We start from the raw sequence: 230686 nt of genomic DNA on the forward strand, positions 1-230686 counted from the left end.
GATGCAGCACGGCGGCCCCGCCACCGCGCGGATCACCGGGACATGGCGCGGCCAGCGCGTCGACGCCAGGTTCGACCGCACGAACGGCTGCGAGATCCGCCGCTGGGAGACTCTGGAGCCGGTCCTCCCGACCGCCCGCCACGACGACGCCCGCACAACCCGCACAGCCCGCACAGCCCGGGCGTGACGCAGCCGGGTGGCGGACGATCACCTCGGCGGGCTGGCCCCCCATCCGGCTTCCGCCGGTCCGCACCGACCGGTCCGCACCGACCGGTCCGCACGGGTCCGCGCCGGTCCCCGCCAGGTCGTGTGCCGTCCGTTCGGAAACGTCTCTCGGGCGCCGGTGTGCGGGCGCCGGCGGTCTCGTGCCGGGGTGGCCGTCAACCCCGCTCCCCCCGCGGACGGCCCCGTCGGAAGCCCGCGTGTAACCCGTCCCGGGGTGTCGGCCGCAGCCCCGGCCGGCCCCCGCCTGGCACCCCGGGACCGGGTCCGGTGCTCGGCGCGGTCCGGCCGCGCCCAGGTCAGCGGGCCCGCCGACGGGCACCGGGCGAGCGTGTGTACACAGAGCCCCGGTGAGGGCTCCCCCTCATCCACCGCCGCTGCCGCATCCCCAGCCCTTAGACTCCCTCCTGTGACAGGCTGCGGTCGCGAGGTCGGGAGGCCCCGGCCGTCCGCCGCAAGATGCCGTAGGTCGCTGTAGGTCAGAGAGGAAGCGTCGTCGTGAGCAGCAGGCCATCCCGAGGCGCTGCTCGCCTCGCCGCCATACTCGACGCGCTCCCGGACGGGCTCGTCCTCGTCAACTGCAACGGCACGGTCGTCAACGCCAACACCATCGCCCTCGAGATGTTCGAGGCCCCCGGCACCGCGCTCGTCGGGCGCGGGCTCCTCGACCTGCTGCCGGCGTTCGACTCCAAGCTCATCCCGGGCTCGATGCGTCGCCCCGACTCCGTCGGCAAGCGCGGCCGTACGAAGCCGACCCGGATGGTCGCCCGCCGCACCGACGGCGTCGAGTTCCCCGCGGAGGTGACCAGCGCCGGTCTGGAGGACGGGCGCGCGGCGTACGCATCGCCCGGCACCGGCGGAGGCACCGGCTACACCGGCGACGAACTGCTGATGCTCGTCGTGCGCGACCTGTCCGGCACCGTCGACACCGAGGCCGAACTCGCGCGCTCCCAGCGGCAGACCGAGATGATCCTGCGGGCGGCCGCCGAGGGCGTCGTCGGCACGGACACCGACGGCCGCGTCGTGCTCGTCAACCCGGCCGCCGCCCAGATCCTCGGCTTCCGCGCCAGCGACCTCGGCGGCAAGGAACTGCACCCGCTGGTCCTGCACTCGCGCCCGGACGGCGAGCCGTTCCCGTACGACGAGTCCCCGCTCGCCGACACGCTCAAGTCCGGGCGCAAGCACCGGGTCCGCGGCCAGGTGCTGTGGGCCAAGGACGGCAGGGAGGTGCCGGTCGATCTGACCACCGCGCCGGTGCGCGACGGGGAGCAGCTGGTCGGCGCGGTCATGACGTTCACCGACCGGCGGCCCTACGAGGAGCAGGCTGAGCGGCACGCCGCCGAGATCGCCGAGCGGGACGAGAAGTACAGCACGGACATCGCCGAACTCGACGAGAAGTACGCGACGGACCTGGCCGAGCGGGACCAGCGGCACGCGGCCGAACTGGCGGAGCTGGCCGAGAAGCACACCGCCGAGACGGCGGACAGGGCCGAGAAGTACGCCGCGGAGATCGAGACCCGCGACGAGCGGGAAGCCTCGCTGAACGCCCGGTACGCCCAGCTGGCCGCGGTGCTCGGGGACGCGCTGCGCGGGCCACTTGAGGAGCTGCGCCGCGAACTCGGGAAGCTGGCCGCCGATCCGGCCGGCCAGCTGTGGCCGGAGGCCAACCAGATCCTCCACCACCTGGCCGCGGGCTACGCCCGGATGACGACGCTGGTCGACAACGTCCTGGGCTTCCAGCGGCTGGACTCCGGCGCGGAGCGGCTGCACAAGGCCGTCGTCCTGCTCGACGCGGTGGTGGCCGCGGGTGTCGAGGGCGCGGTCGAGCTGATCGGTCCCGGACGGGCGCAGTTCGCGGTCCACGCCCCGCCGATCGAGGCCGAGGTGGACGGCGTACGGCTGGCGACCGCGCTGGCGCATCTGGTCGCCGACGTCGCGGGGATCGACTCGACGGGCAAGGCGAGGGTGGTACCCGGAACCGGGTACGTCGACTCGACCATCGTGGTCGCCGCGGCGCAGCGGGGCGACGTCGTACGGATCGAGGTGCGCGGTCCCCACTCCGGCGGCGACCCGGTGCACGAGCCCATCGTCCGCGGCATCGTGACGGCACACGGCGGTGTGCTGCAGACGCACGAGGTGCCGGGCACGGGCGGCAGCGCCTATGTCCTGGAGGTGCCGCTCGGCGAGGGAGCCGGCACGGTGGCGCCCCCGGCGGGGCCCCCGGAACAGCAGGCGCCGGCGGGACCCCTGGAGCAGCAGGCTCCGGCTGCCCTCCCGGCGCAGACCACGTCCGGTGGCGGACGGCGGCGGGCCCGGCGCGCCTCGACGGACGCGTTCCTGGAGAGCCCGGTGGGCCCCGGGGACACGCCGGTGCCCCCCGGTTTCCCAGGGCGGCACCAGGCGGATACGGACACGGACGCGAGCGGTGGGGCGGGCGGATCAGCCGGAACCGTACCCGGCGGGCCCACCCCGGCGGCGACCGGCGGCACGGGCCGTCGACGCGGCCGCCCGAGCCCCGCAGAGGCCGAACTGGTCGCGCTCCCGGCTGCACAGGACGGCTTGGTCGTCACCGCGGCGGAGGCCGGAGCCGGCCGCCCGGCGCTGGGTGACACGGTCCCGCCGCAGGGGGTGGGTCCGGAAGCCGCGGCCCGGGAGGGCACCGGGCGGCGGGCCCGGCGCGCCCGCGCGGCACTTCCCGCGCTGCCTTCGGCGGGCTCGGTCCCCGACGCCCCGGCGGCCGTGGGACGGCCGACCGGCCGGAGCGACGGACAGGCCGTCGGACAGCCGGTCGGACAACCTGTCGGACAGGACATCGCCGCGCTGGAACCCGCCGTCACGGCAGCGGCTTCCGGCACCGGTGGCAGCGGCAACGGCAACGGCAGCGGCAGCACGGGTGGCGGCAGCGGAGCACAGCAGGGCGATCGGCGAGCGCGCCGGGCGCTCGCGGCCGGCAACGGCCGGCAGGTTCCCGCGGAGGAACCGCGCGGCCCGTTCGCGCTTCCCCCCGCCGAGGCCGACCGCACCCCGCCGTCAGGTGCTCCCGACGAGGGCCGCCACGACCCGGCGCGCCCGGAGCCGGAATCTGACCACACCCCGCCGCAGCCGCACCCCGTGCCCACCGGGCGCCGGCGGGCCCGCCCGGCCGAGGGCGGAACACCGGGCCAGGGCATCCCCGCGCAGGCCGGCCCGGTGCCACCGCAAACCGGCCCGGTGACCCCGCCGACAAACCCGGTGCCCCCGCCGGCGAGCCCGGCGATGCCCGATGTGCTTGGTCCGGTGCCACCCGCCATCCCCGGTCCGGTGCCACCCGCCGCGCCCGGTCCGGTGCCCAGCCCGGTGCCACCCGCCATCCCCGGTCCGGTGCCCAGCCCGGTACCACCCGCCATCCCCGGTCCGGTGCCCAGCCCGGTACCACCCGCCATCCCCGGTCCGATGACTCCACCGTCCGGCACGGTGACCCCGCCGGCCGGCCCCGCGATGCCCGAAGCGCCCGGTCCGGTGCCGCCCGCCGTGCCCGGCCCCCGTCCCGCAGCGAATACCGCGCACGCCGGTGACACCGGTTCGGTACCGCTGCCCCCGGCGGCGCCGGTCCCGGCCGAGCCGCCCGCACCGTCCCGCCGCGCCGCCCAGCCCCTCCCGGCCGAGGCACCGACTCCCGCGGCCGGGACGGCCACGCCGATGCCCGCCCCGGAGCCGGTGGACCCCGACGCCTCACAGGGCAGGGCGTTCAGCGTGCGCACCCTCGGTCAGGGCGTACCGCTCACCCAGCGGCTCGCCCAGCAGCAGGACCGGCAGGCCGTACCCGCCGTGCCCGCCGTACCCGCCGCATCCCCGCCGCAGGCAGCATCCGGCGGTCAGACCCTCGGCTCCGGCCGCCGCCGAAAACTGGCCACCCGGCAGGAGGGCGAGCGCCAGGTGTCCGAGACGGGGGCGCGACCGCACCCGCACCCTCAACCGGCGCCCGCCCCCAGCCCTGCGCAGCGGCTCGGCGCTCCCACCGAGGGCCGGGCCTACGCGATCGGCGCCCCGGACGAGGGCGCGGAGGGCCCGGAGCCGCTGGACGGCCCCGGTGGCGCGATCGAGGTCGCCAACCGGCCGGCGCCCCTGCCCCTCGACGACGAACTCCCTCCGGAGCCCCTGGACAACCCGCGCCGGCTGCTGGTCTGGCCGGCGCCCGACGCCGCCACCCAGCAGGCACTGAGCGACCGCGGCTACCGTCCGGTGATCGTGCACTCCCGCGAGGAGGTCGACGCGCAGATCGCCGCGTTTCCGGCCGCTCTGTTCGTCGACCCGCTGACCGGGCCTATCACCCGTACCGCGCTGCAGGCGCTCCGTCAGGCCGCGGTGGCGGCCGAGGTCCCCGTGCTGCTGGCGGCGGGGCTGGGCCAGGCGACGCGCGAGGCCGCGTACGGAGCGGACCCCGCCGTGCTGCTGAAGGCCCTGGCGCCGCGCGACAGTGAGCAGCACCCGTCCCGCGTGCTGCTGATCGAGCAGCACGCCGACATCTCCGCCGCGCTGACGGCCACCCTGGAGCGGCGCGGGATGCAGGTCGCGCGGGCGGCGGCCGACGCGGACGCGGTGACGCTCGCCCAGCAGACACGCCCGAACCTTGTGGTCATGGACCTGATGCAGGTGCGCCGCCGGCGCGCAGGGATCATCGACTGGCTGCGCGCGAGCGGGCAGTTGAACCGCACCCCGCTCGTCGTCTACACCTCGGCCGGACTCGATCAGGCGGAGCTGCCGAAACTCTCCTCGGGCGAGACCGTCCTCTTCCTGGCGGAGCGTTCCACGAGCGCCGAGGTCCAGGACCGGATCGTGGACCTGCTCGCGAAGATCGGCACGAACTGACGCCGGTCGCCGAGTGCCGGCCGCCTGGGCCGCGGCGCACCTGAGCCACCGGCCGCGGCACTCCAGAGCCACGGGCGGCCGCCTGGCCGCGGGCCGCCTGGCCGCGGCGCTCCCGAGCCGCCCGGCGCGCTTCGGAGCCTCTCGCTCAGACGGGCTGTGCGCGGCAGGATCCCGCAGGGCAGGCTCTGTACCGGAACCCAGGTACCGACGCTTCGCCGGCCATCACGGTCTGGAACACCGGCCGGCCACCGCCCACGCGCCTGCCGGATCACACGGCCCGCCCGACGGCGTACCCGCCGCACGCGCACTCCCGCAGCCGGGCAACCGCACACCCGCACACCCGCAGCCGGTCAGCCGGTCAGCCGGTCAGCCGGTCAGCCGGGGAGGAACGCGACGGCCCGGCACGTGGTGCGCACCGGACCGTACCCGAACCCAGGCTGCTATCGCAGCTCGGTGACCTGCAACTCCCCGTCCGCGTACTGGCGGCGGATCACCTTCTTGTCGAACTTGCCGACGCTGGTCTTGGGCACGGACGGGACGACGGCCCAGCGCTCCGGCAGCTGCCACCTGGCGATCCGCCCGGCGAGGAACTCCTTCAGCGCCGCATAGTCGGCGGTCGCGCCGTCCCTCAGGACCACCGTCGCCAGCGGGCGCTCGCCCCACTTCTCGTCCGGTACGGCCACGACGGCTGCTTCCGCCACCTCCGGGTGCGCCATCAGCGCGTTCTCCAGCTCGACGGACGAGATCCACTCGCCGCCGGACTTGATGACGTCCTTGGCACGGTCGGTCAGCGTGAGGAAGCCGTCCGGGCCGATCACACCGACGTCACCGGTCTTCAGCCAGCCGTCCTCACTGAACTTGTCGGCGGGCCGCTGCGGCTCCCCGGAGGCGCCGCCGTAGTAGGCGCCCGCGATCCACGGACCGCGCACCTCGAGTTCGCCGGCGGACTCGCCGTCCCACGGCAGGAACTCCCCGTCCGGTCCGCGCAGCCGCGCCTCGACACCCGCCGGGAAGCGGCCCTGGGTCAGCCGGTAGCCGAACTCCGCGTCCGTGCCGACCGCGTGGGCCGGCGGCCGGGCGACGGTGCCCAGCGGCGAGGTCTCGGTCATGCCCCAGGCGTGGCAGACCCGCATGCCCAGCGAGTCGAACGCCTCCATCAGCGACGGCGGACAGGCCGCGCCGCCGATGGTGACCTGGGTGAGGGAACTCACATCGCGCGGTTTGGCGGTGAGTTCGGCGAGGAGGCCCTGCCAGATGGTGGGCACGGCCGCCGCGTGGGTCGGGCGCTCGGTCTCGATCATCTCGGCGAGCGGGCCCGGCTGCAGAAAGCGATCCGGCATGAGCATGTTCACTCCGGTCATCAGCACCGCGTGCGGCAGCCCCCAGGCGTTCACATGGAACTGGGGCACGACGACCAGGCTGGTGTCGGCGTCCGTCACCCCCATCGACTCGGCCATGTTGACCTGCATGGAGTGCAGATAGATCGAGCGGTGGGAGTACACCACGCCCTTGGGTTCGCCGGTGGTGCCGGAGGTGTAGCACATGGCGGCGGCCGAGCGCTCGTCCAGCTCCGGCCAGTCGTAGACGGTCGGCTTTCCGGCGAGCAGCTCCTCGTAGTCGTGCACCTGGGCTGCGACGCCGTCGAGCACCGAGCGGTCGCCCGGACCCGAGACCACGACGTGCTCGACGGTCGGCAGGTGCGGCAGCAGGGGCGCGAGCAGGGGCAGCAGCGAACCGTTGACGATCACGACCCGGTCGGCGGCGTGGTTGACGATGAAGACCAGCTGCTCGACGGGCAGCCGCAGGTTGAGCGTGTGCAGGACCGCGCCCATGCAGGGGATCGCGTAGTAGGCCTCGACGTGCTCGGCGTTGTTCCACATGAGGGTCGCGACCCGCTCGTCACCGGTGACGCCCAGGTCGCCGCGCAGGCCGTGGGCCAGCTGGGCCACACGCTCGCCGATCTCCCGGTAGCTGCGGCGATGCGGCTCACTCCCGCCCGTCCACGTGGTGACGTGCGAACTTCCGTGAATCGTCGTCCCGTGGTTCAGAATGCGGGTGACGGTCAGTGGTACGTCCTGCATGGTGCTCAGCACGGCGTCCTCCCGGTGGGCGCACAGCTCTGAAGGGTTTGAAGATTCTGAACACATACCGCGCGGTATGTCACTACCCCCGGGTAAGAAAGCTCAGCGGACCGGTGCCAGCTCCGGATCCTCGCGGAGCTTCCGCAGCGCCCGGGACACCGCGCTCTTGACCGTGCCCACGGACACGCCCAGCACCTCCGCGGTCTGCGCCTCGCTCAGGTCCTCGTAGTACCTGAGGACCACCATCGCGCGCTGCCGGTCCGGGAGCCGTGTCACGGCACGCCACATCGCGTCGTGCAGGACCTGCCGCTCGGCAGGGTCGGCCGGCGCCGCGACGGCGGGTTCCGGAAGCTCCTCGCAGCAGAACTCGTCGACCCTGCGCTTACGCCACTGCGAGGTACGGGTGTTGAGCAGGGCGCGGCGGACGTATCCGTCGAGGGCGCGGTGGTCCTCGATCCGCTCCCAGGCGAGGAAGGTCTTGGCGAGCGCGGTCTGCAGCAGATCCTCGGCGTCGTTCGGGTTGGCCGTGAGCGAGCGGGCGGTCCGCAGCAGCACGGGCCCTCGCGCCCGTACGTACGACGAGAACGACGCATAAGTGGTCGGCGGCACGGCGGCGCTGGAGGCGGTCGTGCAGACTGGCGTGGTCATGGCCCCACGCTAGGAGCGGAGGCCTCCTCCCGGATCGGCCCCAGGTCCCGAACCCCGGTCCGCCTCAGGTTGTAGGGGTGCGGCGGCCCCCACCTCCTCTGGGTGGAGGATGCCGCGGCTCCGCCTCGGGGTCCAACGCAGGCATCCGGCTCATCCGCCTCGTCCTGCTCATCCGGCTCGTCCGGACGGCCCACCGAGACCGGCCCACCCCGAAACGGCCCACCCCGAAACGGCCTGTCCGTCCCGCCTGTCCGTCCCGCCGGTCCGTCCCGCCGGTGGGTCCCTCCGGCCCGTCCCGCTCATCCGTCCGCCCCGAGGATCAGCGCCGAGGTCGGGACGCCCGTACCGGCCGTGACCAGGACCCTGGCCGCCCCCGCGGTCTGGTTGGCCGAAGTGCCCCGCAGCTGTCTGACGGCTTCCGCTATGCCGTTCATGCCGTGCAGATAGGCCTCGCCCAGCTGGCCCCCGTGCGTGTTCAGCGGGAGCACGTCCGCCGCGACGAACCCCGCCGCCTCGCCCCGTCCGCAGAAGCCGAACTCCTCCAGCTGCATCAGCACATAGGGAGTGAAGTGGTCGTAGATGATGCCCACGTCGATGTCGGCGGGGCCCATCCCGGAGGTCCGCCGGAGCTGCCGGGCGACGACACCCATCTCGGGCAGACCGGTGAGATCGTCGCGGTAGTAGCTGGTCATCTGCTCCTGGGCACGGCCCGCGCCCTGGGCCGCGGCGACCACGACGGCGGGCGGGTGCGGCAGATCCCTCGCCCGCTCGACGGAGGTCACGACGAGGGCCTGCCCGCCGTCCGTCTCCTGACAGCAGTCCAGCAGCCGAAGCGGCTCCACGATCCAGCGGGAGGCCGCGTGGTCGTCGAGGGTGATGGGCCTGCCGTGGAAGTACGCCGCCGGGTTGCGCGCCGCGTACCGCCGCCCGGTCACGGCCACCTGCCCGAACGCCTCCGGAGTGAGCCCGTGGGTGTGGAGGTAGCGCTGAGCCGTCATGGCCACCCAGGAGGCAGGAGTCAGCAGCCCGAACGGGAGGTTCCAGCCGAGCGCCGCGCCCTCAGCCGAGGGCTCGCGCCGCTGCACGCCCGATCCGAACCTGCGACCCGACCGCTCGTTGAACGCCCGGTAGCAGACGACGACGTCGGCCACTCCGGTGGCCACGGCGAGTGCCGCCTGCTGCACGGTCGCGCACGCCGCGCCGCCGCCGTAGTGGACGCGGGAGAAGAACGACAGCTCCCCGATCCCGGCCGCCTGGGCGACGGTGATCTCGGGACTGGTGTCCATGGTGAACGTGACCATGCCGTCGACATCGGAGGGGGAGAGGCCGGCGTCGTCGAGCGCGGACCGCACCGACTCGACGGCCAGACTCAGCTCGCTGCGTCCGGAGTCCTTGGAGAACTCCGTCGCGCCGATGCCGGCGACGGCGGCCCGACCGCCGAGCGAGTCGGCCCTGCGCAGGCTCATTCGGGCGCCTCCCCGGGCAGGCCGACGGTCACCGTGCCGGTGACGTGGTGACCGAGGCCGTTGGCCCCGACCACGCGCACCACGGCCGTGTCCCCTTCCGCCTCGATGACGGTGCCGGTCAACGTCATGGTGTCGCCGGGGTGGTTGGGGGCGCCGAGCCGTATCGCCACTCTGCGGAGTACGGCGTCCGGGCCGAAGTGGTCCGTGATGTAGCGTCCGACGAGGCCGTTGGTCGTCAGGATGTTCATGAAGATGTCGGGCGAGCCCTTCTCCCGGGCGAGTTCCGCGTCGTGGTGCACGTCCTGGTAGTCCCGGGAGGCGACGGCCCCCGCGACGATCAACGTACGGGTGATCGGGACGACCAGCGGGGGCAGTTCCTCGCCGGCGCGCGGGGCGGAGGACCCGGTACCGCTCACACTCATGCCGTCTCCTCCTGCTGCCCGGGCTCCTCGGCCACCGTCCGCTCGTCGACCGGATGCGGTCATCTCAGCCCGCCTCCGGCCGCAGGGCCCGGAACACCGGCAGCTCCAGTTCGTCGTCGGCCCTGATGAACTCCAGCCGGACGGGCATCCCGATGCGCACCTCGCGGCAGGGCACCCCGATCACGTTGCTCACCATCCGTACGCCCTCGGTCAGCTCGATGAGCGCCACCGCGTACGGTTCCGCCACCGCGTCCCGACCCGCCACTCCGCCCGGCCCCGCCACTCCGCCCGGGCCGGTAGCGGCCAAGGCACCGCCGGACCCGCCGTCGCCGCGCCCGCCCTCACCGGACCCGCCCTCACCGCGTCCGCCTTCACCGGACCCGCCGTCGCCGAGCCCGCTGAAGGCGGGGAAGCGCGGATGGTGGATCACCACGTACGAGTAGACGGTCCCCGCGCCCTCCGCCTCCACCGCCTCCCACTCCGCGGAGCCGCACCCCCCGCATCCCGGCAGCCAGGGGAAGCGCGGCCTCCCGCACGAAGCGCAGCGCTGGAACAGCAGCCTGTGCTCGGCGACGCCTGCCCAGAATCCGGCGTTGTCCCGGTTGACCACCGGGCGGGGGCGCCGGGGCCGGTCCTCCCTCCCGCCCGCCGGCGGGGCGTACTTGAGGATCCGGAAGCGGTGCGTCCCGGCGAGTTCGCCGTCGGCCCGGACCTCCGTCCTGGTCGTGATGAAGTAGCCCGCGCCCAGTTTGGTCCTCTTGCGCGGCGAGACCGTCTCGATCACCGAGTCGAAGGTGATCCGTTGTCCCGGGCGGAGCGGGCGGAGGTACTCCTGCTCGCAGTCGGTGGCCACGACCGCGGCGAACCCGGCGCCGTCGAGCAGTGCGAACAGCTTGTCGTGCGCTCCCGTGCGGCCCGTGTGTCCGGACAGCCCGCCCATGGTCCACGCCTGGAGCATGGTCGGCGGAGCGATCGCGTCCGGACCCTCGTACGCGGGGTTCCGGTCACCCATCGCCTCGCACCAGTGCCTGATCATCGGCTCGTTCACCGGGTCCTTCCCGACGCCGGGGGCCGAGGCGCTGCGCCCCTCGTACGGCTTCAGCAGCGGATACAGCTCGTCCTCGCTCACCGCTTCCCCCTCGGCGCCCGCCCGTACCGCCCCGGTGCCCGCGCCGGCCGCGTCATCGCGACGATGTCCCGCCGCCCCTCGCCCACCCCGTCTTGAGCTTGCCGATCCGTGCCGCCCCGCGGCCCCGCCCCGGCTCCCCGCTCCCCGCGGCTCCCGCTGGACCGGCACCCGCCGGGCCGGTCCCCGGCGCGGCCTCGGCCGCCGGACTCGGCGGGCCGGCGGAGATGACGGAGATGACGCAGGCGGCTGAGGCGGCTGAGGCGGCTGAGAGGACGAAAGTGGCGATGGTGGCGACGATGGCGGATGCCGAGGAGCTTGCGCGGTGCCAGGAAACCTGGGCAGTCGCCGGCGCAGACGCGCCCGAGCCGCCGGTCCTGCTCCGCGGGGTCACCGGCAGTGGTGGGGGGATCATCCGGCACGGGGAAGCCGGAGTACGAGCGGGTTCCGGAGCGCAGCCGCCGCCGTCGCTCTGTCGGGGCGAGGTACACGGCGAGGCCTCCCAGGCTGCGCGGGACAGGTGGTGGCGTACACAGCAACATTTCTGACTGTCCGTCAGATATGTTGGGCTGTCAAGGCCGTGGAGATCCGACGCCACCACGGGAACGCGCCGGGAACACGGCAGACGGCGACGGCATGCCGCCCCGCGTCCGGCGCGCCCGGACAGGAGCCCGGCGCGCCTCGCCCGCCACGGCCAACCACCGGGGACACGACGCGAATCGCCCGCCGGGGACACCCACCCGCCGGGGACACGACGGCGAACGGCCCGCGCGGAGATGCCTGAGCACCGCCACGCAGGCCGTCGTTCACCCCCCGGTCGAACCCTCCCCCGGCCGCACCCCTACCAGAGCGGCAGGAAGGTGATCGCGATGTTCTCGTTGGACTGATCGATCGCCGTGAAGGCCGAACCGTTGACGTTGGCGGTGTTGTTCTGGTTGGACGCGCCGGCACCGGTGGCCACCTGCTGGGTGGTGGTCGAGTTGCCGAGGTTGTGACCGCCCACGCCACTGCCGCTGATGGTGGCCACGGCGGCGTTCGATCCGTCGCCCGCGAAGGCTCCGTTGTCGGCGTGCGCCACACCGGCGAACAGGGCGGCGGCCAGGGGCAGCGCCGCGACGGCGGCCAGGGCGCGGGCGGTACGGATGCTTGCCATGTCGATTCCTCCGAAGCATTGGAAGTGCACCGGACAGCGGCGCACCGGGCGTGCGGAACTACGTCTGGAAACGTGGCGGTTGGCCGGCCGCCCGGTCGATCTTCACGACGTCGCGCATCCAGAGTTGCCCAGCGGATCTCCGGCGAACCACCCCGGAGGCGGAGATTCGCCCTCAAGCGTGAGCACTTGCCGATAAACCCCGCCACCCCGCGAACCTCACGACTCGGCCACCCGCGGGTCCGGATCCGGCTCCCTCCAGAGGAGAAGCGTTACGGCACATCGCGGGCCGCCCTCGCCCTCTTCCCTTACTCGAACTTGAGTACGAGCATGGAGTCATGGCCGTCACCGACCGGCACACCGCCACGCTGGCCCTCGCCCACGCTCTCTCCGCCGCCGAGCGCGGGCTCCCCGTGATCCCGCTGTCCCCCACGAAGCTCCCCGCCCTGCCGTCGCCGCACCGTCTGGCCCCGGAGCCCGTGCGCTGCCGCGGCGAGTGCGGCCTGCTCGGCCACGGCGTCCACGACGCCACGGCCGACCCCGCCGCCGTGCGCGTGCTCTTCTCGGCCGCCCCCTGGGCCACGGGGTACGGGATCGCCTGCGGACACCCGCCCCATCACCTGATCGGTATCGACCTGGACACCGGGACCGCCACCGCCGGCCCCACGGACTCGGCCGCGGCGCTGCGGCAGCTGGCACTCCGGCATCTCTTCACGGTCCCGGAGACCGTCACCGTCATCACCCCGAGCGGGGGCCGCCATCTGTGGCTGACCGGCCCGCCCGGCGTGGTGGTGCCGAACTCTGCTGGCCGCCTCGCCCACGGAATCGACATCCGGGGCGCCGGAGGCTATCTCGTCGGCCCGGGCTCGGTCTCGGCTCGCGGCGCGTACCGGCTCGCACCGGACTCGGCGGCACTGCCTCCCGCCCCGTGCCCCGAGGCCCTGCTCAGACTGATCGCACCACCCGCGCGCCGCCGCCACCCCGCACCCTCCCGTGTCCCGCGCGGCAAGGGCCTGGTCCGCTTCGTACTCGCCGCCCGCAGGGGGGAGCGCAACGCCCGGCTGTTCTGGGCCGCCTGCCGGGCGTACGAGAACGGCATCGGCGAGACCCTCGCCGACGCCCTGACGGACGCCGCGGTACGCATCGGACTGACCGAGCGCGAGGCACGGGCGACCATAGCGTCGGCGGCACGGCTGACGGGCCGTTGAGCGACGGTGCCGCACCGCACCGCGGGAGGACACCGCGCCCGCGCGGTGACCCGGCCCCGGCCCGCACCGGCACCGGCGCATGCGGAAGCCGCAGCCGTCCAACGGTGAACCGGCACGGGGCGCAGCCCCGGACCACCACCCCCAGCCGCTCACCACCACGAGCGGCAGCCGCTCCGGCGACCCGGCGACCCCGCCGGAGCACGCGGCGGCCGGTTGCGGCCATGCCGCCCGGCTGCGCGCCGCCGGAAGGCACGGCCCCTGAACTTCCTGCCCGGGGCCGCGCACGCAGGACCGGAAAGCGCTCCTGCCGGGGACGCCCTTCGGCGCACTCCGTCAGCGTCCGCTGAAAGCGGTGCCGGGACGCTGCTGCCGCTCGCCGTCGACGATGACGTCGACGTACTCGTCGTAGAAGGCGACCCGGTTCTTGATGGCCCCCACCGCCGGCAGCGGATCGGGATAGCTCCAGGCGACGTCGCGCCGCGCCTCGCCCTCCCCCTCGCCCGCCCACGACCAGTACTCGGTCGCCACGCCCTTGTACGGACAGCGGGTGCTCGTGTCGGTCGGGGTGAACAACTCGAGACGCACGTCCTCGCGCGGGAGGTAGTAGCGCACCGGCAGACCCGTCTCGAACAGCAGCACAGGTGACCGCGTGTCCGCGACGACGGTGCCGTCTATCTCGATCTGGACATGCCGAGCGCTGGGCAGCGCGTCGACCCGCTTGTGGGGATCACGTGGGTGCACGAAGATCTCCTCCTCCTCTTCGTACCAGTGGTCGAGGACCTCACGGCCGAACCAGGCGAAGCACACATGACCGGCCAGTTCCTCGCCGGGACACTCCCAGGCCGCGGAACGGACGACCCGGTCGTCCAGTGCGAGGTCGTAGAAGACGGTCGCTCCGGCGTGGTACCGCCCGGGAGGCCGCTCGGACCTCCGCAGCAGGTCCATCCGGACGTCGTCGGCCGGGAACGCGTAGATGGGGACGGGAGCGCCCGGCTCCCACACCAGAACCGGCCTGCGGCTGTCGACGACGGTGACGCCGCCCTTCGTCCCTCGGACCCAGCGCTCACCGGGCTCCCAGACCAGGGTGTCCGCCGGGTCGGGACGGCGCCGGACGACCGGCGGGGTCTCCGGCGTGCTCCCGGGTGTGGCCATGGCCTCCTCCTCCGGTCCGGCTTGCCCTGATCGGCCTCCTCGGGCTCCGCGCGTTTACCGCGCCCCGGCCGCGCCCGAGCCGCGGCCCCCTCTGCCGACCCCTCCACCTTGAGGTTCCGCGATCCGCGACGCAACGCCGCGTTCCGCAATCCCCGGCACCGTTGGCCATCTCCCGGTACAGGCTCGCAAGCAGGGGCGGGAGGTCGAATCCGAGACCGGCCTCGACCGAAACCAAGTCCTCGGCACTCGCAGGCCGAGGCAGCGTCCCCGACGTGACCCTGGCTTTCGCCGCTACGCGTGGAACGAGATCGGGCCTTGGACTCGGCGGGGTGGTGCTTCATTGCCATCTGTACAGGACTCCTGACCACCCAGACCATCAAGATCCAAGTGTCCCGCCCAAAGCCGCTACACCGACCTCAACGCACGGCTCGCGCTCACTGGCCCACCCGCTCGCGCACAGAGCCGCATAGGGATGGGGACGGCTCATGCTCGCTGGCGCCCGGCCGCAGGTGGGATCCGCCTGGACTGACGACGGCAAACCGTACGAGGAACGACAGCTCAAGCATCGGGCCCGTCGCGCAGTCCGGCCCGTACCCATTCCGCCCGTACTGGTCGCCATCCTGCGCGCCCACCTCGAGGCGTTCGGCACGACGGCCGAGGGCCAACTGTTCAGTGCCGTTCGGGGAGGACCCGTCCGATCGCAGGAGTACGGCGCGGTGTGGAAGGAGGCTCGGAGGAAGGCACTCACCGCTGTGCAGGTGGCCTCCCCGCCGGCCGCCATCCCGTATGACCTGCGGCATGCCTGCGCGTCGTTCTGGCTCCGCTCCGGGGTCAGCCTGGCAGAGACCGCCCGGCGTGCAGGCCAGAGCGTCGCCGTGCTCCAGCGCTACTACGTCAAGGTGCTGGACGGTGAGGAAGCCAGGATGAACGCGCTGATCGAGCAGGGGTTGGCAGAGCAGGAGGGGAGCCCGAAGAGCCGTAGAACCCGGCCGCAGGTTGGCCGCACGCGCTGGTCAGAGGTGGGATACCGCCGATCCAGGGTGAGACAGGCTACACGCAGAAGGGGTGCCCCGGACGATGGGGCACCCCTTCTGACCAGCACATACGCTGACCTGCGCGGTGGGTGTGGGATTTGAACCCACGGTGACATCGCTGCCACGACGGTTTTCAAGACCGTTCCCTTAGGCCGCTCGGGCAACCCACCTCCCGCTCCGTCCACCAGGGGGGAAGCGGCTACAGCCTACCGGCCCCCAGCCCCGCACGGGGGCCGTGGTCCACACGGGGTCCGCCGGCTCTGTTCCGACCGGCGCCGTCGCGCGGATCGACTATCGGCAAGCCTGCGCCGGCATTGCGGAAGCCGGGTGAGGCCTGCCGCGGCCGAGTGGTGGTTCAGCGGTCGGCGATGTCCTCGCGGAGGCCGTCGGAGAACTCCCACCACGACAGGGGGAGCCAGTCGCCGTCGACGAAGGCGTCCACCGTCGCGCCACGACCGCGGACGGCCACCGTCGTGCCGACCGGGTAGGTGGCTCCGGAGAGGCCCGGAACAGGGACGAGCAGAGTCCCCAGCCTTTGTGCCGCCACTTTCTCGCCCTCCGGTTCGGTTGATCGGCACGACACCTGACGACGTCGGCCGGGACGGACAGTCATCCCGACATTACCGGCTTGTCCGATTATCCGAGCGGGAGAATCATGAGATATATGCCACAACCGGGTCACAAGTGAAAGGAGGAGCGGGGGGCGAGTCATGCACGCATCGCCTGCGGAGGTCACAGCAATGAAAGCCGTGGTGTACAAGGAACCGTTCGAGGTGGCGGTCGAGGACGTCGAGAGGCCGGGGATCCACCACCCGAACGACGTGATCGTACGGGTCACCTCCACCGCGATATGCGGCTCCGACCTGCACATGTACGAAGGCCGTACGGCGGCGGAGCCGGGCATCGTCTTCGGTCACGAGAACATGGGGATCATCGAGGAAGTCGGTGACGGCGTCACCTCGCTCAACCAGGGCGACCGGGTGGTGATGCCCTTCAACGTGGCATGCGGCTTCTGCATGAACTGCGTCGAGGGGTACACGGGTTTCTGCCTGACCGTCAACCCCGGTTTCGCGGGCGGAGCTTACGGATACGTCGCCATGGGCCCCTGGCCCGGCGGCCAGGCCGAGTACCTGCGCGTCCCCTACGCGGACTTCAACTGCCTGAAACTGCCACCGGGAAACGAGAACGAGACCGACTTCATCCTGCTCGCGGACATCTTCCCCACCGGCTACCACGGCTGCGAACTCGCCCAGGTGCGCCCGGGCGAGAGCGTGGCCGTGTACGGCGGCGGTCCGGTCGGCCTGATGGCCGCCTACTCGGCCATGCTGCGCGGCGCCAAGAAGGTCTTCGTCGTGGACCGCGTCACCGAGCGCCTCGACAAGGCCCGGGAGATCGGCGCGACCCCGGTCAACTTCGCCGAGGGCGACCCGGTGGAGCAGATCAAGGAACAGACCGGGGGAGTCGGCACCGACAAGGGCGTGGACGCGGTCGGCTACCAGGCGACGGTGCGCGACACCGGCCGCGAGGAGCCGGCGACCGTGCTGAACTCGCTCATCGGCACCGTCAGGGCCACCGGAATGCTCGGCGTGCCCGGGCTGTACGTGCCCTCCGACCCCGGGGGTCCCGACGAGCAGTCCAGGCACGGCATGCTCAGCGTCGCGATCGGCAGGCTCTTCGAGAAGGGCCTGAGGATGGGCACCGGCCAGTGCAACGTGAAGCGTTACAACCGGTACCTGCGCGACATGATCATCGAGGGCAGGGCGGCGCCCGGCTTCGTCGTCTCCCATGAACTCCCTCTGGATCAGGCGCCGTCGGCCTACGAGAAGTTCGACAAGAGGGTCGAGGGCTACACCAAGGTGGTGCTGCACCCGTAGTACCGCGCGGCTTCACGCCACCGTGACCACCGCGGTCTCCTCGACAGGGGCGACCTCCTCGACCGCGACCTCCTCGACCGCGAAGGGCAACGCCGCGGGTAGCGCGAAGCCGCCGGAGGAGGAGGGAGAGCGGGCGAGAGCGGGCCTGGAGGAGGGAGAGGAGGAGCGAGAGGAGGAGGGAGAGGAAGGGCGGCGGCGGGCACGGTGAAGGCGATGCCGCTCCACTCGCAGCGCCTTCGTCCTCGCCCGGCCTTCCGGAGCCCGCCCTTCCGGGAGCGTTGCCGCCCTCCGGGAGCATCGCCGTTGCCCCTTCCCCGGGAGGGACCCTCGTCAGCCGCCGGGAAGGCCCTCGTCAGCCGTCACCCTCGCGCTGCCCCAGCGTGATCGTGACCGTGGCCTCGCGGCCGTCGCGCTCATAGGTGAGCTGGACCTGGTCACCGGGCTTGTGCGTCCAGATCTCGCTGATGAGCGTCGGGCCGCTGTCGACCGGCTTGCCGTCGAACTTGGTGATGACGTCACCGGCCCTCAGCCCTGCCTTGGCCGCCGGGCCGTTCGGCGTGACGGCCGCCGCGCCTCCCGCGCCCTCCTGGGCGATCGTCGCGCCGGCGCCCCGGTCCGTCATGTTCACCGTGGCCCCGATCACGGGGTACACGGGCTTGCCCGTCCGGATGAGTTGCTCCGCCACGTTCTTCGCCTGGTTGATCGGGATGGCGAAGCCGAGGCCGATGGAACCGGCCTGGGACTGCTGGCCGAAGCCGTTGCCGCCGCCCGCGGACTGGATCGCGGAGTTGATGCCGATGACCGCGCCGCGCGCGTCGAGGAGCGGGCCGCCGGAGTTGCCGGGGTTGATCGAGGCGTCGGTCTGGAGCGCACTCATGTACGAGTTCCGGCCACCCGAACCGTCGCCGGAGGCCACCGGCCGGTTCTTGGCGCTGATGATGCCCGTGGTGACCGTGTTGGACAGGCCGAAGGGTGCGCCGATGGCGATGGTCGAGTCGCCGACGGCGACCTGGTCGGAGTTGCCCAGCGGCAGCGGGGTGAGACCGTCGGGCGCGTCGCGCAGCTTCAGTACGGCCACGTCGTAGCCCTGGGCGCGGCCGACCACCTCGGCTTCGTACTCCTTGCCGTCGGAGAAGGTCGCGGAGAGCGTGCCGCCGTCCGCCGCGGAGGCCACCACGTGGTTGTTGGTGAGGATGTGGCCTTCCTTGTCGTACACGAAGCCGGTGCCCGTGCCCGCCTCGCCCTGGCCCCTCCCGGACGCCGCCTCGATCGTGACGACGCTGGGCAGCGCCTTGCCCGCCACCGCGGCCACCGTGCCGGGTTCGCGCTTGAAATCCGCGGGGGCGTCGCCGGCGGCCACCGTGGTCGAGGCGCCGCCGTCGTTGCGCTCGGCAGCCCAGTAGCCGATCCCGCCGCCCACACCACCTGCGACGAGTGCGGCGACGAGGACGGACGCGATCAACCCGCCGGGCCGCCTGCGCGGCCCCTGTGGGGCGGGCGCCTGCCCGCCCCAGGGCGAGGCGGGCGGCGGGGGAGGCCACGCGCCCTGCGGGTGCCCGGCCGCTGCGGCCGGGGAGTGGTCGTCCGGGGTGGGCCCGTGGGCGGCGGCCGGGGAGTGGTCGTCCGGGGTCGGCCCGTGGGCGGCGGCCGGGGAGTGGTCGTCCGGGGTGGGCCCGTGGGCGGCGGCCGGGGCCTGAGGCGCAGGGGGCACCGCCTGGCCCCACCGCGGCGGGGACTCCGCCCCGGCGGGCTGGTGGGCGGCAGCGCTTTCGGGAGCAGCCGCCGGCACAGGAGGTACGGACGGGCCGGCGTGCGCCGGGGTGCCCTCGTTCTCAGTGCTCACAGCTTCCTCTTCCTCGCTTCCACGATTCGGCGGTCCGCGGTCGCGGGACCGCGCCGATGCGCTGTAGTCAGCTTTTCCCACAGCCTGTCAGGCCACTGTAAGCAGGACCTGTGCGTCGGTGCGCTCTCCCTTATCCCGGACATGACGGACAGTGGCGGGGCGCCCGCGCACCGACGATGGCACCATGACGCGGTGACTCAACACCGGATCCAGGTCGTGGCCCATCGAGGCGCGTCGGAGGACGCGCCCGAACACACCCTGGCCGCCTATGTGAGAGCCATAGAGGACGGGGCCGACGCCCTCGAGTGCGATGTGCGCCTCACCGCGGACGGACATCTCGTCTGCGTCCACGACCGCCGGGTGAACCGCACCTCCAACGGCCGTGGCGCGGTCTCCGCGCTGGAGCTCGCGGACCTCGCCGCGCTCGACTTCGGCTCCTGGAAGGACAGCGAGGAGAGCCCGGACTGGAAGGACCCCGGCTTCACCTCCGTGCTGACCCTGGAGCGGCTGCTCGAACTGGTGGCGGACGCCGGCCGGCGGATCGAACTCGCCATCGAGACGAAGCACCCGACGCGCTGGGCCGGGCAGGTGGAGGAGCGGCTGCTCCACCTGCTGAAGCGTTTCGGCCTGGACGCACCCGACGCACCCGACGAGTCCCCCGTGCGCGTCATGAGCTTCTCGGCCCGCTCACTGCACCGGATCGCGTACGCGGCGCCGGGCATCCCGACCGTGTACCTGATGCAGTTCCTCCCGCTGCGGGCGCGCGAGGCACGGCTGCCGGCGGGGGCGCGGATCGCCGGCCCGGGGATCCGGCTCGTGCGCAACCACCCCTCCTACGTGGAGCGGCTGCACGCCGCCGGTCACCGGGTGCACGTCTGGACGGTGAACGATCCGGCCGACGTCGACCTCTGCGTCGGCCTCGGAGTCGAGGCGATCATCACCAACCGGCCGAGGCAGGTCCTCTCCCGCCTGGGGCGGTTCTGACCGGTTCCGCACCGCGACCGTACCGCTACAGGGAGTGCACCGGCGCGTTCGATCCTTGCTCGAGTGTGACGAGTGCGTCACCGGACGCGGATTGGCCGGTTTCCGGTCCAGGCCATTGGGGCATCCACTCCGTGGCGTGGGGCGAAGGAGGTCTCGGGGGTGGCGTTGGTGGTGGCACAGGAGGTGCCCACGTCGTCGTGCATGGCCGTACCCCATGGCCCTGCGGGCGTGGGTGAGGCAAGGCACCGGATGCGTGAGCAGCTGCGGCGCAGCGGGGTGTCCGATTCGGTCGTCGACGATGCCGTTCTGATCCTTTCCGAACTGCTGAGCAATGCCTGTCGTCACGGCAGACCGCTCGGGCAGCACACGGAGATCGGGGACGGCGACATCCGCGCCGCATGGCGCCTCGACCCGTCCGGCGGCCTGACGGTCGAGGTGACGGACGGGGGCGGTCCCACCCGCCCGGTACCGTCGACGCCCTCGGTCACGGCGCACGGCGGACGAGGGCTCAGCATCATCAGCGCCCTCGCCCGGGACTGGGGCGTACGGGACAGCGCGGCGGGCGAAGTCACCGTGTGGGCCCTCGTCACGGATGGGCACCGCCGCGACGATTTCGCTACGCGCGTCGCAGGCCCCGGCTTCGGGTTCACGGACGCCTAGGACGACGTCGGCTGACGCTGTCGGGGTGTCCGTGTCGGGTGTCCATGTCGGGGCCGGGTCGGGTCAGGCCGGGGCCCGGCGTCCGTGTCGGGGTCGGCGTCCGTGTCGGGGTCGGTATCGGGGTCGGTGAACGTGTCGGGGTCGGTGTCCGTGTCGGTCGGGGCCGGCTCACGGTGGGCATCGGCCGGAGCTGCTCGCGGGACGGCCGCGGCCGGCTCCGGGAAGCCGGAACCGCGGTGGCGGACGGGCCACCGGCCGCTCCGGTCCGCTCGACGGCAGTGCGAGGGCACCCTTCCGGCGCGCTCCGGAAGGACGGCCACGCGACGTGAGGTGCCGCTGTGACCGCTGCCACGGCCGCAACGGCTAGGCTCGCGCCCGAGACAAGCACTCCGTCATCGGGAGAAAGCCACATCATGGCCAAGAAGCGCCCCCAGACGAAGGCCGCCGCCAAGCCACAGGTCACCGACGGTGAGATCCCCGTGGTCGGCGCCCGCGAGCCCTGCCCCTGCGGTTCGGGCCGTCGCTACAAGGCCTGCCACGGGCGGGCCGCCGCACACGCCGTGACCGAGCTGGTCCAGCGCCCCTTCGAGGGGCTCCCCGGCGAGGGCGACTGGGTCGCCCTCCGCGAGCTGGTGCCCGCCGCCACCGTCGCGCTGACCCTCGGGGACGGGCTGCCCGAGGACGTCCCGTCGCTCACGCTGGCGACCGTCCTCCCCATGGCGTGGCCGGCGCTGCGCCGCGAGGACGGCTCGGTCATGCTCGCCCTGCAGAACGACACGCCTTCCGGCGACCTCAGCCGCGACCTCGCCGACACCCTTCAGCGGGCGCTGACCACGAAGCCCGGCAACGCGGTGGCCCCGCGGCGCGCCCCCGCCGACGGTCCGCGGCTGCAGGACCTGGTCGACGCGGACGCCCCGTTCGAGCCGGTCGTGCACAGCGGTTTCGAGTTCTGGATCCCGGAGTCGGTGGAGACCACGAGCGCCGAGGTGACCGCCTCGCTGGAGCGCGCCAACGCGGCCGCGATCCCGACGGCGAAACTGAGGGGTGTCGACGCCGCCTACTGGTGCGAGACCCCGGAGAAGAACCATCTGCGCTGGGTCATGCCGCACGCAGAGGAGCGGCTGCTGGACGCACTCGCCCGGCTGCACGCCGCGGGTGCGTCGAGCCTCGGCGAAGACACCCGTCTCGTCGGGTCGTTCCGTGCGCACGGCCTGGTGGTGCCCGTCTGGGACCTGCCCGGCGGTATGGGTGCGGAGGAGTGCGAGAAGCCGGCCGCGGAGTTCGCCGAGCGGCTCGCCAAGGCGCTCGCGACGGACTCCCCGCTGACGGGCGAGGAGCGCAGGGCCCGCAGTGGCCTCACCAACCGCCAGGTCACTCTGAGCTGACCAGCCGGCCGCGGAACACGGGGCGTTGCTCCCCGCCGCCCGGTCGGCCGGGGCGGCCGGGGCGGGCGGAAGCGGTCGGCCGCGGGCGGACGCTCGTGCCCGGTCGGCCGGAACAGGCGTCGGCGGGCGGCCGCTTCGGCCGCCGCCCGCCACGCGTGGCACCGCGCCACACCGGGCCGTGTGGCACCGCGCGACACCGTCACGAGTGATACGCGTCACAACAGTACCTACGGTGCGGTAATTCCCTGTCCGAATACCCCAGATCGAATTTGCGAACAGCAGATCTCTTGTTACCGTTCTGGAAGCCCGGTCGCTGGTGCATCCCCCGTCGCCAGCGACCGGGCGTCTCCATTTCCGGGCGACGGCCCGACTCCCTCCCCGCATCAACTACCGCGAGGAGAAGGGAAGTTGCTGTCCGTCCGGGACAGCAGTGACATCACTCGGACTTCCCCGGAACTCTCAGGCCGCGCGATCGCGGAGTTCGAACGGTTTCGCCTCCGTCCTTCTCACACGGTGTTTCCCAGACCGCGGGTCCAGGTCTCCCGTCCGTTCGCGCAATGGGCCCCGACGGGGCTTCCACTCGGCGCCGGAATGCCCGGCACGGACACCAGGGCCCGCCGCCGCCGCGTTGCGGTCGTACGTTCGCTCCCCGACGTCGGGACCGCCGGCGAGGACGCGGTTCCGGGCGTCGACGTCGCGTGGTGCGGCCAGCGGGGGCCCACGGCGTTCGCTTGTGCGTCGTACGCCGACGGCGTCGCGGCCGGGCCCGGCCACCTGCCCCGGGCCCGTCGGGGCGTGTTTTCCGGCCACACTTTCCGACCGCCCCGCCCTCTTGCCATCCGCCGTTGCGCGGGCACCTCCCGTACCGCGAGGGCGTCGAGCGGCTGCGCCGCGGACGACGGCGAGGGGCACGGAAAAGCGCGGGACGGCGCGGTACGGCGGAGGGAAGACGGGCAGGCGCGGGGAGGACGGGGGACACAAGGACGCACAAGGAGTGCGCAACGGGGAACAAGCCGAGCAAACTCGGCAAGGGCCCCCGGGGACGACCGGGCGAACCCGAACCCGATCGCCTTGCTTCCGCCGGGTATCGCCGCGCTTCCGCCCCTGACCGCCGCGGCCCGTCGGGCTTTGCCGCGCTTCGGCCCGCTTCGGGAAACCGGCGGACGGAGACGTCCGATCCCCGTACGAATACGAAACTGCACGTAACTGCACGAGACAGTCCGCACCCGTAAGCACGCCGAGCCCCCCAAGCACCCCCACGCACACGCACACACAGGCACAAGCAGCGCCCCTGAGTACCAGTCAGCGCGCGTCGCCGACCGGTCCCGTGTGCCCCCTCCCGCACACTCCCGGATCCCACCCGTACGAGTGAGCCGCCGAGCCCGTGCCCAACTCCCCGCCGCCCGGAGAACCGGGCGTCAGCACGCGTCAGTACGTGAGGCGGGATCCTTCCCCGGTCTCCGGAGGGGTCACGCCCGAGGGTGCGAAGACGCTCGCCTCGACGAGGGCGTCGACGACCGCCTCCACGTCCGGCAGCCACGGAGCCGCCGACCCGGGCAGCGGGGCGCGCTCCCAGCGGACCTGGCCCGTGCCCGTCTCCGAGGGCGGCAGCACCAGATAGCCGCCGGAGCCGTGGAAGCGAAGCGAACTCGGCACCCGGTCCTTGGCGTGGAGCAGTTCGCCCAGCCGCTCCATCGAGTAGGGGGCGACGAGCAGGGACCACCGGGTCGGGGTCGCGAGGACGGGGCCGAGCCTGATCTCCATGTGGTCGAGCGCGGAGAGCGCCCGGGCCCCGGCGACCGCCGGCAGGCTCACCGCGCACGGCGCACCGCCTCCCGTGGCGAGCACCACGGGGGCGGCGGGCCGGTGGGTCCACCACCAGCGCACCATCCGCTCGTCGGTGGTCGCCGCCAGGAGCCCGGGGTCGAAGGGGTGCGCGCCGGGGACGACGCACTCGGGGTCAGGGCAGGCACAGCCGCGCCCGCGCTCGGTACGCCGACCGGCGGCGTTGAGTCCCACACCGGGCAGCACGGGCCAGTTCCACTCGGTGGCGCAGGTCAGCGCCGCGTCGAGTTGAGGAGCAGGCCCCCCCTTGCGCCAGAACCGGAGCCTGCGTCGCCTTCCGAGGATCTCGCGCATGAGCGCTCGTTCCTTTCCGTTGAACGCCGAGGTCCATCACACCATGTGTGCATCACTTCACTGCGCGTACAATGCGGCGTCTCGCCGCCCAGCCGTAGGCACGGGCGGCCCCATGGGCTCTGTCCATTAAACGCATGGCGAGGGGTGGCGCGCGCCTGGCGCTTGCTCTCCCGCTGTGCTCGTACCGCCACTCGGTACGGGGCGGCGGCCCACGGCGGTTAGGACGCCGCGACTCCCCCGCCAGGTTCCGGGGCGGTCCCAACTGCCCCTGGCCATCACCGTTTACGTACCCATCACGCCCGGGATGACTCCCCCCTGGGGCTTCGCCTCGGACTTCACCCTGGGTGGGGTTCCCATGTCGAACGCGCCTAGTCGACCGCGAATCGCACCCATGGGGAGCGCTTTTCAGCCAAGTTATCAACTCCATGGACACCAGCGATACCACCAGGCCAGTGCTGGACATCCCCCTTTGTGTGCGTGTAGATGTGGATGCAGTGATAGCGGCGCAGATTGACATGGGGGTTTGCGATGCTATTGAGCAGAACGCACCAGCCGGAGGGCTGGCTGCCATGAGCGCCCCTCACCTGCCGAAAGTGGCTGGAATCAACTCAGCTGTTGCGGCCCCCGCGCAAACTGCCGCCCCACTCGCCCACGCGCCCGGCGCCCTGATCCAGGACCGGCTGGCCGGTTGGGTGTCCGACCTCACCACGCTCCACGAACTCACCGAACGCCTGGCCCGGACCGGCTCCCTGGACGAGGCACTCGACGAACTCCTGCACGCGGGCGCCACCCTGGTCGGTGCCCGCCGCGGCATGGCCGTCCTCGAACCCGCGGACGGCCGCGGCCCCGCCAGCACCGTCGGACTCGGCCTCGCCCGCGCCGACCTGGGCCACATCGAGACGGTCCCCCGCAGCGCCACCGGCTACGGGCGGATCCTCGACAGCGGTACGCCCGGCATCCCCGGTCCCGTCGCCCAGGCCGACCTCCTCCACGACGCGACGCTCGACCCGCGGCACCGCGAGGTCGCCGCACGCCTCGGCTACGCCGCCAGCTACGCACTGCCGCTCGCCACGGAGGAGGCGGGAAGGCTGGGCGTCGCCGTCTGGTTCTACGACGAGCCCGCCGAGCCCGTGGACCGCCAGCGCCATCTCGTCGGCCTCTACGGCCGGTACGCCACCGAGCACCTGGCCCGGATGCTGGAACTGGAGCGAACCCGCCACCAGATGGCCGCCATCGCCGACGAACTGCTGCCGGGCAGGCTGCCCCGGGTCCCGGGCGTCCGGCTCGCGGCCCGGCATCTCACCGGACCGCGCGGCGGCGGCGAGTGGTACGACGCGCTGCCGCTGCCCGAGGGCGCCCTGGGGCTCGCCGTGGGCTCGGTCTCCGGTTCGGGACCGAGCGCGCTGGCCGCCACGAGCAGGCTCCGGGCCGGCCTGCGGGCGTACGCGGTGATGGAGGGGGAGGACCCCGTCGCCGTACTGTCGGATCTGGAGCTGCTGCTCAGGCTCACCGAGCCGGCCCGCTCGGCGACCGCGCTCTTCGCCTACTGCGAACCGGCCCCGGCCGCGCTCGGCGACGGAGCCGGGAGCAAGATCGTGCTGGCCGGCGCCGGGCACACTCCGCCGCTGATCGTCGGGCGGCACCGAACCGAGTTCGTCGAGACGTCGCTGTCGGCGCCGCTGGGGATGCTCGCGTGCTGGGAGGCGCCCAGTGTGGAGTTCTCCCCCGCACCCGGAGAAACGGTGCTGCTCTACACCGACGGGCTGCTCCGGCGCACCGGAGACCCGATGGACCGTGCCTTCGCCCGGCTGCACACCGCCGCCGCGAGCGTGCCCAGGGCCCTGCGCGACGACCCGGGCGCGGTCGCCGACCATGTGCTGCGCACGGTGCTCCCCGGCCCCGGCGCGCCCGACGCCGGACGGGACGGCGAGGACGCGGTGGTACTGGCGGCCCGCTTCGACTGACGGGACCGACGGGAATCACCGGGGCGACGAGGGTGACGTGGACCCTGGGGGTCACGTCGGTGACAGGAACCACGGGGACCACGGGGGTGACGGGGGTGACGGGGACCACGGGGTGACGGGCGGGCCGGTCCGGGTGACGCTCCTGCGGGACGGGCCCGGGCCGCAGGGCTTCCGGCGCTTCCGGCGCTTCCGCGGTACGACCGTACGATGGGTGCGGGTTTCAGCATCGCACCGACCAGGAGGCAGACCCGTGGCAGAGGACCTCATCCCGGAGACCCCGGCGAACGAGTCCGACCGCACCCCCGAGGCGGAGGGGGCCGAGGAGCCGATCGAGCAGCGCAAGAACGGCCTCTACTGGGAGATCTCCGAGGAACTCGCCGCGAACATGAAGTCCGGCTGGGCCGACACCGAGCTGCACGGCCTGGAGCCGATCGCACAGGCGGCGCACACCGAGCGCCGCCGCGCCGCGCTCTCCGCCCGTTTCCCCGGCGAGCGGCTCGTGATCCCGGCGGGCAACCTGCGTACCCGCTCCAACGACACCGAGTACGCCTTCCGCGCCTCCACCGAGTACGCCTACCTCACCGGCGACCAGAGCCACGACGGCGTCCTGGTGCTGGAACCCACCGACGGCGGCCACACGGCGACCGTCCACCTGCTGCCCCGCTCCAACCGGGAGAACGGCGAGTTCTGGCTCGACGGCCAGGGGGAGCTGTGGGTCGGCCGGCGCCACTCGCTCGCCGAGGCCGCCCGGCTGCTGGGCATCCCGGCCGAGGACGTGCGCGAACTGCCGGGCACGCTGCGCCAGGCCACCGGCCCGGTACGCGTCGTCCGCGGCCACGACGCGGGCATCGAGTCCGCCCTGACCGACAAGGTCACCGCGGAGCGCGACGAGGAGCTGCGCGTCTTCCTCTCCGAGGCCCGCCTGGTCAAGGACGAGTTCGAGATCGCCGAGCTGGGGAAGGCCTGCGACGCCACGGCCCGCGGCTTCGAGGACGTCGTGCGGGTGCTGGACCGCGCCGAGGCCACCAGCGAGCGCTATGTCGAGGGCACGTTCTTCCTGCGCGCCCGCGTCGAGGGCAACGACGTCGGCTACGGCTCCATCTGCGCCGCCGGCCCGCACGCCACCACCCTGCACTGGGTCCGCAACGACGGCCCGGTCCGCCCCGGCGAGCTGCTCCTCCTGGACGCCGGTGTGGAGACCACCGAGCTCTACACGGCCGACGTGACCCGCACCCTGCCCGTCAACGGCCGCTTCAGCGGGCTCCAGCGCCGGATCTACGACGCGGTGTACGAGGCCCAGGAGGCCGGGATCGCCGCCGTGCGGCCCGGCGCGCTCTTCAGCGACTTCCACGACGCGGCCCAGCGGGTCCTCGCCACCCGGCTCGTGGAGTGGGGTCTGCTCGGCGACCTCGACGTGGAGAAGGTGCTCGAACTCGGCCTCCAGCGGCGCTGGACCCTGCACGGCACCGGTCACATGCTCGGGATGGACGTCCACGACTGCGCGGCCGCGCGCCGCGAGACCTATGTGGCGGGCACGCTGGAGCCCGGCATGTGCCTGACCGTCGAGCCGGGGCTCTACTTTCAGGCCGACGACCTCACGGTGCCCGAGGAGTACCGCGGTATCGGGGTGCGGATCGAGGACGACATCCTCGTCACCGAGGACGGCAACCGGAACCTCTCGGCGGCGCTGCCGCGCCGGGCCGACGAGGTCGAGGCGTGGATGGCCCGGCTCAGGGGCTGACGCCCGCCGCGGGCGCGGTCCCGCCGCGGACCGCCGCGGACCGCACCGGAGCAGGCCGGAGTCGGCCGGAGCGGGCCGCGGGTGCGGTCCGGGCGCCCGACCGGGGAGGGAACGGCGCCCCGACCGGGCAGGGGGGACGGCACCCTTCGCTCAGACCGCTCCGAGCAGGGCGCCGTCCCGCCATTTCAGTACCTTGTCGAAACTCACCACCGCACCACGGCCGGGCCGGTTCCGCAAGGACACGTGGTCCGCGAGCTGCTCGATGAGGCAGAGCCCGCGGCCGCTCTCGGCGGCCGGGCCCGCGCCGGCGAGGTGCGCGCGGTCCGAGAAGCCGGGTCCGCCGTCGGCCACCTCGATGCGGCACTTCTCACCGTCCAGGTAGGCCGTCACGCGGTACCCGTCCGCCGGGGAGCCGGCCGCGCCGGGTCCGCCGTGCTCGACGGCGTTCGCACAGGCCTCGCTCAGCGCGACGGAGAGGTCGAAGGAGATGTCGGGGTCGACGCCCGCGGTCTCCATGGCACCGAGCAGAAGACGTCGGGCGAGCGGCACGCTCGCAGCCTCGCGCCGCAAATGGAGAGACCACCAGATGCTCATGCTCCAGCCTCCTGGCTGCGGCTCGACATACCGATACCTATTGCCGGGCCCTGCCTTTCGTAAGCGCGGAGTTGACGTGTTCGCCCTCGTTCGGCGGATGCGCCGATGGGCCATGCCGGTGTAGGCGCACTCCAGGTGGGCGAGCGGGTCCCAAACGTGACCTTCCGGACCCGCCGCGGGGACCCGCCCGGCCCGATGGGATGATGTCCCGGCCATGTCTGCCCAACCGCCGGTCGCCCCCGGCGACGCGCCCGCCGCGACAGGACCGCGGCTGCTGAGGGCCGCGGTGTTCGCCGCGGTCTGCGTCGTGCTGTCCGCACTGGGCCACGTCCTGGCCGCCTGCGCTCCGGTCCCCTGGTGGACGCTGCTCGCCGGTTTCCTGACGGTGGCCGCGGTAGTGGCGCCGCTGGCCGGCCGCTCGCGCTCGCTGCCCGCCGTCGTGGCCGCCCTGGCCGGCGGGCAGCTCGCCCTGCACTCCCTCTTCGGGCTCGGCCAGCGCCCCGCCCGGGTGGCGCCGGGCACCGACGACGCCGTCGTCCGGCTGGCGGCGAAGCTGACCTGCGGGACCGCCGGTGACGCGCTGGGCCCGGCCGAGGCGCACCGCATCGTCGCCGGAGCCGGCATCGACCCGGCGACCGTGGTGCAGGCAGCACGCGCCGGGCACACCGGACATACCGCGCACATCGCGGCCGTGCCGAACGGCGTCCTGGAGTCGGGCGGGCTGCTGCCGAGCCTGCCCATGGTGCTCGGCCATCTGCTGGCGGCGCTGGTGACGGGCTGGCTGCTGCGCCGCGGCGACCTCGCGCTGCTGCGGCTCGCCGAGTTCTCCGCCCAGGGTGCCCAGGGAGCCGGTGAGGTGGTGGCCGAAGGCGCGCTCGTACGCGCTCTGCGGGCCGCCGTCGTTCTCGTACGGGAACTGCTCGCCGGGCCGCCGGCCGCGCCGGGGGCCGCTCCGGGGCGCGCCGGGGCGGACGACGGGCACTCCACGCCGCCCGTGGCGGCACTCCAGCACACCGTGGTCAGGCGTGGCCCGCCCGCGCAGCGCGTCCTCGCAGCCTGCGTCCTCGCAGCCTGAACGCGGCGCCCCCCGACGACGTACCCCGAAGCGGGTGTCCCGGGCGGTCGGTGCCGCGGCTCCCCCGCGCGTCCGCGCGGCCCGACCGCCTTCCCGCTCACATGGAGTGCTTCACCGTGAACAACGTCTCTCGTCTCGCCGTCGCCGCCGCTGCCGCGGCCTCGTCCGCGCTGCTGCTCTGCGGCCCCGCCTTCGCACACGTCAGCGTGCAGCCCGAGGGCGAGGCCGCGAAGGGCGGCTTCGCCACCGTCAACTTCAAGGTCCCCAACGAGCGCGACAACGCCTCGACGGTGAAGCTCGAGATCGCCCTGCCCGCCGACCACCCGCTCTCCTCCGTGCTGCCGCAGCCCGTGCCGGGCTGGAAGGCCGAGGTGACCACGGCCAAGCTCGACAAGCCGCTGACCGTCCACGGCCGGCAGGTCACCGAGGCGGCCTCGAAGATCACCTGGACCTCGGCCGGCGGCAGGATCGGCCCCGGCCAGTTCCAGCAGTTCCCGGTTTCCATCGGCCAGTTGCCGGAGGACACCGGCAAGCTCGTCTTCAAGGCGCTCCAGACGTACGACAACAAGGAGGTCGTGCGCTGGATCGAGGAGCCGCAGGACGGCGCGGCCGAGCCCGACTACCCCGCTCCCGTGCTCACCCTGACCGCGGCGACCGGCGACCACCACGGCGGCTCCGGTGCCGGGAAGGCTGCCGACGGCGCCCACTCCGCCGAGCACCCGGACGGCGAGGGCACGGACGACAAGGCCGCGGAAGACAAGGCCGCGGACGAGGAGTCCACGGCCGCCGCGAGCACCACCGACAGCACGGCCCGGATCCTCGCCGTCGTCGGCATCCTGGTGGGTGCCGCGGGCGTGGCCTTCGGTGTGCTGGCCGGTCGCCGCCGCTCCGCCTGACCGAAGCCCCTCCTCGACTTCCGGGACATCTCCTCATGCGCTACAAGATCGTGACGGCCGCCGCCCTGGCGCTGGCGGCCTCCCTCTCCCTTTCCGCCTGCGGCACCGGCGGGGGTCCGGCCGGTGCGGACGGCCCGGTCGCCGAGGTCTCGGCCCCGCCCGGGGACAAGGCGGCGACGGTCCTCGACCGGCCCTTCGAGAAGCCGGACCTGGTCCTCACGGACACCACGGGCAAGCCGTACGACCTCCGCGAGCGGACCAGGGGCAAGCCGACCCTGATCTACTTCGGCTACACCCACTGCCCCGACGTCTGCCCGCTGACGATGAGCAACATCGCCGTCGCAAGGAAGCAGCTTCCCAAGGCGGACCAGGACGAGTTGCAGGTCGTCTTCGTGACCACCGACCCCGAGCGGGACACCGCGGCCGAGCTGGCCAAGTGGCTCCCCGCGGCGGGCGACCCGTCCTTCGTCGGGCTCACCGGCGACTTCCCGACGATCCAGGCGGGGGCGCGCCAGCTCGGCATCGGCGTCGAGCCCTCCACCAAGGAGAAGGACGGCAAGGTCGTCTCCATGCACGGGACCCAGGTCGTGGCCTTCTCCCCCAAGACCGACCGGGGATACGTCCTGTACGGCGAGGACACCACCCCGGACGACTTCGCCAAGGACCTCCCCAAGATCGTCAAGGGGGAGAACCCGTGAGCCGGGGTGCGGCGTCCGCCCTCGCCGCGGCCCTCGCGCTCACGGCCGGCCTGGGACTCGCGGGGTGCTCCGCTGCCGCGCCCGAACTGAAGGTCGACGGGGCGTTCATGCCGCAGCCCGTGAGCGACATGGCGGGCGGCTTCCTCACTCTCGTCAACGAGGGCGGCGCGGCGGACAGGCTCACCTCCGTCACCAGCAGCCTCTCGGACGACGTCGAACTCCACGAGGCGAAGGACGGGAAGATGCGGCAGGTGACGTCGCTGGCGATCCCCGCGAACGGGGAGCTGCACCTGGAGCGGGGCGGCGACCACCTGATGTTCCTGGACATCAAGAAGCAGCCGAAGCAGGGAGAGGAGGTCGACGTCGAACTGCACTTCGAGAAGTCGGAGCCGATCAGGGTCCAGCTCCCCGTGAAGGACCGGACCCACAACCCGGATCACCACTGAGCCCCGTGACGAGGCTCTCGGCCGTTCGAGGGACTGACGACACACCATGACCACCACCGCCCCGCGCGTCGGCACGGCGACTCTGCTGCGCCTGCTGCTGATCACCGTGGCACTGCTCGGCACCGTGCACACCGGCACGGCGGACGCGCACGCCGCCCTGACCGGCAGCAACCCGAAGGACGGGGCGGTGCTGGCCGTCGCCCCCAAGGACGTCACGCTCACCTTCTCCGAGCAGGTCGCCCTGGGGAACGACTCGATCAGGGTTCTCGACCCCCGGAGCAGGCGCGTCGACACCGCCGAACTGAAGGACCTCGGCGGCGAGGGAGCCGTCAGCTACGGGGTGGGCCTCGAGTCCGGCCTGCCGGACGGCACCTACACCGTCGCCTGGCAGGCCGTCTCGGCCGACAGCCACCCCATCGCGGGCGCGTTCACCTTCTCCATCGGGGAGCCCTCGAAGACCGTCGTGGAACTGCCGAAACAGCAGGCGGGCGGCGGCCTCGTCGGCGCGCTGTACGGCATCGCGCGGTACGCGGCGTACGCGGGGTTCACCGTACTGGTCGGCGGCGCCGCCTTCGTGCTGGCCTGCCGGCCGCGCGGGGCGGGCATCCGGGCGGTGCAGCGGGTGGTGGTGTACGGCTGGCTCACGCTCACCGCCGCCACCCTGGCGATGCTGCTGCTGCGCGGTCCCTACACCGGCTCGGGCGAACTGGGCGACGCGTTCGACCTGGCCGGGCTCCAGGCCGTCCTCGCCACCAAGACCGGGGCGGCGCTGGTGTCGCGGCTGCTGCTGCTGGGCGTGGCGGCGCTGTTCGTCGCGGTGCTGTTCGGTGCGTACGCGAAGCGAGCCGCCGAAGCGGACCACGCGGCGGAAACCGGGACGGAAACCGGGACGGAATCCGGCGCGGGCGGTATGCCGGAGACGGGAGCTACGGGAGCTACGGGAAGTACGGGGCACGCCGCGGGACCCGGGACCACCGGAACGACAGACGCCACGGCCGCGGACGGGGGTGGGCGGGCGAGGCCCGGCGACCGGAACGGGGAGAGGCAGGACCTCACCCTCGGCCTGGGCATCGGCGGCACGGTCGTCGCGGCCGGGATCGCCTCCACCTGGGCCCTGTCCGAGCACGCCTCGACCGGCATCCAGCCGGGCCTGGCGATGCCGGTCGACGTGCTGCACCTGCTGGCCGTCGCCGCCTGGCTCGGCGGCCTCACCGCTCTGCTCGTGGCACTCCACCGGACGCCCTCCATCGAACGGGCGGCCGTCCGACGCTTCTCCCGGGTGGCGTTCTGGTCCGTCGCCGTACTCGCCGCCACGGGGCTCTACCAGTCCTGGCGGCAGGTGGGCTCGTGGTCGGCGCTGACCGGCACCTCGTACGGTCGGCTGCTGCTGACGAAGATCGGACTGGTCATCGTGCTGGTCGGGATCGCCTGGTTCTCACGGCGCTGGACGGCGCGGCTCTCGGACCGGGCTCCCGCCACGGCGAAGGCTGACACCACGGAGGCAGACACCACGGAGGCAGACACCGCAAAGGCAGACACCACGGAAGCCGGCACCACGGAGCCGGCCGCCCCCCGGGCCGTGGCGGCCGGCGCGACCCGCGCCGCCGGGGAGGCAGCGGCCCCGACCGGCGATCCGGTGCGCGCCGCCCAACTCGCCCGGCAGGAGGCCGCGATGGCGGCGGCCGGCCGCAAGCGCCTCCGGGACGCCGACCGGCAGCGCTCCGGACTGCGGCGATCCGTCCTCGCGGAGGCGGGTGTCGCCGTCGTGCTGCTCGCCGTGACGACCGCCCTCACCTCCACGGAGCCGGGACGCACTGAGGAAAGGGCCGCCCTGGAGCGCGGCGGCCAGACGTCCGCGGCCGCCCCGGCCAAACCCGTCGACGTCACCCTGCCCTTCGACACCGGCGGCCCGAAGGGCAAGGGCACGGCCCGGCTGACCGTCAGTCCGGGCCGCTCGGGCGCCAACGAACTGCGCCTGTGGACCAGGGGCCCGGGCGACCGGCCACTGGACGCTCCCGAGGTCAAGATCTCCTTCACCCTGGTCGCGGAGAAGATCGGCCCACTGCCGCTGGTGCCGGAACGCGTCGCGGCAGGCCACTGGAGCGCGAGCAACATCCAGATCCCGCTGCCGGGAGAGTGGCAGGTCCGGATCACCGTACGGACATCGGACATCGACCAGACGACCGTCGAGAAGAACGTGAGGATCGGCTGACGTGATCGGCCGCCGAGGCACAGTGGTGAAGGCATGAACGACAAAGAGATCTCCCGGCGCAGGCTGCTCGGCACGGTCGGCGCAGCGGGCGCGACCGGACTCGCCCTCGGCGCGGCGGGCGGCGCGGCCGGGTACGCGGCGGCCTCCGCCGACCCGGCGGCCGCGCTGACCACCGTCGGCTCCACAGCCGAGCGGTTCCACGGCGAGCGCCAGCCGGGCATCACCACGCCGACGCAGTCCCACGGCCATCTCGCCGCCTTCGACCTGGCGCCGGGGGCGGGCCGCAGGGAGGCGACCGCCCTGATGCGCCGCTGGTCGGCCACCGCGGCCCGGCTGATGGCGGGCGAGCCGGCCGACGACGACACCGGGGTCGCCCTGGACGCGGGCCCGTCCTCCCTCACGGTCACCTTCGGCTTCGGCCGGACCTTCTTCGACCGCACCGGTCTTACCGCACAACGCCCCGCCCAGCTCGACCCGCTGCCGGCGTTCTCCTCCGACCGGCTCGATCCGCGCCGCTCGGAGGGGGACCTCTGGGTGCAGATCGCCGCCAACGACGGGCTGGTCGCCTTCCACGCCCTGCGCGCCGTCCAGAAGGCGGCGGGCGGTGCGGCGCGGACGCGCTGGCAGATGACCGGCTTCAACCGCTCGCCGGGTGTCACGGCCCGGCCGATGACCAGCCGCAACCTCATGGGGCAGGTGGACGGCACCCGCAACCCCCAGCCGTCCGATCCCGACTTCGACCGCCGTGTCTTCGTCCCGGCCACCGGGTCCGGGGCGGGTACGGCGGCGCAGCCTGCCTGGATGGCGGGCGGCTCGTACGCCGTCGTCCGCCGCATCCGGATGCTGCTGGACGACTGGGAGAAGCTGAGCCTGAAGGAGCAGGAGCTGGTTATCGGCCGCCGCAAGTCCGACGGCGCCCCGCTGACCGGCGGCGGCGAGACGGCCGAACTCGACCTGGACCGGACCGGACCGGACGGTTCCCCGGTCATCCCTGCCGACGCGCACGCGCGGATCTCCGCTCCGGAGCAGAACGCGGGCGCCGCGATGCTGCGCCGGCCGTTCTCGTACCACGACGGCGCGGCGGCGGACGGCACCCCCGACGCGGGGCTGCTCTTCGTGTGCTGGCAGGCCGACCCGCTGCGGGGGTTCGTTCCGGTACAGCGGAAGCTGGACCGCGGAGACGCGCTGTCCAGGTTCGTCCGGCACGAGTCGAGCGGTCTCTTCGCCGTCCCGGGCGGCGCGCCGGAGGGCGAGTACGTCGGGCGGCCGCTGCTGGAACCGTGAGGCGAGCCGCGCGGGCACGGCGGCGGGGCCGTGGCAACCGGGTCCGCCCGCCCGCCGGGGAGCGGTTTCCGGTGCCCGGGGTCGCCCCCGGTCCTGTGGCTGCGCCTGTGCCTGCGCCTGTGCCTGTGGCTGTGCCTGTGGCTGCGCCTCTGTCTCTGTCTCTGTCTGTGCCTCTGCCTGGGCCTCTGCCTGGGCCCGGGCCTGCCTGTGCCTGCCCGTGCCCGTGCCCGTGCCTGCCCGTACCCGGGCCCGGCCCTGTGCCCGAGGGAAGGACGGCGCGGCGCCGGATCGACCTCGCCGGGGCCCGCCCGGTTGTCTCGGCGACACCGCGAACCGCACGGGACGGGCACCACGACGGGGCGAACTTCGGCTGACGCCGCACTAGGGTGACGGGTATGTCCGCCACGCGCTTCACGTACCTCGGCCCCGAGGGCACCTTCACCGAGGCCGCCCTGCGTACCCTCCCGGAGGCCGCCACCCGCGAACTGGTCCCGATGGTGTCCGTGCCGGCCGCGCTCGACGCCGTGCGCGGTGGTGAGGCCGCGGCCGCGCTGGTGCCGATCGAGAACTCGGTGGAGGGCGGCGTCACCGCGACGGTGGACGAGCTGGCTTCCGGCGAACCGCTGATGATCTACCGCGAGGTGCTGCTGCCGATCTCGTTCGCGCTGCTGGTGCGGCCGGGGACGAAGCTGTCGGACGTGAAGACGGTGACCGGCCACCCGGTCGCCCAGCCGCAGGTGCGGAACTGGCTGCGGGCCCATCTGCCCGACGCGGTGTGGGAGTCGGCGGCGTCGAACGCGGACGGTGCCAGGCTGGTCCAGGAAGGGCGCTTCGACGCGGCGTTCGCGGGCGAGTTCGCGGCGGCGACGTACGGGCTCGAGGCGCTGGTCACCGAGATCCATGACGCGGAGAACGCGGAGACGCGCTTTGTGCTGGTGGGACGTCCGGCGCGGCCCGCGGCCCCGACGGGAGCGGACAAGACGTCGGTGGTCATCTGGCAGCGCGACGACCATCCGGGCGCCCTGCTGGAGTTGCTCCAGGAGTTCGCGGTGCGCGGTGTCAACCTGATGCTGCTGCAGTCCCGTCCCACCGGCGCGGGCATCGGGAACTACTGCTTCGCGATCGACGCCGAGGGGCATATCGCGGACCGCAGGGTGGGGGAGGCGCTGATGGGTCTGAAGCGCATCTGCCCGAAGGTGCGCTTCCTCGGGTCCTACCCGCGGGCGGGTGCCCCTGCTTCGGGGCAGGGCGGACGCCCGCTGCGCCCGGGGACCTCCGACGCGGAGTTCGTGGACGCGGCCGAGTGGCTGGCGCGCTGTCAGGACGGTCGCGGGTGACCCGGGTTTCACCCCGGGCCACGCCCGCCGGCCGCCGCTCTCGCTTGCCGTTGCCCACAGAGTTATCCACAGGGCGGCTTCTCGATCTGGGGACAAGTCGACAACACGGTCCGACTCAGTCGACAAATCGCCGCACCCACCGCTCTCACATCCACAGCACACATCGATTGCCCATGTCAGCCCAATTCCGACGATCAACTCTTCGGAGCGAAGAAGTGCGAGGAATTGCCACTCGAACGAGCGCGTGAACCATGTTTGGAGAGGTAACCCCCGGATCTCCACCCCTCCCTCAGAATGATCAATTCCGTAATCCACAGACCCCTCCCACAGCCTGTGGATAACTCACACGCACCCTCCACCCCTGTGGACAACAGCCCCGGAGTTCGGCGGCCGCGAGCGCCCCGGAGGCGGGGGCGACCGGCGCTCGCGGCTTCCGGCGACAGACAGCCAGACCGGGGCGGGGCGGGCCGGGCGGACCGGGGCGGGGCGGGGCGGACGCGGCCCGACGGGGGCAGACGGCCGGACGGGAGGCGGGCGGACGGACGGGAGGCGGGCGGACGGAGACGCCCCGGGATTCACCGGCCTTCACCCGACCTTTTTGACAAAAGGGGCAATTTTGATCAACTCCGACAATTCAAGTAAAGCGACATGGTCGATATCGACTGGGGAGCCGGGAGCGCACACCGGTAGCCTGGTGGGGTGATTGACCTTCGCCTGCTCCGTGAGGACCCCGACCGTGTCCGCGCCTCCCAGCGCGCCCGTGGAGAGGACGTCGAACTCGTCGACGCCCTGCTCTCCGCCGACGAGCGGCGCAGGTCGTCCGGCGTCCGCTTCGACGAGCTCCGCTCCGAGCAGAAGTCGCTCGGCAGGCTCATCCCCAAGGCGTCCCCGGACGAGCGAGCCGAGCTGCTGAAGAAGGCCGAACAGCTCAAGTCCGACGTGAAGGCCGCCGAGGCCGAGCAGAACGAGGCCGAGGAAGAGGCCCGCCGGCTGCTCCTCGGCCTGGGCAACCTCGTCCACCCCGACGTCCCGGTCGGCGGCGAGGAGGACTTCGTCGTGCTGGAGACGCACGGCACCGTCCGCGACTTCGGCGCCGAGGGCTTCGAGCCCAAGGACCATCTGGAGCTGGGCGAGGCGCTCGGCGCCATCGACGTCGAGCGCGGGGCGAAGGTCTCCGGCTCCCGCTTCTACTACCTGACGGGCGTCGGCGCCCTGCTGGAACTCGCCCTGGTCAACGCCGCGATGGCACAGGCCGCCGAGGCCGGCTTCACCCCGATGCTGACCCCGGCCCTGGTCCGCCCCCGCGCCATGGAGGGCACGGGCTTCCTCGGCCAGGCCGCGGAGAACGTCTACCACCTCGAGAAGGACGACTTCTATCTCGTCGGCACCTCCGAGGTCCCGCTCGCCGCGTACCACATGGACGAGATCGTCGACGGCGGCAAGCTCCCGCTGCGGTACGCCGGCTTCTCCCCGTGCTTCCGCCGCGAGGCCGGCACGTACGGCAAGGACACCCGCGGCATCTTCCGCGTCCACCAGTTCGACAAGGTCGAGATGTTCTCGTACGTCCACCCCGACGACGCCGAGAGCGAGCACAGGCGCCTGCTGGAGTGGGAGAAGCAGTGGCTGAACGCCCTGGAGCTGCCGTTCCAGGTGATCGACGTGGCCACCGGCGACCTGGGTGCCTCGGCTTCGCGCAAGTTCGACTGCGAGGCCTGGATCCCGACCCAGGGCAGGTACCGCGAACTCACCTCGGCGTCCAACTGCGACGGCTTCCAGGCCCGCCGGCTGTCGGTCCGGATGCGCGACGGCAAGCAGGTCAAACCGCTCGCGACGCTGAACGGCACGCTGTGCGCCGTGCCGCGCACGATCGTGGCGATCCTGGAGAACCACCAGCTGGCCGACGGCTCCGTGCGGGTGCCGGAGGTCCTGCGCCCCTACCTCGGCAACCGTGAGGTCCTGGAGCCGGTCGCCCGGTGAGCTTTCCGTACCGCCTGATCGCCACGGATCTCGACGGGACCCTGCTGCGCTCCGACGAGTCCGTGTCGCAGCGCACACGCCACGCGCTCGCCGCCGCCACGGCGGCGGGCGCCGCGCATATCGTCGTCACGGGCCGGGGCGTCCCGTGGACCCGGCACATCCTCGACGATCTGGGCTACCACGGCCTCGCCGTCTGCGGACAGGGTGCCCAGGTGTACCACGCCGGCGAGCACCGGCTGCTCACCTCCGTGACGCTGGACCGCCGGCTCGCCGCACTCGCCGTGTCCGAGCTGGAGGCGGAGACCGGCCCGCTCGCGCTGGCCGCGAGCCGCGACGGCCTGGACGGGGAGGTGGTCGCCGGTCCCGGCTACCGGTTCCAGGACGGCCCGCTTCCGGTCGTCGTCACAGACGACCCGGCCGAGCTGTGGGCGGCCCCGCTGACCAAGCTCTATGTGCAGCACCCGGACCTCGGCGACGACGAGCTGACCCGGCTCGCGCGCTCGGTGGTCGGCGGGCTCGTGGACGTGGTGACGGCCGGTGAGGGAATCGTGGAGATCCTCCCCCTCGGGCTGAGCAAGGCCACCGGTCTCTCGCTGGCGGCACGCAGGCTGGGTGTGCGGGCCACCCAGACGATCGCCTTCGGCGACATGCCGAACGACATCCCGGTGTTCGGCTGGGCCGCCCACGGCGTCGCGATGGCCGACGCCCACGAGGAACTGAAGGCCGTGGCACACCGGGTCACGGCGTCGAACGAGCAGGACGGCATCGCGCTGGTGCTGGAGGAACTGCTCGGACGCTGAGGGCTTGCGAGGAGGCAACACCCTGCTTCCCCCGCAGACCCTCCGGGCGGGCTGCCCCCGCGCCGGGCCGGTGCCCCTGTCCGGCGTCGCGCCGCCGGCCCGGGGCACGCCAGGGACCCGGCGCAGGCAGGTTCGCTGCGTACGCCAGGACCCGGCGTACACAGCGCACCTGCGTACCCACTGCGGAGGATGCGCGGATCGAACGCGCGCGGGGCCGGACCCCGATCACGGCTCGGCAAGCCGGTGCCTTACCACTCGGCCAGTCCTCCGGGAGGGCGGCCCGATGCGCGCTCGAAGCGGCCGCCCGGGCAGTCGCCGGCGGCGCCACGGAGTCCGACGACTACTGCGGAGCCTGCCGTGCGCTGCCCTGCGGGGAACCCGGCGGACTCGTACTCTCGGTCATCACCGAGCTCCTCTCCGGTCCTGTGGCGGCCTGCGGCCCCTACGCCCCGCCGCAGGGCCCCGCCGCACGTCCGGCGGCGGCACCCAGGCGGTGTACCCGGTCCGGGCGGCGCCCCGCCACCGGTTTTCCGGGCGGGACGGGCTGAGGACACGGCGCCACCCGCGGTGCCTGCGCGCGGGCCCGGGACGTCCTGGTGCCGCAGCACGGAGCCGACACGCACATGCTGTGGTGCCCGCGCGCGGGACAACGTCGCCGACGTGCAGCTGCGGGGTGAACCGGACCGTGGTGCCCGCGCGCGGGACAACGGACCGCACGTCCTGCCCACGCTCGCGGACTCAGGAGCGCCGCCACCAGCGCCGTCGGCGCCGTGCGCGGGCCCTGCTCCAGAACCAGCCCGCGGGCGGCTCGTCGGAGCGCCACGGCTGCGGTTCCGGCGCTGAGCCGCGCCACCGGGCGGCCAGCATCCGCGCCCTGGCGGAGGGCTCGGTGGTCCCCGCGGCGCGCACGAAGTCGTCGTCGAGCACCGCCTCGTCCCAGGCATCTCCGCGAGCGTCCGCTCCGGAACCGGAAGCACCCCGGTCCGCACCGGCCCCGGAACGGCCGCCTTCGGCCCCGCCTGCCCCGGCACCGTCCTCCGGCCCGTCCATCGGGCCTTCCACGGAAGCCCTGCCGGGCGTGCCGGACGCGCCGGGCGTGCTGGACAGATCGAACATGCCGGACAGGCTGGACATGCCGGATAGGCCGGAAGCGTCCGGCGCGGCGGACGCCGGGTCCGGCCCCGGTTGGTGCTCCTCGCGGTCCGGCCCCGGACGACCCCGCTCCGGACGCGGCCGACGGTCCGGCTGCGCCTGCGGCTGACGGTTCGGCTCCTCCGGCATGGCGGCTCCTCCTCATCCCCCAGTGTCCCCGCCGGCCTGTCGGGTCCGCGTGAGGACGTGGGTACCACGGGGCGGGATCCCGCCCCGCGGTGCCCACGTCCGCTACTCCTCGCCGGCCAGCGTCAGCGTCCTCAGCTTCCGCCCGGCGTATCCCGTCGCCAGCAGCGTCACCCCGGCGAGCAGCGCCACCGCGAGCGGCAGGCCCACATCGGAGGTGATCATCCCCTCGCCCCCGATCCGCTCGGCCAGGGCCAGTGACCACTGCTGCACGCTGAGCGTCCGCGCCCCGGGGACGAGGCTGCCGAAGAGCGTCTCCCATACCAGGGCGTAGACGAGACCGATCACGACCGCGTGCCGGCTGACCGTGCCGAGCAGCAGGAACAGCGCGGCGTAGGCGATCGACGCGACCAGTGCCGCGACCGTGTAGGCCACCGCGATCTGCTGCCCGTTGCCGTTGAGGATGTATCCCGCGACGAGCGTCGGGACCGCGGAGAACACCATCGTCACGGCGATCGCCACGACCAGCTTGGTGACGACGATCACCGGCCGCTTCACCGGCTTCGCCAGCAGATAGACGATCGAACCGTCGTCGATCTCGGGACCGATCGCCCCCGTTCCGGCGATCACGCCGATCAGCGGCACCATCGTGGCGATGGCGAATCCGCCCAGCACGCCGGCGGCCATCTGGTCGTCAGCGCCGTTGAAGGCCCTCACCCCGGCCGCGATGAGCAGCAGCAGGGCGGGGAGGACGAGGAGGATCGCCGCGCGGCGCCGGCCGAGGAGGGCCCGGTAGGTGAGCCGGGCGACTGTCGGGTCGTACATGTCGTTGGCTCCTTTCAGGCCGCTACGAGGTAGGAGAAGACCGATTCGAGGGACTCGTCGGACGGTGAGACCGTGAGCAGCCGGATCGAGTGGTCACGGGCCACCCTCGGCAGGAGCCGGGTGAACCGGCCGAAGTCGACCGCCTGGACGTGCAGCGCGCCTTCCCCTCCTTCCTGGAGGTCCACCTCGATGCCGGCGGTCGACGGGTCCGCGATGAGCGCGGCGGCGAGCGCGCGGTCGTCGCTGGATCGCACCAGATAGCGATGCGGCCGGTCCGTCATCAGCCGGCGGATCCTGCGGAAGTCGCCGCTCGCGGCGTGCCGTCCCGCGACGATCACCTCGATGTGGGAGGCGAGCTGCTCGACCTCCTCCAGGATGTGGGAGGAGAACAGGACCGTGCGTCCCTCGCCTCCCATGCGCCGGAGCAGGTCCATGAGCTGCATCCGCTGGCGCGGGTCCATCCCGTTGAACGGCTCGTCGAGCAGCAGCACGTCCGGCTCGTGCACCAGGGCGGAGGCCATCTTGACCCGCTGGCGCATGCCCTTGCTGTATGTGTCGATCCTGCGGTCCTGCGCGGGCTCCATCTCCACCGTCGCCAGGGCCCGCTGGGCCTCCCCGGCTCCCAGGCCGTGCAGTTCGGCGTTGGCGAGGACGAACTCCCGCCCCGTGAGGAAGTCGTACATCGCCTCCCGCTCGGGCACGATGCCGATCCGCCGGTAGACGGACTCGTTGCGCCAGATCGCCTCCCCGTCGAGGGTGACGGTGCCCGTCGAGGGGGCGAGGAAGCCGCCCATCATGTTGATGAGCGTGGACTTGCCGGCCCCGTTGGGCCCGAGGAGTCCGGTGACACCCGGCCCGATGTCCATGGTCACGTCGTTGACGGCCACCACGTTGCCGAACCAGCGCGAGGCGTGGTCGATGCGGACAGTGGTCATGGTCAGAGCCCGACCTTCCGGTAGCGGCGCATCAGGACGCCGTACGAACCTGCGATGAGTGCGAGGACCACCAGCAGATAGACCGCCCCGGTGCCGGTGCCTGGCCCCTGCCCGCCGGGGAAGGCGGAGGTCGCGCCGAGGAAGGCGGTCTGCACCCCGTCGATCAGGGTGACGGGGGAGAAGAGGCCCAGCCACTGCACGGCGCCCCCGGACCCGGTCTCGTGGGCGATGGCCTGGACGGTGGACACCGCGCCGTAGGTGATGGTCAGGGTGGCGATGACCGCCGCGACACCGAATCCGCGGCGCGGGGTGAGCGCGGCCATGACGAGGCCGAGACCGCCGAAGAGGAGGGAGAGGAGCGCCACGGAGACCAGTGCCTGTGCGAAGCCCTTCGTCTGGTCGGCGAGGTCCATCTCCGCCAGCAGCGAGCCGAGGTAGAGGACCAGCAGCGGGGCGGCGGTCAGCACGAACAGCGCCGAGGCCATCGCACCGAACTTGGCGAGGACGTAGTCGACGCGCTCGACGGGCCGGGAGAAGTACAGCGGCACGGTCTTGAAGCGCAGGTCCCGTGACACGGTCTGGGGTGCCTGGGCCGCGAGGAAGAGGCCGATGACCGCCTGGGTGAAGATCGCGTAGCGCGTGTAGTCGAGTGGCAGTTCCTTCATCCCGGTGGCCACCGCGACGGCGACGACGACCGCCGCGGGCACGCACATCACCGCGAAGAGGATCATCGGCAGCACCTTCGACCGGGCGGAGCGGCCGAGTCCGTAGGCCCCGCGCAGCGACTGCGCGAAGAGCGACCTGCGGGCGTAGGCGCGGCCGAGCCTCGCGCCGTCGTAGTTGCGGTAGCCGATGTTGTGGATACGGGTGGTCTCGGTGGGCGCCGTCCCCGTGCGGGTTGTCCCGTTGCTCATCGCGCGGGCACCTCCATAGGCTGCGGGGCCGTCTCGGGGCGGAAGACCTCGGCGATGTGGTGGCGGCGCTGTTCCATCCGTACGAGGCCGAGGCCCAGGGCGGCCACGGTGTCCCGGACGATGTCGTACGTCTCCTCGCCGGCGGCCTCCAGCAGGAGGATGTGACCGGCGCCCGGCAGCCCGTCCTCGACACCCTCGTGCAGGGCGACTCCGGCGGCCGCGAGCGCCTCGCGCAGTGCCGCCGTGCCGTCCGGGTGGGTGTCGGTGTCGGTGACCTCGACCGCCAGGGTCGCGGTCGTCCTGGTGAAGTCGCTGGTGGAGCTGGAGCGCAGCAGCCTCCCGCCGTCGACGACCACGACGTGGTCGCAGGTGCGCTCGAGTTCGCCGAGGAGATGCGAGGTGACCAGGACCGAGATGCCGAAGTCGGTGTGCACGCGGCGGATCAGGCCGAGCATCTCGTCGCGGCCGACCGGGTCGAGGCCGTTGGTGGGCTCGTCCAGCAGCACCAGCCGCGGGTCGTGCACCAGGGCCTGGGCGAGCTTCACGCGCTGCTTCATGCCGGTCGAGTAGCCGCCGATGGGGCGGTACCGCTCCTCGTAGAGGCCGACGTGGCGCAGCGTGTCCGCGGTGCGCTCGCGTGCCGCGGTCGGCGGCAGTCCGGACATGCGCGCCATGTGGACGACGAACTCGGTCGCCGAGACGTCCGGTGGCAGGCAGTCGTGCTCGGGCATATAGCCGACGTGCTCGCGGATGGCGGCACCGGAGGTGGCGACGTCGAGGCCGAGCACCTCGGCACGGCCTTCCGTGGCGGGGGACAGACCCAGCAGGATCTTGATCAGTGTGGACTTGCCGGCCCCGTTGGCACCCACGAGTCCGGTCACGCCGGGCCCGATGTCCAGGGAGAGCCGGTCAAGCGCGGTCACCCGGGGGAACCGCTTGCTCAGGCTTTCGGTCACGATCACAGTCACGCCTCGACGGTAGTGGTGCTCACCACACCGGGCGTCAGCCCTGGCGGCTGGTTCCGCCTCAGTCTCGAGGTGTACGGACCCGTAGGGGGCGGCGCCGCAGGAGGAGGCGCGCGGTCCGCCGGTGGTCGTCCACAGGCGGCTTCGGGGCTCTTGACGCAGCCGTCGGGCATTGTCACATTCATCAGTGTCACGTTACGGGCACGTACCGTGCACACCCAGGGACGTACCGCGTCGGATCCGGACGGGACGGTGGCATGACCTCGGCAGTGGCGAGCGTACGAACGGCGGAGCTGCGGGGGTTCCGGGACGTGCAGCGCCTGGCCTACGAGTGCGCGGAGGCGGTCGCTGCCCAGCTGAGGCCGGGGGTGACCGAGCGGGAGGCGGCCCGGATGCAGCGCCGCTGGCTGCACGGCCGCGGGGTGCGGGACTGGTTCCATCCGCCCTTCGCCTGGTTCGGCGACCGCACGGCGTTCGCGGGCTTCCGGACACCGCTGCGGTTCCTTCCCTCCGACCGGAGGCTGGAGCCGGGTATGCCCTTCATCCTCGACATGGCGCCGGTTCGCCACGGCTTCACCGCCGACGCCGGCTATTCGGGCTGCCTCGGGCCGCACCCCCTGCACGACCGGCTCCTCGCGGACCTCCGGGCACACCGGGACCTCGTGCTGCGCGGGATGCGCGAGCGCCGCTCGCCGAAGGGGATCCACGAGGACGTGCACCGCCTGATGGTGCGCCAGGGCTACACCGGCCGGCACCGGGCGCACCCCTTCGGCGTCGTCGCGCGCAGGGCCGGCCGGGCGGGGCGGCGCCGGACCCGGGCGCCGCTCGGGTCCGGCACGCTGCTCGGGTCCGGCACGCTGCTCGGGTCCGGCACTCAGCCGTTGAGGGGCCTGGCGGACCACGCGCTGCACGGCCGCCGCGACGGCGGGTCGCCCCCGTGGTCGCCGTACCGCCTCCCGGACCATCCGCCGGGGCCGGGACTCTGGGCCGTGGAGCCCCATCTCGGCTTCCACGGGACGGGCGCGAAGTTCGGGGAGATCCTGGTGGTCACGGACTCGGAGGACCGGGAGCAGAGGGCGTTCTGGCTGGACGACGAACTGCCGCACGTGCGGCGCTGGGCCGAGGAGGATGCGGCATGAGCACGGGGATCGAGGGGGCGCGCGAGCGGCGGGTGCGCACCGGCGGGGTCGAGCTGTGCGTGGCGGAACTGGGTGACGCGCGGCAGCCGGCCGTCGTGCTGGTGCACGGCTACCCGGACAGCAAGGAGGTGTGGTCCGAGGTCGCGTCCCGGCTGGCGGCCCGGTTCCATGTGGTGCTGTACGACGTCCGGGGCCACGGCCGCTCCACGGCCCCGGTGCCGCTGCGCGGGGGCTTCACCCTGGAGAAGCTGACTGACGACTTCCTGGCGGTGGCGGACGCGGTCAGCCCGGACCGGCCGGTCCACCTGGTCGGCCACGACTGGGGTTCGGTGCAGTCCTGGGAGTTCGCCACGGTGCGGCGGACCGAGGGGCGGATCGCCTCGTTCACCTCCGTCTCGGGCCCGTCGCTCGACCACCTGGGCCACTGGATCAGGAAACGCGCGGCCCGGCCCACCCCGCGCCGGGTGGCCCAGCTCCTCGGCCAGGGCGCGAGATCCTGGTACGTCTCCGCGCTGCACCTTCCGGCGCTGCCCGAGCTGGCCTGGCGGGGGCCGCTGGGCCGGCGGTGGCCCGGGCTCCTGGAGCGGGTGGAGAAGGTGCCGGCCGGTGACTACCCGACCGCGTCGCTGCCCTCGGACGCGGCGCACGGAGCCTGGCTCTACCGGGACAACGTCCGCTTCCGCCTGGCGCACCCCCGCTCCGACGCGTACGCGCATGTGCCCGTGCAGCTGATCACGCCCACCGGAGACAGGTTCCTGTCCGCGCGGCTCTACGACGATCTGGCGCTGTGGGCCCCGCGCCTGGAGCGCCGCACGCTTCCGGCCAAGCACTGGGTGCCCCGCACCCGACCCGACCAACTCGCCTCATGGATCTCCGGGTTCGTGACCGCCCATGAGGAGGCGAGCGCCTCCGGCGGTTACCGGCCCGTGTCCGCGTCAGGGGCTCGGGGGCCGTACGCGGAGCGGTTCGGCGGGCAGTTGGTGCTGGTGACGGGAGCGGCGGGCGGCATCGGCCGGGCGACGGCCTTCGCCTTCGCCGAGGCCGGTGCACGTGTGGTCGCGGTGGACCGGGACGGCGAGGGCGCTGCCAGGACGGCCGAGATGGCGCGGCTGATCGGCGCTCCCGGGGCATGGGCGGAGACCGTCGACGTGGCCGACGAGGCGGCGATGGAGAAGCTCGCCGAGAAGGTCGCGGGCGAGCACGGCGTGGTGGACGTGCTCGTGAACAACGCGGGCACAGGCCTCTCCGGTCCGTTCCTGGACACCACAACCGACGACTGGCGCAGGGTGCTCGACGTCAATCTGTGGGGGGTCGTGCACGGCTGCCGGCTCTTCGGCGGGCAGATGGCCGAGCGGGGCCAGGGCGGCCATATCGTCAACACGGCCTCCGCGGCCGCCTACCAGCCGTCCAGGATCCTGCCCGCCTACGCGACCTCGAAGGCCGCGGTCCTGATGCTGAGCGAGTGCCTGCGTGCGGAGCTGGCCGGGCGGGGCATCGGCGTCTCGGCGGTCTGCCCCGGCATCGTGAACACCGGCATCACCGCCACGGCCCGCTTCGCCGGAGTCTCCGGGGAGGAGGAGAAGCGCCGGCGGCGGAGGGCGTCGAAGCTGTACGCGATGCGCAACTACCCACCGGAGAAGGTCGCCGGGGCGATCCTGCGCGCCGTCCTGGACGACCGGGCGGTGGTGCCGGTCACCCCGGAGGCCCGTGGTGCCCGGCTGCTGTCCCGGCTCATGCCCGGCGCACTGCGGGCGATAGCCCGGTTGGAACCTCCGCTGTGAGCGGTCACGATGCGATCGCGCCGCGTCGGCCCCCGGGCCGGGGCGCCCATCGGGTACGGCCCCGGCCGGTGCGGTTGCCGTGTCGTGTCGTGTCGTGTCGTGTCGTGTCGTGTCGTGTCGTAAGCAGTGAGGAGCGGCCGTGTCCGGGACGCCATCGGTGGAGTACCGGATCGAGGACCTCGCCCATCGGAGCGGGGCGACGGTCCGGACGATCCGCGCCTACCAGGACCGCGGGCTGCTGCCCAGACCGGCGCGGCGCGGCAGGTCCAACGTGTACGGGGAGTCCCATCTGGCCAGGCTGCGCCAGATCGCGGACCTCCTCGACCGCGGGTACACCCTTGCGTCGATCAGGGAACTCCTGGATGCCTGGGACGCGGGGCGGGGTCTGGGCGGGGTGCTGGGACTCGTCGCCGAGGTGCACGGCCCATGGACCGACGAGAAGGCCGACCGGGTCAGCCGGGCCGAACTGGAAGCGGCCTTCGGGGGCGAGCCCGACGAGGGGGCGATCACCGAGGCGGTGGAACTCGGTGTGCTGGAGCGTGTTCCCGGCAGGGACGACGAGTTTCTGGTGCGGAGCCCCCAGGAGCTGGCCGTGGCGGCGGAGTTGTACACCGCCGGGGTGCCGCTTGGGGCCATCACCGGCCAGCTGAGGGAACTTCGCGGACAGGTGGAACATATCGCCTCGAGTTTCCTGGAGTTCACCACCCGCCATGTCTTCGCGCGCTATCTCGGCCATCGGCCGCCGACGGACGCGGAGGCGGTGGAGGCGGCGTCGATGGTGCGGCGGCTGCGGCCACTCGCCCGGCAGACCGTCGACGCCGAACTGGCGCGCGCCATGAGCCTTCTGGCCACGCGGCACCTGCGGTACCACCTCGGCGCCGAGAGCCCGCCTGCAGTCGAGGGCGGCCGGCGCCGGATCGCTCTTCCCGGGGAGACGGTTGCCGCCGTGGAGAGCCTTGTTGGCCCCGAGCACACCGCGCCGTTCATCGCCGCTGCCGCTGAACGGGAGCTGCGGAAAAGAACATTGGACGCAATGGTCACAAAAGTGGGCAATGCAGGCATTGTTGATCAAAACAGCTGAATAGCCGCACAGTTGTCCACAGATTTGCCAATTCACCTGTGGATAAGTCGCGTTGGTTGTGGATCAAACATTCCGGAGCCTTTCACCCGGACGAATTCCGCGTGGCGGCGAGCCGCCCTCCGGCGGCACTCTGAGGGCACGCACGGCCGCCGCACCGCAAAGGCGCCGAAGCACCTCGCGAGACACCTCCGGCATCAGCCGGAGCGCATCGGGATCGCCCTGGACGCCACGGCCGGGTCACGATCGGGGGGCTGCTCCGAGCCGCGGCCGCGAACGGCGGGCTGACGGTGCGGGCACCCGGCAGGGAGATCCGGGGCGCAGGTGCAGCCGAACACGGCCCGTCTCCCGCCGTGTCGTCGGCGGCGTGGGTCCGGGTGGGGCGCGGCCGCAGTACCCCGGCCGGGGCGGCGTGGGTCCGGGTTCGGCCGCAGTCCCCCGGCCGGGTGGGCACCCGCTCCGGGGCGCAGGTGCAAGGGCGGGCACGCGTCCGCCCTGCAGCGGCGCGCATCGCAGACGTCCCAGGACGCCCGCGGCGGGCATCGGGGAGACCGGGCGGTCCGGCTCCCGGGGTCAGCAGCTGCCCGGGGCCGGCCCCATCTGCACCATGCCGGGCCGGTCGGGGCCGCACAGGGGACAGTCCGCGGCCCCGGCTCTCTGCGGGATCTCGTGCGATTCCACGTCAACCGTGCGTGCCAGGAAACACGGCGTCGGCACGTGGTGGCTGCCGGGGCCCGGCCTTCCTTCCGGCAGCGCAGCCGCTAGCCGAGTTGTGCGATTGCCTCGGTGGCGATCTGCTCGAAGACTGCCTGGTCGGCGGCAAAGTCCGAGTCGGGGATGGGCCAGTGGATCACGATCTCGGTGAAGCCGAGTTCTCGGTGGCGGCCGGCGAAGTCGACGAAGGCGTCCACGGACTCCAGCGGCCTGTTCCGGTCGGGGGTGAAGCCGTGGAGCAGGATCTTGTCGAGTTCGGCCACGTCCCGGCCGGTCTCCGCGCACGCCTTGCCAAGCTTCTCGACCTGGCCCCGAAGGGCCTCGACCGACTGCTCCGGGGTCCCGGCCTCGTACAGCTTCGGGTCGCCGGTCGTCACCCACGCCTGCCCGTGGCGGGCGGCCAGCTTCAGGCCGCGCGGTCCGGTCGCCGCCACCGCGAACGACAACCGGGTCCGCTGCACGCAGCCGGGGATGTTCCGGGCCTCCTCGGCCGAGTAGAAGGTGCCGCGCTGCGAGACCGCGCCCTCGGTGAGCAGCCGGTCGAGCAGCGGCACGAACTCGCCGAACCGGTCCGCCCGCTCCTTCGGCGTCCACGCCTCCTGGCCGAGCGCGGTGGCGTCGAAGCCGTTGCCGCCGGCGCCGATACCGAGGGTGACCCGGCCACCGGAGATGTCGTCGAGCGAGATCAGCTCCTTGGCGAGCGTCACCGGATGCCTGAAGTTGGGCGACGTGACGAGGGTGCCCAGGCGCAGGCGGTCCGTGGCCGTGGCGGCGGCGGTAAGGGTGGGCAGGGCACCGAACCAGGGGCCGTCGCGGAAGCTGCGCCAGGAGAGGTGGTCGTACGTGTACGCGGCGTGGAAGCCGAGTTCCTCGGCGCGCCGCCACTTCGCTCGGCCTCCCGCGTGCCAGCGGTCGACGGGAAGGATCACGGTACTCAGGCGCAGGCTCATGCCACCGAGCCTACGTCGGGTTCACGTCCCGTCGGGAGGCAGGCAACGTGCCCGGCTGCGCGCAGCGGCCCCGGCTCCCGTTCGCGGTCGCCGCCACCGGGCCCCGCGGTCTGGCGCTCGCCGCCCGCTACGGGCAGGCAGGGGTGACGACGGGCGATCCGAAGCTCTTCGAGGCGGGCACCCGAGCAGTCGGCCGAGGGCGCGGCCGGGCAGATCGCCAAGCTCGGCGAGGCCTGTGCCGAGTCCGGCCGGGACTCCTCGGAGTTCGACCGGATCACGCAGGCCGGTTTCACCCCCGGACTTCGACCCGGCGCTGACCGCGTCCCGGCGGGGGCGCCCGCCGGAATCCCCGGAGGCGTTCGTGGACTTCGCCGGCCGGCACGCGGAGTTCGGCTTCACCGGGTTCGTCGTCCGCCGGCCCGTCCGGGACTCCGTCTTCCTCGCCGACCAGGAAGTTTTCGAGCGGATCGCCACCGATTTCGAGCGGATCGCCACCGAGGTCGTGTCCCGGCCGGGCTGGTGCCCGGCGGCCAGCGACATCCTGCCCACGGGGAGTAGGCGGTCGGCCACTCAGATGTGCGACCTTCCGCACGGTCGTGCGAGAGGTACGGGAGAATGCCTAGGTGACCTCAGCTACCGATCCCCTGCCGCTTCCCCCGACCGTCCGGATGATCGCCACCGATCTCGACGGCACCCTGCTGCACGACGACAAGTCCGTCTCGGGGCGCACCGTGGCCGCACTCGCCGCCGCGGAGGAAGCGGGGATCGAGGTCTTCTTCGTCACCGGCCGCCCGGCGCGCTGGATGGGTGTCGTCAGCGACCATGTGCACGGTCACGGGCTGGCGATCTGCGCCAACGGCGCGGCGGTGGTCGACCTGCACTCCGGCGGGAGACTGCTGGAAGTCCGCCCGCTGGAGCGGGTCACCGCGCTCGACGTCGTGCAGCGGCTGCGCGGCGCCGCGCCGGGCACCTCGTTCGCGGTCGAGACCGCCACGGGAATCCACTACGAACCCGGTTACCCGCCCTTCCACCTCGATCCCGGCGCCACGGTCGCGATCGCCGAGAAACTGCTGCACGAGGATGGGCCGGGGTCCGCGGCCCCGGTGCTGAAGCTGCTCGCCCAGCATGGCGAGCTGGCACCGGACGGCTTCCTCACCCTGGCCCGAACGGCCGCCGGCGAGCTGGCCGCGATCACCCGCTCCAGCCCGACCGCGCTGCTGGAGGTGAGCGGCCCCGGAGTCTCCAAGGCCTCGACACTCGCCCTGTGCTGCGCGGAACGCGGCATCTCGCCGGACGAGGTCGTGGCCTTCGGCGACATGCCGAACGACGTGGAGATGCTCACCTGGGCGGGCACCTCGTTCGCCATGGGCAACGCCCACCCCGATGTGGTTGCCGCCGCGTCCGGCCGGACGGTGGCGAACAACGACGACGGTGTAGCGGTGGTCATCGAGCGGATTCTGGCCGCACAGGGATCCCGGCCGCGGTCGTAGGGCCGCGGTCGCGGTCGCAGCCGCGGTGCCGGGCTCACCGACTCGCCGTAGGCGGATCGCGGTCACCGAGTGGCGGTCACCGAGCCGCGGCACTCCCGGGGAAGCGCCCCGTCCGGGCGGCGGCCGCCCGGTCAGAGCCAGACTCCGCGGTTGCGCAGCCAGCTCACCGGATCCACCGCCGAACCGAAGTCCGGGGTGAGCCGCACCTCGAAGTGGAGATGGGGACCGGTCGAGTTGCCCGTGGTGCCCGCCTGGCCGAGCCACTGCCCGGTGCGGACCCGGTCGCCCTGGTCCACCGTGACCGAGGCGAGGTGCGCGTACTGCGAGTACCAGCCGTCGTTGTGCTGGACGACGATCTGCATACCGAAGCCGCCTCCGCAGGAGACCGACACCACCCGGCCGGCGCCGATCGAACGCACCGGGCTGCCGATCCCGACGGCGAAGTCCTGTCCGGTGTGGCGGTTCGCCCAGCGGGTTCCGGCGCTGTCGAAGCCCGCGGACAGCGTGTAGCGCTGTACGGGCGTGACCCAGGCCGAGCCCTCGGGGAAGTCCGTCTGCGGCAGCGGGACCGAGCCCGGGCACCGGCCGGAGGCCGCGCTCCGGTCCGCCTGGGCCTGTAGTGACCATCGCGCAGCGTCGAGCTTGGTCTCGATTCCCCGTTTGATCCGCGCCAGCTCCGCCGTACGGGCGTCCAGGCGGTACCAGGCCTCACGGGCCTTCTCCTCCGCCACGGACGTCAGGTGCTCGGCCTCGCGGGCCTCCTCCAGCAGCCGGTTCACCGTCGCCGTGGCCCTCGCGTAAATCCGCTGCCCGCGCAGCAGTTCCTCGGGGTCGGAGGCGAACATCAGCTCCAGGGTGGGCGCAAGGTTCCCCCCGCTGCGGTACTGGGCCCTGGCCACCGCGCCGAGCTTGTCATGCGTCCTCCGCACCTCACGCCGTCGGTCGGCGAGCTGCCACTGCAACTGGTCGACCCGGGCGCGCTCGGCGACGGACGCCTGGAGCCCACGCTCGTACGTGGCGGTGGCCTTGGACACCTCCTCGAGCAACTGAGCGACCTGCACGCTCACTCCGGGGCCGTCGTTCGCGGACGCGGCGGGTGCGGGAAGGAGCGCGAAGGCGACCAGCAGCGCGCACGGCAATGGCCTGAACAGCCGCCGGTGGCAGTCGCGTTGTCGGTGTCCCATGCCCGGATCGTCACATCCGCCATGGGTGCTTTGCCACATTTAGCATGTTTCATTCGGCCATCCGGCCCAGTCGGCGCAATGCCCCGCACATCTCGTGCAACCTGCCGGCAAGCACCGCCTCGGCCCTGCTCGGCATGCGCCGCCGGCTTCTGACGGGATGTCGGACGACCACCGGGCCACAGCTCCGCCGGCTCGCCCTCCGCCGTGCAGTGCCGTGCCGGAGCCGGTGGCGCGGCCGGCGCGGCCGGCGCGGCTCCGGCGGGTCCGCGGGCTCCACGGTGTCTGCCGGCACCGGCCCCCGGGACTCCGGCTGCCCGGGCGCCGCGCCGCGCCCCAGGCGCTTGGTCCTACCCGGTGCGGAGGGCGGGCTCCCCGCGCCGCTCTCCGAGGAGGTCGGCGGCACGCTCCCGCTCCAGCATGAGGCGCAGCGGGCCCTCCGCCACCGCAAGCTCCGCGAAGGGCCCGCGCTGCACGGTGCGGCCCCCGTCCAGCACGAGCACCTCGTCGACCTCGTGGAGACCCCGGAGCCGATGGGTGATCAGAACCGTCGTACGGCCCTCGGTCGCGGCCAGCAGGTCCGCTGTCAGCGCGTCGGCCGTGGCGAGGTCCAGATGCTCGGCCGGCTCGTCGAGCAGCAGCACCGGGAAGTCGGCGAGCAGCGCGCGGGCCAGGGCCAGACGCTGGCGCTGACCGCCGGAGAGCCGGGCACCGTGCTCACCGACGAGGGTGTCGAGCCCGTCGGGGAGACTGTCGGCCCACTCCAGCAGCCGGGCGGAGGCCAGGGCCGCGCGCAGTTCCTCCTCGGAGGCATCGGTCCGGGCCAGGCGCAGGTTCTCCCTGATCGAGCTGTCGAAGAGATGGGCGTCCTGGGCGCAGAGTCCGACGCGGCGGCGGACCGTGTCCCCGTCGAGCGAGGTCGCGTCCGTCCCGCCGATGGTGTACGTCCCGGCCCGGGCGTCCACGAAGCGCAGCAGGGCCTGGGCGAGCGTGGTCTTGCCGGAGCCCGAGGCGCCGACGACGGCGACGCGCCTGCCGGCCGTGAGCGTCAGGTCGAACCCGGAGAGGGCGTCCCGGCCCCCGCCGGCATGGCGGACCGTGAGCCCCCGGACCTCCAGGGGGAAGGTGGAGGCGGGCGCGGGGGCGGGCCGCGGGGGCTCGCCTACCGGCACCGGGGTGTCGAGCACCTCGAAGACCCGCTGGGCACTGCGCCTTGCCCGCTGCCGGTACTGCACCGCCGAGGGCAGCCCCACGACGGCCTCGAAGGCGGCGAGCGGTGCGAGGACGACGACGGCGAGTTCGACTCCTTCGATCCGGCCCGAGTGCACGGCGGCGACGCCCGCGTACGCCGCGAAGGCGACGGTGAGGCCGCAGGCCACGGCCGACAGCCCACCGCCGAGCGCGGTGGCGGTGGCGGTGCGCCCGGCGATCCGCGTCAGGGTGCGGTCTGCCTCCCGCACTGCCGCCGCCCGCCGGGCGAGCGCCCCGGTGACGGTCAGTTCCGCGGTGCCCCTGAGCAGGTCGACGACCTGGGTGGTGAGCGCCCCCCGAGCCGGGGCGAGCCGCCGCTCGGACCGCCGTGCGACGGCCCCGCTCAGCACGGGTACGGCCACCCCGGCGGTGAGCAGTCCCACGGCCAGCACGGCGCCCGCCTCGGGAAGCAGCCACGCGGTGAAACCGACGGAGGCCGCCCCGACGACGAGAGCCGCGCCGGCCGGCAGCAGCCAGCGCAGCCAGTAGTCCTGGAGGGCGTCCACGTCCGCGACGAGCCGGGACAGCAGATCACCCCGGCGGGTGCGGCTCAGCCCGGCGGGCGCGATCCGCTCCAGCCGGCGGTACACGCCGACTCTCAGCTCGGCCAGCATCCTCAGCACGGCGTCGTGCGAGACGAGCCGCTCGGTGTAGCGGAAGACCGCGCGTCCGATCCCGAAAGCCCGCGTCGCCGTGACGGCAACCATCAGATGGAGCACGGGCGGCTGCTCGGACGCCCGGGAGATCAGCCATCCCGACACCGCCAGGAGGCCCACGGCGGACCCCAGGGCCAGGCTCCCGAGCAGCAGCGCCGTCGCCAGGCGGCCGCGGTGCGCCCCGGACGCCTTCCGCACCCGCGCGAGCACCCTGGCGCCCTTCCGGTCGGACGCAGCGGCGGCGGTCCGGTGCACGGAGTCGAGGGCGGCGTCGGTGGCGGCGTAGGTGGCGGGGAGTTCCGGGCCGCCCGGGGGCTCGGCGGACGCGATGTCGACCGGAGCCCGGCGGAGGCGGCCGCGGTGCGCCCCGGACGCCTTCCGCACCCGCGCGAGCACCCTGGCGCCCTTCCGGTCGGACGCAGCGGCGGCGGTCCGGTGTACGGAGTCGAGGGCGGCGTCGGTGGCGGCGTAGGTGGCGGGGAGTTCCGGGCCGCCCGGGGGCTCGGCGGACGCGATGTCGACCGGAGCCCGGCGGAGGCGGTCGGGCGAGGCCGGAGCCCGGCGGAGGCGGTCGGGCGAGGCCGGAGGCCGGGGAATCCGGGCGGGGGCGCGGGGCCCGGGCTTCTCCCCACCGGGGGGAGCCTGCCGGACCGGGCCCAGTTCGACCACGCGGTCGGCCACGGTCAGCAGCGCGGGCCGGTGGACGACGAGCAGCACCGTCCTGCCGCGGGCCAGCCTCCGCACCGCGTCCACGATGCCGGCTTCGGTCTCCCCGTCCAGCGCCGCGGTGGGCTCGTCGAGCAGCAGCAGCGGCCGGTCGGCGAGGAAGGCCCGGGCGAGCGCGATCCGCTGGCGCTGACCGGCGGACAGCCCCGCCCCGTCCTCACCGAGGACCGTCTCCACCCCCTGCGGCAGCGCGGCCGTGAAGTCCGCCGCGCCGGCCTCCCGGAGCGCCGCCAGGACCTCAGCGTCATCCGCGTCCTGCCGTGCGAGCCGCACGTTCTCCGCGATCGTCCCCGCGAAGATGTAGGGCCGCTGCGGCACCCAGGCGATCTGGCGGTGCCAGGCCGCCCGGTCCACGGAGGCCAGGTCCACCGGGCTCTCCCCCGGGGCACCCACCCGGACCGTGCCTTCGTCCGGTGCGGCGAAGCCCAGTACGGCATCGAGCAGCGTCGACTTTCCGACGCCGCTCGGGCCCACCAGTGCGACGGTCTCACCGTGCTCCACCGTCAGCGACGCGGCGTCCAGCGAGGGCACGGCACGGCCCCGGTGCCGTACCGTCACGGAGTCCAGTTCCAGCCGCACTCCCCGGGCGCCGGGCGCCGGCGTCGTGCCGTCGGCCCGGGCCGGGGTCTCCAGCACCCGGAAGATCTCCTCCGCCGCCGCCAGCCCCTCCGCCGCGGCGTGGTACTGCGCTCCGACCTGCCGCAACGGCAGATAGGCCTCGGGGGCGAGGATCAGCACGACGAGCCCGGTGTGGAGATCCAGATCGCCGTGCACAAGCCGCATGCCGATGCCGACCGCCACCAGCGCCACGGAGAGCGTCGACAGCAACTCCAGGGCGAAGGAGGACAGGAAGGCGATCCTCAGGGTCCTCAGCGTCGCCCGCCGGTACTCCGAGGTGATCTTGCGGATCGCCTCGGCCTGGGCCTTCGCCCGCCCGAACACCTTCAGCGTGGGCAGCCCAGCGACCACGTCCAGAAAGTGCCCGGACAGCCGCGACAACAGGGTCCACTGACGGTTCATCCGGGCTTCCGTGGCCCAGCCGATCAGCACCATGAAGATCGGGATCAGCGGCAGGGTGACCACGATCACCGCCGCCGACACCCAGTCCTCGGTGACGATCCGGGCCAGCACCGCGACCGGGACGACCACCGCCAGTCCCAACTGCGGCAGATAGCGGGCGAAGTAGTCGTCGAGCGCGTCCACCCCCCGGGTGGCGAGCGCGGCAAGGGAACCGCTCCGCTGCCCGCTCAGCCACCCCGGCCCCAGCTCCGCGGCCCGCTCCAGCACACGCCGGCGCAGCTCCGACTTGACCGCCGCACTCGCCCGGTGGGCGGCCAGTTCGGTGAGCCAGGTCACCAGCCCGCGCCCGGCGGCGACGACGGCCAGCAGCACCAGCGGCGTCCACAGCCCGTCGGTGTCCAGCCCGCGCTGGAAGGCGCCGACCACCACGTCGGCGATGAGCATCGCCTGGGCGACGACCAGCGCCGCCCCCGCGAGGCCGAGCGCCACCACGGCCGCCAGGAAGAGGCGGGTGGCCCGGGCGTACCGGAGCAGCCGCGGGTCGACGGGTTTCACGTGAAACATCCCTTGGTCGAGGGACCGGGTGGTCCCGTTGGAGTTCCGGCCTCAGTGCGGATCGGCGATGTGCTGTGTGCCGATCCGCTTCCGGAACACCCAGTAGGTCCAGCCCTGATACAGCAGCACCATGGGTGTCGCGATCCCGGCGCACCAGGTCATGATCTTCAGGGTGTAGGGGCTCGACGACGCGTTGGTGACCGTCAGACTCCACGCCTCGTCGAGCGACGACGGCATCACGTTCGGGAAGAGGGTCAGGAACAGCATCGCCACCGCGGCCACGATGGTGACGCCCGACAGGGCGAAGGCCCAGCCCTCGCGCCCGGCCCGGTTCGCTCCGAGCGCGGCGACCAGCGCCAGCACCGCGACGGTCGCGGCGACCAGGCTGGTGCCGTCGCCCTTCTCCGCCTGCGTCCAGCCCAGAAAGCCGAGTGCCAGCACGGCCGTGACCACTCCGAGGTTCCTGGCGAGCCTCCTGGCGCGCTCCCTGATGTCCCCCACCGTCTTCAGCGCCGTGAACACCGTCCCGTGGAAGGTGAAGAGCGCCAGGGTCACCAGGCCGCCCAGGATCGCGTACGGGTTCAGCAGGTCCCCGAGCGTGCCGACGTACTCCATCTCCTGGTCGATCTTCACGCCGCGCACGATGTTCCCGAAGGCCACGCCCCACAGGAACGCCGGGATGAGCGAAGTCCAGAAGACGGCCTCCTCCCAGTTGCGCTGCCAGCGCTCCTCCGGCCGCTTGGCCCGGTACTCGAACGCGACACCGCGGACGATCAGGCAGACCAGGATGAGCAGCAGCGGCAGGTAGAAGCCCGAGAAGAGGGTGGCGTACCACTCCGGGAAGGCGGCGAACGTCGCACCGCCCGCCGTCAGCAGCCACACCTCGTTGCCGTCCCAGACCGGGCCGATCGTATTGATGAGGACGCGCTTCTCGGCCCGGTCGCGGGCGAGCAGCTTCGTCAGGACACCCACCCCGAAGTCGAAGCCCTCGAGGAAGAAGTAGCCGGTCCACAGGACGGCGATGAGTACGAACCAGACGTCGTGGAGTTCCATGCCTCAGATCCCAGTCATCGGTCTCAGTAGGAGAAGGCCATCGGCCGGTCGGCGTCGCGGTCGTCGCCGCCGATCCTGGTGGGCGGATTGAGGTCGGCTTCGGTGAGCTCGGGGGGTCCGGCCTTGACGTACTTGACCAGCAGCTTGACCTCGATGACGGCGAGGATCGCGTAGATGAGCGTGAAGACGATCATCGACGTCAGCACCTCGGCCTGGGTGACGCCGGGGGAGACGGCGTCCCGGGTCCGCAGCACGCCGTACACGACCCAGGGCTGCCGCCCCATCTCCGTGAAGATCCATCCCCAGGAGTTGGCGATCAGGGGGAAGCCGAGCGTCCAGAGGGCCGCGAGCCAGTACAGCCGGGTGAGCCTCGGCCCGAGCGGCTTCCGGAACAGCACCACATGGGGCACGTCGTCCTCGCCGGCCCTCGACGACGGCGGCAGCATGAACTTCTTCCGGGTCAGCCAGAGCCCGGCCAGACCGACGGCGAACGACGTCATACCGAAGCCGATCATCCAGCGGAAGCCCCAGTAGGTGACCGGGATGTTGGGCCGGTAGTCGCCGGGGCCGTACTTCTCCTGCTCCGCCCTGTTGGTGTCGTTGATGCCGGGCACGTAGGACGTGAAGTCGTCGTTCGCCAGGAACGACAGCAGGCCGGGGATCTCGATGGCGACCTTGTTGTGGCCCTTGTCCACGTCGCCGTAGGCGAACACGGAGAAGGGCGCCGGGCTCTCGCCGTCCCAGAGCGCCTCGGCCGCGGCCATCTTCATCGGCTGCTGCTTGAACATGACCTTGCCGAGCAGATCGCCGCTGACCGCCGTCAGCAGGCCCGCGACGGCGACCGTCACGAGTCCGAGCCGCAGCGAGCTCTTCATCACCTGGACGTGCTTCCTGCGCATCAGGTGGAAGGCGGCGATGCCGACCATGAAGGCACCGCCGGTGAGGAAGGCGCCGGAGAGCGTGTGGAAGACCTGGGTGAGGGCGGTGTTCTGGGTCAGCACAAGCCAGAAGTCGGTGAGTTCCGCGCGTCCGTTCTCCGGGTTGATCCGGTACCCCACGGGGTGCTGCATCCAGGAGTTGGCCGCCAGGATGAAGTACGCGGAGAGGATGGTGCCGATGGAGACCATCCATATACAGGCGAGGTGGATCTTCTTGGGGAGCTTGTCCCAGCCGAAGATCCACAGCCCGATGAAGGTGGACTCGAAGAAGAACGCGATCAGCGCCTCGAAGGCGAGCGGGGCGCCGAAGACATCACCGACGAAGCGCGAGTAGTCGGACCAGTTCATGCCGAACTGGAACTCCTGGACGATGCCGGTGACGACGCCCATGGCGATGTTGATCAGGAAGAGCTTCCCCCAGAACTTGGTCGCCCTGAGGTACTTCTCCCTGCCCGTGCGCACCCACGCCGTCTGCAGACCCGCCGTCAGCGCCGCCAGGGAGATCGTCAGGGGAACGAAGAGGAAGTGGTAGACGGTGGTGATGCCGAACTGCCAGCGGGCCAGTGTCTCTGGCGCCAGGGCGAGGTCCACGTCGTCTCTCCTTACATCGCCTTGGGTCACATCGGCGCTCTCGTCGTGCACGGCACGGCGGTACGGCCCTTTCGAACCGCGACATAGCCGAACTTCCGGACACGCTTGTGAACGCGTTCACATTCACAAGCAATTATGAGCCATGCGAAATCCGAACATGCAGGCGGGGGTACCCCAAGAAGTTACCGACCAGTCAGCATGCCCCTTCACCCGCATGGCCGCCTTCCCGAGGGCTCTCGGCACGCGGGGGGATCCACGGCCCGAGGTCCCGAATCCTGCCGACCACACGGCGGCTGACCTGGGCGTTCGTCCGCACTTCCAGCCACGAGGCAGGTCCGCGGAGGCACTGCCGCTCGCTTCCACCCCGCAGCTCCGGGCGAAGGGGCTGCTGCTCCACCGTCCCCCTCCGGGTCGGCGTCCGGCCCCCCGAACCCGGCCCACCGGCTCTCACCGGGCGCCCTGCGGGTGGCCGAATCGGGCACCGTCGTTTTCCGGACGGACAGTGGTGCCCTCGCCCACCCCTGCGGCACCTGCGCCGGCTCCCTCGGCTCCCAGCTCCCTCGGCTCCCGGCTCCCTCGGCTCCCAGCTCCCTCGGCTCCCGGCTCCCTCGGCTCCCTCAGCGCCGGGCACCGGCCGGCGGGTCCGTGCGTCGTCCCCCGGCAGGTCGAACACCGGGGTCGGGTCGACCGGGTGCCGGCCGGGCGCCGGGCCGGGCCGCGTCGACGGCCACCCACGCGTGCGGACCGCGCTGCGGCCGTGCGCCCCGTTCCCGGTCCCGGTCCGAGCGGAGCGCCCGGCGGCGGCCGACGGTCCCGGGGACCGTCGGCCGCCGCCTCCGCGCCGGACCCGCCTACATGCCCTGGCGAAACGCCTCGGCCGCGTGCAGGAAGATGTCGTTCGCCTCGTGCTCGCCGATGGTGACCCGCACCCCTTCGCCCGGGAACGGCCGCACCACCACGCCGGCCGCCTCGCAGGCAGCGGCGAACTCGGCCGCCCGCTCCCCCAGCCGCAGCCAGACGAAGTTCGCCTGGGTCGGCGGCACCGTCCAGCCCTGCTTCCGCAGGCCCTCGTACACCCGTGTCCGTTCCGCGACCAGCGAGCCGACCCTGCCGAGCAGTTCGTCCTCCGCCCGCAGCGAGGCCACCGCCGCGTCCTGGGCGACCTGGCTGACACCGAACGGAACGGCCGTCTTGCGCAGCGCGGCCGCCACGGGCTCGTGGGCGACGGCGAAGCCGACCCTCAGTCCGGCGAGGCCGTAGGCCTTGGAGAAGGTGCGCAGCACCGCGACGTTCGGGCGGGAGCGGTAGATCTCCAGGCCGTCCGGTACCTCGGGGTCGCGGATGAACTCGCGGTACGCCTCGTCCAGTACCACCAGCACATCGGAGGGGACCCGGTCGAGGAACCGTTCCAGCTCCTCCCGGCGCACAACCGTGCCGGTGGGGTTGTTCGGGTTGCAGACGAAGACCAACCGGGTGCGGTCGGTGACGGCGTCCGCCATCGCGTCGAGGTCGTGCACGTCCTCGGCGGTCAGCGCCACGGGAACCGAGGTGGCACCGCTGATCCGGGTGATGATCGGGTACGCCTCGAAGGACCGCCAGGGGTAGATGACCTCGTCACCGGGGCCCGACGTGATCTGCAGCAGCTGCTGGGCGACCCCCACCGAGCCGGTACCGGTCGCCAGGTGCGTCACCGGCACCGCGAAGCGGTCGGCGAGTTCGTTCATCAGTCCGGTGCAGGCCATGTCCGGGTACCGGTTGAAGTCGCCCGCGGCGGCGGCGACGGTCTCCATCACCCCGGGCAGCGGCGGATAGGGGTTCTCGTTGGAGGAGAGCTTGAACGCCACCGGTCCGCCGGCAGCGGCGGGCTTGCCGGGCTTGTAGGTGGGAATGCCGTCCAGCTCGGCGCGCAGCTTGGGGCTCGTCTCACTCACCGCGGGTCCTCCTCGACCGTCGTGCACAGGGGCTTGCCAATGCTGCTCACCCTATGAGGATTCCCCTCTCCTGCGAATGGGAGAGGGAACGGGAGCCGCGGCCGGGGGCCGGGTCCGGGCCGGGCGCGACCGGCAGGACCGCGGGGCTCACCGGGAGCGCCGGGCACTAGCGGCGAGGTGATGGAGGGCGCATATCGGATCACCGCGCGCCGGTGGCTCACTCCGTGGCGCGCATCCCTCGTAGTAGTGAGTTGAGACCGCTTCGATACCTGAGCCATTTGGCAGGTCCTCACCGGTCGACAGCCCCAAGACCAGCACCACCGACCCCAACCGCCTTGCATTCCAAGGCAATTAACAACTAATGGCCATGCAGAAACGTGCCTGTCGGTGCCTGCATAGGCGACCGGCTCCACCGGCCCGCCTCGCCCTACTATCGGCCTGCCATGACAGCAGCAGGGAAGCACCAGGTGAGCCGGACGGAGACATCACGCCGGGGCAGTCGGCAGAGCCGGGCCGGCATCCGGGACGTAGCGGCCGCGGCCGGTGTCTCCATCACGACCGTCTCGGACGCGCTGAACGGAAAGGGCCGGCTCCCGGACGCCACCCGCCGCCATGTCCGCGAGGTCGCCGACCGGCTGGGCTACCGCCCCTCGGCAGCGGCCCGCACGCTCCGTACCGGCAAGTCCGGACTCATCGGCCTCACGGTGACGACATACGGGGACGAGCCGTTCACCTTCACGGAGTTCGCGTACTTCGCTGAGATGGCCCGGGCCGCCACCTCCGCCGCGCTCGCCCGCGGATACGCGCTGGTCATCCTCCCGGCCACCTCGCGCCACGACGTCTGGTCCAATGTCGCCCTCGACGGCACCGTGGTGATCGACCCGTCGGACCACGACCCCGTGGTCACAGAACTCGTCCGCCAGGGCCTGCCCGTCGTCTCCGACGGCCGTCCCGCGGGCACCCTCCCCGTCACCGCCTGGGTCGACAACGACCACGAGGCCGCCGTGCTCGAGCTGCTCGACCATCTGGCGGCCGGCGGCGCGCGCCGGATCGGCCTGCTCACCGGCACCACCACGGACACCTACACACGGCTCTCCACCACCGCCTATCTCAGCTGGTGCGAACGCGTCGGCCAGGATCCGGTCTACGAGGCGTACCCCGCCCACGACCCGTGCGCCGGCGCGGTCGCCGCCGACCGGCTGCTCGCCCGCCCGGACCGGCCCGACGCGGTGTACGGGCTCTTCGACCCCAACGGCACGGACCTGCTGGCCGCGGCGCGCCGTTACGGGCTGCGCGTACCCGACGACCTGCTGCTGGTCTGCTGCAGCGAGTCCACCGTGTACGCGAACACGGACCCGTCGATCACCACGCTCTCGCTCAAGCCGCGTCGCATCGGCACGGCCGTGGTCCAGCTGCTGATCGACGCCATCGAGGGAGTGGACGGCGGACGCCCGGTCGAGCAGGTGATACCGACCGAACTCATCGTCCGGACGTCGTCGCAGCGGCGCTCTCCCCGCACCACGGTGAGCGCCCCGCGGTCCCCTTCCCAGGACTGAGGGCCGTCCCGTAGACCAGCGCGATCAGGTAGACCAGTGCAATCAGGGCGAAACGACCGGTGAACCGCCGCAATACCCGGATTCAGCACCCCTGGTGCGTCACAGAGCACGATCCGCATTCCTATGATGGGCGCACGACACCGAGGACCGTCCCCGACCAGGCCGGTCCGGCGGTGAGGGCGGCGCGACGGTGGTGGAGGGGTCGATGACTCAGGGGGCCGGTCAGGGACCCGTGGTGCGTACAGCGACATTGCGCGACTTCCGTGTCCCGCCGTACGCACAGGTTCCGGTGCAGTCGCAGCCCTGCTCCGAGGAGTACGTGCTCGCGCACCCGGAGGACTCAGTGCCCCAGCCGGTTTCCCGCCTCCCCGGCGAGTCCGCCCCGCAGCCGGCTCCCGCGGACCGCTCGGACGACCCCGACCGAGCGGACGCCACCGACCAGGCGGACGACCCGGACCGGGGGGACGACCCGGGCCAGGCGGACGACCCGGGCCGGCCGGCCCCGGCAGCCGAGGCGGCAGACGGCGGCCCCGGGACGGCCCCGGACCGGACCGGGGACTCCGTTCCGCAGGCCCCGCAGGCCCCGCGGGTGCACCCCGGCGACGCCGTCCCGGACGACGAACCGCCCGAGGGCTACACCCCCACCCAGCGCGACCTGCCGGTGGTCAACCGCGGCGACACCGTCCTGGTGGCCGCCGCCCCCGCACAGCAGCCCGCCCCGGAGGGCCTCGGCCCGCTGTACGTGGTGGGGGACGTCCATGGCTACCTGGACGAACTCGTCGCCGCGCTCGCCGCCCAGGGTCTCATCGACTCCGAAGGCCACTGGTCGGCGGGCAACACCCGGCTGTGGTTCCTGGGCGACTTCACCGACCGCGGCCCGGACGGCATCGGCGTCATCGACCTCGTCATGCGGCTCTCGGCCGAGGCCGCGGCGGCCGGCGGCTACTGCAAGGCCCTGATGGGCAATCACGAGCTGCTGATCATCGGCGCCAGGCGCTTCGGGGACACCCCCGTCAACTCGGGAGCCGGCACCGCCACCTTCCAGGCCGCGTGGCTCCTCAACGGAGGCCAGAAGAACGACATGGACCGCCTCCAGGACGTCCATCTGCAGTGGATGTCCCGGCTTGACGCGGTGGTGGAGGAGGACGGGCATCTGCTGATGCACTCCGACACGACCGCCTACCTCGACTACGGCACCACGATCGAGGACGTCAACGACACCGTCCACGAGATCATCAACCGCAACGACGCCGACGAGTGCTGGGACCTCTTCCGCAAGTTCACCAAGCGCTTCGCCTTCCGCGACGACAACGGCCCCCAGGCCGTGAGGGAACTGCTCGCCACCTACGGTGGGGGCCGGGTCGTCCACGGCCACAGCCCCATCCCCTACCTGCTCGGCGAGGTCGGCGCCGAGGACGCAGACGGTGAGGAGAACTCGGAGCCGCTGGTGGAGGGCCCGCATGTGTACGCGGACGGGCTGGCCGTCGCCATGGACGGCGGAGTGACCATGGCCGGAAGACTGCTGGTCGCCCAACTGCCACTGGAAGCTTGAGGCCATACTCACGGCCGATTTCCGGAAACCCCCTGTCACGCCGCGGCGTAACCGCTCTACCATCGGCGTATCCGTGGCAGGCTCTCCTCCGTTTCCGCCCAGCTGCCCCATTCCCACGGGCAAACCGGCCCTACGGAGCATCGGGGGACACACATGAACAGCGCTCCGCACCTGCTGGCCGAGGACCGCGCCGAATACGAGCGGGTCCTCGACGACGCGCTGCGCACAGCGCACGGCCGTCCGGACCTCGACGGCCCGGGCCGGCGGCTCAACGCAGAACAGCTGCGCACGATGGCGCTGAACGCCACCGCTCTCATCACCGGCGCCGCCGCGGCGGAGTACGGCCACTATGTGAAGGCGCGCCAGGAAGCACGCACATCGGCGGGAGCGTCCGGTGGAGTCCTCGGCCCCGCGGTCGGCGAACCCTCGCAGACGGGTGCGGGATTCGCCGCCGTGCTCGCCGTCCTGGCACCGGTCCTCGCCGGCACCGCCGCGCTGATCCTCCTGTTCGTCGGCTACGTCCTGAAGGCCGTCAGCCCCGATGCCGCCTTCGCCGACACCTTGCTGACGGCCGGCTGGTTCTTCGGCGCGCTGACGGCTGCCGGACTCCTCGCCGCCGCGATCGGCCTGCTCGTCACCGCGCTCCGGAACGAGGCGACCCAGGTACCCGCCGAGGGCGCGACCGGCGAACCGCCCGACGAGGTGGCGCGCGCCAGGGAAGCCTGGCGGCATGCCCTCCTCGAACGCGGCGTCCTGCCGTTCCTGCGTGCCGCCCTCGCGGACCCCAGCGCCGATCCCGCCTCCCCCGCCCCGCCCCGGCGGGTGAACCGCATCCCCAAGGTCGGCTACAGCGGACCCGACTTCTCGAGCCCGGGCGACGGCGGCTCGACCCGGTCCCGCCCGACGTTCACCAGCCCCGACTTCACCAGCCCGGACTTCGGGCCGCCGGAGAACCGGCCCGAGTAGCCCCACGGAGGATCCGCGCCCCCTCCGCGGGCCTGTCTGGCCGCGGAAACGGCGAAGGCGGGGGCAGCCTCGGGCTGCTGCCCCCGCCTTCGCCGTGTGCCGTGGCGGCCGTGCCCTCAGGCAGCGAGCGGGGCGGACTTGGGGTTCGCACCGTACTTGTTCGGCGCCGCCTCGCCCTGCGTGGCCAGGAAGACCAGGAGCACGATCCCTCCGACGAACGGCACCAGGGCGATCAGCAGCCACCAGGCCGGCCGCCCGGTGTCGTGCAGCCGGCGGACCGTGACGGCGAGAGCCGGGACGAGGGTCGCGATCCAGTAGAGGTAGTACGGGACCATCGTCTCGACGGCCATGCCGATGCCCACCAGAACGGCGATGGCGAGGAAGTTCACCAGGGTGAACATCCAGTACTCCGTGCGCCGCGCACGCCCCCCGAAACCCGCGTAGTTCTTGAGTGCCGCCAGGTACCAGTTCACTGCGGTTCCCTCCCCGGGCCCCTTGTCAGGGACACATATAGTTTCAGCCAAGCGGCCGAAACCAATCCGTGGGCCTCCGCAGGGTCAAGGGAATTCGCGGCCTCGCCGGAACGGCAATCAACCCGTGGCACAACCGTGATCACCGAAGCTCCGCAGACGGTCGCCCCGGGCCGGTCCGTCCTCCGGCCCGGCGTGTTCGGGCATGCGCCCGCCGGGCCGCGACCCGTCACGCGATCACGGCCCGCTTCCGGTGCCGTGCACGGGCGAAGGGGCGGCCGGGCCGGCCCTACCCCTGCCCGTCTCACCGCCCGGGTGCGCCGCGGCGACGGAAGCGGTCCACCACCGCACGGGATCACGGGCCGCTTCCGCCGACCGGTCAGTCCGCCATCGGGAGGTACACCCGGCTGCCCGAGGCGGCGAACTCCCTGGACTTCTGGAGCATGCCCTCGGCGATCTCCTGGTCCGAGGCCGCCGGCTCGTCCCCGCCGAACTGCTCCGTGATACTTCTACTGATCTTCATGGAGCAGAACTTCGGACCGCACATGGAGCAGAAGTGCGCGGTCTTCGCCGGCTCCGCCGGCAGCGTCTCGTCGTGGAACTCCCGTGCCGTGTCGGGGTCCAGAGCGAGGTTGAACTGGTCCTCCCAGCGGAACTCGAAGCGCGCGTCCGAGAGCGCGTCGTCCCACTCCTGAGCGCCGGGGTGCCCCTTGGCGAGGTCGGCGGCATGGGCCGCGATCTTGTACGTGACGACACCCGTCTTGACGTCGTCCCGGTTCGGCAGGCCCAGGTGCTCCTTGGGCGTGACGTAGCAGAGCATGGCCGTGCCCCACCAGGCGATCATCGCCGCGCCGATGCCGGAGGTGATGTGGTCGTAGGCGGGCGCCACATCGGTCGTCAGGGGTCCGAGCGTGTAGAACGGGGCCTCCTCGCAGATCTCCTGCTGAAGGTCGATGTTCTCCTTGATCTTGTGCATCGGGACGTGCCCCGGGCCCTCGATCATGGTCTGCACACGGTGCCGTCTGGCGATCGCGTTGAGTTCGCCGAGCGTTCTCAACTCCGCGAACTGCGCCTCGTCGTTGGCGTCGGCGATGGAGCCGGGCCGCAGCCCGTCACCGAGCGAGTAGGTGACGTCGTACGCCGCGAGGATCTCGCAGAGTTCCTCGAAGTTCTCGTACAGGAACGACTCCTTGTGGTGCGCGAGGCACCAGGCGGCCATGATCGAGCCGCCGCGGGAGACGATGCCGGTCTTGCGGCGGGCGGTGAGCGGCACATACCGCAGCAGCACGCCGGCGTGGACCGTCATGTAGTCGACGCCCTGCTCCGCCTGCTCGATCACGGTGTCCTTGTAGATCTCCCAGGTCAGCTCCTCGGCCCGGCCGTCGACCTTCTCGAGCGCCTGGTAGAGCGGGACGGTGCCGATCGGCACGGGGGAGTTGCGCAGCACCCACTCGCGCGTGGTGTGGATGTTGCGGCCGGTGGAGAGGTCCATGACCGTGTCCGCGCCCCATCGGGTCGCCCAGGTCATCTTCTCCACCTCCTCCTCGATCGAGGAGGTCACGGCGGAGTTGCCGATGTTGGCGTTGACCTTCACCAGGAACCGCTTGCCGATGATCATCGGCTCGGTCTCGGGGTGGTTGACGTTGGCGGGCAGGACGGCCCGGCCCGCGGCGATCTCCTCGCGGACGACCTCGGGGGAGACGTTCTCCCTGATCGCCGCGAACTCCATCTCCGGAGTGACCTCGCCGCGCCGGGCGTAGGCGAGCTGCGTCACGGCCTGCCCGCCGCGTCCCCGGCGGGGCTGGCGCGGGCGGCCCGGGAAGACCGCGTCGAGGTTGCGCAGACCGCCGCGCGGGGAGGTGTGCCTGATCCCGTCGTCCTCGGGGCGTACCGGACGGCCGGAGTACTCCTCGGTGTCGCCCCGTCCGATGATCCAGTTCTCGCGCAGCGGAGGCAGTCCGCGGCGCACATCCGTCTCGGCGTGCGGATCGGTGTACGGGCCGGACGTGTCGTACAGCGTCACGTCCCGGCCGTTGGTGAGGTGCACCCTGCGGACCGGCACCCGGATGTCGGGGCGCGAGCCCTCGACGTATCCCTTGTGCCAGCCGGTGGACTTCCCCGCCCCGGACGATCCGGAGGCAGGCGTGCGCGTGTCCGATGTGGTCATGAGACCTACTCCCTACGCCGGCATTACCCGGTAACAGGTTCGGCGGTCGGCGCAGCTGTCCCGTACGGTCGTACGGCGGTCAGCGCCCTCTCAGCCCGGTGCTCCGAGCTCCCGCGTGTGCAAAGGTGACACCACGCTAGCGCCCTGCCGGGCGTGCTGAACAGTGGGCCCCTGTCCGTTGTTGCGATGATCTGTGTGTGACTTCCTCCCAGCAGACGCCGGACCCTGACGCCCGCGAGGGCGGTCCGCCGCACTCCCGCAGCCGTACCCACGACCATGCTCATGCCCACACTCACGCCCATGGGCCCGCCGCCCCCGTCTCACGGCATCTGAGGCGGGTCATCGCCGCGGTCCTGATCCCGTTCGCGACCGCGGTGGTGGTCGGCCTTGTCGCCCTCTGGCCGGGCGGTGCACCGGATCACGAGCGCACGGGCGTCGGATTCGACCGGCAGACCGAACAGGCCCGGGTGGTGCGGGTGCAGGAGGTCGACTGCTCCGAGGTGAACGCCGGGCAGGTGCCTCCGACGGGTGACACCTCGACCCCCGAGGGGCGCGAGGCGGTCAACTCCCAGCAGGGAAAGTGCAAGAAGGCGACCGTGGAGGTCACGTCCGGAAAGGACAGGGGCCGTACGTTCGTCGAGATCGTCCAGCCGGACGCCTCCCGCCAGCTGGCGGAGGGCCAGGGCGTGGTGGTGGCGTACGCACCCGACGCGCCACGCGACCTCCAGTACTCGGTGAGCGATGTCGACCGGGACTTCCCGATGATGCTGCTCGCCGGGATCTTCGCACTCGTGGTCGTGCTGGTCGGGCGGTTGCGCGGAGTGATGGCGCTGATCGCCCTGTGCCTGAGTTTCGCCGTGCTGACCCTGTTCATCCTCCCCGCCATCCTGCAGGGCTCGAATCCGCTGATCGTGGCCGTGGTCGGGGCCAGCGCGATCATGCTGATGGCGCTGTACCTGTGCCACGGTCTGAACGCCCGTACGTCGGTGGCGGTCCTCGGGACGCTGATCTCGCTGCTGCTGATCGGGCTGCTCGGCTCGGTGTTCATCGGCTGGGCCGCCCTGACCGGCAACACCGACGACAACACCGGTCTGATCCACGGTCTGTACCCGAGCATCGACATGTCCGGTCTGCTGCTGGCGGGAGTCATCATCGGTTCGCTCGGCGTGCTCGACGACGTCACGGTGACGCAGACGTCGGCGGTCTGGGAACTGCACCAGGCGGACCCGGCGATGGGGCCGCGCGACCTCTACAAGGCGGGCATCCGGATCGGCCGCGACCACATCGCCTCGGTGGTCAACACACTCGTACTGGCCTATGCCGGGGCGGCGTTGCCGCTGCTGCTGCTGTTCTCGATCGCGCAGTCCGGGGTGGGCATGGTGGCGACCAGCGAGCTGGTCGCGGAGGAGATCGTCCGGACGCTCATCGGGTCGATCGGCCTGGTGGCTTCGGTTCCGGTGACGACGGCGCTGGCCGCTCTGGTCGTCTCGGCCGACCGGCCCGGCGGGACGGTGACCGGTGTGGCCGCCGGAGCGATGCGCAGCAGGGGGCGCCGCCGGCGTGCGAAGTAGGCTCGCGCACGACCGCGGCGGACGGTCAGCGCGCGGCGGACGGTCAGCCCGCGGCCTCCTCGGCGAGGATGCGGCCCAGTGCGGCTTCCAGGCTGTCCTCGAAGTCGCCGAGAGTACGCTCCTGCCCCAGCGGAACCAGCTTGTCGGTACGGTCGAGGAAGGCCACCAGGGGAGCGGCTCCGGCCCGGAACAGCGCCCGGTCGGCACCGACCTGGAGCCGGATATGGACGTCGGACAGTCCCTCGGGATCGGTCGGGGCGATGTGCACATCGCCGTCGCCGCTGGGGCCGTTGATCCCGTCCAGCAGCAACTCCCGGCCGAACGCCCAGGTCACGGGGGCGTCACCGGGCAGGTGGAACGTCATCCGCACCGCATAGGGGTCTCTCGTCTCATACGTGAGTTCCACCGGGATCCGGAAGGAGAGGTCCTCGGAGACCAGGAAGCTCATCAAAACCTCTGCCTGAACCGACTCGCGCATCGTGTTAACCCCGCAGTGGATGAAGCACCTCATGAGAACGGCCGGGAATACACCCCGAGCCCACCCGCCATCGTGCTGTAAGTGACCAGTAGATCACAAGGAGTAGTTTTTCAGATACTGATAGAGAAGGCGACCGAACCGAGCATGGCGCCCACTCCACTGCGTAGTTGTTCGACCGCCGGGACCAGACGGCCTTCCTGGTGCAGCGGAAGGGAGATCGCCATTGCGCCGGCGGTGGATCCCACGGTGACGGGAATGGCCGCACAGACCGTTCCCAGGGCATATTCCTGCCGCTCGATGACCGGCTGCATCTGCCCCATCGCCCCGAGCCGTTCCAGCAGGCCTCCCCGATCGGGCACCGTGTGGGGCGTGATCCGGTCCACCGGATGCCGGGCGAGATGGTCCTTGCGCGCCCGTTCGTCGAGCTGACCCAGCAGGCACTGACCCAGAGCATGCGCATGACCGGTCTCCCGGAAGTCGGCCCATTCGTCCACCGCAGGCGCGTACGGGGTGTCGGCCACGGCGACAAGTTCGATCTCCAACTCCCGGTAGAGGGCGAAATGGACCGGTACGCCGATGGAGTCCCGCCAGTGCGCCAGAGACTCCTCGATCTTGGTGCGACGATTCTGCATCGCGCCTCCCATCGCCAGCCGCACCGCTGCCTCGCCGAAGACGAACACGCCGTTCTCGCGGCGCAGATAGCCCTCGTACGCGAGGGTCCGCAGCAGGTGGTAGGCGGTGGGCAGGGGCAGGCCCGCCTCACGGGCGAGTTGCTTGGCCGGGGCTCCGTCGGTGTGGGAGGCCACGGCCTCCATGAGCCTCAGCGCCCTTCGCACCGAGCCGATCAGGGTCGGGGAGCCGGGCGAGGTGGTGGTGGGCGCAGATCGGGCAGCCAGTGCCGTGGCCGATGAGTCACCCCCGGGCATGGTGACGGGCGGACCGCCCGCGTACGGGGGCCGCCCCCGTACGCCCGCCGTGTTCCCGAGGACCCGGACTGCCCCTGAGACCGAATCCGGAGAACCGTCCGGGAATTCGCACGAACCGTCGTGCACGGTGACCGTCGACCGGGGATTCCCCGGGAACGGCGGAGAACTGCCACTCTCATGGCAGCCCTGACGGGCCGCGGGGACCATCTGCGCCGTTCCCCCGGGCGGGCTAACGGGCGTACGTGTCTGCCGTTCACCTTCCCGCGGCGCCGGCCGCTACGTGTGCGGGGCGCCGGGCCCGTACGGCTACCAGTCGCCCTTCGACGACGAACTCATGAACTTCCGCACGACGTAGAGCAACCCGCCCACGATCGCCACGAAGAGCAGGACCTTGAAGAGGAGCCAGACCACGAAGCCGATGACACTGGCGATCATCCCTCCGAAGACGACAAGGGCGATCAGGGGGATGGCGATCCACTTCACCCACCACGGCATCCCCGTCAACATCTCGCGCACCGCCATCGTCCTACCTCGCTTCTGTGAGTCGTCCCACCCTCGATGCTAGAGGCGAGACCGCCGTCCGCGGGGCGCCCGCGTCCCCCGAAAGCCCCTGAGCCGTCCCCTAGGGAAACCGGAGCCGGCCGGTCAGCCCTCCGGCGGGGAGAACACGACGAGCACCCGCAGATCCTCGCTGATGTGGTGGAACCTGTGGGCCACTCCCGCGGGGACGTAGACGACGCTGCCCCGCCCCACCTGGGTCGTCTCCGTGCCGACGGTGATCGAGGCCCGGCCGCTGACCACGAGGTAGACCTCGTCCTGCCGGTGCGGCACCTGCGGGTCCAGCTCCCCCGCGTCCAGCGCATACAGCCCGACCGACATGTTCCGCTCACGCAGGAACTGCAGATACGCGCCCTCGTTGGCGGCGCGCTCCGCCTCGAGCTCGTCCAGCCGGAATGCCTTCATCGTCCGTCCGCCCCTGCCATAGGTCCGATCGCGTCTGCCACGATCAGACACATGATGAATTTCCTCGTCAAGACGATCGCGAACGCCGCGGCACTCGCCGTGGCGATCTGGCTGGTCCAGGACATCACGCTCACCGGCGACAGCACCGCGAAGAAGACCGTCACCCTGATCATCGTGGCACTGCTCTTCGGCCTGGTGAACTTCCTCGTGAAACCCATAGTCCAACTGCTGACGCTCCCCCTCTTCATCCTCACACTCGGCCTGATCACGCTGGTGGTCAATGCGCTGATGCTGCTGCTGACCTCGTGGCTGGCCGGCGTCCTCGACCTGGACTTCCATGTGGAGGGCTTCTGGACGGCCGTGCTCGGCGGGTTGATCATCTCCGTCGTGTCCTGGGCGCTGAACGTGGTGCTCCCGGACAGCAGGGACTGAACGCGCGATGCCCTTGTCCGTCTGTTTCGTCAGCACCGGCGGCATCTGCCGGTCGCCGACGGCGGGGTCCGTGTTCCGGGCCCGTGTGGAGGGTGCGGGACGCGACGGTGCCGTCGCCGTGGACAGCGCCGGCACCGGAGGCCGGCACGAGGGCGACGGGGACGATCCCCGCGCGACCGGCTTCGAGGAGTGCACGGTCATGGTGGAGGCAGCGAGCGGGGGACCGCTCGCCGCGGTGCGCGAGGCGCTGGAGGAGAGAGCGGTATGAGCACGGGTGAGGGAACCAGGGCCGTCCGGGCAGGTCTTCCGAAGGCACGGAAGTACGAGCCGGCCCTGCCCGGACCGACCTTCGCCGCCCACTACCACCTGCCCGGTGAGCCGACGGGCCCGTACACCTACGGGCGCGACTCCAACCCCACCTGGACCCTGCTGGAGCAGGCCATCGGTGAGCTGGAGGCACCGGGGGAGACCGGGGCCGAGACCGTCGTCCTCGCCTCGGGCATGGCCGCCGTCTCGGCCGTCCTGCTGTCCCAGGTGGGCGCGGGCGACGTGGTGGTGCTCCCGGACGACGGCTACCAGGCCCTGCCGCTGGTGCGGGAGCGGCTCGAGGAGTACGGGGTCGAGGTGCGGACCGCGCCCACCGGGGGCGACGCCCAGCTCTCCGCGCTGGACGGTGCGAAGCTGCTGTGGATCGAGACGCCCTCCAACCCGGGTCTCGACGTGTGCGACGTACGGCGGCTCGCGGACGCCGCGCACGCCGGCGGCGCCCTGGTCGCCGTGGACAACACGCTCGCCACCCCGCTCGGCCAGCGCCCGCTGGCACTCGGAGCGGACTTCGCGGTCGCCAGCGCCACCAAGGGCCTGACGGGCCACGGCGACCTGCTGCTCGGGTACGTGGTGTGCCGGGACGCCGAACTCGCCGCACGGGTCCGGCGGTGGCGCAAGATCGTGGGCGCCGTCCCGGGCCCGATGGAGGCCTGGCTGGCCCATCGGTCGCTGGCCACCCTCCAGCTGCGGTCCGACCGCCAGTGCGCGAACGCACTCGCCCTGGCACGGGCGCTGGCCGGCCGGGCGGAGGTCACCGGACTGCGCTACCCCGGGCTGCCCGAGGACCCCGCGCACCCGGTCGCCTCGAAGCAGATGCGCCGGTTCGGCTCGGTGGTCTCCTTCGAACTGCCCGGTCGCGACCACGCCGAGCGCTTCCTCGCGCAGACGCGGCTCGTCGACGACGCCACCAGCTTCGGCGGCGTACGCTCCAGCGCCGAGCGCAGGGGCCGCTGGGGCGGCGACGCCGTGGCGGAGGGATTCATCCGCTTCTCGGCGGGCGTGGAGGACACGGACGACCTCGTCGCGGACGTGCTCCGGGCGCTGGACGCCGCGGCGGGGCGAGACGCGTGACCGGGCGGCGGGCGCGGTTCCGGCCCCGACCGCGGACCCGGAGTGTCCCGCGGGCGTGAAGGACGGTCCGAGCCTCCCCCCTCGTGGTTCGGACCGTCCCTCTTCCGCAGGCGGTCGCCCCGTCCGGCGGCACATGGCACCACGCACACTCCGCGCGCGGCGCCGTATGCGGTGCCCCGGAGCGGAAACCGCTCGAACAAGGCTAGTTGACTGTGCGTCAGTGTCCAATCACGGAAGGGACAGGAACCTATCGACTTATTTATAGTTGGACGATGGATCTGGCCCTGCTGCGCACATTCGTCACGGTGCACCGGGCCGGCTCGTTCACCCGCGCTGCCGCGCTCCTCGGCCTCTCCCAACCCGCGGTGACCAGCCAGATCAGGACCCTGGAACGGCAGCTGGGACGGCCCCTGTTCCTGCGTCAGGCCCGCGGAGTCACCCCCACGACCATCGGTGACGAACTGGCCCACCGAGCCGCTCCCCACCTGGACGCGCTGGTGGAGATCGTCGAGGAGGGGCTGGACGAGGAGTCCGGCGTGCGCACCCTCCATCTCGCCGGACCGCCGGAGTTCACCTCGGCCAGGGTGGTACCCGCGCTGGCCGCCCTGGTCCCGCAGGGGCTGGCGCTGCGGACGTCGTTCACGGGCAACGCCGAGGAGGTCCTCGAAGGCCTGGCGGCCGGGCACCACGACCTCGCGGTGACCACCGCCAGGCCCCGCGGCGGGCTGCTCGCCTCGACCCCGCTCTGGGACGAGGAGCACGTTCTGGTCGCCTCGCCCGGCCGGGCGGTCCGGCTGGGCGACGGAGCACTGCTCCGCAAGGGCGCCGCCGCGCTGGAGCAACTGCCGGTGGTCGAGGTCCACGAGTCCCTGCCGTTCGTGTCCCGCTACTGGTCCTCGGTGTTCGACAGCCATCCGCCCGCCGTGGCCGCCGTCATCACACCCGATCTGCGGGCCGCGCTGGAGGCGGCGGCGGCCGGCGCCGGGCTCGCCGTGCTGCCCCGCTACCTGTGCCGTGACGCACTGGGGAGCGGCCGGTTGGTGGCACTGCTGGAACCTCCCGTTCCACCGCTGCGCACATACTTCCTGGTCGTCCGGACCGGCACTCTCGCACTGACGCACCTCGCGCGTGCGCACGAGGAACTGCTACGGGCCGCCACCTCGTGGTGACGGCAGAGAACGGGCCGGGCCCTGACACAGGCGGCCGGGCAGGCACGCGTTTCAGAACGGGTGCCGTGGGCCACTCTCTGACCATGACCGAACGGCCAGTGGTCAAGCGCACCGCACGCGCCATCCTGCTCGACGGCGACGACCTCGTCCTGATCAAGCGCACCAAGCCCGGCATGGATCCCTACTGGGTCACCCCCGGCGGCGGCGTCGAGCCCGGCGACGCGACCGTCGTCGAGGCCCTCCACCGTGAAGTGGACGAGGAACTCGGCGCCAAGATCGTCGATGTGGTGCCCTGCTTCGTCGACACCGTCGAGCACATCGTGGACGGCGGTGTCTCGGGGGTGAAGGTGCAGCACTTCTTCGTCTGCCGTCTGGCGGTCATGGACGAGTCCCGCCGGCACGGTCCGGAGGTGGAGGAGCCCTGCGGCGAGTACGAGATCGTCCGGGTGCCCTTCAGCCGCGTCGGCATCGCCGCGGTGCATCTCGTCCCGCTCTCCCTGCGGCACTACCTGGACGGCAACATCGAGGGGGTCCGGGCCATGCACGCGCCCGACCTGGGCTGAGCGGGCACCCGACGTCCGGACCGGGCCACCTCGCCTGGCCCCGGCCCGGTTCCCCGGCCGGGCGGGGTGTCCGGGTCGCGGCCTAGTATTCGGCAGCCGCCACGAGTTCCTCGAGGGAGTCGTGACGGATGCGCTCGCAGGGGATGCCGACGCCCCTGAGCATGTCCACTCCGCTGCGGATCATCCCTACCGGACCGGAGACGAAGGCGTCGTACTCGTTCCAGGGGCCGTACTCGAGCACCGCGTCGGGCAGTTGTGTCCTGCCGTCCACGACGGGCCGGACCTGAAGCCAGGGGTGGCTCTGCTGGAGCCGCAGCATCGTGTCGATGTCGTAGAGGTCGTGATCACTGCGCGCCCCGTAGAACACCTCCACCGGACGGCGCTCGCCGTGCTCGGCGACGTCCTCGACCAGTGCCTTGATCGGCGCGATGCCGGTACCGCCGCCCAGACAGAGCATGCCGCTGTCGGTGGTGTGGTCCACGACCATCGACCCTGCCGGGGGACCGAGCCGGAGCACATCGCCGGGTCGGGCGTGGTGGACCAGGGCGTTGGAGACCCAGCCCGCCGGGACCGCCTTCACATGGAACGACAGCAGTCCGTCGGAGCGGGGCGCCCCGGCGAAGGAGTAGTGCCGCCAGACCCTCGGCCACCACGGGGTCTCCAGACTCGTGTACTGACCGGCCAGGAACGGGTACGGCTGGTCGGGGCGCACGGTGACGATCGCGATGTCCGGCGTCCTGAGATCGTGGGCCACCACCTCGGCGTGCCACCAGGCGGGCGCGTGCCGCTCGTCCTCGGCCGCCGAGTCGATCATGATCTGGGAGATGGTCGTGTACGCGCGGACCCAGGCGGCCTCGGTCTCCTCGTCCCAGGTCGTCGCCGCGTACCGGGTCAGCGCTCCGATGAGTGCCTCACCGACGGCCGGGTAGTGCGCGGGCCGGGTGCCGTACTTGCGGTGGCCGCGGCCGAGGTGCTCCAGGTAGTCGACCAGCACGGGCGTGTTGTCCAGGTGCTCGGCGGCCGTGAGCAGCGCCTTGAGGAGCCGGTCGCGCTGGGTGTCCATGGCGGCCGGGAAGAGGGCCCGCAGATCGGGGTGGCCCACGAACAGCAGAGCGTAGAAGTAGGAGGTGACCTGGTCGGCGACCGGGGCGATCTCCTCCATGGTCCGGCGGATGAGGGTCGCGTCGGGGGACGCGTTCCGGTCGAGGACTCCGGGGAACGGGCCTGCGGTGTGCCGGTCGGCACCGGTGGCGGGGGCGGGTTGGACTCGGGGTGGGGCCCCGGTGGGCGGGACGCTCTGGTGCGTGTGGCGGGTCGCGGCGCCCCGGTCGGGCAGATCCCCGCCGTGCTCCGGGGCGCCGTCCTGCCGGGGAGCGCTGCGGGGGCTGCGGGGGGATGTGCCGGCCCCGTAGGGGCAGGCCGCGAGGGCCGCGCCGCCTTCGCGCTGAGCCGGCCGCGCGGGCGCCTCCCGCGTCGACCCGGCGGGTGGTACCTGGGCATCGAGGGGGGAACCGGCCCGCGGGACGGTGACCTCCTGCGGTGGGGCCCCGGCCGCCCGCTCGGCGCCCGTGCCGACGGGGCGAATGGATGCGACCGGCCGGCTGGGGGTGGCTATTCGCCCGTCGGCCGCCGGCCGGGCCCCCTCGCCGGCGGTGCTCTGGACGCCGGAAGCCGCAGGGCCTTCGGCGGGCCCCCTCCGGGGGCTGAACCAGTCTCCCCCGCCCTTCGCGCCGTTCTCGCCGGAGGTCCCGTTGTCGGCCGACGTGGTGGTCGGAGCGTCCATTGTGTGCCTCGCCTCGAACATCTCTCGGTCGGTGTGCGCACTTCCGCTGGTCTGGAGCGTGCCTCGTTCTCCCCGGCCTGTTTTCCAAGACCCGTGCCCGCCCACAGTGGCCTTCGCGATTGCGTGGTCCGGGCGAGTGGGACCGGATGGTGACGTCGGCCGCAGCGCTCGTCGTGGCAGCATGCCAACTCCTGCCCGACGGCGGACAAAGAGCGGAAAGTCGGGGTATCCGCACCCGCTTTCCCGTTAGGCTGCGTTGCACCCATGTCCGTTCACACGGCGAGGAGTTCGGTCTCGGCGGTAGTCTCCCCGCACCCGAAACCGGCAGTGGGGTCACACCGGTTCGCAGGTCTCCGGCAGCTCGTCCACCCGTCCGGTGCGGTGTGGCCGGGCCCGGACGGTCGGCGGTCCGCCTTCACCGCCTCCGCAACCGTCACCACGGCGAGGACCTGCGGGTCGGGCACCGGATCTGCGGCTGCGTAAGTCCGGTTCGGCCGTCGTGCCGAACTCTGCACAGAGCAGCCACTTCACAGCCCCCACCCCCGGCGTGGCACGGGAGTGCAGGGTGGATCACCCGGATCCATGAACGGAGACACCCGGGGCATGTACGCCGAGAAGCAGCGCGCCGGGTTCACCGGCCTCCGGCGAGGGCGGTCGTGGTCGACGGGCACCCCGGCCACGTCACCGCCGATGAGCGCACCTCCCCTGTGCGGTCTGAAGACCGCCCCGGCAGGTGATGTTTCACGTGAAACACCCCCTGCCGGGGCGCGGCTCCCGACGGAAGACACCCTGCCGTCCGCATACCGGGTTCCCCGGGGCGCCCCGCCTCTCCCGCAGGCTGCCAAGCCGCCGTCGGGGAGGCCCGGTGGCCGGCCGCCACCCGGACCTCGCCTGCCGCCGAGACCCGTGCCCGCACGGCCTGGCCACTTCCGCGAAAGCGCTGGACGAAAGATCACCCCGTCAGAGAGCCTGACCTCATGCCAACTCCGCTCACCGAACTCCCCGTCCGGCGTCTGACCACTGCGGATCTGCATGTCTGCGCGAATCTGTCGGAGGACCGGGGCTGGCCGCGTGAGGAGCACAAGTGGGGTCTACTACTGGCGGCGGGCAAGGGGTACGGCATCGACGCACCAGACGCCGAGGGCCTCGCCGCAGGGTGCGTGGTCACCTCGTACGGCCCGGAACTGTCCGCCGTCGGCATGGTGCTCGTGGCCGAGCGGTACGCCCGGCTGGGCGTCGGACGTCGTCTGATGCGGCATGTACTGGCAGAGGCCGGTGACACACCTCTGACACTGCACAGCACGCCGAACGGGCAGTCACTCTACGAAGAGCTGGGCTTCGCCCATGCCGGCCGCGCCGAGATGGTCCGTGGCCGCTTCCGCCTCTCCGGCCCGGCGCCCGGCGCCGCGACCCGCCCGGCCACAGCTGAGGACCTCCCGGCGATCCTCCGCCTGGACGCCGAGGTGTTCGGCGTGGACCGGACTCATATGCTCGCCCGGCTCCCCGCCTTCGCCGACCAGCTGAGGGTCGCCGAGGCCGGCGACGTCCTCACGGGCTACGCGGCCGCCTGGCCGAACATGGGGACCCGGGTCGTCGGCCCGTTGATCGCACGGGACACGGACACGGCCAAGTCCCTGGTCGCCTCACTCGCCGAGGGGGCGGAGCATCCTCTGCGCGCCGACATCGATGTGCGGCACCGGGAACTGCTCGCATGGCTGAAGGCGAGCGGCCTCGAGCCGATCGCCTTCAACGCGGTGATGCTTCGCGGCACGCCCGCTCTCCCGGGGGACTGGACCCGGCGCTTCGCCCCACTGACCGTCGCGGCGGGCTGAGACCGCGAGGCCGGTCCGGTAGCGGCGGTCCACCGGCAGACCGCCGCCGACTCCATCGGAGGCGGCTCAGCGCGAAGGCGCCCGCGGCGCGGCGAGGCCGGAACGCGGTCCTTCCCGGGCATGCCTCGCCGGTGACGTCACTGACGGACCGCGACGACCGGGGCAGGCCCCGAGGTGGCAGAACCCGCGACCACCCGGCTGTCCCGGCGGACGACACTGCGGCGCTCAAGCGCACGGGAGAGCACCGCCAGCACCAGCGCGGAACCCGCGAGCAGCGCACCCACCCAGTTCGGGGCGGTGAAGCCGAGGCCGGCCGCGATGACGATTCCGCCGAGCCAGGCGGCGAGGGCGTTGCCGAGGTTGAAGGCGCCGATGTTCACGGCCGAGGCCAGTGTGGGCGCGCCCGACGCCTCGTCGAGTACCCGCTTCTGGAGCGGTGGCACGGTGGCGGACCCCAGCCCGCCGACGAGCACGATCGTGACGGCTGCCGCGAGCTTGTTGTGGGCGGTGAAGGTGAACAGCGCCAGCATCAGGGAGAGGGCTCCGAGCGAGACGTGGAGAAGGGGCATCAGCGCCCGGTCGGCGTACTTCCCGCCGATCAGGTTCCCGCCGACCATGCCCAGACCGAAGAGCACCAGCAGCCAGGTCACGGAAGCGTCGGCGAAGCCGGCGACCTCGGTCATCATCGGCGTGATGTAGGTGATGGAGGCGAACACGCCGCCGAAGCCGAGCACGGTCATCGCCATGGCCAGCAGCACCTGGACATTGCCGAAGGCGGCGACCTCGTGGCGCAGCCTCACACCCTCGGGCCGGGGCTGCTCCGGGACCAGCACGGCGATGCCGGCGAGCCCCAGCACACCGAGCCCCGCGACGGCCAGGAACGTGGCCCTCCAGCCGATGCTCTGCCCGATGAAGGTGCCCAGCGGAACCCCGACGACATTGGCGACGGTCAGACCGGTGAACATCATCGCGATCGCACCGGCCTTCCTGCCCGGGGCCACCAGGTCTGCCGCGATGACCGAGCCGATGCCGAAGAAGGCCCCCTGGGCGAGCGAGGCCACCACACGGCCCGCCAGCATGACACCGAAGACGGGGGCGAGGGCGGAGAGCACATTGCCCACGATGAAGAAGCCCATCAGCACCATCAGCATCCGCTTGCGGGGCACCTTGGTACCGATGACGGTCATCACCGGTGCACCCAGGACCACCCCGAGGGCGTACCCGGTCACAAGGAAGCCGGCGGTGGGGATCGACACCCGGAAGTCGTTCGCGACCTCGGGCAGCAAGCCCATGATCACGAACTCGGTCGTTCCGATACCGAATGCCCCGATGGCGAGGGCGAGGAGGGCGAGCGGCATGGGGTTCTGCCTTCTGAAAGATTGCACTTGCGCCTAACAGGCGTAGACAATAATTGCAGAAACAATTAATTGCAAGCGCGGACTATTGCGTTGGTCGTCTATCCTGGGAGTCCGGCCGCTCCGCAGGCCGAGGGCACCGACCGCACAGACGCTCCTGGACGGAGGACGGACCGATGACAGCGACGGACCCGGCACTCACCGCGCTCGCCCAGAGCTGGTGCGCGCTCTCACTGCTGCACGGCAGGATCGAGGGCCATGTCGAGCGGACCCTCCAGAAGCATCACGATCTGAGCGTCCGGGAGTACTCGCTGCTGAACGTGCTCAGCCGTCAGCACAGCGGGCCGGGCGGCCACCTCCAGATGAAGCAGGTCGCCGACGCCGTCGTGCTCAGCCAGAGCGCCGCCACCCGCCTCGTCACCCGGCTCGAGGACCGGGGGCTGCTCAGCCGCCATCTGTGCGACACCGACCGCCGCGGGATCTACACCGATGTCACCGAGGCCGGCCTGGCGCTGCTTGCCTCGGCCCGTCCGACGAACGACCGTGCGCTGCGCGAGGCGCTCGACGACGCGGCCCGGAACCCCGACCTGGCTCCGCTGGTCCGGGCGGTCGAACAGCTGAAGGCCCCCGCGTCCCGGGTTCCCGCTCCAGCCGGCGTCTCCGCGTGAGAACTCGACCACCGCTGCACCGTTCGGGACGCATAGGCTGCCGATCATGAGCGATCTGCTGATACGGCCCGCCACCCGCTCCGACGTCCCCGCGATCATGGCGATGCTCGCCGACGATCCGCTGGGCGCGCAGCGCGAATCACTCGACGACCCGACTCCCTATCTGGCCGCGTTCACACGGATCGCAGATGACCCGCACCAGCACCTCATGGTCGCCGAGCGGGACGGCCGGACCGTCGGCACCCTGCAACTCACCATCGTTCCCGGACTGTCCCGCCGCGGCGCCACCCGCTCGATCATCGAGGCGGTGCGGATCCGTGCAGACGAGCGTGGCAGCGGGCTCGGCACCCGGCTCGTCGAATGGGCCGTCGGGGAATCACGCCGACACGGCTGCCTGCTCGTCCAGCTGGCATCCGACGCCTCCCGCACCGACGCCCATCACTTCTACGAGAAACTGGGCTTCGAGGCGTCACACGTGGGCTTCAAGCGCGTTCTCTGACGCCCACGCAGGCCGCGCCCCCCGCCTGCCCTCGTACACACCACCGGCAGCACCCGCCACCGGGGTCACCGGGGCAGAGCGCGGCATCCTCGTTCGTCCACACCAGCGGGTACCTCGCCGGCCGGACCTCACGGCTCACGGGTGAAGACGAGGAAGCCCGGGTCGAGATGGGCCAACCGCCCCTCCGGACTGTGCACCGCGTGCAGGGTCTCACCCGCGACGTAGCAGTCCAGCCCGCTCCATGCACCACCGGGGCAAGCCTGGAACCGTGTACCCCGGCCCGTGGCCCGACAGCGAGTGCAGCAGCTCGGACGCCCGGTCCGTGACGAGCTTCAGCGATACGGACGAGATCCGGCCGCCACGACGGCCGGAAGCGACCCTGACGTCGCGTTGGCGAGCACCACCGCGGCCACACCCTCCTCGGACTGGCCAACGGCAACGCGGTGCAGCAGGGCCCGTTCAGTGTGCTGAGCGGCAGCGCTTCACGAGGTGGGGTCATGGACCAGCTCCATCCGGCTTCCGGGCCGGGGTCGACGGCACCCCGCCGCCGAACGGAGGCTCAGGTCTGTGCCATGTCCACAAACCGCGAGTAGTGGCCCTGGAACGCGACCGTGATGGTGGCCGTCGGTCCGTTTCGGTGCTTGGCCACGATCAGATCCGCCTCGCCCGCGCGCGGCGACTCCTTCTCGTAGGCGTCCTCGCGGTGCAGCAGGATCACCATGTCGGCGTCCTGCTCGATGGAGCCGGACTCCCGCAGGTCCGAGACCATCGGCTTCTTGTCCGTGCGCTGCTCGGGACCACGGTTGAGCTGCGAGAGTGCGATCACCGGGACCTCCAGCTCCTTGGCGAGCAGCTTGAGGTTGCGGGACATGTCCGAGACCTCCTGCTGACGGCTCTCGGCCCGCTTGGAGCCACCGGACTGCATCAGCTGCAGATAGTCGATGACGACGAGCTTCAGGTCGTTGCGCTGCTTGAGCCTCCGGCACTTCGCACGGATCTCCATCATCGACAGGTTCGGGGAGTCGTCGATGTAGAGGGGCGCCTGGGAGACATCGGGCATCCGGCGGGCGAGGCGGGTCCAGTCCTCGTCGGTCATCGTGCCGGAGCGCATGTGGTGGAGGGCGACGCGTGCCTCCGCGGACAGCAGACGCATCGCGATCTCGTTGCGCCCCATCTCGAGGGAGAAGATCACGCTGGGCAGATTGTTCTTGATCGATGCCGCTCTCGCGAAGTCGAGTGCCAGCGTCGACTTGCCCATGGCGGGGCGAGCGGCGATGACGATCATCTGGCCGGGGTGCAGACCGTTGGTGAGCGAGTCGAAGTCGGTGAAGCCGGTCGGGACTCCGGTCATCTCGCCGCTGCGGGAGCCGATCGCCTCGATCTCGTCAAGCGCCCCCTCCATGATCTCGCCGAGCGGGAGATAGTCCTCGCTGGTGCGCTGCTCGGTGACCGCGTAGATCTCGGCCTGCGCCGAGTTCACGATCTCGTCGACGTCGCCGTCGGCCGCATATCCCATCTGCGTGATACGCGTGCCCGCCTCGACCAGGCGCCGCAGCACGGCGCGCTCGTGCACGATCTCCGCGTAGTACGAGGCGTTCGCGGCCGTCGGGACCGACTGGACGAGCGTGTGCAGATAGGAGGCGCCGCCGACACGGGTGATCTCTCCCCGTTTGGTCAGCTCGGCGGCGACGGTGATGGGGTCGGCGGGTTCGCCCTTGGCGTAGAGGTCGAGGATCGCCTGATAGACGGTCTCGTGCGCGGGCCGATAGAAGTCATGGCCCTTGATGATCTCGACGACGTCGGCGATGGCGTCCTTGGAGAGCAGCATGCCGCCGAGGACGGACTGCTCGGCGTCGAGGTCCTGTGGGGGAACTCGCTCGAATCCCGGGGAGCCGTCGTCCCAGGCGACGCTCTCCCTTCCGCGCTCGTGCTGCTCCTCGCGGCCGCGCCCCCGGCCCTCTCCTCGGCGGGGGCGGGAGACGGGCAGACGGTCACCCGGACCGATGTCGGTCCAGGGTTCGTCCAGGGGCTCGGGGACAGTCACCGGCCGCCTCCTCCCGTCCGCTCCGCGGACCTCTGCGTGGCACTCTTTTTAGGACACGGCACTGACAACACGAGCGGCCCGATTCCGCTTCACGGCACATCGGGCGCCGGTCCACCGTAGGGCTGTGGGCACCGTCAGCCAATCTGGTTATCCACAGGCCATGTGGACGACCGAGCCGATGCTGTGGAGAACCCCCCAGAACCTGTGCACGGAGCGGGGGACAGCACTGTGGACAAAGTCATAGACCGCGAACCACATGCACTTTGACCTGCATCTTTTCCATCCACTGGCTGTGGGGGAGAAAAACTTCCCCAGCCGGACCAAGATCACAACAAACGGCGCACAGCAGAAGCCCCATCCCACCATTCGGTAAGGATCATTAGCCGTTTGCATCTCTTACCTGTGGAAGATTAGATTGATGCCCATGACACAGGCCCCTGCGGCGTCCAGATCCAGCCGCCGACGACATGACCGCGAGATCATCGCACTCGCCGTCCCCGCCTTCGGCGCACTCGTCGCAGAGCCGCTGTTCGTGATGGTCGACAGTGCGATCGTCGGGCACCTCGGCACCCCGCAACTCGCCGGGCTGGGAGTCGCTGCGGCACTGCTGATGACTGCGGTCAGCGTCTTCGTCTTCCTCGCCTACGCCACGACCGCCGCGGTCGCGCGGCGAGTCGGCGCCGGGGATCTGAGTTCCGCGATCCGCCAGGGCATGGACGGGATATGGCTGGCCCTGTTGCTCGGCATCGCTGTCGTCGCCTTCATGTTCCCCGCCGCACCTTGGCTGGTGGAAGTCTTCGGAGCATCCGGCACCGCGGCCCCGCACGCCATCACCTATCTGCGCATCTCGAGCCTCGGTATCCCTGCCATGCTCGTGGTCATGGCCGCCACCGGCGTACTCCGCGGCCTCCAGGACACCCGTACACCCCTCTATGTGGCGATCGGCGGCTTTGCAGCGAACGGGGCCCTCAACCTCGGTCTGGTCTACGGAGCCGGGCTCGGCATCGCCGGCTCCGCCTGGGGCACGGTCTTCGCCCAGGCCGGAATGGCCACCGCCTATCTCGTGGTGGTCATTCGCGGTGCCCGTCGCCACGATGCCTCCCTGCGACCGGACCCCGCAGGCATACGGGCGAGCGCCCAGGCCGGTATGCCGCTGCTGGTCCGTACGCTCTCCCTGCGGGCCGTGCTGCTGATCGCCACCGCCGTGGCCGCCCGTCTCGGTGATACCAGCATCGCCGCGCACCAGATCATCCTCTCCCTCTGGAGCCTCACGGCGTTTGCCCTGGACGCGATCGCCATCGCCGGCCAGGCCATCATCGGGCGCTGTCTCGGCGCCGGCGACCCTGCGGGAGCACGTGCCGCGTGCCGCCGCATGGTCGAGTGGGGGATCGCTTCGGGCGTAGGACTCGGAGTGCTGATCGTGCTGGCGCGTCCGGTCTTCATTCCCCTCTTCACCAGTGATCCCACCGTCAAGGAAGCTCTGCTGCCGGCCCTGCTGCTGGTGGCGGTCATCCAGCCCATCGCAGGCGTGGTGTTCGTCCTCGACGGTGTGCTGATGGGCGCCGGCGACGGCCCCTATCTGGCCGGCGCCATGCTCGTCACCCTGATGGTCTTCACTCCGGTCGCCCTCCTGGTGCCGCCTCTCGGCGGCGACCTCACCATGCTCTGGTGGGCCATGACCCTGATGATGGCGGTTCGCATGGCGACCCTGTGGCTGCGGGCCCGCTCCGGCCGCTGGGTCGTGACGGGGGCCACCCGCTGACGAGCGGTGTTTCACGTGAAACATCCCCTGCGTACCCTCAGCCACCGAACAACGACGAGGGAACACGTGCTCCGACGCGGTTCCAGCACGTCAGAGAACGACGAGAGGGCCGCACCCACCAGGTGTCCCACCCGGGGGTACGGCCCTCTCATTCCGCGCTTTGGGCGGTCGCTCAGCCGGCGACGACCTCGACGCCGAGTTTCGCGGCGACCTCGGGGTGCAGACGCACGGACACCTGGTGCGAGCCCAGGGTCTTGATCGGCGAACCGAGCTCGACGCGGCGCTTGTCCACCTCCGGGCCGCCAGCCGACTTGATCGCCGAGGCGATGTCGGCCGGAGTGACGGATCCGAAGAGGCGACCGGCATCGCCGGAGCGAACGGCCAGACGCACCTTCACGCCCTCGAGCCGGGCCTTGATCTCGTTGGCCTGCTCGATGGTCGCGATCTCGTGGATCTTGCGGGCGCGACGGATCTGCGCGACGTCCTTCTCGCCACCCTTGGTCCAGCGGATCGCGAACCCGCGCGGGACCAGGTAGTTGCGAGCGTAGCCGTCCTTGACGTCGACGACGTCGCCAGCAGCACCGAGGCCGGAAACCTCGTGGGTAAGGATGATCTTCATGCTTCGGTCACCCTTCCCTTAGCGCGCGGTGGACGTGTAGGGCAGCAGCGCCATCTCACGGCTGTTCTTGACGGCCGTGGCGACGTCACGCTGGTGCTGCGTGCAGTTGCCGGTCACGCGGCGGGCACGGATCTTGCCGCGGTCGGAAATGAACTTCCGCAGCATGTTCGTGTCCTTGTAGTCCACGTACGTGACCTTGTCCTTGCAGAAAGCGCAGACCTTCTTCTTCGGCTTGCGCACAGGCGGCTTCGCCATGGTGTTTCTCCTGTGTGATCAAGAAGTGGGAGTACGAGCTCCCCGGGGGACCTGCCCCTAGAAAGGAGGCTCGTCCGAGTAGCCGCCGCCAGAGCCGGAACCGGAGCCGGAGCCGCCACCCCAGCCGCCACCGCCCTGCTGCTGACCGCCGGCCGGCGCGCTGGTGGCCCAGGGATCGTCGGCGGGAGCCCCGCCGCCACCCTGCTGCTGGCCACCACCGGGACCGCCGCCCCAGCCGCCGCCCTGCTGGCCACCGCCGTAGCCGCCCTGGCCACCGCGACCGGTGGTCTTGGTGACCTTGGCCGTGGCGTTCTTGAGGCTGGGGCCGACTTCCTCGACGTCCAGCTCGAAGACCGTGCGCTTGACTCCCTCACGGTCCTCGTAGGACCGCTGCTTCAGCCGGCCCTGCACGACGACGCGCATGCCTCGCTGGAGCGACTCGGCGACGTTCTCCGCCGCCTGACGCCAGACCGAGCAGGTGAGGAACAGGCTCTCGCCGTCCTTCCACTCGTTCGTCTGACGGTCGAAGGTGCGGGGAGTGGACGCGACGCGGAACTTCGCGACCGCCGCACCGGACGGGGTGAAGCGCAGCTCGGGGTCGTCGACGAGATTGCCGACGACCGTGATGACGGTCTCGCCTGCCATGGGTGAACCTCTCGGCGGGATTGCTTCTGGCTGCTTGCTGCTACTCGGGCCCGATGCCCTCTGAGCCAGGTGCTCAGTGGGTCTCGGGACGGAGGACCTTGGTCCGGAGGACCGACTCGTTCAGGCTCATCTGGCGGTCGAGCTCCTTGACGACCGCAGGCTCGGCCTGCAGGTCGATGACCGAGTAGATGCCCTCGGGCTTCTTCTTGATCTCGTAAGCGAGACGACGACGGCCCCAGGTGTCGACCTTCTCGACCTTTCCGTTGCCCTCGCGGACGACAGAGAGGAAGTTCTCGATCAGCGGGGAGACAGCACGCTCCTCGAGATCGGGGTCGAGGATGACCATCACCTCGTAGTGACGCATGTGGAACCCACCTCCTTTGGACTCAGCGGCCACGGTCGTTCCGTGGCAGGAGGGTCGTGATGCGTTGAGCATCGATGCCTACGCAGTAAATCAGGCGGCACTGACAACCGGCCCCGCAATCGGTCTGGAGAGCGAGGTACCGAGTGCTGGCCTGGGCAGACACCGGTGCAGACGCTACACAGTACCCGCACACCCGCTTCCGGTTGAAATCCGGCGTCCGCGCACCGCACCCTGTACGCATCGGGTGTGGGCGGCGTCACAGTGCGCCGCCCACCGGGAATGCCAGGAGGTGCTTCATGGCCCAGTCGCAACCGAACCCCACCGGCTCTCTCCTCGCCACGGACGGCAAGCCCCATCCACGCCAGGACGCCCTGGTGGTCGTCACCCTGGTCCTGGGTGCGGTGGCGTTCGTCGCGGCGCAGTTCCACCACCTGCATCTGCTCAGCTCTTGGACCGGACTCATCGGAATCCTCACGGGCGCATACGGCCAGTTCATCTCGGCCACCACCCGGGAACGCTTCCTCCTGGTCATCGGCCTGGGCGCCGCCGCGATCGGCTTCTTCCTCGGAATGGCGCAAGGCGGTCTCTTCGGCGGCCTGATCGGCTACTGACACTCGTCCCCCCGCAGCCACGCGGGGCGCTTCCCGGGCCCAGTAGGCTTCGGCGCGAGAGCCGGAGCCCCTGACCCATGGGGACACACCAGCCGAGGAGCGCCCCGCATGAGCCTGACCCTGAGGACCATCAGCCGAGAGCAGCATCTGGCGTACGTCCAGAGCCTGCCTTCGGCGAGTCACTGCCAGGTCCCGGCGTGGGCGGACGTGAAGACCGAATGGCGCTCCGAGAACCTCGGCTGGTTCGACAAGAACGACCAGCTCGTCGGCGCCGGTCTGGTGCTGTACCGCCAGCTCCCCAAGATCAAGCGCTATCTGGCCTATCTGCCCGAGGGCCCGGTGATCAACTGGTACGCCCCCAACCTGGACGAATGGCTCCGACCGATGCTGGCACACCTCAAGAGCCAGGGCGCCTTCTCCGTGAAAATGGGCCCGCCCGTGGTGATCCGCCGCTGGGACGCGCCGGCGATCAAGACGGGCATTCAGGACCCGGACGTGAAGCGCCTGCGGGACGTGGAGGCTACGCACATCGAGGCGCGCGCGTTCGAGGTCGCGGACCGGCTTCGCAAGATGGGCTGGCAGCAGGGCGAGGACGGCGGTGCCGGCTTCGGCGATGTGCAGCCGCGGTACGTCTACCAGGTGCCCCTGGCCAACCGGTCGCTCGACGACGTGCTCAAGGGCTTCAACCAGCTGTGGCGGCGCAACATCAAGAAGGCCGAGAAGGCCGGCGTCGAGGTCGTCCAGGGCGGATACGAGGACCTGGCCGAGTGGCAGCGGCTCTACGAGATCACTGCCGAGCGCGACCGCTTCCGGCCCCGCCCGCTCTCGTACTTCCAGCGCATGTGGACGGTCCTGAACTCGGAGGACCCCAACCGCATGCGTCTCTACTTCGCCCGGCACAACGGGGTGAACCTCTCGGCGGCCACGATGCTCGTCGTCGGCGGCCACGTCTGGTACTCGTACGGGGCCTCCGACAACATCGGCCGCGAGGTCCGGCCCTCCAACGCGATGCAGTGGCGGATGCTCCGGGACGCCTACGCCATGGGCGCCACCGTCTACGACCTGCGCGGCATCAGCGACTCGCTCGACGAGACCGACCACCTCTTCGGGCTGATCCAGTTCAAGGTCGGAACCGGCGGAGAAGCGGTCGAGTACATCGGCGAGTGGGACTTCCCGCTCAACAAGATGCTGCACAAGGCTCTCGACATCTACATGTCGCGCCGCTGATCGTTCCGTAGCCTGTCTGCGACCTCTCTTCAAATCCCTCTTCGCAGCTCCGACACACTGCCGCCACCAGAAAGGTTCCGGACCCGGCCATGGCGCTCTCCCTCTATGTCGACACCACACGCTGGCGGGCGCACCAGAAGTCCGTAAGCGACCAGTTCCCGGGTCTCGTCCCGGTCTGCAAGGGCAACGGCTACGGGTTCGGCCACGAGCGTCTCTCCGAGGAGGTGACCCGCTTCGGCGCGGACATGCTCGCGGTGGGAACCACCTACGAGGCGGCTCGGATCAAGGACTGGTTCAGCGGCGACCTCCTCGTGCTCACCCCCTTCCGCCGCGGTGAGGAGCCGGTGCCGCTGCCCGACCGGGTCATCCGCTCGGTCTCGTCGGTGGACGGGGTGCATGCCCTGGTCGGGGCGCGCGTCGTCATCGAGTGCATGAGCTCGATGAGGCGGCACGGCGTCTCGGACCACGACCTCCACCAGCTGCATTCCGCGATCGAGGACGTGCGGCTGGAGGGCTTCGCCCTCCATCTGCCCCTGGACCGAACCGACGGGTCCGACGCGGTGGAGGAGGTCATCGGCTGGATGGACCGGCTGCGGACCGCGCGGCTGCCGCTGCACACCATGTTCGTGAGCCATCTGAGATCCGACGAACTCACCCGGCTCCAGCAGCAGTTCCCGCAGACCCGGTTCCGGGCCCGGATCGGCACGCGGCTCTGGCTCGGCGACCATGACGCGACCGAGTACCGGGGAGCCGTCCTCGACGTGACCCGCGTCGCCAGAGGCGACCGCTTCGGATACCGCCAGCAGAAGGCGGCCTCGGACGGCTGGCTGGTCGTCGTCGCGGGCGGTACCTCGCACGGTGTGGGTCTGGAGGCCCCCAAGGCACTCCACGGCGTCATGCCGCGGGCCAAGGGGGTCGCCCGGGCCGGGCTGGCGACCGTCAACCGCAACCTGTCGCCGTTCGTCTGGGCGGGCAAGCAGCGGTGGTTCGCGGAGCCCCCGCATATGCAGGTCTCGATCCTCTTCGTCCCCGCCGACTGCCATGAGCCGAGGGTCGGGGACGAACTGGTCGCGCACCTGCGCCATACGACCACCCAGTTCGACCGACTGGTCGACCGCTGACTCAGCCGGTGCCGCGTGTCGGGCGTGCCCCGGGACACGGGTGGCCGCAGGGAGCGGAAGCCGGTGCTCGGGGCCCGGTCAGCCGGCCGCCGGGCCGGTCGTCCCCCACTCCACCCGCGAGCCCTGCACGGAATGGGCCCCAGGCCTCGGGGGGTGGGCCGCCCCAGCGAGGACGAAGACGTCCGGTGCCCTGTCCAGTACTCCACCGGACGGGTCGTCCGAGCCGTCCCGCCGTACCACGTCCCGCTCGGGCATGAGGGCGTCCCGCACGACCACCGCGCACAGGTAGAGCGTCCCCAGCAGGTGGACGGCGATCGCAAGCTGGTAGCCCTCCGGTGGAAGGCCCTGGTGCTTGTCCCCGCTCGTCGTGTAGGCGAGGTACATCCAGATGCCCAGGAAGTACACGACCTCGCAGGCCTGCCAGATCAGGAAGTCCCGCCAGCGCGGTCTGGCGAGCACCGCGAGGGGGATCAGCCACAGCACGTACTGCGGCGAGTAGACCTTGTTGGTGAGGACGAACGCCGCCACGACGAGGAAGGCCAGCTGCGCGAACCGCGGTCTGCGCGGGGCGGTGAGGGCCAGCCCCGCGATGCCGGCGCAGGCCAGCAGCATCAGCGCCGTCGCATAGGTGTTGACCGTGCCGACCTCGATCGACTCGCCCGTGCGCTGTGTGATGATCAGCCAGAAGGACCCGAAGTCGACCTGCCGCTCCTGACTGAACGTGTAGAACCTCTTCCACCCCTCGGGCGCGAGCAGCATCACCGGCAGATTCACCGCCAGCCAGGCCCCCGCCGCGCCCAGGACGGCCGTCCCGTACTCCCGGTACCTGCCGGCCCGCCAGCACAGCACCAGCAGGGGGCCCAGCAGGAGCAGCGGGTAGAGCTTGGCCGCCGTGGCGAGCCCGACGAGGATGCCGAAGGCCAGAGCGCGCCCGCGTGACCACATGAGCATCGCCGCCGCTGTGAGGGCGACCGCCAGCAGGTCCCAGTTGATGGTGGCGGTGAGGGCGAACGCGGGCGCGAGGGCCACCAGCAGCCCGTCCCACGGCCTGCGTCTATGGGTCCGCGCGACACATACGGCGATGATCGCGGCACAGATCATCAGCATGCCCGCGTTGACCATCCAGTAGATCTGCTCGCGGTGCTGGACCGAGCCGCCGTGCGGTGTGAGCCATGCGGCGACCTGCATGAACAATCCGGTCAGCACGGGGTACTCGAGGTACTCCATGTCGCCGTCCAGCCGGTCGAAGTACGGCACCAGGCCGTCGGCGAAACCGCGTCCCAGGAACAGATGAGGGATGTCGGAGTAGCAGGCGTGCGTGTACTGCGAGCTGGCGCCGCGGAACCACGCCCAGTCGTAGCAGGGGATCTTCTGCACCATGCCGAGCGCGAACATCCCGATCGCCACCAGGGCGACGACTCTCACGGGTGTGAGCCGGCTGCCGCCGACCCGTGCCCAGCGGCCGACGGGGCCCCCGATCAGCTCACTGCCGGCGGCCGCGATCTCGTCCCTCCGCGTGGGACTGACCTGCGGCTCGTCGTGCTGAGGCATCGTCTTCTCCGGGCTCGGCATGGAGCCATCCTGCCGTACCGGGCCGTGCCCGCGTACGGCCTGTGGACAACGGCCTGTGGACAACGGCCTGTGGACAACGGCGAGGGCCGCGGCACCGGAGTCGACCTCCGAGTACCGCGGCCCTCGCGGGACGCCTGCCGGCGAACCGGCGATCAGCCTTCCGATCCTCCCAGCCAGCCGCCGCCGTTCCCGCTTCCCTGAGATCCGTTGGCGCCCCCGTTGGCGCCCCCGTTGCCGCTGCCGTTGCCGCCGCCTGTCGGCGGTGACGGACTGGTGGTCACACCGCCGTCCGTGGCCCCGCCGTCCGTGGCGCCCGTGTCGGTCCCGCCGTTGGTCGGATCGCCGTCCTGACCGGCGGTCGGGTCGCAGGTCCAGTCGAACCGGTTGCAGGACTCCGAGGGCTTCGGGGTCTCCGACGGCGTCTCCGAGGGGGTCTCCGACGGCGTCTCCGAGGGGGTCTCCGACGGCGTCTGAGACGACGGCGTCGGCTCGGGGCTGTTGAGACCGCCGCCGTACACGGCTTCGGCCCCGAGCGGCTCGGGCTCGGAGAAGCGCTCGACCTCGGCGCCCTTGAGCGCCTGCTCCATGTAGTCGTGCCAGATCTCGGACGGGAACGACGAACCGTGGATCTTCTGCTGACCGCCCGTTCCGAACATCTCCAGGAACTTCCGGTTCTTGTTCTCCGCGTTGTCGTCCATCCGGTACATGTCGATGGCGGTCGCCAGCTGGGGCGTGTAGCCGACGAACCACGCCGACTTGTTGCCGTCCGTGGTACCGGTCTTGCCGGCGACGTCCCGGCCCGGGAGGCGTGCGTTGCGGCCCGTGCCCTCGGGGTCCTCGACGACGTCCCTCAGCACGTCGGTGATGTTGCTGGACACCGCCGAGGAGAACTTCCGCTCCGACCTGTCCTCGTGCTCGAAGATCGCCTGGCCCGCGTGCTCCACCTTCGTCACCGAGTACGGCTCCCGCTGCTCCCCGTTGGCGGCGAAGGTGGCGTAGGCGCCGGCCATCCGGATCGCGCTGGGGTCGGAGATGCCGATCGAGAAGGACGGCACGTCGGCCTCGATCAGCGAGTCCTCGCGCAGACCGGCGTCCAGCGCCGCCTGGCGCACCTTGTCGACACCGACGTCCATGCCCAGCTGGACGAAGGGCGAGTTGGCGGAATGGATCATCGCTTCGCGCAGGCTGATGTTCCGGTAGGACTCGTCACCGTCGTTGCGCTGGAGCCACTCCTCGCCCTTCTCGTTCCGCCAGACGCTGCCGTCGTACTTCTTGATCTTGAGCTTGTTGAGGCCGTTGTAGCGGCTCTGGTCCGGGTCGACGATCCTGCGCTCCTCCGGGCCCTGGACGGGCCCGGAGTTCGGGTCGCGCACGCCGTCCCGCATCGCCGCGGCGAGCACGAACGGCTTGAAGGTCGAGCCGACCTGGGCACCGGTCTTGTCGGCGTTGTTGGTGAAGTGCTTCGTCGCGTCCTCGCCGCCGTAGATGGCGACGATCGCTCCGGTCTTGGGATTCACCGAGGCGCCGCCGAACTGGACGTGGGTGTCCGTCTCGGGGCGCTTCTCCGCGTCGATGTGCTTGTCGCGGACGTCCTCGACGGCCTTGGTCAGCTTCTCGACCTTCTTCTTGTCGAAGGTCGTGTGGATCTCGTAGCCGCCCTTGGCGAGATGCTCGGCGGTGATGCCCCGGTCGTTGTTGTTGATGAAGTAGGCCTTGGCAAGGTCGACCAGGTATCCGGTCTGTCCGCTGAGCTGCGCGTTCTTCTTCGGCTTGTCGGGCATCGGGAACTGCTCGACGGCCTTCGAGTGCTCCTCGGCGGTGAGGTGCCCGTCCTTGCGCATCTCGCCCAGGATCCACATCCAGCGCTTCGTGGCGCGCTCGGTGTTGGCCTTCGGGGTGGCCCTGGAGTCGATCTCCGTCGCACCGGCCGGGTCGTAGTACGTCGCGCCCTTGAGGAGCGAGGCGAGGAAGGCGCACTGGCTCGCGGTGAGCTCCTTGGCGTTCACGCCGTAGTAGGTACGGGCGGCGGCCTGGATGCCGTAGGCGCCGCGCCCGTAGTACGACGTGTTGAGGTAGCCCTCCATGATCTTCGGCTTCTGCAGCTCGGTGCCGACCTTCATGGAGATGAAGAGTTCCTTGACCTTGCGGTTCAGGGTCTGCGACTGGTCTCCGAGCATGGCGTTCTTCACGAACTGCTGTGTGATGGTCGAGCCGCCCTGGGTCTGGCCGCCCTTGGCCATGTTGACCACGGCTCGCGCGATGCCCGCCGGGTCGATGCCCTTGTCGGTCTGGAACGTCTTGTTCTCGGCCGAGATCACCGCGTTCTGCATATGGGTGGGGATGTTGTCGATCGAGACGATCTGACGGTTGACCTCACCACCGGTGGCGGCCAGTTGCGACCCGTCGGCGTAGTAGTAGACGTTGTTCTGCGCCGCGGCCGCCTTGTTCTGGTCCGGGACCTCCACCACCGCGTACGCGATGGTGCCGGCCGTCATCAGGCTGCCGAGGAAGGCGAGGCAGAGACCGGCCACGAGCTTCCACGACGGCACCCAGCGGCGCCAGCCGTACCTGTCGTGACGCGGGTAGTCGACCAGCCGCTTCCGGCCGGGGTCCGGTCCGCCCGGACCACCGGTGCCACGCCGGCCGCCACCGTGGCCCCCGATCCCGGCACCGCCGGTCTCGGAGGCCCTTCTGCGGCCGCCCCCGGCTCGCTGCGCGGCGCGGCGGGCAGCGGCCCGGCCTTCGTAGGGTCGCTCTTCTCCGTGCGCGGCGGAGGGAGAGCTGGTGCTTGCGCCCCGGGCGGGGCGGCGGCCAGTCGGAGCCTGCTGGGCGCCGCGCCGGGCCGCGGCACGTCCGCCGCCCTCGGGCTGCGGCGGCTTGCGACGGTGCTCGCTCATCGAACGACTACTCCTCGAGCAGGCGCGAACGCCTGGAAGCGGCAGTTGAGATCCGGTCCCCCCGACATCAGTACGGACCAGCCCGGCAGAGGGCTCATCCGCAACGCATCCAGGGCCAGGACGCCCCCTGATGTCACACGGTTCCCGGTGGTCTGCATGGCGCACAGACTACGCACGAACAAAAGCCCCCAGAGGAATGTTTCGCCTTGAATAAGGCAAGTTGCCCGACATGAATTGACGATGTGACGCCGGTCACATACGTCTCGCTTGTCGCAGCAGAATCGCCGCTCTATCGTCTAGATGTATCGAGTCGATACATCAGCACGAGATAAGCATCCCGGAAGACAGAGGAGGCGATCGATGAGCCGGCGTTCCGGCATTCTCGAATTCGCTGTCCTCGGTCTGCTCCGTGAGGCCCCCATGCACGGGTACGAGCTGCGCAAACGGCTCAACACCTCGTTGGGCATCTTCCGGGCCTTCAGTTACGGGACCCTCTACCCCTGCCTCAAGACGCTGGTCGCCAGCGGCTGGCTGATCGAGGAGCCGGGCAGCGCTCCCGAGGACGCTCTCGCCGCCTCTCTCGCGGGGCGCCGGGCCAAGATCGTCTACCGGTTGACGGCGGAAGGCAAGGAGCACTTCGAGGAGCTGCTCTCCCATACCGGCCCCGACAGCTGGGAGGACGAGCACTTCGCGGCCCGCTTCGCCTTCTTCGGCCAGACGGAGCGCGAGGTGCGAATGCGGGTGCTGGAGGGCCGACGCAGCCGGCTCGAGGAGCGTCTGGAGAAGATGCGCGCCTCCCTCGCCCGCACACGCGAGCGCCTAGACGACTACACGCTGGAGCTTCAACGGCACGGCATGGAATCCGTCGAGCGCGAGGTCCGCTGGCTGAACGAACTCATCGAGAGCGAGCGGGCCGGGCGGGACCAGCGACGGTCCATGGCCACCGGGGAAGCCGCTCGGCAGGACAACACATCCGGCAGGTCGGGCGGCCCGCCACGGCGCGGGGACGGAGCGTCCCTCGGAGGCGCCGCTGCGCGGTACCCCGACCCGCCGGATCCGTCCGAAGACACCACCAACTGAGACCCCGCTCCGAAGCAGGGTCTCGCACGAGAACACACAGGGAGCAACCGGAATGGGTTCGGTTCGCGTAGCCATCGTCGGCGTGGGCAACTGCGCCGCCTCGCTGGTGCAGGGCGTCGAGTACTACAAGGACGCAGACCCGGGCAGCAAGGTGCCGGGTCTGATGCACGTCCAGTTCGGCGACTACCACGTCCGTGACGTCGAGTTCGTCGCCGCCTTCGATGTCGACGCGAAGAAGGTCGGCCTCGATCTCGCGGACGCCATCGGTGCCAGCGAGAACAACACCATCAAGATCTGCGATGTGCCGTCCACCGGCGTGGCCGTCCAGCGCGGCCACACCCTCGACGGTCTCGGCAAGTACTACCGCGAGACCATCGAGGAGTCCGCCGAGGCCCCGGTCGACATCGTCCAGGTCCTCAAGGACAAGCAGGTGGACGTACTTGTCTGCTACCTGCCGGTCGGTTCCGAGGACGCCGCCAAGTTCTACGCCCAGTGCGCCATCGACGCCAAGGTCGCCTTCGTCAACGCTCTCCCGGTGTTCATCGCGGGCACCAAGGAGTGGGCCGACAAGTTCACCGCCGCCGGTGTGCCGATCGTCGGTGACGACATCAAGTCGCAGGTGGGTGCCACCATCACGCACCGTGTGATGGCGAAGCTCTTCGAGGACCGGGGCGTCGTCCTGGACCGCACGATGCAGCTGAACGTCGGCGGCAACATGGACTTCAAGAACATGCTCGAGCGCGAGCGCCTGGAGTCCAAGAAGATCTCCAAGACGCAGGCCGTCACCTCGCAGATCCCCGACCGCGAACTCGGCGAGAAGAACGTCCACATCGGCCCGTCCGACTATGTCGCCTGGCTGGACGACCGCAAGTGGGCCTATGTGCGCCTGGAGGGTCGCGCCTTCGGTGACGTCCCGCTGAACCTGGAGTACAAGCTCGAGGTCTGGGACTCCCCGAACTCGGCCGGGGTCATCATCGACGCACTGCGCGCCGCGAAGATCGCCAAGGACCGCGGTATCGGCGGGCCGATCCTCTCCGCGTCCTCCTACTTCATGAAGTCCCCGCCGGTCCAGTACTTCGACGACGAGGCCCGCGCGAACGTCGAGAAGTTCATCAAGGGCGAGGTCGAGCGCTAATCCGGCGCAGGATCGCGCGTTCCGCGTTCCTCCGTCCCGTCGGGAGTCCCCGTGGCATCTGCCCGGGGACTCTCTTCCTATGTGACGCTAGCCCACATGCCCGTCGTACGTGATCTGCGCGTACTCCTGCGCCTGACGAACTTCCGCCGTCTGCTCGCCGTGCGGCTGCTGTCGCAGTCGGCCGACGGTGTGTACCAGGTCGCGCTCGCCACGTACATCGTCTTCTCCCCGGAGAGACAGGCCACCGCGGGCGCCATCGCGGCCGCGATGGCCGTGCTGCTCCTGCCCTACTCCCTCATCGGTCCGTTCGCCGGAGTGCTCCTGGACCGATGGCCGCGCCGGCAGGTCTTTCTCCACGGAAACCTCCTACGAGCGGCCCTGGCCGGCTGTACGGCCATGCTGATGCTGGCGACCGTCCCCGACTGGCTCTTCTACGCTTCCGCGCTCTGCGTCACGGCGGTCAACCGCTTTGTACTGGCGGGGCTCTCGGCGGCGCTTCCGCGGGTCGTCGACGAACAGCGGCTCGTGATGGCCAACTCCCTCTCACCGACTGCGGGCACCATCGCAGCCACGGTCGGCGGCGGCCTCGCCTTCGCCGTTCGCATCGCCGCTTCCGACTCGGACGTGGTCGTTGTGCTGCTCGGTGCAGCCCTCTATCTCTGCGCGGCTCTGGCATCGCTTCGCATCAGCCGCGAGCTACTCGGCCCCGATCCGGAACTGATGCAGCCACGGCTGGCCGCGGCCCTGGCCTCGACCGCCCGCGGTCTCGTCAGCGGACTGCGCCATCTGGCGGAACGACGCTCCGCCGCTCGTGCGCTGGCCGCGATGACCATGCTGCGTTTCTGCTACGGCGCGTTGACGGTGATGGTCCTCATGCTCTCCCGCTACACCTGGTCCTCGACGGAGTCCGAGGGACTGAGGCTTCTCGCCTTGGCTGTGGCTCTCTCCGGTGCCGGATTCTTCGCCGCCGCGGCCGTCACACCGTGGGCGGTCGGCCGGGTCGGCCGCTACGGCTGGATGGCGTCCCTCGCAGGCGCCGGGAGCGTTCTGGAACCCGCCCTTGGACTGACCTTCGCTCCGGCGCCGGTCCTCATCGCGGCATTCGCCCTCGGGCTGGTCACTCAAGGGTCGAAGATCGTGACCGACACGGTCGTCCAGACCTCCGTCGACGACGGGTTCCGAGGTCGGGTCTTCTCCCTCTACGACATGCTCTTCAACGTCTCCTTCGTGGGCGCCGCCGGGGTGACCGCGGTGATGCTCCCGCCGGACGGGCGATCCGTCCCGCTGGTAGCCCTACTGGCTGCGCTCTACGGTCTGAGTGCCGTGGCACTCCTGCGCTGGCGCCGCACCGAAGGGGAGTCCCTGAGGGGCGGTGGGTGATGTTTCACGTGAAACATCACCCACCGCCCCTCGATACAAGGGGGGCATGTTTCACGTGAAACACGCCCGCTCCACAGTCAGTCCTGAGCGGCCCACCACTCCTTCAGGGCCGCCACCGCGTCATCCCGCCCCATCGGCCCGTTCTCGAGTCGCAGCTCCAGCAGGAACGCGTACGCCTCGCCGATGACGGGCCCTGGACCGGCCCCCAGGACCTCCATGATCTGGTTGCCGTCCAGATCCGGCCTGATCGCGTCCAGCTGCTCCCGCTCCTGAAGCTGGGCGATGCGCTGCTCCAACTCGTCGTAGGTGCGGGAAAGTGCGCTCGCCTTCTTCTTGTTACGCGTGGTGCAGTCGGAGCGGGTCAGCTTGTGCAGGCGCTCAAGCAGCGGCCCGGCGTCCCGTACATAGCGACGCACGGCCGAGTCGGTCCACTCACCGGTGCCGTACCCATGGAAGCGCAGATGCAGTTCCACAAGCCGGGCAATGTCCTTGACCTGGTCGTTTGAGTACTTGAGCGCCGTAAGGCGCTTCTTGGTCATTTTGGCGCCCACCACTTCGTGGTGGTGGAACGATACGCGGCCATCCGATTCGAAGCGCCGGGTCCTCGGCTTGCCGATGTCATGGAGGAGTGCCGCGAGCCGCAGGACGAGGTCCGGTCCGTCCTCCTCCAGCGTGATGGCCTGTTCCAGCACGATCAGTGAGTGCTCATAGACGTCCTTGTGCCGGTGGTGCTCGTCACTCTCCAGCCGCAGCGCCGGAAGCTCCGGGAGGAAGCGACCGGCGAGTCCCGTGCCGACGAGCAACGCCAGTCCCCTGCGGGGGTTCGGAGCGAGGACCAGCTTGTTGAACTCGTCCCGGACCCGCTCGGCCGAGACGATGTCGATGCGATCGGCCATCTCCGTCATCGCGGCGATGACCTCGGGGGCGACTTCGAAGTCGAGCTGCGCGGCGAACCGGGCCGCGCGCAACATACGCAGTGGATCATCGGAGAACGAGTCCTCCGGGGCGCCCGGGGTGCGCAGAACCCGCGAGGCCAGGTGCCGCACCCCTCCGTGTGGGTCGATGAACTCCTTCTCCGGGAGCGCGACGGCCATCGCGTTCACCGTAAAGTCGCGACGGACGAGGTCTTCCTCGATCGAGTCGCCGTAGGAGACCTCCGGCTTCCGTGAGGTCCGGTCGTAGGCCTCGGAACGGTAGGTAGTGATCTCGATCTGGAAGCGCTGAACGCCGTCCCCGACCCGGCCGTCCTTCTGGCAGCCGACCGTACCGAACGCGATTCCCACGTCCCACACGGAGTCCGCCCAGGGGCGGACGATCTTCAGAACGTCCTCCGGGCGGGCATCGGTCGTGAAGTCGAGATCGTTGCCGAGCCGGCCGAGCAACGCGTCCCGCACCGAGCCACCGACCAGTGCCAGACGGAATCCGGCATCCTGGAATCGACGGGCGAGATCATCGGCAACCGGGGACACGCGCAGCAGCTCGCTCACGGCACGGCGCTGCGCCTGGCTCAGTTCGGTGAGGTTGTCTTCGTTGGCGTTCGGCACAACAGAAAAGGGTACGTGCACCGCGCGGCCCGCGGCTCCCCTGTTTCCGGCAGGCCGGCACCGCGTGCCGGCAGAGCCTTCCGATCATGTGGAACAGTCCCGAGCACTCCGTCACAGCGCACCTCGTTACCATGCGGGGACGCACCCAGCGAACGGCAAGAGACGACGAGGGACGGACGAGCGCGTGGCCGAGGCGGCACAATTCCAGGGGATGACTACCTCTCCTGCCCGCCGGCGGCTGCGGCGCGCGGCTGCACTCCTTGCGGGAGCCCCAGTGCTCGCGGGCCTGCTGTGGCTGCCGACGGCATCGCCCGCGGAGGCCGCGAGTGCTTCCGAGACCGTCGATGTCGCACTGAGCAGCCTTTCGCCCAGCGCACCCGTGAAGGGCGACACGCTCACCGTCTCTGGCACCGTCACCAACACGGGCAAGAAGGCCATCACGGGGGCGGAGGTCGAGCTGCGCGTCGGACCCCGCCTGTCGGGCCGTCCGCACATCGACGAGGCGTCGAAGGCCACCGGCTACACCCCGGGCTCCGACGCCAAGGCGCTCGGCGGTCCCTACCGCGTCACGATCGACCGGCTGGCCTCCGGGATCAGCCAGGACTTCACCCTGAGCGTCCCGGTCAGCAAGCTGGACCTGGGCAGGGCAGGCGTGTACCAGCTCGGTGTTTCCCTCTCCGGCCGGACTGCCGGGGACGACCACGACCAGGTACTCGGCATCGAGCGCACCTTCCTTCCCTGGCAGCCCGAGTCCGCGGGCAAGAAGACCCAGCTCACCTTCCTCTGGCCACTGGTATCCACCACCCATCTGTCGGCGGAAACCGGCTCCGACGAGCAGCAGACCCCGGTCTTCGAGAACGACGTACTCGCCGCGGAACTCGCGGCCGGGGGCCGGCTGGAGCAGCTCGTGTCGCTCGGCAGCGGGCTCCCCATCACCTGGGTCGTCGACCCGGATCTGCTCGCCACCGTCGATGCGATGACCAGGAGCTACGAGGTCAGGACGGAGACGGGTGACACGGTCCCGGGGCGCAACCAGGCCGTGGCCAAGCGGTGGCTGAACTCCCTCGAGCAGGCGGTGCAGGACCGCCCGGTCGTCGCCCTTCCCTTCGCGGACCCGGACCTGGCGTCCCTCGCCCACCGGGGCAAGGACGTGTCGGGCTCACTCAGCCATCTCCAGCCGGCCACGGCGGTCGCCGAAACGACGGTGGAGACCATCCTCCATGTGAAACCGTCGACGGACTTCGCCTGGCCGGTCGAAGGCGCCATCGATCCTTCGATCGTGGATGTCGCCACGTCGGCAGGCGCCCACAACATCATCGCCCGCAGCGACAGTCTCAGGGAGACCGGGTCCGTCTCGTACACGCCTTCCGCCGCCCGCCCCATCGGCGGTGGCACCACGGCCGTGGTCGCGGACGCACGGCTCTCCAAGGCCTTCTACGGTGATCTGAGCCAGGCCGGCGACTCTACCCGCGCGATCCAGCAGTTCCTGGCCCAGTCGCTGGCTCTCACTCAGCAGGCGCCGAACGCCCAGCGCAGCATCGTGGTCGCCCCCCAGCGGATGCCCACGGCAGCCCAGGTACAGAGCATGGCGAAGGCGCTGCAGGGACTCGCCGACCAGCGCTGGACTCAGCCGCTGGACCTCATCGGGGCCTCGGAGGCCACGCCCGACCCGGATGCCACGACCCGGGTGCCGGCCGCGTCCCAGTATCCGAAGGACCTCAGGGCCCGCGAGTTGCCCGTCCAGACCTTCCAGGACATCAAGGGCACGCAGGAGACCCTGGACAACTTCAAGGTGATCCTCACCTCCCCCGACCGGGTGGTGACGCCTTTCGGCAACGCGATCAACCGGGAGATGTCCACCTCATGGCGCGGCAAGGCAGGCGTGGCCGCCCAGTACCGCAACGGTGTGCAGAGCTATCTGAAGGACCTCACCACCGAGGTACGGCTGATCCAGAAATCGGCCCTGACCCTGTCCGGCCGAAGCGCCACCATCCCCGTGACCGTGCAGAACAAGCTTGTTCAGAGCGTCGACAACCTCGTCCTCCGGCTGAAGTCCTCCAATCCCACCCGACTGAAACTCGATGACGGCAGCGTGGTCGCCGAGCAGCCCATCAAGATCGACGGCGGGCACAGCCAGTCGGTGAAGTTCGCTGCGGACGCCAATGCCAACGGTCCGGTGCAGGTCACGGCCCAGCTGTACACCGAGGACGGCAAGCTGTACGGCGGACCGATGACCTTCACGGTCAAGGCTTCCGAGATCACTCCGACCGTGATGCTCGTCATCGCGGGCGGTGTGCTCCTGCTCGTCCTGGCAGGCGTCCGGATGTACACCCAGCGCAAGCGGGCGGCGGCCCGGGAGGCTGCCGCCGCGGGTGGTGCGGGTGACGAGACCGACGGGCGTACGGTGTCCGACACCTCGGAGCAGCCGAGTGACCCGACACCGGACACCGCACCGGAAAGCGCCGACCCGTCGGGTGCGGGTGAGAAGGTGGACCGTTGAGCGATGTCATGGCCGGCGGGCCGGACGATGAGGTGGGGTAACCATGAACGCGCCGTACGACGGTGACCGCGGGCAGGGCGCGGACGGCACCGCGCCCCCCTCGGGCGCTCCGTACCCCTCGCACGGCCCTCAGCAGGCGGAGCAGCCCTCAGTGGCCCAGGTGCCGCAGCAGGGGGGCGAAGCGGCCGACGACCCGTACATCCAGGATGCGTACGACCACGATCCGTATCGTTCCCGGGACCTCTCAGCCCAGGACCCCGTGTCGGAGGCGCTCTACGACCGCGCCGCCCATCCACCACCGGCTCCCGGCAGCTTCCAGCAGCCGCAGCCGCTGTACCGGCAGCCCCCCGCTCGGCAGCACGCTCCGGACCCCCGGATCTGGGCTCAGACCCCGCCGCCGGAACCGGATGGCCCATCGCGCCGACTGCCCTACGGGGACGATGCCCGGACCGTGCAGTTCACCGGCGTCGACGACCTGGTGACCAGGGCCGGCGAGGACACACCGGAGCATGACGCGTTCGCCCACCTCTACCGGGACCAGCAGGCCGGTGGGCGACCCGCGGCAGCGCCGGAACCGGAGCCGAAGCCGGCCCCTGCTCCCACACCCGCCAAGGGGAGCCGCGGAAGGGCCTCGGGGGTGCTGAAGTCCAGCGCCGTGATGGCCGCCGGAACCATGGTGTCCCGCCTCACCGGCTTCGTCCGCAGTCTGGTGATCACCGCCGCACTCGGCGCCGCGGTACTCGGTGACGCCTACACGATCGCCCTGACCCTGCCGACGATGATCTACATCCTCACCGTGGGTGGCGGGCTGAACTCGGTGTTCGTCCCGCAGCTCGTCCGCGCGATGAAGAACGACGAGGACGGCGGCGAGGCGTACGCCAACCGGCTGCTGACCCTCGTCATGGTCGCCCTCGGCGCGATCGTCCTGATCGCCGTGTTCGCGGCCCCGCTGCTGATCAAGGCCCTGTCGCCGACGATCGCCGGCGAGCCGCCGGCGAACAGTGTCGCCGTCACCTTCGCCCGCTTCTGCCTGCCCACGATCTTCTTCATGGGTGTGCACGTGGTCATGGGGCAGATCCTCAACGCCCGTGGCAGGTTCGGCGCGATGATGTGGACGCCCGTCCTCAACAACATCGTCATCATCTTCACCTTCGGACTGTTCATCTGGGTCTACGGCAGCTTCTCCGAGTCCCGGATGAGCGTGCAGACGATCCCGCCGGAGGGTGTGCGACTGCTTGCGGTCGGCACCCTGCTGGGCCTGGTGGTCCAGGCGCTCGCGATGATCCCGTACCTGCGCGAGACGGGCTTTCGCTTCCGGCCCCGCTTCGACTGGAAGGGGCAGGGCCTCGGGAAGACCTTCAGACTCGCCAAGTGGACCGTGCTGTTCGTACTCGCCAACCAGGCCGGCGTGCTCGTGGTCACCCAGCTCTCCACAGCCGCCGGTGCCGCCTCGGACAAGGACGGAGCGGGCTTCCTCGCGTACACCAACGCGCAGCTGATCTGGGCAATGCCCCAGGCGATCATCACGGTGTCCGTGATGGCCGCGCTGCTGCCGAGGATCTCCCGGGCCGCTCACGACGACGACGCCGGCGCGGTCCGCGACGACATCTCCCAGGGCCTTCGCAACTCTGCGGTCGCCATCGTGCCCGTCGCCTTCTCCTTCCTGGCACTGGGCGTCCCGATGTGCACCCTGCTGTACGCGTCCGCGGGCACCGAGGCCGCCCGGTCCATGGGCTTCATCCTGATGGCGTTCGGTCTAGGTCTGATCCCCTACTCGGTGCAGTACGTCGTCCTCCGCGGTTTCTACGCCTACGAGGACACCCGCACGCCCTTCTACAACACCGTCATCGTGGCCGCGGTCAATGCCGCTGCCTCGGCTGCCTGCTACCTCCTCCTTCCGGCCGAATGGGCCGTCGTCGGCATGGCCGGCTCCTACGGCCTCGCGTACGCCGTCGGTGTCGGGGTCGCGTGGCGACGGCTGCGGAACAGACTGGGCGGTGACCTCGACGGCAGCAGCGTGGTGCGGACCTACGCCCGGCTGTGCCTGGCATCCGTGCCGGCCGCCGCTGCGTCCGGTGCCGTGGCCTACTTCGTGCTGAAGGCCATGGGCGAGGACGCGCTCGGAGCGCTCGTCGCGCTCGTCGCGGGCGGTGCGATGCTCCTCGGAGTCTTCTTCGTGGCGGCAAGGAGAATGAGGATCCAGGAACTCAACAGCCTGGTCGGGATGGTGCGCGGCCGACTCGGCCGATAGCGACCGCGGGCCGAGCACAACCATCGTCCGCCACCGCGTGTCGTGCATAGCAGCGGACTGTGGGCACAATTGGCATGGCTGTTGGATATGGCTCAACGGATGGGGAGGCAGGGAACGACGGTGGCGGAACGTAGCACGGCTGCCGTCGACGTGGCCGACAACAGCGGTGACGACCCGCTGGCCGCCCAGGCGGACAAGGCCGCGACCGACGGGGAAGCGCACACCGACGAGGCGGCGGAGCAGGACGCTCACGACAGGGGCGGCGAGCGGAGGGACCGTGAGCGGCCCGCCGGCACCACGCCCGAACTGCACAGCGGCCATACGCTGGCCAGACGCTACCGGCTCGAGGAGTGCGTCACCCGTCTGGACGGATTCAGCAGTTGGCGTGCCGTCGACGAGAAACTGCGCCGCGCCGTCGGGGTGCACATCCTGCCCGCCGACCATCCCCGGACGCGGTCGGTGCTGGCCGCGGCCCGGTCCGCGGCCCTGCTCGGCGACCCACGTTTCGTGCAGGTGCTGGACGCCGTCGAGGAGGACGACCTCGTCTACGTCGTCCACGAGTGGCTGCCCGACGCCATCGAACTCACGACGCTACTCGCCGAAGGGCCGCTGGAAGCCCATGACGCCTACCAGTTGGTCAGCCAGCTCTCCCAGGCCATGGCCGCGGCCCATCGGGAGGGCCTCGCCCATCTCAGGCTCACTCCCGGGGCCGTACTCCGCAGTTCCACGGGGCAATACCGGATCCGCGGCCTCGCCGTGAACGCCGCGCTGCGGGGAATCAGTGCCGACCGGCCACAGCGCACGGACACGGAGTCCATCGGCGCCCTGCTGTACGCGGCACTGACCCAGCGCTGGCCCTATGAGAGCGATGCCTATGGTCTCTCGGGGCTTCCCAAGGGCGTCGGGCTGATCGCCCCCGACCAGGTGCGCGCCGGCGTCCACCGCGGCCTGTCCGAACTCGCCATGCGGGCGCTGGTCAACGACGGGGCCACTGCCTCGAGGCAGGAGCTTCCCCTCACCACCCCGGACGAACTCGCCAGGGCGGTCGCGGCCATGCCCCGCATCCGTCCCCCGGAACCCGTCTTCACCACTCCTCCGGAGTACCAGCGCACCACCTATCAGCAGGGCACCTACGGTCGGGCTCCGGCCCGCCCCGGCAGCACGGCTCCCCCGGTGGCGATGCCGCCGGCGCCCCTGGAAAGCCGCACCGGCAAGCTCCTGAAGTGGACGGTGTCCGCCCTGCTCATCGCCGCTCTGGGACTGGGCAGCTGGCAGATCGCCGACAAGCTGCTGGACCGTGGCCGGACGACCGACGAGCCCGGCAACAGCCAGACCACGGACGAGAAGCAGGGCGACGATCCGAAGACGCCGGTACCGCTGACCATCCAGAGTGCCAAGGAGTTCGCGCCGGACGGCACCGCTCAGAACGCTGAGGACGCCGGCAACACCCACGACGGTGACACCGGCTCCTTCTGGCGCACCAGCAGCTACCGAGACGGGCCCGACCTGCATCCGCAGGTCAAGAAGGGCGTGGGAATCGTCTATGACCTCGGCGCGGAGCAGGAGGTGTCGTCGGCGGCCATAGCGCTCCGCTACGGAGGCGACTACACCAAGATCGCACTGTATGCGACGGACTCCCTGTCGCCGTCCGGTTCGGTCACCTCCATGAAGAAGATCGCGAACGGTCAGACCAGTGCCACCTCGCTGAAGCTCGCGGCCACGGCACCGGTCAAGAGCCGCTATGTGCTGCTGTGGATGACCGCGATGCCCTACGTGTCGCACGACACCACCTTCAGCAGCGCCGGCTACAAGCAGGCGATCACGGACGTGAAGTTCACCGGCTGACACCGGCGCCATGACGGGGAGGGGGCTCACGGTTGGACAACGCCGCGCTCGGCGAAGCGGGCGACCAGGAACTCCTGGCCCGCCACGTCGCCGGGGATCGGGACGCCTTCGGTGAGCTGGTGCGCCGCCACCGCGACCGGCTCTGGGCCGTGGCCCTGCGCACACTGGGTGACCGGGAGGAAGCCGCAGACGCGGTGCAGGACGCCCTCGTCTCCGCCTTCCGTGCCGCCCACACATTCCGGGGACAGGCCGCCGTGACGACCTGGCTCCACCGCATCACCGTCAATGCCTGCCTTGACCGGGCACGCAAGGCCGCGTCCCGGAGGACTTCGCCGGTGGACGACACCGAGCGGCTGGAGCAGCTCCTTGAGCCCCATGAGTCCGCCGAGGCTCCCGCAGAGCGCCAGGACCTCCATCGCGAGCTCCTGGCCGCGCTCGCCACGCTACCGGTCGACCAGAGGGCCGCTCTGGTGCTCGTCGACATGCAGGGCTTCCCGGTCGCGGAAGCGGCTCGTGTGCTCAACGTGCCGACGGGAACCGTGAAGAGCAGATGCGCTCGCGGCCGCGCCCGTCTGGTTCCGCTGCTGAAGCATCTCCGCCGGGACACGAGGGATAACAGTGATCTCGCGGGGGGAAGGAACCGGACGCCTGGGGCATCCGTCCCACCGGCGACCGGAGAAAGCGATCCAGGGCCTCATGGTCCTGCGGCTGTGAAGGGCGGAGGTGGACGCACGTGACCTCCACGACCGGCACGGCTCAGCACCCGGAAGTGTCCGAGATCGCCGACCTCGCCGAAGGTCTTCTCCCACCGGTCCGCCAGGCGGCCGTACGGAGGCATCTCGAGGGCTGCGGGCTGTGCTCCGACATCCATGCCTCACTGGAGGAGATTCGGGGTCTGCTCGGCACCTTGCCCGGCCCTCAGCGCATGCCTGCCGACGTCATCGGCCGAATCGACGCCGCTTTGGCTGCCGAGGCGCTGCTCAATGCGACCGCACCAGACAGCGCACCGGCCGATGTTTCACGTGAAACATCACCTGCCCCTCGTCGGCCTGCGGCCCCTCCCGCCGGCCGTCCCGCAGGGCAGGCTCCTGCGACCACCGGCCCGGGCCGCCGCCAGACCCGCAGGCGACGCGTCACCTTTGTGACAGCCGCCTTCGGCGCCGCCGCCGCAGGTGTCACCGCGTTGCTCCTTCAGACCTCTGCGGGCACCAGTGGCGACACCTCCGAGACGAAGACAGACACCGCCGCGAGCGCCGCGTCAGACGGCCATGAGATCACGGCGGCCACGTTGCAGACGCGGGTGGCCGCGCTTCTGACCTCGGAGAGGGCACCGCAGGACTCCGGGAGCTGGACACCGACCGGCCCCCGAGTGGAGAGGAACACCGGCGTCGGCGCGGAGGTTGCACCCCTCCGTTCGCCGTCCGTGCCGGTGCCTGCCTGCATCCAGAAGGGCACGGGGCGCACCGAGGCGGCAATCGCCGTCGACCAGGGCACGTTCGACGGCACCCGGGCCTATCTGGTGGTGCTGCCGCACCCCGAGGACACCTCCCAGGTGCAGGCCTATGTCGTAGCAGCGGCATGCGTGGAGACGGCACCCGAGGGCAAGGGGGAGCTGCTCCTCACCCATGCCTATCCTCGCCCCTGAGAACAGCCTCCGTGCCGCTCCGCGATCGCGGGAATGCATGCCCCATAGGATCCGTTGGGTGGGGTGAGAGTCGTTGACCGCCCCTGAGGCAGTAGGCAGTCTGCAGAGACGAGGAAGAAACCCGTGAGCGACGTCCGTAACGTGATCATCATCGGCTCCGGGCCGGCCGGCTACACGGCCGCGCTGTACACCGCGCGCGCTTCGCTGAACCCGCTGGTGTTCGAGGGCGCGGTCACCGCTGGTGGTGCCCTGATGAACACCACCGACGTGGAGAACTTCCCCGGTTTCCGTGACGGGATCATGGGACCGGACCTCATGGACAGCATGCGAGCGCAGGCAGAGCGATTCGGCGCCGAACTCGTCCCGGACGACGTCGTCGCCGTCAGTCTGACCGAAGAGATCAAGACGGTCACGGACACGGCCGGTACGGTGCACCGCGCCAAGGCAGTCATCGTCGCCACCGGCTCCCAGCACCGGAAGCTCGGTCTGCCGAACGAGGACGCACTCTCGGGCCGCGGTGTCTCATGGTGCGCCACCTGCGACGGCTTCTTCTTCAAGGACCAGGACATCGCAGTCGTCGGGGGCGGTGACACCGCGATGGAGGAAGCCACCTTCCTTTCCCGCTTCGCCAGGTCCGTCACCGTCGTCCACCGCCGCGACAGCCTCCGCGCCTCCAAGGCCATGCAGGAGCGCGCCTTCGCCGACCCCAAGATCAAGTTTGCCTGGGACAGCGAGGTCGCCGAGATCCACGGTGATCAGAAGCTAACGGGTCTGACCCTCCGAAACACCAAGACCTGCGAGAGCAGCGAGCTGCCCGTCACCGGGTTGTTCATCGCCGTAGGCCACGACCCGCGCACCGAGCTTTTCAAGGGTCAGCTGGAACTGGACGGGGAGGGCTACCTGAAGGTGGACGCTCCGTCGACGCGCACGAGTCTGACCGGCGTCTTCGCCGCGGGCGACGTGGTCGACCACACATACCGGCAGGCCATCACCGCTGCCGGTACCGGGTGCTCCGCCGCACTGGACGCCGAACGCTTCCTCGCCGCCCTCGCGGACGAGGAGAAGTCCGCGGCGGCGTCCGTCTGACGCCTCTCTCCCCCACCACACCCCAACCCGTACGTTAAGGAGTCCACCGTGGCCCTCAAGACCGTGACCGATGCGACCTTCGAAGAGGAAGTCCTCAAGAGCGACAAGCCTGTGCTGGTCGACTTCTGGGCCGAATGGTGCGGGCCGTGCCGCCAGATCGCCCCTTCGCTCGAGGCCATCGCTGCCGAGCACGGCGAGAAGCTCGAGGTCGTCAAGCTCAACATCGACGAGAACCCGGCCACGGCCGCGAAGTACGGCGTCATGTCCATCCCGACGCTCAACGTCTACCAGAACGGCGAGGTCGCCCAGACCATCGTCGGTGCCAAGCCGAAGGCCATGCTCGTCCGAGAACTCGATGCCTTCATCGGCGACGAGGTCGCCAAGCCCTGAATTCCTTGGTTTCACGTGAAACACGAATGGGCCGGCCCTCCCGGGTTGGCCCATTCGGCGTCTCTGCCCCGTCGTGTTCGCGAGCCCTTACATCGGCTGAAGGACACGCCTACAGCGGCCGAAGCGCGGGCTCCTTCTGCACAGCGCCCAGCAGCCGGTCGAGGGCAAGTTCCACATCTTCCTTCCAGGAGAGCGTGGTGCGGAGTTCCAGCCTGAGCCTGGGGTAGGTGGGGTGAGGGCGGACCGTCTTGAAGCCCACCGCCAGAAGATGGTCGGCCGGCAGCACACAGGCCGACTCACTCCAGCGTGCGTCGCCGAACGCCTCGATCGCCTTGAACCCTCGACGAAGCAAATCCTTGGCGACGGTCTGCACCACCACTCGTCCCAGTCCCTGCCCCTGATATCCGGGGGTGATCCAGGCAGTCATCAGCTGGACGGCATCGGGGGACACCGGGCTGGTGGGGAAGGCGGTCGAGCGGGGCACATACGCGGGCGGTGCATAGAGTACAAAACCGACGGGGACGTCGTCGACGTAGACGACACGACCGCACGATCCCCACTCGAGCAGCACGGCCGAGATCCAGGCCTCCTTCTCGAGTTCCGGTTTGCCCGCCCTTACTGCTGCTTCTCCGCTGACTGGATCAAGCTCCCAGAAGACACAGGCCCGGCAGCGCTTGGGGAGGTCTGAAAGGTTGTCCAGCGTGAGCGGTACGAGCCGACGTCCCATGACGGCTGTTCCTCACTTCCTTCGACTGCCGCGCCAAGAGCAGCGGACAGCGCGCTCCGCTCCCGGAGCAGGCTGCCGATGAATCCGCCGACCGCGCCAATGCCCAGTCCGGCTGTCAGTAGGTGGCCGCGGCTCACCGATCGCATGGTTCGCCTTCCGCTGAGATGGGTCAAGATGGATGCGCCGTACCAGAACGCATCGTATCCACCCAGCGGGGACACGCCTACTGTGAGACGGCAAAGGGCGGATCGTGTCCGACCACGGGACATGATCCGCCCTCAACCGGTGCAGCGAGGTCTCAGACCTGCTCGTCCTCCTCGCAGAGCTCCTTCTCCATGACCCGCCCCTCGCCCGGGGCGAGCGTGCCGAGGATACGATCGAGATCCTCTACCGAGGCGAACTCGACGACGATCTTGCCCTTCTTCTGACCGAGGTCGACCTTCACCCGGGTCTCGAAACGATCAGAGAGCCGTGATGCGAGATCCGTGAGTGCGGGGGAAAGACGTGTGCCGGCTCGAGCACCCTTGGACTTCGGTGCGCTCTTCGGACGCGACCCCATCAAGGTCACGATCTCTTCCACCGCTCGCACCGAGAGGCCCTCTGCCACGATCCGGTGGGCCAGCTTGTCCTGCTCTTCGGAGTCCTCTACCGACAGCAGAGCTCTGGCGTGTCCTGCGGACAGCACACCGGCCGCCACCCGGCGCTGCACCGGAGGAGAGAGACGGAGCAGACGGAGAGTGTTGGACACCTGAGGCCGTGAGCGCCCGATGCGGTCGGCCAGTTGGTCATGGGTGCAGTTGAAGTCCTTGAGCAACTGGTCATAGGCGGCGGCCTCTTCCAGCGGGTTCAGCTGAGCCCGGTGCAGATTCTCCAGGAGTGCATCCAGAAGCAGCTTCTCGTCGTCCGTGGCACGCACAATCGCAGGGATGTGATCGAGGCCCGCCTCGCGGCAGGCTCGCCAGCGGCGCTCACCCATGATGAGTTCGTACCGCTCCGGGCCCAACTGCCGTACGACGACCGGCTGGAGAAGCCCTACTTCCCTGATGGAGGTCACCAGCTCTGCCAGGGCGTCCTCATCGAACACCTCACGCGGCTGCCGAGGGTTCGGAGTGATGGCGTCGAGCGGTACCTCGGCGAAGTGCGCACCAGCCGGAGCCGTCGGCTCGGGAAGAACCTCCGGATCCGGCTCTGCCACACGCTGCTCGGGCGTGCGGGGCCCGGCAGGAAGCATCGCGGCCTTTGCCGCGGCCACGCCGCGCTCCGTCGTCAGAACCGGGGATCCGGATACCGCATCGGAAGAAGCCGTCGGCCTCTCCTGTGGAGCTGCCGGGATCAGTGCCCCGAGCCCACGCCCCAGACCTCTACGTCGCTCGCTCACTGGATCCCCTCCGACACACTCTGCTGGGTGTTCTGACTGAGCGCATGTGCGGAATGGGCTTCGTAGTGAATCCCCACACCGCGCAGCGCGATCTCACGGGCAGCTTCAAGATACGACAGCGAGCCGCTCGATCCCGGATCGTAGGTGAGGACGGTCTGCCCGTAGCTGGGTGCTTCGGAGATACGGACGGACCGCGGAATACTCGTTCGCAGTACCTCCTCCCCGAAGTGGCTGCGCACCTCCTCCGCGACCTGGGAGGCAAGCCGAGTACGGCCGTCGTACATGGTGAGCAGAATCGTCGAGACATGGAGCGCGGGGTTCAGATGCCCGCGCACCAGGTCGACGTTCCTCAGGAGCTGTCCCAGCCCCTCCAGCGCGTAGTACTCGCACTGGATCGGGATGAGTACCTCGGCGCCCGCGACCATCGCGTTGACGGTCAGCAGACCAAGCGACGGCGGGCAGTCGATCAGGATGTAGTCCAGTGGCTGTTCATACGCCTGGATCGCTCGCTGCAGCCTGCTCTCCCGGGCCACCAGAGACACCAACTCGATCTCCGCACCGGCGAGATCGATGGTGGCCGGGGCACAGAAGAGCCCTTCGACGTCCGGGACCGGCTGGACCACATCGGACAGCGGCTTGCTCTCCACGAGGACGTCATAGATCGAGGGCACTTCGGCATGGTGGTCGATACCGAGGGCCGTGGACGCGTTCCCCTGCGGATCAAGGTCGACCACCAGGACACGCGCACCATGCAGAGCCAACGAGGCGGCAAGGTTGACTGTTGTCGTCGTCTTGCCCACCCCGCCCTTCTGGTTGGCGATGACGATGACACGCGTCTGCGCAGGCCGGGGAAGACCCTCACCGGCACGCCCCAGAGCCTCCACCGCCAGTTGGGCAGCACGGCCAATGGGGGTGTCGTCCATCGGCGGCGGTGTTTCACGTGAAACATCCTCCCCCGCCGACTCGGTACGGGGACCAGGGACCGGATCGGTCGTCGGTCCCGCGATGTTGGCGTCGGACCGCAAGGATTCACTCTCCTCGGCTTCAGGCTCGCGATGAACAGAGCCTGCCATGGTTTCGGGGTCGCGAACCAGCGAGGCCGGTGGTTCTGTGGAGAATTCCACCTCTGTGGACAAGTCCGTAACCCTCGCAAGCGGCTTGCGGTCCCGGGGCGCGGCAGCCGCACGGCCACGGCTGATGATTCCCTGCAGCAGTGAGCGACGTTTCACGTGAAACACGATGCACACAACACAAGGTCACATCACCGCGACACTCCGCGATGCGTGCATACCGGGGACACCGGGCCGCGAACGGACAGCGGCGGCCTAACGGCGACGGCGGGCGCGACCGGCCCGGGCAGCCTTGGCTCGCTTCGCAGCGAACCGCACCCCGCCGGGGCTCTCCCCGACCTCCACACGGACCACCGTTGACATGGGGTCGACGACCCCTTCTCCCACGTGGACCACAGAGGTCTCCACGACACCGAGTTTGCTCAGAGCCGCCCGGGCCCCGTCGAGCTCCTCCTGGGCGGTATCACCCTTGAGAGCCAGCATCTCCCCATAGGGGCGAAGCAGCGGCACTCCCCATCCGGCGAGCCGGTCCAGTGGCGCCACGGCCCGCGCGGTGACCACATGCACCGCGGGCAGCTTGCCGAGCATTTCCTCGGCTCGCCCGCGGGCCACCGTGACATGGTCCAGGCCCAGCAGCTCGACGACTTCCTGAAGAAAGTTCGTACGACGCAGAAGCGGCTCCAACAGCGTGATCTTCAGATCGGGGCGGACGAGAGCCAGCGGAATGCCCGGCAGCCCCGCGCCGGAACCCACGTCGCACACCGTCACCCCCTGCGGAACGACCTCGGAGAGCACCGCGCAGTTCAGCAGATGCCGCTCCCACAGCCGCGGCACCTCACGAGGACCGATCAGGCCTCGCTTGACTCCCGCATCCGCGAGCAGCTCCGCGTACCTGACCGCCTCGGGGAAGAACTCACCGAACACCGTCCGCGCCTCTGCTGGCGCCTGGGGGAGCTCTGCTGCCTCCGTCACCGGAACCGTCCTTCCGTACCGCACCGCGCTGTGGTGCCGAGTTATCAGGCTGACAAAATTCGGCCCCGCCTGCGAACAGACGGGGCCGACAGCTGCTGTGAGATCAGGCAGGGAGAACGACGACGAAGCGCTGCGGCTCCTCGCCCTCGGACTCACTGCGCAGGCCGGCGGCCGCGACCGCGTCGTGAACGACCTTCCGCTCGAACGGGGTCATGGGCTTCAGCTTCACAGGCCCGCCTGTGCTCTTGACGTCGGCGGCCGCCTTGGCCCCGAGTTCCGCGAGTTCCGCGCGCTTGGTGGCGCGGTAGCCGGCGATGTCCAGCATCAGACGGCTGCGGTCCCCGGTTTCCCGGTGGACGGCGAGCCGGGTCAGCTCCTGGAGTGCCTCCAGCACCTCACCGTCGCGTCCCACGAGCTTCTGCAGGTCACGGCTGCCCGTGTCGCTGATGATCGATACCGAGGCCCGGTCCGCCTCGACATCCATGTCGATGTCGCCGTCGAGGTCGGCGATGTCGAGCAGGCCCTCGAGGTAGTCAGCGGCGATCTCCCCCTCCTGCTCCAGGCGGGTCAGGGTGTCGCCACCCTCGGCGGCGGCGGAGGTGGTGCCTTCCGTCACGGATGGACTCCTTCTTACTTCTTGGACGAGGGGTGCTTGGGCCGCTGCGAGCCCTTGCGCTGTCCGGACTTGGCTTGACGGGGAGAACCGGGGGATGTGTTCCCCGCCGGCTCGGGGACGCTGTCCTTCGGCTCGGCCTGCTTCTCCAGCGAAGGCTTGGCCGCACCGGTCTGGTGAGCGCCGCCCGACTGGCGCTGGGCCTTGCTCTGGCGCTTGGGCTGCTGCCGGCGACCCGCGGAACCACCCTCGGCGTCCACCGTGACCGTGTCGCTCTTGATCACGGAGCCGTCCGGCTGAGCGGCCAAGCCCGCCTTGGCCAGTCCCGCGAAGAACCGGCGCTCGTTCTCGTTCCGGTCGGTTCCCTTGGCGACGATGGCCTGGACGACCATGCGCCTGCGGCGCCCGCGAACCTCACCGTGAGCCGTGACACTCTTCAGCAGGCGCTGCAGATAGTTGTCCTGGGCCTTGGAACCCGGGGTCGGGTTCTGGTTGATCACATACATCTGCTGGCCCATGGTCCACACGTTGGTGGTCAGCCAGTAGACGAGAACACCGACGGGGAAGTGGATGCCCGTCACGGCGAAGATGAGCGGGAAGATGTACATCAGCATCTTCTGCTGCTGCATGTACGGCGTCTTGACCGTGAGGTCGACGTTCTTCTGCATCAGCTGGCGCTGTGTGAAGAACTGCGACGCCGACATCAGGATGATCATGACCGCGGTGACGACACGGACATCGGTCACGGAAGCGCCCAGCGCCGCGGCCTTGTCGGCGTCCATGAACGTGGCTGCGATCGGGGCCCCGAAGATCCGTGCCTCACGCGCGCTGTCCACCAGCTGCTGGTTGAGGACACCGATCGTGTCACCCGAAGCGATCTTGCTCAGCACGTGGTACAGCGCGAAGAAGAACGGCGACTGCGCCAGGATCGGAAGGCACGAGGACAGCGGGTTGGTACCCGTGTCCTTGTACAGCTTCATCATCTCTTCGGACTGACGCTGGCGGTCGTTCTTGTAGCGCTCCTGGATCGCCTTCATCTTGGGCTGGAGCGCCTGCATGTTCCGCATCGACTTGATCTGCTTCACGAAGAGCGGGATCAGGCAGATACGGATGACCACCACCAGGGACACGATGGACAGTCCCCATGCCCAGCCCGTGTCCGGGCCGAAGAGCGCACCGTACAGCTTGTGGAACTGGACGATGATCCAGGAGACGGGTGTGGTGATAAAGCTGAACAGACTGGCAATCGTGTCCACTAATCAGGCTCCTTGAGCATTGGGCGAGGTCTCTGCGGCCGGGCTGGTCTCAGGGGGTTGCCCGCCCTTGCCGCCGCGCAGGTGGTCGCGCAGCAGCTCGTGCCAACGAGGTCGTTTACGGGGAGGGACATGGTCCACACCGCCGGGCGACCACGGATTGCACCGCAGGATGCGCCAGGCAGTCAGCGCCGTGCCCTTCACGGCGCCGTGCCGGTCGATCGCGGTGTACCCGTAGTGGGAGCACGACGGGTAGTACCGGCAGACGGGTCCCAGCAGCGGGCTGATCGTCCACTGGTACAGCTTGATCAGAGCCAGCAGCGGGTACTTCATCGCGCGCCCCTTCCCAGCAGCCGCTGGAGAGCGGCGTCCAGGTCTCGGGCCAGCTGTGCATGATCGGCGTCGCCCGCTCCGGGCAGCGCCCGTACGACCACCAGGCTACCGGGGGGGAGCTCGGACAGTCGTTCGCGCATCAGATGGCGAAGTCTCCGCTTCACCCGGTTCCGCACGACCGCACCACCCACCGCCTTGCTCACGACGAAACCCGCACGTGTCGGGGGAGCGCTCTCCCCAGACGCGTGCGGGTCCGTTGAACCGCTGCGAAGATGGACGACGAGAAGCGGGCGTCCGGCCCGGCGTCCCCGGCGTACCGCGGTCGCGAAGTCCTCGCGCCGCCTCAGCCGATTGTCGGTAGGCAGCACGTCATGACCTTGTGCTGCAGATCAGGCGGACAGACGGGCGCGACCCTTGCTGCGGCGGGACGCGAGAATCGCGCGGCCGGCACGGGTGCGCATCCGCAGCCGGAAGCCGTGGGTCTTCGCGCGACGACGGTTGTTCGGCTGGAAGGTGCGCTTGCTCACTCGGGGGCTCCAGAAATGATGTGTGGGTGGCGGGGCATCGCCTGGCTGTCACCGTGCGCCCACGAGTAGCTCGCAATACGCCCGAGTGCACCGCTTCACGATCACCGATCGTGCTCCACTGATCGTGATCTTTGCCCATCGGAGGCAGGCGGCAGCAGCCATCGACAACTCGACCTGGTTACGGTACGCGCGGCTACGCCATCCGGTCAAACCAGGGTCACTGCGGCGCCGACTGTACACAGGCTGTGGACAACAACTTGAACCGCACCGGCCGCCCTGACTACCGTGGCTGGACTCGAATTCCTTTCCTACCCGCCTGCCGGGCCTGACCGACCCGTCCCGAGAACCACATAATTCGTGGGACCTGTGAGAGAGCGTGCCTCGTGGCTGACGTACCTGCCGATCTTGCCGCAGTGTGGCCACGCGTGCTGGAGCAGCTTCTCGGAGAGGGCCAGCAGGGCATCGAGCCCAAGGACAAGCAGTGGGTCGAGCGCTGCCAACCGCTGGCGCTGGTGGCCGACACCGCGCTCCTCGCCGTCCCCAACGAATGGGGCAAACGCGTTCTCGAGGGCCGGCTGGCACCGCTGATCAGCGACACCCTCAGCCGTGAGTGCGGACGCCCGATCCGGATCGCCATCACCGTCGACGACTCCTCCGCCGAGCCGGCCGCCGCGCCCGCACCGTCCGCGCAGCAGCCTCCCCGCTACCCGGGTCCGCAGCACGACGAGCCGCGCCACAGCGACGCCTACGACGGGTACGGCCATCGGCCCGGAGGGGACGACGGACTGCCGAGCGTCCGCCCCGCCTACCCCGAGTACCAGCAACAGCGCCCGGAGCCCGGCGCCTGGCCGCGCGCCCAGGAGGACCTGTCCTGGCAGCAGACGCGGCTCGGCGGCTTCCAGGAGCGCGACCCCTACGCCACGGCACGCCCCCGGCAGCCGCAGCACGACTACCGCTCGCCCATGCCCGACCGCGGGCAGTACGGCCACCAGCGACCCGACCGGCCGGACCTCCCGGAGCCCGCGCGGCACGGCGGCGTACCGGTTCCGGGGCCTGGTGCCGGCGGTGCAACCGGGCCGCTCGGCGCGCAGCCCGCCCCGGCCCCGGGCCCCGGTGAGCCGCACGCCCGGCTGAACCCCAAGTACCTCTTCGACACCTTTGTCATCGGCGCGTCCAACCGGTTCGCCCACGCGGCCGCCGTCGCGGTCGCCGAGGCCCCGGCGAAGGCCTACAACCCGCTCTTCATCTACGGGGAGTCGGGGCTCGGCAAGACCCATCTGCTGCATGCCATCGGGCACTATGCGCGCAGCCTCTATCCCGGCACCCGGGTCCGGTACGTGAGCTCGGAGGAGTTCACCAACGAGTTCATCAACTCCATCCGCGACGGCAAGGGCGACGCCTTCCGCAAGCGCTACCGCGATGTGGACATCCTGCTCGTCGACGACATCCAGTTCCTCGCGAGCAAGGAGTCGACCCAGGAGGAGTTCTTCCACACCTTCAACACGCTCCACAACGCCAACAAGCAGATCGTGCTGTCCTCCGACCGGCCGCCCAAGCAGCTGATGACCCTGGAGGACCGGCTCCGGAACCGCTTCGAGTGGGGGCTCACCACCGATGTGCAGCCTCCGGAGCTGGAGACCCGCATCGCGATCCTGCGCAAGAAGGCGGTACAGGAGCAGCTCAACGCCCCTCCTGAGGTGCTGGAGTTCATCGCGTCACGGATCTCGCGGAACATCCGCGAACTGGAGGGCGCGCTGATCCGGGTCACCGCATTCGCGAGCCTGAACCGGCAGCCGGTGGATCTCGGACTCACCGAGATCGTGCTGAAGGACCTCATTCCGGGCGGCGAGGACACCGCCCCGGAGATCACCGCGAGCGCGATCATGGCGGCCACCGCCGACTACTTCGGGCTGACGGTGGAGGACCTCTGCGGGTCCTCACGCAGCCGCGTCCTCGTCACCGCGCGCCAGATCGCCATGTATCTGTGCCGGGAGCTCACGGATCTGTCACTGCCGAAGATCGGTGCGCAGTTCGGCGGGCGGGACCACACCACGGTGATGCACGCGGACCGCAAGATCCGCGCGCTGATGGCCGAGCGCCGCTCCATCTACAACCAGGTCACCGAACTCACCAACCGGATCAAGAACGGCTGAGTCCGGGCGGGCCCCGGCCCGCCGCACGCGGCGGGGCTGACACGCTCGAGCCGCCGCGTACCGGCACAGCGAGCACAAGGCTCCCCCGCGAGTGGGGCGACAGCGGGCAGCCCCGTTCCGCCCCGGCACCCGCACCCGCACCCGCACAGCCTGCTCGCCACGGGGCGGCACGGCCGGCGCCGCCACCCGCCCGTCCGCACTACCCCGATCGGCGCACGGCGATCGTGCGGACGCTCTGGACGCGGACACCTCCCGAAGGGTCCTTCGGCGCGCCTCTGCACCGCTTCCGCCCCCCTTCGGCGCCCCTTGCCCTCCCCCTCGGTGTCCACTCGGTTCCCCCTCGGTGTCCACTCGGCCTGCCCCCGGGCACCCCAGGCACCCTCGCCGTATCCGGACCTCGCCGTGCGCACCGTCTCGCCGTGCTCGCCTGGACCGCCGCTCCGACGGCCGCCGCGCCAGCGCTCCGGGTGCCGGGGACTGTTCGAACGGACGCCGCGATGCGGCCGTTCTCCACAGACGCGGGGCGAATCGTCCGTCCACAGCCTGGGGACCTGTGAGTTGTCCAGATCTCATCCACAGCGGGGATGCCCTGAGCATGGTCATGGCTGGTCAGCAGGGTGTGGATTTGTGGCCAACCGCACTCCACAGGCTGTGGACACAGGAGTACTCCACAGGGCGGTATCGGAGTTGTCCCCACCCTGCCCACAGGCTCGGCCAGGTTGCCCACAGCTTCTCCACATGCTTGTCCACTGTTCGGCAACGAAACGCCCGAACTCACTGAGCCGAGTGAAAGGCGTCACATCAGGGTGCCGGGTTGGGCTGTGGGAAACCTGGGTAAAGCTGGGGACGGCGCTGGGGAGAAGTCCCCCCGGCCTGTGTACGGGGTGTGCAGAACTTTCCGGTGTCCACAGCAAGCCCCGGTTGTCCACCGGTGCCGCCCACAAGGCCCGTGGATAAAATTCGGCTATTGACCTGCGCAGACGGGGTTTTCCACGGTTTCCACAGGCCCTACTACTACTCCCACTCAGAGATACCGGGGAACTCGCTTCGAAGTGGGACCTGTGCACAACTCGGGACCGCTCGCCCCACGGCCTCCCGCCCCGACTTGACCCCGAGCCGCACCGAGTGTCGGCGCCGTGCGTCAGACTGTTCTCCGGCATCGGACCCGACCACCGATCGGGGAGCCGTGTGCCGACGAAGGCCGGCAGGGCGAGCGAGCAACAGCAGGAGGCGGTTCCGGTGAAGATCCGGGTGGAGCGCGACGTACTCGCGGAGGCGGTGGCGTGGGTGGCCCGGAGCCTCCCGGCACGTCCGCCGGCGCCCGTTCTCGCGGGCCTTCTCCTGAAGGCCGAGGACGGCGCGCTCAGCTTCTCCAGCTTCGACTACGAGGTCTCCGCGAGGGTCTCGGTCGAGGCGGAGGTCGAGGAGGACGGGACCGTCCTCGTCTCCGGCCGTCTGCTCGCCGACATCTGCCGCGCCCTCCCCAACCGCCCGGTGGAGATCTCCACAGACGGTGTACGGGCCACCGTGGTCTGCGGCTCCTCCCGCTTCACGCTCCACACCCTGCCCGTGGAGGAGTACCCGGCACTGCCCCAGATGCCCACCGCGACCGGCACCGTGCCCGGTGAGGTGTTCGCCTCCGCGGCGGCCCAGGTCGCCATCGCCGCCGGCCGGGACGACACGCTGCCGGTGCTCACCGGTGTGCGCATCGAGATCGAGGGCGACACCGTCACCCTGGCCTCCACCGACCGCTACCGTTTCGCGGTCCGCGAGTTCCTGTGGAAGCCGGAGTCCCCGGACACCTCCGCGGTCGCGCTGGTGCCGGCCAAGACCCTGCTCGACACCGCGAAGGCCCTGACCAGTGGTGACACCGTCACCCTGGCGCTGTCCGGCTCCGGGGCCGGTGAGGGCCTGATCGGTTTCGAGGGCGCCGGCCGGCGGACGACCACCCGCCTTCTCGAGGGCGACCTGCCGAAGTACCGCACGCTGTTCCCCACCGAGTTCAACTCGGTGGCCGTGATCGAGACCGCCCCGTTCGTCGAGGCCGTCAAGCGCGTCGCCCTGGTCGCCGAGCGGAACACTCCGGTCAGGCTCAGCTTCGAGCAGGGTGTGCTGATCCTGGAAGCGGGTTCCAGCGACGACGCACAGGCCGTGGAGCGGGTCGACGCCCAACTGGAGGGCGATGACATCTCGATCGCCTTCAACCCGACGTTCCTGCTGGACGGGCTCAGCGCCATCGACGCCCCGGTCGCGCAGCTCTCCTTCACCACCTCCACCAAGCCTGCGCTGCTCAGCGGCAAGCCCGCCGTGGACGCGGAGGCGGACGAGGCGTACAAGTACCTGATCATGCCGGTGCGCCTCAGCGGCTGAGTCCGGCCCGGCCGCGGGCCGGATCCTCGGCCCCCCGTCCGGCCTGTACTCATGAGCACCGGACCCCACAGGTGGGTGCCCGCACCCCGGCGTAGGCTCGGACGCGGGTACGAAACGCCACACCGTAAGGATTCTTCTGATGGAGCTCGGTCTCGTCGGCCTCGGCAAGATGGGCGGCAACATGCGCGAGCGCATACGTCGCGCAGGCCACACCGTCATCGGTTACGACCGCAACCCGGACCTCTCCGACGTCCCCAGCCTCGAGGCGCTCGTGGACGGGCTCAGGGGCCCGCGGGTGGTGTGGGTGATGGTCCCCGCCGGCGCCGCGACCCAGGCGACCATCGACGAGCTGGCCGGGCTCCTCTCTCCCGGCGACGTGGTCGTCGACGGCGGCAACTCCCGGTGGACGGACGACGAGAGGCACGCCGTCGAGCTGGGCATCAAGGGCGTCGGGTTCGTCGACTGCGGTGTCTCGGGCGGCGTCTGGGGCCTGGAGAACGGCTACGCGCTCATGTACGGCGGCTCGAAGGAGGACGTCGCCAGGGTGCAGCCGGTCTTCGACGCGCTGAAGCCCGAGGGCGAGTACGGCGCGGTGCACGCGGGCAAGGTCGGTGCCGGCCACTTCGCGAAGATGGTCCACAACGGCATCGAGTACGCCATGATGCAGGCCTACGCCGAGGGCTGGGAGCTGCTGGAGAAGGCCAACTCCGTCACCGATGTGCGCGAGGTCTTCCGGTCCTGGCAGGAGGGCACGGTCATCCGCTCCTGGCTGCTCGACCTCGCGGTCAACGCCCTGGACGACGACGAGCACCTGGAGAAGATCCGCGGCTACGCACAGGACTCGGGCGAGGGCCGGTGGACTGTCGAAGCCGCGATCGACCACGCGGTGCCGCTGCCGGCGATCACCGCGTCCCTGTTCGCGCGGTTCGCGTCCCGCCAGGACGACTCCCCGCAGATGAAGATGATCGCTGCCCTGCGGAACCAGTTCGGCGGGCACGCGGTCGAGAGCAACCAGTAATCCACGGACTGCGGAGAACGGAGCGGCCCGCCGGTGGAGCAGTGAGCACCGGGCTGTGGCCGTAGGGAGGTCGGCGTCGCCATGCATGTCACGCATCTGTCGCTGGCCGACTTCCGCTCGTACGCCCGGGTCGAGGTCCCGCTCGAGCCGGGCGTCACCGTCTTCACGGGGGCCAACGGGCAGGGCAAGACCAATCTGGTGGAAGCCGTCGGCTATCTCGCGACGCTCGGCAGCCACCGGGTCTCCTCGGACGCGCCGCTGGTGCGGACGGGCGCGGAAAGGGCGGTCATCAGGGCCGCGGTCACCCAGGGCGAGCGGTCCCAGCTGGTCGAGCTGGAACTCAACCCGGGAAAGTCGAACCGGGCGCGTATCAACAGGTCCTCGCAGGTCAGGCCGCGTGACGTGCTGGGGATCGTCAGGACCGTGCTGTTCGCGCCGGAGGACCTGGCCCTGGTGAAGGGCGATCCCGGCGAGCGGCGGCGCTTTCTGGACGAGCTGGTCACGGCACGCTCACCTCGGATGGCCGGAGTCCGGTCGGACTACGAGCGGGTGCTCAGGCAGCGCAACACCCTGCTGAAGTCGGCCGCGATGGCGCGGCGGCACGGCGGCCGCGCCATGGACCTGTCGACCCTTGACGTGTGGGACCAGCACCTCGCCCGGGCCGGGGCGGAGCTGCTGGCACGCCGGCTGGATCTGATCGCCGCCCTGCAACCGCTGACCGACAAGGCGTACGAGCAGCTGGCGCCGGGCGGGGGGCCGGTCGCGCTCGAGTACCGCGGGTCGGCGGGCGGCGGTGCCGCTCAGTCGCGCGAGGAGCTGTACGAGCAGCTCGTGGCCGCGCTGGGCGAGACGCGCAGACAGGAGATCGAGCGCGGGGTGACGCTGGTCGGGCCGCACCGCGACGAGCTGCTGCTGAAGCTGGGCGGGATGCCCGCGAAGGGCTATGCCAGCCACGGCGAGTCCTGGTCGTATGCGCTGGCGCTGCGGCTGGCCTCGTACGACCTGCTGCGGGCGGAGGGCAACGAGCCGGTGCTGGTGCTCGACGACGTGTTCGCCGAGCTCGACGCCCGGCGGCGGGAGCGGCTGGCGGAGCTGGTGGCCCCCGGAGAGCAGGTGCTGGTGACGGCGGCGGTGGACGAGGACGTTCCGGGGGCGCTGGCGGGCGCGCGGTACCGGGTCGTGGACGGGGCGGTGGAGCGCGCGTGAGTGAGAACGGGACTCCGCGGGTCGCCGCGGCGGGCACCCCGTCGGCGCCGTCGGGCCCGCTGCCCGGGCCCTCGGGGGTCGATCTGGCACGTGTGGCGCTGCGCGCGGCGCAGGAGCAGGCCCGGGCCCGGGGCGCGGCCGCGCTGGAGAAGCGCCAGGCCAGGCGGGGTGGCGGCCTGCGGTCCGGGGCCCGCGCGGACGGCCGGGATCCCTTGCCGCTGGGCGCGGCGATCAACCGGCTGATCACCGAGCGGGGCTGGGAGACTCCTGCGGCGGTGGGCGGAGTGATGGGCCGCTGGCCGCAGATCGTCGGCGAGGACCTGGCGAAGCACTGCGCCCCGCTCCGCTACGACGAGGATCCGGACGAGCGCGTGCTCACCGTCCAGTGCGACTCGACGGTGTGGGCGACCCAGCTGCGGCTGCTCGCCCCCCGGCTCGTGGCCCGGCTGAACGAGGACCTCGGTCAGGGCACGGTCCGGGTGATCAGGGTTCTGGGGCCCGGCGGTCCCGCCCGCCGTTTCGGTCCGCTGCGCGCGCCCGGCAGCACGGGCCCCGGCGACACCTACGGCTGAGTCCCGGGTGCGGCCGGGGCCTCGCCGCCGTGCACACGGACGCCTCCGGCGGAGGCGTCCGTGTGCACGGCCTCCTCGCGGAGGCCTCGCGTTTCGGCAAGCCCCCGCAGGGTGGTCTGCGTCACACGCGAAGGCCGGTCTCCGGTTCGCCGCGACCCGACCTGCCACGGCCCCGGGCGCGGTTCCCGGCCCGTGGGCGGTCGTGCCGGGACCGGATGCCCGCGGGGCGGCGCCCCGTTCTCCCGCGCGCCGGGCGCTGCGGTCGGGGGAGCGGGCCGCGCCCACCGGTCCGCTTCCCCGGCCGGCCGCGGTGCCCGGGTCGGCCGGTGCCGATCATCACCGCAGGTCAGAGGGTGTCGGGGTGCAAGTGGCACTGCTTCGTGCCCCGGGTCGGTGCCACCCGTCGGTGCACCCTCGTCCACGGTGGGGCCGGTGTGGCGCCCGGGGTGTCCCTCACCGTAGCCGGGGGTTGACAGGCCGAAGCGCTCAAAGCCCGCGTGAGCCTCTTGGGGGGCCTCCCCGAATATGGGGAGTCGGCGGCCGCCCGTTGAGGGCGGCACATGCGGACTCAGGGACCCGCAAACCCCCATTCATGTCAGCGGTACCGGTAGACTGGTAGAGAATCCCGCCGCCGTGCGGGACACGTCGATTACAGCCGAACGACGCAGCCGGTCCCGCTTGCCCGGAGAACGGTGTGTGCTGTGCCAGAAAGGGCGCTTCGTGGCCGATTCCGGCAACCCCAACGAGAACATTCCTTCCACTGCCGCCGACGGGACCGGCGAGGGCCTGGGGCCCTCGTCGTACGACGCCAGCGCGATCACCGTCCTCGAGGGTCTGGACGCGGTCCGCAAGCGCCCCGGGATGTACATCGGGTCGACCGGTGAGCGTGGTCTGCATCACCTCGTCCAGGAGGTCGTCGACAACTCCGTCGACGAGGCCCTGGCCGGGCACGCGGACACGATCGACGTGACGATCCTCGCGGACGGCGGGGTCAGGGTCGTCGACAACGGCCGGGGCATTCCCGTGGACATCCACCCGGTGGAGAAGAAGCCGGCCGTCGAGGTCGTCCTCACGGTCCTGCACGCGGGCGGCAAGTTCGGAGGCGGCGGCTACGCCGTGTCGGGTGGTCTGCACGGCGTCGGCGTGAGCGTCGTCAACGCCCTCTCCACCAAGGTCTCGGTGGACATCAAGCGCGACGGCCACCGCTGGACGCAGGACTACAAGATGGGGGTGCCCACCGCCCCGCTGGCCAAGCACGAGCCGGTCGAGGACTCGGGTACCACGGTCACCTTCTGGGCCGACCCGGACATCTTCGAGACGACCGAGTACTCCTTCGAGACGCTCTCGCGCCGCTTCCAGGAGATGGCCTTCCTCAACAAGGGCCTGACCCTGACGCTGACGGACGAGCGGGAGTCGGCGAAGGCGACCGTCGGCGCGGACGACCCGGACGCGGAGGCGGCGGCCGAGCCGAAGGCGCGCACGGTCGAGTACCACTACGAGGGCGGCATCGTCGACTTCGTGACGTACCTGAACTCCCGCAAGGGCGAGCTGATCCACCCTACGGTCATCGACATCGAGGCCGAGGACAAGGAGCGGCTGCTCTCGGTCGAGGTGGCGATGCAGTGGAACTCGCAGTACAGCGAGGGTGTCTACTCCTTCGCCAACACGATCCACACGCACGAGGGCGGTACCCACGAGGAGGGTTTCCGAGCCGCGCTCACGGGCCTGGTCAACCGCTATGCGCGGGACCGGAAGCTGCTGCGCGAGAAGGACGACAACCTCACCGGTGAGGACATCCGCGAGGGTCTGACCGCGATCATCTCGGTCAAGCTCGGCGAGCCCCAGTTCGAGGGCCAGACCAAGACCAAGCTGGGCAACACGGAGGCGAAGACCTTCGTCCAGAAGGTGGTCAACGAGCATCTCACCGACTGGTTCGACCGCAACCCGAACGAGGCCGCGGACATCGTGCGCAAGGGCATCCAGGCCGCCACGGCCCGGGTCGCCGCCCGCAAGGCCCGCGACCTCACGCGCCGCAAGGGCCTGCTGGAGAGCGCCTCGCTGCCGGGCAAGCTGTCCGACTGCCAGTCGAACGACCCCACCAAGTGCGAGATCTTCATCGTCGAGGGAGACTCGGCCGGCGGCTCGGCCAAGTCCGGCCGTAACCCGATGTACCAGGCGATCCTGCCGATCCGGGGCAAGATCCTGAACGTCGAGAAGGCGCGGGTCGACAAGATCCTCCAGAACACCGAGGTCCAGGCGCTGATCTCCGCCTTCGGCACCGGTGTCCACGAGGACTTCGACATCGAGAAGCTCCGCTACCACAAGATCATTCTGATGGCGGACGCCGATGTCGACGGCCAGCACATCAACACCCTCCTGCTGACCTTCCTCTTCCGCTTCATGCGGCCGCTGGTCGAGGCGGGCCATGTGTTCCTCTCCCGTCCTCCGCTCTACAAGATCAAGTGGGGTCGCGACGACTTCGAGTACGCGTACTCCGACCGCGAGCGCGACGCCCTCGTCGAGATCGGCAAGCAGCAGGGCAAGCGGATCAGGGAGGACTCGATCCAGCGCTTCAAGGGTCTCGGCGAGATGAACGCCGAGGAGCTGCGCGTCACCACGATGGACGTCGAGCACCGAGTCCTCGGCCAGGTCACGCTGGACGACGCCGCGCAGGCGGACGACCTGTTCTCGGTGCTGATGGGCGAGGACGTCGAGGCACGGCGCTCCTTCATCCAGCGCAACGCCAAGGACGTCCGCTTCCTCGACATCTGAGTCGGTCTCAGCTGACCGCTCGAAAGGACTGAAGACCAGCAATGGCCGACGAGACCACCCCTGTCCCCGGCGGGGACAACCCCGCTCCCGTCACCACCGGAATCGAAGAGGAGGGCCCGCAGCTGCGGATCGAGCCCGTCGGGCTCGAGACGGAGATGCAGCGCTCCTACCTCGACTACGCGATGTCCGTCATCGTGTCGCGCGCGCTGCCCGATGTGCGGGACGGCCTCAAGCCCGTCCACCGCCGGGTGCTGTACGCGATGTACGACGGCGGCTACCGGCCCGAGAAGGGCTTCTACAAGTGCGCCCGGGTCGTCGGTGACGTCATGGGTACGTACCACCCGCACGGTGACTCCTCGATCTACGACGCGCTGGTCCGTCTCGCCCAGCCGTGGTCGATGCGGATGCCGCTGGTGGACTCGAACGGCAACTTCGGCTCCCCGGGCAACGACCCGGCGGCCGCCATGCGCTACACCGAGTGCAAGATGACGCCGCTGTCCATGGAGATGCTCCGGGACATCGACGAGGAGACCGTCGACTTCCAGGACAACTACGACGGCCGCAACCAGGAGCCCACGGTCCTGCCGTCACGCTTCCCGAACCTGCTGGTCAACGGCAGCGCCGGGATCGCCGTCGGGATGGCCACCAACATCCCGCCGCACAACCTGCGCGAGGTCGCGGCCGGCGCCCAGTGGGCACTGGAGCACCCCGAGGCGACCCACGAGGAACTCCTCGACGCGCTGATCGAGCGAATCAAGGGCCCGGACTTCCCGACCGGGGCGCTGGTCGTGGGCCGCAAGGGCATCGAGGAGGCGTACCGCACCGGCCGCGGCTCCATCACCATGCGGGCGGTCGTCGAGGTCGAGGAGATCCAGAACCGGCAGTGCCTGGTGGTCACGGAGCTTCCGTACCAGGTCAACCCGGACAACCTCGCGCAGAAGATCGCCGACCTGGTGAAGGACGGCAAGATCGGCGGCATCGCCGACGTCCGCGACGAGACCTCGTCGCGCACGGGCCAGCGCCTGGTCATCGTGCTGAAGCGCGACGCCGTCGCCAAGGTCGTCCTCAACAACCTGTACAAGCACACCGATCTGCAGACCAACTTCGGCGCCAACATGCTGGCCCTGGTCGACGGGGTGCCGCGCACGCTGTCGCTGGACGCCTTCATCCGGCACTGGGTGACCCACCAGATCGAGGTCATCGTCCGCCGGACGAAGTTCCGGCTGCGCAAGGCCGAGGAGCGCGCCCACATCCTGCGCGGTCTCCTCAAGGCACTCGACGCCATCGACGAGGTCATCGCGCTGATCCGGCGCAGCGAGACGGTCGAGGTCGCGCGCGGGGGCCTGATGGGCCTGCTGGAGATCGACGAGATCCAGGCCAACGCGATCCTCGAGATGCAGCTGCGGCGGCTGGCCGCCCTGGAGCGCCAGAAGATCGTGCAGGAGCACGACGAGCTGCAGTCGAAGATCAACGAGTACAACCGGATCCTCGCCTCCCCCGAGAAGCAGCGCGGCATCGTCAGCGAGGAGCTGGCGGCCCTCGTCGAGAAGTTCGGCGACGACCGGCGCTCCAAGCTCGTCCCCTTCGACGGCGACATGTCCATCGAGGACCTGATCGCCGAGGAGGACATCGTCGTCACGATCACCCGTGGCGGCTATGTGAAGCGCACCAAGACCGACGACTACCGCTCGCAGAAGCGCGGCGGCAAGGGTGTGCGGGGCACGAAGCTGAAGGAGGACGACATCGTCGACCACTTCTTCGTCTCCACCACGCACCACTGGCTGCTGTTCTTCACCAACAAGGGGCGGGTCTACCGGGCCAAGGCGTACGAGCTGCCGGACGCCGGGCGCGACGCCCGCGGGCAGCACGTCGCCAACCTGCTGGCCTTCCAGCCGGACGAGCAGATCGCCGAGATCCTGGCGATCAGGGACTACGAGGCCGCGCCCTACCTGGTGCTCGCCACCAAGGCGGGCCTGGTGAAGAAGACGCCGCTGAAGGACTACGACTCCCCGCGGTCCGGCGGTGTCATCGCGATCAACCTGCGCGAGACGGAGGGCGGCGGCGACGACGAGCTGATCGGCGCCGAGCTGGTGTCGGCCGAGGACGACCTGCTGCTGATCAGCAGGAAGGCCCAGTCGATCCGGTTCACCGCGACGGACGAGGCGCTGCGCCCGATGGGGCGCGCCACGTCGGGTGTGAAGGGCATGAGCTTCCGCGAGGGCGATGAACTCCTCTCGATGAATGTGGTGCGGCCCGGTACCTTCGTGTTCACTGCCACGGACGGCGGGTACGCCAAGCGGACCGCCGTCGACGAGTACCGCGTCCAGGGCCGCGGCGGCCTGGGCATCAAGGCCGCCAAGATCGTGGAGGACCGCGGTTCCCTGGTCGGCGCGCTGGTGGTGGAGGAGACCGACGAGATCCTCGCCATCACCTTGTCCGGTGGTGTCATTCGTACGCGAGTCAATGAAGTCAGGGAGACGGGCCGTGACACCATGGGCGTCCAACTGATCAACCTCGGTAAGCGGGACGCCGTCGTGGGTATCGCGCGCAACGCGGAGGCAGGCCGCGAGGCCGAAGAGGTCGAAGGGGCTGAAGGGGCTGAAGGGGTCGACGAGGCCGCGGAAGCCGGAGAGGGCGGCGGGGCCGGGGTCCCCGAGGCCGCAGGGATCGGCCAGGGCGCGGAGCCCTCGGCCGGAGAGCACGACGAGGAGTAGAGCGTGAGTGGAGCCACCGGCGCCGGATCGGCCGATGCCGGCGATGCTTCTGGAGCGAACGGTGCCAGTGGCTCCGCCTCGCACTCCCGGGCGGGGGGCGCACCCGCCGACGGCGGGGGGACGACCGCGACCGACAGCCGGGGGCCGCAGCCCCCGCACGAAGACTATGGTGGGGAGCAATCGGTGCAGCAGGGAACCCAGCCGTACCACCCGCCCCAGGCGTACCCCTCCCCTCCTGGGGGGACGCAGGGCGGTCAGCAGCGGCCCGGCCAGCAGGCGGCCGCGGGTGCGGCCGTCCGCAGGCCCCGCACGGGGGCGACCACGCAGCCCCGGACGCGCAAGGCGCGCCTGCGGGTCGCCAAGGCCGACCCGTGGTCGGTGATGAAGGTCAGCTTCCTGCTCTCGATCGCCCTGGGCATCTGCACGATCGTCGCCGCGGCGGTGCTGTGGATGGTCATGGACGCGATGGGCGTCTTCTCGACGGTCGGCGGGACGATCAGCGAGGCTACGGGCTCGAACGAGAGCAACGGCTTCGACCTCCAGTCGTTCCTCTCGCTCCCCCGGGTGCTCCTCTTCACGTCGGTGATCGCGGTCATCGACGTGGTGCTGGCCACGGCACTGGCGACGCTGGGCGCCTTCATCTACAACCTCTCCGCCGGGTTCGTGGGCGGAGTCGAGCTCACGCTGGCCGAGGACGAATAACCCGAGGTCCCGGGGGGCGGAGAACCGATTTTGGGACTGCCCCCCACGTGCGCTAACCTTCAGAGGTCAGCGCGCAGCGCGGCGGGGCTATAGCTCAGTTGGTTAGAGCGCATCCCTGATAAGGATGAGGCCACAGGTTCAAATCCTGTTAGCCCCACCAGCACGAAGACCCCCAGCCGATCACGGTTGGGGGTCTTTGACATCTACGGCTGACATCAGCCGATGAGCGGATCTTCCAGAAGATCGGCCAGCATGGCCGCTGCCTCTCGCTGATCGTCGTCCACCACCTGCGTGTAGATGTCGAGCGTCATGCTGATCTGGCTGTGCCGGAGGATCGCCTGGGCGACCTTGGGGTGCACCTTGAGGAAGGCGAGCAGCGTCACCGGGCAGGTCCACAGACTGCCCGACGCGCCGGAAGCTTACGGGGCCATGATCTCTCGCCCCATGGCAGCTCCCGCCCAAAGCCGCTGTGCCGACCCACGGCTATCCTCACCGCGTGACCAGTCAAGCGTTCGAGCTGATGTGGGGGACCTGTGCCCTGGTTGGCGGAGGCGTAGTAGTGGCCAACGTCGGTGGGCTGGCCGAGCGGTTCCAGTCGATGTCCTATGCCTATCGATCTTGGCCGGCCAGCGTGACTACCTGCCGGGTGATCGGTGGCATCTTCATGCTCGCTGGCGCCGGAGTGCTCGGAGCCGCCGCGTTCGGTGTCTAGCGCGTTGTGTCAAGACCCGCCAGTTCCGATGACAACAGCGGCTGACACCAACACGGCCGATCGTCCACGAATCCAGCCGTGCTCACACGGCACGTAGGCGCAGCGCGGATGCGGATCAACCAGGGTGCAGGGTGCCCGCCGACCGACCTGATAAGGATGAGGCCACAGGTTCAAATCCTGTTAGCCCCACCAGCGAGAAGACCCCCGGATCATCGGTCCGGGGGTCTTTTGAAACCATCGGCTGACAGCAGCAGCAACAGCAGCGGTGATCAGCCGATGAGCGGGTCCTTCCAGGAGTTCGGCGACCATCACGGCGGGCTCCCGGGGGCAGGTGGGGGCGGTAGGCCGATGCTGTGCGGGCGGTTACGGCCGTTCCGGTCGCCGCCGATCCATGCACGGCCCTGGAACTGATCCCTCCCTGCACGCGTCATGGCGTACACGGCACAGCGGGGAGCATGCATGGCAGATGAGCTGACGTGGTGGGAGCTGCTGCTCGGCTTCTTCCTCGTCGCAGCCGTGCCTGTCGTCATCGGGGGACGATCATCGTGTCCCTCGTCGGACTGACGGTGTGGACGACAGCAGCGCTGCGACGGCGCAGGCGGAGCAGAGCAGCCCAGTGCGCCGGGGCGGATCGCGAGGCCGGCCCCTCTGCGCCGACGTGTCGTGGCCGCGCCAGGTGAGGGCGTCCGGGCCGGACCGGCGGTGGTCCGCGTGAGTGTCGCCGCCCTGCGGTGACGACACCCGTTGGTGGGAGGGGGAGTTGACCACTCGGAGGTCTCCGGCCGGGGTGCACACAGGTCACCGAACGGTATCGATCGGTGTGTATAGTCGGGCGCTAGAGGTCTTCTACGTCAAGGAAAGACGAGGTCGCGCGGTGAAGAAGCTTCTCCTGGTCGCACTGGCCGCCATCGGCGGGCTCCTCGTGTACCGCCAGATCCAGGCGGATCGCGCCGAGCAGGATCTGTGGACGGAGGCGACCGACTCCGTGCCCGCAGGTTCGGGTGTGTGAGCCGCAAACAGCCTGATAGTGATGGAGCCCCGGCCGCTCGGCGGTCGGGGCTTCGTGCTGTTCGCGTCGCTGCGCCCGGGCATCGCCTTCCTCCGTCCGCTCGAGCGGTATTCACTTGAGCGAATTGGTGATTGCGGAAGTGAAGTCGAGTGGAGGCGCCGGGACACGGGTGACAACGGCGTTGATACGGCCCGCGCGGACACGGCGGACGGGCGGCGCGGGAGGATGGACCGGCACCAGGGTCTCCCGGGCGGTGGGCGATCGGCCTTGGGCGTTCGGCCCTGTGGACCCGAGCCCCGGATATGCGGTGCGATGCGGCACGGGGCGTAGCGGCACGATGCCGTCCGGGGAGGCGGCAGCGGCGGTAGCGGCGGCGTCGACAGAGGGGGAAGTGCGGAGATGAGGCAGCACGGCAGGACCCGGACGGCGTCGGCGGTGGTCGCGGCGGTGGTCGCGGCGGCTCTGGGCACCGCCCCGGCTCAGGCGGCCGAAGAGCCGACCCCGGACCCCTATCGGTTCGGTGTCGGCGCCCGGTCGGTCGTGGGGGCCGAGAGCAGTGCCGACGCCGAGGTACTGGAGGCCGGTACGACCTACCGCTCGTCGATCGGGCCGGGCGGGAAGCTCAACTTCCGTGTCGACCTGGACTCGGAGCGGAACGCGTATGTCTCGGTGGTGGCCGTTCCCGGGCCGGGCACCGGACTCGCGTACGGCGACGGCATCGAGGTCACTCTTCAGGACGCCCAGGGCACCAGGTGCAGCAGTGCGGACGAGAAGGTGGGGGCGGGCAGGTTCGCGAGGCCGCTGGCCGCCGCCGCGCACCGCACGATCGGGGGCGGGCGCTCGACCTGCCAGGAGGAGGGCGCGTACAACGTGCTCGTGGAGAGGGTCGGGGCCGGGGCCGGGAACCCCGCGTCGGCGGACGCCTCCGCGTCCGCCTCCGCCTCGGGAACCTGGGCACTGGAGATCCGCCATGTCACCGAGCCCGGACTGAGGCAGCCGGGACCGACCGAGGCCCCTACGGCGTGGCCCTCCGCCTCGCCCGGGCTGCCCGGAGGCGAGACGCGGGAGACCCCGGGAGGCAGCGGCTTCAACGACGCTGCCGAGATCTCCGAGGGCGAGTGGAGCAGCCGGATGGAGGCCGGGCGGACGTACTTCTACCGGGTCAGGGTCGACTGGGGGCAGCGGATCTTCGCGACCGCCTCGCTGGGGAGTACGAACACCGGGGACTTCACCTTCGTCAGCGAGGCCCTGACCATGCGGCTCTACAACCCCGTGCGAGCCCTGGTCGAGGACGGCGGTACGGGGTCGTACGACGGCCGGCAGAAGCAGGCATCGCTGGACCCGTTGCCGGAGGTCGCCTACGAGAACCGTTTCGCAGGCGCCGACAAGGTCCAGGGCATGCGGCTCAGGGGCGACTACTACCTCGCCGTCAGCCTGAATCCCCGACTGGCTCAGAAGTTCGGCAGGGAGCGGTTCGGCGTGACGCTCCGGGTCAACGTCGAGGGGGACGCCAAGGCCGCGCCGCCGTATGCGGAACCGGTCGGTGACCTGGGCGTCTCCGAGGGGGAGAAGGGCGAGCGGGGCGACGCGATGCGGCTTGTCGGGGTGGCCGGAGTGGGTACCGGGGCGTTGCTGGTCGTGGGCCTGGTCGCCTGGACGCTGCTGGCCCGGCGAGCGGCGGCCGCGCCGTCGCAGGCCGCGCCGTCGCAGGGTGTGCCGTCGGCCGGCGCAGGAGCGGGGCACGGCGCCCCCTTGCCGGGCACTCCGGCGCCTGCCCGGGGTCCGGTGGCCGGTCCCGTCGGTCCGCATGCGACGGGTGGGGGTTCTCCGTACGGCGACGCTCACGGGTACGGTCCCGCCGGTGGGCCCGGGCACGAGGGCGGTACGGGGCAGACCGACGGGGCGCCGCGGACGGAGTACGGCCCGCCCCCGGCACGTTGAGACGCGGTACGGCCCGCCCCCGGCCAGTGGAGACGGAGTACGGTCCGCCGCCGCGTGTTCGGCCGGCCGGCCCCTGCGCGTCCAGACCGGTTGCCGGTGGGCGGTGAGACGCTCCGCCGGACGCGGCGACGGTGCTCAGGTCTGGGCGAAGGCCCAGATGCCGACCGCGAAGCAGATCAGCGCGACGAACAGCACCGGGATCGCCACCCTCGGGGGAGGTCCCGGTCGTCTCCGTGCCACGGACGGGGGAGGGGGAGAGGAAAGGAGTGGGGAAGGGAGTGGGGAAGGGGATGGGGGCGAGACGGCGGGGGAGGGCCGGTACGCCGGGGGATGCGCCTGGCCCGGGATCCAGGGGCCGTGATCGGTGTACTCACGGGTCGGGGGCCGCTCGTGCGGGACCGAGGCCGTCGGTGCCTGGGCGGGATGTGGTGCCACCGGCCGGTCCGAGAGAACGGGGTCACGGGACGGTTCGGGGTGGGCGGACGGCTCGGCACGGGCGGACGGCTCGGCGTGGGCGGACGGTAGAACTCGGGAGGGCGGTGAAGCCGGGGGTGGCGGCGGTGGCAGCCGGAAGGAGCCGGTCTCCGAGGGCGACGGCGGGGGAGCCTGCCGCGGGCCCGGGGTGCCGGTCAGGCCCTGGAGCGCCTGACCGGTCCACCCGGCATGCCCGGCATCGCTGACATGTTCAGCCCCTGTGGACTGTCCGGCCTGGGCGGATTGACTGCTATGCGCGGTATGCCCGTCGGGCCCGCTCTGCTGGGGCGTCGACCGGGGTGCGAGTGGCCAGGAGCGCAGGCCGTCCGGACTGTCCGAGTTGTTTGATCCACCCGGACCATCCTGACCACCCGGACCGCCCGAACTGACCAAGTCGTTCGAGTCGTTCGAGTCGATCGAAACCTCCGGGCGGCCCGGGGCGATGTGCCCGGTCCGCAGTGCCTGACCGGCATGAGCGATGTGGCCGGTGCGACCGGTGCGGTGAGTGTGAACGTCGGCCTGCTCCGCCGCCGGCTCGGCGCCGGCTCGCGGCCCGCCCGGGCCGCGTTCGCCGGGGCTGTCAGCGTCGCCAGTGTCGCCAGGGCCACCAGGGCCACCAGGGCCGAAGCCTGAGGGCAGGGGTCCCAACTGGTCGAAGACCTCGACCGGCTCGTCGTCGGCGGTGGTGTCGGGCAGCAGCTCGACGGCCGAGACGAGCGCCTTCCGCGCACCGGTGGCGGTACGGAAACGGGCCTGTGGATCAGGCTGGAGCAGACCGGCGAGGACCTGCCACAGCGGCTCCGGAACGCCCTCCGGAGCGCCCGGTGTGCCGTACTCGGCGAAATGCTCGACCAGGGCCCGGGAGTCCGGCTTCCGGCCCTGGAGCAGGTACAGGGCGACGAGTCCCACGGCGAACAGGTCGGCGGGGAAGTCCGGTTCCGCGCCGAGCATCTGCTCGGGCGCGAAGTAGCCCGGTGTCCCCACCACGTAGTTCGTCTCGGTGAGCCGCGGCTCGCCCTTCCGCATGGAGATGCCGAAGTCCGACAACCGCAGATGCGGGCGCCCGGTGCCGGTGGACTCCAGCAGGATGTTCGCGGGCTTGATGTCGCGGTGCACGACCCCCTCGGCGTGCACCGCGGCGAGTCCCGACAGCAACTGGTCGACCAGGGTGCAGACGAACCGCGGCGGCAGCGGGCCGTAGTCGCCGATGAGGTGCGCCAGCGAGCCGCCGCCCACCAGGTCCATGGTGAACAGCACCTTGTCGTCGTCCGCGGCCCAGCTGGCCGGGGCGAGTACATGGGGGTGGTCGATGCGCAGCGCCTGCTCGCGGACGAAGCGCAGGAGCGAGTGGGCGTCGCTCTGCTGAAGGACCTTGGCGGCCACATAGCGCCGCCGCCGATGGTCCCAGGCGCGCCAGACGGCGCCGGCCCCGCCGCGTCCGATCGGGTCGATCAGTTCGTACCGACCGGCGAAGACCTCACCCATCGCGCTGCGCCCGCTCCCGGTTCCCTGTTCCGGTGTCCTGCATCGTCCGGTGCGCCTCCCCTGCCCCGGCCGCATGCCCCGGCCGCATGCGCCCCGCCCCGATCAGCTCTGGTGCGACTCGTAGTGGGCGACCGCCTCCGCGGTGCGCCCGGCGCCGTACACCCTGAGAAACTCCGCCAGTTCCGGATGGGTGGGGGCGAGCGAGTCCGCCGCGTCGATGATGTCTCCGGCCGCCGCCACCGAACGGAGCAGCGACTGGATCTCCCGCACCACGCGGCGCACCGTCGGCGCCCCCGAACTCGTCGTGGTCTGCCCGGTCCCGGTGAGCACGGAGCCGCCCTGGGACTTCTTGATCTCGTCCATCCGGTCCGTCGCCTCGGCCGCGCTGACGCTGCCGTCGGCGACCTGGCCGGCCAGCTCCTGCAGGGCCTGGACACGCTGGACGACCGCCGGGTTGCCGATCTTGGCCCGCTGACCGCTCATCAGCTGGGAGAGCATCGGAGCCGACAGCCCGAGCACCGCCGCGAGACGGGCCTGGTTCAGGCCCAGATCGTCGATGAGCCGGCGGAAGAGCGCCCCCAGCGGTTCCCCGTACCAGCTGCGCTGGAGCTCCCTGGCTCTCGCGGTCGCGTCCTGCTGTGCTGCATCCATGTCGCGTCTCCCCATCGCTTCCCCTGGCGTCGCTTCGCTGCTGCGAACCCGACGAGCATCCTACGGAGAGTGGTCGGATACCGGGAGTCCTAATCCCTTTTGGAAGATCCCGGGGGTTACCCGGTACCCTGGTCTCCGTTCCGGGGCCTTAGCTCAGTTGGTAGAGCGCTGTCTTTGCATGGCAGATGTCAGGGGTTCGACTCCCCTAGGCTCCACGCCGTATCACCCCCCTGACCTGCGGAAAGACGGTCAGGGGGGTGTTTTTGTCCCGGTTTTGGCGTGGACGGGGCGGCGCGCGGCGGCCCTGGGTCTCAGTGCCGGGAGAGTCCGCTCCCCGGGTGCGGTGCGGGCCTTTCTCGTGCGGGATCGCCTTCGCCGGTGGCGGCGGTTCCGGATGCCGGGATGCGCAGGCCGCGGGACTCGGCGACGCGCAGCGCGTCGGCCAGGCACTCGACGAGGCGGAGTCCGGCGTAGCGGACCTCGGTGCAGGGGGAGGTTGGGTCGGCCAGCGTGCGGCGGGCGAGGCCGAGGATGTCCTCGGCGGTGGAGAGCTGCACGGCTTCCAAGTCGTCGGCGAGACGGGAGAGGTAGCTGCCGTTGTCGTCCGTGGACAGGTAGCAGGGCTTGCCGTCCGGGGAGCGCCAGGGGAGCAGACGCAGGGGGGTGGGGGACGTGTGGGAAGTGGGGGGCGTGGGGGCCTCGTGGGCCGGGCGCTTCGTCATGCTGCGGCCACCTCCGGGGCGCCGACGAGGTGCCGATCGAGGTCGATGCCGAAGTCGGCCGCCAGGACGAGGGCGAGACGACGGCGCTGCCTGAGCGCGGCTTCCTGTGTGTGGGCGAGGAGGTAGGGGCGTACGAGCCGGGATGCGGCGCCGTCGAGGGGGGTGGCCAGGCCGTACGGGGAGCGGTGGCGGAGGAGGCGGGTGGTCGGGGATGTGGGGGTGGCCGTGGTGAGGGGTACGGCGGTGGGGTGCGGCCGGTGGCGGGTGCGGCGGCGTTTTCCGGTGCCGAGGGTGAGGAGGAGACGCAGCCAGGGGGCGATGCGGCGGATAAGGTCGGGCATGTCGACGCTCCTTCGAAGCGTTGGCCGTGCCCCGGGAGGTCTTGCTCACCTCGCCGGGGTCTTTCCGTATCTGACGCTATACCGTCATGCAGCCCTCTGCATACAAGTGCAGAGGGATCCATCCGATCGTGCAGGTCATGGCATCTCTACGTTGGACGTATGAGCGATAAGGGAGAAGTCGAGCCGACACTGGACCCCATGAGTGCGAGGCCGCTCTATGCACAGTTGGCCGACGTCATCGCCCGCAAGATCAAGTCGGGTGAACTGGCGCCGGACAGGCCGATCCCGTCGGAGAACCACCTCGCCGACGAGTACGGCGTGGCACGCTTGACCGCACGTCGAGCCGCGCAGGAGCTACGCGAACGCGGGTTGATCGTCACTGTGCGCGGCAAGGGATCCTTCGTGGTCGAGCAGCCGCCTGTAGACGATCCCGGAGACGACGAGCCGGACGACTGAACGGGCCGCGCGGATCGCGCGACCCCCGACCCGCTTCACAGAAACCGCCAGGGCTGTGAGCCTCAACCGCTTTGCCGGGCAGGCCCGTTCTCCCGCAGCCACGCCAGGTCGGTCTCGGCGCGGACGCGGGCTTCCCGCTCGCGGGAGAAGACCGCGTCCGTCTTGGTCAGCACCAGGGTGTAGGGGCGTCCCTGCCGCCGGGTGGTGTGGGACACCGGCAGGCCGGCCAGATCGATCCGGCTGTGGATGTGCTGGCGCCTTGCCTGGGCGAGCGGCCACTCCAGGACCTTGCGGGAGCGGGAGGAGAGGAAGGCGTCGAGGTCGGGGCAGAGATCGCAGCCGGACCCGCAGGCCCCGGCCGGGGAGAGCGACCAGTCGTCCGCCGCGCGCACGGGGCGGGCGACGACCCTGGTGAGCCGTTCCTCGCAGTGGCCGGCGAGCGCTTGGAAGGCGCCGATCGCGGGAGCGCCTTCCGGGATGGCCCTCGGCTGACGTCCCGCGGCGCGCAGGGCGGGGATCAGGCATTCGAGGGCCGTGTCCGGAAGGCCCCGCAGTGTGGTGACGATCGTGTCGGCGGTCCCGCTGTCGGCGGCTTGCAGGATGTGGGCCAGAGGGGCGCCGAGCCGCGCCAAGCCCGCTTGGCGCTCCTTCTCCCTGCCCACGCCGAGCCAGTTGGCGAGCTGTTGCCTGGTCGCCTGCCAGGCGCTCTCGACCAGCGGTGTTGCCACCGCTTCCCCGTCGCCGTCGGCGGCTCGCAGCGCGGTGCAGAGGGCGGGCAGTGATTCGAGCCATGCCGTGCGGTCGGCGCTGGTGTAGGCGCCGACCGTCCCGTACCAGCCGCCGACGGCCCCGCGTGCCCAGGCCCGGCCGTATCGCCCGGCCGCCCTCGCCAGATCCGGGGCGTGCTCCTCGGCCAGGGCCTCCACACGGAAGGGCGCCACCAGCATCGCGGCGGTGTCCGCCTCCCCCAGTCCCACCGCGACGCGCAGGGCGTCGGCGAAGTGCGGCGCGGTCGCCTCGCCCGACCCGTACTGCCCCCAGAACGGGGCGAGAGACCGGGCGAGCGTGAGCGCCTGGTCGAGCGCGCCGGCGTCGAGGTGGCCCTGGAGTTCGCGCAGGGCTCCCTCCGAGTCGGCCTGGGCGCGTGCCGCGAACGAGCGCTGCCGGGGCCAGAGCACCACCGCGGCCCGCCGGTACCAGCGGTCCAGGGTGTTGCCGTAGTTGCCCATGTAGCCCTCGTACTCGGAGCGGTAGGGCGTGAGGTCCTTGTTCTCGGTGGTGGCGCAGACCTCGGCGTAGGCGACGGGCAGTGAGATCCGCTCGCCGCCGGTGCCGTCGGGGCGGGTCCACCAGCCGAGGTTGATCTCGTCCTCGATCAGGTCGTTGAGTTCGTAGTCGGAGAAGTCACCGCTGCGGCGGCGTTCGGCCCCGGGCTCGCCGTCGGGGTCGAGGAGGCACTCACCCTCGCACTCGTCGTCCTCGCAGTCGTCGAAGTGCTCGACTTCCCCGTAGTGGTCGTAGTGCTCGTAGGGCGGGACGGCGTCCCAGGTCTCCTGGACCTCGGCCAGCGCCAGCACCGCTTCGCAGCCGGCCTGCCCGGCGGCCTGGCGGAGCCGGGCGGCGCGGGTGGCGTCGGCGCCCTTGAGGCGGTCCCAGTCCAGGCCGCGCTGGGTGTACTCGTGGTCGAGGAGGTAGACGAGCCGGTTGGGGGGTGTGGTCTCCGGGGGGCCGTAGGAGTACTGCTGCTCGGCCGGAGCGGTGAAGTGCTCCGTCAGGCAGTGGGCCAGGTCGGCGAGCGGGCCCCCGGCGTCCTCGTCCGTCGGCCGGACGCGCTCGGCGAGCAGGTTCATGGTGAGGGTGACACGGTACCCGGAGGTGACGGGCCTGACCTCGTGGCGGCAGTCCGCGTAGAAGGCGACGAAGGTGAGCTGATGCCGGGACGCGCGGTGGGTGACGCTGCGGCCCGCGTGTTCGACGACGAGTTCGCCACCGGAGTGGTGGGAGGGAAGCGAGACGACCAGGGTGCCCACCATGGAGTCGTCCTTCTCGGAGTCCTGGTGGGGGAGGAAGAACTGGCCCTTGCCGTAGACCAGCAGCGCATGCGGTTCGGCCCGCAGCGCGGTGGTGGGCGGCAGACCGAGAGCATGGCGGACGCCGTCGAGTACATCGCCCAGGGCGCGGTCCCAGTCGGGACCGGAGAGCGTGATCCGGTCCGGGGTGATCTCCCAGGTGTCGCGCACGCCGGTATCGGACAGCGTCTCCGCGCCGCGGCCGAAACGGGCCTGCCTGGCCTGGGTGATCAGCTTTCTGGCGACGGGGGCACGCAACGGCAGCGGCAGTTCCCCGACACCGTCGACCCTGATGCGCAGAGCGTCGGCGGGCACCTCCGCGCGGGTGCTGAAGTCCCCCTCCCGCTCCGCGTCTTCCAGCAGTTCCGCCAGGCGCTTCCGTGCCGCATACGCCACGATGCTCCGCTCCCCATGACCCGCAGCCCGTCGGCCTGTTGGCCTGTTGGCCCCGCACACTCTAGTGCCGCATCAGGTGATCGGGGCCCCGGCGCCCACGTCCGGAGCAGTCGTCGGTTTCCGTTTCGGGTTGCGGAACGGGGGCCGCCGGGTCAGGCGCCTACCGCCCCGGTGAATGCGTCCGTTTCCGCAGGCGGGAAGGGGCGCGAGGCGCGTCGTCGGGGATGGCGGCGGTTCACGGGGCGTAGGCCGCACGGGTGGTGTTCATCAGAAGATCCGCCGACCCGGCGCCGAGGTCCCACGATTTTCGGAGTGCGTCCACATCATGAAGAACGTATGTAAAACGCCCAATCCGAAAGCGAGGAGCCATGGCCGCCGTCAAGGTCACCTCTTTGTGGACCGCCTTCGTCTCCCTGATCGTCACCCTGCTCAGCTCTCTCGGGTTCACCTCTTCCACCAGGGCCGCCAGGGCCACCAGGGCCGCCGAGGCCGCCGAGCAGTCGGCCGGCCCTCGTCAGCCGGAGGGCCCCGCGGAGCGCAAGCCCACCGTCCCCGGCGCGCGGAGCGCGGGCAGCAGAGCGGGTGCGCACGAGCCTCCCGCAGGGGCGGTCTCGGCGTCCGCGGCAGCCGCGGGGACGTACGGGAGCCTTGCCATGCAGGGCTTCTGGCACCAGGTGGTGCGTCAGCGGACCCCTCGCGACCGCGCTCTACCGCCGACGATCAAGCAGCGGATCCGCGCCGAGGCCCACGGCGCCTCCCCCGCGGTCCGCAAGGTGCCCACCCTCGACGACCTGGCCGCGGCGCGGCGGGAGTCCTCGTACGCCGAGGACGAGGAACGCGTTCCGGCGTCGGCATGAGGCGCCGGGAGGCGCTCGGCCCGCCCAGCACGCCCGGCACACGCTGTCCGGTGTCACGCGTCGCCGGTGACGGCGTGCGTCAGCCGGTCCGCCCACGGCGCCGCGTCCCCCGCGAGCTGCGGGACAGCACCAGGCGCCCGGCCCGAGAGGGCCGAGGACTACCGGCGGTACCGGAAGCGGTGAAGCCGGCGGGACACGCCCGCGGTCGGCCGGTTTCGGCCGGGAGACCCGGGGCGGCTGCCGGGGACGGCACACGGGGATCAGCAGGCGACGGCCGCCGACGGCGGGTCACCGCCGCTTCCCGGGGACGGCCGGCCACGGTGCCGCAAGCCCGGCAGCCGGTGCCCGAAGCCCGGTCACCAGTGGCGGCGGTGCTTCCGGGGACTGCCGACGAAGGCCACGCACCGCTCAGGGCGCCGCGGCCGCGCATCGGCGCACGCTCACGCCGATCCCTGGGCACCGGAGAAGCGGAGAAGCCACGGCGTCGCGGCCGTGCATCGGTGCCCGACGCGGTGGTCGTCCGCCGACGGCCTCCGAAGCCGCAGACCGGGAACCCCCCGAAGCAGCGGACCGGCGGTCCGGCAGGGCCGTGACCAGCGGCCCCGGCGAGTCGGCCGGTGGCATTCGGTCCCGCGGAACGCCCGTGACGGCCGGTTAGGCTCGTCAGCGACGGTCCTCGCGGTCCGACTCCGACCCCGAGCCCGATTCGCTCTCCGCCTGCTTGGCCTGAACGTCCGGGTCGGGTTCCGATCCATCGCTCCCGCCGACCGACGACAGCGGCCGGTCCGGGACCTCGGTCGCGGCGGGAGGCTCCACCAGCCAGTCCGGGTTGGCCTGCCTGTCCCACCACTTCCACACGGCGAACAGCCCCACGGCGACGGCGCCGACGACCACCGCGCCCTTGGCGGCGCGACCGCACTTCGCACGCCGCTCCTTCTTCTTGGCGAGCTTCCTGATGTCCTCGGCCGTGACCGAACCGCGCAGCGCGGCAAGGGCGGCCGCCGACCGGGTGACGGCCTCCTGCCCCACGGGCTGGGCCACCGCGACGGCGTGCTCGAGGCGCGGAGCCGTGTAGTCGGCCGCCTGGCGCGCGGCACTCCGGGTCATGACGGCGGCCCGGTGTGCCGCTTCGTCCACCTGCGGCGGAACATGCGGTGCGACATGGGACTCGTACTGGACTCGGGCCTGCTGACGCGCCTGGCGTGCGGCCTTCTTCACCTTGGGCTCGAGGGCGACACGAGCCTGGTGGGCGTAGATCGCGGCCTGGTCCTTGGCCGTGCCGGCGTAGGGCGCCACCACGTCCGCGGCGTGCAGCACGCTCTCCTTGGCCGTGTCCGTCGCGGCGCGCACGCTGTCCATGCGGGTCACGGGATCCTCCTCCTCGGTGGCGTTCGCGGGCGTCCGGGGCTCTTGCCGCCCCGGCGAAGGCACCATCCGCCTTTCCGCCCGCTTCGAAATCATGCCTGCTGGAGGCCGCCTCGGCATGTGGGACGGGCATCCGGGTCATTTTCCCCCTCAACGGCCCTGCCGTGGGAGGATCCGGGGACGTCAGAGAAGACTTGAGGAAGGCAGATCGTGGCCGAGCAACTCCACGCCACCCTGAAGACCAACCACGGGGACATCGACATCCGGCTTCTGCCGAACCACGCGCCGAAGACGGTGAAGAACTTCGTCGAACTCGCCACGGGTGGGCGGCAGTGGACCAACCCGGCGACCGGGAAGAAGTCCGCGGACAGGCTGTACGACGGCACCGTCTTCCACCGGGTGATCAGCGGTTTCATGATCCAGGGCGGTGACCCGCTGGGCAACGGCACCGGCGGCCCGGGGTACGAGTTCGCCGACGAGTTCCATCCGGACCTGGCCTTCGACCGGCCCTACCTGCTGGCCATGGCGAACGCCGGTCCGGGCACCAACGGCTCGCAGTTCTTCGTCACCGTGGCCCCCACGGCCTGGCTCACCCGCAAGCACACGATCTTCGGCGAGGTCGCGGACGGGGCGAGCCGCAAGGTCGTGGACGCCATCGCGGGGGCGCCGACCAACCCGCGCACCGACCGGCCGCTGAACGACGTGGTGATCGAGTCCGTCGTGATCGAGACCCGTCAGGGCTGAGCCCGCGGGGGCCGCGGGGGATCGTCGGCGGAGTTCGGGTTCCGTACGGGAACCTTTGCGCCCCGCTCGTCCGTAAGACGAGCGGGGCGAAGCATTGCGCGGGAGCCCGCGCGGAGACGAGGGGACCTCATGGATCAGGCGCCAGGAAGCCCGGACCGGCCCCAGGCGGCACACGGGCTGCCGGGCTGCTATCGGCACCCGGGCCGGGAGACCGGTATCAGCTGCACCCGCTGCGAGCGGCCGATCTGCCCCGAGTGCATGGTCAGCGCCTCTGTCGGGTTCCAGTGCCCGGAGTGCGTGCGCACGGGGTCGGGGACGGGGCACGCGCCGTCCGCGAGCCGTCCCCGTACGATCGCCGGGGCCGAGGTGACCGGGGGCGATCCCCGCCTCGTCACCAAGATCCTGCTGGGCGTCAACGCCGCGGTGTTCCTCGCGGTGCTCGCCGACCGGACCCTCGCGGACCAGCTGAACCTGATCGCGCTCGCCTTCGACCCCCGGCTCCGCGATGTCGTGGGAGTCGCCGACGGCGAGTGGTACCGGCTGCTGACCTCGGTGTTCCTGCACCAGCAGATCTGGCACATCGCCTTCAACATGCTGGGGCTCTGGTGGCTCGGCGGCCCGCTCGAGGCGGCACTCGGCCGGGTGCGCTATCTCGCGCTGTATCTGCTCTCCGGCCTCGCGGGAAGCACGCTGGTCTACCTCCTGGCGGAGCCGAACCAGGGCGCGCTCGGTGCCTCCGGGGCGATCTGGGGGCTGCTCGGCGCCACGGCCGTGCTGCTGCGGCGGCTCGACTACGACCTGCGTCCGGTGATCGCGCTGCTGGCGCTGAACCTGCTCTTCACCTTCACCATGCCCGGTATCTCCTGGGAGGCCCACGTCGGCGGCCTGGTCGGTGGCACGGTGATCGCGTTCGGCATGGTGCACGCCCCCCGCGAGCGGCGGACCCTGGTGCAGGCCGGGGTCTGCGCACTCGTCCTGCTGGCAGCCGTGGTGGCCATCGTCCTGAGGACCCAGTCACTGCTCACCTGAGCAGGAGCTTTCCCCAAAGTTGTCCACAGCACAGGGCGGATGGTGTGCACATCCTATGGGGAACAGCTGTGCCCCCTGTCCCTGACCTGGGCAGACCTGCGTAAACCTGGGTAGACCTGGGTTTCCTCAAGAAGGGACAGGGGGGTGTGCCGGGTGGGTGATCGTCGCTGGAACGGCCCCAGTGGTCACATCGGCGTCAACGACCGGAGAGTTATCCACAGATCTTCAGACCTTTTCCTCATCTGTGGATGACGCTGTGGATAACTTGGGGGCAGAGCTTGACAGCGACCGTTCCGCCGGTTCCGCCGCCGGCCGCCCCTACTTCCACTGGGTGGAGACGGCGAAGCCGCCGGCGATGAAACCGAAGCCGACCACGATGTTCCAGTTCCCGAGCGACTTCACGGGAAGCGATCCGTCGGTGACATAGAAGACGACGATCCACGCCAGACCGATCAGGAACAGCGCCAGCATCACGGGGGCCACCCAGCTGCGGTTGGTCAGCTTGATACTGGTCGCCTGCTTCGAGGACGGCGGAGGCGTGAAGTCGGCCTTCTTGCGGATACGTGACTTCGGCACGAGGGACTCTCCTGTCGATGCGCTGCGTGACCGCGCAGGGAAACTGTGGCTGGCGCCGACGGGAGGGATGAGGGGGGACCTGTTCCTCCCCCGGGCGTCCGTTAGCGTAGTCCTTCCGCGGCGCCTGAAGGGTAAGGGTACGTTGAGCAATTCCGCCGACTCCCCCGGTGGGCCGGTCCGTCGCCCGTGGTGGCGACCGGTCCGCCTGCTGACCGCTGCCGTGTTCGCGCTCGCCGGAATGATCTTCGTCACCAGTTTCAACACGGCCAAGGGCACCAACCTCCGGACCGACGACTCCCTGCTGAAGCTCTCCGACCTGATCGAGCAGCGCAGCCAGGGGAACGCCGAACTCGACCGGTCCACGTCGGCGCTCCGCAAGGACGTCGACGCACTCGCCAGGCGCGACGACGGCTCCACCGAGGCCGAGGACGAGAAGCTCAGGGCCCTGGAGGTGGCCGCGGGGACCGAGAAGCTCAGCGGCCGGGCGGTCTCCGTCACCCTCAATGATGCCCCTCCGAACGCCCAGGCGTCACCCGGCTTCCCGGAACCCCAGGCCAACGACCTCGTCATCCACCAGCAGGACCTGCAGGCCGTGGTCAACGCCCTCTGGCAGGGCGGCGCCCGGGGCATCCAGGTCATGGACCAGCGGCTGATCTCCACCAGCGCCGTGCGCTGCGTGGGCAACACGCTGATTCTGCAGGGCCGGGTCTACTCGCCGCCGTACAGGGTCACGGCCGTCGGTGACCCGGACCGGCTCCGGGAGGCGCTGACCGCCTCCCCCGCGATCCAGAACTACCAGCTCTATGTGAAGGCGTACGGACTGGGCTGGAAAGTCGACGAGCGGGAGGCGGTGACTCTCCCCGGCTATTCGGGCACAGTGGATCTCCACTACGCCAAGCCCGTGCAGTAGCCCCGGGAGGCCGGCCCGTGTCGGTGCGACTGATCGTCCGGACGTTCAGTGAGATCTGCATCACCATCGGCGCGGTGATCATCCTTTTCGCGGCGTATCTACTCTTCTGGACCGGAGTGACGGCCAAGGGCGCCACGGACGGCGAGATCGTCCGCCTCCGGGAGGAGTGGGCCCGGCTGCCGGTGACGGCCTCTGCGGGACCGGAGGCCACCCCGCCGGTACCGGAGGCGACCGGGCCCGGAGTCCCGCCCCCGCCCTCTGCCCCGGACCCCGCGCCGCCCCCTGCGCCGGACCCCCCGCCGCGGGCGGCGAAGCCGTACGAGAGCGGCAGACCCTTCGCGATCATGTACATCCCGCGCTTCGGCGCGGACTGGGCCTGGCCGGTGCTGGAGGGCACCGACGACGGCACGCTGCGGAAGGGGCTGGGGCACTACGCGGGCAGCGCCCGGCTCGGCGCGACGGGGAACTTCTCGGTGGCCGGCCACCGACGCACCCACGGGGATCCGTTCAGGGACTTCCCGCGGCTGCGCCCCGGGGACGCGGTCGTCCTCAGCGACGGGTCGACATGGTTCACCTACCGGATACGGAACAAGCCGTACCGGACCGTGCCCGGAGACGTGGGCGTCGTCGACGCGGTGCCGGTGAAGTCCGGGTTCGACGGACCGGGCCGCTATCTCACCCTCACCACCTGCGATCCCGAGTGGGGCAGCAGCCACCGGCTGGTCGTGTGGGCGCACCTCGACGCCGCACAGCCGGTGACCCGCGGCGGGCCGGAAGCTTTGCACAGCTGACCCACAGGCCCCGCGCGCCCTCTAATCTGGTCCCGTACCGAAAGGAAAGGGACGGCATGTACGGCTGGATCTGGCGGCATCTGCCGGGCAACGCATGGGTGCGGGCGCTCATCTCGCTCGTGCTGGCCCTCGCGGCCGTGTACGGGCTGTTCCAGTTCGTGTTCCCCTGGGCGGAGCCCCTGCTTCCGTTCAACGACGTGACGGTGGACGGCCAGTGAGCGCGCGGATTCTCGTCGTCGACAACTACGACAGCTTTGTCTTCAACCTCGTCCAGTACCTCTACCAGTTGGGCGCGGAGTGCGAGGTCGTGCGCAACGACCGGGTGTCCACGGCCCATGCCCGGGACGGCTTCGACGGTGTGCTGCTGTCCCCCGGGCCGGGCGCGCCCGAACAGGCCGGGGTGTGCATCGAGATGGTCCGCCACTGCGCGGCCACCGGCGTGCCCGTCTTCGGAGTCTGCCTCGGCATGCAGGCGATGGCCGTGGCCTACGGCGGGGTGGTCGACCGGGCTCCCGAACTGCTCCACGGCAAGACCTCGCCGGTGCGGCACGAGGGCAAGGGCGTGTTCGCCGGGTTGCCGTCCCCCTTCACCGCCACCCGCTACCACTCGCTGGCCGCGGAACCGGCGACCGTCCCGGACGAGCTGGAGGTCACGGCCCGTACCCAGGACGGCATCATCATGGGTCTGCGCCATCGGCGGAAGCGGGTGGAGGGCGTGCAGTTCCACCCCGAGTCGGTGCTCACGGAGCACGGCCATCTGATGCTGGCCAACTGGCTGGCGGAATGCGGGGACACGGGCGCGGTGGGCCGAGCCGCGGGGCTCGCGCCGGTGGTGGGCAAGGCCCTGGCGTGAGCGGCGAGGGGGGACCGCCGTGGTACCGCGCTCCGGAGGTTCCCGGACAGCGCGGCCCGCAGCAGTCCGCGCCTCAGGAGTGGCCCGACCGCGGCCACCACCCCGGGGCGGCCTACCAGGAGGACTGGTACGGGCAGCAGGCGTACCCCGAGGCCGCGGAGCGGTCCCGGGACCAGGTCCGGTACCGGACCGAGACCGCGGCGGACTCCGGCTACCCGCCCCGGCCGGACCGGGGAGCGCACCATCCCACCGCGGTCGTGGCCTCGCCCTTCCCCCCCTCCGGGGAGTACCTCCCGTCCGGTGACACCGGCGCGGGGCCGCAGGCGCCGGGCACCGGCCCGTCGGAGCCCGGGCAGCCGACCGGCGGCCGCGCGGAGCGCCGCAGGGCGGCGAAGGCACAGGGACGGGGCCGCAGGCGCCGGGCACCGACCGTGCCGCCGCCGGCACCGAAACCCTCCCAGACGGGCGCCCCGCTCTCCCGCGTCGAGGCGCGCAGAGCCGCCCGGGCGGCCAAGGACAGCCCGGCCGTGATCGCCAGCCGCGCCTTCGGCGAGTTGTTCATCACCATCGGCGTGCTGATGCTGCTCTTCGTCACCTACCAGCTGTGGTGGACCAACATCCTGGCCGGCCAGCAGGCGAACGCCGCCGCGAACAAGATCCAGGACGAGTGGGCGAAGGGCCGCGCGCCCGGCGAGTTCGAGCCGGGCCAGGGGTTCGCCATCATGCACATCCCCAAGCTCGACGTCGTGGTACCGATCGCCGAGGGCATCGACAAGCAGCAGGTGCTGGACCGGGGGATGGTCGGCCACTACGCCGAGGGCGGGCTCAAGACGGCGATGCCCGAGGACCGGCAGGGCAACTTCGCGGTCGCCGGGCACCGCAACACCCACGGCGAACCGTTCCGGTACATCAACCAGCTCACGCAGGGCGACCCGATCGTCGTCGAGACCCAGGACATGTACTACACGTACGAGATGCGGAACATCCTGCCGCAGACCCCGCCCTCGAACATCGGGGTGATCGCCCCCGTGCCGGCCGGCTCCGGCTTCACCGGGCCCGGCCGGTACATCACGCTGACCACGTGCACGCCCGAGTTCACGAGTACGTACCGCATGATCGTGTGGGGCAAGATGGTCGAGGAACGTCCGCGCGGCAAGGGCAAGCCGGACGCTCTCGTCGGCTGACGGACGGGCGCGGCCCGGACGACGGAAATCCACGGACCGGACAGGGACAGGGACAGGTGCAGTGGCACGTGCACGCAGCCGGATCGCCGGCGTCATCAGTGTCTTCGGCGAGCTGCTGATCACCGCGGGGTTGGTGCTGGGCCTCTTCGTCGCCTACTCGCTGTGGTGGACGAACGTCCTCGCCGACCGCGAGGCCGCGGAGCAGGGCGAGCGGGTCCGCGACCGCTGGGCCGGCGGGCCCGGCGCGCTGGACACCGGTGACGGCATCGGCTTCCTGCACGTGCCCGCCATGGGCAACGGGGAGATCCTGGTCAGGAAGGGCACCGACCCCGGGACCCTCAACAACGGGGTGGCGGGCTACTACCTCGACCCGATCAAGTCGGCGCTGCCGTCCGACAAGCGGGGCAACTTCACACTCGCCGCTCACCGGGACGGCCACGGCGCCAAGTTCCACAACATCCACAAGATCAAGGCGGGTGACTCGATCGTCTTCGAGACCGTCGACTCCTGGTACGTCTACAAGGTCTTCAACGACCTCAAGGAGACGTCCAAGTACAACGTGGACGTGCTCCAGCCCGTCCCGAAGGAGTCGGGCAGGACGAAACCCGGCCGCTACATCACGCTGACGACCTGTACGCCCGTCTACACCTCGGAATACCGCTACATCGTGTGGGGCGAACTCGAGCGCATCGAGAAGGTCGACCGGGAGCGCACGCCCCCCGCGGAACTGCGGCAGTCGTGAAAGAGGCCACTGCGGGAACGGCCCGCTGAACCCGAGCACCGCCGCCCCGGTGCACTCCGGCCCTTCCGACACCCCGGCCCTTCCGGCACTCCGGTCCTCCCGGCACCCCGGCCCTTCCGACACCCGAGGCACGTGGGCGTTGCGAGGACCACCGGAACCCCAGGCCCCGTCGTCAGGTGCCCGGGGCCTGAACGGTGCGCGGAGACCCACCCCGCGGCGCGCGGGCCCCGCGACCGCGCGGCCGCAGGCCCTCAGGGCGGGTGGTGAAGTCCCTCCCGGCCCGCCGCGCCTGACACACGCTCCCCGGTCGCCCTCGGGGCACGGGAGGTGTCCCGCGCCGCGTCGCCGGAGCCATCCCGGCGCATCCGTACATCCGGCGCGTCCGGTGCGTCCGACGCATCCGGTACATGCGGTGCATCCGGTACGAGGACGATCCTCCGCCTTGCGACCGCACGCGCCTCACGCACCGCACGCCGCGGGCCCCGCCCCGCCCCGCCGCGCGGGCGGACGGAGCCGCCTTCGCGACACGCCCTAGTCGCCCCGGCCGCCGAAGAAGCCGCCTCCGCCGTTGTCGCCGTCGTCACCGCGGAGGGCGAGCAGGACCACCTGTGTCTGGGCCGGGTCTGTCTGGCTTCCGGGCTGCGGGCTCTGCTGGATCACCCGGGCCTTGTCGTTCTGGTCGCCCTGCACCTGGATGTTGGTGTAACCGGCCTGCTGCAGGATGGCCTTGGCCTCGCCCACGGTGCGGTTGCGCACCTCGGGCATCTGCACCTGAGGCGTCTGCGGGCCCTTGGAGACCTTCAGGGTGATCGTGACGCCCTTGGCCTCCCGGGACCCGGCGGTCGGGTCCTGTGCGATGATCTGGCCCGCCGGCTCGGCGCCGTCGACATCCTGGCGTACCACCGTGTAGCCGAGGGTCGTCAGCTGCTGGTTGGCCTGGTCGAACTGCTGACCCACCACATCCGGTACGGGCTTGGTGGCCTGTCTGGCGATCTTCAGGGTGACGGTCTCGCCCTTCTCCACCCGGGTGCCGCCTGCGGGGTCCTGCTCGACGACCGTGCCGGCCTCCTGCTCGGACTCGACCGACTCGGTCTCGACGTCGAAGCCCTCGTCCTTGAGTTCCTTGACGGCGTCGTCCTCGGAGTCCTTCGTGACATTGGGCACCTTGACCAGCGGCGCCCCCTCGGAAAGGACCACCTGGATGGTGTCGCCCTCGTCCATCACGCCGCTGTCCGGCGTCTGGCTGCACACGCTGCCCTTGGGCTGGTCGCAGCGAGCCGTGCCGGACTGGACCACCTCGACCTTCGCGTTCGCGCCGAGCTGCTCGGCCTCCTCGAAGGTCTTGCCGACCAGCCGCGGCACGTCGACCCTGACGTCGCCGTCGTTCGGGCCGAAGACCGCCTTGCCGATCAGGATCGCGCCCAGGAGCACCAGGATGCCCGCGACGACGAGCAGGATGGTGGAGGTGTTCGACTTCTTCTGGCGCCGGCGGTCCGGGCGGTCGTCGTACCCCCCGAACCCGCCGTCGTTCGGGTTCATGGGCGGCAGCATCGACGTCTGGCCGGCCGGGTCCGACTGGCGCAGCGCGGTCGCCGACTGCTCGCCGCCGCGCCCCTGCTGGGAACCGTACGCGCCGCCGTAGCCGACGGCTCCCATCGCCGCGGTCGCCGCGACCGGCTGGCCGTCGAGGCACGCCTCGATGTCCGCCCGCATCTCGTCCGCGGACTGGTAGCGGTAGTCGGGGTCCTTGACCAGTGCCTTCAGGACGATCGCGTCCATCTCGGGCGTGATCTCGGGGTCGAAGACGCTCGGCGCCTGCGGCTCCTCCCGGACGTGCTGGTAGGCGACCGCCACGGGGGAGTCCCCGACGAACGGCGGCCGGACCGTCAGCAGTTCGTAGAGCAGACAACCGGTGGAGTACAGGTCGGACCGGGCGTCGACCTGCTCGCCCTTGGCCTGCTCCGGCGAGAGGTACTGGGCGGTGCCGATCACGGCCGCGGTCTGGGTCATGGTCATGCCCGCGTCGCCCATGGCGCGCGCGATGCCGAAGTCCATGACCTTGACCTGGCCGGTGCGCGTCAGCATGACGTTCGCCGGCTTGATGTCGCGGTGCACGATGCCGTTGCGGTGCGAGTACTCGAGGGCCTGGAGGATGCCGATGGTCATCTCGAGCGTGCGCTCCGGCAGCAGCTTCCGTCCGGAGTGCAGCAGCTCTCTGAGCGTCGAGCCGTCCACGTACTCCATCACGATGTACGGGATGGAGACGCCGTCCACGTAGTCCTCGCCGGTGTCGTACACGGCGACGATCGCGGGATGGTTCAGCGAGGCGGCGGACTGGGCCTCACGGCGGAACCGGGCCTGGAAGGACGGGTCACGGGCGAGGTCGACCCGCAGCGTCTTCACGGCAACGGTGCGACCGAGCCTGGTGTCGTGGGCGAGGTGGACCTCGGCCATGCCACCACGGCCGAGCACCGAGCCCAGCTCGTACCGGCCGCCGAGGCGACGCGGCTCTTCCATAACTGTTCCAGCCCTCTCCGTCAGTCCCGACCGCACCTGTGTGTGTGCTCCGGCGGTGTGCTGTTCGGGCATACGCTACCGGCCACGGGGCTTCTCATCCGCCCATGGCCGGGACCTGATACGCGACCGGTATCGCATTGTGGGGGTATGAGGCGGGAAGAGGCCTGGCCGGTGACATCCGTCACTCCTTGCCCTCGAGCACCGCCTTCATCACGTCACGGGCGATCGGAGCGGCCAGTCCGCCACCGCTGATGTCGTCGCGCGCGACACCGCTGGAGTCCTCGACGACCACGGCGACCGCGACCGGCGAGCCGTTGTCGGCCTTGGCGTACGAGATGAACCAGGCGTACGGGCGCTTGCTGTTGCCGACACCGTGCTGGGCGGTGCCGGTCTTGCCGCCGACGGTGACGCCGTCGATCTGGGCCTTGGTACCGGTGCCCTGCTCCACGACGTTCTCCATCATCTGCTGGAGGAGCTGCGCGTTCTCCTGCGACACCGGCCGGCTCATCTCCTCCGGCTCGAACGTCTGGACGACGTCCAGGTCCGGCGCCCGCAGCTGGTCGACCATGTACGGCTTCATCAGCTTGCCGTCGTTGGCGATCGCCGCGGTCACCATGGCCATCTGAAGCGGTGTGGTGGCCGTGTCGAACTGGCCGATCGAGGACAGGGCGTTGCCGCCGCGGTCCATGGTCTTGTTGTAGACGGACGCGGACGCGCGGACCGGAGTGTCGATCTCGGCGTCGTTGAAGCCGAACTTCTCGGCCGTCTCCACCATCTTGTCCCGGGACACCTTGTCACCCAGGTTGGCGAAGACGGAGTTGCAGGACACCTCCATGGCCGCGTTGAGACTCGCCTTCTCACAGTCGCCGTGCGAGTTCTTCATCGGCGTCCGCGAGAGCGGGATGATGTACGGCTCGGGAGTGTCGGTCGGCGCGTCGATGTCCTCGACCACGCCGTTCTCCAGCGCCGCCGCCGCGGTGACCACCTTGAACGTGGAGCCGGGCGGGTAGGTCTCGCGCAGCGCGCGGTTCACCATCGGCTTGTCTTTGTCGTTGAGCAGCTTCTGGCGGTTCTCCGAGTCCTCGAGGGAGTTGCCCGCGAAGACCGACGGGTCGTACGACGGCGTCGAGGCCAGTGCCAGGATCCTCCCGGTCTGCGGGTCGATCGCCGCGACGGCGCCCTTCTTGTCGCCGAGACCCTTGAACGCGGCCTCCTGGGCCTTGCCGTTCAGGGTGGTGACGACATCGCCGCCCTTCTTCTTCTCGCCCGTGAACATCGCCATCGTGCTGTCGAAGAACAGCCGGTCGTCGTTGCCGGTCAGTATCCCGTCCTCGAGCTTCTCGATCTGGTTGGCGTCGAAGGCCTGCGAGGCGAAACCGGTGACCGGAGCCCACATGGGGCCGTTGGTGTAGGTGCGCTTGTACTTGAAGTCGCTGCCCTTGGTCTCGACCGAACCGGTGACGGGCTTGCCGTCGACGATGATGTTGCCGCGCTGGTGGGCGTAGCGCTCGATCTGCACCCGGCGGTTGAGCTCGTGCGTGTTGAGCTCGTCCGCGCGGACGTACTGCAGCCAGTTGTCCCGGATGAGCAGGGCGAGGACCAGGATGCCGCAGAAGATCGCGATGCGGCGCAGAGGCTTGTTCACGGTCGGACCACCTGGGTCATCTCGGCATCGGGGGACGGGGCGGGAGCCGGCGCCGGGCGGCGCGCGGTGTCGCTGATACGGATGAGGATGCCGATCAGGGCCCAGTTGGCGATCACGGAGGAGCCGCCGGCCGCGAGGAACGGCATGGTCATACCGGTCAGCGGGATGAGCCCCATCACACCGCCGGCCACGACGAACACCTGGAGCGCGAAGGCGCCGGACAGGCCCACCGCGAACAGCTTGCCGAACGGGTCGCGCGCGGCCAGGGCGGTGCGGATGCCGCGCTCGATGATCAGGCCGTACAGCAGCAGGAAGGCCATGACGCCGGTCAGCCCGAGCTCCTCGCCGACGGTGGCGAAGATGAAGTCCGAGTTGGCGGCGAAGCTGATCAGGTCGGAGTTGCCCTGGCCGAGACCGGTGCCGAGGGTGCCGCCGGCGCCGAACGACATCAGGACCTGGGTCATCTGATCGCAGGCGTTGATCATGTTGGAGCCCTCGGGCGCCGTCTCCAGGCACCCGAAGGGGTCGAGCCAGGCGGCGACGCGGGACTGCACATGACTCGCGAACTGGGCGACGACCACGGCACCGCCCGCCGACATCAGCAGGCCCATGACGATCCAGCTGGTCCGCTCCGTGGCCACGTACAGCATGACCACGAACATGCCGAAGAACAGCAGCGAGGTGCCGAGGTCGTTCTCGAAGACCAGGATCAGCAGGCTCATCGCCCAGATCGTGAGGATCGGGCCGAGGTCGCGGCCGCGTGGCAGGTACAGGCCCATGAACCGCCGGCTCGCCAGCGCGAGGGCGTCTCTCTTCACCATCAGATAGCCGGAGAAGAAGACGGCGATCACGATCTTCGCGAACTCACCGGGCTGGATGGAGAACCCGCCCACCCGGATCCAGATCTTCGCGCCGAAGACGTCGGCCCCGAGACCCGGCACGAGCGGCAGGAGCAGCAGGACCAGCGCCGCCGCCATCGAGATGTAGGTGAAGCGCTGGAGGACCCGGTGGTCCTTCAGGATCATCAGGACGCCGACGAACAGGGCGATGCCGAGCGCCGAGTACATGAGCTGGTTCGTCGCCTGCGGGGCGAAGTCGGGGCGCGCGTTCAGCCGGGGCGACTGGTCCAGCCGCCAGATCAGCACCAGCCCCAGCCCGTTGAGCAGCGTCGCCAGCGGCAGCAGCAGCGGGTCCGCGTACCGGGCGAACTTGCGCACCACGATATGGGCGACGGACGCCATCAGCCCGAGGCCGAGCCCGTAGCCGAGCATCCCGGAAGGCACCTCGCCGTCGAGGGCGAGGCCGACGTTGAGGTACGCGAACACCGGGATCGCGACGGCGAAGGCGAGCAGCACAAGCTCGGTGTTGCGGCGGCTCGGGGCGTCGATCGCGCCGATGGTGGTGGTGTTGGTGACAACGCTCATGGTGGAGAAAGGCCCCCCTACGGGTGCTTACTGCTTGCCGCAGTTCGAGGCCAGCTTCTGCTCCTCCTCCGAGAGGGTGGGGCCCGGAGAGGGAGACGCTGCGGTCGGTTGTGTCTGGGCGGACTGGGCGGACTGGGCAGACTGGGCGGACCGGCTCGAGGGGGTGACACCGGTCGTCCCACCGGCCTGGCCCTCGACCGGCGGTGTGCTCGCGGCACGGCCCGCGGCCGCTCGGCGCTCCTCGTCCTTCTTGCACACGGCGGCCTGCGCGCCGAGCTTCTCGATCTTGTCGCGGGCGTCGCCGAGGCTGCCCTCGGTGATGGTCTCCTCGACCTGCTTCTGCTGGTAGGGCGGCAGGTACTTGAGTTCGATCTCGGGGTGGTCCTTCTCCACCTTCGAGAGCGAGACCCAGGCCAGGTCCTGGCTGATGCCCCGGTACAGCGCGACATGGTCGTCGTTCGCGCCGACGTAGTACTGGGTCTGTGTCCAGCGGTAGCCGCCGTAGAGACCGGCGCCGACGACCCCCAGCGCGAGAGTGATGACGAAGGATCTCTTCAGCCACTTCCGGCCGCGGCGCGGCTTGACGAAGTCCTCGTCCGCGTAGGCGCCGTAGCCGCCCTCCGGCGGCATCCCGTCGTAGCCGACGCCGTCACCGCTTCCGGGGGGACCGAAGCCGCCCGCCGAGGACGGCGGGGCGGACCGCCCGAGGCCGGACGCGCGGCCGGCGGGGGTCTGCATCGCCCCGCCGTCGCCCAGCTGCGCCTGGTTCTCGGCGACCGCGCCGACGACCACCGGCGTGTCGCTGAGCGCGCCGGCGAGGGTGTCGCCGGAGTCCGTGTCCAGCACGTCCGCGACGATGCACGTGATGTTGTCGGGGCCGCCGCCGCGCAGCGCGAGCTGGATCAGCTCCTGCACGGTCTCCTGCGGCCCCTGGTAGCTGGCGAGGGCGTCCTCCAGCGTCTGATGGGACACCACCCCGGACAGCCCGTCGGAGCAGATCAGATAGCGGTCGCCGGCCCGGACCTCGCGGATGGAGAGATCGGGCTCCACATGGTCGCCGCTGCCGAGAGCCCGCATCAGCAGGGCCCGCTGCGGATGGGTGGTGGCCTCCTCCTCGGTGATCCGGCCCTCGTCGACCAGCCGCTGCACCCAGGTGTGGTCCTGGGTGATCTGGGTCAGCGCCCCGTCGCGGAGCAGATACGCACGGGAGTCGCCGACATGTACGAGACCGAGCCGCTGACCGGTCCACAGCAGCGCGGTCAGCGTGGTGCCCATGCCCTCGAGCTGGGGGTCCTCCTCGACCATCACGCGCAGCTGCTCGTTCGCCCGCTGCACCGCGGTACCGAGCGAGGTGAGGATGTCCGAGCCGGGGATGTCGTCGTCGAGCTGGACGAGGGTGGAGATGACCTCCGAGGAGGCGACCTCGCCGGCCGCCTGGCCGCCCATACCGTCGGCGATCGCGAGGAGACGCGGGCCGGCGTAGCCGGAGTCCTCGTTCCCCTCCCGGATCATGCCCTTGTGCGATCCGGCGGCGAAGCGCAGTGACAGACTCATGCCCACCTGCCCTGTCGACGCTGCTTCGGGGTACAGCCGGTCTCGAGCCACACTGCCCACCCTCCGGTCGGGAGCCTGCCCCGGTCCCTCGCCGGGACCACTGCGGGGTCCTCCGTGCGGACCGCCGCGGCTCGCTCGCTCCGCTCGCTCATTGTCGTACTACTTCCGCAGCTCGATGACGGTCTTGCCGATACGGATCGGCGCGCCCGGCGGAATCGGTGTCGGAGTGGTGAGGCGGGTCCGGTCGAGATAGGTGCCGTTGGTGGAACCGAGGTCCTCGACGATCCACTGGCCGTCACGGTCCGGGTAGATCCTGGCATGCCGGCTGGAGGCGTAGTCGTCGTCCAGCACGATGGTGGAGTCGTGCGCCCGGCCCAGCGTGATCGTCTGGCCCTGCAGCGCGACCGTGGTGCCGGTGAGGGAGCCCTCGGTCACGACCAGCTTCGTGGGCGCCCCCCTGCGCTGGCGCTGCTGCGGAGGCGCGGCGGGTTGGCGGGCGGCCTGCTGCGGCCGCGGGTCGGCGCTGCGCCGGGACCCGCGCTGCGTGACGCGGGTCCCGAACAGATCGCTGCGGATGACCTGGACGGCCACGATGACGAACAGCCACAGAACGGCCAGGAAACCCAGCCGCATGACCGTCAGGGTCAGCTCTGACATTGCCCCCGCTTCACCCTTCGGCTTGCCGGTAAACGATGGTGGTGCTGCCCACGACGATCCGCGAGCCGTCGCGGAGCGTAGCGCGGGTGGTGTGCTGCCCGTCCACCACGATGCCGTTGGTGGACCCGAGATCCTGGATCGTCGAGGGCGTTCCGGTCCGGATCTCGCAGTGCCGGCGGGAGACGCCGGGGTCGTCGATCCGCACGTCGGCGTCGGTGCTGCGGCCCAGCACCATCGTCGGGCGGGAGATCTGGTGGCGGGTGCCGTTGATCTCGATCCAGCGGCGCACCTGGGTGCCCGGCACCGGGCCGGACGCCGTCGGACGCCCGCCGGGGGCCGCTCCCTGGCCGGGCCTGCCACCGCCGGGCGGCGGGGCGGACGGCATGGGAGGCGCACCGGCAGGAGGGTAGCCGTAGCCGCCGCGCTGGGGCCCCTGCGGGGTGCCCGTGTGACCCGCTCCCGGGCCCGCGGGCGCCGGGCCGGGCGACTGTGACGTACTCGACGCCAGGGTGCGGCTGCGCACCCGGTAGAGACCGGTGTCGAGGTCGTCGGCCTTCTCCAGATGGACCTTGATCGGGCCCATGAAGGTGTAGCGCTGCTGCTTGGCGTAGTCCCGGACCAGGCCCGAGAGCTCGTCGCCGAGCTGGCCGGAGTAGGGGCTGAGACGCTCGTAGTCGGGTGTGCTCAGTTCCACGATGAAGTCGTTGGGGACGACCGTGCGGTCCCGGTTCCAGATGGTCGCGTTGTTGTCGCACTCGCGCTGGAGGGCGCCCGCGATCTCGACCGGCTGGACCTCGGACTTGAAAACCTTGGCGAAGGTGCCGTTGACCAGGCCTTCGAGCCTCTGCTCGAAACGCTTCAGAACTCCCATGTGGCACCTCCTCCGTCGGTGTCGCCCTGGTACTGCTTACTGATCGTATCCACGCGTCGGGAAATCGGCTGGTTCCCCTTGTCTGCCCCGTCGATGAGTGTCACCTCTCACACGGATCGTAGAGGCGGCCTGCTGCCAGTGTCCCGCACCCGGGGTGCGCCCCGGGGGAGCGGGGGGAGGTGCACCGCGCACCCGGGCGGAGTGCCGGCGGCCGCGCCGAGTCCTGCGGGCCGTCCCTCTGAGGTCGTCCGTGTCCGGTTGTCCCTCTCCGGCTTGTCGGTGGCCGGTTGTCTTGTCGGTGTGCGGTTGTCCCTATCCGGTTGTCGGTGTTCTCGGCTTGCAGCCCTGCCTTCCCACCCTTTCCCTCTTCTCCACCTCTGCACGGCTTCTGCTTCTTGCTTCTTGCTTCTGCTTCTTGCTTCCGCTTCTGCTACTGCTCCCGTCGGTGCTGCCGTGCTCCCGCTCCGGGTGGTCCCTCCGCCGGGCGTCCTCGACACCGCGGGGGCTGCGGGGGCCGCAGGGGCCGCGAGGCTGCCCGGCCTGCGACTCCGCCTGCCGGCTCCCGGTGCAGTCGCTTCCGCCGGGAGACTTCCGCCGATGGGTTCTGCCGAAGGGTTTCCGCCTACGGCCCCGACCACGGCCAGGGTCCCCAGCCACGACCGGGGCTCCGGAGCCGGAGCCGGAGCCGGAGTCGTGGAGCGGACCGGAACCGTGGCCCTGAAGCGGACCGGAGCCGTGGAGCCGCCGTAGCAGCGCCGCCGGGCCCGACCGCGGTGCGAGGCCGTGCCCGGCAGGCGTCAGCTCCCTTCCTCCGCTGCCGGGAGCCCCCGGAACAACGGATGTGAACCCACCCTCCGCAGCGTGCTAATCTTCTGCATGTCGCCAGGCGCTCGCACCGAACGGGTGAGGGACACGGCGGCAGCACCCAATTGCGCGGGTGGCGGAATAGGCAGACGCGCTGGATTCAGGTTCCAGTGCCCGCAAGGGCGTGGGGGTTCAACTCCCCCCTCGCGCACCAAGGGACACCGGCGAAAGTGTCCTTCTATCACCGACGAAACGGTCGGCATCGCGATGATGATGCCGACCGTTTCGCTTTTCCCTGCTGGTCAGGTGGGTGTGGCGCTTGCACGCGTGACTGCCCGGCGGCTGGGGAGCCGCCGGGCAGTCGGGTTCCGCGTGTTGGTTTGTTGATCTTCAGTTGGCCTGCCTGGGTGTGACCTCGCTTACGTCCTATGCGGTCGTCTCGGTGAGGTATCCCTCGGGGGTCCAGGTGCCCAGGGGTTTGGTCTTGCGTCGGCGGGTGGGGCGGCGGTGGGGGTGGTCGCCGTGGAGCGCGATGCTGCCGGCCCAGGCGGCGAGCTTGCGCTTGTTGGCGTGGGCGAGCTGGAAGGCCAGGAGGATGGCCTGGGCGGCGATGCCGCGGATGCGGCGGGTGCCGCCGGACTCCAGGCGCTCGTAGAAGGGGTCCTTGCCGAAGCCGTTCATGCCCTCGATGGCGTTGCGTAGCCGGAAGTAGACGCGCTGCCACTCTGCGGTGCCGTACTGGAGGGGCTGCCAGAGCTGGGCGCCGGCCTCGGGCGGGAGGGTGATGGTGCGCTGGGTACAGGCCGTGGGCGAGCCGACGGGGCTGGGGGCGGGGTCGATGAGGGGCAGATGGATGCCCCGGCCGAGGGTGTAGGGCTTGAGGGAGCACTGGCCCCGGTTGGCCTCGGCGGGGCACATCATGCGGCGGTGGCCTTCGGCGTCGGTGCGCTGCTTGGGCATGAAGAGGTAGGCGGTGCGTTGTCGGATGCGGTTGATCCAGGTCTGCTTGTCGATCTTCTTGCCGACGAGGTCCTTGGTGGCGTCCTTGAGGGGCTGGGGCATGGAGGGGCAGTACCAGTTGCCCTCGATGAGTTCTGCCCCGGCGAACTGGGCCTGCACGCCGAGCTGGTCCTTGGCGTAGTCGTAGACGGGCTGGTAGCCCAGGGCTCGGATGGGGAGCTGGAACTTGTGCGCCTTCTGGTCGGGGTAGAGGCGGTCGCCGGCGAGGTAGCCGCGGGGGTAGCGGGGATCGACGTGCTGGAGGGCTTCGAGGGCGACTTCGGAGGGGCGATGGCTGGGCTTGTCGAGGGAGAAGGCGACGACCAGGGACGGGACGACGTCGGGGTTGGCCGATCCGTCGGGCAGCGGTGCGCCGTCGTGGTCGGGGTCGCGCGCGACGACGAGGCAGGCGTCGTAGCCGAACAGGCGCTTCTTGACCCGCTCCTGCGCCGGCACGTCTGTCACGAGGGGGTCCTTGTGCTTGGCGGTGCGGACGTACCAGCCGGCGTCGGGATCGCTCGCCGTGACCGGGCTGTCGGACGACAGCCCTTTCGCGTACGTGCCGATGACGGTGGCGTCCAGGGCGGCCGAGCCGTTCCAGCGCCCTTCCAGCAGGACGTGGGCGTCGCGCAGGGACATGGCGAGGATCCGGTTGGCGATCCAAGGCATGAGTGATCGTTTACGAGTGAGCTCGTCGGGATCGGCCTCGCTGAGGAGGCATGCGACCAGGTCGCGGTCGAGGCGGTGGTTCTTGGGCAGCGGTGAGGGGTCGACGGCTTCCTCGATGCGGTGGAACAGGCGTCGGACGACTCCGTACGCGGCTTCGAAGCCGTTGGCGTGGTCGGGGTAGCGGGGGACACCGAGTTGCTCGCGTGCCTGGTCGGACAGGGCGAAGTACAGAAGGTTCGTGACCGACGTCAGGGTGACGGTGCCGGCGTTGCGTGCGGCGGCCAGACACATTCCCAGGAGCAGGGACCGTACACCGAGTGTGCGGCTGCGGCCGGTGGACTGGGCGACGAGGGGTTCGACCTCGGAGACGAGACCGGAGTCGTCGAGCGCGGCCGGTACCTGGTGGACTTCGGCGTCGGGGATGGGCAGGCGGCGGGTACGGAGCGTGGCGATGTGCGCGTGGCGGTCGAGGCGGCTGGTCATCTACAGCTCCCTCAGCATGGCGGCGGCCTGGTCGGGCGGGAGGTTGCGGACGTGGGGCAGGATCCGGTCGATCGAGCGGAGAGTGGTCAGGCCGGCGGCTGCCATGAGGGTGGGCAGGTGCATGCGTGCCTCGACGGCGTCGACGAGCCAGGTGGCGCGGGCCCGGCCCATCACCAGGGCCGGTGTGCCGGGGGTTTGCTTGGTGCGGGCCAGGAAGTTGGTGACGGTGTTGGTGCCCCGGGCGTGGCTCGCGGGGCGGAAGAGGTAGCGGGCCTGGCCGGGGAGGGAGGCCCGGGCGGTGGCCTCGGTGAGGACCGGGGCCCAGGCGTTGCGGCACAGCACGATCCGCTTCCTTCGCCCGCGCACCGAGACGGCGACCGCGCCGTTGGGCGCTTCGCGGATGTCGTGGGTGCGCAGCGGGATGATCTCGGGTGAGTCCAGGCCGCAGCCGAGACCGAGGGCGAGCAGGGCCAGGGAGCCGTAGCGGAGTTCGTCGGTGGGCTGGGCGCGGGCGGAGGCGTACAGCAGGGCCTGCTCCGACTTCGTGTAGGGGCGGGAGGGATCAGAGCCGGTGTACGCCGCCGGGGCGCCGGTGGTCAGGTCGGGGCCGAGCAGGGCGCGGCGGAGCTTGTTGAGTCGGCAGCGGCGGTTGGAGCGGGACGACTCGTCGGCGTGCAGGTAGCCGGTTGCCAAGTACCACTCGATCGACTCGGGAGTGAGCAACTGCTCGACTCTCGTGGACTGTCCGCAGGCGTCCGCGTGAGCGGCGGCGTACACCAGGGCTCCAAGCCAGTCGCGTGCCTCCTTCGGCGTGGCGGGCTTGGCCTTGGTTACTGCACGACGGCAGTCCGCGCCGATTCGCTCCCAGACCGGGCCGGGAAGCTTGGGGCGGTACTGCTCGATCGCGTCCATCGTGACTCTCCACCAGGAATAGACCCCGGGCGGGGTAATATTCCAATAACATTCGGTGAGAGTGGCGGCCGCCGTCATCCCGGGAGGTCCGTATGGGCGAGACTCTTTGCTGTGCCACAGGGAGACAAGCGCAGCCGCAGGCCCGTCGGGTACGTCCTCGAGGGCACCTGGCCGGGCGCTGTGCTCGATGACCACCACGGGGCGCGGGTCGCCCAGGAAGTGGCCGCGCGGCTGCGGAAGGTGGTCGACGCCAACGGCTGGTCGATGGTGGAAGTGGCCCGACGGACGGGCATCGACCGCCTGACCGTCACCCGAGTGCTCGCCGGAGAGGTGTGGCCTGACCTGCTGACGATCGCCACCCTGGAGAAGACACTCGACGTGGATCTGTGGCCCGGGCGTGAACCCGGCAATCCGCCGCGATGAATTCGCATGGACATTCGGCTCCTCGAAAAGAGGCAGGGTGAAATGGCCGAATGCCGTACACGTCCGGGCGGAGCCGGGTAGTGTCGGAAACAGCCTTAGCGGGCTATAGCCGTCGCCGCAGACTCAGGGGGGCAACCCTGGGTCGTCCTACGCGGCGGCGGTTATTAAGTTGTGCGGGGCTGGAGCCTGCGGCGGTGATGACCGGCGGGCACCTGTGTCAGGCGAATCTCCAGTTCATGCGGGGCCGGTAGTAGGTGTGGAAGTCGCCTTCGACGGTCACTCGTTCCAGGGCGCCGCGCCGTGCAAGGTTGCGCAGGTTCTCGCGTAGCGCACGGCGGGCGGCGATGTCGCTTTCGGTGATGCCGAGGAGCGTGGCGACGTCACCGGTGCCCCAGTCGGCGTCGGGGCGCTGAGCCATGACCGTGAGGATCTGCTTCATGCGGGAGCCCCGGACGATCACCTCGTCGGGGGATTCGCTAGCCGCTTCCGGCTGTGAGCTGGTGCTACCGGTGTCGGGCTCGTCCGTCGGGACGTGAGGACCGGCGGATGTGTAGCCTCCAGGTTCGGGTGGATCGGTGGGGGGTGTCGCGCTGGGAAGCTGCGTGTCTGCGGGGACGATAGTGAGTGGCCTGCCTGGCTGCGGGGCGAGCCGGTGATCTTCTGCTGCGGGGCGAACATCTCGCGAGCGGTCTTCAGCGCCGACTGGGTACACGTCAGAGCCGCCCAGGCTTCCTCCTTCCCGGAGGCGAGCCGCATGCGATGCTCTCGCTTCTTCAGCAGCAACTGCTCAAGACCAGCGATGTCGGTGTCACATTCTCCCAGCGCCGCATCGTATTTTCGGACCGCTTCTTCGAGCGTTTCCGGAGGGGCGTCCGGGACGATCTTCTCTGTCGCCTGAAAGGCCATGCCGCCACGGAAGGGGCAGTCGGCCATATATGTCCCGCCTTCGCCGTAACTGGGCGAGGTGCGAGGAAGCTGGAGAAGCTGAAGTTCCTTTTTGTCTCAGTTGCCTATTCGCTGCTCGAATGGAAAAGCGAGTGAAAGGGTTTAGTGGGCACGGAGGTTCCCCGTTCGTTCTGGGTAGATGGCCAGAGTGGTCTGCGGGGGCTACCACTGTCCCGCCACAGATGGCCTTCGGGAGGTCATCTCGTGCGTGAGTCGCGCCAAGGTGCGGCGAGGTCGTCGAACAGCGCGTGGGTGAGGCATTCGGTGCCGTCCCGGATGGCCCGTATGGCCCCGCTGCGCAGAAGGTAGCCCAGGCGGTCCGCCCGGCCGCCGGTGAGCTGGTGCAGGTAGTCGGCCCCGCCTTGGTGCAGCGCTGGGCCTGCGCGACCTGGCTGGTCGGGCTGCATGACGGGACTGCGCGCCAAGCAGATGGGCCGGCTGGTGGAGTCGGACCGTATAGGCCGCGTATAGCGGCCGATTCCACCCTCGACTCACACGGGCGGAGTTACCGGACTCCGATACCGATCCCGCATTGGAGTCGAGATGACCAACGTGAGCTTGACGAACGGCCTTGACGCTGCCCGCAAGCAGGAGATCAAGGAAATCATCTGCGACATCCTCGAGATCGACGAGGACGAGGTCACCGAAACCAGCCTCTTCAAGGAGGAGCACGACGCGGACTCGCTGCGCGCGATCGAGATCCTCGCCGCCCTGGAGCGGACCCAGAAAGTGACGATCGACCAGAGCGAGCTCAGCCGCATGGTCAACCTGGAGGGCGTGTACGCGGTGGTGACCGAGGCCGCTCAAAGCTGATCCGTCGTCCCGACCGCCAGATGGGTGAGCTTTTGATGAATGCTTCGATCAGCACGGATGAGCGAGGTCACGGCGGGCCCCGGCGCCCGCACCCCGAGGGCAGGGTCCCGGCAAAGTCGTTGATCATGCGGTCAGGATCAGGTTGATGGGGCGGTCGGTGTCGCGGGCGTGATGTCGTAGGGCGGCGGCGATGTTGTGGTGGCCGTGCAGGCGGAGCAGGGTGATGACGGTGTTGCGCAGGGCGGCCATGACGCGGGGTGCGTTGCCGGTGCGGACCTGGGAGCGGTCTTCGTCGAAGGTGACGTCGCGGATCCAGTGCAGGCGGTTCTCGATCTGCCAGTGCGACTGCACCCATGCGGCCAGGAGTGCCGGCGGCGCGGTGTGGGCGTCCGCGCTGGTGATCAGGTAGACGATCTCGACCGTCCGCCTGCCCTTCCTGGTGACGGTGCGCCGTAGTCGGGCGACTTGCGTGGCTGCGGTGAAGCCGATCCAGGCGGGCACGTCGGCGACCTTGATCGTGCGGGTGACGCGGCGTCCGTGTCCGCGCTCGGTCCTGGTGAGGGCGGGCATCCGGGCCCAGGGCAGGGCCTTGAGCTGGTTGTACAAGGACTTCTGGTTGGCCTTCACGGTCAGGACGTAATCGGCGCCGGCCTCTGTCACCAGCGCTGCGGTGTCGTGCTGGGTGTGCAGTGCGTCCATCGTGACGACCACGCCGTCCAGGTCCAGGAGTTGGAGCAGGCGGCGGGCGGCGGGGATCTCGTTGCTCTTCTCCCCCACCGCGACCTGGCCGAGCACCGCCCCGGATCCGTGAGCGAGGGCGGCGACCAGGTGCGGCGCGGAAGAGCTGTCGCCGCGGGCGCCGCGGACCGTCTTGCCGTCGACGGCGATCACCCGCCGGCCCGCGACCAACGCGGCCCGCGTCACGGCCCAGGCCCCCAGCACCGCGTCGAGACGGTCCGCGTCCAGCCTCGCGAACAGACGGCGCAGCGTCGACTCGTCCACCGACCCCCGCTCCAGACCCAGCCGGCCCAAGGCGTCGGCCCCCGCGTCCCGGGCCCACTCCCCGATCGCCGTGAACCCCCGTGCCCCGGCGATCACCGCGCACACCGCGACCGCGATCAGAGCGCCCACCGAATGACGGACCCCGCGCCGACGGCGCGGATCGGGTATCCGACCGAGCAGGTCGACGAGAAGCTCATGATCCGGAACGAGCATGCGGACAGGCGCGGAGATGCGAGACGATGACATGGCGCGGGCGTTGTTCTCTCGGACGGACGGACGGCGTAGGAACCTCCATCCAACCCGACCTGAACACGCCCGCGCACCCTCATCTCACGCAGAAACACCACGTCACAGCCCTACAGGGCGACTTTGCCGGAGCCCTGACCCCGAGGGCGCCGGCCGCCGGGTGGTCATCACCGGACTCGGTGTGGTCACCAGCATCGGCATCGGTGTCGAGGCCTTCACAGCCGGGCTCCGCGAGGGACGCAGCGGCGTCAAGCCGATCACCGCGTTCGACACGACCGGATTCGCCCACGCCAACGGCTGCGAGGTCACCGACTTCGCGCCGGAACGCTGGATCACGCGGCAGGACCCCGAGGAACTGGGCAGGGCGAGCCAGTTCTCGGCCGCCGCCGCGCGGATGGCGGTCGAGGACGCCGGCCTGACTTTGGCGGACGTGCGCTCCCGCCGCTCCCTGGTGTCGGTGGGCACCACGGACGGCGAGTCCCGCGACCTCGACCAACTCGTCGCCGCGAGCGTGGACGGTGGCCCCGGCGCATACGACCCGGCCGTCGCCCGGCGCGTCCCGGCCGTCGCCCGGCGCGTCCCGGCCGGGCGCCTGTCGGCCGGCATCGTGCGCGAGCTGGAGTTGGAGGACGTGGAGGCCGTGACGATTCCGACCGCGTGCGCTGCGGGCAACTACGCGGTCGGCTACGGCTACGACGCCCTGCGCAGCGGTGATGTCGACATCGCCCTGTGCGGTGGCGCCGACGCCGCGTGCCGCAAGACGTTCACCGGCTTCTACCGGCTCGGCACCATCGCCCCTGAGGTGTGCCGGCCCTTCGACAAGGACCGCGAGGGCATCCTCACCGGCGAGGGAGCGGGCATCCTCCTGATGGAGAGCCTCGACTCCGCGCTCGCCCGCGGAGCCCGCATCTACGCCGAGGTGCTCGGGTACGGGCTCGCTTGCGACGCCCTGCACCCGGTCGCCCCGGACCGGGACAGCATCGCGCGGACGATCCGGCTCGCCCACCGCAACGCCGGGGTGACGCCGGATCAGGTCGACTTCGTCTCCGCGCACGGCACCGGCACCGAGGCCAACGACATCACGGAGGCGGGCGCGATCCGCCAGGTGTTCGGCGAGGGGTCCATGCCGCGCACGGTCTCCATCAAATCGATGATCGGCCACAGCATGGGGGCGGCCAGCGCGGTCGCCGCGGCGGCCTGTGCGCTGGCGATCACCGAGGGATTCATCCCGCCGACCATCAACCACCGTGAGACCGACCCGGAGTGCGGTGTCGACTGCGTGCCCAACCGGGCCGTCGAGGCGGAGCTGAACGTTGTGCAGAACAACGCGCTCGCGTTCGGCGGCAACAACGCGGTGCTGATCCTCGGGGCGTACCGCGACGCGGAGCGTACGGAGCCCGTGGGGAGCGCGGCATGAGCTGGATCGTGACCGGGATGGGCGCCGTCGCCAGCATCGGTGCCGACGTCGAGGAGATCTTCGACTCGCTGATCGCCGGCCGCAGCGGGCTCGGACCGCTGCACGGCTACGACCGGGAAAAGTTCCGCGCACAAGTGGCGTACGAGATCGACGACCGTCCGGCGCCGGGCGTGGACGTGCCGCTGCGGGCGACCCGCTGGCTCGAACGTGCGGTGGCACAGGCCGCGGCGGACGCCGGACTCGGCGACGACCTGTCGGAGGTGCCGGTGCTCGTGGGCACCACCCTGCGCGAGCTGCGCTCGGTGGAGCTCTCGTGGCGGGGCGGGATCCCGTTCGACGCGGCCGACCTGCACTTCGGGACCATGTTGCGGCACCGGTTCGGCGCCGCTGACACCCACACCGTCGCCAACGCCTGCTCGGCGTCGCTGTACACGCTTGCGCTGGGCGCCGACCTGCTCGACCTGGACGCGGCGGACACCGTCGTCGTGGCCGGGGTCGACACCATCACCGAGAGCACCTACGGGTTGCTCGACCGCTGCTATGCCGAAGCCCCCGACCGCGTCCGGCCGTTCGACCGGGAGCGGCGCGGGATGCTCCAGGGCGAGGGCGCGGTGGCGGTGGTGCTGCGCCGGGAGGCGGACGGGCCCGGGCCGGGCTCCCGGGTGCACGCCCGGGTGCGGGGGGTCGCCGTCAACTGCGACGCCTACCACTCGTCGGCACCGGACGCGAAGAGCATCACCGCTGCCGTCCACGAAGCGCACCGCAGGGCCGGGGTACGGCCTGCGGACATCGACCTGGTCATGCTGCACGGCACCGGCACCCCGCTGAACGACGAGGCCGAGTCGAGCGCGCTCGGCACGGTGTTCGCGGGCCTGTCCCCCTCCCCCTACATGACGGCGATCAAGTCGATGACCGGGCACACCGCGGGAGCCTCCGGACTGCACAGCCTGGTCGCGGCGGTCGACGTGATGCGCACCGGCACCATCCCGCCGACGGTGTATCTCGACGACCCGGTGGACGCCGTGGCCGGCTTCCGCCTGGTGCGAGGAGGCACCGTGCGGCCTCAGGAGCCGCTGCGGCTGGCACAGATCGACTCGTTCGGGTTCGGCGGGCTCAACGCGGTCGCGGTCGTGGAGCGTGTCGCCGACGAAGCGCTGCGGCACCCGATGCATCCCGAGGGAGGAGGCAAGTGAGTACCGGACGCACGGCGTGCGCGGTGATCACCGGGCTCGGCGCCGCCGTACGCGGGCTGACCGGGCCGCAGGATCTGCTCGGGCCGCTGCCCGTCGGCCACCGGGACGAAGCCGACCCCGTCTCCCGGCTCAAGGGGCGCGGGCTGCGCTACAAGGACCGCGCCACAAAGCTCGGCATGGCCGCGGCCGCGGACGCCCTGCGCGCGGCCGGGCTCACCGACGACAACGGGGGCCTCACCGTCCCCGGCGAGAGCGTGGGCGTCGTGGCCAGCACGAACTACGGCAACGCCGACACGGTCTGCGAGACCGTGCAGACCATCGCCGAATCCACCTACCTGGCGACCAGCCCCATGATGCTGCCCGCCACCTCCAGCAACGTCGTGGCCTCCTGGGTGGCCATCACGCACGGGCTGCGCGGCGCCAACCTTACGCTGTGCAACGGGCCGACGTCCGGCCTGGACGCCGTCAACTGGGCCCGGCTGCTGATCGCAGCCGGCCGGGTCGAACGGGTCCTGGTCCTGGGCGTCGAGCCGGACAACGCTGCCGTCCGGCATGTCACGGGCACGCCCGAGGCCCCGGTCGCGGAGGACCCGGCTGCGGTTCCCGAACTGTTCGACGGGGCGGTCGCGCTGGTCGTGGAGTCGGCCGCGTCGGTGCGTGCCCGGGGCGCGCGGCACCTGGCCGCCGTGGGGCCCTACGCCCGCCGAGGCGACCACGCCGAGGCGGTCGCCGCGGTGCGGTCCCGGCATGCCGGGCGGATCGGGCTGTGGTGCGTGCCGGAACACCCGGAGGGGGTGACGGCTCCAGCGGCGGGGCTGGGCACCGGGGCGGGCAGCGCGCCCGTCCACGACCTGTCCGCCCTGTACGGACCTGCCTCGGGTGCGCTCGGCGTACTGCAGTGCGCGGCGGCGGCCGTCTGGCTGGACGGCCGGGCCGGTGGTCGTCCCGATGACGCCGAGGCGGTGCTCGCCAGCGCGGGCACCGGCGACGCGGGCTGGGACGACGCGAGCGCGGCCCTGCTGCTGACCGGCCCCGCAACGGTGTCGGCGGGGCCCGGAACAGCGTCGCCCAGGACCGAAGCCGTGCCGATGGAGTCCGTGGGCGGCATTCGATGAGCAGGTACGAGGTACCGTGGCCGCCGGCCGACGCGTCTTCGGAGACGACGACCCGCGTGCTGGGTGAGCCGGCCGGCGAAGCGCGGACGGGCCGGGGCGGGCATCGCGGCCCGGGCGAAACGGACGCCGGCGGCCCGGCACCCGAACTGCAGGACCGATCGCCGTCCGGAGCGCCGAAGGGCCAGGCCCAGCCTCGCCATCCCGCCGAACCGGTCGGCGGACCAGCCGGCGGTGGCATGGCGACCGGGCTGCTGGGGTTCCATGGGCAGCGGACGTCCACCGTGCGGTTGCGGCGGGCGGCCCGGGGCGGCTCCTCACCGGTGCGGATGCTGCTGTTGCACGGGCTGGCCGGGGCCACCTCCGTGTGGCGGTCGTACGAGGAACTGGCCCTGGACGGCGTCGAGATCTGGGAGGGAGTCCTGCCATGGGGAGCCGAGGGCGACCCCGGGTGGAGCGTGCACGACGACCCGGCGGAGCACGTGGAGCGGGCACTCGACGCGATGCCCGGCGGGGTCGACGCGGTCATCGTGCACTCCTTCACCGCGGGACCGGCCCTGGAGGTGCTGGCCCGCCGGGCAGCTGGCCGCGGGCCGCGAGCCGCCGTGGTCGTGGCGCCCTTCCATCGGCGCAGTCCCGGGGACTTCACCTGGGACGACGCCCTGTACTACCTGAGCGGCTTCCACCGCATCCTCGAAGAGGGGCTGCGGATCGGCGCGGGTGACCGCATCGCGCCCGCGCTGCGCGCCGCCATGGCGATGCGGGTGCGGGACCGGATCGGTCCCTACGGCTGGCAGCAGTTCTTCGGGGCGTACCTGCGCAGCCCTCACCTCGATGTCGCCGCGCTGCGCCTGCCGGTGCTGGTGGTGGCCGGCACGGAGGACTTCGCCGCCCCGCCCGGCGACGCCCGCACGCTGGCTGGGGCGCTGCCCGACGGCAGGTTCGAACTCTTCGACGACTGCGGCCACTTCGCCATGGTGGAGCAGCCACGGCGGTTCGCGGACGCGGTGCACGCCTTGCTGAGCGAGGCCTTCCCCGACCGCCTGGCGAACGGCACGGCCGCCACCGCCGTACCGCCGCCTTCTGCCCCACTCGCAGTTCACCCTCTTCCGTAACTCCACCTCTATGTAACGGAGTCGACGTGACCACCCACACCCCTGACATCGAGGCCTCGGTCCTCGCCCTGAAGGAGCCCAGCTCCCTGGAGATCCGCCCCCGCTACGAGGGCTCCAACATCTGCACCTGGATCGGGTTCAAGCACGTCAACTACCTGGTTGAGGAAGCCGTGCTGAACCACCTCAGGCAGGCGGGTATCGCGCCGGGCGAGATCTACGAGGTGTACGGCCTGTGCACGGACATCGTGGACATCGACACCCGCATCCTGCACGCCTTCCACATCGACGACACGGCCGTCGCCGAGGTCGGGCCGCATCGCAGGGCCAAGGACGACGAGATGCTGTTCTCCGTCGCCCTGCATGTGCGGCGCGACACTCTGCTCAAGGCCGTGACGTCCACCGTCCGCGTCCAGCTGCGCCTCGACCCGCGTGGCGGCGGCGAACAGCCGCTGCCAGCCGCGCTCGCGCCGTTCGCGGTCGACCGGCTCGCCGCGACGCCCGGCTGGACGCCGGAGCCCGTCCAGGTCGACCTGTCCGCCGACGACGTGCTCAAGGAGCTGACGGCCGGGCGCAACGCGTACGCGTGGAAGTTCCGCATCCCGTACTGGTACTGCCACTTCACCGAGCGTCAGCAGATGTCCGGCTATCTCCGGCTGATGGAGGAGGCCAAGGACCGGCTGGTCGCCGACCGCGGGGTATCCATCAAGACGCTGCTGGACGAGCAGAACTGGATTCCGGTGGTGCCGCACTCGCGGATCACCGTCCTCGACGAGGCCCGTATGGAGGAGGACATGTACGTCGTCCTCACCGTCGAGAGCGTTTTCAAGGGCTTCACGTACGACTCGCGCATGGACACCTACGTGGTGCGCGACGGGAAGCTGGTGCAGACGGCGACCGGCCGGATCACCCACGGTTACGCGGTGATCGAGAACCGTCGCGCCTGGTCCCTGGTGGCCTTCGACGACCGTATGAACGCGGCCCTGGAGGGCCGGACGGCATGAACCGCGAGGTCGAGGTCGTGGTCACCGGGGTCGGCGCCGTCACCTGTCACGGTGCGGGCGCCGACACTCTGTGGCGGGCCATGACGGCGGCCGGAACCCGTCTGCCGGACCGGCCGGCGGACCCGCTCGCCCGGATGGACCTGCCGTTCATCGGCCTGGTGCCCGACCCCGACCTGGCGGCCGACCGGGCGACGCGGTTCGCATCGCTCGCCACCGCTGAGGCGCTGGCCGACGCAGGACTGGACGCGGCGGCGCTCGCCACGGCCCGTACGGCCGTCGTGCTGGGCAGTTGTATGGGCGAGCCGGGCGCCAACGAACGCGGCCGGGGGGATGACGGTGCCTGGACGCCGCCGTTCCGCCTGGCCGGCGCGCTGGCCACCGAACTCGGGCTGTTCGGCACGGTCCACGACATCGGGAACGCCTGCGCGGCCGGGGCGTACGCGCTCGGCATCGCGGCGGATCTGGTGCGCGCGGGCGTGGCGGACGTGGTGATCGCGGGCGGCTCCGACGCGTACTCGCGGGTGGCACTCGGCTGCTTCAACCGGCTCGGTGCCGTCGACCCGGAGCGCTGTCGGCCCTTCGAGGCCGACCGCGACGGCACGGTGTTCGCCGAGGGCGCGGGGATCCTCGTCGTGGAGTCGGCGGCGCACGCCCGGGCGCGGGGTGTGACGACCGGTGACGGCCGTGGCGTGCTGCGGCTGTCCGCCGTCGCGTGGAGCTGCGACGCGGACCATCCGACGGCGCCGCGGGCCGACGGCGAGCAGATCGTGCGGGCCATGCGCGAGGCCGTGGGCGGCGCGGCCGACGACATCGGCTGCGTGGTGCCGCACGGCACCGGCACCCGGCTCAACGATGTCATGGAGAGCCGGGCCCTGCACCGCGTCCTCGGGGCGCGTGCCGCGCGCGTGCCGCTGTACAGCCTCAAGGCACTCCTCGGCCACGCGGGCGGGGCGTCCGCCGCGCTGGCCGCCGTGGCCGCGGCGCTGATCCTGCGCCATGGCACGGTCCCGCCGAACGTGCCGCTGAAGGAGCAGGATCCCGAGTGCGCGGTGGCGCTGCCGCAGGGCGAGCCGGTGCCCTTGCCCGCAGGGGCGCGGCGTGTGCTGGTCAACGCCTACGGGTTCGGTGGGAACAACGCGTCGGTGGTGCTGGCGGGGAGCGCGGACGCGGTGGGGCTCAGAGCAGGGAAGGGGGGAGTGCCGGTATGACGGATATGTCCGAAGATGGACTCGTCGTCACCGGTGCGGGTGTGGTCACGCCGTGGGGTGACTCGCCGGAGGTGGCTGCGGCGGCGGGCGGGGTGCCGATGGCGGATGCCGACGACTGGTTCGACCACCGGGAGCGGCTCGGGCCGCGCGGCTACAAGTACTTCCCGGCGGCCGCCCAGTACGCCCTCGCCGCGGCGCGGGGCGCGCTCGCCGACGGGGGTCGGCCCGACGCGGTCCCGGCAGACCGGCGCGGGCTTCTGCTCGCCACCAACGCCGGGCTCGCCGGGCTCTTCGACGCCATGGACGCCACTGTCGCCGAGTCGGGTGCGGCGGGTATCTCCCCCGCCTCGGCCCCGTACTTCGCGGTCAACGTCCTTGGCAACCGGCTGGCCGTCGAGTTCGCCCTCAACGGCTTCGCGCTGACCGTCGCCACGGCCCGTACGGCGGCGCTGGACGCGCTGTCCACCGCGGCTCTGGTGCTGGCGTCCGGCCGCGCCGACGCGCTGGTGCTGGCGGCAACCGAGGAACCCGTCCCGGACGGCCGGGGCGGCGGGGGCGAGCAGGGCGCCGCGGTGCTCACGCTGGAGACCCCGGCCGGGGCGCGGGCACGCGGCTCGGCGGTACGCGCGACAGTGCGGGCCCGCTCCCTGTTCGTACCGCCTGCCGCACTGGCCAACCAGGCGGGACGGACCCGCGCCGCCCGCGCCCTCACCACGGCGCTGGCGGAGCTGACCGCTCCGGGAGACCGCCCTGTCACGCTCCACCTCGATCTGGACGGCTCCCAGGTCGCCGAAGCGGTCGCGTCCGCGGTGGTCTCCCGCCGCCCGGTCCCGCCCGGAGACGCTCCCCTGACCGACACCCCGGAACACCCCCGCCGCGGCCCGGCGGCAGACCCGGCACCGCGGACCGGGTGTCTGGGCCCTGCCCTGGCCGTGGCCCACGCCGTCACCACGCGGGACGGGGTCGGCCGGCTGGTCGTTTGTGCGACCGGCGCCGGGCATGTGGCGCTCGTGCGTGTCTCCCCCGTAACCGCGCCGTCCGTACCTCCCGCGTCTGTCGAACCACCCCACCGCACACAGGAGTCAGAGCATGCTGAAGTCGCTTGAGGGCAGTTGGTGCCTGGTCCTCGGGGTTTCCAGTGGGATCGGGCGAGCCATCGCCCTAGGGCTCGCCGAGGAGGGTGTCCATGTCGCCGGCGTGCACTTCGACACGGCGTCGCGTGCCGAGGAGGTCGAGGAATTCGTCGGGGAGATCCGGGGCAAGGGGGTCGAGGCGCATTTCTTCAACGCCAACGCCGCCTCCCGGAGCACCCGGCAGGAGGTCGTCCCCCGGCTGGCCGAGCTGACCGGCAGCACCGGCGGCGTCCGTATCCTGGTCCACTCGCTCGCCTTCGGCACCCTTGTGCCGTTTCTGCCGCGCGCCGGCTGGGACAAGCAGATCAACGAACGCCAGCTGGAGATGACCCTCGACGTCATGGCGCACAGCCTCGTGTACTGGACACAGGACCTGCTCGCGGCGGGCCTGCTGCGCGACGGCTCGAAGGTCTACGCGATGACGAGCGCCGGCACCTCCCAGGCGCTGCCCAGCTACGGCGCGGTCTCGGCGGCCAAGTCCGCCCTGGAGGCCCATGTCCGGCAGTTGGCATGCGAACTGGCCCCCCGGGGCGTCGCCGTGAACGCGCTGCGCGCCGGCACCACCCTCACCCCGGCCCTGCGGCGCATCCCCGAACACGCCGGCTACGTCGAGCGCGCCGCCGAGAACAACCCCCACGGCCGGCTGACCCGGCCGGAGGACGTCGCGGACGCCGTGGCGCTGCTGTCGCGCACCGAGTCCTCCTGGCTGACCGGCAACACCATCGGCGTGGACGGCGCGGAACTGCACGCCGCCGCCGGCGCCTGGGGCTGACCGACCATGACCTCCGCGACCTCCAGGACCTCCACGACCTCTCGATCTCCCGACCTTCACCGACAGGAGCAGACAGCGATGAGTGCCAGTCTTGCCGCCGGGGCGGACCCGGACACCCTGGTCGTATCCGGCTGGTCGGCCGCCTCGCCGTACGGGCTCGGTGCCGAGGCCTTCGCTGACGGGGTGCGGGAGGGCCGGGACGGCGTGCACGCCGCAGACGATGCCCTCGACCTCGGCCCCTACGACCGGTCCGGGCACATCCCGGGTTTCGACATCAGGGCGGTGCTCGGTCGCAAGGGCACCCGGTCGATGGACCGGGCCACCGCGCTCGCCGTCGCCACCGCCGGGATGCTCCTGGAACAGGCTGGCGGCGGGCTGGCCCAGGACGACCCGGAGGCCGTGGGCATGGTGCTTGGCACCGGGCACGGCAGCGTCCAGAGCATCATGGACTTCACCCGGGACTCCCTGACCGGTGAGAAGCCCTTCCACGTCGACCCGGCCCTGTTCCCCAACACCGTGATGAACCGGGCCGCCGGTCAGAGCGCGATCTGGCACACCCTGCGCGGCCCCAACACCACGGTCGCGGGCGGCGCCCTGACCGGCCTGCTCGCCCTCAACTACGCGGCCCGGCTGCTGCGCCGGGGCCATTGCGAGGCCGTCCTGTGCGGCGCCGTCGAGGAATTCTCCACCGAGCGTGCCTGGCTGGAGTACCGGGCCCGCGCCTCCGGCCCTCACCAGCAGCCGACCGGGCCGCTCGGCGAAGGCTGCGCGCTCTTCCTGCTGGAGCCGCTCGGCCGGGCCCGCGCCCACGGCCGCCCCGCGCTCGCCACGCTGCTCGGCAGCCGCTTCGTCGCCTTCCACGCCCCGGAGCGTGCTCACAACTCGGTCGTGCGTGCGGTCACCGAGGCACTCAAGGAGGCCGACGTACGGCCCGACGAGGTCGCCCTGCTCGTGCCGTCCGACTGTGGCGGCCCGCTCGGCGGCCGTGAGGACGCGGCGCTCGCCTCGATCTTCGGCGAGCATCAGCCACCCCGGTTGCGCCTGCGCCACCTGATCGGCGACCTGGGCGCCGCCTCCGCCTCCCTCCAGCTGGCAGCCGCCGTCACCGCGACGGAAGCGGACCGCCCCGTGCTCGTTACCTCGGTCGACCCCGACGGCCAGACCGGGGCGGTCGTCCTGCGCACCGGTGCGCGGTGACGCGGCGTGCGCCCTCGACGCGGGGCTGCACAGGCGTCGTACGGATCTCGGCAATCGTCTCACCGGGGCCTCGCGGCAAGCGGTGCCCTCGGTGGGAGCCGGGGCGATCCGCGCGGCGCGCCCTGGGCGCGTTCTCCCCGCCGGCAGGCGTCGTGGAGCCTACCGGCTGCGCCGCCTGCTCCTGCACCTCTCGTACGCCAACCACCATCCGGAAGGACGCGTGTACCCCATGTCCGACATCACCACGGCACCCGTACTCGACAAGGAACAGCTGCGTGACCTGGTCGCCGACGTCCTCGATCTGGACGTCGCCGAGGTCACCGACGACGCCCACTTCACGGAGGACCTGGACGTCGACTCGCTGATGGCGCTGGAGATCACCGTGCGCCTGGAGAAGGAGTACGGTGTCAAGCTCGCCGAAGCCGAGCTGGCCTCGATCACCTCCCTGCAGGGCACCTACGAACTGCTCGACCGCAAGCTGCGGGAGTCCCGGTGAGCGCTGCCTCGCCGCTGGGCGACCTTGAGCTGATCCGCACCGGCCCGAAGGGCGCGGTCGGTGCCTTCAACGCGCCGGAGGACGGCCCGGTCATGGCCGGCCACTATCCCGGGTTCCCCGTGCTGCCCGGGGTGTTCCTCATCGAGGCCGCCGACCGCACGGTCCGTCAGTGGGCCAAGGACAACCCCGCCGAACCGTCCGGTGAGGTGGAGCTGATCGCCATGGACCGGTGCCGCTTCCACAGGCCCGTCTTTCCGGGAGACCGGGTGCTGGCCGATGTCACGGTCGCCGACAACGCGGCCGGGCTGCTGTTCAAGGCGGCCATCGCCACCAACCGCGGCAGGGCCGCCGACATCCGGCTGCGCTACCGCGTCCGGGACGGCCGGGATCAGGAAGAGGGCACGTCATGACGGCGTACGGCATCGACCGCATCAAGAACACCATTCCGCACCGCGGGGAGATCCTCCTGGTCGACCGCGTCACGCAGGTGACGCCGGGCGAGAGCCTGACCGCGCTCAAGGCGGTCTCGGGCAACGAGCCCTGCTACGCGCCTCTCGGCCAGGACGCCGCAGCCGCCGACTACGCCTATCCCACCTCCCTGGTGATCGAGTCCTGGGCACAGTCCGCGGTGCTGCTGTCCGTGTGGGAAAACCCCAACCCGGACGTGCTGGCCGGGAAGGTCGAACTCGCTGGCGCCATCAATGAGGTGGCCTTCGGCGTGCGCGTCCACCCCGGGGACGTCATGGAGCACCGAGTGCGCCTCGTGAAGTCAGTCGACGAGACGGCGATCCTCGCGGGCGAGACATACTCCGCCGGCCGTGAGGTGCTGCGCATCAGCTCCTTCGTGGTGGCGCTGCGTGGTGTTTCGGAACTGCTGCCGGCGCCCGACCGCGCCCTGTCGAAGGTGTGAGGAGACACGTGATGTCCGCAGCGAGTGATACCCACGGCGACAAGGTCGCCCTGGTCACCGGAGGGTCCCGCGGCATCGGCCGTGCGGTCGTCGAACGGCTGGCCCGCGACGGTTACGACATCGGCTTCTGCTACCGCTCCGACGCGCAGGCCGCCGCCGTGGTGGAGAAGGAGTTGCGCGAGCTGGGCCGCCGGGTGCTCTCCCTGCGGGTGGACGTGACCGACCGCGCCCAGGTGCGGGACTTCGTCACCGCGGCCGAGGAGGAGCTGGGCCCGGCGGCGGCCGCGGTCACCTCGGCCGGCATCACCCGCGACAACCCGCTGGTGCTGATGCCGGACGAGGACTGGGACGCAGTGCTGCGCACCAACCTGGACGGCACCTACAATCTGTGCCGTGCGGTGGCCTTCCCGATGACCAAGCGCGGCGGCGGTGCCGTCGTCACGCTCTCCTCGGTGGCCGGGATCGCGGGCAACGCGGGCCAGACCAACTACTCGGCGTCCAAGGCGGGGATCATCGGCTTCACCCGGTCCCTGGCGAAGGAGGGCGGCCGGCACGGCGTCCGGGCCAACACGGTGGCGCCCGGCTTCATCGACACCGACATGACCTCGGTGCTGCCGCCGAAGGTGTCGAAGGAGATGCTGGGCCGCATTCCGCTGAAACGGTTCGGCCGCCCGGATGACGTCGCCGCGCTGGTCTCCTTCCTGGTCTCGCCCGAGGCGTCGTACATCACGGGCCAGGTCTTCCAGGTCGACGGCGGCATCGCGCTGTGAGCGGCACGGCGGGCGGGCGCCGCCGCACCCGGCGGCACCCGCGCTTCTACTTCTCGCTGCGCAGCCCCTACTCCTGGCTCGCCTACCGGGACCTGACGGCCCACCACCCGCGCTTGGCGGCCGCCCTGGAGTGGGTACCGTACTTCGAGCCGGACGAGCTGAGCCGCAAGCTGCTCGACGAGGCCGGCGGGTCCTTCCCCTACACCCCGATGAGCCCGGAGAAGCACCGCTACATCCTCCAGGACGTGCGGCGCCTGGCCGCCGAGCGGGGGCTGTCCCTGAGCTGGCCCGTGGACCGCGAGCCGGTGTGGGAGGTGCCTCACCTCGGCTATCTGGCCGCGGCCCGGCACGGCATGGGCCCCGAGTACATCTCGCTCGCCGCCCGGGCCCGCTGGGAGCTCGGGCAGGACATCTGCGACCGTTCGGTGATCGGCGGCTTCGGCGCTCGACTCGGCCTAGACGACGCAGAGTTGGCGTCAGCGTCGGACGATCCCGAGCTGCGTGCCGAGGGTGTGCGGGTGCTGCTGGAGATCCAGCGCGACGGCGTCTTCGGGGTGCCCTTCTTCGTCGACCACTACGACAAGTACTGGGGCGTCGACCGGCTGCCCGCCTTCGTGGCGGCGCTCACCGGCCGCTCTCCCGAACTCGCGGAACCCCCGGCCGACCCGGAGGTTGCGCTTACCGAGCCCGAGCGGTCCGTCGACGACGGCCATGCGGGCGGATGCGGCTGAGCCGCCCTTTCGGCCGACCGTGTCCGGGGCCGCCGTACGCCACCGCTTCCCCCTGGCCGCGTACGGCATCCGCGGCCGCCGTATGTCACCGTGCACCCCTGGCGCCGTACGGCGGCCGTTGCCGTCCGGTCGGCCGTCCGCCGTTTCGAACCGATCCGCCCCTCCCGATGCCCGGAAGGCCGCATATAGGTGCCGCATAGCGGGCGCCGGTTGGGTGAACGACATACCACTGCTGTGCGACCGCGGCCCCACCAGCCGCAGAGGGTGAGTAGTTGGGGTGACCGACTTCGAGAGCTTCGTCAGCGCGCTGCGCCGCAGGGCCGCACGGAAGCCCGCTCACGGCGCCGTCCGGTTCAGTACCGGGCCGGCCGAGGAGAGCCTGACCTACGCGGAACTGGACCGGGCCGCACGGTCCGCGGCCCAGTGGCTGCGCGGGCGGGTGGCGACCGGCGACCGGGTGCTGGTGTCCTGCGGTCCCGGCACCGGGTTCCTCCGGGCTTTCCTCGGCTGCCTCTACGCGGGTGCCGTGCCCGTCCCGGTGCCGCTGCCCGGTGGCTTCGGGCGCCAGGAGGCCCGTACGACGGCGATCGCCGCGGACACCGGGGCTCGCCTGGTGCTCACCGATGCGGCGGGTCTGTCCGCGGTGGAGCGCTGGCTGGAGGGTGAGCGGACGGCGCTCGCCGGGATCACGGCCGCCGCAGTGGAGTCCGCGGAGCGCGCCGGGGACGCGGAGGCCTGGGCCGAACACACCGTTGAACCCGACGAGTTGTGCTTCCTGCAGTACACCTCGGGGTCGACCGGCGAGCCGAAGGGCGTGATGGTTCCGCACGGCGCGCTGGTGCACAACCTGCGGCTGATGCGCGACAGCCACGACTGGCACGGCGGCATGACCTGGTGCAGCTGGCTGCCCGCTTACCATGACATGGGACTCATCGCGATGATGCTGGCCCCGCTGTATCTGGGCGGGACCGCGGTGCTGATGTCGGCGACCGAGTTCCTCAAACGGCCCGTCGCCTGGCTGCGGCTGATCGCCCGGCACAAGGCCGACATCAGCTGCGCGCCGAACTTCGCGTACGACCTGTGCGCGCGCCGCCTCACCGAGGAGCAGACCGCCGGGCTGGACCTGTCCCACTGGCGCTACGCCTGCAACGGCGCCGAGCCCGTGGACGCCGCGACCCTCGCCCGCTTCGCGGAGCGGTTCGCGGGCGCGGGCTTCTCGCCGCACTCCCTGCTGCCCGGCTACGGCCTCGCCGAGTCCACGCTCTACGTCTCCGGCACGCCCGTGGACGAGCCGCCGACGGTGCTGCGTGTGGACACGGGGGCGCTGGCCGGCGGCCTGGTGACGGAGGCGGAGAGCCGGTCCGGTGGGGCGGTGCAGGAGCTGGTGAGCAGCGGGGTCGTGCGCGGGCTTGACGTACGTGTCGTGGATGCCGACACGGGTGCGGTGCTGCCCGACGGCCGGGTCGGCGAGATCTGGATCCGCGGCGACAGCGTGGCGCTCGGCTACTGGAACCGGCCGGAGGAGACCGAGCGGACGTTCCGCGCGGTCACGGCCGACGGTACCGGGCCGTTTCTGCGCACCGGTGACCTGGGGGCGCTGTGCGACGGCCACCTGTATGTGACCGGCCGCCTCAAGGAAATGATCATCGTGCATGGCCGGAACCTGTATCCGCACGACATCGAGCGCGAACTGCGTGACCTCGACCCGGCCTTCGGTGACCTGCCCGCCGCGGTCTTCGCCTCCTGCCCCGGCGGCTCCGTCGCGGAGGAGATCGTCGCCGTCCAGGAGGTCCACAGCCGCGGCGTCCCCGCTGAGACCCTCGCCACCCTGGCCCGCACCGCCCGCGCCCGCCTGGCCCAGCGCCTGGGCGTCCGGGTCGGCGGCGTGGTCCTTGTCAAGCCCGGCCGTATCCAGCGCACCACGAGCGGCAAGATCCGACGCACGCTTATGCGCGCGCTGTTCGAGAGGGCCGAACTCATCGTGCTGAACGAGGAGTTGTCACCCGAGCTGCGCGCGGCGTTCCGCACCCAGGGGGATGCTGCCGACGCAACACCCGGCGGCCGGGCGAACGGCGTCGGGAACTCGGCGGGCGGCGTGGCCGTGGCCTGCGGGGTCGGTCGGGACGCGGATGAGATGCGAGTGCTGTCTGTGGCCGAGGGCGGGGCGTGGGATCCGTATGCGCTCGGCCGGGAGCTGGAGGTGCGGCTGGGGGATCCCGGGGACGGCCGGCGGGCGTTCTCCCACCGGGGCAGTGCGCAGGCCGACCGGGCGGAGGAGTTCCCGGCGGACGTGTGCCGGGAGCTGGACGAGCTGGGGCTGCCCCGGTGGTTCGTGCCCGCCCCGTTCGGTGGCGAACTGCGCAGCGCCGAGGAACTGTCGCAGCTCATCCGGATCCTGGCCCGGCGGGATTTCACCGTCGCGCTCGGGCACGCCAAGACCTATCTCGGTGCCGTGTCGGTCTGGCTGGCGGGGCGGTCCGAGCAGGCCGGAGCTCTCGCGGCACGGGTGTGCGAGGGGGCCGTCGTCTCCCTCGCGCTCACCGAGCGGGCCCACGGCAGCGACCTGCTCGCCGGCGAGCTGCGCGCCGAGCGCACCGCGGGCGGGTGGCGGCTGGACGGCGAGAAGTGGCTGATCAACAACGCCGGACGGGCCGAGCTCGTGTGCGTCCTGGCGCGCGCCGAGCCCGACGGCGGCAGCCGCGGCTTCAGCCTGTTCCTCGTCGACAAGGCGCGGCTGGCTCCCGGCACCTGGCGCCCCCTCCCGCGCGTCCCCACCCACGGTGTGCGCGGCGCCGACATCAGCGGTGTCGCCTTCGACGGCGCCGAACTCCCCGCCGACGCGCTGGTCGGCGCCGAAGGGGAAGGCCTGGAGATCGTCCTCAAGGGCTTCCAGGTCACCCGCACCCTGTGTTCGGCGATGTCCCTCGGCATGGCCGACCACGCCCTGCGCATCGCCACCGGCTTCTCCCGCACCCACCGGCTCTACGGCCGTCCCCTGGCCCACCTGCCGCACGCCGCGCGGACCCTCGCCGAGGCCTACGCCGATCTGCTGGCCATGGAGGCCGCGAGCCTCGTCGCGACCCGCTCCGTGCACACTCTGACCGAGGAGCTGAGCGCGGTCTCCGCGGTGGTGAAGTACCTCGTGCCCACCCTCGGCGACGAGGTCATCGGCGCGCTGCGCGGACTGCTCGGCGCCCGCGCCATGCTGGTCGAGGACTTCGCCGACGGCGCCTTCCAGAAGCTGGAGCGCGACCACCGGATCGTGGGCATCTTCGACGGCAGTACGGCCGTCAACCTCAACTCGCTGATCAACCAGTTCCCGGTGCTCGCCCGCGGCTACCGCAAGGGCCTCGCCGACCGGGACGGGGTCACGGCCGCCGCCCGCCTCGACGGCCTGCCGCCGGAGCTGGACCACGACCGGCTCACGCTGTACGCCCGCGCGGGCGTGAGCGTCGTGCAGTCCCTGCCGGAGGCGGTGCGCCGCGTGAAGGAGCTGGCCCCGCCCTCCGTGGCCGAGCGGGCCGTGCGGCTGCTCGCGCTCGCGGACGAGGTGCACGAGGAACTCGCCGCACACCGGCACAGCGCCCGCGCCGTCCCGGAAGCGGCGTTCGCCTCCGCCAGCCGGTACGCCCTGGTGTACGCCGGCGCCGCGAGCCTCCACCTCTGGCTGGAGAACCGGGGCGGTGTCGTGGCCGACAGCCCGCTGTGGCACGACGTGGCCTGGCTGGACGCCGTACTCGCCCGGCTGCTGCACCGCCTGACCGGCACGCCTGACCTGGACGACGCCGACGGACCGGCCCTGGACGCCCTGCTGCCCGCACTGCACACCCAACACGAGCGCGGGCTGCTGTTCTCCCTGCTGCACTGCCCGCTGGCCGAGGCCACCGGCGCCACGAGCAGCACACCCGCCGACCACCCGACCCTCACCGCCTCGCCGAAGGACGCGGCATGACGGCCCTGCCGACCACGAGCGCCACGGAGGTCCGCGCGGACGGCGCCCGGCGTGACACCGCCCTGGAACGCCTCGACCGCTTGGAGACCCTGCTCGGCGACCCGTACGACCCCGCCAACCCGCTCGGCGAAGCGGCCGTCCTCGGCGCCGACGAGCGCGGCGAGCTGCCCGCGGACGGCGAGCGTGCGCTGGCCGCGTACGGGCTGGGGGCCGAGTTCGCGCCGGCCGCGCTCGGCGGCCGCTTCGAGCGTGCCGACCGGTTCGCGCTGCTGATGCGGGCGATCTTCCGCCGGGACTGTTCCCTGGGCATCGGCCACGGCGTCACCAGCTTCATCGCGGGTCTGCCGATCTGGTCGGACGGCAGCCCCGAGCAGCAGCAGCGGGCGGCCGATCTACTGTGCGGCGGTGGCCGGATCGTCGCCGCCTACACCGAGCTCGACCACGGCAGCGACTTCACTCGGATCTCGCTCGCCGCGGGCCCCGCGGCCGACGGCGGCTATCTCCTCGACGGCGGCAAGCAACTCGTCAACAACATCGGCCGGGCCGAGGCCGCCGTGCTCTTCGCCCGCACCGACGAACGGCCCGGCAGCCGCGGCCACTCGCATCTGCTGGTCGACCTCGACGCCCTGCCCGCGGGGCACGTCGACCGCACCGCCCGCTATCCCACCTCCGGGGGCCGCGGCTGCCTGCTGGGGGGCGCACGGTTCGACTCCTGCCCCGTCCCGGCCGCCGCCCTGCTCGGCGAGGAGGGCGGCGCCATGGAGACCGTACTGAAGGTCTTCCAGGTGACCCGCTGTGTGCTGCCCGGCATGGTCGTCGGCGTCGGTGACAGCCAGCTGCGCACGGTCCTCGCCTTCGCCGGGGAACGCCAGCTGTACGGGGCCCCGGTGAGCGCGCTGCCGCTGCCCCGCTCGGTGCTCACTGACGCCTTCGTGGACCTGCTGATCTGTGACGCGCTGTCCATGGTCGCCGCCCGCACCCTGCACCTGCGTCCCGCCGAGGCGAGCGTGCGCGCGGCGGCGGTGAAGTACCTCGTGCCCAAGCTGCTCCAGGAGAACTCCTACCGGCTCGGCGTGGTGCTGGGCGCCCGCAGCTACCTACGCGAAGGGCCGTACGCGGCGTTCCAGAAGGCGGCGCGCGACCTGCCCGTGGTGGCGCTGGCCCACGCCAGCGGCGCGGTGTGCCTCGCGAACATCGTCCCGCAGCTGCCCCGGCTCGCCGAGCGCGCCTGGCAGCCCGCGCTGGACGCCCGCACCAGCGGGCCGGACGGCGACGAGGCCCTGTTCCGCCTGCACGACCCGCTGCCCTCGCTCGACTTCGGCAGACTGGAGCTGACCACGCGCGGGGCCGACGGCCTGGCCGGCCGGCTTCCGCTGTTCGCCCGGGACCTGGCCAGGCAGGCGGCCACCCGTCCCGAGCTAGCCGAACTCGCCGGTTTGGCCGGCGAGTTCAGTGACACGCTGGCCGACCTGGCGCGCCGCAGTGCCGCCCTGCCGCCGCTGGAGCGGACCCCGGTCGCCGGTCGCCGCTCCTTCCTGCTGGCCGAGCGGTACGTGCTGCTGCTCGCGGCCGCCGCCTGCCTGGGCGTCTGGCGTACGGCGCGGCGCTCCGACGGTTTCCTCGCCGACCCGCTGTGGGTCACGGCGGCGCTGCACCGGCTCGCCGGGCGGCTCGGCCCGCGCCGCGGGCCGCTGCCCCAGGCCGCCGCCGGGGCGCTATTCGACGAGTTGTCCGCTCGCCACGACGACGCCCGCACCTTCGACCTGTTCCGCACCCGGCTCGCCCTGCGGGCCGTACCCGTCAAGGGAGTTGCCCCATGACCGAAGCTACCGTCACCGACATCGCGACCGACGATACATCGGCCACCCCAGACCCCGTCACCTCGCCGCAGGCCATCCGCAGCTGGCTCGTCGACCGGGTCGCCTACTACCTCGAACGTACCCCGGCCGACATCGACGCGGGCGCCGAACTCGCCGGGCTGGGCCTGGACTCCGTGTACGCCCTGACCCTGTGCGGCGACGTCGAGGACCGTTTCGACCTCGTCGTGGAGCCCACCATGGCCTGGGACCACCCGACCATCGACGCGATCACCGGCCACCTGGCCACCGAGCTGGCCCGCTAGGCCGGCCGTCGGACCAGACCGGATCCAACCGCCGTCCGCCGGACGGACCGGCGCCGCACAGGGCCGGGGCCGTCCTCCCTCCCCTGGGGGGGGAACGGCCCCTGCCCGCCCTGTTTCCGCGCCCCGCGACACGGCGGACGCGCGCCATTTCCGCACCGCTTCTCCGGGAGGGGGCGAACAGCCATGCCCGAGAAAACGTTCCCTGGCATTCTGTCGACCGTAGGAAATACCCCGCTCGTCGCATTCGAAAAACTGCTGCCGGACTTGGGCTCCCGCGTGTTCGGGAAGATCGAGAGATTCAATCCGGGGGGCAGCATCAAGGACCGTTCCGCGCTCGGCATGCTTCTCGCGGCCATCCGCAGCGGCAACGTGGAGCCGGGCCGTTCGGTGATCGTCGAGTCCAGCTCCGGAAATCTCGCCGTCGGACTCGCCCAGATCTGCCGGTACTTCGGACTGCGCTTTATCTGTGTGGTGGACGGCAAGACCACCGGGCAGAACCTCGCCATCCTCAAAGCCTTCGGCGCCGAGGTGGAGGTGGTGACCGAACGCGACCATCTGACGGGCGAGTTCCTGCCGGTCCGGCTGCGCCGGGTGCGCGAGCTGGTCGACCGGATACCGGACTCGTACTGGCCTAACCAATACACCAGCCTGCTCAACCCCAAGGCCCACGAGACGACCATGCGGGAGATCGAGGAGGCCCTGGACGGCAAAGTCGATTTCCTCTTCTGCTCGGTCAGCACCTTCGGCACCCTGCGCGGCTGCCGGGACCACATCAGAGCGCGCGGTCTGGACACCACGATCGTCGCCGTCGACGCGATGGGCAGCGCGATCTTCGGTCTGGAGTCCACCCAGCGCCTGATCCCGGGGCACGGCGCGTCCGTAGTACCGCCGCTGATGGATGCCTCGGCCTCCGACGAGGTGGTGCACATCTCCGACCTGGAGTGCGTCACCGCCTGCCGTCGGCTCATCGACCGGGAGGCGGTCCTCGCGGGCGGCTCGTCCGGTGCCACCGTGGCGGCGCTGTGGAAGATCAGGCACCGCATACCCGATGGCTCGAACTGCGTCCTCATCTTCCCGGACGGCGGCGACCGCTATCTCGACACCATCTACTCGGACTCCTGGGTGCGCGAGAACTTCGGCGACGTCTCATACCTGTGGAAGGACTGAACGCCGATGCTCATGTCCACCGGCCAGGAGGCGCTCTGGCTCGCCCACCGGATCGACCCGGACAGCTCCGCGTACAACGTCGTCCTCGCGGTACGGCTTCGTGACCGCGTCGACACCGAGGTCCTGCAGCGGGCGCTGACCGCACTCGTCGAACGGCACGAACTGCTGCGCTCCCGCTTCCCCGCCACCGACGAGGGGCCCGTACGGCTGCTCATGGCGCCCGAGTCGGTGCGGCTCGAGGTGCGGGAGGTGCCGGACACCGACGAGGAGAGTTTGTTCCGGCTCGCCCAGTGGGCGGGCGAGGAGCCGTTCCGCATCATGGAGTCTGGGGCGTTCCGCGCGGTGCTGCTGCGCCGGGCGCCCGACGACGCGGTGCTGGTCACCGCCACCCACCATCTGGTCAGCGACGCCACCTCACAGTGGTTGCTGGTGCGCGACCTGTTCGCCGAGTACGGCGCCCGCACCGGGCAGGGCGCACCCGTCGCCCCGCCCGGTGCGGTGACGCCTTGGGACGAACAGGTGTGTGCCGAGCGGGACTTCGTCGCCTCGCCGCGCGGGCAGCGGGCCGCCGCGTACTGGCAGGGCATGTGCGCCGGGCTCCGGGCGGCGGAGCTGCCCACCGACCGGCCGCGGCCGGCGCAGCGCACCCTCAACGGTGCCACCCATGAGGTGAGGCTGGACACGGCGACGGCGCGACGGCTGCGGGGAGCGGCCGCGGATCGCGGCCTCACGCCGTTCGCGTGGCTGCTCGGCACTTTCCAGTCCGCCCTGCACCGTTCCGGCGCCGGCGACGGCTTCCTCATCGGCTGCCCGGCCACCACACGGTTCGCGCCCGGCACCCGGGAGGCGGTCGGCTACTACGTCAACGCGCTGCCGGTCGTCGGGCGGTTCACGTCCGCGATGACGCTGCTGGAGGTCGTCGAGTCGGCGCAGCGGCAGCTGCGCACCGGGATGGCACACGCCCGCCATCCCGTCGAGTTGCTGGACGGCGGGCCCTCGCGCGGGCCGCTGTTCCGGATCTCCTGCACGTTGGTGGCCACGGACCGGCTGCCGGTTCCCGGGCTGTACGAGGGGCCGGTGCGGCTCGGCGGACTGCGGGCCGAACTGTGCGACGTGCCGCAGCAGGAGGGGCAGCTCGACCTGACCGTGGAGGTGCTCCAGGGCGCCGACGGCTTCCGGGCGGTGCTGCGCTACAACACCGACTTGTTCGACGCGGCCACGATGGAACGGTTCGGGGACACCTGGCGCCGCCTGCTCGACACCTCCCTCGACACGCCCGGCACCCGCGTGGCCGACGTCTCCCTCGTCGCCCACGACGACCTGGCCTTCCTGCTCGCACTGGGGTCGGGGTCGGCATGAATGCGCCGACGGGGGCGCATGACGGGTGGCGCGGGGGCTGTCGCGTCAGCGCAGTGGACCCCGAGGGCGCCGCCGAAGTGGTCGAAGGTTACACGAGGGCGTCGGGTTCACCAGGCCCGCCGTCACCGTCCCCGGGCTGCTGCGCGGCCACGCCGTCCCGCGCGTCGCTCTCCTCGAGGTCGACGTCGAATGCCCCGAACCGGCCGTCCTGGGCCGGTATGAGCCGGAGGCCCGTACGGGAGCGACGACCCGGCGGGACGTATAGGGCGGATATAGCGCCCAAGCCCACCATCGCTGCATGACCACAGGCTCTGGCCGCACCGCCGCCGGCCTGTTCTCGCCATCATCTCTGGCCCTTGTCCTCGCCCGTCCCGCAGAGAGGGAACCCCCATGCTGATCCTCCGGCGCACCGATGTGGCGGACGTGCTGTCCGGCCGGGAGACGGAGATCATCCACCTCGTCGCCGACACCTACCGGCTGCACGACGCCGGGCAGACGTCCCTGCCGCACTCGACGTTCCTGCGCTTCCCCGAGGAGCACCACCGCAGCGACCGGATCATCGGCCTGCCGGCTTACCGCGGCGGTGAGCGCCCGGCGGCCGGGATGAAGTGGATCGCCTCCTTCCCGGGCAACGTCGGCGCCGGCACCGAGCGTGCAAGTGCCGCCATCGTGCTCAACTCCCTCGATCACGGCCGACCGGTCGCGTTCGTTGAGGGCGCCGTGGTCTCGGCCAAGCGCACTGCCGCGAGCGCGGCGCTCGCGGCTGCGGAGCTCACCGCCAAGCGGCCCCCGGTCTCCGTGCTGCTGGTCGGCTGCGGCGTGATCAACCTGGAGATCCTGCGCTTCCTGGCCGCCGCCCTGCCCGGGCTGCGCGAGGCCGCCCTGTACGACACCGACCCTGAACGCGCCGAGGCGTTCGCCGACAGCTGTGCCGAGGCCGCGCCCGAGGTGAAGGCCCACCCGGTGACCGACCTGGCGGCGGCCCTCGGCGAGCACCGGCTGGTGTCGCTGGCCACCACCGCCGCCACCCCGCACATGGACCTGACCGCATGCGGCCCGGACACCACCGTGCTGCACGTCTCGCTGCGCGACCTGACGGCCGGGGCGATTCTCGGCGCGGTCAACGTGGTCGACGACACCGACCACGTCTGTCGCGAGCGCACCTCCCTCGACATGGCCCAACAGGCCACTGGGAACAGGGACTTCGTCGCCGCCGAGATCGGCGCGCTGCTGCGCGGCACCGCGACCCTGCGCCGCGTCCCGGAACGGCCCGTCGTCTACTCCCCGTTCGGCCTCGGTGTGCTGGACATCGCGCTGGCCGAGTACGTGCGCGAGGAGGCCGAACGGCGCGGGCTGGGCGTCCGCGTCGAGGACTTCCTGCCGGCCTGAGCATCACGCCCGTATGCCTGTGGTCGTCCGCCTCTGCCGACGCTGCCCGAACCCACCCGTCCATTCGTAAGCCTGAAGGAGTTCCCATGACCACCGAGCAAACCGAAGGCTCCCGCCAGCGCGTGGTGTTCAACGACGAGGAGCAGTACTCGCTGTGGCCCGTCGGGCGGGAGCTGCCCGCCGGCTGGCACGCCGAGGGCACCGAGGGCTCCCGAGAGGAGTGCCTGGCCCGGATCGCCGAGGTGTGGACCGACATGCGCCCGCTGAGCCTGCGCCGCCGCATGGACGAGTCCTCCGCGGCCTGAGTCCGCCACCGCCCGACACCCAGGTCTGTGACAGGAGTTGCCGTGAACGCCGAACTGCTTCCGGAACGCTTCGCCGAGCAGGCGTTCCGTACGCCGCACGCCGTTGCCGTCGTCGACGGCGACCGGGCGGTGACGTACGAGGAGCTGGACTGTGCGTCCGCACGCATGGCCCGCTGCCTTCGGGGCCTGGGCGCAGGGCCCGAGACGCTCGTCGGGGTGAGCCTGCCCCGCGGGCTCGACCTGGTGGTCACGCTGCTGAGCGTGTGGCGGGCCGGGGCGGGCTACGTCCCGCTCGACCCCGCCCAGCCCTCGGCGCGGCTGTCGGACCTGATCCGCGACTCCGGGGTGGACCTGGTGCTGGCCGCACCGGAGCTGGACGTCGCCGTGCGCCAGGCCGGAGCCCGCCGCGTCGATCCCCGTGAGCTTCCCGAGGCCGGCGACGCCCCCGGGGACGGCGTCGCCGCGGGCCCCGACAACGTCGCGTACGCCATCTTCACCTCCGGTTCCACCGGCCGCCCCAAGGCCGTGGTCGTCACCCACGCGGGCATCGCCCGGCGGGTCGGCTGGACCGTGGAGCGGCATGGGCTCGGTCCCGGTGAGCGGGTGCTGCAGAAGACGACTGTCGGCTTCGACGCGGCCGGCTGGGAGATCTTCGCCCCGCTGGTCTGCGGCGGTACCGTGGTGCTGGCCCCGGCGGGTGCCGAGCACGACCCGGCGGCGCTGCTGCGCGCGGTCGGCGACTTCGGCGTGACCGTGCTGCAGGTGGTGCCGTCGGTGCTGCGGCTGCTGGTGGCGGAAGACGGCTGGGAATGCTGCGACGCGCTGCGGTTGCTGTTCTCGGCCGGTGAGCCGCTGCATTCCGAACTGGTCGCCCGGGTGCGGGAGAAGGCCGGCGAGGGCGTCGAGGTGTGGAACACCTACGGTCCGACCGAGTGCTCCATCGATGTCACCGCGCAGCAGGCCGACCCGTCCGTCACCACCGGCGCGGTGCCCATCGGCCGCCCGCTGCCCGGCACGAAGCTGCTCGTCCTCGACGCGAACGGCGCCCCGGTTCCGCTGGGCGTCCCCGGCGAGCTGTACGTCGGCGGCCCGCAGGTCGCCCGTGGCTATGCCGGCCGCCCCGACCTGACCGCCGATCGGTTCGTGCCCGACCCGTACGCCACCGAGCCCGGCGCCCGCCTCTACCGAACCGGCGACCAGGTGCGCTGGCGTGCCGACCACACCCTGGAGTACCGGGGCCGCCTCGACGACCAAGTGAAGGTCAACGGGGTGCGCATCGAGCCGGGCGAGATCGAGGCCGCGCTCGCCGCCCACCCGTCGGTCACCGGCGCGGTCGTCACCGCGTATCCGGCCGAGGACGGCGGCAAGCGGCTGGCCGCGCATCTGACGGTGAGCGCCGCAGTGGACGGCGCCGAGCTGCGCGTGTTCCTGGCCGAACGGCTGCCCGACAGCCATGTGCCGTCCTTCTTCCACACGCTCGACGCCTTCCCGCAGCTGCCCAACGGCAAGGTGGACCGCGCCGCGCTGCCCAGCCCCGAGGAGATCGCCGCCGCCCGGCAGCCGGAGTACACCGTCCCGCGCGACGCCGCGGAGGAGATGGTGGCCGGCGTCTGGGCCGAACTGCTCCGCAAGGAGCGCGTCGGAGCGTTCGACGACTTCTTCGCCCTGGGCGGCACCTCACTGCAACTCACCCGGCTGGCGGCGAGACTGCGCGCCGCGTCCAGCGAGAAGGTCTCGCTGCGGGGTCTGTTCGCAGCCACGACGGTCGAGGCCCAGGCCAAGCTGCTCGCCGCGCCACCGCCCGGCACGCAGCCCGACCCGACGGGAACTACCGTCGTCGGCGCCCAGCCCGTCCCGGCCGACGACGAGCCCGACATCCTCCCGGTGCCGCGCTCCGGCGAGCTTCCGCTCTCCTCCGGACAGCGTCGCCTGTGGTTCCTGGACCGGATGCACCCCGGCAGCCCCGAGTGGGTGGCCCCGCTGTTCCTGCGGCTGCCCGCCGAGCTGGCGCCGGAGGCGGTGGGGCGCGCCCTGGACGTGCTGGCCGCCCGGCACGAACCGCTGCGCACCCGGTACGTCGCTGAGGGTGGCGAGCCCCGCCAGGTCATCGACGACCCGGGCGCCGCCCGGGTCGAGCTGCGCGTCGAGGAAGCCGGGCGCGCAGAGGTGCCCGCCCTGTTCGGTGAGCAGTTCGCGCGCGGCTTCGACCTGGCCGAGGGGCCGTTGTGGCGGGCGCTGCTGGTGCGGCTGGCCGGCGAGGACCACTTGCTGATGCTGACACTGCACCACATCACCTGCGACGGCTGGTCGACGGTGGCCCTGGACCGCGAGCTGCGCGAGCTGTGCGCCGCGTATCAGGACGGCCGCGAGCCGGAACTGCCCGCGCTGGCCATGCAGTATGCCGACTACGGGGCATGGCAGCACGCCTGGCTCACCGAGGAGGTCGTCGAGGGCGAGTTGACCCACTGGCGGACCGCCCTCGACGGCATCGGCCCGCTCGACCTGCCGGCCGACCGGCCCCGGCCCGCGGTCCGCGACCCGCGCGGCGCGATGGTCCCCTTCCGGGTCCCGGCCGGGACGGCCGCCGGCCTCGACGAGTTGGGCCGTGCGCACGGTGCGACCCCGTTCATGACGCTGCTGACGGCGTACGCCACGCTCCTGGCCCGATACAGCGGCCAGTGGGACGTGCCCGTCGGCACCCCGGTGGCGGGCCGCACCCGGCCCGAGACCGAGAACATGGTCGGCTTCTTCCTCAACTCCCTGGTCGTGCGCTGCGCACTGTCCGCCGAACTGACCTTCACCGAGGCCCTGCGGCGGGTCCGGGACACCGCCCGCACGGCCTTCGTCCACCAGGAGCTGCCCTTCGAGCGGCTCGTCGACGAGCTCCAGCCCGAACGCGACCTATCCCGCACGCCCCTCTACCAGGCCGCCTTCGACCTGCACAGTGAGGGCGTGACCTCCGTCGTCACCGACGACTCGGACCTGGCTGCGTTCACCGAGGTCTGGCAGGTGGCGAAGACCGACCTGTCGCTGTTCATGCGGCAGACCCCCGAGGGCGCCCTGGACGGTGTCCTGGAGTACGCGACCTCGCTGTTCGAGCGGGCCACCGCCGAGCGGATGGCCGGCCACTTCCTCACTCTGCTCGACCGGGTCGCGCAGCACCCCGGAACGCCCCTCGGCGAGCTGGAGCTGCTCGGCGACGACGAGCGCCGTCTGCTGGTCGACGAGTGGAACGACACGGCGTACGAGCACGACGAGCGCACCGTCGTCGAGCGCTTCGAGGAGCAGGCCCGCACCGCCCCTGAGCGCACTGCCCTGGCCTTCGGCGCCCGAACCGTCCCGTACGGGGAGCTGAACACCGTCGCCAACCGGCTCGCCCACCAGCTGCGCACCCTGTGCGACGGCGCCGAGTCACGCGTCGCGGTCCTGCTCGACCGGGGCCCGGACCTGGTGACCGCGCTGCTCGCGGTGTGGAAGGCCGACAGCGCCTACGTGCCGGTCGACCCGTCGTACCCGGCGGAGCGCATCGCCGCGATGTGCGAGGCGGCCGGGGTACGGGTGGTGGTGACCTCTTCGGCGTACGAGCAGCGGTTCACCGTACCCGGGCTGCGGGTGCTGCGGGTGGACGCCGACGCGGCCGAGATCGCCGTACGCCCTGCCGACGCGCCCGCACGCACCAGGGACCTGGACCGGCTGGCGTACACCGTCTTCACCTCGGGCTCGACCGGCACGCCCAAGGGCGTCGAGGTCACCCACCGGGGGCTGACCAACCATGTGGCGTGGGCCGCGCGGGAGCTGGCCGGACGGGACTACGGCGGCGCGGCGCTGTTCTCCTCGGTCGCCTTCGACCTGGTGGTGCCGAACCTGTGGGCGCCCCTGGTCACCGGCCAGCGGCTGGTCCTGCTGCCGCAGGACACGGACACGTCCGAGCTGGGCAAGCGTCTTGCGGAGGCCGCCCCGTTCAGCTTCCTGAAGCTGACGCCGGGACATCTGGACATCCTCGCCCACCAGCTGTCCCCCGCCCAGGCGGGCGCCCTCACCCCGGTCATGGTGGTGGCGGGCGAGCCGTTCACCCGTGACACGCTCGCGCGCTGGCGGGAGCTGGCCCCGGACATGACACTGATCAACGAGTACGGGCCGACCGAGGCGTCCGTCGGAACCTCGGTCCATCCCGTGCCGCCCGAGGGCGCCGGGCCGGTTCCGGACGTCCTGCCGATCGGGCGAGCGCTGCCCAACATGACGATGTACGTGCTGGACGCGGCGATGCGGCCGGTCCCGGTCGGCGTGGCCGGGGAGCTGTACGTGGGCGGCACGGTTGTCGCCCGCGGCTACGCGGGCCGGCCCGAGATGACCGCCGAGCGGTTCGTACCCGACCCGTACGCCGGCGAACCCGGCGCCCGCCTCTACCGCACCGGGGACCTGGTCCGCCGACTGCCCGACGGCGCCGTGTCCTTCCTGGGCCGGCTCGACGACCAGGTCAAGATCCGCGGCTATCGCGTCGAACTCGGCGAGGTTCAGGCCGTGGTGGCGGCGCACCCCGCGGTGCGCGACGCGGTGGTCGTCGTCCACCGGCCGGAAGGCGGCGAGCCCGCGCTGGCCTGCTATGCGGTGCCCACCGAGCCCGGCACCGAACTGCCCGACCTCACCGCGCACTGCGCGCCGCGGCTTCCGGAGTACATGATCCCGGCGACCTTCACCGCGCTGGAGGCCGTCCCGGTCAACGCCAACGGCAAGGTCGACCGCAGGGCGCTGCCCGCACCCGGACTGCTCGACAGCGACGCGCACGTCCCGCCGCGCGGTCCGGTCGAGGAGGCCGTCGCGGAGATCTGGGCCGACCTGCTCGGCGTCCAGGCCGGGGCGCACGACAACTTCTTCCACATCGGCGGCAATTCGATCCTCGCGATCCGCCTGATCTCCCGGATCCAGCAGGAGTACGGGATCGACTTCGCCGTCCGCACGGTCTTCGAGGGCCCGACGGTCGCTCAGCTCGCGGCCGTCGTCGAGGAGCGCGTCGCCGCGGAGGTGGCCGCGCTGTCCGACACCGAACTGCTGAACGCCGTCGGCACCCTTCCCACCGCCGACACCACATCGCGGAGCAAGGAGCACCTGGCATGAGCACCGGGAACATGGACACGCCCGTCGTCTCGGGCACCGATGCCGACGCGCTCCGTGCTGAGCTGCTGCGCCGCCGTCTCGCCGGCGGCAGTGCCGCCGCACCGCGCCGTACGGGGATCCCGCGCGCCGACCGCGGCGCCCCGCTGCCGCTGTCGTACGGACAGCAGCAGATGTGGTTCCTCAGCCGACTGGAGCCCGACAGCCCCGAGTACCTCGTGCCGCTGGTGCTGCGGCTGCGCGGCCCGCTCGACGCCGACGCCCTGGATCTGGCCTGGCAGGTGGTGGTGGAACGGCACGAGATCCTCCGCACCCGCTACATCCTGCGGGACGACGAGCCGGTCCAGGTCGTTGACGCCCCCGGCCCGCTGCCGCTGGTGCGTTCTCAGGCCGCGGATGACAAGGCGGCGCACGCCCTGGTCGAGGCGGACCTGTCCCGCACCTTCGATCTGGGCCGCGACTGGCCGGTGCGCGGTCGGCTGATCCGGTTGTCCGCCGACGAGCACGTGCTCGCGGTGGTCTTCCACCACATCGCCTGCGATGCGTGGTCCACGCAGGTTTTCGGCCAGGAGCTGAGCGAGCTGTACAACGGCGCGGCCCCGGCCCCGCTCGCCGTGCAGTACGCCGACTACGCGGCCTGGCAGCGCGAGCAGCTCACCCAAGACGTGATGACACGTCACATCGAATACTGGGCGGACCGGCTGGCGGACCTCCCTCCTCTCGATCTGCCCGCGGACCGGCCGCGTCCAGCGGTGCGGGACGGTGCGGGCGCCACGGTGCCGTTCGAGGTGCCGGAACCGCTCGCGGCCCGGCTGCGCGACCTGGCGGCCGCCCAGGACAGCACGCTGTTCATGCTGTTCCTCGCCGCCTACCAGACCCTGCTGGCCCGCTACACGGGCCGCACCGACATCGCGGTCGGCACCGTCGTCTCCGGCCGCGGCCGCCCGGAGCTGCAGCAGCTGATCGGCTACGGCATCAACACCCTGTTGATGCGCGGCGACCTGTCCGGCGACCCGACGTTCACCGAGCTGCTGGCCCGCACCCGCGCCACGGTTCTGGACGCCTACGACCACCAGGAGCTGCCCTTCGCCCGGGTCGTCGAGGAGATCGGGCCGGAGCGCGACCTGTCGCGCACCCCGCTGTTCCAGGTCGCGTTCACCCTGCACGGCGACCGGGATGCCGCATTCGTGCTGCCTGGCATCGAGGCGTCGCCCTTCGAGGGATCGGGACAGGTCGCCAAGTTCGACCTGGACCTGCAGCTGCGCGAGGGCGGGGACGGATCGCTCGGCGGGCACCTGGAGTACGCGACGGCGCTGTTCGACCGTACGACGGTGGAGCGGTTCCGCAGCCATCTGCTGCGCCTGCTCACCGACATCGCAGCCGCCCCCATCGCGCAGCTGTCCGCGCTGGAGATCATCGGGGACGAGGAGCGGGCCGTGCTGATCCGTCCGGCCGAACAGCCGGGCCCGGTGACCCGTCGTGTGCACGAGCTGTTCGAGGAACAGGCCACGCGCACCCCGGACCACGTCGCCGTCTCCTTCGCGGGCACCACGCTGACCTATGCCGAGCTCAACGCCCGCGCCAACCGCATCGCCCATGCCCTGATCGCCAAGGGGGCCGGCCCGGAGACCCTGGTCGGTCTCAGCCTGGAGCGGGGCATCGAGCTGATCCCCGCACTGCTCGGCATCCTGAAGTCCGGCGCCGCGTACCTGCCGCTGGACCCGGCGAACCCCGCGGACCGGATCGCCTACATCGTGGACGACGCCCAGGCCCCCGTCGTCGTCACCTCGCAGGCCCACGCCCGCCTGTTCGAGGGGAAGCTGCTGCTGCTTGACGGGGACGAGGATCTCATCGCGGCCCATCCCGACACCGACCCGGCCGTCGCCGGCAGTCCGGAGAACCTGATCTACACGATCTACACCTCGGGTTCGACCGGCAGGCCCAAGGGGGTCGCGCTCACCCACAGCAACGTGGTCCGCCTCATGGACCGCGGCCACGAGCACTTCACCTTCACCGAGACGGACGTGTGGACACTGTTCCACAGCTACGCCTTCGACTTCTCCGTGTGGGAGATGTGGGGAGCGCTGCTGTACGGCGGCCACCTCGTCGTCGTCCCGGACTCCGTCGTGCGCTCCCCCGAGGAGTTCCTCAACCTCCTGGTGCGCGAACGGGTCACGTTCCTGAACCAGACGCCGACCGCGTTCCGTGCCCTGGTCGGCACCGATGCCGAGCTGGCCCTGCGCGCGGTGGTCTTCGGGGGCGAGAAGCTGGAGGTGTCCGATCTGCGGCCTTGGGCCGAGCGGTTCGGTCTCGACCGGATCGCCCTGGTCAACATGTACGGGATCACCGAGACCACCGTCCACACCACCTACCACCGCGTGACCGGACAGGACCTGGACGCGCAGGGGGCCAGTCCGGTCGGCCGGCCGCTGGCGGACCTGAGCGTCTGTCTGCTCGACGCGGACGGCCAGCCCGTGCCGGTGGGCGTACCCGGGGAGATCTGCGTGGGCGGCGCCGGTGTGGCGCGCGGCTACCTCAATCGGCCGCGGCTGACCGCGGAGCAGTTCGTGCCCGACCCGTACGGGCCACCCGGGTCCCGCCTGTACCGCAGCGGTGACCTGGCCCGCCGGCTGGCGGACGGGCAGCTGGAGTTCCTGGGCCGCATCGACGACCAGGTCAAGATCAGGGGCTTCCGCATCGAACTCGGTGAGATCGAGACCTCGCTGGCCGTCCACCCGGATGTGCGGGACGCGGTCGTGCTGGTGCGCGAGGACACCCCCGGCGACGAGCGGCTGGTCGCGTATGTGACCCCGGCCGACGAGGCCGTGCCAGCTCCGGGCGCCCTGCGCTCTCATCTGGCTGGCCGACTGCCCGAGTACATGGTCCCGGCCGCGTTCGTCGTCCTGGAGGCGCTGCCGTTGACCACCAACGGCAAGCTCAACAAGCGGGCCCTGCCCGCGCCCGGCCGGGAAGCCCTGGGACCGGCGGGATCCGTCGCCCCCCGCACGGTCACCGAGGAACGCATCGCCGCCGTGTGGGCAGATGTCCTGGGCCTGGAGCAGGTCGGCGTCGAGGACGGCTTCTTCGAGCTGGGCGGGCATTCCATCCGTGCCGTCGCCCTCGTGGGCCGGCTGCGGGCCATCGGCTACGACCTCGCCGTGCGCGACGTCTTCGAGCATCGCACCGTCGCCCGCATCGCCGAACTGGTCACCGGACGCCCGGCGCCGACCGACACCGGCCGTACGGCCGAGCCGTTCTCGCTGATCACGGCTCAGGACGCGGCCCGGCTTTCGGAGGGCGTCGTCGACGCGTACCCGCTGTCGCAGGTGCAGCTCGGCATGGTTGTGGAAATGCTGACCGACGACGGCAGGCACCCGTACCACAACGCCACGTCGTTCAGGATCCGCGACGAACAGCCGTTCTCCGCGGAGGCGCTGCGCGAGGCCGCCGCCGTGGTCACCGCCCGACACGACGTCCTGCGCACCTCCTTCGATCTCACCGGGTACTCCGTACCGATGCAGCTGGTGCATGCAGCCGTCGAGCTGCCGATCGGTGTGCGCGACGTCTCTCATCTGTCCGAGGACCAGCTCCTGTCGGAACTTCGGGAGTTCGTCCGGCAGGAACGCGCTGCCCTGTTCGATCTGACGACGCCGCCGCTGCTGCGCCTGCACGCGCACGTGGCCGGTGACGGAAGCTGGTGGATCACCAACACCGAGTGCCACGCGATCCTGGACGGCTGGAGCCACCACTCGCTGCTGATGGAGATCCTGGAGGAGTACGGCCGCATCCGCGACGGCCGGGAGCCCGCCGGGTCCGGCACCCCGGCCGTCCGCTTCGCCGACTTCATCGCCGCGGAACTGGACGCCCTGGGCTCCGAGGAGTCCCGCGCCTACTGGCAGTCCGTCGTCGACGGCTACCCGCCGCTGACCGTGCCCGCCGCGTGGCACGGCCGCCCGGACGACGCCGGCGCCCCCCATCGCGTCCCCGTGCCCTTCCACGACCTGGAGGACAGGCTGCGCGCACTGGCCTCCAAGGCGGGCTCCTCGCTCAAGAGCGTGCTGCACGCGGCTCACCTCAAGACGCTCAGCATGCTGACGGAGGAGGAGCGCTTCTTCACCGGTCTGGTGTGCAACGCACGGCCCGAGGTGCTCGGCGCCGACTGGGTCTACGGCATGCACCTGAACACGCTGCCGTTCGCGTACGACCGTTCCGCGGCCACCTGGCGCGAGCTGGTCGCCGCCGTGTTCGCCCGCGAGGTAGAACTGTGGCCGCACCGCACCTACCCGATGCCGGTCATCCAGCGTGAACTCGCCGACACCGAGCGGCTGGTCGAGATGCGGTTCAGCTACCACGACTTCGACCAGGTCGACCACGACCAGGTCGACTACCTGGCGAGCATCGACGACAGTCCCACCGAGTTCTCGCTCGGCGTCTCGGCCCGCATCGGCCACCTCGTCCTCACCGCCTCCCCGCGTGCCCTGAGCCGCAGCGCCACGGACCGGCTCGCACAGATGCTGCGCCAGGTCCTGGAGGCGATGGCCGCGGATGCCGAGGGCGACGCCCAGGTCACCTTCCTGCCCGAGGGCGAGCGGGAGCGGCAGCTGGCGGAGTGGAACGACACCGCCTACGAGGCCGAGGCCGCCTCCGTGCTCCAGCTGTTCGAGGCGCAGGCCGCCCGCACCCCGGACGCGGTCGCCGTCGACCACGCGGGCGCCACCGTCTCCTATGCCGACCTGGACGCCCGTGCCAACCGGCTCGCCCACCACCTGCGCGGCCTCGGCGTCACGGCCGAGTCCCGGGTGCTGGTCCGGATGGACCGCGGCCCCGACCTGTTGACCGCCCTGCTAGCGGTGTGGAAGGCGGGCGGCGCCTACGTCCCGGCCGACCCGTCCTACCCGGCGGCCCGGGTCACCGCCATGCGTGAGGCCTCCGCGGCCGTGGTGACGCTCAGCGAGCTGCCGGACCTGGCCGGGCTACCGGCTTCCGCGCCGGTGCGGGTGGACGATCTGGACCGGCTGGCCTATGTCATCTTCACCTCCGGCTCCACCGGCACTCCCAAGGGTGTCGAGGTCACCCACCGCGGTCTGGTCAACCACGTGGCCTGGGCGGCCCGCGAACTCGCCGCGCGCGGCACCGGAGGCGCCCCGCTGTTCTCCTCGGTCGCCTTCGACCTGGTCGTCCCCAACCTGTGGGCGCCGCTCGTGACCGGGCAGGCCGTGCACACGGTGGGGCAGCACGTCACCCTGGCCGACCTGGGCGAGCACCTGGTCGCCTCGGGGCCGTACAGCTTCGTCAAGCTGACCCCGGGGCATCTGGACGTACTGGCCCAGCAGCTCACCGCCGAGCAGGCGGCCGCGCTGGCGCCGGTGCTGGTGGTGGCGGGCGAGGCCTTCACCCGCGCCACGCTGGAGCGTTGGAGCGCGCTCGCACCGAACACGGAGCTGATCAACGAGTACGGGCCGACCGAGGCGTCCGTGGGCTCCACGATCTTCCCGGTTCCCGGTGACACCGAGGCCGACGTCCTGCCGATCGGGCGTCCGCTGCCGAACATGCGGACGTATGTGCTGGATGCGGGGATGCATCCGGTGCCGGTGGGTGTGCCCGGTGAGCTGTATGTCGGCGGCACGGGCGTGGCGCGCGGTTACGCGGGCCGCTCCGACCTGACTGCTGAGCGCTTCGTGCCGGACCCGTACGGTGATTCACCGGGTACCCGCCTGTACCGCACCGGTGACCTGGTGCGTCAGCTCTCCGACGGGGCCGTCGAGTTCCTCGGCCGTATCGACGACCAGGTCAAGATCCGCGGCTACCGCGTCGAACTCGGCGAGATCCAGGCCGTCCTCACCGAACACCCCGCGGTCCGCGAGGCGTTCCTCACCGTCCACGAGGGCCCGCTGACCGCGTACTATGCGCCGGCCGACGCGTCCGCAGACTCCGTACGCGCCCATCTGGCCGACCGGCTGCCCGAGTACATGCTGCCCGGGACTCTGATCGCTCTGGACGCCCTGCCGCTGAACGCCAACGGCAAGGTCGACCGGCGTGCCCTGCCCGCCCCGGACGCCGATGCGGCCGTGGACGACGGTCATGTCGCGCCGCGCACGGTGACCGAGGAGCGGATCGCCGGGATATGGGCCCAGGTGCTGGGGCGGGACCGGGTCGGTGTCGAGGACGGCTTCTTCGAGATCGGCGGCCACTCCATCCGCGCCGTCGCGCTCGTCGGCGCGCTGCGCGCGGCCGGATTCGACATCGGGGTCAGGGACGTCTTCGAGCACCGCACGGTCGCCGAGCTGAGCGAGTTCCTCACCGGCCGCCCCGCGCGCACCGAGGTGGATGTGCCCGTCGAGCGGTTCGCGCTGATCGGCGCCGAGGACCGGCAGACGCTCCCGGGCGACGCCGTGGACGCCTACCCGCTGACGCAGGTGCAGCTCGGCATGGTCCTGGAGATGCTGGCGGACGACACCGGGCACGCCTACCACAACGTCTCCTCGTTCCGGATCAGCGAGCCGGAGCCGTTCTCGGAGCCGGCGCTGCGCGTCGCCGCCGACGTGGTCGCGGCCCGCCACGAGATGCTACGCACCTCCTTCCACCTCGACGGCTGCACACAGCCGCTCCAGGTGGTGCACTCCGAGGCCACCGTCCCAGTGGCCGTGCACGACCTGAGGGAGCTGAACGAAGAGCAACGGCGTGCCGCCGTCCGGGAGTTCATCGCCCGTGAGCGCGCCGACCTGTTCGACCTGGAGCGGGCACCGCTGCTGCGGATGACCGCTCACGTCGAGGACGACGGCTGGCGGCTCGGGCTGACCGTCTGCCACGCCATCACCGAGGGCTGGAGCCACCGGGCGCTGCTGATGGAGCTGCTCGACGAGTACCGCCGGGTGCGCGACGGCGGGGAACCGTCCGAGGTGCCCACGCCGCCCGTGCGCTACGCCGATTTCGTCGCCGCCGAACTGCGCTCGCTGGAGTCGGAGCCGGACCGGGCGTACTGGCGGCGGGTCACGAGCGGCTACGCGCGCTTCTCCCTGCCGGCGGCCTGGGCCGGCGACCGCACCGCCGAGCGGGAGCGCTACCGGGTCGCCGTGCAGCTCGGCCCGTACGAGTCCGGGCTGCGCGCGCTGGCCGCCCGGGCCCGCGTCTCGGTCAAGAGCGTGCTGCTGGCCGCACATCTGAAGGTGCTCAGCCTGCTCACCGAGGAGACCCGGTTCCACTCGGGCCTGGTGTTCAGCGCCCGCCCCGAGGCGCCGGGCGCCGACCGGGTGTACGGCATGTACCTCAACTCCCTGCCGTTCGCATTCGACGCGGACCGTGACCGCACCTGGGAGGAACTGGTCCGAGACGTCTTCGCGCACGAGGCGGGCATGTGGGAGCACCGTCGGCACCCGATGCCGGCGATCCAGCACGACGCGGGGGTGGAACGCCTGCTGGACGTCCGCTTCAGCTACCAGGACTTCGACCACGTCGAAACCGAGCGCGTCGACCTGGCCGACAGCTCCGGCGAGGGCGCGACCGAGTTCGACCTCGCGGTGTCGGCGGTCTCCGGCTACCTGCTGATGGCCACGCACACCCACGCGCTGTCCCGCGAGAACGCCGACCGGCTCACCGCGCTGTACGCGGCGGTCCTGGCCGCCATAACCGAGGACCCGGCCGGCGACGCCCGCCTGGTGCCGCTGCCGGCCGAGGACCTGGAGCGGCAGCTGGTGACCTGGAACGACGCCGCGCACGAGGCCGAGATCGCCTCCGTGCTCCAGCTGTTCGAGGCGCAGGCCGCCCGCGTCCCCCACGCTCCGGCGGTGACCCTCGGGACGGAGACGGTGATGTACGCCGAGCTGGATGCGCAGGCCAACCGGCTGGCGCACGCCCTGCGGGAGCGCGGCGTCGACGCCGAAGCGCGCGTCGCGGTCCAGCTGGACCGGGGTCCCTCCCTGATCGCGGCTCTGCTCGCGGTGTGGAAGGCGGGCGGCACGTATGTGCCGGTCGACCCGTCCTGCCCGGTGGAGCGCGTCGCCTCCATCGTGGCGACCTCGGGTGCCCGGGTGGCGCTCACCTCCGAGGCGTACGCCGGCCGGTTCTCTTCCGCCCAGGTGCTGCTCGCCGACGCGCACGTCAGCGCCTGGCCCGCGACCGCGCCGGTGCGGGTGGACGATCTGGACCGGCTGGCCTATGTCATCTTCACCTCTGGCTCCACCGGTGTTCCCAAAGGTGTCGAGGTCACCCACCGTGGTCTGGTCAACCATGTGGCCTGGGCGGCCCGCGAACTCGCCGCGCGCGGCACCGGAGGTGCCGCGCTGTTCTCCTCGGTCGCCTTCGACCTGGTCGTGCCCAACCTGTGGGCACCACTGGTCACCGGGCAGCGGGTGTTCGCGGTACCCCAGGACACCGAGCCCGGGCAACTGGGCCGTGCGCTGCTGGCCGAGGCGCCGTACAGCTTCGTCAAGCTGACCCCGGGCCACCTGGACCTGCTCGCGGAGCAGCTCACCACCGAACAGGCGGATGAGCTGGCGGCGGTCGTGGTGGTGGCGGGCGAGGCGCTGCCCGGCACCACGGCGGACCGGTCGCTGGACATCCTCGGCCCCGATCGCCTGATCAACGAGTACGGCCCGACCGAGGCGTCCGTCGGCTCCACGGTCTTCCCGGTGACGGAGCCGGCCGGCCGCGAGGTGGTCCCGATCGGGCGTCCGCTGCCGAACATGCGGACATACGTGCTGGATTCGGCGATGTATCCGGTGCCGGTGGGTGTGCCGGGCGAACTGTACGTCGGCGGCACGGGCGTGGCGCGTGGGTACGCGGGCCGCCCCGACCTGACCGCGGAGCGCTTCGTGCCCGACCCGTACGGAGAGGTGCCGGGTGCTCGTCTGTACCGCACCGGCGACCTGGTCCGTCAGCTCCCCGACGGTGTCGTCGAGTTCCTCGGCCGCATCGACGACCAGGTCAAGATCCGCGGCTACCGCGTCGAACTCGGCGAGATCCAGGCCGTCCTCACCGAACACCCTGCGGTCCGCGAGGCGTTCCTCACCGTCCACGAGCCGGTGCCCGGCGACCGCCGCCTGGTGGCGTACTGGACGGCGGCGGGCGAGGCGGCCCCGGCGCCCGAGGTCCTGGCCGAGCACTGCGCGGTGCGCCTGCCCGACTACATGGTGCCCGCGGCCTTCGTGGCCCTGGACGTCATGCCGCTGAACGCCAACGGCAAGGTCGACCGGCGCGCCCTGCCGGTGCCCGACCGGGGTGCGCTGCGCACCGGCACGGAGCACGTGCCACCGCGCACGCCGACGGAGAAGGCGCTGGCCGCCATCTGGTCCGAGGTCCTCGGCGTCGAGCAGATCGGCGTCCACGACCGCTTCTTCGACCTCGGCGGTCACTCCCTGCTGATGATCAAGATCCTGGCCGCGGCCCGCGCCGCCGGCCTCGCGGTCTCGATCTACCGCATGTACCAGCATGACACCTTGATCGACCTGGCGGCGGCGGTGGACGGGGACGCGGCCGCCGCGGACGGTGGGCACGGTGCGGCCCCGGCCGCGTCCCGGGACGCGAGCCCGGCGGACGCGGACGCCACCCGGCCGCAAGCCGCGGCCTCAGGCACCGTCGAGGTGCCCGCCGAGTTGCTGGCGCAGTTGCTCCGGCAGGTCGGCGGGGAAGGCGCCGAGCAGACGAGCGAGGCGGTGACGCGGGCCGCCGCGCTGCTCTCCGCCGCGCCGCGGGACCGGGCCCCCGCCACACCGGGCGGACTCGCCGAGGGCATCGACACCGTCATGACCGAGCATCACGTGCCCGGTGTCGCCATCGCCGTCATCCGGGACGGTGCGGTGGCGGCCGTCGAGGGCCACGGCGTGCTGGCGGCCGGCAGCCACGCGCCGGTGACGGATCGCACGCTGTTCCAGGTCGGCTCCATCAGCAAGCACGTCACCGCGCTGGGCGTGCTGTGCCTGGTGGACCGGGGAATCGTCGACCTGGACGCCGACATCGACGACTACCTCACCTCCTGGCACCTCGACGAGGCAGCGGATGCTCCGGGACGCATCAGCCTGCGGATGCTGCTCGGACACCGCGCCGGGCTCGCCCGGTACCGCGGCCCCGGCTGCCGCCCCGGCGAGCCGGTGCCAAGCCTGCTCGAGCTGTTGGAGGGCAGGCCACCCGCCGCTACCCCGCGGGTGCGCCGCGAGCTGCCGCCGGGGGAGGTGTTCCGCAAGAGCAGCACGCACTACTGGGTGGTCCAGCAGGTGCTGGAGGACGTCACGGGCGAGCCGTTCGAGCCACTGATGCGGCGTCTCGTGCTGGACCCGCTCGGTCTCGCCGACAGCAGCTTCGACCAGGACCACCCGCACACCGCCGGCCTGCCCGTGGCCCTCGGCCACGACGTTCACGGCGCCCCGCTCAAGGGCGGCTGGCGCACCCGCGCCCACCTCGCCGCCGCGGGGCTGTGGACGACGGCGGCGGACACCGCCCGGTTCGTGGTCGCGGTGCGGGACGCTCTTCTCGGCGCCCCGGACGCACTGATCCCTCAGGCTCTGGCCCGGGAGTTGCTGGCGGGCGAGACCGGCACGTTCTACGGGCTCGGGACCATCGTCGACGACAGCGGCGACGACCTGGAGTTCGGGCACGGCGGCGAGCCCTCGGGCTACTGGAACATGGCGATCAGCCATCTGCACGGCGGCACCGGATTCGTCGCCCTGACCAACGCCGACTCCGGCAAGGCCGTCGTCCGACACCTGACCGCCGAACTGGGCCGCACGCACGCCGGGTTCGGCAGTGGATGCCTGGCCTCCGACTGGCGCACGGCCGAGGGCGGCGACGGGCTCCCGGCGGTCCTCGCCCCCGTCGTCACGGAGGAGGAAGGGGCATGACCCCGCGCTCCCCGCACGGGGAGCGCACAGCCCCGCCCGCCACCCATCGGCCGGCCCGCACCCCTGAAGGAAAGAGGAGCAATCCGTGGCACCCGTACGGCACCTGATCTCCATCGACGACCTCGACGACGCGGATCTGCAGGCTCTGGTCGCCCGGGGGGCGGAGTTCTCGGCCGGCACCGCCGGCCGGCCGACTCCGCTCGCCGGGGACGTCGTCGGTGTCTACTTCAGCAGGACCTCCACCCGTACCCGCACCGCCTTCTCCAGCGGCGCACTGCGTCTGGGCGCGCAGATCATCGCGTACGGCCCCGACGACCTTCAGCTCAACACCGGTGAGACCAGCGAGGACACCGGCCGGGTGATGTCCCGCATGCTCGACGTCCTCGTCGCCCGCACCGCGGGCGACCCCGCGGAGATGCGCGCCTGGGCCGCCCAGGACCGGATGGCCGTGATCAACGCGATGAGCGCCGACGAGCACCCCACCCAGGCACTGACCGACCTGACCACGATGCGCCGGCACTTCGGCCAGGTCGAGGGCTTGCGTGTGCTCTACGTAGGCGAGGGCAACAACACCGCCTCCGCGCTCTCCCTCGCCCTGACCCGCTTCCCCGGCGTCGAGTTCGAACTGCGCACTCCGCCCGGCTACGGCCTGACCCCCTCCTACCGCGAGCGCGCGGCCGAGCAGGCCGCACGGTACGGGGCAGTGTTCCGCGAGCGCCACGATATGGGCGAGTTGCCTGCCGACCTTGACGTCGTCTACACCACGCGCTGGCAGACCACCGGCACCAGCAAACCCGACCCCGACTGGCGCACGGTTTTCGCCCCGTTCCAGGTGACCGAGGCGCTGTGGGAGACCAACCCCAAGGCCGTCTTCATGCACGACCTGCCCGCGCACCGCGGCGACGAGGTCACCGCCGAGGTCCTCGACGGCCCCGCGAGCATCGCCTTCGCGCAGGCCGAGAACAAGATGCACAGCGCGATGGCGGTCCTGGATTGGTGCCGGGCATGACACACGTCGAGGGCGCCGAGGCCGTCGACGGGCCCGCCGACGGATCCGCGACGGCCGCGGAGGCAGGCCCGGACCGTCCGCTGCGCCACAACCGGGACTTCCTGCTGCTGTGGTCCGGGGCGAGCCTGTCCTTCCTCGCCGCCCGCGTCACGGCAGTCGCCTACCCGTTGATCGTGCTGTGGCACACCGGCTCCCCGCTGGCCATGTCCGTTGTGTCCACGGCGGCCCTGCTGCCGCTGCTGCTGGTGCAGTTGCCGGCCGGCGCGCTGGTGGACCGCTGGAACCGGCGGCGGCTGATGCTGGTGTGCGAGGCGGGCCGATTGGTCGCGGTCGGCAGCGTCGCGCTCGCCCTCGCAGCGGGTCGGATGACGGTGGCACACCTGGCGGCCTGTGCCTTCGTCGAGGCGTCCCTCGCGGTGTTCTACCGGCTCGCCGAACGGGGCGCCGTACGCAACATCGTGCATCCGGCGCACCTGCCGACCGCTCTCGCGCAGAACGAGGCGCGAGGCCGGGCGGCCGGGCTGCTCGGCCAGCCCGGCGGGGTGCTGCTGCAGTCGGCGGCCCGCTGGCTGCCGTTCGGCTTCGGCGCGCTCGGCTATCTGGTCTCCGCCCTCTCCCTGCTGCTGATCCGCAAGGACTTCCAGCAGGAACGCGCCGACCGTACCTGCCGGCACCGGATGGCGACGGAGGTCGCGGAGGGGATGCGCTGGCTGTGGCGGCAGCGGTTCCTGCGCGCGGCGCTCGGGTACGTCGCCGGCACCAACGTGCTGTTCCAGATGCTGGCACTCGCCCTGATCCTGCGGATCAAGGAGGCGGGGCTGCCCTCGGCGACGCTCGCCGTCGTCTTGGGGATCGGCGGCGTCGGCGGCCTGTGCGGAGCACTCGCGGGCGGCCGGATTCAGCGCCGGATGCGCCAGCGCATGCTGCTCATCGGCGGGGCCGTGGCGTGGGCGCTGCTGATCGGTGCGATGGGCCTCACCAGCGAGCCGGTGGCGCTCGGCACGCTGTACGCCGGCACCGGGTTCGTCGGCGCGGTGTTCAACGTCGGCGCGTCCGTTTACCAGGTCCGCACCACCCCCGACGCCCTTCAGGGCCGGGTCGCCGCCACGGCGGGACTCATCGGTTCCGGGACCAACGCACTCGGCTCGGTCGCGGCAGGCCTGCTTCTCGCGGCTTGGGGGGCCGAGACCACTGTCCGCGCGATCGCCGCCGCCATGGCCGTACTGGCCCTGCTCGCCGTCCTGGCACCGGATTTGAAGGGAGAGATCACGGATGACCGGACCGACACGGGCACCGGCAGCATCACGGGGGGCTGACCGGTCCGGGTGGGGGGACCCGTGGCTCAGGACCTACCCGGCCGCGTCCGGCCGGCCGCCCCGGATTCGTCTGGTGTGCTTCCCGCACGCGGGCGGAACCGCCCAGCTCTTCCACGGCTGGGCAGCACGGCTGCCCAAGGACGTGGAACTGCTCGCAGTCCGCTACCCGGGCCGTCAGGAGCGCCTGTCCGAGCCGTTCGCCGAGGACATGGCAGAGCTCGCCGACGCTGTCACCGCCGCACTCCTGCCTCGCCTAGATCGTCCGCTCGCCCTGTTCGGGCACAGCATGGGCTCGACCGTCGCCTACGAGACCGCCCTGCGGCTGCAGTCCCGGCACGGGGTCGTGCCGCGCCGGCTGATCGTCTCGGCCCGCTCGGCGCCCCACCGGATCCGCCGCACGGGCTTGCACCGTCGCGGCGACGACGAACTGCTCGCCGGGGTACGCCGACTGGGCTCGCTGGGCTCCGAGGCGTACGACATCCCCGAGCTGCGCGAACTGCTGCTGCCCGCGCTGCGCGCCGACTACCGGCTTGTCGAGAACTACCGACCCGCGTCACCGCCCGTGTCGACGTGGGCCCCGATCACCGCGTGTCTCGGGCTCCAGGACCCCGGCTGCGACCCAGACTCCGTACTGGCCTGGTCCGAGCTGACCCGGGCCGATGACTTCGCCCTGCGCGCCTACCGGGGCGACCACTTCTACCTCGCTCCCTGGGAGGCGGAGCTGGTCGCCGACATCACCAAGGATCTGGAGGCATGAACCGATGACACAGACCGACATCTGGACCCCGCTGGAGATCGAGGCCGAGTTCGGCGGCGACGCCGGCGAACTCGTCGCCCGTCTCGAGGACATGGGAACGCGGGAACTGACCCGGCTGCTGACGGAGGAGAAGGGCCTGGTCTTCCGGGGCTTCGAGGTCACCCACGATCACCTGGACGAGGTGCTGGACCTGCTGCTGCCCAACCGGCTCGCCTATGTGCACGGCAACTCGCCGCGCACCAAGGTCGGCAGCAACGTCTACACCTCCACCGAGTACCCGCAGGAGTTCACCATCTCGATGCACAACGAGATGAGCTACGCCCACGCCTGGCCGGCCCGCCTCGCTTTCTACTGCCAGATCCAGCCGGGCAGCGGCGGCGCCACCCCGGTGGTGGACGCGGGGCTGTGGCTGAACTCCCTGGACGCCGAGGTGCGCGAGGCCTTCGCGGGCGGCGTGCGCTATGTGCAGAACCTGCACGACGGCTACGGCCTGGGCAAGAGCTGGCAGGACACCTTCGAGACGACCAGCCGCGCGGATGTGGAGGCGTTCCTCGACCCGACCGGCGCCACCTGGGAGTGGCGGGCCGACGGCGGGCTGCGCGTCTCATCGGTACGCCCGGCCACCACTCGCCATCCCGTCATCGGCACGGAGGTGTGGTTCAACCAGTCCGACCAGTGGCACCCCGCCGGCCTCGGCGACGACACCGCGGCCGCCCTGGCGCAGATCCTGCCCGAGGAGGACCTGCCGCAGAACGTCACCTTCGCCGACGGCAGCCCCATCCCGGCCGCGTACGTCGAGCAGATACGCGACCGCGCCCTGGAACACGCCGTCGACGTCGACTGGCGCACCGGTGACCTCCTGGTGATCGACAACGTCCTGCTGGCCCATGGCCGCCGCCCCTTCACCGGCGAGCGCCGGATCCTGGTCGCGATGTCGGACTGACCGTCCCGCTCCGCCCACGCGCGACCCACCGATGAACGGACTGAGGCGATGACCACCGCATACGAACGGCTCAGGGACCGCAGCGCGGTCCACATCTGGCGGGGCCGGAGCCCCGACACGCTCGCGCCCGGCGACACCGACCCGCTGTCGGAGGAAGAGCGGCAAAGGGTCCGCCGTCTGCCGGACCCGGCCGCGGTGCGCTACGCGGCCGCGCACGCGGCGCTGCGCCGGGTTCTCTCCCACTACCTCGGCGTGCCGCCGGGCGAGGTGGTCCTCGGCAGACGTCCATGCCCGCGCTGTGCACACCCGCGGCACGGCCGGCCCAGGATCGAGTGGCCGCCCACCGACCTGGACTTCAACCTCTCGCGCTCCGGGCCGCACTGGCTGCTCGCCGTGGTCGTCGGCCATCGGGTCGGCGTCGACCTGGAGGGCGACCGCAGCCTGGACGTCGACGGCGCGGCCGAGCTTGTCATGAGCGCCACGGAGCTGGCACACGTCTGCTCCCGGCCCGACGAGAGCGCGCGTACCGGCGCCTTCCTCCGCTGCTGGACCCGGAAGGAAGCGGTGGTGAAGGCGATCGGCGTCGGCGTCATCACGGACCTGAGGCCAGTCGACGTACAGCCCTGCCAGGACGGCCCGGTGCTGGTCGAGCACACCGAGCCGAACAGCCCCGACACGTGGCTGGTACAGGACCTGCCGATGGTCGACGGGGTGTTCGCGGCGCTGGCCCGGGAGGCGGGCGCTGCCGGTCCCGTCGAGATCCACCGTTACGAGGAGCTGGTTCCCAGCTTGGAGACAGGAGTACTGGTCGCATGACCGCGATCGAATTCACCGCAGAGCCCGGCACCCCGGTGCACGAGTACATCGCCGCTCACCGCGAGAAGCTGCGGACGGTCCTCGGTGAGCGCGGGGCGATCCTGCTGCGCGCCTTCGAGGTCGGAGGCGTCGACGGGTTCGAAGGCGTGGTGCACGCCCTCTCCGGCAGCGCCCCGCTGCGCTACGCCGAGCGTTCCTCGCCGCGCTCCACCATCAAGGGACAGGTCTACACGTCGACGGACTACCCGGCCGACGAGGAGATCTTCCTGCACAACGAGAACTCGTACCAGGCGACCTGGCCGAACACCCTGTACTTCCACTGCATCGAGCCCGCGCACACACTGGGCGCCACCCCGCTCGCCGACATCCGCGAGGTCTACCGGCGCATCGACCCCGCGGTTCGAGAGGAGTTCGAGCGCAGAGGCTGGCAGGTCGTCCGCAACTTCCACGCCGAGTTCGGCGTGCCGTGGCAGGAGGCGTTCGGAACCCAGGACCGGGCCGCCGTCGAGCAGTACTGCCGCGGCAAGGGCATCGAACCGCACTGGCGGCCGGACGGCGGACTGCGCACCACCGCCGTACGCCGGGCCGTACACACCCACCCCGCGAGCGGCAGCCGCGTCTGGTTCAACCACGCCACGTTCTTCCACGTCACCACGCTCGCCCCGGAGGTCCAGGAGGGCCTGCGGGAGATCTGCTCCGAGGAGGACCTGCCCACCCATACGTACTACGGCGACGGCGGCCGCATCCCCGACGAGGTGATGGACCATCTGCGGGCCGCCTACCGGGCCGCGTCCACCCGCTTCGACTGGCAGCGCGACGACGTGCTCGTCGTCGACAACATGCTGGCCGCGCACGGCCGTGAACCGTTCACCGGCCCCCGCAAGGTGGCCGTCGCCATGGCGGAACCATGGGACGGGTGACAGCCGGTGCGCACGAGGTGAGAGCGGACGGCCCGGCCCCTCTGCGGCGGAACCGAGACTTCCTGGTGCTGTGGTCCCGTGCCGCCGTGTCCCTCCTGGGCAGCAGGGTCACGGGGTCTCGTATCCGCTGAGCGTGCTCTGGACCACCGACTCGCCGCTCGTGATGTCGGCGGTGTCGTTCGCCGCTCTGCTGCCGCTGCTCCGGGTGCGGCTCCCCGCCGGAGTCCTCGTCGACCGCTGGGACCGGCGGCGGCTCATGGTGATCTGCGAGGGCGTACGGGCCGTGGCACTCGGCAGCGTCGTCGACACACTCGCCGCCGGTCGGTCCTCCGCGGTCCAGCTGGCCGCCGTCGCGTTCCTGGAGACCAGCCTGGCCAATCCTGTACCTGAGTTCCGCAGTTCGTAGGCACATACGGGTCTGTCGATCAGTGTCTGCGCAGGTCACGGTGTTTCGGTGCATGCGCGTCGCGTGAATCGCGTGGGCACACGCCTAGTCCATGAGGTATTGATCTTCTTGCTGTGATCGTTGATGCTGTGGGCATGTACTTGCGGACCACCCAGCGGAAGAACAAGAACGGCACGACGGTTCGCTATGTTCAGCTCGCGCACAACCGGCGGGTGGGCGGCACTACGCAGGCCGAGGTGGTGCACAATTTCGGCCGCGAGGACCAGCTCGACACCGACGGCCTGCGCCGTCTGGTCGCCTCGATCAACCGCTACCTGGGCGAGGACGGCGCTGACGCGGCCGCTCCGGCGGCCGGCGGCGGCCTGCAGGTGACCGGCTCGCGCCCGCTCGGGGCGGTCTGGCTTCTGCAGGGCCTGTGGCGGCAGTTGGAGATCGACGCCGCCCTGAAGAAGATCCTCGGCGCGCGCCGGTTCCGCACCGACGTCGAGCGCGTGCTGTTCGCACTGGCCGCCAACCGTGCCATCGCCCCGGCCTCCAAGCTGTCGGCGGCCGAGTGGGCCGGCCGCGACGCGGTGATACCCGGCCTGGAGGCCATGGACGAGAACCAGGCATACCGGGCCATGGACCTGCTGGTGGAGGCCGACGCCCAGGCTGAAGTGCAGGAAGCGGTGTTCTTCGCGGTCGCCAACCTCCTCAACCTCGAAGTCGACCTGCTGTTCTTCGACACCACCAATACCTACTTCGAACGCGACGAACCCGACGAGGGCGAGACCCCGTTCCGCGCCTACGGCAAGAGCAAGGACCACCGCGACGACCTGCCGCAGATCACCATCGGACTGGCTGTCACCAAAGAGGGCGTCCCGGTCCGGTGTTGGTGCTGGCCCGGCGGCACCAGCGACCAGGCGATCCTGCCGCAGGTCAAGGACGACATGCGCGACTGGAAGCTGGGCCGCGTGATCACCGTGGTCGACCGCGGCTTCTCCTCCGCGGACAATCTCGCCTACCTCACCCGCGCCGGCGGCCACTACATCGCCGGGATGCGCATGCGTGACGGAGGCGACCTGGCCGAGGCCGCGCTCGCCCGGCAGGGCCGCTACCAGAGCGTCCGCGACAACCTGCGCGTCAAGGAAGTCAAGCTCGACCAGGCCCCGGGCCGGCGCTTCGTCATCTGCCACAACCCTGCCCAGGAGGAACGCGACCGTCGCCATCGCGAGGAGGCCATCAAGCGGATCGAGGCCGAACTGGAGCGGATCCGGTCCCAGCGTGAACGTGACGCCAAGCGCGCGACCACAGCCAAGGCGCGGGAGCGGGCGGAGGCCGCCCACGTGCGCGCCGAGTGCGCGCTGATCGAACACCCCACCCTGAAGCGGTGGTTGAGAACGTCGAAGAACGGACGGCTGGCCATCGACCGCGCCAAGGTCAAGGCCGAGGAGCGTCTCGACGGCAAGTACCTGCTGACCAGCTCCGATCCGCACCTGAGTGCCGAGGAGATCGCGGTCGGCTACAAGGCTCTCCTGGAAGCCGAGCGCGGATTTCGTGATCTGAAAACGGTGCTGGAACTACGACCGGTCTTTCACCGTCTCGAACACCGCATCCGCGCCCACGTGCTGCTGTGCTGGCTCGCACTGCTGCTGATCCGCGTCGCCGAACGCCGCACCGGACAGACCTGGAACCGGATCAGCACCGAACTCGGCCGCGTGCACGAGGTCACCCTCACCGGCGACGCCGGACAGATCACCCAGACCACCCCGCTCACCAGCCAGCAGGCCGCCCTCTACCGCGCCTGCGGCATCAAACCGCCGCCACGGATCACCGCCGCAGACCCGGCCTGACCAGCCACAACGTGCCCACGTGGGCACACGCCCGCACGGGCGCCATCCCGACGTTTCCGCAGCTCAATCTCTGTTTTCGACTCATCCGCATGCCTACCAACTGCGGAACTCAGGCTGTACCGCCTCGCCGAGCGCGGAGCCGTACGTACTCGGCATTCTGTTCGCCGGGACGGGAAACATCACAGGCGTCGTCAATGTCGCCGCCGTCCATCAGGTCCGCACTACCCCCGACGCCCTCCAGGGTGGGTCGCGGGCACATCGCACCTCATCGCCACCGTAGCCAATGTGCTGGGCAGCTCGGGGGTCTGGCCCTGTCCTCCTGGAGCGCCTCACTGCGGAGAGCCTCGCGCACATGTTCCGGGTCCCGGACGGGCCGTACGTCAGAGGCGGCCGGACCTTCTGCGGCGCGGGCCTCGACAGCATGGTCCTGCCCGGCGGTACCACTGTGTGGGGTGTGGCGGGCGTCGTCCACGGTTACCTCAGCGGCATAGGGGCCACCCGCGACCTGGCGTGCCGCGCCGTCTACATGATGAGTCCGCGCACCCGGGGAAACCTACGGGTGCCGCCGACGGTCCAGCCGCTGCTCACTGCGGCCCTCACACCCGGCCACTGATACACGCGGCGGGCTCGGTACTCACGGGAGTGCCGGGTCCCGCGGTGTCCGCGGACGGAGCGGCATCCAGGCCGGGGCCGTGCTGCTGTTCTGTACCCTCGCAGGCCGGGGCCGGATCAGGCGGTATCCGCGGCTTTGCCACTTCGACCGGCAGCGCGACGACGTCATCGTCGTCGACAACACGCTACCCGCGCACGGCCGCGCACCGTTCACCGGCCGCCTGAAGAACGCGGTGGCGAGGGCGAGTCCCTCCGCTCCAGTCGCAGACCGACAAAGCGGCCGGACCGACACACCCCAGACGACAATGCCGGATCCCCACCACAGCGGTGGCGGCGGCCCACGCCAGGCCAACGGCCTCAGACTCCCGTGCCACCTCACCGGAACAAGGCCGACGGCGGGGACGCCTCCCAGGGCGTCCCCGCCGTCGTTCGTCCGCGCCGCGGCCACGAGGGTGTCGCGCGACGCGGAGGCGGCGCCGGACGGAACGGGGGATAACCGCTCGGCGCCGGGTCAGAAGGTCACTCCGGTGTGCCCGCCAGCTCCACCGCCCTGCGGCGCAGGGAGAGGCCGGCCGGAGCGACCGCGGAGATCACGGCGAGCACCGCGCAGGTGCCCATGGCCGCCGCGAGCGTCGCCCACGGGATCTCGATGGACGTCCACACCGAGAGCAGGCCCAGCGCGCTCCACATGCCCAACAGGTTGAGCCCGGCGACCAGCGCTCCCAGCAGTCCGCCGACCATGACCACCATCAGCGCCTCGGCGCCCACCATCCGCAGCACCTGCCACCTGGTGGCGCCGGCCAGCCGCAGCACAGCCAGCTCGCGGACCCGGTCGGAGGTCGCCATGACCATCGTGTTGGCCAGTGAGATGCCGGTGTAGAGGAGGGCGATCCCGAGGACCAGGAAGAAGCCCATCCGGGTCGTCCGGTTGGTCTCGGGGTACGTCGCCCGTACCCAGGCGTCCCTGGTGAGGACCTCCCCGCCTGACGCCCGTACCGCCTGACGCAGACCTGCGGCCACGGTGGCCGTGCCGGCACCGTCCGCGAGGCGTACGTCGACCCGGTCGACGGGCGCCGCAGGGGCGTTGCGTGGGGTGACGTAGACGCCGTTGTTGCCGGTGCCGATGGTCATGACCGCGGCGATCTTCAGGGACTTCCTCGTGCCGTCGCCCACCCACACGTCCACTCGCTCGCCCACGGCGTGCTTCTCCCACTCCTCATTGACGATGATCGAGTCGTCGTCCAGATCGCTCACCCTCCCCGCGGTGAGCGGGAGACGGGCCGTTGCCGCGAGCGGTCCCGGCTCGACGGCCCTGGCATCGGACCTGATGAGCGCCATGCCGTCCTCCAGGACGTACACGGCGCTCGACGAGCTCGCTGAGACCTCGGCGCCGGACACGGCCTGAAGCCGCTTCAGCGTCGGCTCGTCGAAGCCGGCATCGCCCGCCGGAGTGACCACGAAGTCGGCGGCCGCCTGCTCGCGTACCTCGGTGGCCTTGGCCTCGTTGAGGGTGGCGGTGGCCCCCAGCAGCGAGCCCGCCAGCGCGACCGTGACCAGCACGGGCGCCGCGACGGCGGCGGTGCGGCGCACCCCGGCGGCGGCGTTCTCCCGAACCAGCATCCCGCCGGCGCCGGGCAGTTGGGCCGGCAGCCAGGCGATTAGCCGGGCCAGTGGCCGCACCAGCACCGGCGCGAGCAGCGCGACCGCGGTGATCAGCAGCATGGGCCGGCTCACATAGGTCTTGCGCTGCAGCAGGTCGCCCGGGTTCGTCACCAGGGCAAATGCCAGCGTCACCGCAGCGGTGATCAGCAGGGCCGCGCCGAACAGCCAGCGGCCCCATGTCATCGGCCGGGTGTCCACGGACGCCTCGCGCAGCGCCTCGGTGGGACCGGTGCGCCCCGCCCGCCAGGACGCGGCCAGCACGCCGCACAGGGCCACGAACAGGCCCGTCCAGAACGCCATGTGGTAGGGCCAGGTGTAGTCGCCGATGGCGAACCAGCGGGGCGCGAGGCTCTCGCCGACCGCCCACTCGGCGAGCACGGGAGCCCCGTAGGAACCGAGCACACAGCCGGCGGCCGAGGCGAGCACACCGACCGCGAGCGCCTCATAGACGACCATGCGGCGGATCTGCCCCGGGGTCGCCCCGGCGGTGCGCAGCAGCCCGAACTCGCGGCGCCGCTGGGCCACCGCGAACGCGAAGGTCGAGGCCACCACGAACACCGACACGAACCCGGTGACGCCTCCGGCCGTGCCGAACATGGCGTTCATCGCGGTGAGGGCCTCGCTGTCCCGGTCGGGGTCGGCATCGGCGTACCGGCGCGCGTCCCCGGTGAGGACCTGGACGCCCTCGCTGCCGCGCACCGCCTCGTGCACGGCAGCCGCATCGGCGTCGACCACGAGCTGGAGGCTGCGCGGCGACAGCTCGGCAGCGCGGGTGTCGGTGTAGAACACGGCGTCCTCGAAGCCGAGCCCGGCCACGGTGCCGACGACGCGCACCGTGCCGCCGTCAGTTCGCACCCGGGTGCCCGGACGGGCCCAGTCACCGCTGACGACGACCTCGTCCGCAGCCTCGGGCGCGCGCCCCGCCTCGAGCTCGTACGGCGCGAAAGCCGCGGTGGACCAGGGGTGACCCACCAGATCGGCGGGCCCGCCCTCGGACCGCACCGCGAACGACCGGTCCTCGACGACCGTCCCGAGGTCCCGCAGCTTCGCGACTACGTCGTCGGGCACGGCACGCGGCTGCGCGAGCTTCTGGGTGCGGTCGCCGATCGAGGTGGGCACCTCAAGGGTGTCCTGGCCCTTGACAATGACCGGCGCGGCGGCGAACCGCTCCGGCCCCCGGCCGGGTGCGTCCAGCGAGGACGCCAGGGCCAGCCCCATCACGGCGATCAGCGCCACGCCCAGGGAGAGGGCGACGAAACTGCCGACGAAGGTGACCCAGCGGGTGCGCAGGGTGCGCAGCGTGGTGCTCAGCACGGCGCCGCCTCGAGTTTGGTCATGCGCGACGCGATGTCCTCGGCGGAGGCGCTGACCAACTCGCCGTTGACACGGCCGTCGACGAGGAAGACGACGCGGTCGGCGTAGGAGGCGGCGACCGGGTCGTGGGTGACCATGATGATCGTCTGGCCGTCCCGGTCGACCATGCCGCGCAGCAGGGTCAGCACCTCGCGGCTGGTCTGCGAGTCGAGCGCGCCGGTCGGCTCGTCGCCGAACAGCACTTCGGGACGGGTGATCAGGGCGCGGGCCAGGGCAACCCGCTGCTGCTGGCCGCCGGACATCTCCGTCGGGCGGTGCCGCGCCCGGTCGCCGAGTCCGACCTGTTCGAGCACCTCGCGCACCTGGGTCTTCTTCGGGCGGCGGCCGGCCAGCCGCAGCGGCAGGGCCACGTTCTGCTCGGCGGTCAGCGAGGGCAGCAGGTTGAACGCCTGGAACACAAAGCCGATGCGCTCGCGGCGCAGCAGGGTCAGCTTGGTCTCGCTCAGCCTGGTCAGCTCGGTGTCGCCCACGGTGACCGAGCCCGACGTGGGCCGGTCCAGGCCCGCGGCGCACTGCAGCAGGGTCGACTTGCCGGACCCGGAGGGGCCCATCACGGCGGTGAAGGTCCCCCTCGGGAAGGCGAGCGATACCTGGTCGAGGGCGGTGACGGACGTGCCGCCCGAGCCGTACCGCCGGGTCACGGAGCGCAATCGGATCGCGTCGTTGCTCATGTGTTCCAACTCGTGTCGGTGTCGGTCCTCCCGCGCACCTGGGCGGGACGGAATCTTCGGGGAACGGCACAGGTAGTGGCCGTTTTCGGGGCGGCCCGGGCACCCGTGCCGCAGTGGCGGATGGCAGGTGTCGGCGGACCCTGAGCCCGGTCACCCGGGCCCGGCCGGGCCCATGACGTAACCGATCAGGACGAAGGCAGGTGCCCAGACCGCGCTGCTGAGCACGGACCAGAGCAGATAGCGGCGCAGCGGCATCCTGGTCGCCCCGCACAGGGTCGGTACGAGGGTGCGCAGGACGGCGGTGAAACGGCCCACGAACACCGCGCCGCCGCCCCGACGCTCGATCAGCCCCAGGGCGCGCTCGGTGACCCGGCGGTGACGGGAGCGGCTCGTCATCCGGGCCATCAGCCGCTCCTTCCAGCGGCTTCCGATGGCGTACCCGGCCAGGTTGCCCAGTACCGCGCCGACGAGCGCGGTCAGCAGTGCTGCCTCGACCGTGACGTGTCCGTGCCAGGCAAGCACCCCGCTCAGCACCACCGCGGTCTGACCGGGCAGCAACGCGCCGACGACCGGGAGTGCCGCCTCCAGAGCGGGCAGCAGCAGCACTGCGGCGAGGATGCCGAAGCTGCCATACACCAGCATCTGATCAGCCAGCCATGCCGTCATGGGGCGCCGCCTCCCTCGTCTCCGTGTTGCCTCCACGAAACCGCGGGGAACCCTCGGGACGCACTGCGGCAGGGGCGAGACTTGGGGTAGTGCCAAACCTACCCCCGGCGTCGGGCTCGGCTCACCCCTGGCCGCCTCCCACCGGGGCCGCCGCCCCCGGTGGGGGGGCACCGCTCAGCCCGCCCGTAGCAACTCGCCCTCCGCAGGGAAGTCCTCCAGGCTCGCCGCGGTGAGACGGAGCAAGGGATGGAAGCAGTAACAAGGCGCGCCCGTGGCGTCGATGCCGTGTGCCTCCAGAAGCGACGCCTCGACCAGCCGTTCCAGGAACTCCTCGGCCGCGTTCTCGGGCAGCCTGAGCAGCACCGCAGCCGCCATCGCGGTGAACTCGCCTGCCGCGCATACGGCGAGTCGGCAAATCAAGTCACGCTCAGAAAGCGGACGTTGCCGCAAGGCTGCGGACAGTATCTGCCTTACGTCGAGCGTGCTCACCCGTAACTCCTCGATGCGGGAGGCCGGATCAGCCAGGCGACGCGCGAGCCGTGTCATCTGCCAGTGCGGCCGAGCGGCGAGCCGGGCGGCGGCGGCCCGCAGCGCGAGCGGCAGCTTTCCGCAGGCCTCGACCACGGCGTGGGCTGCCTCGGGCTCCGCGGAGATCCGGTCGCCCCCAGCGATCACGGAGAGCAGGTCCAGGGACTCACCGGTCTCCATGGGGTCCAGCGCCACGGTCCACGAACCGGGCACCGCAGAGAGCCGGTTGCGGCTTGTCACCAGGACGGCGGAATCGGTCGTGTCCGGCAGCAACGGGTCCAACTGCAACTCGTTCGCCGCGTCGTCCAACAGGATCAGCAGCTTACGGCCTGCTGTCCGGGTCCGGTACCTGCGGACCAGCTCCTCCGTCCGGGCGAGCTCGCCGTTCGGGGCCAGCACGTTCTCGGAGGTCGCGCCGAGTGCCCGCAGCAGCGTGACCAGGACCTCGCCGCAGTCAGCGACGGTGCCGTCGTCGGAGCGCAGCTGGACATACAGCAAGCCATCCGGGAATTGGTCGGCCACGGCGTGAGCGACCCGTAAGGCGAGCGCGGTCTTGCCAACCCCCGGCATCCCGCTGATCAGCAGTCGGCGGGGCTGGAACGCGGCACGCCCGTTCGCCTCCTTCGACGTCAACCGCCTGCACAACACGTCGAACTCCCGCTCCCGGCCTATGAAGTCGGCCGGGAGCGGCGGAATCATGACAGGCGGCGCACTCACTGCCGGCACAGCAGACGTCAGGCTCGGCGCGGGCTGTGGGAGGTTGTCCAGCTCTCCGCTCAGCAAGGACTGATAGGCGGTGGTGAGATCAGGCCCGGGGCCCACGCCCAGCTCCTCGGCGAGCACCTCGCGCCCCTCATGAAAGGTGCGCAGCGCCTCGGCCTGCCGCCCGCACCGGTACAGCGCGGCCATCAATTGCGCGCGCAGTCGCTCCCGGACCGGAAATTCACCGACGAGCCGGGCGAGTTCGGAGGTGAGCTGCCCGTGCCTGCCGAGCGCGAGGTCCGCCTCGATCCGGTGCTCCAGAGCGCTCATCCGCTCCTCCTCAAGCTGCGGCAGCTCCGCCTCCGCGAGGTGCGGCGTGACATCGGCCAGCGCCGGTCCCTGCCACAGGTCGAGTGCCTGCCGAAGGGTTTCGGCGGCCTGCGTCCACCGCCGCTCCTCCATAGCCCGCCGCCCGAGTCGCTCCAACCTCCCGAACTCGACGACGTCGACACGCGCCGCGTCGGCGACCAGCAGGTAACCAGGCTGGCGGCGAACCAGGTCGACCTTGGGCCCGAGGAGTTTTCGCAGTCTCGATATGTAGGTGTAGATTTGAGCGTTCCACGTGGCCGGCGGATCCCACCCCCACAGCAGTTCGCTCAGCCTCCCGTCACTCACCACGCGTCCACGGGCGAGCAACAGCGCGGCCAGAACTGTATGCATCATGGTGCCTGACACCGCGATGCGACGCGCCCCGTCTCTCGCCTCGACTGGTCCGAGAAGCCGGAATTCCATGTAAACCCCCCACTTGAGCGGCCGAACGTAGGCAGCCGCGGCTGGATCAGAACGTCGGAGCGTCGGTCTTACGAACCTTGATTGCGCCACAATTGAGTGGAACTCCGCCTTCCTGTTGGCAGCAGACCGCGGTGGCGAGCCCCTGCACTCTCCGCCGCGTGACCTCCAGTCCGGTACGGGGGTGGGGCTGGCCCTACCCCCGATCCACGCCCTGGACCGATGGCACCGGATGGGTTCGCCCATCTACGGTGCTCCCCATGCACCCTCGGAATGTGTGGCAGGCCATGTCCCATCCGGGATTCCTGCTGTCGGTCTGGCCCTGGCGCTCCGTCGCGTATCTGCTCACCGGCGCGGTGACCGGCGCCGCTGCCCTGGTGGTGATCGTGACGGTGACGGCTGTCTCCGGAGCACTTGCCATCGTCCTGGTGGGGCTGCCCCTGCTCGTCGTGGTCGCCCTCAGCGGGATCCCGGTGGCCTGGGTGGAGCGGCGCAGACTGCGCCTGATCGACCGCGATCCAGCGGTCGGCCAGCACCAGGAGCCGGCCGCACCGGGGTTGTGGCCCTGGCTGACCACCCGGCTGCGTGAGCAGGCGACCTGGCGAGAGCTCGGACACGCGCTGCTGTTCGCCGGACTGCTGTGGCCGATCGACGCGCTGGTAGTCACGGTCGCCCTGCTCTTCCCGGTGTCCATGGTCGCCACCCCGTTGATGATGGCCACGGTCGGCGACGGCCACGAGACGAAGGTGCTCAAACAGTGGACGATCACCACATGGCCGACCGCGTTCGGTGTTGCCGTGCTCGGTCTGCTCCTCATGGGCTTGTGCTGCTATGTGCTCGGTATCGCGGCGGGCGCCCGCGCCGAACTGACCCGGCTGCTGATCGCCTCCCGCGAGGGCGAACTCGACGCCAAGGTGGTCGAACTGGCCCGTTCCCGTTTCCGGCTGGTGGACGCCTTCGAGGCGGAGCGGCGCCGCATCGAGCGGGATCTGCACGATGGTGCGCAACAGCGGCTGGTGGCCCTGACAATGGCCCTCGGTCTGGCCCGGCTGGACGCACCGCCCGGCCCGCTCGCCGACCAACTCGCCAAGGCCCACGAGGAAGCGGGCAAGGCGCTCGCGGAACTGCGCGAGCTCATCCACGGCATCCATCCCAAGATCCTCGCGGACTACGGCCTGGAGGCCGCCGTCGCCGATGCCGCGGACCGCTCCGTGGTCCCCGTCGATGTCGACCTCGAACTGCCAGGTCGGCCGCCCCAGGCGGTCGAGTCCGCGGCGTACTTCGTGGTCTGCGAGGCGCTCGCCAACGTCGCCAAGCACAGCGGGGCCGACCGCGCGCAGGTAAGCGGCGGTCACCGCGACGGCCGCCTGTTCCTCCAGGTGCGCGACGACGGCCGAGGCGGCGCGGAACCCTCGGCGGGCAGCGGACTCACCGGTCTCGGGGATCGGGTATCGGTTCTCGATGGCAGACTTGCCCTGTCCAGCCCACCGGGTGGACCGACCCTGTTACTTGTGGAGTTTCCTTGCGAGTTGACCAAAGCGGCCGACCGCTCCGTGTAGTGCTGGCCGAGGACAGCGTGCTGCTGCGGGAAGGGCTCATCGGCCTGCTCAGCCGCTGTGGAAACGAGGTGGTGGCGGCAGTGGGGGACGCGGAGGCGCTGGTCGCTGCGGTCGAGGAGCACGCCCCCGACATTGTGGTGACGGACGTGCGCATGCCGCCCGGTTTCCAGGACGAAGGGCTGCACGCGGCGGTGCGGCTGCGCGAGACGCGGCCCACTCTGCCGGTCCTGGTGCTCAGCCAGTACGTGCAGCGGACCTATGCCTCCGAGCTCTTGGACTCCGGTGACGGCTCGGGGGTCGGTTACCTGCTGAAGGACCGCGTCGGCCAGGTCGAGGCGTTCGTCGACGCACTGCACGAGGTCGCGGACGGCGGGACGGTGGTCGACCCCGAGGTGGTGCGCCAGTTGTTGCGCCGCCGCCGCGATCCGCTGGAGCGGCTCACTCCGCGCGAGCGTGAGGTGCTGGCGCTGATCGCGGAGGGCAAGTCCAACGGCGCCATCGCAAAGGAACTGGTGGTCTCCGAGGCCGCGATCGGCAAGCACATCAGCAGCATCCTCACCAAGCTGGACCTGCCTCCGACGGATGAGACCCACCGCAGGGTGCTGGCCGTCCTCACCTATCTGAGGTCCTGACCAGCGGCCCGGGCGTAACGGGTCACCGTACGGCCCTTGAGAGCAGCCGGAGGCTCTCGCTGCGGCCAGGCCCGATCTCGTGTCCGACCTTTCGATCTCCAAATGCGACACCCCCGTTGACTGAGCTGTACTGACATTTGTGGAGCCCTGATGCGGTCCTGGCCGTGGTTGAGACGACCTGTGCTGGTGATGTCTCTCGCCCGTAGATGCGCATGGGCGGCAACTCGGACGCCGTCGCCGCAACCTTCGGTGGCCGGGGTCGACCCGCTTCCCCGCAGGAAACGGGTTGTTCTACAGTGAGTAAATTGGGCAGTCGAGCCGTAGGCCAGCCACCCCGCCGATCACTAAAAGGCGAAACTATCGCCTTTCGGTGATCCGATCAAGTGGCCAGAGTGCTTGCGCGAACCCCATGGAGTACCTGTATGCCCGACCGCGTCTTCGACGGCAGCAAGCTGCGCGATCGCCGCCTGGCCAAACGCCTGTCGCAGGCCGACCTGGCCGCAGGCTTGAACGTCAAGACAAACGCTGTTTACCGCTGGGAGAACCAACTGGCCACGCCGCCGCAGGAACGCCTGCCGGCGATCGCCGCGATGGTCGAGGCCGAACTCGACGAGCTCTTTCCGCGGCTGGGGCCACCCAACCTCGCCGATCTGCGCTGCGACGCCGGCATGAGGCAGTCGGACACCACGTGCTACACCAATACTGCGTCGCCGATGCCGATCCGCGCGGCCGAACAGGGAAGGCGAGCACTGTCCGATGAGGCGGTGACGGCGCTGGCAGCCGCCTACAACGTCACCCGCGCGGAACTGCTGGCCGCGCAGAGGCGATCTTTCGGTCACGACGTGCCAGCCGTAAGGCCGGAGAGGACGACGTCGTCACCACAGGTCGTCAGCACTATCGCCGGGAAGATCAAGTACTTGCAGGCGGAGGTTTACGACGAGGCTGTGCCCTCGGACGCGGACCTCGCCTCGTCCGGCAACCGTAAGAGTGGCCGGCCTCTCCTGACGGAAGAACTGGTAAGGGACTTGCGCGTGGGTAGGCTGCCCACCGCCCCGGACGACGTTCTCGAAGCCCTGGCTCTGGCTTTCGACGTCCCTCCGGTGTTCTTCCGTAGCAGCGATCTGGAGATCGGCCGCCTGGTCGTCTCAGCGCGCGCCATGCGCAGCCAGTTCACGGTCATGGCCGCGCGTGGCGGAGAGCAGAAGATTCCGCAGGAAGTACAGGACGAACTCCGGGACTTCATCAGCGACACCATGGCGGAGATCCTCGGCTCCGATGCTGACGACGTGCCGACGTAGCAGTTGCCCCACCGTCGGTATCTTCTCCTAGCCCACGACCTCCAGGTGGACGGTACTGCCGTCCGTGAGCGCGCCGAGCGCCGCGCCCCACAGGGGCCTGCGTGACGGCGGGATCTCGTTTCGGGAGATCTCACCAGGTGCGCTGAAGCGGAAGGCTGTGAGTTCACTTTCCTGCAACACGATCGCGTGCTGCTGCTCAGTGGTGAGCGTTCCGCCGTCGAACACCCAGTAGATGTGCGCGCCGTCCGTAGTGTGCACGTAGGCGGACAGCAGGAGGCGCCCAGGTGTCTGGTCGATGCCAAGCTCCTCCTTGAGCTCACGCTGGCATGCCTGTCTGGGAGTCTCGTCCTCGTCGACTCCGCCCCCCGGCAGATTCCAGCCGTCCTTGTATCCGGGCTTGACGATGAGGTACTCACCATCGCCATTGGCCAGGACGGCCGCAGCAGACATGGTCGGTCGAGCGGGACTGGCGTTCATCAGTTGCTCCTCGCCTCTGAAGATCAGGTGTAGTCGGCAGCGGTCCTCGTCAGCAGGGCGCGGGCTTCGGACTTGCGGATGCGGCTGTACGCTGCGGCCACAGCCCGCAAGTGCGGCACTTCGTGCCGTGGGTCGGTACCTGGGTCGAAAGGGTACGGTGCTAGAGCCTGAGTTCCGCAGTTCGTAGGCACATACGGGTCTGTCGATCAGTGTCTGCGCAGGTCACGGTGTTTCGGTGCATGCGCGTCGCGTGAATCGCGTGGGCACACGCCTAGTCCATGAGGTATTGATCTTCTTGCTGTGATCGTTGATGCTGTGGGCATGTACTTGCGGACCACCCAGCGGAAGAACAAGAACGGCACGACGGTTCGCTATGTTCAGCTCGCGCACAACCGGCGGGTGGGCGGCACTACGCAGGCCGAGGTGGTGCACAATTTCGGCCGCGAGGACCAGCTCGACACCGACGGCCTGCGCCGTCTGGTCGCCTCGATCAACCGCTACCTGGGCGAGGACGGCGCTGACGCGGCCGCTCCGGCGGCCGGCGGCGGCCTGCAGGTGACCGGCTCGCGCCCGCTCGGGGCGGTCTGGCTTCTGCAGGGCCTGTGGCGGCAGTTGGAGATCGACGCCGCCCTGAAGAAGATCCTCGGCGCGCGCCGGTTCCGCACCGACGTCGAGCGCGTGCTGTTCGCACTGGCCGCCAACCGTGCCATCGCCCCGGCCTCCAAGCTGTCGGCGGCCGAGTGGGCCGGCCGCGACGCGGTGATACCCGGCCTGGAGGCCATGGACGAGAACCAGGCATACCGGGCCATGGACCTGCTGGTGGAGGCCGACGCCCAGGCTGAAGTGCAGGAAGCGGTGTTCTTCGCGGTCGCCAACCTCCTCAACCTCGAAGTCGACCTGCTGTTCTTCGACACCACCAATACCTACTTCGAACGCGACGAACCCGACGAGGGCGAGACCCCGTTCCGCGCCTACGGCAAGAGCAAGGACCACCGCGACGACCTGCCGCAGATCACCATCGGACTGGCTGTCACCAAAGAGGGCGTCCCGGTCCGGTGTTGGTGCTGGCCCGGCGGCACCAGCGACCAGGCGATCCTGCCGCAGGTCAAGGACGACATGCGCGACTGGAAGCTGGGCCGCGTGATCACCGTGGTCGACCGCGGCTTCTCCTCCGCGGACAATCTCGCCTACCTCACCCGCGCCGGCGGCCACTACATCGCCGGGATGCGCATGCGTGACGGAGGCGACCTGGCCGAGGCCGCGCTCGCCCGGCAGGGCCGCTACCAGAGCGTCCGCGACAACCTGCGCGTCAAGGAAGTCAAGCTCGACCAGGCCCCGGGCCGGCGCTTCGTCATCTGCCACAACCCTGCCCAGGAGGAACGCGACCGTCGCCATCGCGAGGAGGCCATCAAGCGGATCGAGGCCGAACTGGAGCGGATCCGGTCCCAGCGTGAACGTGACGCCAAGCGCGCGACCACAGCCAAGGCGCGGGAGCGGGCGGAGGCCGCCCACGTGCGCGCCGAGTGCGCGCTGATCGAACACCCCACCCTGAAGCGGTGGTTGAGAACGTCGAAGAACGGACGGCTGGCCATCGACCGCGCCAAGGTCAAGGCCGAGGAGCGTCTCGACGGCAAGTACCTGCTGACCAGCTCCGATCCGCACCTGAGTGCCGAGGAGATCGCGGTCGGCTACAAGGCTCTCCTGGAAGCCGAGCGCGGATTTCGTGATCTGAAAACGGTGCTGGAACTACGACCGGTCTTTCACCGTCTCGAACACCGCATCCGCGCCCACGTGCTGCTGTGCTGGCTCGCACTGCTGCTGATCCGCGTCGCCGAACGCCGCACCGGACAGACCTGGAACCGGATCAGCACCGAACTCGGCCGCGTGCACGAGGTCACCCTCACCGGCGACGCCGGACAGATCACCCAGACCACCCCGCTCACCAGCCAGCAGGCCGCCCTCTACCGCGCCTGCGGCATCAAACCGCCGCCACGGATCACCGCCGCAGACCCGGCCTGACCAGCCACAACGTGCCCACGTGGGCACACGCCCGCACGGGCGCCATCCCGACGTTTCCGCAGCTCAATCCCTGTTTTCGACTCATCCGCATGCCTACCAACTGCGGAACTCAGGTAGAGGGGCCGGCTTGTCGGGAGTCGCAGGCCCTTCGCACAGCAGAGCGGAGCGGATCCACAGTGCCTCGGCCCGGATCTCGGTGCCGTGGAGGTCATCCGGCACGCTCTGCGCATGGTCGCGGGCTCGCTCGACAAGGTCTGCTGGGGCTCGTCGCCGCAGTTCGAAGATCACGTCGCGGATGTCGACCGTGTAGCGGTTGAGGCGCACGAGCAAGGAAGCGTCAGGGCTCGCGAACACGTCGCGGAAAGTATCGAGGGCCTGGCCGACGAGCGGCAGACGCGCGAAGAGCCGACTGGGCCTGTGGCGGACGACGTCAGGTGCGGCCATCGCCAACTCCTTCCAGAGCCAGTGCAGCGAGAGGAGGTTGCGGACCGCCCGGTACCGCTCGGAGGCCGCTCGGCTGACGGGCGCTATGGCGCCGATCCCCCAGAGCAGCGAGAACAGGTAGAGCAGGGAGTCGGTGAGTGCCTCCTGGGTCTGGCTGGTGCTGTCGGACACCGTCGTCACAGTGATCGTCACCACGAAGGCGGTACGCAGCAGCACGTACAGCACGGCCAGGACCATCGCGGAAGACATGAGGAGCATCCCGATACGGACCGACCGAACCGGGGTCGTTCGGGCTGCGCCGCCCCACTGGACGGCACAGACCGCGGCGGCCGCACCCATGTAGAGGTAGAACAGGCCCATGTAGATCGGCAGACCCAGATCTCCCTCGTGGCGCTCCAGGAAGAACAGTGTGCTGGTGTCCGGCGGGTCCAGCAGGAAGAAGAAGGCGGTCGTCATGACGGCGATCGTGCCGACCGAGGCGCGCGCAGCGATCCGGTGAACGACGGCGGATATGCGCGCGCTGCGTCGTACGTCGGCGTCGGCGTCCGCGTACACCGCGGTGACATAGCGGAGCAACACGCAGATTCCGATGATCGCCGTGGCGTGCTTGACCAGGAAGCCGAGATCGGGGGTTCCTGTCGCGTCCAGGAGATTGTTGACTGCGGATGTTCGGCACAGCCAGCTCACCGCAAGTGCTGCGAAAGCACCCCACAGTGAGCGCTCGCGACGGCGCCCGTTCAAGGCGGACTTGACCCTCAGGACGGCTTGGATAGTCAGAAGGCCTGCGATCGCGTAAGCGAACGCGTCGGTCACAGTCATGGCTTCCTTACAGGGCGGCGTCGTTATGGAACGGGTAGGCGAAGTCTGCGGCGAGGTGTCTGGCTACGGAGTCTTCGATGAGGTTGGAGCTAGTGGCTCGCTGGCTGATGAGGGCCGCTGCGTCCTCGGTGCGCTGCTCGATGGCGGTGTCATAACGACGCCGTCCGGCGGCTTGGCCGTCAGCTACCAGTTGCTCGACTCGAGCCGGTGTGAGATCTCGCAGAACCTCGTCGGTGCCTATGACTCCAGTGGAATCCTCTGCCCAGAGGTGGACGAGCTCGTGCACTTTGATCTGCCGCTCGTGCGAGGGCGAACCGCCGCTTACTAGCTGTTTCTCAACCGATCAGGCGTCTGAGCTGCATGTTTGCGGTTTGTGATCTTCGTGGGCGGGTGTGCAGGGTGGTGGTGTCTTCGTTGCCGAGCCCGGAGGTTCTGCTGTGCCCACGCCCGCCGCTGTCATGACGCGCCGACTGCGCGCCTTCGAAGCCCGTGCCGTCGAGCTCCGGCAGCGGATCACCGCTCTGGAGGAGGAAGCGGCCCAGGTGGACAGGGAGATCGCCCGCTGGCGTATCGGCAGCGAGATCTGGGACGAGGTCGAACAGGAACTGCGCGGTGATGCCGGTGTGGCTGCTGTTTCCTGCAGCCCGTCCGACAACAGGGAGGCGCCGGCCGACGCGGAGGTAGGGAGCCCTGCCGGCGCAGGTGCCGGCGCTGGAACCGGAGCCGGAGGTGAGTCGCGGTATGTGCCGCAACGGCAGGAGGACTCCGATCCCAGCAGGCTGCCCGGCCTCTACTCGAAGATCGTCGAGTTCGTGAGGGAAGCGCAGGAACCGGTGCGGGCTCGGGAGGTGGCCCAGGCATTGTTCGGTGAGGGGGCCGGTCGCAGTCGGCAGGAGGGTGTGCGCTGTCAGCTCAAGCGGCTCGTCCAGCGGGACTGGCTGACCAGCGCCGACGGCCGGGAGTTCACCGCGGCAGGATGACGGGCGCTCACACCCGCCGGGCCCGTCCGGCGGCCGCCTCGTGGTCCGCGGCGGCCAGGCGGCGGGTCATGAGGGTGACCATGGCCCACTTCACGTAGCTCTCGTGGGCGGCGGCGGTGCGCTCGTAATCACGCACCAGGCGACGGCAGTTCACCAGCCAGGCGAACGTGCGCTCGACCACCCAACGTCTCGGGATCACCACGAAGCCGGCTCTGTCGTCGCCGCGGCGGGACACCTCGACCTTCATGCCGAGGGCGTGCAGGGCCCAATCCACCAGGGCGCCCGCATAGCCGCTGTCGGCCCACACCAGACGCACCCGCGTGAACAGGGAACGCACCCGTTCCAGGAGGGCCACACCCGCGTCGCGGTCCTGCAGGTCCGCGGCGGTGACCATCACCACCAGCAGCAGACCCAGACAGTCCACGGCGATGTGACGCTTGGAACCCGACACATTCTTCGCCCCGTCGTACCCGCGCCGCTCCCCGGTCAGGGTGGAGGCGCCGCGCAGGGACTGGGAATCGACGATCGCCGCACTCGGCTCGGGATCGTCCCGCCCTTCCACGATGCGTACCTGCTCCCGCAGCCTCTCGTGCAGCACGTCCAGGAGCTCGTCCGTGTGCCAGCGATGCTGGAATGCGTAGACGGCCGACCAGGGCGGGAAGTCGGGCGGCATCGCCCTCCACTTGATGCCGTTGTCGACGAAGTACCGCACCGCATCGATCATTTCGCGGTGGCAGAAACCCTCCGGGTTGCCCCCGCGGCCACACAGCCAGCCCGGCACAGGCATCACCCGCCGGACGATCTGCCATTCCTCGTCCGTCAGATCGGTCGCGTAGACGCGGGCCCGCAGCGGCCGGTCACCGGCATTGCCGTACAAGTGAGCGAGACAGTCACACTCCGCGGCGAACCGCAGGTCGGGCAACGGACGATCGGACAGGACGACGGTAGCGTTCTGCATGACGGGGCTTTGTTCCTCGCGTGGCTGGCTTAGACAACCGACACGCTATGAACAGGGCCCCGTTCCCATGCCCACTCCCGCACTCCGTCACCTGATCCAGGACACCGTACGGGACGTCATCGAACGCCCGACGGTAGAGAAACAGCTAGTTAGATGCAGGATCAGGTCGAGTGGCCGGACGTCGTGTTTGATCCAGAGGCCGCAGAATCCAGTGAGGTTGGCGAGGTGGACCGGCATGGGCTTCAGGAAGATACGTCGGCCGCGGGCCTGCTCGATATTCGCAACGAACCGATCGAGATCGAAGGGCTGTGGGATCGGCATGGAGGCCACCAGGCGCTCGGTCTCGTGCCGCAAAAGGCGTCGTCTGTGCCGGGCTCGCAACTGGTTGAGAGCACCGTTGATGATGCCTGAGCCAGGGTGTCGCCTCGGCTGCGTCATCACCCACGCCCCTCTCCGGCCTCATGCCCGAAGAGAAACAGAGAGCGCAACCAGCAGCTCGCACTCAATAGCATGCCAGGCAGTGCCGTAGCGAGGCGCCAGAATCTTCTAGTAGCCAACCCAACGGACACGCTCGTGAGGAAACAATGGATGGAAAGTGCGAATATGGGGTTACCTGGACGGCCCACACCGCCGCCCGGCACGGCCGTATCTATTCACGCCTCGCCCCCATTGCTAGTCGGCCACTTGGCTTCAGAACTCATCAGCAGTTGGCTCAACAATCGCAGCTGACTCAATCACCGCCTGACTGCCAGCACACCACCCGACAATAGGATTGGCGCGAATAACCCCTCTTGACCTCGATCCGTCAGCTGGGGTTGGTCGTTGATCGGCTTGGCGGTTCGCCCGTAATGTCCTCTGCCGTTCGAGGGTGGGCCGTCGCGTGACGCTGCGGGGTGCGCCGGGGTTCCACGTCTCCCGGGGTGGTGCGGTCCTCTCCTCTCCGGTTCTCGTTGGGGTGGTTGCTGGTGGGTCAGGTGGCGGCCGGGAGGTCGGTCAGCCGCCGCCAGGCGGTGGTGAACGCGTTCGCCCAGGGCCAGGTGTGCTCGATCCGTAGCCATCGGCGGCGGGCGTGTTTCGCGAGGCGGGCCGGGAGGTGGTAGAGCCGGAAGCGGATGGTGTCCGGTTCTGCGTGGGCCAGGTCGGGGTGATCGTGCAGGGTGAGCAGGCGGAGCCAGGCGTCGAGGTCGGCGGCGAGGTTCGTGCTCAGCATCCATGCCTGGTTGATCTGCCAGGACTTGGAGGGCAGGTTGTGCAGGCCCATCGCCTTGTTCGCTTTCACCTGGTCCTCGACCACCGCGTGGTGGCGGTGCAGGACATCCAGCCACTGGATCTGGTGGGAGCCGGGGATCCGGGCCATCCTGGAGATGTTGGTGGCGGTGATCGAGTACTTCCAGCCGGTCTTCTTCTCGAAGGCGGTGAGGTCCTTCGTGTGGCGGCCGGACGGCTTGACCCGGCGGACGATCAGCCGCATCCCCTTGATCCAGCCCTCCCGGCGGTTCAGCCCGCTCAACTCGGCCACGAAGTAGCCTTCCTGGAGGCTGCCGTCCTGCTTGATGGAGGTCTCCCAGGCTCTCTCGGGCAGGCGGGCGATGGCCTTCTCGTCCTCGTCGGTGATGGTCCAGCCGGTGGTGAAGCGGACCGTGCGCCGCATCGTGTTCAGATCCCGCAGGTGTTCGTGCAGGCCGTGGGTGGCCCCGGCGCCGTCCGCGCGCACCAGGATCTTCGCCGTCGAGGCTCCGGGGACCTGGGCGAGTGCCTCGCGCAGCACGCGGATGTGGTCGGCCACCGTGTTCGAGCCGGCGTTGCCCGCGCGCAGCAGCATCGCCAGGCACTCGCCGGTGTTCGCACACCACGCGGCCAGGGGATGGAACCCGAACGACTTCTTCCAGGTCGCCGCGGCGCCCTGCTTCTTCGAGGCCGCCGTGATGATCGTGGCGTCCATGTCGATCACCACCCAGCGGTGCAGGTGCTTACCCGCGATCGTCAGCCACGGAA

General features: G+C 71.0%; 183 protein-coding genes, 5 tRNA genes and 3 pseudogenes (2 of these 191 only partly in view). 114 read left to right on the forward strand and 77 right to left on the reverse strand.

Annotated elements, in window-relative coordinates:
• Both DDQ41_RS15285 and DDQ41_RS15290 read left to right on the forward strand, forming a co-directional pair.
• A protein-coding gene (locus tag DDQ41_RS15285) for an SSI family serine proteinase inhibitor (protein ID WP_109294983.1) crosses the window boundary here: on the forward strand, positions 1-187 show its 3' end. 350 nt of this gene lie to the left of the window's left edge; the window shows 187 of its 537 coding nt (coding positions 351-537); the start codon falls outside the window, past its left edge; its stop codon occupies positions 185-187.
• Between the two features lie 533 nt (positions 188-720).
• Complete coding sequence (locus DDQ41_RS15290; protein WP_109294984.1) at positions 721-5070, forward strand: PAS domain-containing protein; 4350 nt, start codon at positions 721-723, stop codon at positions 5068-5070.
• Between the two features lie 440 nt (positions 5071-5510).
• On the opposite strand, the gene DDQ41_RS15295 is transcribed toward DDQ41_RS15290, so the two are convergent.
• From DDQ41_RS15295 to DDQ41_RS15325, 6 genes are all read right to left on the reverse strand, one after another.
• Positions 5511-7163, reverse strand: coding sequence for a long-chain fatty acid--CoA ligase (locus DDQ41_RS15295; protein ID WP_162602692.1), 1653 nt, complete (start codon positions 7161-7163; stop codon positions 5511-5513).
• 90 nt (positions 7164-7253) lie between these two features.
• Positions 7254-7799, reverse strand: coding sequence for a SigE family RNA polymerase sigma factor (locus tag DDQ41_RS15300; protein ID WP_109294986.1), 546 nt, complete (start codon positions 7797-7799; stop codon positions 7254-7256).
• A gap of 299 nt (positions 7800-8098) precedes the next feature.
• Complete coding sequence (locus tag DDQ41_RS15305) at positions 8099-9265, reverse strand: lipid-transfer protein (protein WP_109294987.1); 1167 nt, start codon at positions 9263-9265, stop codon at positions 8099-8101.
• A complete protein-coding gene (locus tag DDQ41_RS15310) occupies positions 9262-9687 on the reverse strand; it encodes a MaoC family dehydratase (protein ID WP_109294988.1) in 426 nt (141 codons plus the stop codon). Before DDQ41_RS15310 ends, DDQ41_RS15305 begins: the two co-directional genes overlap by 4 nt.
• A 64-nt stretch (positions 9688-9751) precedes the next feature.
• Complete coding sequence (locus DDQ41_RS15315) at positions 9752-10816, reverse strand: bifunctional MaoC family dehydratase N-terminal/OB-fold nucleic acid binding domain-containing protein (protein ID WP_109294989.1); 1065 nt, start codon at positions 10814-10816, stop codon at positions 9752-9754.
• Between the two features lie 838 nt (positions 10817-11654).
• Positions 11655-11966 carry a hypothetical protein gene (locus DDQ41_RS15325; protein WP_109294991.1) on the reverse strand — a complete coding sequence of 104 codons (312 nt, stop codon included), beginning with the start codon at positions 11964-11966 and terminating at the stop codon, positions 11655-11657.
• A gap of 335 nt (positions 11967-12301) precedes the next feature.
• On the opposite strand from DDQ41_RS15325, the gene DDQ41_RS15330 reads away from it, so the two are divergent.
• Positions 12302-13171, forward strand: a complete 870-nt coding sequence (locus tag DDQ41_RS15330; protein ID WP_109294992.1) for a bifunctional DNA primase/polymerase — start codon at positions 12302-12304, stop codon at positions 13169-13171.
• Between the two features lie 333 nt (positions 13172-13504).
• Here DDQ41_RS15330 and DDQ41_RS15340 read toward each other — a convergent pair whose 3' ends face one another.
• The 3 genes from DDQ41_RS15340 to DDQ41_RS15355 all read right to left on the reverse strand — a co-directional run bounded on the left by DDQ41_RS15340 (position 13505) and on the right by DDQ41_RS15355 (position 15904).
• Complete coding sequence (locus DDQ41_RS15340) at positions 13505-14323, reverse strand: DUF427 domain-containing protein (RefSeq protein WP_174720289.1); 819 nt, start codon at positions 14321-14323, stop codon at positions 13505-13507.
• Positions 14324-15440: 1117 nt separating this feature from the next.
• Positions 15441-15527: transfer RNA gene (locus DDQ41_RS15350), tRNA-Ser, on the reverse strand.
• A gap of 185 nt (positions 15528-15712) precedes the next feature.
• Positions 15713-15904: a hypothetical protein gene (locus tag DDQ41_RS15355; RefSeq protein ID WP_109294994.1), complete on the reverse strand. Its 192-nt coding sequence runs from the start codon at positions 15902-15904 to the stop codon at positions 15713-15715.
• A 193-nt stretch (positions 15905-16097) separates the two neighbouring features.
• Here DDQ41_RS15355 and DDQ41_RS15360 point away from each other — a divergent pair, with 193 nt between their 5' ends.
• Positions 16098-17231 (forward strand): glutathione-independent formaldehyde dehydrogenase, encoded by a 1134-nt coding sequence (locus DDQ41_RS15360; protein ID WP_109294995.1) that lies wholly within the window; start codon positions 16098-16100, stop codon positions 17229-17231.
• 352 nt (positions 17232-17583) lie between these two features.
• Here DDQ41_RS15360 and DDQ41_RS15365 read toward each other — a convergent pair whose 3' ends face one another.
• The gene (locus tag DDQ41_RS15365) at positions 17584-19074 is read right to left on the reverse strand and encodes a S1C family serine protease (protein WP_109294996.1); all 1491 of its coding nucleotides are present in this window, start codon (positions 19072-19074) and stop codon (positions 17584-17586) included.
• A 141-nt stretch (positions 19075-19215) separates the two neighbouring features.
• Between DDQ41_RS15365 and DDQ41_RS15370 the strand changes: the two genes are divergently transcribed.
• The 3 genes from DDQ41_RS15370 to DDQ41_RS15385 all read left to right on the forward strand — a co-directional run bounded on the left by DDQ41_RS15370 (position 19216) and on the right by DDQ41_RS15385 (position 22103).
• Positions 19216-20058, forward strand: coding sequence for a glycerophosphodiester phosphodiesterase (locus DDQ41_RS15370; protein WP_309475785.1), 843 nt, complete (start codon positions 19216-19218; stop codon positions 20056-20058).
• A 72-nt stretch (positions 20059-20130) separates the two neighbouring features.
• Entirely contained in the window at positions 20131-20718 is a 588-nt protein-coding gene (locus tag DDQ41_RS15375) for an ATP-binding protein (RefSeq protein WP_109294998.1), read from the forward strand.
• A gap of 413 nt (positions 20719-21131) precedes the next feature.
• A complete protein-coding gene (locus DDQ41_RS15385) occupies positions 21132-22103 on the forward strand; it encodes a DUF5926 family protein (protein ID WP_109294999.1) in 972 nt (323 codons plus the stop codon).
• A 1428-nt stretch (positions 22104-23531) separates the two neighbouring features.
• Here DDQ41_RS15385 and DDQ41_RS15390 read toward each other — a convergent pair.
• Complete coding sequence (locus DDQ41_RS15390; protein ID WP_109295000.1) at positions 23532-24242, reverse strand: bifunctional DNA primase/polymerase; 711 nt, start codon at positions 24240-24242, stop codon at positions 23532-23534.
• Between the two features lie 452 nt (positions 24243-24694).
• On the opposite strand from DDQ41_RS15390, the gene DDQ41_RS15395 reads away from it, so the two are divergent.
• Positions 24695-26206, forward strand: a complete 1512-nt coding sequence (locus tag DDQ41_RS15395; RefSeq protein WP_174720362.1) for a PP2C family protein-serine/threonine phosphatase — start codon at positions 24695-24697, stop codon at positions 26204-26206.
• A 250-nt stretch (positions 26207-26456) separates the two neighbouring features.
• Positions 26457-27947 (forward strand): aminopeptidase P family protein, encoded by a 1491-nt coding sequence (locus tag DDQ41_RS15400; RefSeq protein WP_109295001.1) that lies wholly within the window; start codon positions 26457-26459, stop codon positions 27945-27947.
• A gap of 150 nt (positions 27948-28097) precedes the next feature.
• Here DDQ41_RS15400 and DDQ41_RS15405 read toward each other — a convergent pair whose 3' ends face one another.
• Complete coding sequence (locus DDQ41_RS15405; protein WP_109295002.1) at positions 28098-28541, reverse strand: ATP-binding protein; 444 nt, start codon at positions 28539-28541, stop codon at positions 28098-28100.
• Positions 28542-28755: 214 nt separating this feature from the next.
• Here DDQ41_RS15405 and DDQ41_RS15410 point away from each other — a divergent pair, with 214 nt between their 5' ends.
• The 9 genes from DDQ41_RS15410 to DDQ41_RS15450 all read left to right on the forward strand — a co-directional run bounded on the left by DDQ41_RS15410 (position 28756) and on the right by DDQ41_RS15450 (position 39266).
• Positions 28756-29616: a hypothetical protein gene (locus DDQ41_RS15410; RefSeq protein WP_109295003.1), complete on the forward strand. Its 861-nt coding sequence runs from the start codon at positions 28756-28758 to the stop codon at positions 29614-29616.
• 101 nt (positions 29617-29717) lie between these two features.
• Positions 29718-30512, forward strand: coding sequence for a YcnI family copper-binding membrane protein (locus DDQ41_RS15415; protein ID WP_109295004.1), 795 nt, complete (start codon positions 29718-29720; stop codon positions 30510-30512).
• 35 nt (positions 30513-30547) lie between these two features.
• On the forward strand, positions 30548-31210 hold the full coding sequence (locus DDQ41_RS15420; protein ID WP_109295005.1) for an SCO family protein: 663 nt from the start codon (positions 30548-30550) through the stop codon (positions 31208-31210).
• On the forward strand, positions 31207-31656 hold the full coding sequence (locus DDQ41_RS15425; RefSeq protein ID WP_109295006.1) for a copper chaperone PCu(A)C: 450 nt from the start codon (positions 31207-31209) through the stop codon (positions 31654-31656). The genes DDQ41_RS15420 and DDQ41_RS15425 overlap by 4 nt, the downstream gene beginning before the upstream one ends.
• Before the next feature lie 46 nt (positions 31657-31702).
• The gene (locus DDQ41_RS15430; RefSeq protein ID WP_109295007.1) at positions 31703-33868 is read left to right on the forward strand and encodes a copper resistance CopC/CopD family protein; all 2166 of its coding nucleotides are present in this window, start codon (positions 31703-31705) and stop codon (positions 33866-33868) included.
• A 33-nt stretch (positions 33869-33901) separates the two neighbouring features.
• Entirely contained in the window at positions 33902-35152 is a 1251-nt protein-coding gene (efeB, locus tag DDQ41_RS15435) for an iron uptake transporter deferrochelatase/peroxidase subunit (RefSeq protein ID WP_109295008.1), read from the forward strand.
• A gap of 395 nt (positions 35153-35547) precedes the next feature.
• A complete protein-coding gene (gene pheA, locus DDQ41_RS15440) occupies positions 35548-36489 on the forward strand; it encodes a prephenate dehydratase (protein ID WP_109295009.1) in 942 nt (313 codons plus the stop codon).
• Positions 36490-37188: 699 nt separating this feature from the next.
• On the forward strand, positions 37189-38466 hold the full coding sequence (serS, locus tag DDQ41_RS15445) for a serine--tRNA ligase (RefSeq protein WP_109295010.1): 1278 nt from the start codon (positions 37189-37191) through the stop codon (positions 38464-38466).
• Positions 38463-39266: an HAD family hydrolase gene (locus DDQ41_RS15450; RefSeq protein WP_109295011.1), complete on the forward strand. Its 804-nt coding sequence runs from the start codon at positions 38463-38465 to the stop codon at positions 39264-39266. The genes serS and DDQ41_RS15450 overlap by 4 nt, the downstream gene beginning before the upstream one ends.
• A 183-nt stretch (positions 39267-39449) precedes the next feature.
• Here DDQ41_RS15450 and DDQ41_RS15455 read toward each other — a convergent pair.
• The 6 genes from DDQ41_RS15455 to DDQ41_RS15480 form a co-directional block, all read right to left on the reverse strand.
• Positions 39450-39535: transfer RNA gene (locus DDQ41_RS15455), tRNA-Gly, on the reverse strand.
• 469 nt (positions 39536-40004) lie between these two features.
• Positions 40005-40400 carry an SGM_3592 family protein gene (locus DDQ41_RS32490; RefSeq protein WP_262508472.1) on the reverse strand — a complete coding sequence of 132 codons (396 nt, stop codon included), beginning with the start codon at positions 40398-40400 and terminating at the stop codon, positions 40005-40007.
• Between the two features lie 249 nt (positions 40401-40649).
• Positions 40650-41369, reverse strand: a complete 720-nt coding sequence (locus DDQ41_RS15465) for an ABC transporter permease (protein ID WP_109295012.1) — start codon at positions 41367-41369, stop codon at positions 40650-40652.
• A gap of 14 nt (positions 41370-41383) precedes the next feature.
• Complete coding sequence (locus DDQ41_RS15470; RefSeq protein WP_109295013.1) at positions 41384-42304, reverse strand: ABC transporter ATP-binding protein; 921 nt, start codon at positions 42302-42304, stop codon at positions 41384-41386.
• A 2-nt stretch (positions 42305-42306) separates the two neighbouring features.
• Complete coding sequence (locus tag DDQ41_RS15475) at positions 42307-43218, reverse strand: hypothetical protein (protein WP_109295014.1); 912 nt, start codon at positions 43216-43218, stop codon at positions 42307-42309.
• Positions 43215-44180 (reverse strand): ABC transporter ATP-binding protein, encoded by a 966-nt coding sequence (locus DDQ41_RS15480; protein WP_109295015.1) that lies wholly within the window; start codon positions 44178-44180, stop codon positions 43215-43217. The genes DDQ41_RS15475 and DDQ41_RS15480 overlap by 4 nt, the downstream gene beginning before the upstream one ends.
• 260 nt (positions 44181-44440) lie before the next feature.
• Between DDQ41_RS15480 and DDQ41_RS15485 the strand changes: the two genes are divergently transcribed.
• The 3 genes from DDQ41_RS15485 (at position 44441) to DDQ41_RS15495 (ending at position 48184) form a co-directional block, all read left to right on the forward strand.
• Complete coding sequence (locus tag DDQ41_RS15485) at positions 44441-45322, forward strand: M24 family metallopeptidase (protein ID WP_109295016.1); 882 nt, start codon at positions 44441-44443, stop codon at positions 45320-45322.
• A complete protein-coding gene (locus tag DDQ41_RS15490) occupies positions 45319-47103 on the forward strand; it encodes an SDR family oxidoreductase (RefSeq protein WP_109295017.1) in 1785 nt (594 codons plus the stop codon). The genes DDQ41_RS15485 and DDQ41_RS15490 overlap by 4 nt, the downstream gene beginning before the upstream one ends.
• A gap of 139 nt (positions 47104-47242) precedes the next feature.
• Entirely contained in the window at positions 47243-48184 is a 942-nt protein-coding gene (locus DDQ41_RS15495) for a MerR family transcriptional regulator (protein WP_109295018.1), read from the forward strand.
• A gap of 758 nt (positions 48185-48942) precedes the next feature.
• Here the strand turns inward: DDQ41_RS15495 and DDQ41_RS15505 are convergent.
• Entirely contained in the window at positions 48943-49845 is a 903-nt protein-coding gene (locus DDQ41_RS15505) for an LLM class flavin-dependent oxidoreductase (RefSeq protein WP_109295019.1), read from the reverse strand.
• Between the two features lie 20 nt (positions 49846-49865).
• On the opposite strand from DDQ41_RS15505, the pseudogene DDQ41_RS32500 reads away from it, so the two are divergent.
• Both DDQ41_RS32500 and DDQ41_RS15515 read left to right on the forward strand, forming a co-directional pair.
• Positions 49866-50323: pseudogene (locus DDQ41_RS32500) on the forward strand (LLM class flavin-dependent oxidoreductase); the annotation flags it as partial.
• Positions 50324-50468: 145 nt separating this feature from the next.
• Positions 50469-51335 carry an HAD family hydrolase gene (locus DDQ41_RS15515; RefSeq protein WP_109295020.1) on the forward strand — a complete coding sequence of 289 codons (867 nt, stop codon included), beginning with the start codon at positions 50469-50471 and terminating at the stop codon, positions 51333-51335.
• Positions 51336-51466: 131 nt separating this feature from the next.
• On the opposite strand, the gene DDQ41_RS15520 is transcribed toward DDQ41_RS15515, so the two are convergent.
• The 5 genes from DDQ41_RS15520 to hisC form a co-directional block, all read right to left on the reverse strand.
• A complete protein-coding gene (locus DDQ41_RS15520) occupies positions 51467-52519 on the reverse strand; it encodes a M23 family metallopeptidase (RefSeq protein ID WP_109295021.1) in 1053 nt (350 codons plus the stop codon).
• A 347-nt stretch (positions 52520-52866) separates the two neighbouring features.
• Positions 52867-56724 carry a thiol reductant ABC exporter subunit CydD gene (gene cydD, locus DDQ41_RS15525; protein WP_262508473.1) on the reverse strand — a complete coding sequence of 1286 codons (3858 nt, stop codon included), beginning with the start codon at positions 56722-56724 and terminating at the stop codon, positions 52867-52869.
• A gap of 51 nt (positions 56725-56775) precedes the next feature.
• A complete protein-coding gene (cydB, locus tag DDQ41_RS15530) occupies positions 56776-57777 on the reverse strand; it encodes a cytochrome d ubiquinol oxidase subunit II (RefSeq protein WP_109295023.1) in 1002 nt (333 codons plus the stop codon).
• A 23-nt stretch (positions 57778-57800) separates the two neighbouring features.
• Positions 57801-59306: a cytochrome ubiquinol oxidase subunit I gene (locus DDQ41_RS15535; RefSeq protein ID WP_109295024.1), complete on the reverse strand. Its 1506-nt coding sequence runs from the start codon at positions 59304-59306 to the stop codon at positions 57801-57803.
• A gap of 851 nt (positions 59307-60157) precedes the next feature.
• The gene (gene hisC, locus DDQ41_RS15540) at positions 60158-61237 is read right to left on the reverse strand and encodes a histidinol-phosphate transaminase (protein WP_109295025.1); all 1080 of its coding nucleotides are present in this window, start codon (positions 61235-61237) and stop codon (positions 60158-60160) included.
• A gap of 443 nt (positions 61238-61680) precedes the next feature.
• Between hisC and DDQ41_RS15545 the strand changes: the two genes are divergently transcribed.
• From DDQ41_RS15545 to DDQ41_RS15555, 3 genes are all read left to right on the forward strand, one after another.
• Positions 61681-62793: a LacI family DNA-binding transcriptional regulator gene (locus tag DDQ41_RS15545; protein ID WP_109295026.1), complete on the forward strand. Its 1113-nt coding sequence runs from the start codon at positions 61681-61683 to the stop codon at positions 62791-62793.
• 205 nt (positions 62794-62998) lie between these two features.
• The gene (locus DDQ41_RS15550) at positions 62999-64345 is read left to right on the forward strand and encodes a metallophosphoesterase (RefSeq protein WP_109295027.1); all 1347 of its coding nucleotides are present in this window, start codon (positions 62999-63001) and stop codon (positions 64343-64345) included.
• A gap of 153 nt (positions 64346-64498) precedes the next feature.
• Positions 64499-65311 (forward strand): hypothetical protein, encoded by an 813-nt coding sequence (locus DDQ41_RS15555; RefSeq protein ID WP_109295028.1) that lies wholly within the window; start codon positions 64499-64501, stop codon positions 65309-65311.
• Positions 65312-65427: 116 nt separating this feature from the next.
• Here DDQ41_RS15555 and DDQ41_RS15560 read toward each other — a convergent pair whose 3' ends face one another.
• On the reverse strand, positions 65428-65784 hold the full coding sequence (locus DDQ41_RS15560) for a DUF805 domain-containing protein (RefSeq protein WP_109295029.1): 357 nt from the start codon (positions 65782-65784) through the stop codon (positions 65428-65430).
• A gap of 376 nt (positions 65785-66160) precedes the next feature.
• Positions 66161-67948 (reverse strand): phosphomethylpyrimidine synthase ThiC, encoded by a 1788-nt coding sequence (thiC, locus tag DDQ41_RS15565; protein ID WP_109295030.1) that lies wholly within the window; start codon positions 67946-67948, stop codon positions 66161-66163.
• Positions 67949-68145: 197 nt separating this feature from the next.
• Here thiC and DDQ41_RS15570 point away from each other — a divergent pair, with 197 nt between their 5' ends.
• Entirely contained in the window at positions 68146-69519 is a 1374-nt protein-coding gene (locus tag DDQ41_RS15570) for a YibE/F family protein (RefSeq protein WP_109295031.1), read from the forward strand.
• A gap of 43 nt (positions 69520-69562) precedes the next feature.
• On the opposite strand, the gene DDQ41_RS15575 is transcribed toward DDQ41_RS15570, so the two are convergent.
• From DDQ41_RS15575 to DDQ41_RS15590, 4 genes are all read right to left on the reverse strand, one after another.
• Entirely contained in the window at positions 69563-69997 is a 435-nt protein-coding gene (locus tag DDQ41_RS15575; RefSeq protein ID WP_109295032.1) for an SsgA family sporulation/cell division regulator, read from the reverse strand.
• Positions 69998-70107: 110 nt separating this feature from the next.
• Complete coding sequence (locus DDQ41_RS15580) at positions 70108-70833, reverse strand: IclR family transcriptional regulator (protein ID WP_109295033.1); 726 nt, start codon at positions 70831-70833, stop codon at positions 70108-70110.
• 396 nt (positions 70834-71229) lie between these two features.
• Positions 71230-71445 carry a DUF5326 family protein gene (locus tag DDQ41_RS15585; RefSeq protein WP_109295034.1) on the reverse strand — a complete coding sequence of 72 codons (216 nt, stop codon included), beginning with the start codon at positions 71443-71445 and terminating at the stop codon, positions 71230-71232.
• A gap of 123 nt (positions 71446-71568) precedes the next feature.
• A complete protein-coding gene (locus tag DDQ41_RS15590) occupies positions 71569-71886 on the reverse strand; it encodes a cupin domain-containing protein (protein ID WP_109295035.1) in 318 nt (105 codons plus the stop codon).
• A 51-nt stretch (positions 71887-71937) separates the two neighbouring features.
• Between DDQ41_RS15590 and DDQ41_RS15595 the strand changes: the two genes are divergently transcribed.
• From DDQ41_RS15595 to DDQ41_RS15615, 5 genes are all read left to right on the forward strand, one after another.
• A complete protein-coding gene (locus DDQ41_RS15595; protein WP_109295036.1) occupies positions 71938-72318 on the forward strand; it encodes a phage holin family protein in 381 nt (126 codons plus the stop codon).
• A 7-nt stretch (positions 72319-72325) separates the two neighbouring features.
• The gene (locus DDQ41_RS15600) at positions 72326-72586 is read left to right on the forward strand and encodes an arsenate reductase/protein-tyrosine-phosphatase family protein (RefSeq protein WP_109295037.1); all 261 of its coding nucleotides are present in this window, start codon (positions 72326-72328) and stop codon (positions 72584-72586) included.
• Positions 72583-73716 carry a cystathionine gamma-lyase gene (locus DDQ41_RS15605; RefSeq protein ID WP_109295038.1) on the forward strand — a complete coding sequence of 378 codons (1134 nt, stop codon included), beginning with the start codon at positions 72583-72585 and terminating at the stop codon, positions 73714-73716. The genes DDQ41_RS15600 and DDQ41_RS15605 overlap by 4 nt, the downstream gene beginning before the upstream one ends.
• Positions 73717-73988: 272 nt before the next feature.
• Positions 73989-74885 carry a LysR family transcriptional regulator gene (locus DDQ41_RS15610; RefSeq protein WP_109295039.1) on the forward strand — a complete coding sequence of 299 codons (897 nt, stop codon included), beginning with the start codon at positions 73989-73991 and terminating at the stop codon, positions 74883-74885.
• Positions 74886-74968: 83 nt separating this feature from the next.
• Positions 74969-75448, forward strand: coding sequence for an NUDIX domain-containing protein (locus DDQ41_RS15615; protein ID WP_109297755.1), 480 nt, complete (start codon positions 74969-74971; stop codon positions 75446-75448).
• An 82-nt stretch (positions 75449-75530) separates the two neighbouring features.
• Here DDQ41_RS15615 and DDQ41_RS15620 read toward each other — a convergent pair whose 3' ends face one another.
• Positions 75531-77231 carry a globin domain-containing protein gene (locus DDQ41_RS15620; protein ID WP_109297756.1) on the reverse strand — a complete coding sequence of 567 codons (1701 nt, stop codon included), beginning with the start codon at positions 77229-77231 and terminating at the stop codon, positions 75531-75533.
• Positions 77232-78208: 977 nt separating this feature from the next.
• Between DDQ41_RS15620 and DDQ41_RS15625 the strand changes: the two genes are divergently transcribed.
• Positions 78209-79063: a GNAT family N-acetyltransferase gene (locus DDQ41_RS15625; protein WP_109295040.1), complete on the forward strand. Its 855-nt coding sequence runs from the start codon at positions 78209-78211 to the stop codon at positions 79061-79063.
• 137 nt (positions 79064-79200) lie between these two features.
• Here the strand turns inward: DDQ41_RS15625 and DDQ41_RS15630 are convergent, their stop codons facing one another.
• Complete coding sequence (locus DDQ41_RS15630) at positions 79201-80421, reverse strand: MFS transporter (RefSeq protein WP_109295041.1); 1221 nt, start codon at positions 80419-80421, stop codon at positions 79201-79203.
• 173 nt (positions 80422-80594) lie between these two features.
• On the opposite strand from DDQ41_RS15630, the gene DDQ41_RS15635 reads away from it, so the two are divergent.
• Positions 80595-81086, forward strand: coding sequence for a MarR family winged helix-turn-helix transcriptional regulator (locus DDQ41_RS15635; protein WP_109295042.1), 492 nt, complete (start codon positions 80595-80597; stop codon positions 81084-81086).
• Positions 81087-81132: 46 nt separating this feature from the next.
• The gene (locus tag DDQ41_RS15640; protein ID WP_109295043.1) at positions 81133-81585 is read left to right on the forward strand and encodes a GNAT family N-acetyltransferase; all 453 of its coding nucleotides are present in this window, start codon (positions 81133-81135) and stop codon (positions 81583-81585) included.
• Positions 81586-81713: 128 nt separating this feature from the next.
• Here the strand turns inward: DDQ41_RS15640 and DDQ41_RS33230 are convergent.
• Positions 81714-81869: pseudogene (locus DDQ41_RS33230) on the reverse strand (DUF7586 domain-containing protein); the annotation flags it as partial.
• A gap of 275 nt (positions 81870-82144) precedes the next feature.
• A complete protein-coding gene (gene dnaB / locus DDQ41_RS15650) occupies positions 82145-83629 on the reverse strand; it encodes a replicative DNA helicase (protein ID WP_109295044.1) in 1485 nt (494 codons plus the stop codon).
• A gap of 424 nt (positions 83630-84053) precedes the next feature.
• Between dnaB and DDQ41_RS15655 the strand changes: the two genes are divergently transcribed.
• Positions 84054-85391, forward strand: coding sequence for an MATE family efflux transporter (locus DDQ41_RS15655; protein ID WP_109295045.1), 1338 nt, complete (start codon positions 84054-84056; stop codon positions 85389-85391).
• A gap of 172 nt (positions 85392-85563) precedes the next feature.
• Here DDQ41_RS15655 and rplI read toward each other — a convergent pair whose 3' ends face one another.
• The 4 genes from rplI to rpsF all read right to left on the reverse strand — a co-directional run bounded on the left by rplI (position 85564) and on the right by rpsF (position 87274).
• Positions 85564-86010: a 50S ribosomal protein L9 gene (rplI, locus tag DDQ41_RS15660; RefSeq protein WP_109295046.1), complete on the reverse strand. Its 447-nt coding sequence runs from the start codon at positions 86008-86010 to the stop codon at positions 85564-85566.
• Between the two features lie 18 nt (positions 86011-86028).
• A complete protein-coding gene (gene rpsR / locus DDQ41_RS15665; protein WP_003949403.1) occupies positions 86029-86265 on the reverse strand; it encodes a 30S ribosomal protein S18 in 237 nt (78 codons plus the stop codon).
• 57 nt (positions 86266-86322) lie between these two features.
• Positions 86323-86910, reverse strand: a complete 588-nt coding sequence (locus DDQ41_RS15670; protein ID WP_109295047.1) for a single-stranded DNA-binding protein — start codon at positions 86908-86910, stop codon at positions 86323-86325.
• Between the two features lie 73 nt (positions 86911-86983).
• On the reverse strand, positions 86984-87274 hold the full coding sequence (gene rpsF / locus DDQ41_RS15675) for a 30S ribosomal protein S6 (RefSeq protein ID WP_027734081.1): 291 nt from the start codon (positions 87272-87274) through the stop codon (positions 86984-86986).
• A 296-nt stretch (positions 87275-87570) separates the two neighbouring features.
• Between rpsF and DDQ41_RS15680 the strand changes: the two genes are divergently transcribed.
• The 3 genes from DDQ41_RS15680 (at position 87571) to DDQ41_RS15690 (ending at position 90233) form a co-directional block, all read left to right on the forward strand.
• Positions 87571-87885, forward strand: a complete 315-nt coding sequence (locus tag DDQ41_RS15680; protein ID WP_109295048.1) for a hypothetical protein — start codon at positions 87571-87573, stop codon at positions 87883-87885.
• Positions 87886-87993: 108 nt separating this feature from the next.
• The gene (locus tag DDQ41_RS15685) at positions 87994-89112 is read left to right on the forward strand and encodes a lipid II:glycine glycyltransferase FemX (RefSeq protein ID WP_109295049.1); all 1119 of its coding nucleotides are present in this window, start codon (positions 87994-87996) and stop codon (positions 89110-89112) included.
• A gap of 89 nt (positions 89113-89201) precedes the next feature.
• Positions 89202-90233 carry an alanine racemase gene (locus DDQ41_RS15690; protein ID WP_109295050.1) on the forward strand — a complete coding sequence of 344 codons (1032 nt, stop codon included), beginning with the start codon at positions 89202-89204 and terminating at the stop codon, positions 90231-90233.
• Positions 90234-90311: 78 nt separating this feature from the next.
• On the opposite strand, the gene DDQ41_RS15695 is transcribed toward DDQ41_RS15690, so the two are convergent.
• Positions 90312-91805, reverse strand: a complete 1494-nt coding sequence (locus DDQ41_RS15695) for a glycosyltransferase family 87 protein (protein WP_109295051.1) — start codon at positions 91803-91805, stop codon at positions 90312-90314.
• 152 nt (positions 91806-91957) lie between these two features.
• Complete coding sequence (locus tag DDQ41_RS15700; RefSeq protein ID WP_109295052.1) at positions 91958-94702, reverse strand: transglycosylase domain-containing protein; 2745 nt, start codon at positions 94700-94702, stop codon at positions 91958-91960.
• A gap of 360 nt (positions 94703-95062) precedes the next feature.
• On the opposite strand from DDQ41_RS15700, the gene DDQ41_RS15705 reads away from it, so the two are divergent.
• From DDQ41_RS15705 to DDQ41_RS15715, 3 genes are all read left to right on the forward strand, one after another.
• Positions 95063-95782 carry a PadR family transcriptional regulator gene (locus DDQ41_RS15705; RefSeq protein ID WP_109295053.1) on the forward strand — a complete coding sequence of 240 codons (720 nt, stop codon included), beginning with the start codon at positions 95063-95065 and terminating at the stop codon, positions 95780-95782.
• A gap of 52 nt (positions 95783-95834) precedes the next feature.
• Positions 95835-96917 (forward strand): inositol-3-phosphate synthase, encoded by a 1083-nt coding sequence (locus DDQ41_RS15710; RefSeq protein WP_109295054.1) that lies wholly within the window; start codon positions 95835-95837, stop codon positions 96915-96917.
• A gap of 96 nt (positions 96918-97013) precedes the next feature.
• Positions 97014-98297, forward strand: coding sequence for an MFS transporter (locus tag DDQ41_RS15715; protein WP_109295055.1), 1284 nt, complete (start codon positions 97014-97016; stop codon positions 98295-98297).
• A 77-nt stretch (positions 98298-98374) separates the two neighbouring features.
• On the opposite strand, the gene DDQ41_RS15720 is transcribed toward DDQ41_RS15715, so the two are convergent.
• Positions 98375-99841 (reverse strand): CCA tRNA nucleotidyltransferase, encoded by a 1467-nt coding sequence (locus DDQ41_RS15720; protein ID WP_109295056.1) that lies wholly within the window; start codon positions 99839-99841, stop codon positions 98375-98377.
• A 184-nt stretch (positions 99842-100025) separates the two neighbouring features.
• Between DDQ41_RS15720 and DDQ41_RS15725 the strand changes: the two genes are divergently transcribed.
• The 7 genes from DDQ41_RS15725 to trxA all read left to right on the forward strand — a co-directional run bounded on the left by DDQ41_RS15725 (position 100026) and on the right by trxA (position 109558).
• Complete coding sequence (locus DDQ41_RS15725) at positions 100026-102341, forward strand: DUF6049 family protein (protein ID WP_174720290.1); 2316 nt, start codon at positions 100026-100028, stop codon at positions 102339-102341.
• A 43-nt stretch (positions 102342-102384) separates the two neighbouring features.
• Positions 102385-104592, forward strand: a complete 2208-nt coding sequence (gene murJ, locus DDQ41_RS15730; protein ID WP_109295058.1) for a murein biosynthesis integral membrane protein MurJ — start codon at positions 102385-102387, stop codon at positions 104590-104592.
• A gap of 120 nt (positions 104593-104712) precedes the next feature.
• A complete protein-coding gene (locus tag DDQ41_RS15735; protein WP_172607682.1) occupies positions 104713-106437 on the forward strand; it encodes a protein kinase family protein in 1725 nt (574 codons plus the stop codon).
• Positions 106438-106469: 32 nt separating this feature from the next.
• Positions 106470-107174, forward strand: coding sequence for an RNA polymerase sigma factor SigM (gene sigM / locus DDQ41_RS15740; RefSeq protein WP_109295059.1), 705 nt, complete (start codon positions 106470-106472; stop codon positions 107172-107174).
• Positions 107171-108082 (forward strand): anti-sigma factor, encoded by a 912-nt coding sequence (locus DDQ41_RS15745; RefSeq protein WP_109295060.1) that lies wholly within the window; start codon positions 107171-107173, stop codon positions 108080-108082. The genes sigM and DDQ41_RS15745 overlap by 4 nt, the downstream gene beginning before the upstream one ends.
• A 123-nt stretch (positions 108083-108205) precedes the next feature.
• The gene (trxB, locus tag DDQ41_RS15750; RefSeq protein ID WP_109295061.1) at positions 108206-109168 is read left to right on the forward strand and encodes a thioredoxin-disulfide reductase; all 963 of its coding nucleotides are present in this window, start codon (positions 108206-108208) and stop codon (positions 109166-109168) included.
• A 48-nt stretch (positions 109169-109216) separates the two neighbouring features.
• Complete coding sequence (gene trxA, locus DDQ41_RS15755; protein ID WP_109295062.1) at positions 109217-109558, forward strand: thioredoxin; 342 nt, start codon at positions 109217-109219, stop codon at positions 109556-109558.
• 109 nt (positions 109559-109667) lie between these two features.
• Here the strand turns inward: trxA and DDQ41_RS15760 are convergent, their stop codons facing one another.
• From DDQ41_RS15760 to rpmH, 9 genes are all read right to left on the reverse strand, one after another.
• Positions 109668-110285 carry a GNAT family N-acetyltransferase gene (locus DDQ41_RS15760; protein ID WP_109295063.1) on the reverse strand — a complete coding sequence of 206 codons (618 nt, stop codon included), beginning with the start codon at positions 110283-110285 and terminating at the stop codon, positions 109668-109670.
• A 298-nt stretch (positions 110286-110583) separates the two neighbouring features.
• On the reverse strand, positions 110584-111663 hold the full coding sequence (locus DDQ41_RS15765; protein WP_174720291.1) for a ParB/RepB/Spo0J family partition protein: 1080 nt from the start codon (positions 111661-111663) through the stop codon (positions 110584-110586).
• Positions 111660-112736: a ParA family protein gene (locus tag DDQ41_RS15770; protein WP_109295065.1), complete on the reverse strand. Its 1077-nt coding sequence runs from the start codon at positions 112734-112736 to the stop codon at positions 111660-111662. The genes DDQ41_RS15765 and DDQ41_RS15770 overlap by 4 nt, the downstream gene beginning before the upstream one ends.
• 252 nt (positions 112737-112988) lie before the next feature.
• Complete coding sequence (rsmG, locus tag DDQ41_RS15775) at positions 112989-113705, reverse strand: 16S rRNA (guanine(527)-N(7))-methyltransferase RsmG (RefSeq protein WP_109295066.1); 717 nt, start codon at positions 113703-113705, stop codon at positions 112989-112991.
• Between the two features lie 103 nt (positions 113706-113808).
• Positions 113809-114321: a Jag family protein gene (locus DDQ41_RS15780; protein WP_109295067.1), complete on the reverse strand. Its 513-nt coding sequence runs from the start codon at positions 114319-114321 to the stop codon at positions 113809-113811.
• A gap of 14 nt (positions 114322-114335) precedes the next feature.
• Entirely contained in the window at positions 114336-115574 is a 1239-nt protein-coding gene (gene yidC / locus DDQ41_RS15785; protein ID WP_109295068.1) for a membrane protein insertase YidC, read from the reverse strand.
• 3 nt (positions 115575-115577) lie between these two features.
• Positions 115578-115904, reverse strand: a complete 327-nt coding sequence (gene yidD / locus DDQ41_RS15790; RefSeq protein ID WP_109295069.1) for a membrane protein insertion efficiency factor YidD — start codon at positions 115902-115904, stop codon at positions 115578-115580.
• Positions 115901-116272: a ribonuclease P protein component gene (rnpA, locus tag DDQ41_RS15795; protein WP_109295070.1), complete on the reverse strand. Its 372-nt coding sequence runs from the start codon at positions 116270-116272 to the stop codon at positions 115901-115903. The genes yidD and rnpA overlap by 4 nt, the downstream gene beginning before the upstream one ends.
• Positions 116273-116293: 21 nt before the next feature.
• Positions 116294-116431 (reverse strand): 50S ribosomal protein L34, encoded by a 138-nt coding sequence (gene rpmH, locus DDQ41_RS15800; protein WP_003956500.1) that lies wholly within the window; start codon positions 116429-116431, stop codon positions 116294-116296.
• A 383-nt stretch (positions 116432-116814) separates the two neighbouring features.
• On the opposite strand from rpmH, the gene dnaA reads away from it, so the two are divergent.
• The 9 genes from dnaA (at position 116815) to DDQ41_RS15855 (ending at position 130098) form a co-directional block, all read left to right on the forward strand.
• A complete protein-coding gene (gene dnaA, locus DDQ41_RS15810; protein WP_109295071.1) occupies positions 116815-118584 on the forward strand; it encodes a chromosomal replication initiator protein DnaA in 1770 nt (589 codons plus the stop codon).
• Between the two features lie 1239 nt (positions 118585-119823).
• Positions 119824-120954, forward strand: coding sequence for a DNA polymerase III subunit beta (dnaN, locus tag DDQ41_RS15820; protein WP_109297758.1), 1131 nt, complete (start codon positions 119824-119826; stop codon positions 120952-120954).
• Between the two features lie 139 nt (positions 120955-121093).
• A complete protein-coding gene (gnd, locus tag DDQ41_RS15825) occupies positions 121094-121972 on the forward strand; it encodes a phosphogluconate dehydrogenase (NAD(+)-dependent, decarboxylating) (RefSeq protein WP_109295072.1) in 879 nt (292 codons plus the stop codon).
• Positions 121973-122053: 81 nt separating this feature from the next.
• Positions 122054-123178: a DNA replication/repair protein RecF gene (gene recF, locus DDQ41_RS15830; RefSeq protein ID WP_109295073.1), complete on the forward strand. Its 1125-nt coding sequence runs from the start codon at positions 122054-122056 to the stop codon at positions 123176-123178.
• Positions 123175-123750: a DUF721 domain-containing protein gene (locus DDQ41_RS15835; protein ID WP_172607680.1), complete on the forward strand. Its 576-nt coding sequence runs from the start codon at positions 123175-123177 to the stop codon at positions 123748-123750. Before recF ends, DDQ41_RS15835 begins: the two co-directional genes overlap by 4 nt.
• A 696-nt stretch (positions 123751-124446) precedes the next feature.
• Positions 124447-126522 carry a DNA topoisomerase (ATP-hydrolyzing) subunit B gene (gene gyrB / locus DDQ41_RS15840; RefSeq protein WP_109295074.1) on the forward strand — a complete coding sequence of 692 codons (2076 nt, stop codon included), beginning with the start codon at positions 124447-124449 and terminating at the stop codon, positions 126520-126522.
• Between the two features lie 41 nt (positions 126523-126563).
• A complete protein-coding gene (gene gyrA / locus DDQ41_RS15845; RefSeq protein ID WP_109295075.1) occupies positions 126564-129236 on the forward strand; it encodes a DNA gyrase subunit A in 2673 nt (890 codons plus the stop codon).
• Between the two features lie 183 nt (positions 129237-129419).
• Positions 129420-129938: a DUF3566 domain-containing protein gene (locus DDQ41_RS15850; protein WP_435863983.1), complete on the forward strand. Its 519-nt coding sequence runs from the start codon at positions 129420-129422 to the stop codon at positions 129936-129938.
• Between the two features lie 83 nt (positions 129939-130021).
• Positions 130022-130098: transfer RNA gene (locus tag DDQ41_RS15855), tRNA-Ile, on the forward strand.
• Between the two features lie 55 nt (positions 130099-130153).
• Here DDQ41_RS15855 and DDQ41_RS15860 read toward each other — a convergent pair.
• A pseudogene (locus DDQ41_RS15860) lies at positions 130154-130318 on the reverse strand (site-specific integrase); the annotation flags it as partial.
• A gap of 116 nt (positions 130319-130434) precedes the next feature.
• Between DDQ41_RS15860 and DDQ41_RS15865 the strand changes: the two are divergent.
• The 3 genes from DDQ41_RS15865 (at position 130435) to DDQ41_RS15875 (ending at position 133600) form a co-directional block, all read left to right on the forward strand.
• Positions 130435-130650 (forward strand): hypothetical protein, encoded by a 216-nt coding sequence (locus tag DDQ41_RS15865; protein ID WP_109295077.1) that lies wholly within the window; start codon positions 130435-130437, stop codon positions 130648-130650.
• Between the two features lie 874 nt (positions 130651-131524).
• Positions 131525-131659: a DLW-39 family protein gene (locus tag DDQ41_RS32035; protein WP_003958712.1), complete on the forward strand. Its 135-nt coding sequence runs from the start codon at positions 131525-131527 to the stop codon at positions 131657-131659.
• Positions 131660-132058: 399 nt separating this feature from the next.
• Entirely contained in the window at positions 132059-133600 is a 1542-nt protein-coding gene (locus tag DDQ41_RS15875; protein ID WP_262508474.1) for a hypothetical protein, read from the forward strand.
• 135 nt (positions 133601-133735) lie between these two features.
• Here DDQ41_RS15875 and DDQ41_RS15880 read toward each other — a convergent pair whose 3' ends face one another.
• Positions 133736-135559 (reverse strand): serine/threonine-protein kinase, encoded by a 1824-nt coding sequence (locus DDQ41_RS15880; RefSeq protein WP_109295079.1) that lies wholly within the window; start codon positions 135557-135559, stop codon positions 133736-133738.
• A 102-nt stretch (positions 135560-135661) separates the two neighbouring features.
• Complete coding sequence (locus tag DDQ41_RS15885; protein ID WP_109295080.1) at positions 135662-136210, reverse strand: helix-turn-helix domain-containing protein; 549 nt, start codon at positions 136208-136210, stop codon at positions 135662-135664.
• Between the two features lie 142 nt (positions 136211-136352).
• Between DDQ41_RS15885 and DDQ41_RS15890 the strand changes: the two genes are divergently transcribed.
• Positions 136353-136425 (forward strand) — tRNA-Ala (locus DDQ41_RS15890).
• 96 nt (positions 136426-136521) lie between these two features.
• On the opposite strand, the gene DDQ41_RS15895 is transcribed toward DDQ41_RS15890, so the two are convergent.
• Both DDQ41_RS15895 and DDQ41_RS15900 read right to left on the reverse strand, forming a co-directional pair.
• Positions 136522-136932, reverse strand: coding sequence for a hypothetical protein (locus DDQ41_RS15895; protein WP_172607679.1), 411 nt, complete (start codon positions 136930-136932; stop codon positions 136522-136524).
• Positions 136929-137273, reverse strand: coding sequence for a hypothetical protein (locus tag DDQ41_RS15900; protein WP_109295081.1), 345 nt, complete (start codon positions 137271-137273; stop codon positions 136929-136931). Before DDQ41_RS15900 ends, DDQ41_RS15895 begins: the two co-directional genes overlap by 4 nt.
• Before the next feature lie 198 nt (positions 137274-137471).
• Between DDQ41_RS15900 and DDQ41_RS15905 the strand changes: the two genes are divergently transcribed.
• On the forward strand, positions 137472-137729 hold the full coding sequence (locus DDQ41_RS15905) for a GntR family transcriptional regulator (RefSeq protein WP_109295082.1): 258 nt from the start codon (positions 137472-137474) through the stop codon (positions 137727-137729).
• Between the two features lie 62 nt (positions 137730-137791).
• On the opposite strand, the gene DDQ41_RS15910 is transcribed toward DDQ41_RS15905, so the two are convergent.
• Positions 137792-140194, reverse strand: a complete 2403-nt coding sequence (locus tag DDQ41_RS15910) for a 2OG-Fe(II) oxygenase (RefSeq protein WP_109295083.1) — start codon at positions 140192-140194, stop codon at positions 137792-137794.
• Positions 140195-140562: 368 nt separating this feature from the next.
• On the opposite strand from DDQ41_RS15910, the gene DDQ41_RS15915 reads away from it, so the two are divergent.
• Positions 140563-141051 carry a DUF6344 domain-containing protein gene (locus DDQ41_RS15915; RefSeq protein ID WP_109295084.1) on the forward strand — a complete coding sequence of 163 codons (489 nt, stop codon included), beginning with the start codon at positions 140563-140565 and terminating at the stop codon, positions 141049-141051.
• Positions 141052-141714: 663 nt separating this feature from the next.
• On the opposite strand, the gene DDQ41_RS15920 is transcribed toward DDQ41_RS15915, so the two are convergent.
• Positions 141715-142419, reverse strand: a complete 705-nt coding sequence (locus DDQ41_RS15920; protein ID WP_109297761.1) for a DUF5324 family protein — start codon at positions 142417-142419, stop codon at positions 141715-141717.
• Positions 142420-142626: 207 nt separating this feature from the next.
• Here DDQ41_RS15920 and DDQ41_RS15925 point away from each other — a divergent pair, with 207 nt between their 5' ends.
• A complete protein-coding gene (locus DDQ41_RS15925; protein WP_109295085.1) occupies positions 142627-143160 on the forward strand; it encodes a peptidylprolyl isomerase in 534 nt (177 codons plus the stop codon).
• 129 nt (positions 143161-143289) lie between these two features.
• Positions 143290-144189 carry a rhomboid family intramembrane serine protease gene (locus tag DDQ41_RS15930; protein ID WP_109295086.1) on the forward strand — a complete coding sequence of 300 codons (900 nt, stop codon included), beginning with the start codon at positions 143290-143292 and terminating at the stop codon, positions 144187-144189.
• 318 nt (positions 144190-144507) lie between these two features.
• On the opposite strand, the gene crgA is transcribed toward DDQ41_RS15930, so the two are convergent.
• Entirely contained in the window at positions 144508-144765 is a 258-nt protein-coding gene (gene crgA, locus DDQ41_RS15935; RefSeq protein WP_109295087.1) for a cell division protein CrgA, read from the reverse strand.
• A gap of 142 nt (positions 144766-144907) precedes the next feature.
• Here crgA and DDQ41_RS15940 point away from each other — a divergent pair, with 142 nt between their 5' ends.
• The 6 genes from DDQ41_RS15940 (at position 144908) to DDQ41_RS15965 (ending at position 149245) form a co-directional block, all read left to right on the forward strand.
• Positions 144908-145675 carry a DUF881 domain-containing protein gene (locus DDQ41_RS15940; RefSeq protein ID WP_172607678.1) on the forward strand — a complete coding sequence of 256 codons (768 nt, stop codon included), beginning with the start codon at positions 144908-144910 and terminating at the stop codon, positions 145673-145675.
• A gap of 17 nt (positions 145676-145692) precedes the next feature.
• Entirely contained in the window at positions 145693-146466 is a 774-nt protein-coding gene (locus DDQ41_RS15945; protein ID WP_109295089.1) for a class E sortase, read from the forward strand.
• Positions 146467-146522: 56 nt separating this feature from the next.
• Positions 146523-146684 (forward strand): hypothetical protein, encoded by a 162-nt coding sequence (locus tag DDQ41_RS31705; RefSeq protein WP_109295090.1) that lies wholly within the window; start codon positions 146523-146525, stop codon positions 146682-146684.
• Positions 146681-147319, forward strand: coding sequence for an aminodeoxychorismate/anthranilate synthase component II (locus DDQ41_RS15955; RefSeq protein ID WP_109295091.1), 639 nt, complete (start codon positions 146681-146683; stop codon positions 147317-147319). Before DDQ41_RS31705 ends, DDQ41_RS15955 begins: the two co-directional genes overlap by 4 nt.
• Complete coding sequence (locus DDQ41_RS15960) at positions 147316-148503, forward strand: class E sortase (protein ID WP_109295092.1); 1188 nt, start codon at positions 147316-147318, stop codon at positions 148501-148503. Before DDQ41_RS15955 ends, DDQ41_RS15960 begins: the two co-directional genes overlap by 4 nt.
• Before the next feature lie 61 nt (positions 148504-148564).
• Positions 148565-149245: a class E sortase gene (locus tag DDQ41_RS15965; RefSeq protein ID WP_109295093.1), complete on the forward strand. Its 681-nt coding sequence runs from the start codon at positions 148565-148567 to the stop codon at positions 149243-149245.
• 531 nt (positions 149246-149776) lie between these two features.
• Here DDQ41_RS15965 and pknB read toward each other — a convergent pair.
• The 6 genes from pknB to DDQ41_RS15995 all read right to left on the reverse strand — a co-directional run bounded on the left by pknB (position 149777) and on the right by DDQ41_RS15995 (position 157913).
• Positions 149777-151762, reverse strand: a complete 1986-nt coding sequence (gene pknB / locus DDQ41_RS15970; protein WP_109295094.1) for a Stk1 family PASTA domain-containing Ser/Thr kinase — start codon at positions 151760-151762, stop codon at positions 149777-149779.
• A 181-nt stretch (positions 151763-151943) separates the two neighbouring features.
• Complete coding sequence (locus tag DDQ41_RS15975) at positions 151944-153407, reverse strand: peptidoglycan D,D-transpeptidase FtsI family protein (RefSeq protein WP_109295095.1); 1464 nt, start codon at positions 153405-153407, stop codon at positions 151944-151946.
• The gene (locus DDQ41_RS15980) at positions 153404-154831 is read right to left on the reverse strand and encodes an FtsW/RodA/SpoVE family cell cycle protein (RefSeq protein WP_109295096.1); all 1428 of its coding nucleotides are present in this window, start codon (positions 154829-154831) and stop codon (positions 153404-153406) included. The genes DDQ41_RS15975 and DDQ41_RS15980 overlap by 4 nt, the downstream gene beginning before the upstream one ends.
• A 27-nt stretch (positions 154832-154858) precedes the next feature.
• Entirely contained in the window at positions 154859-156385 is a 1527-nt protein-coding gene (locus DDQ41_RS15985; protein ID WP_109295097.1) for a Stp1/IreP family PP2C-type Ser/Thr phosphatase, read from the reverse strand.
• Positions 156386-156544: 159 nt separating this feature from the next.
• On the reverse strand, positions 156545-157042 hold the full coding sequence (locus tag DDQ41_RS15990; RefSeq protein ID WP_109295098.1) for an FHA domain-containing protein FhaB/FipA: 498 nt from the start codon (positions 157040-157042) through the stop codon (positions 156545-156547).
• 10 nt (positions 157043-157052) lie between these two features.
• Positions 157053-157913 carry an FhaA domain-containing protein gene (locus DDQ41_RS15995; protein ID WP_109295099.1) on the reverse strand — a complete coding sequence of 287 codons (861 nt, stop codon included), beginning with the start codon at positions 157911-157913 and terminating at the stop codon, positions 157053-157055.
• A gap of 931 nt (positions 157914-158844) precedes the next feature.
• On the opposite strand from DDQ41_RS15995, the gene DDQ41_RS16000 reads away from it, so the two are divergent.
• Positions 158845-158931, forward strand: a tRNA-Leu gene (locus DDQ41_RS16000).
• A gap of 212 nt (positions 158932-159143) precedes the next feature.
• Here DDQ41_RS16000 and DDQ41_RS16005 read toward each other — a convergent pair.
• Positions 159144-160868 (reverse strand): hypothetical protein, encoded by a 1725-nt coding sequence (locus DDQ41_RS16005; RefSeq protein ID WP_262508475.1) that lies wholly within the window; start codon positions 160866-160868, stop codon positions 159144-159146.
• Complete coding sequence (locus DDQ41_RS16010; protein WP_109295100.1) at positions 160869-161780, reverse strand: hypothetical protein; 912 nt, start codon at positions 161778-161780, stop codon at positions 160869-160871.
• A 111-nt stretch (positions 161781-161891) separates the two neighbouring features.
• On the opposite strand from DDQ41_RS16010, the gene DDQ41_RS16015 reads away from it, so the two are divergent.
• Positions 161892-162203, forward strand: coding sequence for a helix-turn-helix domain-containing protein (locus DDQ41_RS16015; RefSeq protein ID WP_109295101.1), 312 nt, complete (start codon positions 161892-161894; stop codon positions 162201-162203).
• 217 nt (positions 162204-162420) lie between these two features.
• Here DDQ41_RS16015 and DDQ41_RS16020 read toward each other — a convergent pair whose 3' ends face one another.
• Positions 162421-162642: a hypothetical protein gene (locus tag DDQ41_RS16020; RefSeq protein ID WP_162602693.1), complete on the reverse strand. Its 222-nt coding sequence runs from the start codon at positions 162640-162642 to the stop codon at positions 162421-162423.
• A 185-nt stretch (positions 162643-162827) separates the two neighbouring features.
• Here DDQ41_RS16020 and DDQ41_RS16025 point away from each other — a divergent pair, with 185 nt between their 5' ends.
• Positions 162828-163244 carry a hypothetical protein gene (locus tag DDQ41_RS16025; RefSeq protein ID WP_147317697.1) on the forward strand — a complete coding sequence of 139 codons (417 nt, stop codon included), beginning with the start codon at positions 162828-162830 and terminating at the stop codon, positions 163242-163244.
• Between the two features lie 101 nt (positions 163245-163345).
• Here the strand turns inward: DDQ41_RS16025 and DDQ41_RS31325 are convergent, their stop codons facing one another.
• A complete protein-coding gene (locus DDQ41_RS31325) occupies positions 163346-163555 on the reverse strand; it encodes a hypothetical protein (RefSeq protein WP_116427535.1) in 210 nt (69 codons plus the stop codon).
• Between the two features lie 136 nt (positions 163556-163691).
• On the opposite strand from DDQ41_RS31325, the gene DDQ41_RS16030 reads away from it, so the two are divergent.
• Positions 163692-163961, forward strand: a complete 270-nt coding sequence (locus tag DDQ41_RS16030; protein WP_033946703.1) for an acyl carrier protein — start codon at positions 163692-163694, stop codon at positions 163959-163961.
• A 123-nt stretch (positions 163962-164084) separates the two neighbouring features.
• Here DDQ41_RS16030 and DDQ41_RS16035 read toward each other — a convergent pair whose 3' ends face one another.
• Positions 164085-165176: an ISAs1 family transposase gene (locus tag DDQ41_RS16035; RefSeq protein WP_262508401.1), complete on the reverse strand. Its 1092-nt coding sequence runs from the start codon at positions 165174-165176 to the stop codon at positions 164085-164087.
• A 193-nt stretch (positions 165177-165369) separates the two neighbouring features.
• Here DDQ41_RS16035 and DDQ41_RS16040 point away from each other — a divergent pair, with 193 nt between their 5' ends.
• The 32 genes from DDQ41_RS16040 (at position 165370) to DDQ41_RS16200 (ending at position 213114) form a co-directional block, all read left to right on the forward strand.
• Complete coding sequence (locus DDQ41_RS16040; RefSeq protein ID WP_109295104.1) at positions 165370-166626, forward strand: beta-ketoacyl-[acyl-carrier-protein] synthase family protein; 1257 nt, start codon at positions 165370-165372, stop codon at positions 166624-166626.
• On the forward strand, positions 166623-167819 hold the full coding sequence (locus tag DDQ41_RS16045; RefSeq protein WP_109295105.1) for a beta-ketoacyl synthase N-terminal-like domain-containing protein: 1197 nt from the start codon (positions 166623-166625) through the stop codon (positions 167817-167819). Before DDQ41_RS16040 ends, DDQ41_RS16045 begins: the two co-directional genes overlap by 4 nt.
• Positions 167816-168934, forward strand: coding sequence for a beta-ketoacyl synthase N-terminal-like domain-containing protein (locus tag DDQ41_RS16050; RefSeq protein ID WP_109295106.1), 1119 nt, complete (start codon positions 167816-167818; stop codon positions 168932-168934). Before DDQ41_RS16045 ends, DDQ41_RS16050 begins: the two co-directional genes overlap by 4 nt.
• Positions 168935-169170: 236 nt before the next feature.
• Positions 169171-170046, forward strand: coding sequence for an alpha/beta fold hydrolase (locus tag DDQ41_RS16055; RefSeq protein WP_162602694.1), 876 nt, complete (start codon positions 169171-169173; stop codon positions 170044-170046).
• Between the two features lie 26 nt (positions 170047-170072).
• Positions 170073-171047, forward strand: a complete 975-nt coding sequence (locus DDQ41_RS16060; protein WP_109295108.1) for an acyl-CoA thioesterase — start codon at positions 170073-170075, stop codon at positions 171045-171047.
• Complete coding sequence (locus tag DDQ41_RS16065; RefSeq protein ID WP_109295109.1) at positions 171044-172255, forward strand: beta-ketoacyl-[acyl-carrier-protein] synthase family protein; 1212 nt, start codon at positions 171044-171046, stop codon at positions 172253-172255. The genes DDQ41_RS16060 and DDQ41_RS16065 overlap by 4 nt, the downstream gene beginning before the upstream one ends.
• A complete protein-coding gene (locus tag DDQ41_RS31330) occupies positions 172252-173361 on the forward strand; it encodes a beta-ketoacyl synthase N-terminal-like domain-containing protein (RefSeq protein WP_162602695.1) in 1110 nt (369 codons plus the stop codon). The genes DDQ41_RS16065 and DDQ41_RS31330 overlap by 4 nt, the downstream gene beginning before the upstream one ends.
• Positions 173345-174160, forward strand: a complete 816-nt coding sequence (locus DDQ41_RS16075; protein WP_109295110.1) for an SDR family oxidoreductase — start codon at positions 173345-173347, stop codon at positions 174158-174160. The genes DDQ41_RS31330 and DDQ41_RS16075 overlap by 17 nt, the downstream gene beginning before the upstream one ends.
• Before the next feature lie 78 nt (positions 174161-174238).
• On the forward strand, positions 174239-175357 hold the full coding sequence (locus DDQ41_RS16080; RefSeq protein WP_109295111.1) for a beta-ketoacyl synthase N-terminal-like domain-containing protein: 1119 nt from the start codon (positions 174239-174241) through the stop codon (positions 175355-175357).
• Positions 175358-175586: 229 nt separating this feature from the next.
• Positions 175587-175853, forward strand: coding sequence for an acyl carrier protein (locus DDQ41_RS16085; RefSeq protein WP_033946705.1), 267 nt, complete (start codon positions 175587-175589; stop codon positions 175851-175853).
• On the forward strand, positions 175850-176263 hold the full coding sequence (locus DDQ41_RS16090) for a 3-hydroxyacyl-ACP dehydratase FabZ family protein (protein WP_109295112.1): 414 nt from the start codon (positions 175850-175852) through the stop codon (positions 176261-176263). The genes DDQ41_RS16085 and DDQ41_RS16090 overlap by 4 nt, the downstream gene beginning before the upstream one ends.
• Positions 176260-176763: a 3-hydroxyacyl-ACP dehydratase FabZ family protein gene (locus DDQ41_RS16095; protein ID WP_109295113.1), complete on the forward strand. Its 504-nt coding sequence runs from the start codon at positions 176260-176262 to the stop codon at positions 176761-176763. The genes DDQ41_RS16090 and DDQ41_RS16095 overlap by 4 nt, the downstream gene beginning before the upstream one ends.
• 11 nt (positions 176764-176774) lie before the next feature.
• Positions 176775-177533, forward strand: a complete 759-nt coding sequence (gene fabG / locus DDQ41_RS16100) for a 3-oxoacyl-[acyl-carrier-protein] reductase (RefSeq protein WP_109295114.1) — start codon at positions 176775-176777, stop codon at positions 177531-177533.
• Complete coding sequence (locus tag DDQ41_RS16105; protein ID WP_109295115.1) at positions 177530-178264, forward strand: 2-hydroxychromene-2-carboxylate isomerase; 735 nt, start codon at positions 177530-177532, stop codon at positions 178262-178264. Before fabG ends, DDQ41_RS16105 begins: the two co-directional genes overlap by 4 nt.
• 277 nt (positions 178265-178541) lie before the next feature.
• A complete protein-coding gene (locus DDQ41_RS16110; protein WP_109295116.1) occupies positions 178542-182216 on the forward strand; it encodes an AMP-binding protein in 3675 nt (1224 codons plus the stop codon).
• Positions 182213-184036 (forward strand): acyl-CoA dehydrogenase family protein, encoded by a 1824-nt coding sequence (locus DDQ41_RS16115; RefSeq protein WP_109295117.1) that lies wholly within the window; start codon positions 182213-182215, stop codon positions 184034-184036. Before DDQ41_RS16110 ends, DDQ41_RS16115 begins: the two co-directional genes overlap by 4 nt.
• Complete coding sequence (locus DDQ41_RS16120) at positions 184033-184338, forward strand: acyl carrier protein (RefSeq protein ID WP_109295118.1); 306 nt, start codon at positions 184033-184035, stop codon at positions 184336-184338. Before DDQ41_RS16115 ends, DDQ41_RS16120 begins: the two co-directional genes overlap by 4 nt.
• 183 nt (positions 184339-184521) lie before the next feature.
• Positions 184522-185505: a 2,3-diaminopropionate biosynthesis protein SbnA gene (gene sbnA, locus DDQ41_RS16125; RefSeq protein ID WP_109295119.1), complete on the forward strand. Its 984-nt coding sequence runs from the start codon at positions 184522-184524 to the stop codon at positions 185503-185505.
• A gap of 6 nt (positions 185506-185511) precedes the next feature.
• Positions 185512-186864 (forward strand): condensation domain-containing protein, encoded by a 1353-nt coding sequence (locus DDQ41_RS16130; protein WP_109295120.1) that lies wholly within the window; start codon positions 185512-185514, stop codon positions 186862-186864.
• Positions 186865-187254: 390 nt separating this feature from the next.
• Positions 187255-188253, forward strand: coding sequence for a 2,3-diaminopropionate biosynthesis protein SbnB (gene sbnB / locus DDQ41_RS16140; RefSeq protein WP_109295122.1), 999 nt, complete (start codon positions 187255-187257; stop codon positions 188251-188253).
• Between the two features lie 86 nt (positions 188254-188339).
• Positions 188340-188558: an MbtH family protein gene (locus DDQ41_RS16145; protein ID WP_033946713.1), complete on the forward strand. Its 219-nt coding sequence runs from the start codon at positions 188340-188342 to the stop codon at positions 188556-188558.
• Positions 188559-188600: 42 nt separating this feature from the next.
• The gene (locus DDQ41_RS16150) at positions 188601-193673 is read left to right on the forward strand and encodes a non-ribosomal peptide synthetase (RefSeq protein WP_109295123.1); all 5073 of its coding nucleotides are present in this window, start codon (positions 188601-188603) and stop codon (positions 193671-193673) included.
• Entirely contained in the window at positions 193670-204502 is a 10833-nt protein-coding gene (locus DDQ41_RS16155) for a non-ribosomal peptide synthetase (RefSeq protein WP_109295124.1), read from the forward strand. The genes DDQ41_RS16150 and DDQ41_RS16155 overlap by 4 nt, the downstream gene beginning before the upstream one ends.
• 85 nt (positions 204503-204587) lie before the next feature.
• Positions 204588-205511 (forward strand): ornithine carbamoyltransferase, encoded by a 924-nt coding sequence (locus DDQ41_RS16160; RefSeq protein WP_109295125.1) that lies wholly within the window; start codon positions 204588-204590, stop codon positions 205509-205511.
• On the forward strand, positions 205508-206827 hold the full coding sequence (locus tag DDQ41_RS16165) for an MFS transporter (RefSeq protein WP_109297763.1): 1320 nt from the start codon (positions 205508-205510) through the stop codon (positions 206825-206827). The genes DDQ41_RS16160 and DDQ41_RS16165 overlap by 4 nt, the downstream gene beginning before the upstream one ends.
• 73 nt (positions 206828-206900) lie before the next feature.
• Positions 206901-207584, forward strand: coding sequence for a thioesterase II family protein (locus DDQ41_RS16170; RefSeq protein WP_262508476.1), 684 nt, complete (start codon positions 206901-206903; stop codon positions 207582-207584).
• A gap of 4 nt (positions 207585-207588) precedes the next feature.
• On the forward strand, positions 207589-208527 hold the full coding sequence (locus DDQ41_RS16175) for a TauD/TfdA family dioxygenase (protein WP_109295127.1): 939 nt from the start codon (positions 207589-207591) through the stop codon (positions 208525-208527).
• Between the two features lie 48 nt (positions 208528-208575).
• Positions 208576-209343, forward strand: a complete 768-nt coding sequence (locus tag DDQ41_RS16180; protein WP_109295128.1) for a 4'-phosphopantetheinyl transferase family protein — start codon at positions 208576-208578, stop codon at positions 209341-209343.
• Positions 209340-210263 (forward strand): TauD/TfdA family dioxygenase, encoded by a 924-nt coding sequence (locus DDQ41_RS16185; protein ID WP_109295129.1) that lies wholly within the window; start codon positions 209340-209342, stop codon positions 210261-210263. The genes DDQ41_RS16180 and DDQ41_RS16185 overlap by 4 nt, the downstream gene beginning before the upstream one ends.
• A 133-nt stretch (positions 210264-210396) precedes the next feature.
• Positions 210397-210669 carry an MFS transporter gene (locus tag DDQ41_RS16190; RefSeq protein WP_109295130.1) on the forward strand — a complete coding sequence of 91 codons (273 nt, stop codon included), beginning with the start codon at positions 210397-210399 and terminating at the stop codon, positions 210667-210669.
• Between the two features lie 134 nt (positions 210670-210803).
• A complete protein-coding gene (locus DDQ41_RS16195; protein WP_109297466.1) occupies positions 210804-212501 on the forward strand; it encodes an IS1634 family transposase in 1698 nt (565 codons plus the stop codon).
• A gap of 352 nt (positions 212502-212853) precedes the next feature.
• Complete coding sequence (locus DDQ41_RS16200; RefSeq protein WP_109295131.1) at positions 212854-213114, forward strand: hypothetical protein; 261 nt, start codon at positions 212854-212856, stop codon at positions 213112-213114.
• A 518-nt stretch (positions 213115-213632) separates the two neighbouring features.
• Here DDQ41_RS16200 and DDQ41_RS16205 read toward each other — a convergent pair.
• From DDQ41_RS16205 to DDQ41_RS16220, 4 genes are all read right to left on the reverse strand, one after another.
• The gene (locus DDQ41_RS16205; RefSeq protein WP_109295132.1) at positions 213633-216089 is read right to left on the reverse strand and encodes an ABC transporter permease; all 2457 of its coding nucleotides are present in this window, start codon (positions 216087-216089) and stop codon (positions 213633-213635) included.
• Positions 216083-216820 carry an ABC transporter ATP-binding protein gene (locus tag DDQ41_RS16210; RefSeq protein WP_109295133.1) on the reverse strand — a complete coding sequence of 246 codons (738 nt, stop codon included), beginning with the start codon at positions 216818-216820 and terminating at the stop codon, positions 216083-216085. Before DDQ41_RS16210 ends, DDQ41_RS16205 begins: the two co-directional genes overlap by 7 nt.
• Positions 216821-216970: 150 nt before the next feature.
• The gene (locus DDQ41_RS16215; protein ID WP_109295134.1) at positions 216971-217486 is read right to left on the reverse strand and encodes a DedA family protein; all 516 of its coding nucleotides are present in this window, start codon (positions 217484-217486) and stop codon (positions 216971-216973) included.
• Between the two features lie 174 nt (positions 217487-217660).
• Positions 217661-219439 (reverse strand): AfsR/SARP family transcriptional regulator, encoded by a 1779-nt coding sequence (locus tag DDQ41_RS16220; RefSeq protein WP_262508477.1) that lies wholly within the window; start codon positions 219437-219439, stop codon positions 217661-217663.
• A gap of 353 nt (positions 219440-219792) precedes the next feature.
• Here DDQ41_RS16220 and DDQ41_RS16225 point away from each other — a divergent pair, with 353 nt between their 5' ends.
• From DDQ41_RS16225 to DDQ41_RS16235, 3 genes are all read left to right on the forward strand, one after another.
• Positions 219793-221064: a sensor histidine kinase gene (locus DDQ41_RS16225; RefSeq protein ID WP_109295136.1), complete on the forward strand. Its 1272-nt coding sequence runs from the start codon at positions 219793-219795 to the stop codon at positions 221062-221064.
• On the forward strand, positions 221064-221696 hold the full coding sequence (locus DDQ41_RS16230) for a response regulator transcription factor (protein ID WP_109295137.1): 633 nt from the start codon (positions 221064-221066) through the stop codon (positions 221694-221696). The genes DDQ41_RS16225 and DDQ41_RS16230 overlap by 1 nt, the downstream gene beginning before the upstream one ends.
• Positions 221697-222118: 422 nt before the next feature.
• Positions 222119-222994 (forward strand): helix-turn-helix domain-containing protein, encoded by an 876-nt coding sequence (locus DDQ41_RS16235; protein ID WP_109295138.1) that lies wholly within the window; start codon positions 222119-222121, stop codon positions 222992-222994.
• A gap of 27 nt (positions 222995-223021) precedes the next feature.
• Here the strand turns inward: DDQ41_RS16235 and DDQ41_RS16240 are convergent, their stop codons facing one another.
• On the reverse strand, positions 223022-223471 hold the full coding sequence (locus DDQ41_RS16240) for an NUDIX domain-containing protein (RefSeq protein ID WP_109295139.1): 450 nt from the start codon (positions 223469-223471) through the stop codon (positions 223022-223024).
• Positions 223472-223792: 321 nt separating this feature from the next.
• On the opposite strand from DDQ41_RS16240, the gene DDQ41_RS16245 reads away from it, so the two are divergent.
• On the forward strand, positions 223793-225490 hold the full coding sequence (locus DDQ41_RS16245; protein WP_109297466.1) for an IS1634 family transposase: 1698 nt from the start codon (positions 223793-223795) through the stop codon (positions 225488-225490).
• Positions 225491-225583: 93 nt separating this feature from the next.
• On the opposite strand, the gene DDQ41_RS16250 is transcribed toward DDQ41_RS16245, so the two are convergent.
• Positions 225584-226753, reverse strand: a complete 1170-nt coding sequence (locus tag DDQ41_RS16250) for an MAB_1171c family putative transporter (protein ID WP_262508478.1) — start codon at positions 226751-226753, stop codon at positions 225584-225586.
• A gap of 437 nt (positions 226754-227190) precedes the next feature.
• On the opposite strand from DDQ41_RS16250, the gene DDQ41_RS16260 reads away from it, so the two are divergent.
• Positions 227191-227733: a hypothetical protein gene (locus DDQ41_RS16260; RefSeq protein ID WP_109294923.1), complete on the forward strand. Its 543-nt coding sequence runs from the start codon at positions 227191-227193 to the stop codon at positions 227731-227733.
• A 7-nt stretch (positions 227734-227740) separates the two neighbouring features.
• On the opposite strand, the gene DDQ41_RS16265 is transcribed toward DDQ41_RS16260, so the two are convergent.
• The gene (locus tag DDQ41_RS16265; protein WP_109294922.1) at positions 227741-228691 is read right to left on the reverse strand and encodes an IS5 family transposase; all 951 of its coding nucleotides are present in this window, start codon (positions 228689-228691) and stop codon (positions 227741-227743) included.
• A gap of 153 nt (positions 228692-228844) precedes the next feature.
• Between DDQ41_RS16265 and DDQ41_RS31335 the strand changes: the two genes are divergently transcribed.
• The gene (locus DDQ41_RS31335; protein WP_162602696.1) at positions 228845-229102 is read left to right on the forward strand and encodes a hypothetical protein; all 258 of its coding nucleotides are present in this window, start codon (positions 228845-228847) and stop codon (positions 229100-229102) included.
• A gap of 559 nt (positions 229103-229661) precedes the next feature.
• Here the strand turns inward: DDQ41_RS31335 and DDQ41_RS16275 are convergent.
• Positions 229662-230686, reverse strand: partial view of an IS1380 family transposase gene (locus DDQ41_RS16275; protein WP_262508436.1) — the 3' portion only. The gene runs 403 nt beyond the window's last position; only the last 1025 of its 1428 coding nucleotides appear in the window; its start codon lies off the right edge, out of view — the gene reads right to left on this strand; it ends in the stop codon at positions 229662-229664.

This window comes from Streptomyces spongiicola, from assembly GCF_003122365.1.
Taxonomy (GTDB): domain Bacteria; phylum Actinomycetota; class Actinomycetes; order Streptomycetales; family Streptomycetaceae; genus Streptomyces; species Streptomyces spongiicola.

Excerpts from the sequence above, each read along its gene's own strand:
- DDQ41_RS15600 (WP_109295037.1), top strand. The coding sequence starts at position 72,326 with ATGCCCTTGTCCGTCTGTTTCGTCAGCACCGGCGGCATCTGCCGGTCG.
- DDQ41_RS15595 (WP_109295036.1), top strand. The coding sequence starts at position 71,938 with ATGATGAATTTCCTCGTCAAGACGATCGCGAACGCCGCGGCACTCGCC.
- DDQ41_RS16080 (WP_109295111.1), top strand. The coding sequence starts at position 174,239 with ATGAGTGCCAGTCTTGCCGCCGGGGCGGACCCGGACACCCTGGTCGTA.
- recF (WP_109295073.1), top strand. The coding sequence starts at position 122,054 with ATGCATGTCACGCATCTGTCGCTGGCCGACTTCCGCTCGTACGCCCGG.
- DDQ41_RS16245 (WP_109297466.1), top strand. The coding sequence starts at position 223,793 with ATGTACTTGCGGACCACCCAGCGGAAGAACAAGAACGGCACGACGGTT.
- DDQ41_RS16020 (WP_162602693.1), bottom strand. The coding sequence starts at position 162,642 with ATGAAGCAGATCCTCACGGTCATGGCTCAGCGCCCCGACGCCGACTGG.
- DDQ41_RS31335 (WP_162602696.1), top strand. The coding sequence starts at position 228,845 with ATGCAGGATCAGGTCGAGTGGCCGGACGTCGTGTTTGATCCAGAGGCC.
- DDQ41_RS16075 (WP_109295110.1), top strand. The coding sequence starts at position 173,345 with ATGCTGAAGTCGCTTGAGGGCAGTTGGTGCCTGGTCCTCGGGGTTTCC.
- DDQ41_RS16250 (WP_262508478.1), bottom strand. The coding sequence starts at position 226,753 with ATGACTGTGACCGACGCGTTCGCTTACGCGATCGCAGGCCTTCTGACT.
- rplI (WP_109295046.1), bottom strand. The coding sequence starts at position 86,010 with ATGAAGATCATCCTTACCCACGAGGTTTCCGGCCTCGGTGCTGCTGGC.
- DDQ41_RS15465 (WP_109295012.1), bottom strand. The coding sequence starts at position 41,369 with ATGTACGACCCGACAGTCGCCCGGCTCACCTACCGGGCCCTCCTCGGC.
- DDQ41_RS15630 (WP_109295041.1), bottom strand. The coding sequence starts at position 80,421 with ATGCCGCTCGCCCTCCTCGCCCTCGCCATCGGGGCATTCGGTATCGGA.
- DDQ41_RS16265 (WP_109294922.1), bottom strand. The coding sequence starts at position 228,691 with ATGCAGAACGCTACCGTCGTCCTGTCCGATCGTCCGTTGCCCGACCTG.
- fabG (WP_109295114.1), top strand. The coding sequence starts at position 176,775 with ATGTCCGCAGCGAGTGATACCCACGGCGACAAGGTCGCCCTGGTCACC.
- cydB (WP_109295023.1), bottom strand. The coding sequence starts at position 57,777 with ATGGAACTCCACGACGTCTGGTTCGTACTCATCGCCGTCCTGTGGACC.
- DDQ41_RS15710 (WP_109295054.1), top strand. The coding sequence starts at position 95,835 with ATGGGTTCGGTTCGCGTAGCCATCGTCGGCGTGGGCAACTGCGCCGCC.
- DDQ41_RS16180 (WP_109295128.1), top strand. The coding sequence starts at position 208,576 with ATGACCACCGCATACGAACGGCTCAGGGACCGCAGCGCGGTCCACATC.
- murJ (WP_109295058.1), top strand. The coding sequence starts at position 102,385 with ATGAACGCGCCGTACGACGGTGACCGCGGGCAGGGCGCGGACGGCACC.
- DDQ41_RS16225 (WP_109295136.1), top strand. The coding sequence starts at position 219,793 with ATGTCCCATCCGGGATTCCTGCTGTCGGTCTGGCCCTGGCGCTCCGTC.
- DDQ41_RS15520 (WP_109295021.1), bottom strand. The coding sequence starts at position 52,519 with ATGGGACACCGACAACGCGACTGCCACCGGCGGCTGTTCAGGCCATTG.
- DDQ41_RS16035 (WP_262508401.1), bottom strand. The coding sequence starts at position 165,176 with ATGCTCGTTCCGGATCATGAGCTTCTCGTCGACCTGCTCGGTCGGATA.
- DDQ41_RS31705 (WP_109295090.1), top strand. The coding sequence starts at position 146,523 with ATGTACGGCTGGATCTGGCGGCATCTGCCGGGCAACGCATGGGTGCGG.
- DDQ41_RS16065 (WP_109295109.1), top strand. The coding sequence starts at position 171,044 with ATGAACCGCGAGGTCGAGGTCGTGGTCACCGGGGTCGGCGCCGTCACC.
- DDQ41_RS15930 (WP_109295086.1), top strand. The coding sequence starts at position 143,290 with ATGGATCAGGCGCCAGGAAGCCCGGACCGGCCCCAGGCGGCACACGGG.
- DDQ41_RS15605 (WP_109295038.1), top strand. The coding sequence starts at position 72,583 with ATGAGCACGGGTGAGGGAACCAGGGCCGTCCGGGCAGGTCTTCCGAAG.
- DDQ41_RS15625 (WP_109295040.1), top strand. The coding sequence starts at position 78,209 with ATGCCAACTCCGCTCACCGAACTCCCCGTCCGGCGTCTGACCACTGCG.
- thiC (WP_109295030.1), bottom strand. The coding sequence starts at position 67,948 with ATGACCACATCGGACACGCGCACGCCTGCCTCCGGATCGTCCGGGGCG.
- DDQ41_RS15490 (WP_109295017.1), top strand. The coding sequence starts at position 45,319 with ATGAGCACGGGGATCGAGGGGGCGCGCGAGCGGCGGGTGCGCACCGGC.
- yidD (WP_109295069.1), bottom strand. The coding sequence starts at position 115,904 with ATGAAGTACCCGCTGCTGGCTCTGATCAAGCTGTACCAGTGGACGATC.
- sbnB (WP_109295122.1), top strand. The coding sequence starts at position 187,255 with ATGCTGATCCTCCGGCGCACCGATGTGGCGGACGTGCTGTCCGGCCGG.
- DDQ41_RS16215 (WP_109295134.1), bottom strand. The coding sequence starts at position 217,486 with ATGACGGCATGGCTGGCTGATCAGATGCTGGTGTATGGCAGCTTCGGC.
- DDQ41_RS16055 (WP_162602694.1), top strand. The coding sequence starts at position 169,171 with ATGGCGACCGGGCTGCTGGGGTTCCATGGGCAGCGGACGTCCACCGTG.
- DDQ41_RS16195 (WP_109297466.1), top strand. The coding sequence starts at position 210,804 with ATGTACTTGCGGACCACCCAGCGGAAGAACAAGAACGGCACGACGGTT.
- gyrA (WP_109295075.1), top strand. The coding sequence starts at position 126,564 with ATGGCCGACGAGACCACCCCTGTCCCCGGCGGGGACAACCCCGCTCCC.
- DDQ41_RS15370 (WP_309475785.1), top strand. The coding sequence starts at position 19,216 with ATGACGGACAGTGGCGGGGCGCCCGCGCACCGACGATGGCACCATGAC.
- DDQ41_RS16120 (WP_109295118.1), top strand. The coding sequence starts at position 184,033 with ATGACCGAAGCTACCGTCACCGACATCGCGACCGACGATACATCGGCC.
- DDQ41_RS15715 (WP_109295055.1), top strand. The coding sequence starts at position 97,014 with ATGCCCGTCGTACGTGATCTGCGCGTACTCCTGCGCCTGACGAACTTC.
- DDQ41_RS15685 (WP_109295049.1), top strand. The coding sequence starts at position 87,994 with ATGAGCCTGACCCTGAGGACCATCAGCCGAGAGCAGCATCTGGCGTAC.
- DDQ41_RS15900 (WP_109295081.1), bottom strand. The coding sequence starts at position 137,273 with ATGCCCGACCTTATCCGCCGCATCGCCCCCTGGCTGCGTCTCCTCCTC.
- DDQ41_RS16010 (WP_109295100.1), bottom strand. The coding sequence starts at position 161,780 with ATGGACGCGATCGAGCAGTACCGCCCCAAGCTTCCCGGCCCGGTCTGG.
- DDQ41_RS15635 (WP_109295042.1), top strand. The coding sequence starts at position 80,595 with ATGACAGCGACGGACCCGGCACTCACCGCGCTCGCCCAGAGCTGGTGC.
- DDQ41_RS15545 (WP_109295026.1), top strand. The coding sequence starts at position 61,681 with ATGACAGCAGCAGGGAAGCACCAGGTGAGCCGGACGGAGACATCACGC.
- DDQ41_RS15420 (WP_109295005.1), top strand. The coding sequence starts at position 30,548 with ATGCGCTACAAGATCGTGACGGCCGCCGCCCTGGCGCTGGCGGCCTCC.
- DDQ41_RS16085 (WP_033946705.1), top strand. The coding sequence starts at position 175,587 with ATGTCCGACATCACCACGGCACCCGTACTCGACAAGGAACAGCTGCGT.
- DDQ41_RS16175 (WP_109295127.1), top strand. The coding sequence starts at position 207,589 with ATGACACAGACCGACATCTGGACCCCGCTGGAGATCGAGGCCGAGTTC.
- DDQ41_RS15300 (WP_109294986.1), bottom strand. The coding sequence starts at position 7,799 with ATGACCACGCCAGTCTGCACGACCGCCTCCAGCGCCGCCGTGCCGCCG.
- DDQ41_RS31330 (WP_162602695.1), top strand. The coding sequence starts at position 172,252 with ATGACGGATATGTCCGAAGATGGACTCGTCGTCACCGGTGCGGGTGTG.
- DDQ41_RS15895 (WP_172607679.1), bottom strand. The coding sequence starts at position 136,932 with ATGACGAAGCGCCCGGCCCACGAGGCCCCCACGCCCCCCACTTCCCAC.
- rpsR (WP_003949403.1), bottom strand. The coding sequence starts at position 86,265 with ATGGCGAAGCCGCCTGTGCGCAAGCCGAAGAAGAAGGTCTGCGCTTTC.
- DDQ41_RS16030 (WP_033946703.1), top strand. The coding sequence starts at position 163,692 with ATGACCAACGTGAGCTTGACGAACGGCCTTGACGCTGCCCGCAAGCAG.
- DDQ41_RS16235 (WP_109295138.1), top strand. The coding sequence starts at position 222,119 with ATGCCCGACCGCGTCTTCGACGGCAGCAAGCTGCGCGATCGCCGCCTG.
- pknB (WP_109295094.1), bottom strand. The coding sequence starts at position 151,762 with ATGGAAGAGCCGCGTCGCCTCGGCGGCCGGTACGAGCTGGGCTCGGTG.
- DDQ41_RS15585 (WP_109295034.1), bottom strand. The coding sequence starts at position 71,445 with ATGGCGGTGCGCGAGATGTTGACGGGGATGCCGTGGTGGGTGAAGTGG.
- DDQ41_RS15485 (WP_109295016.1), top strand. The coding sequence starts at position 44,441 with ATGACCTCGGCAGTGGCGAGCGTACGAACGGCGGAGCTGCGGGGGTTC.
- DDQ41_RS15770 (WP_109295065.1), bottom strand. The coding sequence starts at position 112,736 with ATGGCAGGCTCTGTTCATCGCGAGCCTGAAGCCGAGGAGAGTGAATCC.
- DDQ41_RS15760 (WP_109295063.1), bottom strand. The coding sequence starts at position 110,285 with ATGGGACGTCGGCTCGTACCGCTCACGCTGGACAACCTTTCAGACCTC.
- DDQ41_RS15695 (WP_109295051.1), bottom strand. The coding sequence starts at position 91,805 with ATGCCGAGCCCGGAGAAGACGATGCCTCAGCACGACGAGCCGCAGGTC.
- DDQ41_RS15700 (WP_109295052.1), bottom strand. The coding sequence starts at position 94,702 with ATGAGCGAGCACCGTCGCAAGCCGCCGCAGCCCGAGGGCGGCGGACGT.
- DDQ41_RS15305 (WP_109294987.1), bottom strand. The coding sequence starts at position 9,265 with ATGAGCCTGCGCAGGGCCGACTCGCTCGGCGGTCGGGCCGCCGTCGCC.
- DDQ41_RS15415 (WP_109295004.1), top strand. The coding sequence starts at position 29,718 with ATGGAGTGCTTCACCGTGAACAACGTCTCTCGTCTCGCCGTCGCCGCC.
- sbnA (WP_109295119.1), top strand. The coding sequence starts at position 184,522 with ATGCCCGAGAAAACGTTCCCTGGCATTCTGTCGACCGTAGGAAATACC.
- DDQ41_RS15680 (WP_109295048.1), top strand. The coding sequence starts at position 87,571 with ATGGCCCAGTCGCAACCGAACCCCACCGGCTCTCTCCTCGCCACGGAC.
- DDQ41_RS15575 (WP_109295032.1), bottom strand. The coding sequence starts at position 69,997 with ATGCGCGAGTCGGTTCAGGCAGAGGTTTTGATGAGCTTCCTGGTCTCC.
- DDQ41_RS15610 (WP_109295039.1), top strand. The coding sequence starts at position 73,989 with ATGGATCTGGCCCTGCTGCGCACATTCGTCACGGTGCACCGGGCCGGC.
- DDQ41_RS15410 (WP_109295003.1), top strand. The coding sequence starts at position 28,756 with ATGTCTGCCCAACCGCCGGTCGCCCCCGGCGACGCGCCCGCCGCGACA.
- DDQ41_RS15390 (WP_109295000.1), bottom strand. The coding sequence starts at position 24,242 with ATGCGCGAGATCCTCGGAAGGCGACGCAGGCTCCGGTTCTGGCGCAAG.
- DDQ41_RS15985 (WP_109295097.1), bottom strand. The coding sequence starts at position 156,385 with ATGAGTCTGTCACTGCGCTTCGCCGCCGGATCGCACAAGGGCATGATC.
- DDQ41_RS15980 (WP_109295096.1), bottom strand. The coding sequence starts at position 154,831 with ATGAGCGTTGTCACCAACACCACCACCATCGGCGCGATCGACGCCCCG.
- DDQ41_RS15405 (WP_109295002.1), bottom strand. The coding sequence starts at position 28,541 with ATGAGCATCTGGTGGTCTCTCCATTTGCGGCGCGAGGCTGCGAGCGTG.
- DDQ41_RS15655 (WP_109295045.1), top strand. The coding sequence starts at position 84,054 with ATGACACAGGCCCCTGCGGCGTCCAGATCCAGCCGCCGACGACATGAC.
- DDQ41_RS15640 (WP_109295043.1), top strand. The coding sequence starts at position 81,133 with ATGAGCGATCTGCTGATACGGCCCGCCACCCGCTCCGACGTCCCCGCG.
- DDQ41_RS15550 (WP_109295027.1), top strand. The coding sequence starts at position 62,999 with ATGACTCAGGGGGCCGGTCAGGGACCCGTGGTGCGTACAGCGACATTG.
- DDQ41_RS15905 (WP_109295082.1), top strand. The coding sequence starts at position 137,472 with ATGAGTGCGAGGCCGCTCTATGCACAGTTGGCCGACGTCATCGCCCGC.
- DDQ41_RS15475 (WP_109295014.1), bottom strand. The coding sequence starts at position 43,218 with ATGAGCAACGGGACAACCCGCACGGGGACGGCGCCCACCGAGACCACC.
- DDQ41_RS15670 (WP_109295047.1), bottom strand. The coding sequence starts at position 86,910 with ATGGCAGGCGAGACCGTCATCACGGTCGTCGGCAATCTCGTCGACGAC.
- DDQ41_RS16165 (WP_109297763.1), top strand. The coding sequence starts at position 205,508 with ATGACACACGTCGAGGGCGCCGAGGCCGTCGACGGGCCCGCCGACGGA.
- DDQ41_RS15470 (WP_109295013.1), bottom strand. The coding sequence starts at position 42,304 with ATGACCACTGTCCGCATCGACCACGCCTCGCGCTGGTTCGGCAACGTG.
- DDQ41_RS15555 (WP_109295028.1), top strand. The coding sequence starts at position 64,499 with ATGAACAGCGCTCCGCACCTGCTGGCCGAGGACCGCGCCGAATACGAG.
- DDQ41_RS15385 (WP_109294999.1), top strand. The coding sequence starts at position 21,132 with ATGGCCAAGAAGCGCCCCCAGACGAAGGCCGCCGCCAAGCCACAGGTC.
- DDQ41_RS15310 (WP_109294988.1), bottom strand. The coding sequence starts at position 9,687 with ATGAGTGTGAGCGGTACCGGGTCCTCCGCCCCGCGCGCCGGCGAGGAA.
- DDQ41_RS15915 (WP_109295084.1), top strand. The coding sequence starts at position 140,563 with ATGGCCGCCGTCAAGGTCACCTCTTTGTGGACCGCCTTCGTCTCCCTG.
- DDQ41_RS16240 (WP_109295139.1), bottom strand. The coding sequence starts at position 223,471 with ATGAACGCCAGTCCCGCTCGACCGACCATGTCTGCTGCGGCCGTCCTG.
- DDQ41_RS15340 (WP_174720289.1), bottom strand. The coding sequence starts at position 14,323 with ATGGCCACACCCGGGAGCACGCCGGAGACCCCGCCGGTCGTCCGGCGC.
- pheA (WP_109295009.1), top strand. The coding sequence starts at position 35,548 with ATGTCCGCCACGCGCTTCACGTACCTCGGCCCCGAGGGCACCTTCACC.
- DDQ41_RS31325 (WP_116427535.1), bottom strand. The coding sequence starts at position 163,555 with ATGCAGCCCGACCAGCCAGGTCGCGCAGGCCCAGCGCTGCACCAAGGC.
- DDQ41_RS16210 (WP_109295133.1), bottom strand. The coding sequence starts at position 216,820 with ATGAGCAACGACGCGATCCGATTGCGCTCCGTGACCCGGCGGTACGGC.
- DDQ41_RS16155 (WP_109295124.1), top strand. The coding sequence starts at position 193,670 with ATGAGCACCGGGAACATGGACACGCCCGTCGTCTCGGGCACCGATGCC.
- DDQ41_RS16045 (WP_109295105.1), top strand. The coding sequence starts at position 166,623 with ATGAGCTGGATCGTGACCGGGATGGGCGCCGTCGCCAGCATCGGTGCC.
- rpsF (WP_027734081.1), bottom strand. The coding sequence starts at position 87,274 with ATGCGTCACTACGAGGTGATGGTCATCCTCGACCCCGATCTCGAGGAG.
- DDQ41_RS16095 (WP_109295113.1), top strand. The coding sequence starts at position 176,260 with ATGACGGCGTACGGCATCGACCGCATCAAGAACACCATTCCGCACCGC.
- DDQ41_RS32490 (WP_262508472.1), bottom strand. The coding sequence starts at position 40,400 with ATGTCCAGCCTGTCCGGCATGTTCGATCTGTCCAGCACGCCCGGCGCG.
- DDQ41_RS15885 (WP_109295080.1), bottom strand. The coding sequence starts at position 136,210 with ATGGATGCAGCACAGCAGGACGCGACCGCGAGAGCCAGGGAGCTCCAG.
- DDQ41_RS16200 (WP_109295131.1), top strand. The coding sequence starts at position 212,854 with ATGTTCCGGGTCCCGGACGGGCCGTACGTCAGAGGCGGCCGGACCTTC.
- DDQ41_RS16145 (WP_033946713.1), top strand. The coding sequence starts at position 188,340 with ATGACCACCGAGCAAACCGAAGGCTCCCGCCAGCGCGTGGTGTTCAAC.
- DDQ41_RS15615 (WP_109297755.1), top strand. The coding sequence starts at position 74,969 with ATGACCGAACGGCCAGTGGTCAAGCGCACCGCACGCGCCATCCTGCTC.
- DDQ41_RS15880 (WP_109295079.1), bottom strand. The coding sequence starts at position 135,559 with ATGGGTGAGGTCTTCGCCGGTCGGTACGAACTGATCGACCCGATCGGA.
- DDQ41_RS15330 (WP_109294992.1), top strand. The coding sequence starts at position 12,302 with ATGGCCGTCACCGACCGGCACACCGCCACGCTGGCCCTCGCCCACGCT.
- DDQ41_RS15690 (WP_109295050.1), top strand. The coding sequence starts at position 89,202 with ATGGCGCTCTCCCTCTATGTCGACACCACACGCTGGCGGGCGCACCAG.
- DDQ41_RS15705 (WP_109295053.1), top strand. The coding sequence starts at position 95,063 with ATGAGCCGGCGTTCCGGCATTCTCGAATTCGCTGTCCTCGGTCTGCTC.
- DDQ41_RS15505 (WP_109295019.1), bottom strand. The coding sequence starts at position 49,845 with ATGAGCCTGCGCCTGAGTACCGTGATCCTTCCCGTCGACCGCTGGCAC.
- efeB (WP_109295008.1), top strand. The coding sequence starts at position 33,902 with ATGAACGACAAAGAGATCTCCCGGCGCAGGCTGCTCGGCACGGTCGGC.
- DDQ41_RS15325 (WP_109294991.1), bottom strand. The coding sequence starts at position 11,966 with ATGGCAAGCATCCGTACCGCCCGCGCCCTGGCCGCCGTCGCGGCGCTG.
- DDQ41_RS16220 (WP_262508477.1), bottom strand. The coding sequence starts at position 219,439 with ATGATGCATACAGTTCTGGCCGCGCTGTTGCTCGCCCGTGGACGCGTG.
- DDQ41_RS16130 (WP_109295120.1), top strand. The coding sequence starts at position 185,512 with ATGCTCATGTCCACCGGCCAGGAGGCGCTCTGGCTCGCCCACCGGATC.
- DDQ41_RS15875 (WP_262508474.1), top strand. The coding sequence starts at position 132,059 with ATGAGGCAGCACGGCAGGACCCGGACGGCGTCGGCGGTGGTCGCGGCG.
- DDQ41_RS15590 (WP_109295035.1), bottom strand. The coding sequence starts at position 71,886 with ATGAAGGCATTCCGGCTGGACGAGCTCGAGGCGGAGCGCGCCGCCAAC.
- DDQ41_RS16115 (WP_109295117.1), top strand. The coding sequence starts at position 182,213 with ATGACGGCCCTGCCGACCACGAGCGCCACGGAGGTCCGCGCGGACGGC.
- DDQ41_RS15995 (WP_109295099.1), bottom strand. The coding sequence starts at position 157,913 with ATGGGAGTTCTGAAGCGTTTCGAGCAGAGGCTCGAAGGCCTGGTCAAC.
- DDQ41_RS15360 (WP_109294995.1), top strand. The coding sequence starts at position 16,098 with ATGAAAGCCGTGGTGTACAAGGAACCGTTCGAGGTGGCGGTCGAGGAC.
- DDQ41_RS15620 (WP_109297756.1), bottom strand. The coding sequence starts at position 77,231 with ATGGACGCTCCGACCACCACGTCGGCCGACAACGGGACCTCCGGCGAG.
- DDQ41_RS16005 (WP_262508475.1), bottom strand. The coding sequence starts at position 160,868 with ATGACCAGCCGCCTCGACCGCCACGCGCACATCGCCACGCTCCGTACC.
- DDQ41_RS16185 (WP_109295129.1), top strand. The coding sequence starts at position 209,340 with ATGACCGCGATCGAATTCACCGCAGAGCCCGGCACCCCGGTGCACGAG.
- gnd (WP_109295072.1), top strand. The coding sequence starts at position 121,094 with ATGGAGCTCGGTCTCGTCGGCCTCGGCAAGATGGGCGGCAACATGCGC.
- DDQ41_RS15990 (WP_109295098.1), bottom strand. The coding sequence starts at position 157,042 with ATGTCAGAGCTGACCCTGACGGTCATGCGGCTGGGTTTCCTGGCCGTT.
- DDQ41_RS15430 (WP_109295007.1), top strand. The coding sequence starts at position 31,703 with ATGACCACCACCGCCCCGCGCGTCGGCACGGCGACTCTGCTGCGCCTG.